This window comes from Mucilaginibacter aquariorum (assembly GCF_024498135.1).
Lineage (GTDB): Bacteria > Bacteroidota > Bacteroidia > Sphingobacteriales > Sphingobacteriaceae > Mucilaginibacter > Mucilaginibacter aquariorum.
Map to the genome: position 1 here is coordinate 57,672 of NZ_JANHOH010000003.1, position 230,686 is coordinate 288,357.

Annotated in this window: 218 protein-coding genes and 4 tRNA genes (2 of these 222 only partly in view); 121 read left to right on the forward strand and 101 right to left on the reverse strand. The window is 42.1% G+C overall.

The window, feature by feature from the left end; genetic code table 11:
• The 3 genes in view from NPE20_RS15290 to NPE20_RS15300 are tightly spaced (at most 5 nt apart) and all read right to left on the reverse strand, a layout consistent with a single transcriptional unit that may run on beyond the window.
• Positions 1-64: the beginning of an STAS domain-containing protein gene (locus tag NPE20_RS15290; protein ID WP_256539549.1), read on the reverse strand. Its footprint begins 275 nt before the window's first position; 64 of the gene's 339 nt are visible here — the first part of the coding sequence; it begins with the start codon at positions 62-64; the stop codon falls past the left edge of the window.
• On the reverse strand, positions 65-1,198 hold the full coding sequence (locus NPE20_RS15295; protein WP_256539550.1) for a fused response regulator/phosphatase: 1,134 nt from the start codon (positions 1,196-1,198) through the stop codon (positions 65-67).
• Between the two features lie 5 nt (positions 1,199-1,203).
• The gene (locus tag NPE20_RS15300; protein ID WP_256539551.1) at positions 1,204-1,704 is read right to left on the reverse strand and encodes a hypothetical protein; all 501 of its coding nucleotides are present in this window, start codon (positions 1,702-1,704) and stop codon (positions 1,204-1,206) included.
• Between the two features lie 70 nt (positions 1,705-1,774).
• Between NPE20_RS15300 and NPE20_RS15305 the strand changes: the two genes are divergently transcribed.
• Positions 1,775-2,698 carry a glycosyltransferase family 2 protein gene (locus NPE20_RS15305; protein ID WP_256539552.1) on the forward strand — a complete coding sequence of 308 codons (924 nt, stop codon included), beginning with the start codon at positions 1,775-1,777 and terminating at the stop codon, positions 2,696-2,698.
• Complete coding sequence (locus NPE20_RS15310) at positions 2,695-3,870, forward strand: glycosyltransferase family 2 protein (RefSeq protein WP_256539553.1); 1,176 nt, start codon at positions 2,695-2,697, stop codon at positions 3,868-3,870. The genes NPE20_RS15305 and NPE20_RS15310 overlap by 4 nt, the downstream gene beginning before the upstream one ends.
• Positions 3,871-4,135: 265 nt before the next feature.
• Here NPE20_RS15310 and NPE20_RS15315 read toward each other — a convergent pair whose 3' ends face one another.
• Both NPE20_RS15315 and NPE20_RS15320 read right to left on the reverse strand, forming a co-directional pair.
• The gene (locus tag NPE20_RS15315) at positions 4,136-5,032 is read right to left on the reverse strand and encodes an SMP-30/gluconolactonase/LRE family protein (protein WP_256539554.1); all 897 of its coding nucleotides are present in this window, start codon (positions 5,030-5,032) and stop codon (positions 4,136-4,138) included.
• 1 nt (position 5,033) lies between these two features.
• Positions 5,034-6,557, reverse strand: coding sequence for an alpha-L-fucosidase (locus NPE20_RS15320; RefSeq protein ID WP_256539555.1), 1,524 nt, complete (start codon positions 6,555-6,557; stop codon positions 5,034-5,036).
• Positions 6,558-6,745: 188 nt separating this feature from the next.
• On the opposite strand from NPE20_RS15320, the gene NPE20_RS15325 reads away from it, so the two are divergent.
• From NPE20_RS15325 to NPE20_RS15335, 3 genes are all read left to right on the forward strand, one after another.
• Entirely contained in the window at positions 6,746-8,893 is a 2,148-nt protein-coding gene (locus tag NPE20_RS15325) for a glycoside hydrolase family 3 protein (RefSeq protein ID WP_256539556.1), read from the forward strand.
• Positions 8,894-9,292: 399 nt separating this feature from the next.
• Entirely contained in the window at positions 9,293-9,748 is a 456-nt protein-coding gene (locus NPE20_RS15330; protein ID WP_256539557.1) for a DUF4268 domain-containing protein, read from the forward strand.
• A gap of 187 nt (positions 9,749-9,935) precedes the next feature.
• A complete protein-coding gene (locus NPE20_RS15335; RefSeq protein ID WP_256539558.1) occupies positions 9,936-11,138 on the forward strand; it encodes a DUF763 domain-containing protein in 1,203 nt (400 codons plus the stop codon).
• Here NPE20_RS15335 and NPE20_RS15340 read toward each other — a convergent pair.
• The 3 genes from NPE20_RS15340 to NPE20_RS15350 form a co-directional block, all read right to left on the reverse strand.
• A complete protein-coding gene (locus NPE20_RS15340) occupies positions 11,130-11,648 on the reverse strand; it encodes a DUF4142 domain-containing protein (RefSeq protein ID WP_256539559.1) in 519 nt (172 codons plus the stop codon). The genes NPE20_RS15335 and NPE20_RS15340 overlap by 9 nt on opposite strands.
• 222 nt (positions 11,649-11,870) lie before the next feature.
• Complete coding sequence (locus tag NPE20_RS15345; protein WP_256539560.1) at positions 11,871-12,281, reverse strand: hypothetical protein; 411 nt, start codon at positions 12,279-12,281, stop codon at positions 11,871-11,873.
• 10 nt (positions 12,282-12,291) lie between these two features.
• Positions 12,292-14,865, reverse strand: a complete 2,574-nt coding sequence (locus NPE20_RS15350) for a phosphoenolpyruvate carboxylase (protein WP_256539561.1) — start codon at positions 14,863-14,865, stop codon at positions 12,292-12,294.
• A gap of 190 nt (positions 14,866-15,055) precedes the next feature.
• Here NPE20_RS15350 and NPE20_RS15355 point away from each other — a divergent pair, with 190 nt between their 5' ends.
• The gene (locus NPE20_RS15355; RefSeq protein ID WP_256539562.1) at positions 15,056-17,215 is read left to right on the forward strand and encodes an FUSC family protein; all 2,160 of its coding nucleotides are present in this window, start codon (positions 15,056-15,058) and stop codon (positions 17,213-17,215) included.
• Between the two features lie 127 nt (positions 17,216-17,342).
• Here the strand turns inward: NPE20_RS15355 and NPE20_RS15360 are convergent, their stop codons facing one another.
• Together NPE20_RS15360 and NPE20_RS15365 are read right to left on the reverse strand one after the other, a co-directional pair.
• Positions 17,343-17,834, reverse strand: a complete 492-nt coding sequence (locus tag NPE20_RS15360; protein ID WP_256539563.1) for a PRC-barrel domain-containing protein — start codon at positions 17,832-17,834, stop codon at positions 17,343-17,345.
• A gap of 22 nt (positions 17,835-17,856) precedes the next feature.
• On the reverse strand, positions 17,857-18,501 hold the full coding sequence (locus tag NPE20_RS15365; RefSeq protein ID WP_256539564.1) for an OmpA family protein: 645 nt from the start codon (positions 18,499-18,501) through the stop codon (positions 17,857-17,859).
• A 255-nt stretch (positions 18,502-18,756) separates the two neighbouring features.
• On the opposite strand from NPE20_RS15365, the gene NPE20_RS15370 reads away from it, so the two are divergent.
• Entirely contained in the window at positions 18,757-20,307 is a 1,551-nt protein-coding gene (locus NPE20_RS15370) for a M20/M25/M40 family metallo-hydrolase (protein WP_256539565.1), read from the forward strand.
• Between the two features lie 799 nt (positions 20,308-21,106).
• On the opposite strand, the gene NPE20_RS15375 is transcribed toward NPE20_RS15370, so the two are convergent.
• Entirely contained in the window at positions 21,107-21,826 is a 720-nt protein-coding gene (locus NPE20_RS15375; protein ID WP_256539566.1) for a ThuA domain-containing protein, read from the reverse strand.
• 56 nt (positions 21,827-21,882) lie between these two features.
• A complete protein-coding gene (locus NPE20_RS15380) occupies positions 21,883-23,592 on the reverse strand; it encodes a GMC oxidoreductase (RefSeq protein ID WP_256539567.1) in 1,710 nt (569 codons plus the stop codon).
• Between the two features lie 153 nt (positions 23,593-23,745).
• Here NPE20_RS15380 and NPE20_RS15385 point away from each other — a divergent pair, with 153 nt between their 5' ends.
• The gene (locus NPE20_RS15385; protein ID WP_256539568.1) at positions 23,746-24,597 is read left to right on the forward strand and encodes an MOSC domain-containing protein; all 852 of its coding nucleotides are present in this window, start codon (positions 23,746-23,748) and stop codon (positions 24,595-24,597) included.
• Here NPE20_RS15385 and NPE20_RS15390 read toward each other — a convergent pair.
• Positions 24,581-25,666, reverse strand: a complete 1,086-nt coding sequence (locus tag NPE20_RS15390) for an L-dopachrome tautomerase-related protein (RefSeq protein WP_256539569.1) — start codon at positions 25,664-25,666, stop codon at positions 24,581-24,583. The two genes, NPE20_RS15385 and NPE20_RS15390, sit on opposite strands and share 17 nt — an antisense overlap.
• 56 nt (positions 25,667-25,722) lie before the next feature.
• On the opposite strand from NPE20_RS15390, the gene NPE20_RS15395 reads away from it, so the two are divergent.
• The 4 genes from NPE20_RS15395 (at position 25,723) to msrB (ending at position 32,569) form a co-directional block, all read left to right on the forward strand.
• Entirely contained in the window at positions 25,723-26,229 is a 507-nt protein-coding gene (locus NPE20_RS15395) for a hypothetical protein (protein ID WP_256539570.1), read from the forward strand.
• A gap of 136 nt (positions 26,230-26,365) precedes the next feature.
• The gene (locus NPE20_RS15400; protein ID WP_256539571.1) at positions 26,366-28,696 is read left to right on the forward strand and encodes a penicillin-binding protein 1A; all 2,331 of its coding nucleotides are present in this window, start codon (positions 26,366-26,368) and stop codon (positions 28,694-28,696) included.
• Positions 28,697-28,765: 69 nt separating this feature from the next.
• Positions 28,766-31,945: a DPP IV N-terminal domain-containing protein gene (locus NPE20_RS15405; RefSeq protein WP_256539572.1), complete on the forward strand. Its 3,180-nt coding sequence runs from the start codon at positions 28,766-28,768 to the stop codon at positions 31,943-31,945.
• 135 nt (positions 31,946-32,080) lie between these two features.
• Positions 32,081-32,569: a peptide-methionine (R)-S-oxide reductase MsrB gene (msrB, locus tag NPE20_RS15410; protein ID WP_256539573.1), complete on the forward strand. Its 489-nt coding sequence runs from the start codon at positions 32,081-32,083 to the stop codon at positions 32,567-32,569.
• On the opposite strand, the gene NPE20_RS15415 is transcribed toward msrB, so the two are convergent.
• Positions 32,559-32,861, reverse strand: a complete 303-nt coding sequence (locus NPE20_RS15415; RefSeq protein ID WP_354003256.1) for a GIY-YIG nuclease family protein — start codon at positions 32,859-32,861, stop codon at positions 32,559-32,561. The two genes, msrB and NPE20_RS15415, sit on opposite strands and share 11 nt — an antisense overlap.
• 142 nt (positions 32,862-33,003) lie before the next feature.
• Here NPE20_RS15415 and NPE20_RS15420 point away from each other — a divergent pair, with 142 nt between their 5' ends.
• From NPE20_RS15420 to NPE20_RS15440, 5 genes are all read left to right on the forward strand, one after another.
• Positions 33,004-33,786 (forward strand): XRE family transcriptional regulator, encoded by a 783-nt coding sequence (locus NPE20_RS15420; protein ID WP_256539575.1) that lies wholly within the window; start codon positions 33,004-33,006, stop codon positions 33,784-33,786.
• 122 nt (positions 33,787-33,908) lie between these two features.
• On the forward strand, positions 33,909-34,253 hold the full coding sequence (locus NPE20_RS15425) for a Spy/CpxP family protein refolding chaperone (protein WP_256539576.1): 345 nt from the start codon (positions 33,909-33,911) through the stop codon (positions 34,251-34,253).
• Positions 34,254-34,330: 77 nt separating this feature from the next.
• On the forward strand, positions 34,331-35,461 hold the full coding sequence (locus tag NPE20_RS15430) for an aminotransferase class I/II-fold pyridoxal phosphate-dependent enzyme (RefSeq protein ID WP_256539577.1): 1,131 nt from the start codon (positions 34,331-34,333) through the stop codon (positions 35,459-35,461).
• Positions 35,451-36,065, forward strand: a complete 615-nt coding sequence (gene bioD / locus NPE20_RS15435; RefSeq protein WP_256539578.1) for a dethiobiotin synthase — start codon at positions 35,451-35,453, stop codon at positions 36,063-36,065. Before NPE20_RS15430 ends, bioD begins: the two co-directional genes overlap by 11 nt.
• A 45-nt stretch (positions 36,066-36,110) precedes the next feature.
• The gene (locus tag NPE20_RS15440) at positions 36,111-36,998 is read left to right on the forward strand and encodes a 3-hydroxybutyryl-CoA dehydrogenase (RefSeq protein WP_256539579.1); all 888 of its coding nucleotides are present in this window, start codon (positions 36,111-36,113) and stop codon (positions 36,996-36,998) included.
• Between the two features lie 126 nt (positions 36,999-37,124).
• On the opposite strand, the gene NPE20_RS15445 is transcribed toward NPE20_RS15440, so the two are convergent.
• Positions 37,125-38,141 (reverse strand): hypothetical protein, encoded by a 1,017-nt coding sequence (locus tag NPE20_RS15445; RefSeq protein WP_256539580.1) that lies wholly within the window; start codon positions 38,139-38,141, stop codon positions 37,125-37,127.
• 290 nt (positions 38,142-38,431) lie between these two features.
• On the opposite strand from NPE20_RS15445, the gene NPE20_RS15450 reads away from it, so the two are divergent.
• Positions 38,432-38,728: a hypothetical protein gene (locus tag NPE20_RS15450; RefSeq protein WP_256539581.1), complete on the forward strand. Its 297-nt coding sequence runs from the start codon at positions 38,432-38,434 to the stop codon at positions 38,726-38,728.
• Between the two features lie 79 nt (positions 38,729-38,807).
• Here NPE20_RS15450 and argS read toward each other — a convergent pair whose 3' ends face one another.
• A complete protein-coding gene (gene argS, locus NPE20_RS15455) occupies positions 38,808-40,577 on the reverse strand; it encodes an arginine--tRNA ligase (RefSeq protein ID WP_256539582.1) in 1,770 nt (589 codons plus the stop codon).
• A 166-nt stretch (positions 40,578-40,743) separates the two neighbouring features.
• Here argS and NPE20_RS15460 point away from each other — a divergent pair, with 166 nt between their 5' ends.
• The 4 genes from NPE20_RS15460 to ctlX all read left to right on the forward strand — a co-directional run bounded on the left by NPE20_RS15460 (position 40,744) and on the right by ctlX (position 44,058).
• The gene (locus NPE20_RS15460; RefSeq protein WP_256539583.1) at positions 40,744-42,189 is read left to right on the forward strand and encodes an arginine deiminase family protein; all 1,446 of its coding nucleotides are present in this window, start codon (positions 40,744-40,746) and stop codon (positions 42,187-42,189) included.
• A gap of 92 nt (positions 42,190-42,281) precedes the next feature.
• Positions 42,282-42,899, forward strand: coding sequence for a DUF2975 domain-containing protein (locus tag NPE20_RS15465; RefSeq protein WP_256539584.1), 618 nt, complete (start codon positions 42,282-42,284; stop codon positions 42,897-42,899).
• Positions 42,899-43,105 carry a helix-turn-helix domain-containing protein gene (locus NPE20_RS15470; protein ID WP_256539585.1) on the forward strand — a complete coding sequence of 69 codons (207 nt, stop codon included), beginning with the start codon at positions 42,899-42,901 and terminating at the stop codon, positions 43,103-43,105. Before NPE20_RS15465 ends, NPE20_RS15470 begins: the two co-directional genes overlap by 1 nt.
• 32 nt (positions 43,106-43,137) lie before the next feature.
• Positions 43,138-44,058 (forward strand): citrulline utilization hydrolase CtlX, encoded by a 921-nt coding sequence (gene ctlX / locus NPE20_RS15475; protein WP_256539586.1) that lies wholly within the window; start codon positions 43,138-43,140, stop codon positions 44,056-44,058.
• Between the two features lie 553 nt (positions 44,059-44,611).
• On the opposite strand, the gene NPE20_RS15480 is transcribed toward ctlX, so the two are convergent.
• On the reverse strand, positions 44,612-44,854 hold the full coding sequence (locus NPE20_RS15480) for a hypothetical protein (protein WP_256539587.1): 243 nt from the start codon (positions 44,852-44,854) through the stop codon (positions 44,612-44,614).
• Between the two features lie 27 nt (positions 44,855-44,881).
• Between NPE20_RS15480 and NPE20_RS15485 the strand changes: the two genes are divergently transcribed.
• Both NPE20_RS15485 and NPE20_RS15490 read left to right on the forward strand, forming a co-directional pair.
• Complete coding sequence (locus NPE20_RS15485; RefSeq protein ID WP_256539588.1) at positions 44,882-45,397, forward strand: protease; 516 nt, start codon at positions 44,882-44,884, stop codon at positions 45,395-45,397.
• Between the two features lie 442 nt (positions 45,398-45,839).
• The gene (locus NPE20_RS15490) at positions 45,840-47,234 is read left to right on the forward strand and encodes an arginine decarboxylase (protein ID WP_256539589.1); all 1,395 of its coding nucleotides are present in this window, start codon (positions 45,840-45,842) and stop codon (positions 47,232-47,234) included.
• Between the two features lie 121 nt (positions 47,235-47,355).
• Here the strand turns inward: NPE20_RS15490 and NPE20_RS15495 are convergent, their stop codons facing one another.
• Positions 47,356-50,172, reverse strand: coding sequence for a TolB family protein (locus NPE20_RS15495; RefSeq protein ID WP_256539590.1), 2,817 nt, complete (start codon positions 50,170-50,172; stop codon positions 47,356-47,358).
• Between the two features lie 261 nt (positions 50,173-50,433).
• On the opposite strand from NPE20_RS15495, the gene hscA reads away from it, so the two are divergent.
• The 3 genes from hscA to NPE20_RS15510 all read left to right on the forward strand — a co-directional run bounded on the left by hscA (position 50,434) and on the right by NPE20_RS15510 (position 54,089).
• Entirely contained in the window at positions 50,434-52,299 is a 1,866-nt protein-coding gene (gene hscA / locus NPE20_RS15500; RefSeq protein WP_256539591.1) for a Fe-S protein assembly chaperone HscA, read from the forward strand.
• A 120-nt stretch (positions 52,300-52,419) separates the two neighbouring features.
• Positions 52,420-53,001, forward strand: a complete 582-nt coding sequence (locus NPE20_RS15505) for a Crp/Fnr family transcriptional regulator (protein WP_256539592.1) — start codon at positions 52,420-52,422, stop codon at positions 52,999-53,001.
• Positions 53,002-53,066: 65 nt separating this feature from the next.
• Complete coding sequence (locus NPE20_RS15510) at positions 53,067-54,089, forward strand: alpha/beta hydrolase family protein (protein ID WP_256539593.1); 1,023 nt, start codon at positions 53,067-53,069, stop codon at positions 54,087-54,089.
• A 92-nt stretch (positions 54,090-54,181) separates the two neighbouring features.
• Here NPE20_RS15510 and NPE20_RS15515 read toward each other — a convergent pair whose 3' ends face one another.
• Positions 54,182-54,472 (reverse strand): hypothetical protein, encoded by a 291-nt coding sequence (locus NPE20_RS15515; RefSeq protein WP_256539594.1) that lies wholly within the window; start codon positions 54,470-54,472, stop codon positions 54,182-54,184.
• 89 nt (positions 54,473-54,561) lie between these two features.
• Between NPE20_RS15515 and NPE20_RS15520 the strand changes: the two genes are divergently transcribed.
• Positions 54,562-55,710, forward strand: coding sequence for a tetratricopeptide repeat protein (locus NPE20_RS15520; RefSeq protein WP_256539595.1), 1,149 nt, complete (start codon positions 54,562-54,564; stop codon positions 55,708-55,710).
• A 107-nt stretch (positions 55,711-55,817) separates the two neighbouring features.
• Here NPE20_RS15520 and NPE20_RS15525 read toward each other — a convergent pair whose 3' ends face one another.
• From NPE20_RS15525 to NPE20_RS15535, 3 genes are all read right to left on the reverse strand, one after another.
• On the reverse strand, positions 55,818-56,402 hold the full coding sequence (locus tag NPE20_RS15525; RefSeq protein WP_256539596.1) for a riboflavin synthase: 585 nt from the start codon (positions 56,400-56,402) through the stop codon (positions 55,818-55,820).
• A gap of 109 nt (positions 56,403-56,511) precedes the next feature.
• A complete protein-coding gene (locus NPE20_RS15530; protein WP_256539597.1) occupies positions 56,512-57,279 on the reverse strand; it encodes a hypothetical protein in 768 nt (255 codons plus the stop codon).
• Between the two features lie 152 nt (positions 57,280-57,431).
• Positions 57,432-57,929, reverse strand: coding sequence for an SRPBCC family protein (locus NPE20_RS15535; protein WP_256539598.1), 498 nt, complete (start codon positions 57,927-57,929; stop codon positions 57,432-57,434).
• Between the two features lie 83 nt (positions 57,930-58,012).
• Here NPE20_RS15535 and NPE20_RS15540 point away from each other — a divergent pair, with 83 nt between their 5' ends.
• Positions 58,013-58,468 (forward strand): NUDIX hydrolase, encoded by a 456-nt coding sequence (locus tag NPE20_RS15540; RefSeq protein ID WP_256539599.1) that lies wholly within the window; start codon positions 58,013-58,015, stop codon positions 58,466-58,468.
• Between the two features lie 236 nt (positions 58,469-58,704).
• On the opposite strand, the gene accC is transcribed toward NPE20_RS15540, so the two are convergent.
• On the reverse strand, positions 58,705-60,180 hold the full coding sequence (gene accC / locus NPE20_RS15545) for an acetyl-CoA carboxylase biotin carboxylase subunit (RefSeq protein WP_256539600.1): 1,476 nt from the start codon (positions 60,178-60,180) through the stop codon (positions 58,705-58,707).
• A gap of 319 nt (positions 60,181-60,499) precedes the next feature.
• Entirely contained in the window at positions 60,500-61,129 is a 630-nt protein-coding gene (locus tag NPE20_RS15550; protein WP_256539601.1) for a LysE family translocator, read from the reverse strand.
• 282 nt (positions 61,130-61,411) lie between these two features.
• On the opposite strand from NPE20_RS15550, the gene NPE20_RS15555 reads away from it, so the two are divergent.
• On the forward strand, positions 61,412-61,846 hold the full coding sequence (locus NPE20_RS15555) for a hypothetical protein (protein WP_256539602.1): 435 nt from the start codon (positions 61,412-61,414) through the stop codon (positions 61,844-61,846).
• 4 nt (positions 61,847-61,850) lie between these two features.
• Here NPE20_RS15555 and NPE20_RS15560 read toward each other — a convergent pair whose 3' ends face one another.
• Positions 61,851-62,348, reverse strand: coding sequence for an NADH-quinone oxidoreductase subunit B (locus NPE20_RS15560; protein WP_256539603.1), 498 nt, complete (start codon positions 62,346-62,348; stop codon positions 61,851-61,853).
• Complete coding sequence (locus tag NPE20_RS15565) at positions 62,338-62,958, reverse strand: NADH-quinone oxidoreductase subunit A (RefSeq protein WP_256539604.1); 621 nt, start codon at positions 62,956-62,958, stop codon at positions 62,338-62,340. The genes NPE20_RS15560 and NPE20_RS15565 overlap by 11 nt, the downstream gene beginning before the upstream one ends.
• Between NPE20_RS15565 and NPE20_RS15570 the strand changes: the two genes are divergently transcribed.
• Positions 62,957-64,171, forward strand: a complete 1,215-nt coding sequence (locus NPE20_RS15570) for a BaiN/RdsA family NAD(P)/FAD-dependent oxidoreductase (protein ID WP_256539605.1) — start codon at positions 62,957-62,959, stop codon at positions 64,169-64,171. The two genes, NPE20_RS15565 and NPE20_RS15570, sit on opposite strands and share 2 nt — an antisense overlap.
• Before the next feature lie 183 nt (positions 64,172-64,354).
• On the opposite strand, the gene NPE20_RS15575 is transcribed toward NPE20_RS15570, so the two are convergent.
• Both NPE20_RS15575 and NPE20_RS15580 read right to left on the reverse strand, forming a co-directional pair.
• Positions 64,355-64,849, reverse strand: a complete 495-nt coding sequence (locus tag NPE20_RS15575; RefSeq protein ID WP_256539606.1) for a c-type cytochrome — start codon at positions 64,847-64,849, stop codon at positions 64,355-64,357.
• Positions 64,850-64,920: 71 nt separating this feature from the next.
• Positions 64,921-65,766, reverse strand: coding sequence for an SDR family oxidoreductase (locus NPE20_RS15580; protein ID WP_256539607.1), 846 nt, complete (start codon positions 65,764-65,766; stop codon positions 64,921-64,923).
• A 222-nt stretch (positions 65,767-65,988) separates the two neighbouring features.
• On the opposite strand from NPE20_RS15580, the gene NPE20_RS15585 reads away from it, so the two are divergent.
• Positions 65,989-66,351, forward strand: a complete 363-nt coding sequence (locus tag NPE20_RS15585) for a BlaI/MecI/CopY family transcriptional regulator (protein ID WP_256539608.1) — start codon at positions 65,989-65,991, stop codon at positions 66,349-66,351.
• Between the two features lie 4 nt (positions 66,352-66,355).
• Positions 66,356-68,296: a M56 family metallopeptidase gene (locus NPE20_RS15590; protein WP_256539609.1), complete on the forward strand. Its 1,941-nt coding sequence runs from the start codon at positions 66,356-66,358 to the stop codon at positions 68,294-68,296.
• A 177-nt stretch (positions 68,297-68,473) separates the two neighbouring features.
• Here NPE20_RS15590 and NPE20_RS15595 read toward each other — a convergent pair whose 3' ends face one another.
• Both NPE20_RS15595 and NPE20_RS15600 read right to left on the reverse strand, forming a co-directional pair.
• Entirely contained in the window at positions 68,474-69,574 is a 1,101-nt protein-coding gene (locus NPE20_RS15595) for a DNA topoisomerase IB (RefSeq protein ID WP_256539610.1), read from the reverse strand.
• A 160-nt stretch (positions 69,575-69,734) separates the two neighbouring features.
• Complete coding sequence (locus tag NPE20_RS15600) at positions 69,735-70,748, reverse strand: threonine aldolase family protein (protein ID WP_290427206.1); 1,014 nt, start codon at positions 70,746-70,748, stop codon at positions 69,735-69,737.
• Positions 70,749-70,789: 41 nt separating this feature from the next.
• Between NPE20_RS15600 and NPE20_RS15605 the strand changes: the two genes are divergently transcribed.
• The 4 genes from NPE20_RS15605 (at position 70,790) to NPE20_RS15620 (ending at position 73,959) form a co-directional block, all read left to right on the forward strand.
• A complete protein-coding gene (locus tag NPE20_RS15605) occupies positions 70,790-71,374 on the forward strand; it encodes a hypothetical protein (protein ID WP_256539611.1) in 585 nt (194 codons plus the stop codon).
• Positions 71,375-71,377: 3 nt separating this feature from the next.
• On the forward strand, positions 71,378-72,028 hold the full coding sequence (locus tag NPE20_RS15610; protein WP_256539612.1) for a hypothetical protein: 651 nt from the start codon (positions 71,378-71,380) through the stop codon (positions 72,026-72,028).
• A complete protein-coding gene (locus NPE20_RS15615; RefSeq protein WP_256539613.1) occupies positions 72,018-72,728 on the forward strand; it encodes a hypothetical protein in 711 nt (236 codons plus the stop codon). Before NPE20_RS15610 ends, NPE20_RS15615 begins: the two co-directional genes overlap by 11 nt.
• A 145-nt stretch (positions 72,729-72,873) precedes the next feature.
• A complete protein-coding gene (locus NPE20_RS15620) occupies positions 72,874-73,959 on the forward strand; it encodes an AI-2E family transporter (RefSeq protein ID WP_256539614.1) in 1,086 nt (361 codons plus the stop codon).
• Between the two features lie 206 nt (positions 73,960-74,165).
• Here the strand turns inward: NPE20_RS15620 and NPE20_RS15625 are convergent, their stop codons facing one another.
• Positions 74,166-75,623 (reverse strand): NADP-dependent isocitrate dehydrogenase, encoded by a 1,458-nt coding sequence (locus tag NPE20_RS15625; RefSeq protein ID WP_256539615.1) that lies wholly within the window; start codon positions 75,621-75,623, stop codon positions 74,166-74,168.
• A gap of 145 nt (positions 75,624-75,768) precedes the next feature.
• On the opposite strand from NPE20_RS15625, the gene NPE20_RS15630 reads away from it, so the two are divergent.
• From NPE20_RS15630 to tatA, 4 genes are all read left to right on the forward strand, one after another.
• Positions 75,769-76,212 carry a hypothetical protein gene (locus tag NPE20_RS15630; protein WP_256539616.1) on the forward strand — a complete coding sequence of 148 codons (444 nt, stop codon included), beginning with the start codon at positions 75,769-75,771 and terminating at the stop codon, positions 76,210-76,212.
• A gap of 30 nt (positions 76,213-76,242) precedes the next feature.
• A complete protein-coding gene (locus NPE20_RS15635) occupies positions 76,243-77,382 on the forward strand; it encodes a 5-(carboxyamino)imidazole ribonucleotide synthase (protein ID WP_256539617.1) in 1,140 nt (379 codons plus the stop codon).
• Between the two features lie 120 nt (positions 77,383-77,502).
• A complete protein-coding gene (gene purE, locus NPE20_RS15640; protein ID WP_256539618.1) occupies positions 77,503-77,997 on the forward strand; it encodes a 5-(carboxyamino)imidazole ribonucleotide mutase in 495 nt (164 codons plus the stop codon).
• Positions 77,998-78,071: 74 nt separating this feature from the next.
• Positions 78,072-78,224, forward strand: a complete 153-nt coding sequence (gene tatA / locus NPE20_RS15645; protein ID WP_256539619.1) for a twin-arginine translocase TatA/TatE family subunit — start codon at positions 78,072-78,074, stop codon at positions 78,222-78,224.
• Between the two features lie 72 nt (positions 78,225-78,296).
• Here tatA and NPE20_RS15650 read toward each other — a convergent pair whose 3' ends face one another.
• Complete coding sequence (locus tag NPE20_RS15650) at positions 78,297-78,860, reverse strand: YqgE/AlgH family protein (protein ID WP_256539620.1); 564 nt, start codon at positions 78,858-78,860, stop codon at positions 78,297-78,299.
• Positions 78,861-78,970: 110 nt separating this feature from the next.
• Here NPE20_RS15650 and pdxH point away from each other — a divergent pair, with 110 nt between their 5' ends.
• The 4 genes from pdxH to NPE20_RS15670 all read left to right on the forward strand — a co-directional run bounded on the left by pdxH (position 78,971) and on the right by NPE20_RS15670 (position 83,000).
• Entirely contained in the window at positions 78,971-79,618 is a 648-nt protein-coding gene (gene pdxH / locus NPE20_RS15655) for a pyridoxamine 5'-phosphate oxidase (RefSeq protein WP_256539621.1), read from the forward strand.
• Positions 79,615-80,112 (forward strand): NADH-quinone oxidoreductase subunit C, encoded by a 498-nt coding sequence (locus NPE20_RS15660; RefSeq protein ID WP_256539622.1) that lies wholly within the window; start codon positions 79,615-79,617, stop codon positions 80,110-80,112. Before pdxH ends, NPE20_RS15660 begins: the two co-directional genes overlap by 4 nt.
• A gap of 216 nt (positions 80,113-80,328) precedes the next feature.
• A complete protein-coding gene (locus tag NPE20_RS15665) occupies positions 80,329-81,456 on the forward strand; it encodes an NADH-quinone oxidoreductase subunit D (protein ID WP_256539784.1) in 1,128 nt (375 codons plus the stop codon).
• A gap of 185 nt (positions 81,457-81,641) precedes the next feature.
• A complete protein-coding gene (locus tag NPE20_RS15670) occupies positions 81,642-83,000 on the forward strand; it encodes a TlpA family protein disulfide reductase (RefSeq protein WP_256539623.1) in 1,359 nt (452 codons plus the stop codon).
• Positions 83,001-83,137: 137 nt separating this feature from the next.
• On the opposite strand, the gene NPE20_RS15675 is transcribed toward NPE20_RS15670, so the two are convergent.
• Together NPE20_RS15675 and NPE20_RS15680 are read right to left on the reverse strand one after the other, a co-directional pair.
• Positions 83,138-84,241, reverse strand: coding sequence for a S1C family serine protease (locus tag NPE20_RS15675; protein WP_256539624.1), 1,104 nt, complete (start codon positions 84,239-84,241; stop codon positions 83,138-83,140).
• Positions 84,242-84,259: 18 nt separating this feature from the next.
• Positions 84,260-84,802, reverse strand: a complete 543-nt coding sequence (locus NPE20_RS15680) for an RNA polymerase sigma factor (protein ID WP_290427210.1) — start codon at positions 84,800-84,802, stop codon at positions 84,260-84,262.
• A gap of 194 nt (positions 84,803-84,996) precedes the next feature.
• Between NPE20_RS15680 and NPE20_RS15685 the strand changes: the two genes are divergently transcribed.
• The 5 genes from NPE20_RS15685 (at position 84,997) to NPE20_RS15705 (ending at position 86,760) form a co-directional block, all read left to right on the forward strand.
• Positions 84,997-85,224, forward strand: coding sequence for a hypothetical protein (locus tag NPE20_RS15685; protein WP_256539626.1), 228 nt, complete (start codon positions 84,997-84,999; stop codon positions 85,222-85,224).
• 121 nt (positions 85,225-85,345) lie between these two features.
• Positions 85,346-85,540 carry a hypothetical protein gene (locus tag NPE20_RS15690; RefSeq protein ID WP_256539627.1) on the forward strand — a complete coding sequence of 65 codons (195 nt, stop codon included), beginning with the start codon at positions 85,346-85,348 and terminating at the stop codon, positions 85,538-85,540.
• Positions 85,541-85,629: 89 nt separating this feature from the next.
• Positions 85,630-85,830, forward strand: a complete 201-nt coding sequence (locus NPE20_RS15695) for a hypothetical protein (protein ID WP_256539628.1) — start codon at positions 85,630-85,632, stop codon at positions 85,828-85,830.
• A 162-nt stretch (positions 85,831-85,992) separates the two neighbouring features.
• Entirely contained in the window at positions 85,993-86,199 is a 207-nt protein-coding gene (locus NPE20_RS15700; RefSeq protein ID WP_256539629.1) for a hypothetical protein, read from the forward strand.
• A 123-nt stretch (positions 86,200-86,322) separates the two neighbouring features.
• Positions 86,323-86,760, forward strand: coding sequence for a hypothetical protein (locus tag NPE20_RS15705; protein WP_256539630.1), 438 nt, complete (start codon positions 86,323-86,325; stop codon positions 86,758-86,760).
• Between the two features lie 18 nt (positions 86,761-86,778).
• Here the strand turns inward: NPE20_RS15705 and NPE20_RS15710 are convergent, their stop codons facing one another.
• The 3 genes from NPE20_RS15710 to NPE20_RS15720 all read right to left on the reverse strand — a co-directional run bounded on the left by NPE20_RS15710 (position 86,779) and on the right by NPE20_RS15720 (position 87,679).
• Entirely contained in the window at positions 86,779-87,240 is a 462-nt protein-coding gene (locus tag NPE20_RS15710; protein WP_256539631.1) for a PA2169 family four-helix-bundle protein, read from the reverse strand.
• 77 nt (positions 87,241-87,317) lie between these two features.
• Positions 87,318-87,485, reverse strand: coding sequence for a hypothetical protein (locus NPE20_RS15715; protein WP_256539632.1), 168 nt, complete (start codon positions 87,483-87,485; stop codon positions 87,318-87,320).
• A gap of 56 nt (positions 87,486-87,541) precedes the next feature.
• Complete coding sequence (locus NPE20_RS15720) at positions 87,542-87,679, reverse strand: hypothetical protein (protein ID WP_256539633.1); 138 nt, start codon at positions 87,677-87,679, stop codon at positions 87,542-87,544.
• A gap of 227 nt (positions 87,680-87,906) precedes the next feature.
• Here NPE20_RS15720 and NPE20_RS15725 point away from each other — a divergent pair, with 227 nt between their 5' ends.
• From NPE20_RS15725 to NPE20_RS15745, 5 genes are all read left to right on the forward strand, one after another.
• Complete coding sequence (locus NPE20_RS15725) at positions 87,907-89,412, forward strand: ATP-binding cassette domain-containing protein (protein ID WP_256539634.1); 1,506 nt, start codon at positions 87,907-87,909, stop codon at positions 89,410-89,412.
• 89 nt (positions 89,413-89,501) lie between these two features.
• Complete coding sequence (mqnC, locus tag NPE20_RS15730; protein ID WP_256539635.1) at positions 89,502-90,626, forward strand: cyclic dehypoxanthinyl futalosine synthase; 1,125 nt, start codon at positions 89,502-89,504, stop codon at positions 90,624-90,626.
• A gap of 303 nt (positions 90,627-90,929) precedes the next feature.
• Entirely contained in the window at positions 90,930-91,490 is a 561-nt protein-coding gene (gene scpB / locus NPE20_RS15735; RefSeq protein ID WP_256539636.1) for an SMC-Scp complex subunit ScpB, read from the forward strand.
• A 135-nt stretch (positions 91,491-91,625) separates the two neighbouring features.
• Positions 91,626-91,823 (forward strand): hypothetical protein, encoded by a 198-nt coding sequence (locus NPE20_RS15740; protein WP_256539637.1) that lies wholly within the window; start codon positions 91,626-91,628, stop codon positions 91,821-91,823.
• A gap of 84 nt (positions 91,824-91,907) precedes the next feature.
• Positions 91,908-93,038 carry a GNAT family N-acetyltransferase gene (locus tag NPE20_RS15745; protein ID WP_256539638.1) on the forward strand — a complete coding sequence of 377 codons (1,131 nt, stop codon included), beginning with the start codon at positions 91,908-91,910 and terminating at the stop codon, positions 93,036-93,038.
• A 21-nt stretch (positions 93,039-93,059) separates the two neighbouring features.
• Here NPE20_RS15745 and NPE20_RS15750 read toward each other — a convergent pair whose 3' ends face one another.
• The 3 genes from NPE20_RS15750 to NPE20_RS15760 form a co-directional block, all read right to left on the reverse strand.
• On the reverse strand, positions 93,060-93,401 hold the full coding sequence (locus NPE20_RS15750; protein ID WP_256539639.1) for a helix-turn-helix domain-containing protein: 342 nt from the start codon (positions 93,399-93,401) through the stop codon (positions 93,060-93,062).
• A gap of 83 nt (positions 93,402-93,484) precedes the next feature.
• Positions 93,485-94,840, reverse strand: a complete 1,356-nt coding sequence (locus NPE20_RS15755; protein WP_256539640.1) for a UDP-N-acetylmuramate--L-alanine ligase — start codon at positions 94,838-94,840, stop codon at positions 93,485-93,487.
• Between the two features lie 76 nt (positions 94,841-94,916).
• Entirely contained in the window at positions 94,917-95,771 is an 855-nt protein-coding gene (locus NPE20_RS15760; protein ID WP_256539641.1) for a universal stress protein, read from the reverse strand.
• A 179-nt stretch (positions 95,772-95,950) separates the two neighbouring features.
• Between NPE20_RS15760 and NPE20_RS15765 the strand changes: the two genes are divergently transcribed.
• The gene (locus tag NPE20_RS15765) at positions 95,951-96,355 is read left to right on the forward strand and encodes an Rrf2 family transcriptional regulator (RefSeq protein WP_256539642.1); all 405 of its coding nucleotides are present in this window, start codon (positions 95,951-95,953) and stop codon (positions 96,353-96,355) included.
• A 50-nt stretch (positions 96,356-96,405) separates the two neighbouring features.
• A complete protein-coding gene (locus NPE20_RS15770; protein ID WP_256539643.1) occupies positions 96,406-97,044 on the forward strand; it encodes an NAD(P)-dependent oxidoreductase in 639 nt (212 codons plus the stop codon).
• 78 nt (positions 97,045-97,122) lie between these two features.
• Here the strand turns inward: NPE20_RS15770 and prmA are convergent, their stop codons facing one another.
• The 7 genes from prmA to mce form a co-directional block, all read right to left on the reverse strand.
• Complete coding sequence (prmA, locus tag NPE20_RS15775; RefSeq protein ID WP_256539785.1) at positions 97,123-97,959, reverse strand: 50S ribosomal protein L11 methyltransferase; 837 nt, start codon at positions 97,957-97,959, stop codon at positions 97,123-97,125.
• A gap of 165 nt (positions 97,960-98,124) precedes the next feature.
• Positions 98,125-98,889: a triose-phosphate isomerase gene (tpiA, locus tag NPE20_RS15780; protein WP_256539644.1), complete on the reverse strand. Its 765-nt coding sequence runs from the start codon at positions 98,887-98,889 to the stop codon at positions 98,125-98,127.
• Positions 98,890-98,997: 108 nt separating this feature from the next.
• Positions 98,998-100,182: a putative sugar nucleotidyl transferase gene (locus NPE20_RS15785; RefSeq protein ID WP_256539645.1), complete on the reverse strand. Its 1,185-nt coding sequence runs from the start codon at positions 100,180-100,182 to the stop codon at positions 98,998-99,000.
• Between the two features lie 65 nt (positions 100,183-100,247).
• A complete protein-coding gene (locus NPE20_RS15790) occupies positions 100,248-100,496 on the reverse strand; it encodes a type B 50S ribosomal protein L31 (protein WP_256539646.1) in 249 nt (82 codons plus the stop codon).
• A gap of 168 nt (positions 100,497-100,664) precedes the next feature.
• The gene (locus NPE20_RS15795) at positions 100,665-102,041 is read right to left on the reverse strand and encodes a right-handed parallel beta-helix repeat-containing protein (RefSeq protein WP_256539647.1); all 1,377 of its coding nucleotides are present in this window, start codon (positions 102,039-102,041) and stop codon (positions 100,665-100,667) included.
• 840 nt (positions 102,042-102,881) lie between these two features.
• Complete coding sequence (locus NPE20_RS15800; RefSeq protein WP_256539648.1) at positions 102,882-103,295, reverse strand: SMI1/KNR4 family protein; 414 nt, start codon at positions 103,293-103,295, stop codon at positions 102,882-102,884.
• A gap of 120 nt (positions 103,296-103,415) precedes the next feature.
• Entirely contained in the window at positions 103,416-103,814 is a 399-nt protein-coding gene (gene mce, locus NPE20_RS15805; RefSeq protein WP_256539649.1) for a methylmalonyl-CoA epimerase, read from the reverse strand.
• A gap of 101 nt (positions 103,815-103,915) precedes the next feature.
• On the opposite strand from mce, the gene NPE20_RS15810 reads away from it, so the two are divergent.
• The 5 genes from NPE20_RS15810 (at position 103,916) to NPE20_RS15830 (ending at position 107,027) form a co-directional block, all read left to right on the forward strand.
• Positions 103,916-105,127, forward strand: a complete 1,212-nt coding sequence (locus NPE20_RS15810) for an IscS subfamily cysteine desulfurase (protein WP_256539650.1) — start codon at positions 103,916-103,918, stop codon at positions 105,125-105,127.
• Positions 105,128-105,235: 108 nt separating this feature from the next.
• The gene (iscU, locus tag NPE20_RS15815; RefSeq protein ID WP_067192943.1) at positions 105,236-105,649 is read left to right on the forward strand and encodes a Fe-S cluster assembly scaffold IscU; all 414 of its coding nucleotides are present in this window, start codon (positions 105,236-105,238) and stop codon (positions 105,647-105,649) included.
• Between the two features lie 122 nt (positions 105,650-105,771).
• Positions 105,772-106,098 (forward strand): HesB/IscA family protein, encoded by a 327-nt coding sequence (locus tag NPE20_RS15820; RefSeq protein ID WP_067059244.1) that lies wholly within the window; start codon positions 105,772-105,774, stop codon positions 106,096-106,098.
• A gap of 73 nt (positions 106,099-106,171) precedes the next feature.
• Positions 106,172-106,642: a flavodoxin family protein gene (locus tag NPE20_RS15825; protein WP_256539651.1), complete on the forward strand. Its 471-nt coding sequence runs from the start codon at positions 106,172-106,174 to the stop codon at positions 106,640-106,642.
• A 55-nt stretch (positions 106,643-106,697) separates the two neighbouring features.
• A complete protein-coding gene (locus tag NPE20_RS15830; protein ID WP_256539652.1) occupies positions 106,698-107,027 on the forward strand; it encodes a hypothetical protein in 330 nt (109 codons plus the stop codon).
• Between the two features lie 301 nt (positions 107,028-107,328).
• Here the strand turns inward: NPE20_RS15830 and NPE20_RS15835 are convergent, their stop codons facing one another.
• Positions 107,329-107,925 carry a short chain dehydrogenase gene (locus NPE20_RS15835; RefSeq protein ID WP_256539653.1) on the reverse strand — a complete coding sequence of 199 codons (597 nt, stop codon included), beginning with the start codon at positions 107,923-107,925 and terminating at the stop codon, positions 107,329-107,331.
• A gap of 189 nt (positions 107,926-108,114) precedes the next feature.
• Here NPE20_RS15835 and NPE20_RS15840 point away from each other — a divergent pair, with 189 nt between their 5' ends.
• Both NPE20_RS15840 and NPE20_RS15845 read left to right on the forward strand, forming a co-directional pair.
• Complete coding sequence (locus NPE20_RS15840; RefSeq protein WP_256539654.1) at positions 108,115-110,028, forward strand: AMP-dependent synthetase/ligase; 1,914 nt, start codon at positions 108,115-108,117, stop codon at positions 110,026-110,028.
• A 21-nt stretch (positions 110,029-110,049) separates the two neighbouring features.
• A complete protein-coding gene (locus NPE20_RS15845) occupies positions 110,050-110,778 on the forward strand; it encodes a CPBP family glutamic-type intramembrane protease (RefSeq protein WP_256539655.1) in 729 nt (242 codons plus the stop codon).
• A gap of 3 nt (positions 110,779-110,781) precedes the next feature.
• Here the strand turns inward: NPE20_RS15845 and NPE20_RS15850 are convergent, their stop codons facing one another.
• From NPE20_RS15850 to NPE20_RS15860, 3 genes are all read right to left on the reverse strand, one after another.
• Entirely contained in the window at positions 110,782-111,795 is a 1,014-nt protein-coding gene (locus NPE20_RS15850; protein WP_256539657.1) for a Kelch repeat-containing protein, read from the reverse strand.
• Positions 111,796-111,898: 103 nt separating this feature from the next.
• The gene (locus NPE20_RS15855; protein ID WP_256539658.1) at positions 111,899-112,519 is read right to left on the reverse strand and encodes a chloramphenicol acetyltransferase; all 621 of its coding nucleotides are present in this window, start codon (positions 112,517-112,519) and stop codon (positions 111,899-111,901) included.
• Between the two features lie 5 nt (positions 112,520-112,524).
• Positions 112,525-113,208 carry an HAD family hydrolase gene (locus tag NPE20_RS15860; protein WP_256539659.1) on the reverse strand — a complete coding sequence of 228 codons (684 nt, stop codon included), beginning with the start codon at positions 113,206-113,208 and terminating at the stop codon, positions 112,525-112,527.
• 198 nt (positions 113,209-113,406) lie between these two features.
• Here NPE20_RS15860 and lysS point away from each other — a divergent pair, with 198 nt between their 5' ends.
• Positions 113,407-115,128, forward strand: coding sequence for a lysine--tRNA ligase (lysS, locus tag NPE20_RS15865; protein WP_256539660.1), 1,722 nt, complete (start codon positions 113,407-113,409; stop codon positions 115,126-115,128).
• Positions 115,129-115,278: 150 nt separating this feature from the next.
• On the opposite strand, the gene NPE20_RS15870 is transcribed toward lysS, so the two are convergent.
• On the reverse strand, positions 115,279-116,190 hold the full coding sequence (locus tag NPE20_RS15870; protein ID WP_256539661.1) for a helix-turn-helix domain-containing protein: 912 nt from the start codon (positions 116,188-116,190) through the stop codon (positions 115,279-115,281).
• Between the two features lie 184 nt (positions 116,191-116,374).
• On the opposite strand from NPE20_RS15870, the gene NPE20_RS15875 reads away from it, so the two are divergent.
• Entirely contained in the window at positions 116,375-117,058 is a 684-nt protein-coding gene (locus NPE20_RS15875; protein WP_256539662.1) for a GDSL-type esterase/lipase family protein, read from the forward strand.
• Positions 117,059-117,175: 117 nt separating this feature from the next.
• On the forward strand, positions 117,176-117,409 hold the full coding sequence (locus NPE20_RS15880) for a hypothetical protein (RefSeq protein WP_256539663.1): 234 nt from the start codon (positions 117,176-117,178) through the stop codon (positions 117,407-117,409).
• A 23-nt stretch (positions 117,410-117,432) separates the two neighbouring features.
• Here NPE20_RS15880 and NPE20_RS15885 read toward each other — a convergent pair whose 3' ends face one another.
• The gene (locus NPE20_RS15885) at positions 117,433-117,987 is read right to left on the reverse strand and encodes a tetratricopeptide repeat protein (RefSeq protein WP_256539664.1); all 555 of its coding nucleotides are present in this window, start codon (positions 117,985-117,987) and stop codon (positions 117,433-117,435) included.
• Positions 117,988-118,061: 74 nt separating this feature from the next.
• On the opposite strand from NPE20_RS15885, the gene ung reads away from it, so the two are divergent.
• The gene (gene ung / locus NPE20_RS15890) at positions 118,062-118,742 is read left to right on the forward strand and encodes a uracil-DNA glycosylase (RefSeq protein WP_256539665.1); all 681 of its coding nucleotides are present in this window, start codon (positions 118,062-118,064) and stop codon (positions 118,740-118,742) included.
• A gap of 25 nt (positions 118,743-118,767) precedes the next feature.
• Here the strand turns inward: ung and NPE20_RS15895 are convergent, their stop codons facing one another.
• The gene (locus tag NPE20_RS15895; RefSeq protein ID WP_256539666.1) at positions 118,768-119,409 is read right to left on the reverse strand and encodes a DUF2306 domain-containing protein; all 642 of its coding nucleotides are present in this window, start codon (positions 119,407-119,409) and stop codon (positions 118,768-118,770) included.
• A gap of 139 nt (positions 119,410-119,548) precedes the next feature.
• Positions 119,549-120,019, reverse strand: a complete 471-nt coding sequence (locus tag NPE20_RS15900; protein WP_256539667.1) for an Lrp/AsnC family transcriptional regulator — start codon at positions 120,017-120,019, stop codon at positions 119,549-119,551.
• Positions 120,020-120,148: 129 nt separating this feature from the next.
• On the opposite strand from NPE20_RS15900, the gene NPE20_RS15905 reads away from it, so the two are divergent.
• From NPE20_RS15905 to NPE20_RS15920, 4 genes are all read left to right on the forward strand, one after another.
• A complete protein-coding gene (locus NPE20_RS15905) occupies positions 120,149-120,799 on the forward strand; it encodes a metal-dependent transcriptional regulator (protein WP_256539668.1) in 651 nt (216 codons plus the stop codon).
• Complete coding sequence (locus NPE20_RS15910) at positions 120,796-122,685, forward strand: Nramp family divalent metal transporter (protein WP_256539669.1); 1,890 nt, start codon at positions 120,796-120,798, stop codon at positions 122,683-122,685. The genes NPE20_RS15905 and NPE20_RS15910 overlap by 4 nt, the downstream gene beginning before the upstream one ends.
• Positions 122,686-122,704: 19 nt before the next feature.
• Positions 122,705-123,154, forward strand: coding sequence for an SsrA-binding protein SmpB (smpB, locus tag NPE20_RS15915; RefSeq protein ID WP_256539670.1), 450 nt, complete (start codon positions 122,705-122,707; stop codon positions 123,152-123,154).
• 129 nt (positions 123,155-123,283) lie between these two features.
• The gene (locus tag NPE20_RS15920; RefSeq protein ID WP_256539671.1) at positions 123,284-123,676 is read left to right on the forward strand and encodes a VOC family protein; all 393 of its coding nucleotides are present in this window, start codon (positions 123,284-123,286) and stop codon (positions 123,674-123,676) included.
• Positions 123,677-123,765: 89 nt separating this feature from the next.
• Here NPE20_RS15920 and NPE20_RS15925 read toward each other — a convergent pair whose 3' ends face one another.
• The 8 genes from NPE20_RS15925 to NPE20_RS15960 all read right to left on the reverse strand — a co-directional run bounded on the left by NPE20_RS15925 (position 123,766) and on the right by NPE20_RS15960 (position 132,372).
• Positions 123,766-124,422, reverse strand: coding sequence for a protein-L-isoaspartate(D-aspartate) O-methyltransferase (locus NPE20_RS15925; RefSeq protein WP_256539672.1), 657 nt, complete (start codon positions 124,420-124,422; stop codon positions 123,766-123,768).
• A gap of 123 nt (positions 124,423-124,545) precedes the next feature.
• Positions 124,546-125,508, reverse strand: coding sequence for a hypothetical protein (locus tag NPE20_RS15930; protein ID WP_256539673.1), 963 nt, complete (start codon positions 125,506-125,508; stop codon positions 124,546-124,548).
• A gap of 19 nt (positions 125,509-125,527) precedes the next feature.
• Complete coding sequence (locus tag NPE20_RS15935; protein WP_256539674.1) at positions 125,528-126,487, reverse strand: DUF6175 family protein; 960 nt, start codon at positions 126,485-126,487, stop codon at positions 125,528-125,530.
• A 20-nt stretch (positions 126,488-126,507) separates the two neighbouring features.
• Positions 126,508-126,990 carry a hypothetical protein gene (locus NPE20_RS15940; RefSeq protein ID WP_256539675.1) on the reverse strand — a complete coding sequence of 161 codons (483 nt, stop codon included), beginning with the start codon at positions 126,988-126,990 and terminating at the stop codon, positions 126,508-126,510.
• A 12-nt stretch (positions 126,991-127,002) separates the two neighbouring features.
• Positions 127,003-127,524, reverse strand: a complete 522-nt coding sequence (locus NPE20_RS15945) for a hypothetical protein (RefSeq protein ID WP_256539676.1) — start codon at positions 127,522-127,524, stop codon at positions 127,003-127,005.
• Between the two features lie 22 nt (positions 127,525-127,546).
• Positions 127,547-128,911 carry a hypothetical protein gene (locus NPE20_RS15950; RefSeq protein ID WP_256539677.1) on the reverse strand — a complete coding sequence of 455 codons (1,365 nt, stop codon included), beginning with the start codon at positions 128,909-128,911 and terminating at the stop codon, positions 127,547-127,549.
• Between the two features lie 580 nt (positions 128,912-129,491).
• Positions 129,492-131,981: a replication restart helicase PriA gene (gene priA / locus NPE20_RS15955; RefSeq protein ID WP_256539678.1), complete on the reverse strand. Its 2,490-nt coding sequence runs from the start codon at positions 131,979-131,981 to the stop codon at positions 129,492-129,494.
• Between the two features lie 4 nt (positions 131,982-131,985).
• A complete protein-coding gene (locus tag NPE20_RS15960; protein WP_256539679.1) occupies positions 131,986-132,372 on the reverse strand; it encodes a DUF423 domain-containing protein in 387 nt (128 codons plus the stop codon).
• 133 nt (positions 132,373-132,505) lie between these two features.
• Here NPE20_RS15960 and NPE20_RS15965 point away from each other — a divergent pair, with 133 nt between their 5' ends.
• Together NPE20_RS15965 and NPE20_RS15970 are read left to right on the forward strand one after the other, a co-directional pair.
• Complete coding sequence (locus NPE20_RS15965) at positions 132,506-134,104, forward strand: hypothetical protein (RefSeq protein WP_256539680.1); 1,599 nt, start codon at positions 132,506-132,508, stop codon at positions 134,102-134,104.
• A gap of 114 nt (positions 134,105-134,218) precedes the next feature.
• Positions 134,219-135,664 carry a DUF5723 family protein gene (locus NPE20_RS15970; RefSeq protein ID WP_256539681.1) on the forward strand — a complete coding sequence of 482 codons (1,446 nt, stop codon included), beginning with the start codon at positions 134,219-134,221 and terminating at the stop codon, positions 135,662-135,664.
• Here the strand turns inward: NPE20_RS15970 and tsaB are convergent, their stop codons facing one another.
• From tsaB to rpmH, 4 genes are all read right to left on the reverse strand, one after another.
• Positions 135,665-136,348 carry a tRNA (adenosine(37)-N6)-threonylcarbamoyltransferase complex dimerization subunit type 1 TsaB gene (tsaB, locus tag NPE20_RS15975; protein WP_256539682.1) on the reverse strand — a complete coding sequence of 228 codons (684 nt, stop codon included), beginning with the start codon at positions 136,346-136,348 and terminating at the stop codon, positions 135,665-135,667.
• Positions 136,349-136,438: 90 nt separating this feature from the next.
• Positions 136,439-136,681, reverse strand: coding sequence for a membrane protein insertion efficiency factor YidD (yidD, locus tag NPE20_RS15980; RefSeq protein ID WP_256539683.1), 243 nt, complete (start codon positions 136,679-136,681; stop codon positions 136,439-136,441).
• Entirely contained in the window at positions 136,678-137,061 is a 384-nt protein-coding gene (locus tag NPE20_RS15985) for a ribonuclease P protein component (protein ID WP_256539684.1), read from the reverse strand. The genes yidD and NPE20_RS15985 overlap by 4 nt, the downstream gene beginning before the upstream one ends.
• 75 nt (positions 137,062-137,136) lie before the next feature.
• A complete protein-coding gene (gene rpmH / locus NPE20_RS15990) occupies positions 137,137-137,295 on the reverse strand; it encodes a 50S ribosomal protein L34 (RefSeq protein WP_082800363.1) in 159 nt (52 codons plus the stop codon).
• A 140-nt stretch (positions 137,296-137,435) separates the two neighbouring features.
• On the opposite strand from rpmH, the gene NPE20_RS15995 reads away from it, so the two are divergent.
• Positions 137,436-138,314, forward strand: a complete 879-nt coding sequence (locus tag NPE20_RS15995) for a ChaN family lipoprotein (protein ID WP_256539685.1) — start codon at positions 137,436-137,438, stop codon at positions 138,312-138,314.
• A gap of 82 nt (positions 138,315-138,396) precedes the next feature.
• Here the strand turns inward: NPE20_RS15995 and NPE20_RS16000 are convergent, their stop codons facing one another.
• Genes NPE20_RS16000 through mscL form a run of 3 tightly spaced genes read right to left on the reverse strand, consistent with a single transcriptional unit; the run spans position 138,397 to position 139,549 of the window.
• Positions 138,397-138,732 carry an MmcQ/YjbR family DNA-binding protein gene (locus NPE20_RS16000; RefSeq protein WP_256539686.1) on the reverse strand — a complete coding sequence of 112 codons (336 nt, stop codon included), beginning with the start codon at positions 138,730-138,732 and terminating at the stop codon, positions 138,397-138,399.
• Positions 138,733-138,735: 3 nt separating this feature from the next.
• The gene (locus NPE20_RS16005) at positions 138,736-139,125 is read right to left on the reverse strand and encodes a hypothetical protein (protein ID WP_256539687.1); all 390 of its coding nucleotides are present in this window, start codon (positions 139,123-139,125) and stop codon (positions 138,736-138,738) included.
• A gap of 10 nt (positions 139,126-139,135) precedes the next feature.
• Positions 139,136-139,549 carry a large-conductance mechanosensitive channel protein MscL gene (mscL, locus tag NPE20_RS16010; protein ID WP_256539688.1) on the reverse strand — a complete coding sequence of 138 codons (414 nt, stop codon included), beginning with the start codon at positions 139,547-139,549 and terminating at the stop codon, positions 139,136-139,138.
• A gap of 152 nt (positions 139,550-139,701) precedes the next feature.
• Here mscL and rpoN point away from each other — a divergent pair, with 152 nt between their 5' ends.
• Complete coding sequence (gene rpoN / locus NPE20_RS16015; RefSeq protein WP_256539689.1) at positions 139,702-141,174, forward strand: RNA polymerase factor sigma-54; 1,473 nt, start codon at positions 139,702-139,704, stop codon at positions 141,172-141,174.
• A 158-nt stretch (positions 141,175-141,332) separates the two neighbouring features.
• Here rpoN and NPE20_RS16020 read toward each other — a convergent pair whose 3' ends face one another.
• The 3 genes from NPE20_RS16020 to NPE20_RS16030 all read right to left on the reverse strand — a co-directional run bounded on the left by NPE20_RS16020 (position 141,333) and on the right by NPE20_RS16030 (position 145,871).
• A complete protein-coding gene (locus tag NPE20_RS16020) occupies positions 141,333-142,349 on the reverse strand; it encodes a PorP/SprF family type IX secretion system membrane protein (protein ID WP_256539690.1) in 1,017 nt (338 codons plus the stop codon).
• Complete coding sequence (locus NPE20_RS16025) at positions 142,349-145,033, reverse strand: gliding motility-associated C-terminal domain-containing protein (protein ID WP_256539786.1); 2,685 nt, start codon at positions 145,031-145,033, stop codon at positions 142,349-142,351. Before NPE20_RS16025 ends, NPE20_RS16020 begins: the two co-directional genes overlap by 1 nt.
• A gap of 133 nt (positions 145,034-145,166) precedes the next feature.
• Complete coding sequence (locus NPE20_RS16030; RefSeq protein ID WP_256539691.1) at positions 145,167-145,871, reverse strand: NUDIX hydrolase; 705 nt, start codon at positions 145,869-145,871, stop codon at positions 145,167-145,169.
• 147 nt (positions 145,872-146,018) lie between these two features.
• Here NPE20_RS16030 and NPE20_RS16035 point away from each other — a divergent pair, with 147 nt between their 5' ends.
• The 3 genes from NPE20_RS16035 to NPE20_RS16045 are packed head-to-tail and all read left to right on the forward strand — an operon-like array spanning position 146,019 to position 149,950.
• Positions 146,019-146,708, forward strand: coding sequence for an ABC transporter ATP-binding protein (locus NPE20_RS16035; RefSeq protein ID WP_256539692.1), 690 nt, complete (start codon positions 146,019-146,021; stop codon positions 146,706-146,708).
• Positions 146,686-149,268: an ABC transporter permease gene (locus NPE20_RS16040; RefSeq protein WP_256539693.1), complete on the forward strand. Its 2,583-nt coding sequence runs from the start codon at positions 146,686-146,688 to the stop codon at positions 149,266-149,268. Before NPE20_RS16035 ends, NPE20_RS16040 begins: the two co-directional genes overlap by 23 nt.
• Positions 149,269-149,275: 7 nt before the next feature.
• The gene (locus NPE20_RS16045) at positions 149,276-149,950 is read left to right on the forward strand and encodes an arylesterase (RefSeq protein ID WP_256539694.1); all 675 of its coding nucleotides are present in this window, start codon (positions 149,276-149,278) and stop codon (positions 149,948-149,950) included.
• 1 nt (position 149,951) lies between these two features.
• On the opposite strand, the gene NPE20_RS16050 is transcribed toward NPE20_RS16045, so the two are convergent.
• The 5 genes from NPE20_RS16050 to NPE20_RS16070 form a co-directional block, all read right to left on the reverse strand.
• Positions 149,952-150,740: an SDR family oxidoreductase gene (locus NPE20_RS16050; protein ID WP_256539695.1), complete on the reverse strand. Its 789-nt coding sequence runs from the start codon at positions 150,738-150,740 to the stop codon at positions 149,952-149,954.
• Positions 150,741-150,840: 100 nt separating this feature from the next.
• Positions 150,841-152,118 carry an L-fucose:H+ symporter permease gene (gene fucP, locus NPE20_RS16055; protein ID WP_256539696.1) on the reverse strand — a complete coding sequence of 426 codons (1,278 nt, stop codon included), beginning with the start codon at positions 152,116-152,118 and terminating at the stop codon, positions 150,841-150,843.
• Positions 152,119-152,164: 46 nt separating this feature from the next.
• The gene (locus NPE20_RS16060) at positions 152,165-153,403 is read right to left on the reverse strand and encodes a DUF6786 family protein (RefSeq protein ID WP_256539697.1); all 1,239 of its coding nucleotides are present in this window, start codon (positions 153,401-153,403) and stop codon (positions 152,165-152,167) included.
• A gap of 2 nt (positions 153,404-153,405) precedes the next feature.
• Positions 153,406-154,263, reverse strand: coding sequence for a fumarylacetoacetate hydrolase family protein (locus NPE20_RS16065; RefSeq protein WP_256539698.1), 858 nt, complete (start codon positions 154,261-154,263; stop codon positions 153,406-153,408).
• A 4-nt stretch (positions 154,264-154,267) separates the two neighbouring features.
• A complete protein-coding gene (locus NPE20_RS16070) occupies positions 154,268-155,431 on the reverse strand; it encodes a glycoside hydrolase family 172 protein (protein ID WP_256539699.1) in 1,164 nt (387 codons plus the stop codon).
• A gap of 144 nt (positions 155,432-155,575) precedes the next feature.
• Between NPE20_RS16070 and NPE20_RS16075 the strand changes: the two genes are divergently transcribed.
• The gene (locus tag NPE20_RS16075) at positions 155,576-156,889 is read left to right on the forward strand and encodes a DEAD/DEAH box helicase (RefSeq protein WP_290427208.1); all 1,314 of its coding nucleotides are present in this window, start codon (positions 155,576-155,578) and stop codon (positions 156,887-156,889) included.
• A gap of 330 nt (positions 156,890-157,219) precedes the next feature.
• A complete protein-coding gene (locus NPE20_RS16080; RefSeq protein ID WP_256539700.1) occupies positions 157,220-157,702 on the forward strand; it encodes a nuclear transport factor 2 family protein in 483 nt (160 codons plus the stop codon).
• A 54-nt stretch (positions 157,703-157,756) separates the two neighbouring features.
• On the opposite strand, the gene NPE20_RS16085 is transcribed toward NPE20_RS16080, so the two are convergent.
• The 5 genes from NPE20_RS16085 to NPE20_RS16105 form a co-directional block, all read right to left on the reverse strand.
• Complete coding sequence (locus NPE20_RS16085) at positions 157,757-157,984, reverse strand: VF530 family protein (protein ID WP_256539701.1); 228 nt, start codon at positions 157,982-157,984, stop codon at positions 157,757-157,759.
• A gap of 74 nt (positions 157,985-158,058) precedes the next feature.
• Positions 158,059-158,718: a beta/alpha barrel domain-containing protein gene (locus NPE20_RS16090; protein ID WP_256539702.1), complete on the reverse strand. Its 660-nt coding sequence runs from the start codon at positions 158,716-158,718 to the stop codon at positions 158,059-158,061.
• Positions 158,711-159,805, reverse strand: a complete 1,095-nt coding sequence (locus tag NPE20_RS16095) for a sugar kinase (RefSeq protein WP_256539703.1) — start codon at positions 159,803-159,805, stop codon at positions 158,711-158,713. Before NPE20_RS16095 ends, NPE20_RS16090 begins: the two co-directional genes overlap by 8 nt.
• A gap of 99 nt (positions 159,806-159,904) precedes the next feature.
• Positions 159,905-160,378 (reverse strand): DUF4920 domain-containing protein, encoded by a 474-nt coding sequence (locus NPE20_RS16100; protein ID WP_256539704.1) that lies wholly within the window; start codon positions 160,376-160,378, stop codon positions 159,905-159,907.
• 489 nt (positions 160,379-160,867) lie between these two features.
• Positions 160,868-161,473 (reverse strand): alpha-ketoglutarate-dependent dioxygenase AlkB family protein, encoded by a 606-nt coding sequence (locus NPE20_RS16105; RefSeq protein WP_256539705.1) that lies wholly within the window; start codon positions 161,471-161,473, stop codon positions 160,868-160,870.
• A 146-nt stretch (positions 161,474-161,619) separates the two neighbouring features.
• On the opposite strand from NPE20_RS16105, the gene NPE20_RS16110 reads away from it, so the two are divergent.
• On the forward strand, positions 161,620-162,519 hold the full coding sequence (locus tag NPE20_RS16110; protein ID WP_256539706.1) for an alpha/beta fold hydrolase: 900 nt from the start codon (positions 161,620-161,622) through the stop codon (positions 162,517-162,519).
• Here NPE20_RS16110 and NPE20_RS16115 read toward each other — a convergent pair.
• On the reverse strand, positions 162,494-163,750 hold the full coding sequence (locus tag NPE20_RS16115) for a sensor histidine kinase (protein ID WP_256539707.1): 1,257 nt from the start codon (positions 163,748-163,750) through the stop codon (positions 162,494-162,496). The two genes, NPE20_RS16110 and NPE20_RS16115, sit on opposite strands and share 26 nt — an antisense overlap.
• Before the next feature lie 748 nt (positions 163,751-164,498).
• Here NPE20_RS16115 and NPE20_RS16120 point away from each other — a divergent pair.
• Positions 164,499-165,524, forward strand: coding sequence for a Kelch repeat-containing protein (locus tag NPE20_RS16120; RefSeq protein ID WP_256539708.1), 1,026 nt, complete (start codon positions 164,499-164,501; stop codon positions 165,522-165,524).
• A 29-nt stretch (positions 165,525-165,553) separates the two neighbouring features.
• Here the strand turns inward: NPE20_RS16120 and NPE20_RS16125 are convergent, their stop codons facing one another.
• Both NPE20_RS16125 and NPE20_RS26975 read right to left on the reverse strand, forming a co-directional pair.
• Positions 165,554-167,728, reverse strand: coding sequence for a TonB-dependent receptor (locus NPE20_RS16125; RefSeq protein ID WP_256539709.1), 2,175 nt, complete (start codon positions 167,726-167,728; stop codon positions 165,554-165,556).
• Positions 167,729-167,783: 55 nt separating this feature from the next.
• Positions 167,784-168,089 carry a DUF6660 family protein gene (locus NPE20_RS26975; protein ID WP_354003259.1) on the reverse strand — a complete coding sequence of 102 codons (306 nt, stop codon included), beginning with the start codon at positions 168,087-168,089 and terminating at the stop codon, positions 167,784-167,786.
• A gap of 193 nt (positions 168,090-168,282) precedes the next feature.
• Between NPE20_RS26975 and NPE20_RS16135 the strand changes: the two genes are divergently transcribed.
• Positions 168,283-170,751 carry a TonB-dependent receptor gene (locus NPE20_RS16135; RefSeq protein WP_256539711.1) on the forward strand — a complete coding sequence of 823 codons (2,469 nt, stop codon included), beginning with the start codon at positions 168,283-168,285 and terminating at the stop codon, positions 170,749-170,751.
• Positions 170,752-170,820: 69 nt separating this feature from the next.
• Positions 170,821-172,059 (forward strand): PepSY-associated TM helix domain-containing protein, encoded by a 1,239-nt coding sequence (locus NPE20_RS16140; protein ID WP_256539712.1) that lies wholly within the window; start codon positions 170,821-170,823, stop codon positions 172,057-172,059.
• Here the strand turns inward: NPE20_RS16140 and NPE20_RS16145 are convergent.
• Together NPE20_RS16145 and NPE20_RS16150 are read right to left on the reverse strand one after the other, a co-directional pair.
• A complete protein-coding gene (locus NPE20_RS16145) occupies positions 172,056-174,431 on the reverse strand; it encodes a GAF domain-containing protein (protein WP_256539713.1) in 2,376 nt (791 codons plus the stop codon). The genes NPE20_RS16140 and NPE20_RS16145 overlap by 4 nt on opposite strands.
• A 136-nt stretch (positions 174,432-174,567) precedes the next feature.
• Entirely contained in the window at positions 174,568-175,059 is a 492-nt protein-coding gene (locus tag NPE20_RS16150; RefSeq protein WP_256539714.1) for a phosphatase PAP2 family protein, read from the reverse strand.
• Between the two features lie 242 nt (positions 175,060-175,301).
• Here NPE20_RS16150 and NPE20_RS16155 point away from each other — a divergent pair, with 242 nt between their 5' ends.
• The 11 genes from NPE20_RS16155 to NPE20_RS16205 all read left to right on the forward strand — a co-directional run bounded on the left by NPE20_RS16155 (position 175,302) and on the right by NPE20_RS16205 (position 192,760).
• A complete protein-coding gene (locus NPE20_RS16155; RefSeq protein WP_256539715.1) occupies positions 175,302-176,543 on the forward strand; it encodes a Pycsar system effector family protein in 1,242 nt (413 codons plus the stop codon).
• 2 nt (positions 176,544-176,545) lie between these two features.
• A complete protein-coding gene (ppk1, locus tag NPE20_RS16160; protein WP_256539716.1) occupies positions 176,546-178,588 on the forward strand; it encodes a polyphosphate kinase 1 in 2,043 nt (680 codons plus the stop codon).
• 2 nt (positions 178,589-178,590) lie between these two features.
• Positions 178,591-179,448, forward strand: a complete 858-nt coding sequence (locus NPE20_RS16165; protein WP_256539717.1) for an SdiA-regulated domain-containing protein — start codon at positions 178,591-178,593, stop codon at positions 179,446-179,448.
• A 131-nt stretch (positions 179,449-179,579) separates the two neighbouring features.
• Positions 179,580-182,153: a BamA/TamA family outer membrane protein gene (locus NPE20_RS16170; protein WP_256539718.1), complete on the forward strand. Its 2,574-nt coding sequence runs from the start codon at positions 179,580-179,582 to the stop codon at positions 182,151-182,153.
• 233 nt (positions 182,154-182,386) lie between these two features.
• Positions 182,387-182,701, forward strand: a complete 315-nt coding sequence (locus NPE20_RS16175) for a hypothetical protein (RefSeq protein WP_256539719.1) — start codon at positions 182,387-182,389, stop codon at positions 182,699-182,701.
• 16 nt (positions 182,702-182,717) lie between these two features.
• Positions 182,718-185,279, forward strand: coding sequence for a DUF5686 and carboxypeptidase-like regulatory domain-containing protein (locus NPE20_RS16180; protein ID WP_256539720.1), 2,562 nt, complete (start codon positions 182,718-182,720; stop codon positions 185,277-185,279).
• A gap of 47 nt (positions 185,280-185,326) precedes the next feature.
• Complete coding sequence (locus NPE20_RS16185; protein ID WP_256539721.1) at positions 185,327-185,803, forward strand: MarR family winged helix-turn-helix transcriptional regulator; 477 nt, start codon at positions 185,327-185,329, stop codon at positions 185,801-185,803.
• 106 nt (positions 185,804-185,909) lie between these two features.
• Positions 185,910-186,512, forward strand: a complete 603-nt coding sequence (locus tag NPE20_RS16190; protein ID WP_256539722.1) for a TetR/AcrR family transcriptional regulator — start codon at positions 185,910-185,912, stop codon at positions 186,510-186,512.
• Positions 186,513-186,822: 310 nt separating this feature from the next.
• A complete protein-coding gene (locus NPE20_RS16195; protein WP_256539723.1) occupies positions 186,823-187,959 on the forward strand; it encodes an efflux RND transporter periplasmic adaptor subunit in 1,137 nt (378 codons plus the stop codon).
• A 113-nt stretch (positions 187,960-188,072) separates the two neighbouring features.
• Positions 188,073-191,273 (forward strand): efflux RND transporter permease subunit, encoded by a 3,201-nt coding sequence (locus NPE20_RS16200; protein WP_256539724.1) that lies wholly within the window; start codon positions 188,073-188,075, stop codon positions 191,271-191,273.
• Between the two features lie 71 nt (positions 191,274-191,344).
• On the forward strand, positions 191,345-192,760 hold the full coding sequence (locus NPE20_RS16205) for a TolC family protein (RefSeq protein ID WP_256539725.1): 1,416 nt from the start codon (positions 191,345-191,347) through the stop codon (positions 192,758-192,760).
• 72 nt (positions 192,761-192,832) lie between these two features.
• Here the strand turns inward: NPE20_RS16205 and NPE20_RS16210 are convergent, their stop codons facing one another.
• Positions 192,833-194,725: a chloride channel protein gene (locus tag NPE20_RS16210; protein ID WP_256539726.1), complete on the reverse strand. Its 1,893-nt coding sequence runs from the start codon at positions 194,723-194,725 to the stop codon at positions 192,833-192,835.
• 150 nt (positions 194,726-194,875) lie between these two features.
• Between NPE20_RS16210 and NPE20_RS16215 the strand changes: the two genes are divergently transcribed.
• From NPE20_RS16215 to NPE20_RS16245, 7 genes are all read left to right on the forward strand, one after another.
• A complete protein-coding gene (locus tag NPE20_RS16215; RefSeq protein WP_256539727.1) occupies positions 194,876-195,109 on the forward strand; it encodes a hypothetical protein in 234 nt (77 codons plus the stop codon).
• Between the two features lie 22 nt (positions 195,110-195,131).
• Positions 195,132-195,587, forward strand: coding sequence for a DoxX family protein (locus NPE20_RS16220; RefSeq protein WP_256539728.1), 456 nt, complete (start codon positions 195,132-195,134; stop codon positions 195,585-195,587).
• Positions 195,588-195,648: 61 nt separating this feature from the next.
• Positions 195,649-196,353 (forward strand): Crp/Fnr family transcriptional regulator, encoded by a 705-nt coding sequence (locus NPE20_RS16225; protein ID WP_256539729.1) that lies wholly within the window; start codon positions 195,649-195,651, stop codon positions 196,351-196,353.
• Positions 196,354-196,359: 6 nt separating this feature from the next.
• Entirely contained in the window at positions 196,360-196,731 is a 372-nt protein-coding gene (locus NPE20_RS16230) for a hypothetical protein (protein WP_256539730.1), read from the forward strand.
• 286 nt (positions 196,732-197,017) lie between these two features.
• Positions 197,018-197,326, forward strand: coding sequence for a phosphoribosylpyrophosphate synthetase (locus NPE20_RS16235; protein WP_256539731.1), 309 nt, complete (start codon positions 197,018-197,020; stop codon positions 197,324-197,326).
• A 283-nt stretch (positions 197,327-197,609) separates the two neighbouring features.
• Positions 197,610-198,932 carry a cytochrome ubiquinol oxidase subunit I gene (locus NPE20_RS16240; protein WP_256539732.1) on the forward strand — a complete coding sequence of 441 codons (1,323 nt, stop codon included), beginning with the start codon at positions 197,610-197,612 and terminating at the stop codon, positions 198,930-198,932.
• A gap of 14 nt (positions 198,933-198,946) precedes the next feature.
• Entirely contained in the window at positions 198,947-199,978 is a 1,032-nt protein-coding gene (locus tag NPE20_RS16245; protein WP_256539788.1) for a cytochrome d ubiquinol oxidase subunit II, read from the forward strand.
• A gap of 235 nt (positions 199,979-200,213) precedes the next feature.
• Here NPE20_RS16245 and NPE20_RS16250 read toward each other — a convergent pair whose 3' ends face one another.
• From NPE20_RS16250 to NPE20_RS16275, 6 genes are all read right to left on the reverse strand, one after another.
• Positions 200,214-201,284: a phytase gene (locus NPE20_RS16250; RefSeq protein ID WP_256539733.1), complete on the reverse strand. Its 1,071-nt coding sequence runs from the start codon at positions 201,282-201,284 to the stop codon at positions 200,214-200,216.
• 3 nt (positions 201,285-201,287) lie between these two features.
• Positions 201,288-202,553 carry a right-handed parallel beta-helix repeat-containing protein gene (locus tag NPE20_RS16255; RefSeq protein WP_256539734.1) on the reverse strand — a complete coding sequence of 422 codons (1,266 nt, stop codon included), beginning with the start codon at positions 202,551-202,553 and terminating at the stop codon, positions 201,288-201,290.
• Between the two features lie 29 nt (positions 202,554-202,582).
• Positions 202,583-205,360 carry a TonB-dependent receptor gene (locus NPE20_RS16260; protein ID WP_256539735.1) on the reverse strand — a complete coding sequence of 926 codons (2,778 nt, stop codon included), beginning with the start codon at positions 205,358-205,360 and terminating at the stop codon, positions 202,583-202,585.
• Between the two features lie 264 nt (positions 205,361-205,624).
• On the reverse strand, positions 205,625-207,238 hold the full coding sequence (locus NPE20_RS16265; protein WP_256539736.1) for a tetratricopeptide repeat protein: 1,614 nt from the start codon (positions 207,236-207,238) through the stop codon (positions 205,625-205,627).
• A 77-nt stretch (positions 207,239-207,315) separates the two neighbouring features.
• On the reverse strand, positions 207,316-208,491 hold the full coding sequence (locus NPE20_RS16270; protein WP_256539737.1) for a glycosyltransferase: 1,176 nt from the start codon (positions 208,489-208,491) through the stop codon (positions 207,316-207,318).
• 290 nt (positions 208,492-208,781) lie between these two features.
• Entirely contained in the window at positions 208,782-209,624 is an 843-nt protein-coding gene (locus NPE20_RS16275; protein ID WP_256539738.1) for a metallophosphoesterase family protein, read from the reverse strand.
• A 324-nt stretch (positions 209,625-209,948) separates the two neighbouring features.
• Between NPE20_RS16275 and NPE20_RS16280 the strand changes: the two genes are divergently transcribed.
• Positions 209,949-210,022, forward strand: a tRNA-Ile gene (locus NPE20_RS16280).
• A gap of 198 nt (positions 210,023-210,220) precedes the next feature.
• Here NPE20_RS16280 and NPE20_RS16285 read toward each other — a convergent pair.
• On the reverse strand, positions 210,221-210,619 hold the full coding sequence (locus tag NPE20_RS16285) for an FMN-dependent NADH-azoreductase (protein WP_256539739.1): 399 nt from the start codon (positions 210,617-210,619) through the stop codon (positions 210,221-210,223).
• Positions 210,620-210,749: 130 nt separating this feature from the next.
• On the opposite strand from NPE20_RS16285, the gene NPE20_RS16290 reads away from it, so the two are divergent.
• The gene (locus tag NPE20_RS16290; RefSeq protein ID WP_256539740.1) at positions 210,750-211,526 is read left to right on the forward strand and encodes a DUF4382 domain-containing protein; all 777 of its coding nucleotides are present in this window, start codon (positions 210,750-210,752) and stop codon (positions 211,524-211,526) included.
• Positions 211,527-211,649: 123 nt separating this feature from the next.
• Here NPE20_RS16290 and NPE20_RS16295 read toward each other — a convergent pair whose 3' ends face one another.
• A complete protein-coding gene (locus NPE20_RS16295) occupies positions 211,650-212,330 on the reverse strand; it encodes an ABC transporter ATP-binding protein (RefSeq protein ID WP_256539741.1) in 681 nt (226 codons plus the stop codon).
• 628 nt (positions 212,331-212,958) lie between these two features.
• Between NPE20_RS16295 and NPE20_RS16300 the strand changes: the two genes are divergently transcribed.
• From NPE20_RS16300 to NPE20_RS16315, 4 genes are all read left to right on the forward strand, one after another.
• A tRNA-Pro gene (locus NPE20_RS16300) sits at positions 212,959-213,032 on the forward strand.
• Positions 213,033-213,043: 11 nt separating this feature from the next.
• Positions 213,044-213,117 (forward strand) — tRNA-Ile (locus NPE20_RS16305).
• Positions 213,118-213,127: 10 nt separating this feature from the next.
• A tRNA-Gln gene (locus NPE20_RS16310) sits at positions 213,128-213,198 on the forward strand.
• 190 nt (positions 213,199-213,388) lie between these two features.
• Complete coding sequence (locus tag NPE20_RS16315) at positions 213,389-213,892, forward strand: DinB family protein (RefSeq protein WP_256539742.1); 504 nt, start codon at positions 213,389-213,391, stop codon at positions 213,890-213,892.
• A 48-nt stretch (positions 213,893-213,940) separates the two neighbouring features.
• Here the strand turns inward: NPE20_RS16315 and NPE20_RS16320 are convergent, their stop codons facing one another.
• Positions 213,941-214,312, reverse strand: coding sequence for a hypothetical protein (locus tag NPE20_RS16320; protein WP_256539743.1), 372 nt, complete (start codon positions 214,310-214,312; stop codon positions 213,941-213,943).
• A gap of 114 nt (positions 214,313-214,426) precedes the next feature.
• Between NPE20_RS16320 and NPE20_RS16325 the strand changes: the two genes are divergently transcribed.
• The 8 genes from NPE20_RS16325 (at position 214,427) to NPE20_RS16360 (ending at position 223,798) form a co-directional block, all read left to right on the forward strand.
• On the forward strand, positions 214,427-214,675 hold the full coding sequence (locus NPE20_RS16325; protein WP_256539744.1) for a hypothetical protein: 249 nt from the start codon (positions 214,427-214,429) through the stop codon (positions 214,673-214,675).
• 206 nt (positions 214,676-214,881) lie between these two features.
• Positions 214,882-217,398: a DEAD/DEAH box helicase gene (locus tag NPE20_RS16330; protein ID WP_256539745.1), complete on the forward strand. Its 2,517-nt coding sequence runs from the start codon at positions 214,882-214,884 to the stop codon at positions 217,396-217,398.
• A 609-nt stretch (positions 217,399-218,007) separates the two neighbouring features.
• A complete protein-coding gene (locus NPE20_RS16335) occupies positions 218,008-218,481 on the forward strand; it encodes a (2Fe-2S)-binding protein (protein WP_256539746.1) in 474 nt (157 codons plus the stop codon).
• Positions 218,478-219,128 (forward strand): hypothetical protein, encoded by a 651-nt coding sequence (locus tag NPE20_RS16340; RefSeq protein WP_256539747.1) that lies wholly within the window; start codon positions 218,478-218,480, stop codon positions 219,126-219,128. Before NPE20_RS16335 ends, NPE20_RS16340 begins: the two co-directional genes overlap by 4 nt.
• 45 nt (positions 219,129-219,173) lie before the next feature.
• Positions 219,174-221,330 (forward strand): molybdopterin cofactor-binding domain-containing protein, encoded by a 2,157-nt coding sequence (locus NPE20_RS16345; protein WP_256539748.1) that lies wholly within the window; start codon positions 219,174-219,176, stop codon positions 221,328-221,330.
• A gap of 189 nt (positions 221,331-221,519) precedes the next feature.
• Positions 221,520-221,684 carry a hypothetical protein gene (locus tag NPE20_RS16350; RefSeq protein WP_256539749.1) on the forward strand — a complete coding sequence of 55 codons (165 nt, stop codon included), beginning with the start codon at positions 221,520-221,522 and terminating at the stop codon, positions 221,682-221,684.
• Positions 221,685-221,737: 53 nt separating this feature from the next.
• Positions 221,738-223,135 (forward strand): tetratricopeptide repeat protein, encoded by a 1,398-nt coding sequence (locus NPE20_RS16355; protein WP_256539750.1) that lies wholly within the window; start codon positions 221,738-221,740, stop codon positions 223,133-223,135.
• 75 nt (positions 223,136-223,210) lie between these two features.
• Positions 223,211-223,798 carry a TlpA family protein disulfide reductase gene (locus tag NPE20_RS16360; RefSeq protein WP_256539751.1) on the forward strand — a complete coding sequence of 196 codons (588 nt, stop codon included), beginning with the start codon at positions 223,211-223,213 and terminating at the stop codon, positions 223,796-223,798.
• A gap of 63 nt (positions 223,799-223,861) precedes the next feature.
• On the opposite strand, the gene NPE20_RS16365 is transcribed toward NPE20_RS16360, so the two are convergent.
• A complete protein-coding gene (locus NPE20_RS16365; protein ID WP_256539752.1) occupies positions 223,862-224,773 on the reverse strand; it encodes a polysaccharide lyase in 912 nt (303 codons plus the stop codon).
• Positions 224,774-225,234: 461 nt separating this feature from the next.
• Between NPE20_RS16365 and NPE20_RS16370 the strand changes: the two genes are divergently transcribed.
• Positions 225,235-225,507, forward strand: a complete 273-nt coding sequence (locus NPE20_RS16370; protein WP_256539753.1) for a hypothetical protein — start codon at positions 225,235-225,237, stop codon at positions 225,505-225,507.
• A 6-nt stretch (positions 225,508-225,513) separates the two neighbouring features.
• On the opposite strand, the gene NPE20_RS16375 is transcribed toward NPE20_RS16370, so the two are convergent.
• The gene (locus tag NPE20_RS16375; RefSeq protein WP_256539754.1) at positions 225,514-226,119 is read right to left on the reverse strand and encodes a DUF2238 domain-containing protein; all 606 of its coding nucleotides are present in this window, start codon (positions 226,117-226,119) and stop codon (positions 225,514-225,516) included.
• 123 nt (positions 226,120-226,242) lie between these two features.
• On the opposite strand from NPE20_RS16375, the gene NPE20_RS16380 reads away from it, so the two are divergent.
• Positions 226,243-226,749: an OsmC family protein gene (locus NPE20_RS16380; protein ID WP_256539755.1), complete on the forward strand. Its 507-nt coding sequence runs from the start codon at positions 226,243-226,245 to the stop codon at positions 226,747-226,749.
• A gap of 62 nt (positions 226,750-226,811) precedes the next feature.
• Here the strand turns inward: NPE20_RS16380 and NPE20_RS16385 are convergent, their stop codons facing one another.
• Entirely contained in the window at positions 226,812-227,876 is a 1,065-nt protein-coding gene (locus NPE20_RS16385; protein WP_256539756.1) for a hypothetical protein, read from the reverse strand.
• Between the two features lie 329 nt (positions 227,877-228,205).
• On the opposite strand from NPE20_RS16385, the gene NPE20_RS16390 reads away from it, so the two are divergent.
• Positions 228,206-229,156 carry a pentapeptide repeat-containing protein gene (locus tag NPE20_RS16390; protein ID WP_256539757.1) on the forward strand — a complete coding sequence of 317 codons (951 nt, stop codon included), beginning with the start codon at positions 228,206-228,208 and terminating at the stop codon, positions 229,154-229,156.
• A gap of 707 nt (positions 229,157-229,863) precedes the next feature.
• Positions 229,864-230,686, forward strand: partial view of an alpha/beta fold hydrolase gene (locus NPE20_RS16395; protein ID WP_256539758.1) — the 5' portion only. 44 nt of this gene lie beyond the right edge of the window; 823 of the gene's 867 nt are visible here — the first part of the coding sequence; the start codon lies at positions 229,864-229,866; the stop codon falls past the right edge of the window.

The window sequence follows — 230,686 nt, forward strand, 5'->3', positions numbered from 1 at the left end:
TTGCCTCTTTTACCTGTATATCAGCTATTAAAGCTTTGTTGTAAATGTTGGTTTCTAATATCATTCAAATTGTTTTTTGTAAATATATTAAGCTGCAATCGTCTATATGGTCTGTTGTTTTTTCCTGCAAAAAATCACTCCGTTTAAATTCGGAAAAAGGCCGGTTTAAATATGGGGTAACGGCTTCTACAAAAGTATTATAATCGGTTTTCTTTCCACTGGTACCTTCAAAATCTATTATGCCATCTGTAAACATAAAAAACCTGTCACCGGCATTCAGTTTAAGTGTTACCTCATCAAAGTCGCCATCTTGCAACATACCCAGCAACATGCCCGATGAGCCTATTTGCTGTAAATTACCATCCACGCTATTGTAATAAAGCAATGGCAAGTCGCCGGCACCGGAATAGGTGATTACTGACTCCGCGGCATCTAACATCACCAGTGAAAGGCTCGACAGCACATCGTTCACCACCGGGTCATGATAAACCACGTCGTTTATTTTTTGCAGGATATTTTTGGTAGAAAAGTTACCTTCCGAGATGCAAATACGCACTGCCGCCCGTATATAACTTAAAAAACCGAACGAGAAATACCAGGCGCCCCATTTTTTACCCATTACATCGCCCAGCACTATAAATGTGTAACGTTCATCAATGGTTATAAAATCTATAAAATCTCCACCGGGATAGTTCTGATAAGATCTGTGCCAAAAATCGACCTCGAAGCCGTTTATAACCGGCAGCTTTTGCGGCACCGAATGCAGGTTAAGGGCCATAGCCGCAACACTTAATTCCTTTAGTGTGCGTTCGTGCTGCTCACGTACGGTGCTTAAAAAATTGTTTATTTTAGATACCACTACAGGTAGCGGTGTATCTTTCAATATATAATCTACAGCTTCCAGGTTTATGCCTTTCAGCATCAGGTCATTATCTTCCTCTGATGTAAGGAACATAAAGGGGATATCTTTATACTCGGGTATCGCGATAAGGTTTTGCCTGAAAGAGAAACCATCAACATCGGGCATGTGATAATCTGAGAGGATAATGTCCGGTCGCTCCTGCTTCAATAATTCCGTAGCCGCATCTGCCGAAATTGCTTTCATGCAATAAAACCCTTCTTTATTTAAAGCCCGCCCCATCATTTCTAAAACAAGGGGATTATCATCAACTAAAAGTATTTTTTTTGATGTGGCCATGGATATTAAGCGGTTCGTTTTTTTAACAGAGCGCTTAAAAACAAATATACACCTGTAAATACAATAAGCAATGCTATTAAGTCCATAAGGGTTACACCATCGTTATCATTAAAATAAAATATGGTAAACATTTCAAAATACGGTGGTGCCGGCATTATGATCATGGCCATACCCAGGGTTATCATAACAATACCAATAATTACAACCACCAGCTTTTTAACCCGTTCGTGACCAAGGTATTTTTGAGATACTTCACTATCTAATTGATGTTGGGATAAAAGCATTTCAAAATCATTCAACAGCTCCACCCTATCACGGTCGGCATCTAATTCTTTAAAAGCCTCAATACTTTTTGGCAGCGATGTTTCGTCAATGGCCTTATTTATCTTCTGTTGTATAGCCTTTACCCGTTTTGCATCAACCCCTCCCTTTCGGAGCAAAACCATTAATTCCTCGGCTTTTAGCTCCAGTAATTCGGCATTATCAACAAGTTGTTTATCCTTCAAAGTTTTAAATGATTATAATGCTTAACTTTTATTAATATTATGCCGTTTAAATATTCTATAAATATACTGCATGAAAAAGGTATCTGTTGTCACCATCAACTTTAATCAGGATAAAATTACAGAAGAGCTTCTAATATCAATTGCCGAAACAAATACTTACGAAAATTTAGAGGTAATTGTTGTTGATAATGGCAGCACCGTAAATCCTATCCCGTTGTGGACAAGCAAATATCCCAATGTTAAATTTATACGGTCAGAGAACAATTTGGGTTTCTCTGGCGGTAACAATATAGGTATTGCCCAAGCCACAGGCGATTATTATTTCCTGGTGAATAATGATACCGAATTTTCGCCCGGCTTAGTGAAAAAGCTGGTAGATATTTTAGATACACATCCGCAGGTTGGCATTATATCGCCAAAGCTGGTGTATGATTTCGATAGAAGCATTATCCAATATGTAGGTTTTACATTGGTAGATTATTACACTTGCCGCAACCAGGCTGTTGGTAAAAACGAGAAAGATGTTGGCCAGTATGATAACCTGCTTGGCCAAACCGGTTACTGCCATGGTGGTGCCATGATGGTGAAAAAAGAAACCTGCGAGAAAGCCGGCTTAATGGCCGATAACTTCTTTATTTATTACGAGGAAGTTGACTGGGGCGAACGCATCAACAAAGCCGGGTACCAGGCTTGGGTACGCGGAGACGCCGTTATTTACCACAAAGAATCAATGACTGTGGGTAAGAACAGCCCGTTTAAAGAATACTTTATGAATCGTAATCGCATACTGTTCATCCGCCATAACGCGCCTGCTTTTAAAGCCTTTGTATTTTATATTTATTTTGTGCTGATGGTGGTTCCACGGAACTTAATCAGGTACATTAAAGAGAAGAAATATAACTTCATCGGCATACTTTTCCGTGCTGTTTGGTGGAACATAACCCATAGTAAACATAGTACCGAATTAGGCTATACCATTAACAAAGTTTCATGATCATAACCCTTTGGATAAGCCTCTTTATAGCATTTTATACCTTTGTTGGTTATGGCTTTCTGCTGTATTTTGTTATTAAAATAAAGCGGGCAATTAAAGGCAAACCTGTTATCCCGGTTGTTAGTGATGATGATCTGCCTACCTGTACGCTGGTTGTGGCGGCTTATAACGAAGAGCATTTTATAAGCCAGAAAATAGCCAATAGTCTGCAATTAAATTATCCTGCGGGTAAGCTTAAATTTGTTTTTGTAACCGATGGTTCATCTGACAGGACAGCCGAAATAATTGGCGAATACCCACAGATCCAATTACTGCACCGCCCCGAACGCGCCGGTAAAATTGCCGCCGTGCATCGTGCAATGGAGTATGTAGATACCGAAGTGGTTGTATTTACCGATGCTAATACTTTTTTGAACCCCGAGGCTATAACCCGCATTTGCCGCCACTACAGTGATAAAACAGTAGGTGCTGTGGCTGGTGAAAAGCGGGTACAAATTGATGTTAATGCCGATGCCAGCGCTGCAGGCGAGGGTTTTTACTGGAAATATGAATCGGCCTTAAAAAAATGGGATTCTGAGCTATATTCTGTAGTGGGTGCCGCGGGCGAACTATTTAGTGTAAAGCGTACCCTTTACCAGGATGTACCTGCTGATACTGTACTGGACGATTTTATGATATCTATGCTGATAGCCGCTCAGGGTTACCGCATTATTTACGAACCGGAAGCATACGCGCTGGAAACCGCATCAGAAAATGTATCTGAAGAACTGAAACGCAAGATCAGGATAGCGGCTGGTGGTATCCAGTCTATCCTGCGTTTAAAAAGCCTATTGTTGCCTTTTAAATTCCCGGTACTATCATTTCAATATGTAAGTCACCGCGTTTTAAGGTGGACGGTTACACCTTTCTTCCTAATACTGGCATTCATCACAAACCTGGCCCTGGCCTTTGCAGGCAAAGGTTGGTTTTACGAGTTACTGTTTGCCGGGCAAGTGCTGTTTTACCTGTTAGCCATACTCGGTTTTATCATGGAAAAACGCCACATCCGCATTAAAGCCCTCTTTATCCCCTACTACTTCTGCGTAATGAACTACGCCGTTTTAGCTGGTATTATCCGCTATTTCACCACAAAGCAAAGCTCTGTTTGGGAAAAAGCGCAAAGGAAAATGTGATGGGGATTAGGGGATTTTTAAGATTTACAGATAAGCAAGTAACGAAGAGCGGTGGGCCGACAAAAAACCGGGGCCGATGGGTAAAGGCCTGTGCGGGGAAGGATTTTTTTGTCTTGATTTTTGGTTACTTTGTATCAAGACAAAGTAACAGCCCTCCCGCGGCGAATGAGCGGATTGACATTCATAAAACACAAACCTACTTGCAAACTTTTCTATCGGGAGATTGCTTCGTACCTCGCTATGATGGTCGGAGTGGATATCCTATCTACTCCACTCCCCTCACATTCATTTTCAAAGTATATATTGCTTTAGATGCAGTGATAAACAGCACATCCCTGTTCTTCCCGCCAAAACAAACATTGGCGCTCCAGGGTTCGGGGATATCGATATGGCCTATTTGCTGGCCTTTTGGGTTGTAAATCGTAATGCCTTTGCCTGCCAGGTAAAGGTTTCCGCGTTCATCAAGTGTTAAACCATCTGCGCCTTGCTGCGCAAACACCTGCCTGTCATCAAGGGTGCCATCGGTATCTATGTTAAACTTATATATTTTATCATCCCCAATATCAGCAACATACAGATAATTACCGTCTGGCGTACCTACAATGCCGTTTGGTTTTTTTAACGATTCGTCGGCAATCTCCGGCTGCAGCGAACTGTTTGACAGGTAGTAAACCTTTTGCCCTTCTAGTTCAGATTTAGTACGTGTCCAGTAATCGCGCTGGTAATAGGGGTCGGTGAAATAAATGCCGCCTTTTTTGTCGATCCAGAGGTCGTTAGGGCCATTGAATAGCTTGCCATTAAGGGTTTTTAAAAGTACTTTCACCTTGCCATTGGCGCTAATTTTCCAAAGCTGGTTATGCTCATCTGCACAAACAATCAGGTTGCCTTTACGGTCGAAGCATGTGCCATTTGCTCTGCCTGCATTATCCATAAAAACAGATAACTTGCCATCGGTATTGTACTTCCAGATCTTGTTATTGGGCTGATCGGTAAAGAAGATATTCCCCTTTTTATCAACCGCCGGACCTTCGGTAAAGGCAAATTGTTTGGAGATAAGCTGGGGCTTTTCATCAGCGTTAAACAGCGGACTTTTTTGACCAAAAACCGACCCTAAAACGCCAAAAAAGGCACAAAAAACGCTTAACAATGTTCTATAATTCATCTTAAAACTTTTGGGGTGTTTTGTTATCAATTAACGATGCCACATCGTTCAATTTCGCCTCTTTATAAAGACCGAAATCGCTCAGTGCGATACACACCGGGGACTTGGTGATACGCAGCCTAACCTTACTCGCCGAAACATCGTTTTGCAAACGGATCAACCTGTTGCCACCGATGCTCGTAGCTTTTGCTACCTCTTCCCATTTACCATTCTGCCAGGCATCGATGGCTACCTCTTCAATTCGTTGCCCCAGTTTAATGTTTTCGCGCAGGCGGATCACGTTAAACGTTTTAGGCTGATGCAGGTTTAATACCAATTGCGGTGTGGTCACCTTATCATCAGTTGCCCAATAGCTGTACCGGTTATTATCAAGCAGGTTGGCTGCACCAAATCTAACCTTATTACCCCTTCTTGTATTGCTGGCAGTTAAGGTAGCCCCTTTAGCCAAATTAACAGCAAAGGTTTTTTTCAGTATGTCCCCAAACTCCTTGAGCGATCTTACATCATTCTGGTAAAGCTGCCCCGTCCTATCCGGCGATAAACCCAGATCAAGCGCGGCGCCACGGCCAACGCTTTGGTAATACAGGTTCAGTAATACCTGTGGTGCTTTAACTGAATCGTCCTGGCGTTTATGATAAAACCATCCCGGCCTTAACGATACATCGCACTCGGCAGGCATCCAGTATTGGCCATCACGGTGACCTTCTGTACCCTCATAATCTTTCACATAACCATTGCCCGGCCTTTTGCCTTCATCAGGCGCATGCGGCGTGTAGGTTGCCCAGCTGGTTTCGCCGGCCATGCCCTTTTCATTGCCTACCCAACGCACATCCGGCCCAACATCGCCAAATATGGCCGCGTTGGGCTGCATTTTACGGGTAATACCCCATGTTTCGTCCCATCCGTAATAGGTAGAGCGGTCTATAGTACGTACTTCTTTTGCACCGCCATAATAGCCATCGCCACCATTGGCACCATCGTGCCATGATATAAACAGCGGCCCGTAGTTACTATACAATTCTTTTAACTGCTCCCGATAAACCTGCGTTACATACTCCGGCTTGCCATAAAGCGGACTGTTCCTATCCCAGGGTGAACAATACACACCCATCTTCATGCCCAGCTTATCGCAGGCTTCGCGGTATTCTCTTAAAATATCACCCTTGCCGTTCTTGTAAGGGCTTTTAGATATGTTGTGTTCGGTTGTTTTGGTTGGCCACAGGCAAAAACCATCGTGGTGTTTGGCTACAACCACTACCCCCTTAAAGCCACCGGCCTTAGCCGCACCCACAATTTGCATAGCGCTAAACTGCGATGGGTTAACAAGTTTTGGATCTTCATCGCCATACCCCCACTCCTTGTCGGTATAAGTATCAGGTCCCCAGTGAATAATGCAGTACATACCTGTTTCCTGCCAGTTCAGTTGCCCTTGCGTGGGTAATGGGCCATAAGGTTTTGGGGCTGGCTGTGCAAAGGAGACAAACGTTGCCAGGGGCAAAAATATCAGCAGTAATAAGTATTTCATATCATTTTAAGGTTGATGTACTTTTCGGGTTCGGTTTATAAATCGGTGAAATTCGAAATCGAAAATCAATAACGTATCAATTGCTAATGTAAACGTTTTTAAAATAGCTTGATTTTTTAAGTAGAAATAATTTCAGGTACGGCTAATTTCTTTTTATGTTTAACACACTATCATTTACCAATACAATTATGAGAGTTTCACGCTACCTATTCTTGTTATTATTTGTGCCGATAATTACCTCCGCGCAGCAAAAAACAATCTACAAAGACAGCAAACAACCTATAGATGCCCGCGTAAAAGACCTGGTATCGCGTTTAACTCTGGAAGAAAAGATCGCCCTTTTAGGTTATCAAAGTAAAGCGGTGCCCCGCTTAGATATCCCCGCTTATAACTGGTGGAACGAAGCCCTGCATGGCGTAGCCCGGGCGGGTGAGGCAACCATATTCCCCCAAGCCATTGGTATGGCAGCAACTTTTAACGACGATCTGCTCAAACAGGTATCTACCGTAATATCTACCGAAGCACGCGCAAAATACAACCTCTCTACCGGTATGGGCAGGCGTTTACAATATATGGGCCTCACGTTCTGGACACCTAACATTAACATCTTCCGCGACCCGCGCTGGGGCCGGGGACAGGAAACCTACGGTGAAGACCCTTTCCTTACCTCGCGCATGGGCGGCGCTTTTGTAAAGGGCTTGCAAGGCGACGATCCGCATTATTTAAAGGCAAGCGCTACCGCTAAACATTACGCCGTACATAGTGGCCCCGAAGCCGGCAGGCACGAGTTTAATGCTATTATTGACCAGAAAGACCTGCGCGAAACCTACCTTTATTCGTTTAAATACCTGGTTGATGGTGGTGTGGAGAGCATTATGTGCGCCTACAATCGCGTTAACGACGAACCCTGCTGTACCAGTAACACATTATTAAAAGATATTTTGATAAACGAATGGAAATTTAAAGGCCATGTAGTTACCGATTGCGGCGCTTTGGATGATATTTACCTTCGCCATAAAACACAGCCCGACCAGGTTATTGTAGCTGCCGAAGCTATTAAAGCCGGGGTTGACCTTGACTGCTCTACCCTGCTGCAAAACGACGTGATGCAAGCTGTAAAACGTGGTTTGTTAAAAGTTAGTGATGTAGATAAGGCCTTATCTGCAACCTTGCGTACGCAATTTAAACTGGGTTTTTATGATGATGCATCGCTTAACCCTTACCACGGTTACGGGGCCGATAGCGTACACAACACGCAGCACATAGCCCTTGCCCGTAAAGTAGCGCAGCAAAGTATGGTGCTTTTAAAAAACGATAAAAATATACTGCCGCTTAGCAAAAGCAAATACAGCAGCTATATGGTTGTTGGCCCTAACGCAACTTCGTATGATGCCATGATAGGTAATTACCACGGCACCAGTAAGATCATCAACTTTGTGGAAGGCATCACCGCTGCTGTAGGCCCGGCAACACGCGTGGAATATGATTTGGGTGCCGATAACCGGGACACCACACATTTTGGTGGTATTTGGGCTGCCGGCAATGCCGATGTTACGGTTGCTGTGCTTGGCCTGTCCCCGGTTAACGAGGGCGAAGAAGGCGACGCTTTTTTGGCGGCAGGCGGCGGTGACAGGTTGGATCTTAGCTTACCTGCAAGCCACATCGCTTATTTAAAAAAGCTGCGTAAGGAGGTTAATAAACCTATAATAGCCGTAATAACCGCCGGCAGCGATGTAGATATAGAAGCCATTGCCCCCTATGCCGATGCCGTTATTTTAGCTTGGTACCCCGGCGAGCAGGGCGGTAACGCACTGGCCGACATTTTGTTTGGCGATATATCACCATCAGGACATTTGCCGGTTACTTTTTATAAATCGCTTAGTAATTTACCAGACTATAAGGATTACAATATGGCAGGCCGCACCTACCGTTATTACAATGGCCCGGTACAATATCCTTTTGGGTTTGGCATGAGCTATACTCAGTTCGGCTATCAGGCAAACAATACATTTAAAAGCAAATACAAAACTGCCGATACCATAACTGTAAGTGTAAATATAAAAAACACCGGCGATTTTAATGGTGACGAAGTTGTGCAGGCCTATATCCAATATCCGCAGATAAACCGTATGCCTTTAAAAGAGTTAAAAGCTTTTAAACGGGTGAGCGTTAATAAAGGCGGCGAGGGGGTTGTTACCCTTAAAATCCCTGTTAAAGAATTACAGAAATGGGATCTAAAGACAAACAAATGGAAAGTTTACCCGGGCGATTACAAACTGATATTGGGTAGTAACTCGCAGGATGAAAAGGTGAGCTTGCCTTTTACGATCAACTAAATTAATCTGTCATTTCGAACGAGGTACGAGGAGAAATCTTCTACAACAGACGGGCGAATTTGCATGGCCGGATGCAATGTGTAAAAGATTTCTCCTCGCTATCGCTCGTTCGAAATGACAATTGGGAAATAGTATTTCCACCGTTATTGGTATTATCACCAACAATATTTAGGACGGCTAATTACAAGTTAGGATGCATGGCGGCTTGTTGATGTTGTCACAAACAAGGACAAAAAACAAGGGCAATAACTAACAAATAACACCCTGTCATTTCGAACGAGGTACGAGGAGAAATCTTTTACAACAGACGGGCGAATTTGCATGGCCGGATGCAATGTGTAAAAGATTTCTCCTCGCTATCGCTCGTTCGAAATGACAATTTATTATAAATAATTCTTAATGTACACTAAAGAGCAGGCATCGCAATTAAAACAAGCATTTTGGACGGCATTTGGCCAATACATGGGGCCGGTGCTTTCGGCTGAGGGTTTGCGTACCAACTGGATCAATTATAAAACCGGTGTTAAACACATCTTTTTTAGGATGCAGGCTGATAATAAAACGGCCAGCATAGCCATTGAAATAGCCCACCCGGATAAAGAACTACAGCAACTATTCTTCGAGCAATTTGACTCATACAAAACCATGCTGCACAGCACGCTTGATGAAGACTGGCAATGGCAGCTACATACCACCGATGAATATGGAAAAACTATTAGTCGTATTTATACCGAGCTTACCCCTGTCAGTATTTTTCAAAAGGAAGACTGGCCAAAGCTGATCTCCTTTTTTAAACCCCGTATTATTGCTTTAGATGAGTTTTGGAGCGACGCGAAAGCGGCGTTTGAGGTGTAAACCACCCCGCCCTACCGTCATTGCAAGGTACGAAGCAATCTCAAGACTATGCATAATCGCTCTGCATGCCCGATTGCCTATCGAGAGATTGCTTCGTACCTCCAATGACGCGCGGGATAGATCCTTCGCTATCGCTCAGGATGACAAAAGATTTTAAATCCCAAACAAAATTACTAACTTTGTTAGCATGAAACGCTCCGGGAGTGCCGACTTGCCATTGCATTATGGCTATGTACCTACATGGCTTGCCGAACGTATGGCCAAGCTGGGCCTGGCCGTGGTAGAAACCATTGTAATGGATTATGGCAAGGACGAAGTATTGCGCCGCCTGAGCGACCCGTTCTGGTTCCAAAGCCTGGGGGCAGTGATGGGGATGGACTGGCATTCATCGGGCATTACAACTTCGGTAATGGGTGCTTTAAAAAGATCAATCAATCCGCATAGCAGGGAATTAGGTATTTACATTTGCGGCGGCAAAGGCAAGCATTCTACCAAAACCCCGCAGGAACTGATGAACGTTTGCAATACCACCGGGCTTGATGGCAATTACCTGGTTAAATGCAGCAAGCTTAGCGCCAAGGTTGATAACACCGCTATACAGGATGGCTTTCAGCTTTACACCCACAACTTTATACTGAGCGATACCGGCAAATGGGCCGTAGTACAGCAAGGCATGAGCGACCTAAGCCGCACCGCCCGCCGTTACCACTGGCATTCGGAACAGTTACAATCATTTGTGGAAGACCCGCATACCGCTATTCATGGACACAATAACGGCCTTATTTTAAACATGGCCGATAAACTGGCTGCAACCTCCCGCAACGGCGTTATGCAAATTGCCGCCGAACAGCCCGATCAGATGCTGAAAGAGATAAGCAAACTGGTAATGCCAAACCATCATGATGTGCAAGCGAAAGATGTTGACCTGAAACGCCTGGGTGCAGTGCTTTGGCTGTCGCACGAGAAACAGCCAAAGGATTTTGAAGACCTGCTTTTGCTACAAGGCCTCGGCCCGCGTACGCTGCAATCTTTAGCTTTAGTTAGCGAAGTGATCCATGGCACCCCGTCGAGGTTTAAAGATCCTGCAAGGTTCTCGTTCGCGCATGGTGGTAAGGATGGTCACCCCTTCCCGGTGCCTACCAAAGTTTACGACGAAACCATCGGCACATTACAAACCGCTATACACAAAGCCAAACTGGGCAACAGCGAAAAAAGCGAAGCTATCAAACGCCTAACCAACATAGCCCAGGCAGCCGAAAAGGATTTTACCCCCAACGCCAACTTTGACCAGGTGATAGAAAAAGAAAGAAATGATTCATGGAAATACGGCGGGCGCACTGTTTTTGGTAAAGCTAAACCGCCGGTACAGCAACAGCTAAAACTATTTTAAGTCGGCGCACAGCGCGTTTGCTTCTTTCAAATGGCCTTCCAGTTTAGGGAGTGTTTTCGCCGCAAAATCTTTCAGTTTCGCATTCGCGTTTATGCTGCCTTCTTTAAAAACCTCAACAGCCTTTTCATGGTCAATAACCATAGCTTGTATGTATTCTTTATCAAACCCCACGCCGGTTTTTGCTGACAAACTGGTTAACACGTGGTTATGATTAGCACTTAAACTGTCATTTGCGTCAATTTTACTATCGGCAGCAATCTTCTTTAACTCGTTGCCGGCATCGGTATGGTCGGCTATCATCATTTTTGCAAATTTGATCACCTCTTCGTTCTTTGAGTTTTTTAATGCCAGTTCAGATATTTTAACTTCTGCTGCACCAGCTTCTGCAGCTGCATTTACAAACGTAAGTCCGCTATCATCAATCTTGTTAAAGTTTCTACCTTTCCTATCGCTACAGGCCTGTACAGCCAATAACGTTACCAATGTTAACGCAACGCAAAATCTTTTCATCGTAAATGTTAAGTTTATACTACTTACGTAACAAGATTAAGGCCATCCTGTTTATGAAAAGCACATTTATATTTAACTAAAGGGGTTTTATGGCGTTGCCTGCGGCCCAGGCTTTACACTCATACGCGCACAGGCATTAGCCGCAAGGCCGGTATCCGTTCCAATCCTTAACGCATGGGACGTAGCTATGTCAGGTAGTATATCTTAATCTTAAATAGTTTATTATTGGCTCGGATTTGAAAAATAACTCAACGAAAGCCCAACACTTCCGCTTCTGTAATCTTCATAATAGTCAATCTTTCCCCATTTATAACTTTTTTCACCGCCAAGTTCAGCAAGTAATTCTTTCACCAACACAATTTCACGAGTCGTGATCTCAAATGGTGGAAAATCAAATTTTCTCCCTAAACAAAAACGAACTTTCGTTATTTTATCGTCATAAAAATACAAACCAGCCGCTGCATAGCCGTCGTCAAGTGCCGGCATTCTATAGCTTCTATGAGGTGGATTTTTGACTGCGTCAACTACTTCATGTTGCTGTTTTAACGTTTCAATATCTTGTAATTCAAGACCTGGAGTTATTAACAGTTCACCAATTTGCAGGTAGCCATTTTCAATATCTAATGATATCATTTTAAAGCTTCTACGCTAAATTCCGGCCCGCATTTACGATACCATATACAGTACGTATAACCAGCTTGTTGTAAATACCTATCAGTTCCTCGTCGTCGGTATTGTTAAGGGCTTGCAGCGCGTAGTGTTGTATAATAACCAGTGGCAATACAATTTTCTCGCGCACAGCTATTGAGCGGCGATCAACCGGCGATTCTTCCATCAGTACTTTTGTACCGGTTAGTTCCAGCAGCATATCGCGGGTTAGCTCATATTCCGCTTTAAGTCCTTTCCAGAAAGCGCCGAATTTTTTATCCTTTTCCATGTACGCCGTAATCCTGAAATCAGATTTGGTCATAGACATCATACAGTTATCCAGCATAGTTTTAAAGAAACCCGAATTTTGGTAAAGTTCCTGCACTTCTTTCCAGCTACCCTTATCCTTCATCTTTTTTAAGGCAGTACCCACGCCGTAAAAGCCGGGTATATTTTGTTTTAACTGGCTCCACGATGTTACAAAGCTTATGGCACGCAGGTCTTCCAGTTTTAACTTTGCGCCTGCATTACGCTTGGTTGGCCGGCTGCTAATGTTAATTTGTGAAAGTAATTTCAGCGGACTATACTTCTCCAGGTATTCTACAAACAGCGGGTGCTCGCGCAATGCCAGGAACAGGGTGTGGCTTTCTTCGGCCATTTCGGCTATCAGTGCCTTGTGCCCGTTGTCCAGCAGATCATTATGATTTGGGTGCAGGGCAGATATAATGCCCGCGTTTATCAACTGCTCGGTGTTAAACCTCGCCGTTTCAACCGAACCATATTGCGAGCTTACCGTTTGCCCCTGTATGGTTAATTGGATATGATCGTTAGCTATCTCTTTACCCATTGAGGCATAAAAACGGTGTGTTTTACCACCACCACGGGCCGGCGGGCCACCCCTGCCGTCAAAAAAGGCCAGGTCTATGTTATGTTTGCGGGCCATGGCAGTCAGTTCAACCTTGGCTTTGTAGATGCTCCAGTTGGCCATCAGGTAACCGCCATCTTTGGTACTATCGCTAAAGCCCAGCATAATGGTTTGCCTGTTGCCACGTTTCTTCAGGTGCGATTTGTAGAACGGATGGGTGTATAATTTCTCCATCACTTCGCTGGCCTTTTTCAAATCGTTAACGGTTTCAAACAAAGGCATAAAATCAACACTCAGCTTATCTTTTTCCCAGCCGCTCCATAAAAACAGGTTAATAAGCTGTAAAATGTCTGATGCTTCCTGGCAGTTGCTGATTATAAAGCGCTGGCATCCTTTTTCGCCATTGGTATGCTGGATATCCTTCATTAACCTGATAGTATCCAACGTATCGCGGGTAAGGCTATCGGCAGTAGCCGGGCATTTAAAATCGGCCTGATTAAAAGGAATACTTTTGATTTTGGCATCCTCGTTTTGCTCGGCATAATTTTTTGGAACGCCGGTGTAAACCTTTTCGGTGGTGTATTTAAACACATCGCGCAGCACACGGCTGTCCTGCCTAATATCCAGCGTAGCAAAGTACGAACCGAACAGCTGTACCTTCTGGATCAGGTTATCCACAATAGATACAAACAAGCTGTCGTGATCGGTCACCAATGTTTGCCGCATAGATTTCAGGAGCTTTAACAACTCCGGCTGCAGATCTTTAGGGTTGGTTTGGGTGTTAAAAGCATTATCATAAAGCAGCGCTTCCAGCTGACTAATAGTATCGGCAAAACCCCTGAAAGTAATACGGCGTTTCAGGTTCCTAAAATCGCGGTAGTAGCAACGGTAAATCACCTGCCTTAACAAAGTAGACACCGAACGGGTGGTGTCGGTGGTCACATTAGGGTTACCATCTCTGTCGCCACCCGGCCAAAAGCCAAGTTCCAGCACCTGCTTGTTACCCTCTATATCAAACTCATCTTCGAGTTTTGATTGTATGCCTGATAGGGCATGGTAAAATATATTCTCCAGGAACCAAACCAAACTAACCGCCTCATCAACAGGCGTTGGCGAAGTTTTATTAAAGAAAGGGGTTTTACCCAATTGCTGTAATAAAACATCAATGGTAGGTATATCATTGGTTTTTAACGCCTCTATCAAATCGGTCATTATACCCAGAACCGTGCCCGGATAAAATTGTGTAGGGTGCGCTGTAAGCACCAGGCGTAACGAAAATTCTTTTAATTGTTTGCTGATATTAGCTCTTGCCTGCTCGTTTTGCGACGCCTGCTGAACCATGCTTTGCAATGTGCCGGTATCATCAACGCGGCCCACTTTGCTGAAAGAAGAATCCTCGATAGCATCAAACAAAACTACCTGGCGTTCAATGTATTGTATAAACCTAAATAAACGGTTTATTTGCTCGCGGTTATCAATACCGGGTACATATTTTTTGAAGAACGACTCAATAATATCTGTTGGGGACGATTGATTCGCCGCACCTTTATCGCAATGCGAGCTAAAAAACGGAAGCAATATACCCGTGTCCTTTACCTGATAAAAAGGCAGCGTTTGAAACAAACTGTTATATAACTCGAAGCGTTTAACAACTTCGTGATTAAATATAGATTCTTTTTGACTGAGCCTTAAAGTAGATGGCATAATTAACAGGTTTACAAATATGAAAGGAAACAATAATGGCGTGAATTTAACTATCTAAAATTAAATTACATCAAAAACTAAAAAATTAATAACAGTTAGGACATTTTAATGCAATTATTGTTATTGCAAAACAGTAAACGTTTTATTTGTTTAATTTTGCAAACTAAAATCATCGCCCAATAATTAGTAAATGAACTACCATAAAAGAGAAATAAAAAGCTTTTTTTACAGCCAGTATTTTTCTGACGGGTTGCGCATGTCTATCGGTATTTTGGTACCCTCATTGGTAATGATGCAGTTAGGCAATTTCGATTTGGGGCTTACCATGTCGCTTGGCGCGCTTTGTATTTGCACCATTGACGGGCCCGGGCCAATTTCGCATAAACGTAATGCCATGGCTGTGGGCAACTTATGTTTGCTTGTTGTAGCGTTTATTACCGGTTACGCCCGCCTCAACGTTTATACCCTCGGGTTAGAGATAACCGCTTTCTCGTTTCTTTTTTCTATGCTTATTGTTTACGGTAACCGCGCTGCATCTATAGGCACATCGGCTTTGCTGGTGATGATATTTATGATGGATAAAGAAGTGCCGCCATCGCAACTGCCGATGTTTTGCCTTACTATTTTGGCCGGTGGTTTATGGTACATGATATTTAGCCTGGTGTTTTTTGGGATCCGCCCCTTTCGTGCCGCGCAGCAGATACTGGGCGAAAACGTTGCCGATATTGCACGTTTCCTTCGTATAAAGGCCGATTTTTATATCCATACAACCGATATTGACGAGAATTACCGCAAACTGGTACTACAGCAGATCCAGGTGAGCAATCATCAGGATGCGGTTAGGGAGATACTTTTTAAAAGCCGCCTGCTGGTGAAAGAATCAACCGCGGCCAGCAGGATATTGGTGCTTACCTTTATTGACCTGGTAGATATGTTTGAGCAGATAATGGCCACCCATTACGACTACTCCTACATTCGCGAAAAATTTGAAAGCACCGGCGTTTTAAAAGACATAGCCGATTTTCTGCATCACGTAGCCGACGATCTGGACAACATAGGCTTTGCTGTACTGGCCAACACCCGTCCCGAAAAACTGAGCAACCTGGAACTGCGTCTGGAATATTTAAAACAAAGAATTGATGCTATAGGTACCGATGATAAGGAAACAAGTAACCTTGTGTTAAAGAAGATCCTCATCAATCTGCGTGATTTAAGCAAGAGTATCTCCAATCTTTATAAATACTATCACTCTAAAGCGTCGGATAGTTTGGTGCAGAGCCCAACCGGTGTGGAGTATTCAAAGTTTGTATCCCAGCAAGATTACGCGCCACATGTATTTTTTGACAACCTAACGCTAAACTCGGGCGCCTTTAAGCATGCTTTTAGGGTAGCGCTGGTTTGTTTGGTGGGCTTTATAACAGCAAAGAATGTTTCGTTGGGCGGGCATAGCTATTGGGTGCTGTTAACCATTATTGTAATACTAAAACCCGGTTTCAGCCTGTCTAAACAACGTAATTACCAGCGTTTAATAGGCACCATTGCAGGTGGGGCTATTGGTATACTGATCCTGAATTTTATCCCCGATAAAACCGCGCAATTCATATTGTTAATTGTGTTTATGATAGGCACCTACAGCTTTTTAAGAATAAACTACATTGTGGCCGTTATTTTTACAACGCCTTATGTGCTTATCCTTTTCAAGTTTTTGGGCTTAGGCACCATCAATGTTTTTCAGGAACGCCTTGTTGATACGTTAATAGGTTCGGGCATCGCGTTTATTGCCAGTTACCTTATATTCCCTACCTGGGAGTTTGAGCAGGTTAACGAAACCTTAAAATCGGTTATTACCGCCAATATAAACTACCTGCAAAAGGTATCTGAAAGTATCTCGGGGAAAGTTGTGGAGATAACAGAATACAAACTTGCCCGTAAGGATGTGTATGTAAATTCGGCCAACTTATCGGCCACATTTGAGCGGATGACCTCGGAGCCTAAAAGCAAGCAGCGCAACATTAAAGATCTTCATAAATTTGTGGTGCTTAATCATATTTTAGCCTCCTACACGGCTAATATAGCCTCTGCACTAATAAGATCCGGGCAAAAAACCCCGCATCCGGATATGCTTAAGCTTGTAAAAAGGAGCATTGCCGTGTTAAAAGAAACTGATAAAAGACTGAGTGGTGAAAGTATTACCCTACCCACAACGCATCCCAAAACCGATACCGTTTCAAAGCCCGAAATACAGCCAATACCGCTTACGGCTGATGATATGCTTATGAAAGAGCAATTAGGTTTTATCAATAAAATAACCATTGATATAGCCAAGGTCACTGATAATGTTTTGAGGTAGATTAAGCAAACATGTCGATGGCAAAAATGTCACGGTGAGCTTGTCGAACCACTTGCAAACCATCTCGGCGAGCCTCTCCCACGTCCTTCGACAGGCTCAGGATGACCCTAAACTGCTTATAAAATAATTAAGCATTATCATCGCCGGCAATAAACCCTTCTTCGGTTTTATTGCCATAAAATTTATTTTGGGTAACATGGATAGAACCCGGAGGGATAGGCGCATCTTTTTCTGCTTTTGCAAGCGCAATGCGTATCTCATCGTCGGTATCTTCGTTTATCACACGGCCTTTTTCATAAAGCGGCAAGGCAAGCAAATTGGTAACGCTTACACCCGGCAGTTTCACATTATCGTTTTCTAAATCAAATACGGCTACCTCTATCGGTATCAATACCCGGCCTTCTTCCAGGTCAATATCATTGCTTTCCATATCTAATATTATGTAGCGCACCTTTCGTGTTTCCTCGCTAAACAACAATTCGTACACTTCGCCAACTTTGTTGTTGTGTGTATCCTTTACATCCCAACCAAATATTTCTGGCTGGTTGTCCACAATCTCATAATCGCTTTCGCTTAGTTCCTGTAGACTGTGGGCACTTGTATTATTATTTGAAGACATCGTCGTAATGTTTAATGTATAATTATTTATTGTCGGTATAAGCCACTATTTCAACACTTCGGTTTTGCGCGCGGCCTTTTTCGGTAGCGTTTGTAGCAAGAGGTTGTTTTTCGCCTAATGAATGAATGGATAACTTCCCGCCGTCAATTCCGCCTTTGGTTAGCAGCCAATCCTTTACCGCGTTGGCACGGTCTTCACCCAATCTTTTATTATCACCGGTTAACCCTACCGAATCTGTATGTCCGTAGATGGCTATAGCCGCTTTTTTATATCTTTTTGCAAGCGAGGCGGTTATTTGCTTCAACTTTTCTTCGGCAGCAGGCTGCAAGGTGCTTTCGTTGGCTGCGAACAAGACATTTTCGCCTATACTATAAATGGTATATTTATCATTACCCCTAACTATAATGGCCGTATCGGTCACCTCATCGTATGATGCTTTGGGAATATTAAAGTCTATGGCGTTCCAATCCGGCTGAGTGGTCACAATTGCATTGCTGTCTTTTTTTACGGTATCGGTTGCAACAGTATCAGTTGTAGCAACTTTTAAAGGTGCCGATCTGTTACAGCCTTTGTATAATAAAACAGCTATCGCGATAGCAATAATTGCAAATATGATCCATATTAAAACCGAGCTCTTGCGTTTAGGCTGAACATCTAATTGTGCCATTTTATATATTGAATTAAGGTTCTTACTATCAAGCATTAATTAAGCCAATATGTTTTAAATTTTCTATTTTAACCATAGAGCATACAAAAGGATAGTTAATTATTATGATATATTTAAATAACGCTCTGTGAAACCTCCGCGTCCGAATATTGCAATACAACAGGAATGTTACATCCGCTGTTGTAAACACCATATGTTTTAAGCTGTGCATTTTATACATTCGCTCTACTAAACTAAGCGCTATATCAAACTGATATGAAAAATATTACAAAACTCTTTATTGCCTCGGCATTATTTGCCGGGAACACAACTTTCGCGCAAACAAAAAGCGCGGTGGTAGATAACATTGTTAAAGAAGGTACCGACAACTCCCAACTGGAAAAACTTGCCCACGAATTGCTGGACGGCATTGGCCCACGCCTGGTAGGCACACCTCAATTTGACAAGGCCGGTAAATGGGCGCTCGACAAATACAAAGGCTGGGGTATTACCGCGAAACAGGAAAAATGGGGAGAGTGGCGCGGATGGGAACGCGGCATATCGCACATTGATATGGTTTACCCACGTGTAAAATCATTAGAAGGCACACAACTGGCCTGGAGCCCGGGCATGAAAAAGGCCGTTACTGCCGAACTGATTATTCTGCCCGAACTGGCAGACTCAGTTGCCTTTCAAAAATGGCTGCCGGCTGTAAAAGGTAAATTTGTTATGATATCTATGAACCAGCCAACCGGCAGGCCAGATGACAACTGGAAGGAATTTGCCCTTAGCGGATCAATTGATAAAATGAAAGCCGAACGCACCGCGCAAACCGATGCCTGGAGAAAACGGATTAGCAATACAGGTTTAACCGGACGTACTTTGCCTGTTGCCCTTGAAAAAGCTGGCGCTGCTGGTATTGTTACCTCTAACTGGTCGGCAGGTTTTGGTGTTGACAAAATATTTGGCGCTTACACCAAAGTTGTGCCTACGGTTGATATCGCTTTAGAGGATTACGGCATGCTGTACCGCTTAACCGAAAGCGGCGATAAACCAAAGATCACCATACAAACCGAATCAAAAGAACTTGGCGTTGTGCCAACTTTTAACATTGTTGGCGAGATAAAAGGTACCGAAAAACCTAACGAATATGTAATGCTATCTGCCCACTTCGATTCGTGGGATGGCGGCACCGGGGCTACCGATAACGGTACCGGTACTTTAACCATGATGGAAGCAATGCGGATCCTTAAAAAGGTTTATCCTCATCCAAAACGTACTATATTGGTTGGCCATTGGGCCAGCGAAGAGCAGGGCCTGAATGGTTCGCGCGCTTTTGTTGAAGACCATCCCGAAATTGTTGCTAACCTGCAAGCTTTATTTAACCAGGATAATGGCACAGGCCGCGTAGTTAACATTGGCGGACAAGGCTTTTCTGGCGCGGGCGACTTCATTAACCGTTGGTTAGAGGCCGTTCCGGATACTATCCGTCATCAAATAAAAACCAATTTCCCGGGTTCACCTGGTGGTGGCGGATCAGATTTCGCTTCGTTTGTTGCTGTAGGCGCGCCGGGCTTCTCGTTAAGCTCTAACAGCTGGTCGTACGGTAATTATACCTGGCACACCAACCGCGATACTTACGACAAAATAGTATTTGACGATGTACGCAGCAACGCCATATTAACCGCCATATTAATTTATATGGCCAGCGAAGACCCCGCTAAAATGCCACGCGACAAGGCCGCATTACCTGTTAACAGCCGTACCGGCGAGCCGGGCAAATGGCCGGAGCAAGTAAAAGCAAACCGTCACGGTGGTTTAGACTAAGAAAATATACTGATCTTATATTTAACTCAAGCCCGTTTCATTTATTTGGAACGGGCTTTTCCATATAATAAGGGCGTTGCCTGCGGCCAGGCCTTACGCTCATACGCGCACAGGCATTAGGCGCGAGGCCGGTATCCGCTTCAATCCTTAACGCAGAATTGCCCCTTTTGTCATGCTGAACATCGTGAAGCATCTATCACCGACATTCAATTTCGATAGGCAAAGTTCGCTAATAGATCCTTCGCTATCGCTCAGGATGACAAGTAGAGAAAAGCGTAGGCCTCTCCTCCACGTCGCAAAACAGCTTCGGGCGAAAACGGGAAGAAAGATGGCGGGCTTGTGCGGCTGCAGGGGCAAAGGAAATGTCTGAACCGGGATGAAGCGGATTTATGAGATTTAGAGGATTTCAGGACTGTTAACGAACGAGCGGTGGCCTGACAGAAAAGCGGGCCAAAAGGTAAAGGCCTGTGGGGAGAAGCTTTTTTCTGTCTTGATTTTTGGTTACTTTGTATCAAGACAAAGTAACAGCCTTCCCGCGGCGAATGAGCGGGCCAATGTTCATAGTGGCACACTAAACATTAGAGATGCTAAAATAAATTCGACATCAAATAGCGGGTAAGCACGTTCGCTACCTGTCCTAAAGTTGTTGGTGAGGACACCAACAACGGCGAAATTTCGATTCCCTCCCTTGGGAGGGGTGCGGTGGATACGTGTAATGGCAGGGAGGGGTTATACGCTTTGCTATAAAGTTCATTAACCCCTCCCTACCCTCCCAAGGGAGGGAATTCATATAGGGCGTTTACTTCCCTATCGCATATTTTATCCCACCCAATAAATGTTTCAGATAAAGCGGTTCTGCGTATGAAGCATCGGTGTGGCCAAGGGCTGTGTAAAATGCACGGCCGCCATCAAAACTATGATACCATGCCATGGGGTGGTTATCACCATTTTCGCCGCCGGTATAGCTTTTCTCGTCTATTTTGATTAGTACATGCAAATCATCAGCGATCCACTTGTAATTATACCATTCATCAAGCCTGCGCCAGGTGGCAGGTAAATGTTTGGTAGCGATGAACCCGCGATCTACAATTTCCAGATTAGCTTCCTGTTGTTTGCTGGGGTGGCTTTTAAAGTAAGCGCCCACCAATTTACCATACCATGGCCAATCGTACTCGGTATCGGTGGCGGCATGTACACCAACAAAACCGTGGCCGGCTTTAATGTACTGTTCAAAAGCCGTTTGTTGTTCGTTGTTCAATACATCGCCTGTAGTGCTCAAAAATATTACGGCCGCATATTGTTTTAAATTGTCGGCAGTAAATTTGGCCGCGTTGGTGGTGGTATCTACATCAAAATTATTCTCCTGCCCCATTTTTATTATAGCAGGTATCCCAACTGCAATAGACTCGTGGTGGAAGCCGGCGGTTTTACAAAAAATAAGCACTTTAGGTTTAGCAAAGCTGCAGGCGCTTATTAAACATAGTAGTAAAGCGGCTATAAAGGTGTGTTTGATTTTCATATTTCTATTTCGTAGCTGTCTTTTCTTGATTCTTGACTCTAACCTCTTGACTCTATTTAAAGGTTTCCTTTTTTCAATTCATCCGCGGCAAAATTTGCTGCCCGTGCAGTTAAAGCCATATAAGTTAATGATGGGTTTTGGCACGCAGACGATGTCATACAGGCGCCATCGGTAACAAATACATTTTGGGCATCCCAAACCTGGTTGTGCTTATTCAGTACCGATGTTTTTGGATCATGCCCCATACGTGCGGTACCCATTTCGTGGATGCCATCGCCAATATTGTGGCCACTGTCATGTGTTTCTACATTTTTAACCCCTGCAGCTTCCAGCATAGCTTTCGCTTCTTTCACAATGTCAATCCGCATTTTACGCTCGTTGTCTTTTATCTCGGCATCCATGGAAAGCACAGGCAAACCCCACTTGTCTTTAACCGTTTTATCAAGCGTAATTTTGTTTTCGTGGTATGGCAGTATCTCACCAAAACCACCTATACCTATTCTCCATCCTCCCGGTTCAGAAAGTTGATCCTTATATTTTCCGCCAATATTCATTTCGGCTATTTCGCGACTCCAGCCATTCCTGCTTGCGCCGCCCTGGTAACCAAAGCCACGCAGATAGTCGCGTTTATCATCGCCAACATTAGCAAACCTTACCACATAGGTACCGTTTGCCCTGCGGCCGTAATAATATTTATCTTCGTAACCCTCTACATCGCCGCTTGCGCCAAGGTTGTAGTGGTGATCCATAATATTATGACCAAGTTCGCCGCTGCTGCTACCTAAGCCGCCGTCCCAAATATCAGTAGCCGAATTCATCAGCACCCAGGCACTATTTAGCGCCGAAGCATTTACGAATACAACCTTCGCGTAAAACTCATAGGTTTTGTTTGTTTCGGCATCAAGCACCTCTACTCCCTTTGCTTTTTTGCTATCCTTATCGTATAAAATTTTTGTAACAATCGATTGCGGTCTTACGGTAAGGTTGCCCGTACGTAATGCTGCAGGAAGAGTTGACGACTGTGTACTAAAGTATCCGCCAAACGGGCAGCCCTCCCAACATCTGTTTCTGAACTGGCAACCGGTACGGTAAGGAATAGGCTTGGTCAAGTTAGCTACACGGCCAATGATCATGTGCCTGCCAAATTCTTTTTTAATACTTGCCGCTACATCTTTCTCTACCCAATTCAAATCCATTGGCGGTAAAAAATGGCCGTCGGGTAAATTAGGTATACCTTCTATAGAACCACTGATGCCTGCAAATTTTTCGGCATGTTCATACCATGGTGCAATATCTTTATAGCGGATAGGCCAATCTATTGCCCAGCCATCCTTCGCGTTAGCTTCAAAATCAAGGTCGCTCCAGCGGTAGCTTTGGCGTCCCCATAAAATGGAACGGCCACCCAAACGATACGATCTCCACCAGTTAAAAGGTTTTACTTCGGTATAGGGTGCATCATGCTCATTTGCCCAGGCATCCATTATGGACTCTTGCGCACCCCAGTTGCGCGATATTACCGGGCGTTGTTTACGCTGCTCCAGCGTTACATTACCACGGTGTTCAAAATCCCAGGGATTAAATTGTGCGGTTTTATAATCTTTTATATGTTCATAATTAGGACCCCGTTCCAGCATAATGGTTTTTAGGCCACGTTCGGTGAGCTCTTTGGCGGCCCAGCCGCCGCTAATACCCGATCCTATTACTATTGCATCATAAGTGTTGTTGGCCGTAGCCTTACCATTAATGTTTGGTGCGTTAACTGACATTTTAAAAGGTTTGGCCGGCCCAGGGGAAACCGGCAATGGTTATTTGGGTTAATTGATCAAACAATACTATTAATTAATAGTCAATAAATCAATTGTATTTTAAACATTTATAATTCTTTTAAAAATTCATACGTCAATGCATTACTTTTGTGCATGCTTCGTGTTAGTCAGCTGTTTATTTATCCCATAAAATCGTTAGGTGGTATTGCGCTTGATACCGCCCAATTAACCGACCGCGGGCTACAGCACGATCGCCGCTGGATGCTGATAGACGAAAACAACCGTTTCTTATCCCAACGCGAGCACGCGCAAATGGCCCTGTTTAAAATTGAGCTGGAAGCAGATAGCCTTAAGGTTACTTATACTACCGACGGCTCGCATATTAATATCCCTTTTACACCACAGAAGCAAGATTTACTGGATGTTACCATTTGGGATGATACCTGCACCGGGCAATTGGTGAGCGATGTGGCAGATGCATGGTTCACGGTTAAATTGGGTATCCCAGCCCGCCTGGTTTACATGCCCGACGAAACCCACCGCGCTACCGACCCAAGGTACACCACCCAGGGCACTATCGCTTCTTTTGCCGATGCATACCCTGCCCTGCTTATTGGCCAGGCTTCATTAGATGACCTTAATAAGCGACTGGCAGAACCATTACCCATGAACCGCTTTCGCCCAAATATTGTGTTTGAGGGAGGAGAACCATACAGCGAAGATCTAATGGATCATATCCGGATAAATGGTATTGATATGTACGGCGTAAAACTTTGTGCCCGCTGTATTATGACCACTATTGACCAGCAAACCGCCATAAAATATAAAGAACCTTTAAAAACCCTTGCCCGTTACCGCCGTAAAGACAACAAAATACTCTTTGGCCAAAACCTGGCTTTTAACAGTACCGGAATGTTAAATATAGGCGATGAAATAAATGTGCTATCGCAACATACCGAAGAAAGGTTCCTGATCGGTGATACAACCGCTACTTCGGCAGTTTAACTTTGTAAACCCTGTAAGGGTACTCCACTTTACTTTCCCCGTTATTATATCTTGGTAAACGGTTCATTTGCGAGGCACTTACATAAAGGTATCCGTCATTGCCAATTCCAAAAGAATCGGGCCATGACAGTCGGGCATCCTTCACCAGGAAATGCACTTTACCATTTGTGGTAACATATTGTATAGCATGGTCGGGCGAATCGCTTAAGTATACATTACCTCTGGTATCGGCTATCATGCCATGGCAGATCCCGGTTTCGGCAACCATTTGTACCTTAGTGCTCAAGTCGGCATCAGTTAAGGTTACATTGGCTAAATGTTCGGTAGCAATACGGTATAATTTTGTTTGATTGATTGCACGGAAATAAAACCACCTGTTATCGCTGGTTAAAGCAATGCCGTTTACGTTGGATACAAATGGCGTACCATCGTTATTTATCACATCCTTACCATCCAAATGCAGCTTAAGACCAGGTTCTGCCACGGTAGACTTATCATCTTTTAACACCACCCTGCTTTTCCCGCTCTGCAGATCGAGCACGACGATGGCATGCTGCCCCGGGTCTGACATGTAGGCCAGCTGCCGGCTGTTATCTATACACATATCGTTTAAAGCGATCTTATCTTTTGGCAGGTCATCAAAGGTGTAAATGCGCTGTACTTTATTATCATCTAAACTTATTTTTAAGAGTTTAAACTTACCTTCCTTCTTCTTTCCATCGCCAATAACCGCGGCCCAGCCTGCCGGGTAAGAGTCAAGCACCCATAAGTTATTCTGATAATCGGCATACAGATCCTGTACACTCATAAAATGGGTTTCTGATTGGGCGGTATCAACTTTATTCCAATCCGCATCGGGGAATGGCACGCGCTGCCCGTTCACAATTTCTGTTAACCCGTACAAATAAGGATCGGTACGCGGGAATGATACAAACAAGCGATTACTTCTTGGCGCAACAGCCACACCAATAGGCTGGTTTTTACCGAATGACGCCACCTCGATAAGCTGCTGTGCCATAGATACGTATGCTATTGCCATGATGGATATAGTGGTGAATATCTTTTTCATTTATTTTATACTACGTAAGCGGTTTGGTTTACAGTAATTATTAGCTTTGAGAACCAATGAAGAAACGCCTAATTCTTTTCCTTTTTATAATTTTCAATTGCCTTTCAGTTGTCGCTCAAATCAATGACAATAAAATACGACTTTCTGTTTTAAAAAAAGGCATCATTAACCATACTTTCATTTTTGGAAAATGGACTAAGGAGGGCAATACTGAAACGCATTTAAAGTATTTAGGATCAGTTACTACTGTAAAAGGAAAAACCTATAAAATTATGACATCTGTTTGGTATTGGGGTTTGTCTCACCGTGCAACTTCACGAGTATTGGTATTTACCAAATACAATCATTATGTAGGTGAGTACTATGTATCTTCAGTTTATGATATCCCCGATAAACTTGCAGATGGAAAACTGATATTTAAAAATGATGATAATCCGGATTGTGACAAATCTGTTGTTACTGTTATTGACCTGACCCAGGGGATACCCAAACAAGTTTTCTTAAAATGTAAAGGGGATTATGGTGATCTATATTCGTTTCAGGCGACTAACAATGTTGATTAGGAATATTAGCTGAACTCCCCCATAAAATATTTCTCCCGTCAAACATATTAACTTAAAATTTACTTATTAAAATTGCGTTGTTAACTTTTGTTTATGCCCGCTATGATTTGGGCGCTTAATTTTACATCTTTACCCAATGTTCAGAGAAATAAAGAACCGGTATCTAAGATATTTTACTGTATTTATATATTTTGTTATAGTTTTTTTCTGCGCCATTGAGTTAAATTTTCTCTGGCTATTTGGGTACTCGCCTGACATGCAGGACATTAAACAACCCACCATGTCGGTTTCATCAGAGGTTTATACTGCGGATGGTAAGCTGATAGGCAAGTTTTATAAAGAGAACCGCTCGCCTGTTGATTATAAAAGCATCTCCCCTAACCTGATAAATGCCCTTGTGGCTACCGAGGATGTGCGCTTTTACAAACATGGCGGTGTAGATTTCCTGGGCTTTTTTGGAAGTTTAATTTCTACCGCAAAAGGCGACAGGCGCGGTGGCAGTACCATTACACAGCAGTTAGCAAAAAACCTGTTTAGTACCCGTAAGCGTAAATCGCAGGGACTGATAAGATATGTCCCCTTATTACGCACGGTTGTATTTAAGTGTAAAGAGTGGATCACCGCTTATAAAATAGAGCACCAGTATAGCAAGCAGCAGATACTTACCATGTACTTAAATACCGTTCCGTTTGGTAACAACTCCTTCGGTATAAAAACGGCTACGTTAAAATATTTTAATAAATCTCCCGATGCGGTTAATCCTGCCGAAGCTGCTACACTGATAGGTATGCTTAAAGCAACATCTACCTACAACCCAAAAACCAATCCCGAACGTTCATTGGAGCGCCGCAATGTGGTTTTGGGTCAGATGGAAAAGTACCATTATCTGGATAAAGCCACCTATGCAGCCAATGCAGCCTTACCTTTAAACCTTAACCTGAATTATATTGACAGGACCGGTCAGGCCGATTCATACATTCGCCACGCGGTAGAAAAATGGCTGGATAAATGGTGCAAGCAAAACGATTACGACTTGTATGAGGATGGATTAAAGATCTATACTACCATCGATTCTAAATTGCAGCAATACGCCGAAGAGGCCGTTGCCCAAAAAATGAAGATGCTGCAAAAGCGCTTTAACAACCTGTGGGGCAATAAAAACCCATGGAGAGACAGCAAAGGTGTGGAGATAAAAGACTTTTTATTAAAGGCTGAGCAAAGGCTGCCGATATACAAGTTGCTTAGCAAAAAATACAACGGCGATACCACGCAGATCAACGCATACTTTGAGAAAAAGAAACGCATGAGCGTTTTTACCTGGAACGGTGACAAGGATACTACCTTCTCCAGTGTTGATTCTATAAAATATTATACCAAGATCCTGAATACCGGCATGATGACAATGGAGCCATCTACCGGAAAAATTAAAGTTTGGGTTGGCGGTATCGATCATAAATATTTTAATTACGACCACGTTAACCAGGCTAAACGCCAGGCAGGATCAACATTTAAGCCCTTTGCTTATGTTACCGCTTTAGATAACGGCTTTACCCCTTGCGATAAGTTTACCGATAAACCGGTGACCATTAAATACAAGGACAACGGTAAAGACGACATATGGCAGCCAAACAATGCCGATTTCCACTTCTCGTACCGCGAAATGTCGTTACGTTGGGCTATGGGAAAATCTGTAAACTCTATTACCGCGCAGATTACCGAGCATGTTGGCTGGGATAAAATTGTAGAATACGCGCACAAAATCGGTATCGAAAGTCCGCTGAAATCGGTACCATCTGTATCATTGGGTTCAAACGATGTTTCGGTATTTGAAATGGTGAGGGCATACAGCACTTTCCTAAATAAAGGCGAAAAGGTTGACCCATTACTGGTAACAAAAATAACCGACCAAAAAGGCGATATCATACAGGAATTTACCCTGAAAGCAGAACGTGTTTTGAGCGAGGAAACTGCCTGGCTGATGTTGTATATGTTCCGCGGTGGTATGGAAGAACCGGGCGGTACATCACAAGCCCTGTGGGAATATCCAAGCCTTTGGAAAAAGAACAATCAGATTGGCGGTAAAACAGGTACTTCAAGCGATTATGTAGATGGCTGGTATATGGGGATCACTAAAGATCTTGTAACCGGTATTTGGGTAGGCGCCGACGACCGAAGTGTACATTTCACTTCATCAGAAACCGGCGAAGGTTCGCATACAGCGCTCCCAATTTTTGGTACGTTTATGGAAAAAGTTTATGCCGATCCAAAATCCGGCTATACTTACGGGCCATTCCCTAAGCCATGGGTAAAAATAAAAAAGGAGTATATGTGCCCATCGCCAATTATAAGGGAGGATACCACAACAACCGATAGTTTAATGGAAATGCCTATGGATACAACGGCCACGCCGGTAACCGTGCCTGCGCCAGAAGAAAATCCGGAGAACAAGCAACCAGCTAAAAAATAAAATAAGCAACCAAGCTTGTCTTGGGTACGTATTTAGTTTAAATTAGTATTATCGTATAATACGCTATATATGAATAAACTGTTCCCCTGTAATTTATCCATAAAATATCCTTTTGTATTATTATGCCTTGTGGCAGCGCTGTTGTTTAACCAACAGGCTAAAGCCCAGTACTTTGGTCAAAACAAGGTGCGCTATAAAAACCTAAAATTTAAGGTTTATAAAACACCGCACTTCGAGATCTATTACTATCTGAAAAACGATAGTTTGATAAAGCGCTTTGCCCAGGAGAGCGAATTGTGGTACACCCTGCACCAGCAGATCTTCCGCGATACGTTTAACAAGCCCAACCCTATTATATTATACGCTAATCACCCCGATTTTCAGCAGACTACGGCAATTGATGGTGAAATTAGTGTAGGTACAGGCGGTATAACCGAAGGTTTAAAAAACCGTGTGGTAATGCCCATAATGGAAACCAACCAAACCACACGCCACGTACTGGGGCACGAGTTGGTTCACGCTTTTCAATACCATACCCTGCTGGGCCGCGATTCGTCTAACTTTGAAAATATTGGCAACCTGCCTTTATGGATGATAGAAGGTATGGCCGAATACCTGTCCTTAGGTAAAAAAGACGCCTACACTGCCATGTGGATGCGCGACGCTTACTTAAACCACGATATCCCTTCGGTACGCGATCTTACCCAGAGCAATAAATACTTCCCTTACCGTTATGGCGAGGCCTTTTGGTCGTTCTTAGGGTCAACCTATGGCGATACTATAATTGTGCCTTTCTTTAAAAATACAGCCCGTTTTGGGCTGGAGTATGGTATCAGGCGTACGTTTGGATACGATGACAAAACCTTATCCCGGTTATGGCAAAACTCTATCGAAAATACCTATAAACCGCTACTAAAAGATACGGTACAAACGCCGGTTGGTAAACGCATAATTGATGATAAGGTGGGTGGTGATCTTACTGTTGCCCCATCTGTGAGCCCGGATGGTAAGTACCTGGCTTTCCTGTCGTCAAAAAGCTTATTCAGTATTGATCTTTATCTGTCTGATGCTAAAACGGGGCGGGTAATAAAACGACTTACCAGCAAGGTATCCAACACGCATATCGATGAATTTAACTTCATCGAGTCGGCGGGTACGTGGTCGCCGGATAGTAAGAAATTCGCGTTTAGCGTATTTAGCAAAGGCCGCAACCGTATGCTGGTTGTTGATGTGCCCGATGGCCGAATAGTGCATGATATTTCGATGGGTAAGGCCGAGCAGTTTAGCAACCTTTCCTGGTCGCCGGATGGCAAGAATGTAGTAGTTCAGGGATTATCTGAAGGGCAAAGCGACCTTTACATGTATAATTTCGATTCGAAAAAGGTTACTCAGCTCACCAATGACAAATTCTCAGATTACCAGCCTAACTTTTCAAAAGATGGTAAAAGGATCATATTTTCGAGCGACAGGGCTACTTACGATACAAAGCTATCGCAGGATATAACCTTCAATTTAGCCGAGCTGGAAATTGCCACAGGCAAAGTAACCGATATTAAAGTTTTTGATGGGGCAAATAATTTGAACCCTCAATATTCATCGGATGGCACACAGGTCTACTTCCTTTCAAACAGGGATGGTTTCCGTAACCTTTATCGTTATACTTTAGATGGCGGCAAAATTGAACAAATGACCGATCTTTTCACCGGTATTTGTGGTATCACCGAATATTCGCCCGCGCTAAGTGTTTCAGATAATAACGATGTGGTTTACTCCTATTATCGCGCGCAAAAATATTCGATCTATAACGCTAAGGTATCCGATTTTAAACCCGTTGTGGTAGATGCGGGCAGTACCAATTTTACGGCAGCCATGCTACCGCCTTTACGTGCTGTGGGTGTCGATCTGATAAACAATAACCTTAATAATTACCTGGCTTATAGTAAAATTCCGCTCGATTCGATTCATGCTATCCCCTACAAGCCTAAATTTAAGTTAGATTATTTGGCCAGCAGTGGCATTGGCGCTTCGGTAGGTTCATACGGTACGGGCTTATCAAGTGGTGTACAGGGTGTGTTCAGCGATATTTTGGGTCGTAACCAGATCTATGCGGGTGTGGCTGTAAACGGCGAGATCTATGATTTTGGCGGGCAGGTAATGTATATTAACCAGCAGGGTCGCTGGAATTTTGGCTTAGGGGTTTCACACATCCCTTACCAATCGGGAACGTACGGTTATGGTTTTACCAATATTGATATAAATGGTACATCAACCCCTGTTTATGAAGAAAAAACCGATATCATCCGCACGTTTGAAGATGCGGTGCAGGCATTTGCATCTTACCCCATCTCCAGATCGTTACGGACAGAAATAGGAACTTCGGCTTCACGCTACTCCTACCGTGTTGATAGATACAGCAGTTATTATGATTATACCACTATACAAGATGCAAACGGTAACGACCAGATAGTTATTGGTCAGTTTGTTGATTACAAAAAGCATAAAATCTCCCGCGCGCAGTTCCTGGCCGACAATGGCATCGATCTTAAGCCGTTCTCTATTTATGGTATAAGTACCGCTTTGGTTGGTGATGATTCTTATTTTGGTATTGCCGCGCCGCTTAACGGGCACCGCTTCAGGTTAGAGGCTGAGTACAATGTGGGCACTTACAATTTCTTTTCGCCTACTATTGATCTGCGCCAATATGTACGGGTAGCACCTGTTACATTTGCTGCAAGGCTTTACGGATATGGCAGGTTTGGTAACAATGTAAGTGGTTTATACCCTTTATATGTAGGTTATCCGTTTTTAATACGTGGTTACGAGGCGCAAACTTTTTATAACTCACGTACGGTAAATACAAATGGTTTTACAATTGATCAACTATCCGGCGATCGTATAGCGGTAGCAAACTTTGAGGTGCGTTTACCATTTACCGGGCCGGAGAAACTGGCTATGATCAAATCGAAATTCCTGTTTACCGATCTTAACCTGTTTTTTGATGCAGGACTGGCCTGGCAAGGTGGCAATGAGATAAAATTCCAAAAAGCACCGGATGCTGTAGGTACCGACCCAACAACCGGCGAAACACTTTATAACACCAACCAGCGTGTACCGGCATTAAGCGCGGGTATCTCTCTTAGGGTAAACTTCTTTGGGGCGTTTATACTGGAACCCTATTTCGCTATTCCGTTTAACCGGTCGGATGTTAAGAAACCTGTATTTGGTTTAACTTTTGCACCGGGTTGGTAGCTTGATTTTAGATTTTAGAATTACGATTTTAGATTTGGCGCGTGCAGTATGTACGCGCTTTTTTTGTCTTTACCATTGTAAATCAGACGCTGTAATGACATCTATACCCTCAATGTATTCGTAAATTGTAGTATTATGAAAAGATCAATTTTAGCAATACTGATAATTAGCATATTTACAGCTTTTGGCTGTGATAATAGCAATGGGCAAAATAAAGCAGCGCAGGAGAAAAGAAGGTTAAGCAAACCCGCTGCCGAATGGAAAAAGAAGCTAACGGCAAACCAATACGAAATAATGGTGAACCGTGGTACCGAACCACCTTATAAGAACGCTTATTATGATAATCACCAAAAGGGTGTTTACATAAGCGCCGCTACAGGCGAGGTATTATTTAGTTCGGCCGATAAATTTGACAGCGGTACAGGCTGGCCAAGTTTTGTAAAAGCGGTTGATCCCAACAAAGTTGAGATTGTACACGACAGCAGCTTTGGCATGAGCCGCGACGAGGTTATTGAAAAAAGCACAGGCTTACACCTTGGCCATGTATTTGATGATGGCCCTGCAGACAGGGGCGGCAAAAGATATTGCATGAACTCGGGTGCTTTAATATTTGTTAAAAAGTAACCGCGCGTCTTGATGCTTGTATAGAAGGTCTGCCATAAGCAGGCCTTACTCTTACACCGCTTTCGTATTTTAAACCTGCAGTAAGGTCAACCCAATCCGGGTTTACCGGGCGAATCATCTTTTCTTTTTGAGGGCGGGTATAAGTGCTTACTGTTTTAAAGCGTTCCATGGCCTGCTCCTCAGTATTTATCTCTTCAAAATAAACCAGGCGGTTCAATTGTTGCGCGCTATCAAAAAATAAGGTAGGCATCTCACCATAAAACTTAAGGGTTTTAAGCAAGTCTGTGCACATACCAACATGTAAATTCTTTCTGTTTCTGTCTGTGATAATATAAACGAACCTCTTCATTTGATAAAAAAATTTGCTGATTAAAAAATAATTACTAATTTTATGAGCATAAAAATACTAACTATTTTAGCAATTCCAAATTTTTATGGCAAATATTTCACAAAATATTAAGTTTCTTCGCAAAAAGAAGGGTCTAACCCAACAGCAATTCGCTGATCAGGTAGGTATAAAACGTTCATTAGTAGGCGCATACGAAGAAGAACGTGCCGAACCCAAGTACGAACTACTAAAACAATTAGCAATATTTTTTGACATCTCAATTGATGATTTCATTAACGAAACCATTGATGAGAAGTGGGCGCCAAAGCCAAAAGGTAATCCCGCAAACCTCAGGGTGCTAAGTATTTCGGTAGATAAAGAGGATAACGAGAATATTGAAATGGTACCTTTAAAGGCCAGCGCCGGTTATTTAAATGGTTATGCCGACCCCGAATATGTTGGGCAACTGCCAAAGCTTTACCTGCCTATGTTTAAGCAAGGCACCTACCGTGGTTTCGAGATAAAAGGCGATTCGATGCTGCCGCTACAATCGGGAACTATTATAATAGGTGAATACCAGGAAAACTGGGCTGATGTGAAAATTGGCGAAACATACGTGATCATCTCAAAAAACGATGGCGTTGTTTATAAACGCGCCGGCAATAAATATAAGGAGGGCCGTAACCTTAAACTGATATCAGATAACCCCGTTTACGACCCATACGAAATAAGCGCCGAGGATGTGCTGGAGATATGGAAAGCTAAGGCCTATATATCTACCCACATGCCAATGCCTACCCCCGAGCCTACCATGGAAAGCCTCACCAGTATGATGGCCCAGATGCAGCGCTCGATAGCGAATTTAAATAATAGTAAAGACGTTAACTAAGCCACAGCAACATTTAAGTTACACTTAAGCCACACCTCATAACAATTAAGTTACATAGTATCAGGTTAAACTATTCACCGTTATCTTTATCATAACATCAGTTAAACTAAAAAACTAAAGAAATGAAAAAGATTATGATGATCTGCCTTTTCCTTTTAGGGGTATCAGCAGTAAGTTTCGCGCAAGGTCGCCAAAGAATGAGCACGGCTGATAGGGTTAAAGCCATGAAAGAAAGCCTTAAGCTTAGCGATGACCAGGTAACCAAGATTACAGCAATTTACGACGCGCAAACCAAATCAATGGATAGCCTGCGTAATGCCGGCGGCGACAGAGCTGCTATGCGCCCTATGATGCAGGCTACTAACGATAAGGTTAAAGCCGTATTAACACCAGAGCAGGCAGCCGCTTTCCAAAAAGAAATGGACGAGAGACGTGCCCGTATGCAAAACGGTGGCGGAGGCCAATAACCGTTAAAAACATTATTAATAATAAAAGAAGCGGCTATAGGTCGCTTTTTTTATTTTAGCAGAAAATTAACAGGCAATTGGCATCATCAGAAACATATATAAAAAACAAACTTGATGAGCGCAAATTGCTGGGCACCTATCGCACATTACGGCCCGAAAGTACCCTGACAGACTTTTGCTCTAATGATTACCTGGGCTTTGCCCGCTCCCCTATTTTAAAAAGCAATATCCAGAACGAGATTGATACCCACCCGCTTAGTTTAAACGGCGCTACCGGCTCGCGGTTAATATCCGGCAATATCATTTATACCGAAGAACTGGAACGACAAATTGCCGCGTTCCACCAAAGCGAAGCTGGCTTGCTATTTAATTCGGGATATGATGCTAATGTGGGGTTATTTTCCTCGTTGCCGCAAAAGGGCGATACCATTATACATGACGAACTGATACATGCCTCTATTATTGACGGTGCGCGCTTAAGTTATGCCAACCGGTACACATTCCGACATAACGATCTGGATAGTCTGGAGGCCAAGTTAAAGCAGGCAAAAGGCATTTGTTATGTGGTGATAGAAAGCGTTTACTCTATGGATGGCGATACCCCTCCTATTGCAGAGATCCTAAAGTTAACCGAACAATACGGCGCGCATTTCATTGTAGACGAAGCGCATGCCGTTGGCTTATACCCCTCGGGGCTAATAACACACTTAGGTTTGCAGGACAGGGTATTTGCCCGGGTAGTAACCTTTGGCAAGGCATTAGGCTGCCACGGGGCTATTGTTTTGGGCAGTAATTTGCTGCGCGAATACCTCATTAATTTTGCACGGGCGTTCATTTATACCACCGCGGCATCGTTTCATCAACTGGCGGCTGTAAAAATGGCTTACGAGTTATTGAGTCAGTCGGCAACGGAGATTGAGCTGCTGCATCAGAACATCAGCCTGTTTAAACAGGGCGTCAAACATAACAACACCTACCTTTTAGTAAACAGTGATAGCGCTATACAATGCATCCTATTAAACAGTAACGATAATGCTAAACAAGCTGCTCAGCAATTACAGGCTGCAGGTTTAGATATACGGGCAATATTGAGCCCTACCGTAGCGAAAGGCAGCGAACGGATCCGCATTTGTCTCCACTCGTATAATACTATGGAGCAGATCGGACTGCTTACTTCAACCATCAACACCATTATCCATGCAGAATAAACCCCTATTTGTTACAGGTATTGGCACCGACATTGGCAAAACGCTGATATCAGCTATATTGGTTGAGAAATTAAAGTGCGATTACTGGAAACCCGTGCAAGCCGGTGAGCTGGATAACTCCGATACCATGAAGGTGCAAAGGTTGATATCTAACATCAGATCTGTATTTCACCCTGAGGCTTATCGTTTAACACAACCCTACTCCCCGCATAAAGCGGCAGCGCTGGATGGTATCACTATTGAAGAGAAAACTATCATCGCCCCAAAAACAGATAATACTTTGCTGATTGAGGGCGCGGGCGGCTTAATGGTGCCCTTGAATAATCACGCCCTGGTTATTGACCTCATAAAACAATTAAACGCCGAAGTGATACTGGTTTCGCAGAATTATTTAGGCAGCATTAACCACACGCTGCTATCTATCGAAGCTTTAAAACAGCGCGGCATTCCCGTTAAAGGCATTATATTTAATGGCGAGGAAAATTCCTCTACCGAAGATTATATCACAAACTACACGCAAGTAGCTCACTTAGGTCGGATCCCTAACCTGTCAATCATCGATAAAAACACAATTGCTGATGCAGGTAAATATATTTCCTTGTAATTTGCATCCGTTTTCCATCCAACGGAAATTGTAACCAATTATAAAATGAAAAACATTACAGTTATAGGCTCGGGCACCATGGGTAACGGCATTGCTCATACTTTCGCGCAAAACGGGTTTAATGTATCGCTTGTTGATATCAGCGACAGTGCACTACAAAAGGCCCTGCAAACCATAGCCGGCAACCTTGATCGTCAGATAAAAAAAGGGGCTATTGATGAAGTCGCCAAAGCCGCTACCCTCAGTAATATAAAAACCTTTACCGATGTAAAGGAGGGCGCCGCCAATGCCGACCTTGTTGTAGAAGCCGCTACCGAGAACCGCGAAATCAAACTAAAACTGTTTAAGCAGCTAAGCGAGGTTTGCAAAAGCGATGTGATACTGGCATCAAATACCTCCTCTATATCCATTACCGAAATTGCTTCGGTAACTACCAACCCTGCCAACGTAATAGGCATGCACTTTATGAACCCGGTTCCAATTATGAAACTGGTTGAGGTGATACGCGGCTATGCTACTACCGATGAAGTAACCAAAACTATTATGGACCTATCCGTAAAACTGGGTAAAACTCCGGTTGAGGTGAATGATTACCCCGGATTTGTAGCTAACCGTATATTAATGCCGATGATAAACGAGGCAATTTATACCCTGTTTGAAGGTATTGCAGGTGTTAACGAAATAGATACCGTAATGAAACTGGGTATGGCCCACTTGATGGGCCCGCTGCAACTGGCAGACTTTATTGGACTGGATGTATGCCTGGCTATATTAAAGGTGCTGCACAATGGTTTCGGCAACCCCAAATACGCGCCTTGTCCGCTATTGGTGAACATGGTAACGGCCGGGCATTTGGGCGTAAAAAGTGGCCAGGGATTTTATAAATATACACCAGGAAGTAAAGATCTGGTTGTGGCGGATAAATTTGCTTAACCAACCCAACCCATTCTCCACGCGTCATTGCGAGGTACGAAGCAATCTCTTTGAGCAAATCCTTTATGCAAGGCGTATATCTGTCCTAAAGAGATTGCTTCGTACCTCGCAATGACGCATTTTTTTTTAGGTTCTCCTCAATTGCGCTATCAGCTCATCAGTCTTGTCAACCGTCATTACTATTTGCTTAGCGCTTACAGTTTTGCTATAAATCCGTTCAATACTAACCGGATGGGCAAATGTAAAACAGATATTCACGCTGCTTTTTAGGATACCTCCCTGGAAACAATCTTCACCGGGTTCAAAGCCAGTCCTAACTTTTTCAACCGAAATGATGTTATCCCTGTCAATTACTGCAACCCAGCGGATACCTGTCCTTAACACCACTTTATCGGGCATAACCAATACAGGACTTTTTATAATAGCTACCAGGTCGCCCACGATGATCACTATCCCATAAACAGTAAGCAGGCTTACAATAAACGCCGCTGTTTTGCTGTAATGCGCTATCAGTAAATGGAAACCCATAAGTTCTGCGAAACAGGCAAATAGCACAATGCAAAACATGGCTATATAACCCGATTCTTTATGAATACTATAGCTGGTTGCAGATAATGGAATACCCTTTTGTTTTCTCCAGAATAGTAAACCGAATCTTAAAATACTCAGTTCGGATGCCATTAGTTTTATACCTATCCCGTTCCCTAAAACGTTGAACATGCTTTGGCGCAGTATATAGGGGCTATATGGTGCCTGGACACGCAATTGTTTGTAGGAGGCTATGATCTTTTTTATTTTGCTAACGCAGTATATTAATATGCCCAGTTCTATGCAAGCAGATAACTTTCTAAGCTGCACTATGTAATACCGCTGATGTGCGGGTAAAATAAAGTACGCCACAGCAAGGCAGCAGCTTATCACCAGGAAAATGCTCCACTTTTTTAGCTTTAGCGGGCGTATAAGTAAATAGTAATAAGCTATCGGGAATATGACGACTATATCGGTCAGGAATGCCGTGGCTATCAGGTCGCGTTTTACAGGCGGAACGTGATGCATTATCAACAAGCCTCCGCATAAAATAGCAAAGGCAGTTAGTGCAGTAAACCAAATATTTTTGTGAACGGATACAGGTGATAAAGTCATATTTATAGGAGATAAAGTTAAGCGTTTTGTTACAAATTGCAGCCATTTTATATACCTGTCATGCTGAACATCGTGAAGCATCTAATCGCCGCCTTGCATGTAGCCGATAGATCCTTCATTACGTTCAGGATGACAAGTTATTTAAAGCCCTTGTACACTTGTGTCATGGTGAGCCTGTCGAACCATTTGCAAAGCGAATAAGTCTCCGACAGGCTCAGACTGACAGTGACCTTAACCCCTATTTTAAACCTTTCTTTTCTCCATCTGTCCATATACAAAACATATTACAGATGAAAACACTATCAAAATTTGGTATGATAGGTGCTTTAGCGGGTTCGCTATTCCTGTCATCATGCGCAAGTGATTATTATGTGGCCGACCAACCCGTCGAGCCTGTTTATACCCGCCCCGTTGCCCCTTATGCGGGCGCTTACTGGGTACCCGGCGAATGGGTTTACCGCGGTAACAGATACGTTTATATGAATGGTTACTATACCCGCCCACGTGCCAACCGTGTATATGTACAAGGTAACTGGGTACGAGGCCAGCGTGGCTACGCCTGGCGAAGAGGGCACTGGAGAAGATAACTCAGTTTGCAGTAGGCAATTTGCAGTTAGCAGTTTTATGGAATAGTTCAACTGCTAACTGCATACTAACAACTGCAAACTACATACGTTCCGGTACATCAATCCCCAACAAGCCCATAGCTTTGTTTATTACCTTTGCCGATGCTGCAGAAAGCTGCAACCTGAATTGTTTTAAACGCTCTTCCTCGGCTTGCAGGATAGATTTTTCGTGATAGAACTTGTTGTAATTTTTAGCCACCTCGTAAACATAGTTAGCTATTACCGCCGGGCTGTGTCCAGTTGCTGCTTCTGCTATAGTTTCGGGGAACTTGGTAAGGGTAACGATGAGGTCGCGTTCTATACCATCCAGTTCGGCAACATCATTTGTGCTGCTTGCCGCAGTATAATTAGCCCTGCTAAGTACCGATTTGATACGGGCGTGGGTGTATTGGATAAACGGCCCGGTGTGCCCCTGGAAATCTATAGATTCTTTTGGATCAAATAAAAGTCGTTTTTTAGGATCAACCTTCAGCAGAAAGTATTTTAAAGCCCCCATACCAATAGTACGATATAGCTTGTTTTTATCTTCTTCGCTAAAGCCATCTACTTTGCCCATGGCTTCGGTAGTTTCGGCAGCGGTGTTAAACATATCTGCCATCAAATCGTCGGCATCAACAACAGTTCCTTCGCGCGATTTCATCTTGCCCGATGGCAGATCAACCATTCCGTACGACAGGTGATACAAGCCCTGTGCCCAGCTTTTACCCAGCTTTTGCAGTATCAGGAACAACACTTTGAAGTGATAATCCTGTTCGTTACCCACCACGTAGATGGATTCGTCCATCTTAAAATCGTCGTACTTTAACTGGGCCGTACCCAAATCCTGTGTAATGTACACCGATGTACCATCGGCTCGTAACACCAATTTCTGGTCAAGGCCGTCCTCGGTCAGGTCTATCCAAACCGAGCCATCCTCTTTTTTAAAGAATACACCTTTTGCAAGGCCTTCTTCAACAATATCTTTACCTAATAAATAGGTATTGCTTTCGTAGTAGTATTTATCAAAGCTTACGCCAAGGGTTTTGTAGGTAACATCAAAGCCCTCGTACACCCAACCGTTCATGGTTTTCCAAAGGTTGATAACCGCTTCGTCGCCTGCCTCCCATTGTAAAAGCATTTCTTGCGCTTCTTTTATCAGCGGGGCATTCTTTTTGGCTTCGTCTTCGGTTTGGCCTTCTTCAATCAGTTCCTGTATTTGTTGCTTGTAGGCTTTATCAAACCAAACATAGTATTTACCGGCAAGGTGGTCACCTTTTAAGCCGCTACTTTCAGGTGTTTCGCCATTGCCAAATTCGCGCCAGGCCACCATGCTTTTACAGATATGGATCCCCCTGTCATTCACCAAATTAGCCTTGATCACTTCATATCCTGCTGCACCTAATATCTCGGCCAGCGAAAAACCTAACAGGTTGTTACGGATGTGGCCTAAGTGTAATGGCTTATTGGTATTTGGTGAAGAATACTCTACCATTACCTTTTTGCCGTTAGGTTTTGCTACCGCGAAATCATCCGACAGGATCTCCGTCCGTAGTTGATCAAGCCAATAGCTATCGGCAATAGATATATTTAAAAAGCCTTTAACCACGTTAAAAGCGGCAATTTGAGGCAATTCGTTTTTCAGATATTCGCCTATTTCGGTGCCGGTTTGCTCGGGCCCTTTGCGCGATACTTTTGTATAGGGGAAGGTAACCAGGGTAACCTGTCCTTCAAACTCCTTGCGGGTTTCCTGCAGGTTTACATCTTTAGCAGCAATATCGGTTTGGTATAAATCCTTTATGGCCTTAACAACAGCCTCAATAATAAAATCCATCGCGCAAAATTAACATTTATAGTCCATTGTCCATAGACGATAGTCGATAGTAATTTCATTTGACTTTAACATTATGGACAAGGCCATTTTTACTATGGACTATGGGCCATCGACTATAAACTATTCAACTAAAAACAATAGATTTGTTTCTACTTTATAACCATTTATGATACTTAATGACAAGGATTTTAAGATAGACGTAACTTCTGAAATTGGTAACCTGCGTGTACTGCTGGTACATAGCCCCGATAGCGGGCTGGGTAAAGTTGTGCCCTCTAAGGCGCAGGATTGGCTTTTTGAGGACATAGTGCACCTGGATACCATGCGCCGCAAAGAGTACGATTATTACATTAAGTTATTGATGTATTTCCTTGATCCTGATAAAATAAAGGGAAAACTAAGCGCTATAGATAGCCCGGAAGGCGACCGCGACTTTTTTAAACCCGATAACGCGGATTTTCACAATTCGACAAAGGTTATTGAGATACAAACCCTGCTGAGCGATATATTACAGCAAACCGATGTGCGCAAGAAACTGGTGGCTGCCGTTTGTGCTATAGAAAGTTGTAACTATCGCCTGCAGCTGCAACTGATAGATACCGACCCGATTGAACTGGCCAAGATCTTTATTTCCGGCGCACTGGGCGATGATACCATGATCTTCGCGCCTATCCCTAATCTGATATTTTCGCGCGATCTGGGGATTGCCATCAATAACCATATTCTGTTGAATAGCCCTGCCAAAAAGGCCCGGGCACGGGAGACCTTGCTGATGCGCTATATCTTCTTTAATCATCCTTTGTTTGAAGCCTATCGCAATAACGTCATCGAGATATCGGAAAACAAACAGCACTTTTTACGCCCCGGCGAAGCCAATGAGGAGAAAACCACCATTGAAGGCGGCGATGTAATGATGGTTAGTCCACAGCATTTGATAATTGGTTGTAGTGAGCGTACCTCTATCAGTGGTGCAAATGAGGCTATAAAACTATTATTAGAGAACGATGTGGTTAGCAAGATCACCATTGTAAAAATACCGCATAAGCGCGATTATATGCATATTGATACCGTTTTTACGCAGGTAAAACGCAATGTATGGGTGCTGCTGCGATCGTTAACCATTGCCGAAACCGAGCAATCGCAGCGCGAGCCTATTGCCTGGTTCGCCGATAAAAAGAATAAGGATAAACCCGAGATTGTACAGTTCAGGAAAGATAAAAAGCCTAAAACCTTTGCCACACTGGAAGACCTGCTGGATAACATAAGTCAGAAAGATTTGGAAAGCACCGAGCCAACCAAATTCATCTACTCTGGTAATGATGAGTTCCCGTTTGATGCCCGCGAGCAATGGACAGATAGCTGTAACCTGCTGGCCCTTAAAGATGGCGTAGTATTAGGTTACGACCGTAACGATAAAACGGTAGAAGCATTTAAGCAAAGCGGTTTTAATGTTATCCATGTAACTGACCTGCTACCAAAATTTGAAGCTGGCGAGCTTGACCCGCAAAGCATGAAGGATACACTGATATTAATGCCAAGCGCCGAGCTATCACGCGCCCGTGGCGGCTTCCATTGCATGAGTATGCCGCTGATGCGGTATAGCGTACTTTAAACATAAAACAAAAATAATTTTATGTAAAACATAAAATTATTTTTGTTTTATAAATATAGTCTGTATGTTTGTATCAACAAATAATTACAGACATGAAAACTACATCCTGGCTTTTAACAACAATTAGGGTTATACTAAACATATGTTGGTATTTCAATATCGCACTGGCGCTATTCGCCTTTTGCGTGCTCACATGGAAAATAAGCACCAGTGACTTTACTGAATTTAGCAATCCGGTTAAATACCCGCTTAATCCTACAACTATCAACTTACAATCGCTTACGCCCTATGTTGATCATATTACCCTGCAGCAAGACCAGGCCACAATAAAAATGAACTTAAAGAACACCTTTAGCCATGTGGCCACCGCATACTTCTTTTTGATAGCATTTGAAGTTTTGGTAATGAGTATTATTTATCAGCTGCGTAAGTTTTTTGATACCATAAAATACAATATGCCCTTTACCTATGATAATGTGCGCCGACTTAAAATAACCGCGTTGTGCTTTGCCTTATTTACGGTATTAAACATACTGCTGGGCATAAGCTCGGCAGTAATTTTAAAAACGAGCGTAAAAGATATGAACCTGATGAACATGGTATGGGAACAAAGCTTTAGCGGATTAATACTGGGCGCGGTTATTTACATTATGGCCGACGTATTTAAATATGGTTTTGAACTTCAAAAAGAGAACGGAGAGTTTGTATAATGGCTATCATAGTAAACCTTGATGTGGAAATGGCCAAAAACAAGATGTCGCTTAAGGAGCTTGCCGAGCGCCTGGACATCAGCATAACCAACCTTTCTCTGCTCAAAACCGGCAAAGTAAAAGGTGTACGCTTTGATACCCTCGAAGCCATTTGCCGCGAATTAAATTGTAAGCCCGGCGATATATTGGATTATAAGGCAGATTGATTAATTTGCCATCACCAATGAACTAATGTAAAATGAACCAGTCTACCTCCAATATATTAATGATACGCCCTGTGGCGTTTGGCTTTAACGCGCAAACAGCCGAAAGTAACGCTTTCCAGAACCGGGACGATGACCAGCAGGCAGTACAGCAAAAAGCGCAACAGGAGTTTGATGGCTTTGTAAAAGTGCTGCGCGATAATGGTGTTAACGTAACAGTTGTAGATGATACCGCCGAACCGCATACCCCCGATTCCATCTTCCCGAATAACTGGGTATCTTTTCATGATAATGGCGATATCTTCCTTTACCCTATGCAGGCCGAGAACCGCCGGTTGGAGCGCAGGGAGGATATCATTCGCCAGCTGGAAGATAGCTTTAAGGCCAATCACGTTATTGATTTGAGTCGCTTTGAGGCAAAGAACCAGTATTTGGAAGGTACCGGCAGCATGGTTTTGGACAGGGGGAACAAAATAGCCTATGCCTGCCTGTCGCCCCGTACCAATGCCGAGGTGCTGAAAGCCTTTTGCGATTATACAGGCTACAAGGCTGTAACTTTTGATGCCTTTGACCAAAACGGACAAGCCATTTATCATACCAATGTCCTGATGGCTATTGGCAGTAAATTCGCGGTGATCTGTTTAGATAGCATCGCCAACATATCTGAAAAAGAGCACGTTATTACATCGTTAAAATCAACCCATAAAGAAACCATCGATATCACGTTCGACCAGATGAACCACTTTGCCGGCAATATGCTGGAAGTGAAGAACACAGATGGAGAAACACTGGTGGTGATGTCGCAAGCAGCTTATGTTTCGCTTACTGCGGATCAAAAGACGACTTTAGAGAAGTATGGCAAGCTGGTTTATGCTGATATTAATACCATTGAAACTAATGGCGGCGGTAGTGCACGGTGCATGATGGCCGAGGTGCATTTGGGGGCTAGAGATTAATAATGCAAATAATAGAGTTAATATCAGGTTCTTACTCTTAATATAAGCCGCTTTTTACAGAATACTCAAAGCCCGCTCAATCGGGGATTTTTTGTTTACCTGCCTCTTTTCCGCACGTCATTGCTGAGGTACGAAGCAATCTCTTTAGGATAGGTGGCAATATGTTTAACCATCCCGTCATTATTTCGGCATCTCTCATATTCGGTGTACCACTATTAACTGGCCCGCTCGCCGCCGCGGAGGCTCCTTCTTTTCTCTTGATAGAAAAGAAGCAAAAGATCAAGTCGGCAAAAAGGCTTCTTTGCCGCACTATGCCTTTGCCCTGCAAACCGGGCAAAACCACGGGCTGGAATCTTTTGCCCCACTGCGTTCGCTCATTGGCCCTCGCTTCAGCAAAATTCCCTATGCCCCTACAGCCGCACAAGACCACCATCGTTCTGCCCGCTTTCGCCCGAAGCTGTTTTGCCGACGGTGAGGAAAGAAAGGAAACCCTGGTCCCTTTTTTCTAATTGTCATCCTGAGCGATAGCGAAGGATCTATTAGCGAACTTTGCCTATCGAAATTGCATGTTGGCGATCAGATGCTTCACGATGTTCAACATAACAAAGGGTATTTCAGCGTTAGGGATAAAAGCGGATACCGGCCTTGCGCCTAATGCCTGTGCGCGTATGAGTGGAAAGCCCGGGCCGCAGGCAATGCCATTGTTCAGTTGGCAGTTCTTAGTTGGCAGTAGGCAATACCTGTCCTGTGAGATGCAGAAATAATTCGACTTTAAAACAACAATCCGCTGTTGCATTGTTTAATGTTGCAACGTATAATCAGCATGAAAAACTATCAAATATTATCCCTTGCCCTTCTGGCCTTATCATCTTGCGGCGTGCGCACAAGTAATCAGGCCGAACAACAAGCCGATTCTACCAGATCTGTAGCTGATACCGCAGCTATCGAAAAAACCCTTACAGCAGAGATGACAATTAAGGACACCATTAAAGTTGGAGATTCTGTACTGTTAAAGTTCACGGTAAAAAATAACACCGCCGATACTTCCCGCTTTTGCAAATGGCATACACCGTTTGAACCTTTAATGAGTAAATACCTGGATATTACCGATGAAAACGGGAACGGGGTGAATTACAAAGGTCCAATGGCCAAACGCATAATGCCGCCACCCGCCAGTAGTTATGTTACCCTTAAAGCTAACGATAGTTTAACTGTTAACACCGATCTGTTAAAGGCATATGCTATTGATAAACCTGCAAAATACACCCTAACTTATAACAGTACCGGCATCAGCGGACTTACCGTTAAAAAAAGTGTGTCGTTCGTGTACATCAAATAGGATTGTCAGTCTGAGCTTAAAATCCTCACGGATTTTAAGCCGCAATGACATATCTTAAGGAGCCGTGCAGCGTGACCGACTATATTATTGCATTTTGCCTGTGCCAGGTTGGGATTTAATGGTGACGTTATTTTGTCAGTGCCTTATTTTTATAGCTGCTTATTATCAGCTATTTATGTGTTCACGATGGTGTTCACGGCTGTGAACGTGAACACTTATTACCCAGTTACTAACAAATGTCTTGGGTAGCTTGTCGAAGACTTTACCAGCGATGATGCATATTTGCTAATGGTTCGACAAGCTCACCAGGACAGGTTCGTTTGAGCGTATTTGCGCTATGCAACTCTCTTACACAAACAAATTACAATCCGACCATAAAATACACCCAACATTTTGGCAAAAAATCCGTTAAAAAATTACATTTTTGCCAAAATTTTAATAGATGCAGAGTTACCAGGAATTTCTTGATCTGAGTGTTGGTTTCCCACAGGATGGTTTCGAGATAATAGAGGATGAATTATACTTCCACGATTTAAACTTGATGGAAATGATTGAAACGTATGGTACCCCCCTACGGTTCACGTATCTGCCCATTATCAGTAAAAAAATACAGCAAGCTAAGTTGCTTTTCCAACAGGCCATTATAAAAAATAATTATCGCGGCAGCTACAAATACTGTTATTGCACAAAAAGCTCGCACTTTAAGCATATTGTAGAAGAAGCGCTGAAGAACGAGATCCACCTGGAAACATCGTCGGCTTTTGATATGCCAATGATTGACGCGTTGGAGAAAAAAGGCGCGGTAAGCAAGGATGTTACCGTTATTTGCAACGGTTTTAAAACCTTCCAGTACAAGCAGTACATTATTGATATGCTGCACGATGGCTTCAAAAACATTATCCCTGTACTGGATAATAAAGAAGAATTTAATCTGTACGATGACGAGGTGGAGATGGAGACCCCATGTAACCTGGGTATCCGTATAGCAGCTGAAGAGCAGCCCGATTCACAGTTCTACACTTCGCGTTTAGGTATCCGTATGGAAGATATCATTGATTTTTACCATAATAAGGTAGAAAACAACCCAAACTTCCAGGTTAAATTACTACACTTCTTCATTAACTCGGGTATTTCTGATACCCCATATTACTGGAACGAGCTGGAGAAATACGTAACGCTTTATTGCAAATTTAAAAAGATAAACCCCGCCCTTGATACCCTTGATATTGGCGGCGGTATGCCTTTTAAAGATTCGTTGGTTTTTGATTTTGATTATGAATACATGATCAACGAAATTGTGAGCCGTATAAAAGAGATCTGTGCGGAGCATGACACTATGGAACCGGATATTATTACCGAGTTTGGTAAATATACCGTAGCCGAAGCTTCGGGCATTTTATATAAAGTACTGGGCCGTAAACAACAAAACGACCGCGAAAAATGGTTGATGCTGGATGGCTCTTTTATTACCAACCTGCCGGATGTTTGGGCGCTTAACCAAAAATACATTTTGCTGCCTGTTAACAACTGGGATAGCGAATACGAGCGTGTTAACTTAGGTGGCATTACCTGCGATGGACAGGATTACTACAACCAGGAAGCACACATGAACAGTGTGTTTATGCCAAAAACCCGTAAGGTGCAATACCTGGGCTTTTTTAATACCGGCGCCTACCAGGAAGTATTAAGCGGTTACGGTGGCATCCACCATTGCCTGCTGCCATCGCCTAAGCATGTTATCATCCGCAGAAACAGGGATGAAACGTTCAACTTTGAGGTATTTGGCGAGGAACAGAACAGTAAACAGGTATTGAAAATTCTGGGTTATACCACCTAAGATATTTCTGCCTGATAAAATATTAAGCACTGCTATATGGCGGTGCTTTTTTGTTAATGATACCTTGCGCTCGTCTGCGACGAGTGCTTAACATGGTCCGGCATCTGCGATGCCCTTACGCTTAAAATAAACTTACCGGTAATACTATCTCTATCCTGTTTCGGCCGCTGCCGCCAAATATGTCGTTATCTAACAAACGGCTGTACCTCACCCCAAATGATACCGCCCCCTGGTTAAACCATTTGGTATCAAAAAATATGGCTGCACCTGCCGATCTGAAATTCGCTTTAAATTCGCTGCCATCGGTATAAAAGTTATAGGCAGTCGCGTGTGTTTGTTCATAAAAAACATTTCCGCGCAGGCGTAGAATATACAGCAGGTTGGCTACTCCTGCATCCGGGTAAGCAATTGGGAAATGATAACTCACTGCTACCTTATTCATATCATCAAGGTTTTCGGCAGTGTAACCGTGCGAGAAGGGGAAATCATATGAGAAGCCAATACCATTGTTTTGCCCCCTGTGCTGATAAGCGCCGCTTATTACAAAACTATGGTTAACGGCTAAACCCGGGAAATAAAACGTGCCTGTAGTCAGCAATTGATTGGCATCCCGGCCGGAAATGGCTGTTTTATAATTTATGCTGATGCTTTGCGCGAAGTGCGGGTTAATGTTTTGCTTAGCCTGTTGCGATTGGTTCCTGAAACTAACCGTATTGCTCAAATACGTATAATAACTATCCTTAAACATACTGCGGAACGCCTCCTGGAAAGTATTACGACTATAATACACGCTACTGCTTAATGATAAAGCGGTTGAATGTTTCCCTACCGAAAGATTCAAAGGTACCTGTAATCCGCCATGAATGGAGGTTTCGTTAAAGTAAATGCTGTTACCGTTGTAAAAGCCGCGCCTGTCAAAAATATAATCGGCACCAGCAAGCAGGTAAGAGAAAAATGCCCCGTATGCGGCTTCGTAGCCAATTTGCTTGTAGCCTTCATCGCGGTTAAAGGTAAAGGTAAGCTGCGATTGAAAAGTATTTAATACATTATTACCCACCAGTTGCAGGGAATAATTAGGATCGTTAAGCGAAGGAAAAATACTGTGGAAATTAAATAGGCCATGCAGTTTACTGTAATTGGTGATAGGCAATGAATCGGGTTTAACAGATGCTGAAACATTGCTCGCGCTATCATTCTTCAGCACACTGATGCCCATATCCGGCAAGGACGAAAACGCTTGTGAATTGGTTACGGGTGTTAATTGTATATCGCTGCGATTAGCTTCATTCAATTGGTAGCCAAAAGCGGTAAAGCCCGTCCATGCCAATTTGTTTGCACTGATTGCCGGTTGATAATATCCTATTGAACCATTTTTAGGCGCGCCTTTTACTTCAAATAACTGATTTGTTTTAACGGCAAGTGCAAATAACCTATCGTTTAAACCGGCTGTTTTTGTAAAGTAAACCGTATCGCCCTGCACCTGCGGAAAAGCGATCGGCTCAAAACTAAGTGGCAGCAGGTATTTGGTAGTTCCGGATTTGATGTCAATTAAAGCCAATGACATTTCGCCCTTGCTGTTACGAACAGCCGAGATCAATTTATCATCCTCATAAAACTTGGGGAAGGTATAAAATAAGCCTGCGGTGTTTGGCAGTGCCGATAACAGCTTACCATCGGCAGCATTTAGCAAATGCAACTCGCTTTTGCCCGTTGGTGCAACCTGCACCGCCACAATGGTTTTGCCATCGGCACTAAAGGCGGGCGAAAAATATTTTGTTTTACGGGTGATGCGGTGTTCCTTACCTGTGTTTACATCAAGCACAACCAGCTCATTATAATTGCGGTATCCCCAGCGAATATCGGGCCGGTAGGCGGCATATACTATTTTACCATCGTGATAGCTGAAAAAATTATCAGTAGTGATGCCTTGTACCGCTATTGCCTTTTCCTTGTTACCCGTTTTTATAATAAACTGCGGTATGTGTTTGTAGGTTGTTTTAAGATAGATGAGTGTGCTATCGTTTATATAAGCTGGGTATTCGTGGTCGCCTATAAAGTGCTGATTTTTATTGGCCGGTATATCAGATTCATCATTTTCAAATTGCTTTTTAAAGTGATTTAAAGCTGCCGTTCTAAAGTCGGTATAATCTATACCTGCGTGTTTCTTAATAGCGCCCTGCAACGGAAAAAAGCCTGTATTGAACGCTGCGGCATCGTGCGTAAGGCCTTTCCAAAAGTCGTTACCGTATTGCTCTCGTCCGTAAGCTACCATCATATACCCCAGCGGATAATGGTTTGGTGTATAATCCCGATAGGAGCCATTGCGTAACTTCATCCAACTATAATCCTTGCCGGCAGCCCATAACGACCGGTAGCCATTAAAAAAATAGGGCAACCGCCCTCTGCCCTGCCGGCTTACCAGGGTTTCGTTGTATACGGCATCGCCCTCAAAAAACCAGTCGGGTACCGATAATGCGTTGGCCAGCGCCTGTCCGCCTTCGCCAAAAACAACCCGCAAACCGTGCGACAAGCCAACATTAAAGTTATTGTATTGCTGCACGTGCCTAAACTCGTGAATAGCCAATTGCTCCGGCCATGGCAGGCTACCTACATCAAAGCTATTTTGGCCTGCCGTTAAATAAAATTCGCTGCGAAACGGCGCCAGGCCTACATAAGCGTTTGATACAATGGTTTGGTTTTGCAGTACTATGCTCACCTGCCGTTGCTTATAACCTATTGTGGGCTGTATCAGTCGATTCATGCGTTGTATGGTTTCGGCAACGCGTAATGCTGCAGAGTCCATCCCCTGCGAAAATATCACCCTGGCAACGGGCGTATTCACCTGTTTCCATTTTATAGATGGCGGGTTACCGCCAAACTGCTGTGCATAAGTAAATGTAGCGGTTAAAAGTAGCAGTGGCAGCAGCAGTCGTTTCATTATGGGATGAAAGTAAATAATCTAAATCAAAATTTTCAGGATTTAACAATTTTCAGAATCACATTCATACTAACGAATAATTGCGTTGGGGATTGCAGTGGATACCAGCCTGTGACTAAGGCCTGTGAGCGTATGAACGGAAAGCCCGGCCGCAGGCAACGCCCATATCACTAATTTAATCCCGGTTCAGCCAAAATCCGAAATCTATATGACACTCCGTCTGCTAAAACTAAGTACATTTGCGCTTTGTTATAATTTACTATGGCTAAAGTTTCCATCAACCTGGCAACAGGTTCAATACAAAAAGAAAATATTATTGTAGGTATAGACCTGGGCACTACAAATTCGCTGGTTGCTTTTATCGATCCGGATAAAAACCCGAAGGTGATAAACGATACCGGCAAAGGCGTTTTGGTGCCTTCTGTTGTGCATTTTGGTGCAGCGGGTGATATTACAGTGGGTAACGAAGCAAAAGGTTTCCTGATAACCGACCCGCAGAATACCGTATTTTCTGTTAAGCGTTTACTGGGCCGTTCATATGCCGATGTAAAAAATTACCAGAACTTTTTCTCGTATAAAATTATTGACGACGATAGCGAAAACCTTGTAAAAATTAAGGTTGGCGATAAATTTTATAATCCTATCGAGCTTTCGGGCCTGATATTAAAGGAACTGAAAGAACGTGCCGAGCATGCCCTTAAAACCCCGGTTAACCGTGCGGTGATAACCGTTCCTGCTTATTTTAACGATTCGCAGCGCCAGGCAACCCGCGATGCCGGTAAACTCGCCGGACTGGATGTATTACGCATCGTAAACGAACCTACGGCCGCCAGCCTTGCTTACGGTATTGGCTTAAACCCCGAAGAAACAAAAACCATTGCCGTGTACGATTTGGGCGGCGGCACCTTTGATGTTTCTATCCTGCAGATCCAGAACGGCATTTTCGAAGTGCTATCGACCAATGGTGATACCTTTTTAGGTGGCGATGATTTTGACCGCGCCATTGCCGATTACTGGATAGATAAAAACAATATAGATAAAGCGGAACTGGCTAAGAACCGCGAGCTTACCCAGGAACTTCGCCTTAAAGCCGAAGAAGCGAAGAAAGCATTTGCGCACCAAAGTCTTTTCAACGAGAAAATTGGTGATATATGGTGCACTATAGACCGCAATACTTTTGAAGAGCTGATATTGCCCAAAGTACAGCAAACCATTACTGCCTGCCAAAACGCGTTAAAAGATGCAAAACTTACCATAACCGATATTGATGAAGTGGTGATGGTTGGTGGTAGTACCCGCACAGCGCTGGTTAAAAAAATGGTGGCCGAGTTTTTTGGTCGCCCGGTGCATGATGGCATTAACCCCGACGAGGTAGTTGCCCTTGGCGCTGCCATACAGGCCGATGTTTTGGCCGGTAACCGCAGCGATATTTTATTGCTTGACGTTACCCCGCTATCGCTTGGCATCGAAACTATGGGCGGTTTAATGGATACCATTATCCCCCGTAACTCTAAGATCCCTACCAAGGCTGGCCGCCAATATACTACCTCGAAAGATGGCCAGGTAAACATGAAGATAGCCGTTTACCAGGGCGAACGCGACCTGATCAGCGAGAACCGTAAACTGGCTGAGTTTGAACTAAAAGGCATCCCGGCTATGCCGGCTGGTTTCCCCAAGGTAGATATCAACTTTATACTAAATGCCGATGGCATATTGAAAATACAGGCTATTGAACTGCGTAGCGGCGTTAAACAGGAGGTAGAAGTAAAACCGGCTTACGGCATTACCGATGACCTGGTTGAACAAATGCTGATGGATAGCATCACCCATGCTAAAGACGACGTAAGCGCCCGCATGCTGATAGAGGCTAAAACCGAAGCCGAGCAAATGGTATATACAGTTGAACGTTTCCTCGAGAAGAATGGTCAGTTATTGAATCCCGACGAGATAAGCGAAACCAAAATACATTTAGAAGCACTTAAAGCAGCCCTAAGCACCGGTGATAAAGACCTTATCCACGCCAAGATTGATGAGCTGAATAACTTTACCCGCCCCTTTGCTGAGCGTGTAATGGATGTAGCCATAAGCACCGCTATGAAGGGGAAAAGTATAGACGGTGAGGAGTAATTAATCGCCACGCGTCATTGCGAGGTACGAAGCAATCTCTTTTAGCAAATCCTGCATGCAAGGTATACAACTATCCTAAAGAGATTGCTTCGTACCTCGCAATGACGTATCTTTAATTTAATGCCGTCTAACCCCTACCATCAACTCAAACAATTCATCAGTGCAGCAATGCCTGTTGATGATGAGCAGCTCAATATCTTCTGCAAAAAATTCAGGCATAAAACTACAAAGCGTAATGAGATACTACTGCAAGCCGGCGATATTGCGCCTTACATCTATTTTGTAAATTCAGGTTGTTTGCGGGTATTTATGTTGGATGTAAACGGCAAAGAATCTACCCGATTTTTGGTAACTGAAGGCAGGTTTGGTACCGCTTTCCCAAGTTTTAATTTACAGGAGCCATCTCTGGCAGCCATACAAAGCATCGAGCCAAGTGATATACTTTACATCAGTCACCATGATTTTAATGCGCTGCTGGATACTTTCCCCGGTTGGGAGCATGTGTACCGTATAAGTTTAGAGAAAGATTATATAGCCTCTATAAAACGTATTGAAAGCCTGATCACCATGGACGCCAAACAGCGCTACCAATTACTGATGGAAACCAGCCCTACCCTTATACAAAGGCTGCCATCAAAAATAATAGCCGATTACCTGGGCATATCACAGGAAACCCTGAGTCGCCTGAAATCCAAAAGGTAAATTATTGACATTTGTCAATAAACCGCTGGTTTTAAATAACTTGCTTTGTATATCAAATAAGAATTATGAAACCAAAGCATCTCCTTTTCATATTATTCCTGGTGCCGGCAACGGTATTTGCCCAAACACTCATTGGCGAACAAACCTTTCGCTATAACGATACCGTCCGCAAGCGCCCTTTAATTACCGAGATCTGGTATCCAACGACAGATAATAGTAAAGCACCCGCCTTAAAGCAAAACTTCCCTTTTCTGCACGAACCTACTGTAAGGAACGCAAAGCTGCCTGCTGACAAGCATCCTCTTATTATGATCTCGCACGGTACAGGTGGCGGCCGTATGACTATGGAGTGGCTGGCAGATATCCTTGTTAAGCAAGGTTTCATAGTAGCTGCTGTAGATCATTGGGGCAATACTTATGATAATAAGATAGCTATCAACTTTGTAACACCCTGGCAGCGAGCGCAAGATATTAGCTTTGTGCTTACCCAGCTTTTAAACAACCCCGAACTTAACAAAGCGATAGACAGGCAGCGCATCGGTGCGGCAGGGTTCTCTATCGGCGGCTATACCGTTATTGCTTTGGCCGGCGCCAAATTAGACTTGAAAGCCATGAACGAGTTTACCAATACTCCCCAGGGATTAAAAGAGATCACCATTCCAGAGTTCCCTAACCTGAAAGATGCTTTGGATGAAAGGGAAGTTGAGGCATCATTCGCCAAAAGCCCCCCTTTAAAAGATAAGCGGATAAAAGCGGTGTTTAGCATGTGCCCTGCAGTTGGACAAGGATTTGTTGAACAAAGCCAGTTTAAAGATGTGGATATACCCATGTTTATTGTTGGCGCGCAAAGCGATAGCATCGCCCCGGTTAAAACTAATGCGGCGCATTACCATCAATTAATGCCGAAATCAAAATTGTATATCGTTCGGGGTAAAACAGCCCATTACGTATTCCTGAATGAAGCTATACCCGAAGTAAAGAAAACCGGCGGCCCCATATTTAATGATGATCCTTCTGTTGACAGGCATGCGGTACATGAATTGGTTGGGGATATGGCTGTAAATTTTTTTAAGGAGAGTTTGAGGTAGTCTCTAAGCAAATCCCTCCCAAGGGAGGGATTTGAAAGTTTAATCCCACAAAAAAGCCCCTATCCGGGGCTTCTTTTTCAAAAATTGTAAGTTTACAATTTGTTTATTTCTTCCTGTTCTTTTAAGGCCGAGATGTTGTTCTGGCTGCTATACTCGTCGGTTTGGCTGGCAAAATCCTGTAGTATGCTGGTAATAGTATCAAGGTTATCGGTAACACGCTGGTGCATATCAGGCAGGTCTTTTTCCAGTCTTTTATTGGCCAGGTCAAAATTGTCCACTTCGATCTTAGCTAACTTTGTTATAATAGCCTGCTGACTATTCTTTAAATCTTCTAATTCATGGACAATCTTTTCCATCAATTCAAATTTCCTTATCTTATCCATAGTATCTTGTTTTATTTACATCTACAACCACAACAATGCCAAATTGTTTAAAATTTGGAAATATCGCATATAACTAATAACTTAGTTATATGAAATCTACTCTCTATCTTCTAATCTTTTGCCTTTCATCAATAAGTACTTTTTCGCAACAAACCATTAAAGTTGACGACGCTTTACTGTTAGATTATTACCAAAATCAACGCTTTGCCGAAGCTGCAGATTATTTGAAACAAACCTACACCGAACCCATTACCAATACCAAAGCATTAGGTCAGTTGGCCTACACATCTAACATGGCAGGCCGCCTGGCCGATGCCGAAAGCTATTATCAGCGCATTTATAATATTGATTCTACAAACATGCCTGTGCTTTATAGCCTTGGCGGACTAAACATGCGCAGAGGAAATATTGCCAAGGCAGAAATGTATTATAAACGCATTATAGCCCGCGACACCACCAACTTTATGGTTTACAAGCAACTGGCCCAAATAAGCCATGATAAGAATGACATTACATCTTACATATTTTATCTCCAAAAAGCCAATCGGCTTAACCCTGCCGAACCGGATATAGCATCTGACCTGAGTGATATTTATGTGAACATGAAATTTAACGGGCAGGCCGAGAAGGTTTTAAGTGCTGCCATCACCGCCGATCCGGAGAATATTATATTACTAAACAGCCTGATGAAGCTGCAATACGCCCAAAAGAAATGGCCCGAAACCATTAATACCTGCCTAAAGCTTGTTGATTACGGAAACCAGTCGGGCCAGGTGTTAACCAAACTTGGCGTTGCCTATTATAATATCAAAAACTACGATTGCAGTATATCCACTTTTATGGAGATGGATGAAGTGGCCCGTAACGAAACCAGTTATTATTATACCGCATTAGGCTACAAGGCATTAAAAGATCAAAATATGGCTATATTTTATCTGCAAAAAGCCATTACCGAAGGTATATCCCCAAACACAGGCGCTTATTATGGTGAAATTGCCGATAGTAACGAAAAACTTTTCCGATACAAAAAAGCGGTAACAGCTTACCAAAAAAGCCTCCAGTTTGATGAAACGCCAATGATATATTATTCGCTGGCCAACCTGTATGATACCAATCTTAAGGACAAGAAAAGCGCCATTAAATATTATAAGAAATACCTGGCAGGCAAGCCTCCTGTTGACAAGCAAAAAAGTTTTGTCGATTATTCAAAAAGCCGGGTGGCTGTGTTAAACCGTTAAGTCTGTATGTGACTTGAGCTTGTCGAACTATTGATCGCTCACATAAGTCTTCGACAGGCTCAGACTGACATCAATAATTGTCATGGTGAGCTTGTCGAACCATAATTTTAACGGTTCATTAAACGGGCAACATACTTACCTATAATATCAAATTCCAGGTTTACTACAGAACCTTCGCGCACATTGTGCAGGTTGGTATGCTCAAAAGTGTAAGGTATTATGGCTACCGAAAAATAATTAGGACCAGAGTTTACTACGGTAAGGCTGATGCCGTTCACACAAATGGAGCCTTTCTCTACAGTAACATTCCCTACTGATGCATCGTATTCAAAGGTATATTCCCAGCTGCCATCCAGTTCAGTGAATTTTGTACAGGTGGCGGTCTGGTCAACATGCCCCTGAACGATGTGGCCATCCAGCCGGGCGTTCATTTGCATGCAGCGTTCCAGGTTCACAGGTTCGCCAACTTTTAAGTGGCCTATGCTGGTTTTGTTCAGCGTTTCTTCAATAGCGGTAACCGTGTGCGTACCATCGGCTAAAGCAATAACCGTTAAGCAAACGCCGTTATGCGCTACCGACTGATCTATCTTCAACTCCTGTGCAATACTTGATACCACGGAGATATGCAGGTTGCCCTGCTCCTGCCGTAAATCGGTTACTTTTCCTAAAGTTTCTATAATTCCTGTAAACATATCGTTGCAAAAGTACAGATTTTTGAATGTGCTGTATGTTATTGTAACATCATAAAAAAAGCGGGTGACTTTTTGCCACTCGCTTTTTTATGATTCAAATACATCTTTTTTATTTAATAGGCTTTCCGGTAAGTAAATCTACTGTAATTACTTTTCCATCTAATGAAATTTTAACCTTGTGGCCACCAATAAAGGTAATAGTACCTTTAAAGCTAAATGCTTTGCCATTAGCAGTACCGGTTGATACAAAGGTTGCCGTACCAGAAGTTATGTCGAAAGGCCTTGAAGAAGAATCAATAACAAAATCTTTTAAATCATAAGCATTGTTCTGAACTGATGATTTAGTAGCATCGCTTTTTTGCTGAGTTTTAATAACAGATGTTTGTGTACCGTTAACTCCTATTTTTGCATAGTTTGCGGCTAATGATTTTAGGGTGTAATTTTCTTTTACCAAATAATCAAAAGTATAAGTTGGTTTAAAGCCAATGCTTGATGTAGTAGCAGTTAACGTATAACCGGTTACAACATTACCATCACAGTTTATCACTTTTTTATTAGTGCCAACAATCGTATTTTTCACGCTATCGCCCTGGCTTGTAGTGGTATTTACCGGCGTTTCAATAACCTGCCCGCAAGTAAATGAATTAAGTTTGATGCCATTTTTAACAGTACTGTTAACAACAGGTGCACCCGAACCCAAATCGGTGTTACCGAAAGATCCGTTAAATGAATTGTAAAGGTTTAAAGCTATTTGGGTACCAATCGCAGTGTTGTCTGTATCTGCTTTAGACGTGGTATCCTTTTTACAAGATGAGTAAGAAAACACTGCCGTTGCTAATAAAGCTATAACAGCTATCGATCTAAATTTGGTGATCATAAAATGGTGATAAGATTAATTTATTTAAGCCAAAAGTACTTCATTTATAATAGTTTGTGCAAAAAAAGTTTCAATTACCTTAAACAAAAATCAACCATAAAGAAACAAGAAATTTAGTGCAACAATTTGTCTTTAACTTAAAAACTTGCGCTTTACTTAAAGCAACTGGTCAATTCAACCCTTTTATTTCGCAGGTCCTTACCACCCTCCATAACAGATTTTAGGTTAGCCAGGTAAAAAGTCCACCCTATTTGACATTGTACCAGCAAATTTTTCTCCGGGTCGGGCTCTTGTGGTATATCCTCTTGTTCCAGTTCTATGATGGTTAACCCGTGGCGGGTAGAGAACGAAACACTCACAATACTATCGCCCGTAAAACTAAATTTTAAAAAATCCTGGCCGTTAGCTTCCAGTATCTGCCCTTTTTGCACAATTTCGTTGCCATAGCCATGCCAATACCAGGTATATGTATCTTCTTTTAATATTTGCTCATTGGCAGCGCGCATACGCATAGGCACGGTAAAAAAATCTGCTTTACGCAGAAACCATTTCTCCAGGCCCGCCGGGGTAGACCACGCCAGGTACAAACTGCGCATATCAACATTATAATCGCCACAAAGCTTAAATTTTTTCCAGCGGGTATCTTCCATTGTAGTAGGGGTTTATATAAATGTATAGTATAAAACTAACCATAATACTTTGTGTTTTACTAATTTGCAGGGAAAACAATTTTATGCTAAAGCAAAGCGCGGGGATACTATTATACAGACTAACAAACGGTTTACCACAGGTTTTTCTTGTCCACCCGGGCGGGCCATTCTTTCGCAATAAGGACGATGGGGCATGGTCTATCCCCAAAGGTGAATATATTGATGGTGAAGAGCCCCTTATTGCAGCACAGCGCGAATTTGAAGAGGAAACCGGCCAACCCATTACCGGCAAGTTTATAAAACTGCAACCCATAAAGCAAAAAAGCGGCAAAGTAGTACATGCATGGGCCGTTGAGGGCGATATAGATCATGAAAAGATAGTGAGCAACCTTTTTGAAATAGAGTGGCCGCCCAAATCAGGCAAGAAAACCAGTTTCCCCGAAATTGACCGTGCCGGTTGGTTTACTGTTGATACAGCAAAGGTGAAGATCATCCCCGGGCAGGTTGGATTGATTGAAGAGCTGGAAACGTTAATTTAGTTGGGCGTTGCCTTTGGCCGGGCTTTACGCTCATACTGCCCAAGCCTTAGCCACAGGGCCGGTATCCGCTCCTATCCCTAACGCGGAATTGCCCCTTTTGTCATGCTGAACATCGTAAAGCATCTATTGCCGACATGCAATTTCGATAGACAAAGTTCGCTAATAGATCCTTCGCTATCGTTCAGGATGACAAACTGGAAATATAGTGTCTTGATTCTTCCTCTTGACTCTAACACCTACCTCCTATTCCTAACCCAATTATTCTCCACCACTCCTGCCGTTTCAGCAAAAGCAACCTTTTTAGCGCTTAACAACTTTTCCATGATCAACGTAGCGATCAATGCTTCATCTTCGGTGCCGGTTTGCAGGGATTCGGGGGTGAAATATTTTTTAACGAAGTGTGTATCAAAATTGCCCGATGTAAAAGCTTCGTGCTGCATTACAAACCTGCCGAAGCTTAGGGTTGTGGTAATGCCGGTAATATTATACTCATCAATAGCGCGGATCATTCGCTCAATAGCTTCGGTACGGTCCTTACCATAGGTGATCAACTTGGCTATCATTGGGTCATAATAGATCGGGATCTCCATGCCTTGTTCAAAGCCATCATCCACCCTAACGCCCGGGCCTTTTGGGGTAACATAAGTTTGCAGAGTGCCAATATCCGGTAAAAAATTATTATCGGGGTCTTCCGCGTAAACACGTAGCTCAAGGGCATGGCCTTGTATTTTCAGGTCTGTTTGTTTAAAGCTGATGGCTTCACCACGGGCTATGCGGATCTGTTCTTTCACCAGGTCTATGCCGGTTATCAGTTCTGTTACCGGGTGCTCTACCTGCAAGCGGGTGTTCATCTCCAGGAAAAAGAAATCCAGCTTCTCATCCATAATAAACTCAACCGTACCCGCACCGGTATAGTTTACAGATCGTGCTACATCTACAGCACACTTACCCATGGCTTCGCGAATCTCGGGCGTAAGCACAGATGACGGTGCTTCCTCTACCACCTTTTGGTGACGGCGTTGTACAGAACAATCGCGCTCGAACAGGTGCACAATGTTGCCATGCGTATCGCCCAAAACCTGGATCTCGATATGCCTTGGCGAAGACACATAACGTTCTATAAAAACCGCGCCATCGCCGAAGGCCGAAATGGCCTCAGATACAGCAAGGCCCATTTGTTCTTCAAAATCTTCGGGGCAATCTACTATGCGCATACCCTTGCCACCACCACCGGCAGCGGCTTTTATTAGTATAGGGAAACCAACCTCAACAGCGCGCAATTTTGCTTCGCTTACATCGGTAATGGCTTCTTCGGTGCCGGGCACCATAGGGATATTATATTTTAATGCGGCGGCTTTGGCCGATAGCTTGTTCCCCATCACTTCCATAGCTTCGGGCGATGGGCCTATCAGTATTAAACCAGCCTCGCGTACCTGGCGGGCAAAGGCGGCATTCTCACTTAAAAAGCCATAACCGGGGTGGATCCCTTCTGCATCCGTTTGTTTACATGCAGCAATTATTTTATCACCAACAAGGTATGATTGATTGGATGGAGCTTCGCCGATGAATATGGCTTCATCCGCGTAACGTACGTGGAGCGCATTGCGATCTGCTTCAGAATAAACAGCTACAGTTTTTATACCCATTTCGCGGGCCGAGCGCATTACACGTAAAGCAATCTCGCCCCGGTTAGCTACCAATATTTTTTGCATAGGTAACAAATGTAATGGATTAACTGTAAAAAAGAAATGCCATTTCCAGGAAGGCAGAAACAGCGGAAGTGTTCACGTTCACAGCCGTGAACACCCATTAACATTAGCAATTACTTAATAATCAGTATATTAAAATATAGCTACTGACAGAATAGCGCCACCACTTATTTCATTTGAATTTAAAGCACTTGTTGGTGGTGTTGTCACCAACAACCTTGAGACAGGTAGCAAATAATATATGACGGACAAACATGGCAGCTTGTTGGTGACAACACCAACAAAGGCGGAAATGTAGTCAACTTGGGCAAAGGTTAAAATCTTACTTTTTTGAGAATGCAACTTTTAAGCCCATCAGCACAAAAGCAACACCCGAGAACCTGTTGAGCCAGTTGCCGGCTTTGGGGTTACTGATAAACTTTTGAGAAAAGAAGGATACAAACAGGCTAAGCAAAACGTACCATATCAAACCTAAAAATACATAGGTAAGGCCAAGTATAACAAATGGCATTGATTGGCTTAAAGCCTCCTTTTTTATAAACTGCGGGAAAAACGCCAGGAAAAACAACGCTACTTTTGGGTTAAGTACATTAGTTACCACACCCGATAAAAAATTCTGCATGTTGCTTTTATCGGCTTTATCTACCGCTGTTAATGTTATGCCGTTATTTTTTGAAATAAGCTTATTAACCCCAAGATAAATTAGATAAGCAGCCCCAAGATATTTAATAACAGTAAAGGCTAACACCGATTTTGCTACAATAAGCGACAAGCCAAGCGCCGCCAGCACTGTATGTACCAATACACCTGCATTAACACCCAATGCAGAATAGATACCGGCTTTTTTCCCCTGCCCTAACGCTTTGTTTATTACAAATATGGTATCTAAACCCGGCGTCATGATAAACAGGAATGCGGTTAGTGCGAATGTTACAAAGTTATCTATACCCATGTGGCAAATGTAACGGATTATTTGAAAGGGAAAACGGAGGGTGCGTATGAAATGTCATATCGAACGAGGTACGAGGAGATATCTTGTTCGATTTGCAAGTTAACTATCTATCTTATTGAACAAGATTTCTCGTCGCTGCGCTTCCCTCGAAATGACAGTTAGGAGCTTGCTGCCGTTGTTGTGTTGTCACCAACAAGGACGGAAACCGTTGAAAAAATCCTAAATTTACCTTATACAAAATCCAAGCAAGTAGCTAAATCCAAGACTTAATACCTTAAACACATGCTCATTTCTAATATCATTACTATCAACACCGACAGTGGCTTGCGCGGGATTTTTATCAGTCCGTTTTTACTGCACTCCAAAATGCGTCCTGATATTAAATCAGGAAAAATTGAAGCTCTATATTTTTATGATCTTGTGCCGGAAGATGAATATAATGCCATGCTTGAGCAAGAGAATTTAGACGACAGATTTAAATCGAACGAGTACATTATAAATTACGGGCAGGACTTTGAAAAGCATTATATAGGAAGCTTTAGAGTAGACGCAGACAAAAAGCTTTGCCGGGGGTGGGAAGGAAAACAGGGTAATAAAATGAGTGCCCAAGATGTAAAAATCTTAGGCGATACCTTGTTTAACCCTGGATCACATTTACGAGTAGTAACGTTATTTACACCAACACGAGCATCTGATTTTAACCTTGGCCGAATGTAGTGGATTAAGATGCGACTTGCTCGCCTGCTACAATATGCTCTTTCTCTATCTTCTTCTGTAATTCAAGTATAGCGCCTATTAAAGCCTCGGGCCTTGGCGGGCAGCCTTGCACGTAAACATCAACCGGGATAACCCTGTCAACACCTTTTACCACGTGGTAACCGTGTTGCCAGTATGGGCCGCCACAGTTAGAGCATGAACCCATAGATATCACATATTTTGGGTCGGGCATTTGCTCGTATAAGCGTTTAATACGTTCGGCCATTTTAAATGTGACCGTACCGGCTATGATGATCACATCGGCCTGCCTTGCAGATGGCCTTGGGAACACACCGAAACGGTCAAGATCATAAGTAGAAGCCATTGCACCCATCATTTCAATGGCGCAGCAGGCAATACCAAAGCTTAACGGCCATAGTGACGATAACCTTGCCCAGTTAAGCAGGTCGTCCATTTTGGTGACCACTACACCACCGCTTTCGTTAGTCAGATCAGGCGTCATTGCTTGGCTTTTTAAAACTTGGTTTAAACATAGGTTTGCGCACTTCGGTAGTAGCAGGTGCAGCGGATGCGGGCTTTATAGGCTCGGCGTTAACAGTTGGTGCCACTTCTAAACTAAATGCCCTAACCTTAAAATTACCTTGCTGGGCGTTCAGGTCATCATATAACGCTTGCGGGATGCGGGCATCTGTTTGTGGTAAAGTAACGTTTGGTTTTATCCAGTCAAGGTCGCCTTTGCGCCAAACATAGGCCAGGCCCAATATTAATATCCCTAAAAATATAAACATTTCTGTAAGCGAGATCCATCCCCAGCGGGCATCAGTCGCTAATATTTCGCGGTTACCAAACACCGTTGCCCAGGGGAAAACGAACACCATCTCTACATCAAACAGTAAGAAAACCAGCGCTATAACATAAAAACGCGAGTTAAAAGGCAACCACGCGTTACCGGTTGGCTCCTCACCGCATTCATAGGTGGTCAACTTTTCGTAATTAGGGTTACGGGGCGCTAAAAGTCGGTTCACAAAAAATAATGCACCAATCATTACAACGCCTGTAATTAAAAAGATAAGTATCTTTCCAAATTCTGATATTTGCGCAACATCATCCATGACAGCAAATTTAACAAAACAATCAAACTTTGATGCTATAATTATTGGCGGCGGTGCCTGCGGACTTATGTGCGCTGTGCAAGCCGGCTTTTTAGGCAAACGGACTTTAGTACTGGAAAAGAACGACCGCGTTGGTGCCAAGATATTGATAAGCGGCGGCGGCAGGTGTAATTATACTAACCTGTATACCACCCACAAGCAATTTATTTCGCAGAACGAGCATTTTAGTCGCTCGGCTTTAGCGCAGTGGACCGTAGATGATACCGTGAACTTTTTTGAGACCTACGGTATTGAGGGCAAGGAAAAAACCTTAGGCCAGCTTTTCCCGGTTAGCGATAAGGCAAAGGATGTGGTGAATGTATTTACCAGCCTGTGTAACGATCTTGATCAGGAAATTTGGTGCGATGCCGAAGTTACGGCCATTGAACAAACTAAGGACGGCTTTAATATTACTATCACAAGGAACGATAAACAGCAAGTTTTAACCGCGCCTAAAGTAGTTATTGCAAGTGGCGGGTTACCTATTCAAAAAATGGGCGCTACCGATTTTGGGTTGCGTGTTGCTCGCAAATTTGAGATGCAGGTTACCGAAACTTCCCCTGCCCTGGTACCGTTGACCATTACCGGTAAGGATTTGCCCTGGTATGAGCAATTATCTGGCAATAGTATTTTTTGCCGGGTTTGGAATGATAGGGCAAGTTTTGAAGAGAACATACTGTTTACCCACTGGGGACTGAGCGGCCCGGCTATATTGCAGATCTCATCGTACTGGAAACCCGGCGAAAACATCTTTATAGACCTATTGCCCGGTAAAGATATTATTGAACTGATATTACAGGAACGCGAGCAGAACGGCAAAAAAATGCTGCTGGCTTTTCTTTCAAACCTTTTCACCCGCAAATTTGCCGAGGCTTTGGTTGATTATATCCCTGCGGATAAAAACCTGGCATCGTTAACAAAAACCGAGCTGGAAGACATTAGCATACTATTGCACGAGTTTAAGGTAAAACCTGCGGGTACCAAAGGTTACGATAAAGCCGAGGTAATGACAGGTGGAGTAGATACCAACGAACTATCATCAAAAACCCTCGAGAGCAAAAAAGTACCGGGGATGTTCTTCGGTGGCGAGTGTGTGGATGTTACCGGCTGGCTGGGCGGTTATAACTTTCAATGGGCATGGGCCAGCGGCTTTGTCATAGCACAAAATTTATAATATCATTTGTCATCCTGAGCGAGAGCGAAGGATCTATTAGCGAACTGTGCATAACGAATATGCATGGGCGGTGATTAGATGCTTCACTACGTTCGCATGACAAAGTGTAAAAACAAAGGGCACAGAGAAAAAATCTCTGTGCCTCTGTGAAAACTTCGTAGCCTCTGTGGTTAAATCTTAACCTTATCGCTCTTTCTTTTCAGGTGCAGGTGTAGTACCTTGTGCCGGTGCGGACGGGTTTGCCTTACGCGGTGGGCGTGGCAGTTCTGATGCCCTTACAACCTCGGGGTGCGATACACCACGGTGACAGCTATAGCAATTAATACTGCTTTCCATTATTCTGTTGGTGCTATCTTTTTTAGCGTGGAAATATTTTTTGTTGATAGCCTGTGTCATTTTATACATTTCGCGGGCCATTTCCTTTTCCGGTTTGGCATCACTGGCAAAATCCATTTTCTTGGTTTCTTCGTTACGCACATGGCAAAAGCTGCAGCGTGCACCTAACGCATGCTCCCACTCTTCCATTACCTTGTGCATTTCGTCCTTTGAAATATCTTTTGGTAAAACCTTAAGGTTCTTAAACTTTTCGTCGTCGGCAGGGGCGGCCGGTGCCATGGCCATAAATACCACTACAGATAGCAGCGCCATTGTGGCCAGTAATTTTTTATTGATAGTCATGTTGTGCGTTTAAACTTCTAAACTAATACAATTTACTGTATAATGACATTAGCCACAAAAATTTTACGACATTAATGTAAGAAGGGCGCAACCAGTTCCATGCTTAACTCCCATAATCTGTTTCGGCCTTCCTCATTAGCTGCTATTGCTGATGGTTTTACCGGCTTTTGTTTCTTAAAGTATCTGCCGCTCTTGGCATCAACACGGGCTGCCGATGCCAGGTAAATACTGGTTTGCGCGCCTCTCTCTGCCGATATCATAAATGGCTTTGCCAGCTGCATTAATATTTTATTAAAACCTGTTAAGCCGGCAGCAAAGCCCGTGTTAACCACACCAGGATGTAAGGCAAAAGCGCTAATGCCTTTTGGGCCGTACTTTAATGCCAGCGAACGGGTAAAATATATATTAAAAAGCTTTGCGGTACCGTAAGCCTTCCATGCCGAATATGGGCGTTTGGCCCATTGCAGGTCATTAAAGTTTGGTTTAGCCATACGGTGCGCCTCCGAACTTACATTTATAATGCGCGCCTGGCCTTTCTCTAATAAAGGCAAAAGGCTTTCTACCAGTAAAAAATGCCCAAGGTGATTCACTGCAAAGGTCATTTCAAAACCATCCTTGCTTTCCCGGCGCTCGGCAAAAATACCGCCGGCGTTGTTTATTAATACATTAACAGCCAATAAGCCGCCTTTTAATATATCGGCAGCATTACGTACACTCTCCATATCGGCAAGGTCACAGTGCATTACATAAATATTTTTATTTTTTGTGGCTGTTATGATCTCCTGTTTAAGGCGCTCACCCCTTTCCGTATAGCGTACTAACAGGTAAACTGCATGGCCTTTTTTTGCAAGTGCCATAGCTGTTTCCTTACCTATGCCAGATGTTGCGCCGGTTATAACAGTAGTTGTGAAGGGCATAATTACTATAATTAATATTTAAACGGTATCAAGACTCAAAACTAAACAAATTACACATTCAGCAAGCTCAAATTATTGTAAATAACTGATTTATAAAACGATGAGTTTATGCTATATGTTATTAATAGCCTTAGTATCAGTAGAAAATGTTTTGTTAAATTTTGTTAAACAATTTGCATTATTACGAAATAGTCGTATGTTTACGAAACAATCGTAGATAGAATGGAAAAATTATCACAACAAGAAGAAGAAGCGATGCAAGCCGTGTGGCAGGCAGGCACTGGTTTTATTAAGGATTTTCTTGATCAAATGACCGAGCCTAAGCCACCTTACACCACCCTGGCATCAACCATAAAAAACCTGGAGCGCAAGGGCTTTGTAACCGGCGAAAAGCTTGGCAACTCGTACCGCTACACCCCTGCTATTGTAGAGGAAGAATATAAAAAACGGTTTATGAGCGGTTTTGTAAGCGATTACTTTAAAAACTCTTATAAAGACCTGGTTACCTTTTTCGCTAACGAGAAAAAGATAAGCGCTACCGAGCTAAAAGAGATTCTTAACCTGATAGAAAAACCTAAACAATAATACCATGCCAGCCTTATTTGTCTTTCTGTTTAAAGTAAATATCGCACTGCTGCTATTTTGCGCAGGCTATTACCTGGTGTTACGCCACCTTACCTTTTATACGCTAAACAGGGCATATTTATTGGTTGCCATACTGTTTGCTACCCTTTACCCCAAAATTGATCTAAGCAGTTTCGCGCAGCGACATGAGGCCCTTACCAAACCGGTACAAACCGTAGTGTTAAACTGGCAGGCACCTGCCGAAACACTTATAAAACCCCTCACCCAACCTGATTACTGGCAATGGGCAACGGTGGTATTTTGGGCCGGTGCAGCTTTTTTAGCGTTCAGGTTAATGATGCAGCTGTTTTCGCTATTCCAGCTATACCGCAGATCGCAGCCGGCGAAGATCCATGATCATGATGTAAGGATTATTCAGGGCGAAGCCGCGCCGTTCTCTTTCTGGCGCAGCATATACGTTAATCCGGCTAATCATACCCCTGCTGACCTGAAGGCTATTTTGTTGCATGAGCAGGTCCATGTTAACGGCTGGCATACCATCGATATTTTATTGGCCGAACTCAGCAGTATATTTTACTGGTTTAACCCAGGTATATGGCTGATGAAAAGAGCCGTGCGCGAAAACATTGAATTTATAACCGACAGGAAGATCCTTAACAAAGGCTTCGATAGTAAAACCTACCAATACAGCCTGGTAAACGTAAGCTTTAATGCTACCACACCCGGCATTGTAAACCATTTTAATATATCAACCATAAAAAAACGTATAATTATGATGAACGCTAAAAGATCTTCGAAATTTACACTTACACGTTATGCGTTTGTAGTGCCCGCGGTTATTGCATTACTACTGGTATTCACATTATCTAAAGCTGATGTTGCCAAACCAATAACCCATAAAATTGCGCTTGCAATTGACCCGGTTACCAGCGCCATTAAAGAAGCTGCCAAAACCGCCATGACCATTACCGATACGGTACCTGTTAAAAAAGAGAAAACAATTACACTTAAAGCAACAAAAGATACGGCTAAAACCAAACAAACACTCGCACTCACTTATAACACGGTAATTGATATCGATACCGGCAAAAGGCAAAGGTTTTATATCAGGTCTGATAACAATAATAGTAACAAGATTGATTCCATGAACATTGTGTTGAATGGAAAAAAGATAGATAGCAAAGCATTCTCTAAGGTAGACCCATCAACTATATCAACTATTAATATTGTAGGCTCATTTGAGGCAAACCGCATACTTGGTGGAAATGGTGAATACGACTTTAATAATGAAAAGGACATTATGTTCATCACCACAAAAGATTCTGAAGCGGGTAAAGCACTGGCCGAAAAGTTAGGCAGCAGGCGTCAGCTAACCAATATCCGTATAAATGGCGTGCAAAAAAACCTTAAAAACCTAACCAAATCAGAAGTGGAATTGGTGAGGACATTACCTGCCCTTAAAGGCACAGTTAATAATGTGACCGTTATTGCGCACGGCAATGCATCTACTATCCCTGCGGATGAGATAAGAGAGGTTGTGCTTGATTCAGGGCTCGTAAGATTAAACGGAATAAAAGGTTCGGGTGTTGCGGGTGTTGAGTCTAAACTACGTAGTACTGTGGGTACCCGTAATGTAATAGCCTATCAAGTGTCGCCTCTTAAACTTCGCACAGCAAATGGTGTAGGTGTGCGTGACGATCTTGTAATTAAAGAATTACGCACTAACGGCAATTATTTGTATAGCACAAATGCCACAAGCATTAACCGTATATCTGATAAGCTAATAGTGATAGACGGCAAAGTAGCCAGCGAAAAAGAAATGAAAAAGCTATCCGCGTTTGATATAGACAGAATGAATGTTAGTAACAGTGCCGATACCATAAAAAAATACGGTGATAAAGCTAAATACGGTGTAGTTTTTATCTACACAAAAAAAGGTAAATAATAATCAGATCAGTTAATAGTTAACCTATGAAGGTTGGCCGGGGCGAGCCTGGCCAACCTTTTTTCCAACTGTCATCCTGAGCGATAGCGAAGGATCTATTAGCGAGCTGTGTAATTGCCCAAATGCATGTTGGCGAATAGATGCTTCACTACGTTCAGCATGACAAACTTCAAAGTTTCAACTCGCTTCCGCCAGCTTCTCATTCTCCAGGATCTCCAGCAGTACTTTTTCGGCCATATTTAATTCAGCAGATTTAATGTCTTTATCTTCATCAAGCTTGCTGATGTATTTAAAAATAGTGCCCTCTTCATAGCTTTTTATTACAGTAGGGTGCACGTAATACTTTTTACAAACAGTGCGGGTGTTACCCAAGTTTATGGCCACTTCATCAAGTACGCTCACTATTTTCTTTTTGCACTCGGTTATGGTATCAAACTCCCCTGCTTCTTTAAATGCATACAGGGCGCTAACACTGCCTGCCCAGGTGCGGAAATCTTTAGCCGTGAAATCTTCGCCGGTAATGTCTTTCAGGTAATTATTTATATCGCCCGAACCAATGGTACAGCGTTCGTTATCGTCATTATAATATTGGAACAGCTCCTTACCTGGTATATCGCGACATTGTTTTACCAGCCGGGCCAATTTTTTACTTTGCAGGGCCACTTTATGTATTACCCCCTTTTTTCCTTTAAACTCAAAATTCAGCTGGCTGTCTTCAATCTTCACATGCTTATCCATCAACGTGGTTAAACCGAACGAGCCATAAAGCTTTTTGTACGATTCGTTACCCACCCGTATACTGGTTAGCTCCATCAGGCGTACCACAAGGGCTACAACTTTTTCATGATCGAGTTTGCGGCGGGCAAGGTCAAGGTCTACCTGTTTGCGTATAGCAGGTAAATGCGAGGCGAAAGTTTGCAGCCGGTGATATTTTGATTGGTTACGTATTTTATTCCAATAGCTATGGTAACGGTATTGCTTGCGGCCTGCTGCATCCCTACCGGTAAATTGCAGGTGCCCATTCTCATGCGGCGAAATCCAAACGTTAGTGTATGCAGGTGGTATCACCAGTTTATTAAACCGCTGTATTAATTCCTTATCCTTCACTACGTTGCCGTCGGCATCTAAATAACTCCAGCCCTTCCCTGCTTTTTTACGGGTATAACCCGGCGTTGAATCTGATACATAGCGCAGCCCAACAGCCTTCGCTGTTATTTTGGGGTCGCGACCAATTTTTTCAAGTTTTTTTATCAGGCGGTTCATGTGTAGGATAAACATGGAAACCCGGGGATAAGTTTTAAGTACTAATTAAATCAATTAAATAATGAATGCAATTGTCATTTCGAACAAGGTACGAGGAGAAATCTTGTTCATTATGCATAGTTCGCCGCCTGTCATTTGAACAAGATTTCTCACTATCGTTCGAAATGACAAAGCTTTATAGTCCTTTTAAAACATCCACCACATACTCCACCTGCTCGGCGTGTATATCTAAATGAGTTACAAAACGGATGCGGTGCGTATCGGTGCTATTGGCTTTTATGCCTTTTTCGGCTAGCTTAGCCAGTATGGCATCTGCAGGCTGGGCGGTATCAAACAAAACAATATTGGTTTCAACCGGCACAACATTGGTTACCCAGGGCATTTTTGCCAGTTCCTCGCCCAATATTCTTGAATGCACATGGTCTATTTTAAGGCGTTCTACATGATGGTCGAGCGCGTAAATACCTGCTGCAGCCAGGAAACCGGCTTGCCGCATACCACCTCCCAATACTTTACGGATCCGGCGGGCATATTTAATAGTCGCCTTATCAGCCAGTAAAACCGAACCTACAGGCGCGCCCAACCCTTTTGATAAACAAACCGAGATACCATTAAAGTACTGGCCATAATCTGCTGCGCTGTCACCGGTATGGGCAAGCGCGTTAAAGATGCGGGCACCGTCTAAATGGAGTTTCAGATCACGTTGTTTGCACAGTTCGGCAATGGGTTTTATATGTTCAAGGGTGTAGCAGCTGCCGCCGCCTTTATTTACTGTATTTTCCAGCACCACCAAACTGGTATGCGGGTAATGGATATTCTCTTCGTTAATTTCCGGCTCTATCATTTCGGCAGTAAGTATGCCGCGATAGCCATTTAATAACCTGGTTGATACGCCCGAGTTAAAGGCAATGCCCCCACCCTCGTAACGGTAAACGTGCGCGGTTTGGTCGGCTATTAGCTCGTCAAGCGGTTGGGTAAAACATTTTATGGCTATCTGGTTGGTCATGGTACCCGATGGGCAGTAAATAGCTGCTTCCATACCAAACATATCGGCGGCTTTTTGCTCCAGCGCGTTAACGGTTTCGTCCTCGCCAAAAACATCATCGCCTACTTTTGCGCCCCACATGGCTTCCAGCATGCCGGGTGTAGGTTTTGTTACGGTATCGCTGCGCAGATCAACAGTTATCATGTCAAAAAATCTTTTATATTTGGTTTCAAATCTAAACCATTATGCGCAAAATTTCACTCCTGCTTTGTATTTTAAGTATTACAATTGGCGCAAAGGCACAATTTTTTGGTGGGCATTGGGATCAAGGTTATTACTATGACCTTAACGGAAAAAAACACAAAGGACTTATATTATGGGAAGTTGGCGATAAAATTAATTTTAAATTAAATAAAGACGCTGATAAGATTAAAGTCTCGTCGAAAATGCTAAAATCGTTCGTTGTAAAAACTGACAGTTTCGTAGTGTCAAAAAGCGATTTACTCATTGACGATCCATTTTTAAAAGTTGTTGTAAACAACGAGATGAAATTATTCGAAGCAAGAAATACTCACATGTACGCCAGCGGAGGCAACTTTATTCAAACTAAAAATTATTACGGCACCAATGCCAACGATGTATGTAAATTAGAAAAGAAAATATTCGTACAGATCATGAGCATAATTATGGCCGACAAACAGGATGTAGTTGCCAAAATAAAGGATAAAACGTTGCGTTTAAATGAACTGGAGAGAACAATCGAGTTTTATAAAACCGGGACATTACCCCCGCCACCACCAAAACCAGATCCTAACTCTTTTTTAAATTAAACAATGCGTAAAATACTATTCATCATATTTATACTGGCAGGCACTTTAACCACCAATGCCCAGGGCCCTCAACGCAAATGGTATGCAGGTACGCTTTACCATACCAGCGGCGAGATATTTGATGGTTTGATATCATGGACACCGCCGCGCAAAGGCGAGTACGAAGATGGCGACCAGGTGCTTTATCGTGCCGATGAAAAATCGGAAGTATTTCCCATCCCCTATTACAAGATAAACTCTTTTGTAATGGGCAACGATAGCATTGTGGTATCGCACAATGTGCTTTTCAAAAACAGTCCTTTTATGACCGTAGTGCTTGATAACCCAACCAAGCTTTACACCAATAAAATTATGAAGAACGGCTTCCCGCTGATGATAAATACCGGCGGTTTTACAGGCAATGTTGGTATGGGCGTAGGTGTGGGCACATCAGTTGGCGGGGGTGTTAAAACTACTTATTACTATGGCATAAGCCCCGATAAAGTAACCAAACTGGAGAAAAAACAATTCATCGAAGTTATGAGCACCATACTTGCCGATAAACCCGATGTGGTGGCTAAAATTAAAGATAAAACTTTCCGTTATGGTGACATGGACGACCTGATCAACTACTACAAAACAGGCCAGATGCCAAAAAAATCTTATGATTACTAATTATAAAAAACATATCCTTTCCACAGCGCTGGTTATGTTCTGCATGGCCATAACAAGTACTACTGCAATGGCGCAAAAATGGCTTCAGGGCTATTTCATCGATATTAAAGGCGTTAAAACTACCGGTTATATTTACCCCAACCCTGGTGGCAACGGCCCTATCCGCAATGAAGGATTTATTGAATTTAGGGACGAAGAAAAAAGCACACCCTACGTATTAAGCACAAGTGACCTGCAATGTTTTGTGGCCGGCAAGGACAGCTTTGTGGTAGCACACGCCCCGGGCAACGAAACATGGGCCAAAAAAGAATTTGATTTTGTACGTGTGGCAGTTGCCGGGCCTATAAATATTTATGCTACCCGTGGCGCTGGCAAAGGCGGCGGCGGTGGCAAAAAAGTACAGGTATCGCCCGGCATCGGTATTGGCACAGGTACGTACGGTACATCGTACGGCGGCGGCGTGGGTATTTCAATTGGTGGCGACGGCGGTGGTGGCGGCAGTCGTAAAATGAGCTATTACTATGGCAGTAACACAGCCACTATGCAGCACCTTACCAGCGAGAACTTTAACGATGTAATGAGCGAAGTGATGGCCGATGAACCCGAAGTAGTTGAGCAGATACGCGCAAACCATTTTGGCATCGGCAATATAGAAAAGCTGATAGCGTACTTTAACAAGGTACAGGCATCGCATCAGTAAGATCAGATTAACAAATTCCGCCAAGCCAGGCGTCCACGCCTGGCTTAATAATACTTTCAGCGTCTGCGCTGATAAAAGGAATAACATTCTTTAAAACTTTTATGGGTAATATGTGTCCTTAAGTAGATATACTTAATGCATAAAAATGCCTGATAAAAAGCCAGCCAATGAAAATCCACCAAAAAAAGAACTAACCTATATTGAAAAGGTATGGCATACCGTGGCCATTGTGGCTTTGCTGGTAGTTGCTATACTAATTGCACGTGTGGCGTTTAACGTGCTGTTAATGGTGCTGGCGGGTTCGCTTATCGCGGTTTACTTTCATGGCCTGGGCGATATAATTGAGCGCCGCACAAAATGGAACCGCACTTTATGTATGTGCATTTCAGTTATAGGTTCGTTTATGATACTTGGCACCTTACTGTGGTTTATGGGTACCACTATACAAGGGCAAGTAGCTATTTTAAGCGAAAGCCTGCCCCAAACTATCAGCAATCTTAAAGCAAAACTGGCAGAGGGCCCAATAGGCGCAAAAATACTCGATTATTTTTCGGGCGATAACACCGATAAGTTGTTTGCAACCGCGCAAAGCTTTTTTAGCACCAGTTTTGGGGTACTGGGCAACATCTACATTATTTTATTTTTGGGGATATTTTTTACCACCCACCCTTCGCTGTATAAAGACGGCATAATTAAGCTATTCCCAAAAAACAACAAGCCTATGGCCCAAAAGGTAATAGACCGTACCAGCCAGGCATTAAAAGGCTGGCTTAAGGGCATGATGTTATCTATGGTACTCATTACTGTAATGCTTACCACGGGCTTAAGTATTATAGGTATACCGGTAGCTTTGGTGCTTGCATTAATGACGGGTTTATTAAAGGTTGTACCAAACTTTGGCTCGCTGGCTGCAATGATACCAGGCGTACTTATAGCCTTGACCAAAGATGTTAATACGGCCATTATTACCGCGTTGCTTTACATGATATCGCAAACCATTGTAAGCAATGTTGTAACGCCCCTCATCCAAAAAAAGATGATCAATATTCCCCCTGCCCTAACCATTATAAGCCAGGTTATTATGGGAACTTTATCCGGCGTGTTAGGGATTATTTTAGCTGTACCGTTGTTATCAATCTTTATTATTTTGGCCGATGAGCTGTATGTAAAAAAAATAAATCCCGATGAAGCTGAACCAATAGCAAAGAATCGGGCGCTGGGTAGTGATTGATATATAATCAGAACTATTATTTGGGCGTTCCCTGCGGTCGGGCTTTACGCTCATATGCGCACAGGCCTTAACCACAGCTGTCACACCAAGCCTGTCGAAGTGCCGGTATTCGCTTCCTATCCTTAACGCCGCTTATCAGAAACATATTAAATTCAAAAGGCCCGTCGCATAACAGGCCTTTTGAATTTTGAATTATTTAGAAAGTCTTATTGCCCCTGTGCCAGGGTATAACCAATTTTACCATCAAACTTCATCAAGAACTCTACAGAGCACACTTTAAAGTCTTCAGATAGATCGGCTGCAATATGTAAGATCTCTTTTTGGGTGATACTGGTACCGTCTTTTTTCTCAAAACGGATCCGGTATTCATTCACCAGTTCCGTAAAAATAGAACCGGTTGGCCAAACCTGTGTACCACGGTTTGATATCATTACCAATTGAAAATTATCAGTTTGTTTGCGTTGTGCCAAGGCAGCAAGTTCGTTTGGTTGTTTATTCGATTCTACAAACACATCTACCCCTACCATTTCTTCGGTAGTAGCAGCTTTGGTAACTGTTAATTTATTTTTTAACGGATGATCGTGATTAGCTTTCACTTCCATATCAGGCTGTGCAACAACGGCACCTTTTTCAGGCAGCTGGCCAAGGTTAGCAATAACCGCATCGGCAAAACCATCTGTATTAGCAGCCTGGGTTGAACGGTTACCAAAATCGCCTGTGTGTATACCTTGCTCAAGCGTGTAAAGCAAGGCGTTTTCTATATTAGCCGCAGCAGTAGTGAAGCCTAAGTAACGCAGCATTAATATACCCGACAGTAACAAGGCTGTAGGGTTAGCAATACCTTTACCGGCAATATCCGGCGCGGTACCGTGTACAGCCTCAAAAATGGAGATGTTATCGCCAATGTTTGCAGATGGGGCAAAGCCAAGGCCGCCTACCAAACCTGCGCAAAGGTCAGATACAATATCGCCTTGTAAGTTGGTTAACACAATAGCCTGGAACAGTTCCGGGCGCGATACCAGCTTCATACAAAGGTCATCAACAATAATATCTGATGATTCGATATCAGGGTACTCCTTAGCTATCTCCTGGAAGGTTTCCAGAAAAAGGCCGTCGGTTAATTTCATGATGTTAGCTTTATGTCCGCAAGCCAGTTTGGTATAACCTTTACGGCGAGCCATTTCAAAAGCATAACGTATAACCTGCGCCGAACCGGGGCGGGTTATGATACGGCGGCCAACAGCAACATCGTTTGTTAACAAGTGCTCTATGCCTCCGTAAGTATCTTCAATATTTTCACGAACAATAGTAAGGTTAATAGAGATCCCCGCTTTTGAAAAAACGGTATCAACACCGTTCAACGAACGAAAATCGCGCTGGTTGGCATAAGTATTCCAAACTTTACGTGCAGTAACATTAATACTTTTTACGCCTTTACCTTTTGGGGTTTCCATTGGGCCTTTAAAAAGTAAGCCTAAACGCTCGATGGTTTCTTTGGCTGCGGCTGTCATCCCGGTTGAGTGCCCCGCGTCGAAATAAGATTTACCCATTTCTACATACTCGTAATCGAGCTGTACGTTGGCGGCTTCAAATATGCGGAGTACGGCGGCCATAATCTCGGGCCCTATACCGTCACCTTTTGCTACTGCTATTTTGGTTTTCATGAAAAAATATGTGGTGTAAAAACAGCGCAAATGTAAGGTTTTCGAGGCTAATTTTAAAGGTTTTATGGGTTATTACACTCAATTTGTGACAATTAAAATACCTCCTCCAGGTTTCATTTGCAATTTTTCTGTATTTTAAAATCATATGCTAAATACCTTACTCATAAACCTTTTTAAAACTTTCATCTATTCAGCATTGATAGCTGTTATTGCGTTAAGGATGAGTTATTTTATTGATGAAGGATTTGTAAGAGGTGGACTGGACACCTCTTTTGAAGGTTTGCCTGAATTTGTAATTTTCAATAACTTAATTATTGCTATAGTCACAGTACCTGCCTTACTTTTAGCAAATCGCAAAATATATGCTAATAGCTTTTTACGATTTGTTTTTTATTATGGTACTGACATTATGCTATTATTGTTATCAAGCTATTTTCTTTTACCAAGGCATATGGGCAATTATTTAAGTTTCAGTAATTGGATACTAATCGGCGGGCCCTTATTAATATTTTTAGCGATCCACACCTACTTTTATTTGCGACTGAGTAATAACCCTACAGATAGAAATAATTCTTCAATCGCTATTTAAAAGATTTAGGTAAATTTGCAGCCTATACACATGAAAGCATTTTACGGCGATTTAAGATTAGGAATATTAGGCGGCGGCCAGCTTGGGCGCATGCTTATACAGCAGGCAATAAATTATAACGTTACCGTAAAGGTACTCGACCCGGACCGCGAGGCACCCTGCCGCCGGCTTTGCAACGAGTTTGTTGTAGGTTCGCTTGGCGATTACGAAACCGTTTATAACTTTGGTAAAAAGGTTGACCTGCTTACCATCGAGATAGAAAAAGTGAACGTTGACGCGCTGGAGCAGTTGGAAAAAGAAGGCGTTGCCGTTTATCCGCAATCGCGCATTATTCGCCTGATACAGGATAAAGGCCTGCAAAAGCAATTTTTTAAGGAGAACGACATACCAACCGCCGAGTTCCAGGTGATATCCTCGCCGGAGCAATTAAAGGCAAGCCATATCCCTTTCCCATACATTCAAAAACTTCGCCGCGATGGTTACGATGGCAAAGGCGTTTATAAGGTGGTTGACGAAAGTTACCTTGCCAAAGCCTTTACAGAGCCAAGCCTTATTGAGCGCTTAGTGGATTTTGAAAAAGAAATAGGCGTTATTGTTGCCCGTAACGAAAATGGCGAAGTAAAAACCTTCCCATTGGTAGAGATGGAGTTTAACCCGGAAGCCAACCTGGTAGAATTTTTAATATCCCCTTCTACCCTGCCATTTGAGATACAGCAGGATGCGGAGAACATCGCCAAAAAAATTGCCGGAACATTAAAAATAGTAGGCCTGCTTGCTGTTGAAATGTTCCTGACCAAAGACGGAAAAATATTAGTGAACGAACTTGCCCCCCGTCCGCATAACAGCGGCCACCAAAGTATAGAGGGTAATGTTGTGTCGCAGTTTGAGCAGCACTTAAGGGCCATATTTAACCAACCATTGGGTAATACCGCCTGCCTTAGCAATGCCATAATGGTAAACATTTTAGGCGAAGCCGGATACGAAGGCCCGGCCGTTTACCAGGGTATCGAAAAAATATTAAAATGCCCCGGTGTTTACGTGCACTTGTATGGTAAAGCTTTAACTAAACCTTTCCGCAAAATGGGCCACGTTACCATTGTTGATGATGACAGAGAAAAAGCGATAGAGAAAGCAAGGTTTGTACAACAAACTTTGAAGGTGATCGCGTAGATAAATATATATAAACCATGCGTCATTGCGAGGTACGAAGCAATCTCCGGACTTTGCATCACCACTTAGCATATCAGGAGATTGCTTCGTACCTCGCAATGACGCCTTGAAATAAAAAACATGAGCCAACCAAAGATCGCCATTATAATGGGCAGCAAATCAGATTTACACATTATGCAGGATGCTGCTGATGTTTTAAAAGAACTGGGTGTTGATTACGAAATAACCGTTGTATCGGCGCATCGCACACCCGACAGGATGTTTAGCTACGCTCGCGCCGCTGCAGATCGTGGTATAAAAGTAATTATTGCCGGTGCAGGTGGTGCCGCGCATTTGCCAGGTATGGTAGCATCGTTAACGCATTTGCCTGTGATTGGAGTGCCGGTAAAATCAAGCAATTCTATCGACGGCTGGGATTCTATCCTAAGCATATTACAAATGCCAAATGGTATCCCTGTAGCTACGGTTGCCCTCAACGCGGCTAAAAACGCGGGCATACTGGCCGCGCAGATCTTATCTACCGCTGATGAGTATCTGGTATCTAACCTGGTCGCTTTTAAAGAAAAATTAAAGCAAACCGTTGAAGCTTCGGCGGCGGAGATGGAAGGGAAATAAATATTATTATGAAACTTCTTATATTCGTACATCGTATATATTCATATAAATCAAAATACTAAATATCAAAAATCATGGGAGCACCAGAAATAATTCTGATCATTATAGCTATTCTGTTATTGTTTGGCGGTAAAAAAATACCACAATTAATGCGCGGACTTGGCGAAGGCGTTAAATCTTTTAAAGATGCCAAAGGTGAAGCTGAAACAACAACAGCAAAAGAGTAATCAAAATACGTTTAAATACAAAAGCCTGCAGCTGATATAGTTGCAGGCTTTTTTATTTGTTCAAATATTTTATTAATTCAACGTCGGGTTCTCGGGGAAGTTAACAATGTGGGCATAACGCTGGCCAAGGCTGATAACGATCTCTTTCCAAAGGTTATGCTCGTTGTTACTGAATATGCTGTCGGCTTCAAACTTATTGGCCACTATCCAGGCATCTTCCCGTAACTCGTCATCAAGCTGCCCAGGTGTCCAGCCTGAATACCCGGTGAAGAACTTTATTTCGCTTTCTGTTATCTGGTAATTGGTTATCAGGTCTTTTATCTGTTCAAAATCTCCTCCCCAATAAATACCATCCCAAATTTCAATGCCACCTTCAATTTTATCGGGGCAGCGGTGGATATAATGCAATGTATTTTCGGCCACAGGGCCGCCCATATACACCGGAATTTCCGAATATGACGTGTCCGGCAATATATCGCCTAACAGGTAATCGGTTTGATGATTTAAGATAAAACCCATTGCCCCCGCTTCAGAATATTCTGTAAGCAGTATAACCGAACGCTTAAAATTAGGGTCGGGCATAAATGGTTCAGATATGAGTAAACGGCCTGCCGCCGCTGAAATTGGACTAAGCATAGGGTTATATTTATATAATGTTAACAGTAAATGTAAAAATATGTTCATTAATAGTCAAAATGAACAACATACTCATATGTACGGTATAATTAATTTGTAAGTTTGCGATAATGGACCAGAAAGATATAGAAAATTTAAGGCAGGATTATAACGCGGCTTCGTTAAACGAAACCGATGTTGACGCCAACCCAATGCGCCAGTTTGATAAATGGTTTAACGAAGCCATTAACTTCAAAGTGCACGAGCCAAACGCCATGACATTGGCTACCGCTACGCACGATGGCCGCCCATCGGCAAGGATAGTGCTGCTTAAAGGCTTTAATGATGAGGGCTTTAAGTTTTACACCAACTACCTTAGCCGCAAGGGTAAAGAGATAAGCAAGAACCCACTGGGTGCCCTTGTATTTCATTGGGGCGATATGGAACGCCAGATACGTATTGAGGGCACTATCGATAAGCTTGACAGGGATTACTCTGACAAATATTTCCACTCACGCCCAAAACTGAGCCAGATAGGCGCTGTTGCATCACCACAAAGCCAGGAAATTACCAGCCGCGAAGAACTGGAGCAGCGCATGGCCCAACTGGAAATTGAGTATGCTGACAGCACTGTGCCTAAACCATCTTTTTGGGGTGGATATGTGTTAAGGCCACGCCTGATAGAATTTTGGCAGGGTCGCAGCAGCCGCCTGCACGATAGGATAGTTTACAAAAAAACCGATAATAAAAACTGGAAAATTGTTCGCCTTGCGCCATGAGTTTTGATGATATTAAATTATTGCTTACCCAAAAGTTTGGCGAGGGCGTAGTTACAGGCGAAGAACGTACCGGCCTGCAACCCGCCCTGCTGATAGATCCCGACCGTATAGTTGAGGTTTGCCTGGAGCTGCGCAATAATCCAAAAACTTATTTCGATTTTTTATCCTGCCTTACAGGTATGGATTATGGCGTGGAAGCCGGCCGCTTTGGCGTAGTTTACCATCTGTCGTCTATCCCTTATCATTTGCAGCTTACGCTGAAGATAAGCAAACCTAATGATCGTAGCGAAGATAATTTACCATCTTTCCCCAGCGTATCATCTGTTTACCGCACGGCCGACTGGCACGAGCGTGAAGCCTATGACCTGGTAGGGATATTTTTTGAAGGCCACCCCGATCTGCGCAGAATACTTTTGCCTGATGACTGGGAAGGCTATCCGTTAAGAAAAGATTATAAGACAGCTGAGTATTATAAGGGGATTAAAATAGATTAATTGATTTCGGTATAAAAACCTGTTATTTCGAACGAGGTACGAGGAGAAATCTTGTTCAAATGACAGACGGCGAAATTGCATAATGAACAAGATTTCTCACTATCGTTCGAAATGACATGGTGGTTTAGTAGAATAAAAGACTTGGAAACAATTTCAAAATATAACGAAGCGCTTTACCGCTATCAGCAGAAGATAACTAACGCTGCTGTAGAGGATATGGTGCTTAATATGGGGCCGCAACATCCGTCTACGCATGGGGTTTTGCGGCTGGAGCTGATCACCGATGGTGAGATAGTAAAAGAGGTTATCCCGCATATTGGTTACCTGCACCGTTGTTTTGAAAAACATGCCGAATCGCTCACCTATCAGCAAACCATCCCGTTTACCGACAGGATGGATTACCTGGCATCAATGAATAACAGCCACGCCTGGGTTATGGGTGTCGAAAAAATGCTGGGCATTGATAAAGATATTCCAAAACGTATCGAATATATCCGTGTGCTGGTTTGCGAGCTTAACCGTATTGCATCGCACCTGATAGCTATTGGCACTTATGGTATTGATATTGGCGCATTCACCCCTTTCCTTTGGTGTTTCCGCGACCGCGAACATATTATGGGCATGCTAGAATGGGCTTCGGGTTCGCGCATGCTGTATAACTATATTTGGGTGGGTGGTTTGTTTTATGATCTGCCGGTTGGCTTTGAAGAACGCTGCCGCGAATTTGTAGAATACTTTAAACCAAAAATGGTTGAGCTTAACCAGCTTTTAACCGATAATCAGATCTTTATAAGCCGTACCGCCAACGTAGGTGTATTACCAATGGATGTGGCCATTAACTATGGCTGCAGTGGCCCGGTGCTGCGTGGAGCCGGATTAAAATATGATCTGCGCCGTATTGACAACTATTCGGTTTATCCCGAGCTGGAGTTTGATATACCCGTAGGCAAAGGCGAAATGGGTACCCTTGGCGATTGCTGGGACAGGTACAAGGTGCGTGTTGATGAGATAGAGCAATCGTTACGCATGGTGGAGCAATGCCTTGACCGCCTGCAAAAGGAGCTTAAACGCACACCTGATTTTGACCCTCGTGCTAAACTTCCCCGCAAACTAACCCCAAAAGCACAAGATTATTACGCCCGTTGCGAAGGCGCTAAGGGAGAACTTGGCTTTTACTTTGTTCATGATAACGAACGATCTGAAATACCTTTCCGCGCCAAAGCCCGCGGCCCAAGCTATAATAACCTTTCGGTACTACCCGAATTAGGCAAAAATGTGATGATTGCCGATCTGGTGGCCATTATAGGTTCGCTTGATTTTGTATTGGGTGAAGTGGATAGATAAGGCTTTGAGAGGAAGGAATGAGTTTGCCGTGTTAACTTCTAAGAGTTTAAAGCCTTTGAAGGAAAATGGAAACGTAATTATCGGAAGAAAAGCCTTAATCTGACAATTGTTTTTACGCCTATGAGTAAATCAATATGGCATTAAGGTATTCTATTGTGGATTAAATTACGTTTTTAGATAAATTTATGTTAAAAAGAAATTGTTATAAGATCATTAAACCCTTCACTTTTTTTCTTCTGTGTCTTTGTACAAATCTGCAAGCTCAAGTTCAAATTAAGGGAAAACTTCTAAATTTCAACAATAGGACAGCTCTTTTCGACTTTTCGGAAGTAGGAGAATTGAGGTTACCTAACAACGAAAGGGAAATTATTCCAAATAAAAATGGAAATTTTACATTAACTTTTTCTTTAAAACAACCCAATTACTTCCGCCTTGGCAGGAATGTACTGTATTTGTCGCCAAATGATAAATTACTAGTGGAAATAGATTATAATGCTCCGGAGAAATCCGAATTTAGCGGCACTTCTGCTGAAGAGAACAACTACCTAAAAAACACTCCGTCTCCGAAATCCGGGTCCTATCTCAACGGCGGCCTGAATATGGATCGGGATATAGACAAAACAATAGCAAATATCTTACAATTAGCTGGCCAACGAAAAGTACGTTTAGATCGATTAAATACGGTTTCTAAGGAATTTATAACCCTGGAGAAGGCACGAATTGATATAGATGTCTTAAACAACTGTAAATATTTGGCTGGACACTATAAGATGAAATTCCAGGTAAAGGAGGAAGATATGGGAAAAATAAATGCAAAGACTGACAGTTTGCGGAGTGTTTATTTTACGAAGTGTCTTCCATATGCAGACAATGCTTTGATGTTGAAATTGGAAACCTTTAGAAAAAACAGCTACGGTTTGGTGGAGGACTACAATCAAACTAATCATGAAATAGAAAAAATCAAAGATTGGCAATATGCTTACGGTCTGTTTTATAAAATCAATTCAACTATTGATAAAACAGCGCTGTTTCAAATTCGTCTGGAAATTGGTAAAATTAAAAGTATTTATTATAAAAAAGCGATTTCAGAAACGTTAGCTCTAAAATCAAAATATTGGGATGGGGACATTGCCATAGATTTTACAGCTGACGATAGTAATGGAAAAAAAGTTAAGCTGAGTAGTTTTAAGGGCAAGATAATTTTTATTGACTTATGGGCTACCTGGTGTGGACCTTGCCTGGAAGAAATGCCATACTTTGATAGGTTAAGAAATAAATACGAAGCCAACTCTGACATTGTATTCATTTCGCTGTGTGTAAATGATAATATTGGCGGATGGAAAAAAAATCTTAAATCGAGGAAGGCAGAAGGTATCCAACTATTTGCATCGCAGCCTGAGATGGTCGATTATAAAATCCTTTCTCTGCCAAGGTCTATCATTATCGATAAAAATTTTAAGATAGTGAAACTTTACGGCCCCGATCCTTCTAATCCTGGCATACCGGTTTTTTTAGAAGAACTAATTAAAAGACAAGTTTTTTAGCGTAAGATAAGGCGGTATCAATTACTTTCGGGCACTATCGGCACCTGTTAAAGGTTGCTGTGTAAAACTAACATCCAAAAACAAAAAAAGGGAGGCAATTTCTTGCATCCCTCTTAGCTGTATTAATTGTTGATTTTTTACTGATTATAAACCTTCACCATAAATACATAGTTACGCAACTTATTAACTTGCTGCGTACGACTTAGGCTTGATAAGGTATTTTTGGTATTAATTATAAGCGATTTGCTTAGTGAGTCGGCCGGGATGCTTTGGATAGCCTTTAACAGGTAGTTTGATTTTACCGCGAATGCCACACCCGATGTTTGGGTTTGTTTACCGGTTATTACACCAATAACATTACCCTTTTCGTCCAATAAAGGGCCACCGCTATTACCCGGGTTAACGGGGATATATAATTCGTATTCGGTTGTGTCGCCATGAAACCCTACGCCTGCGGTTAAAGCACCCGGGCCAAATTTAAAGTCGTCGCCGGGGAAGCCTATGGTATAAACCGCTTCACCTAAATCGCTTTTTCCCTTTTTGATATTATAAGGTATAGCACCCAGGTTTTTAAAGGCAGGGTCGTTTATCTGAAGGATAGCTACATCATACAAAGGATCGGTATAAACCACTTTGGTATGGAATGATTCCCCTTCGCCGTTTTGTACGTAAACAGAATCGGCACCATTTATAACATGGCTATTGGTTACAATATAACCGTTACCTGTAAGCGCGAAGCCTGTGCCCCTAAATTTTGCAGAGATTGTTGGCCCGGTTTGTTTATCAGTTTTGATCAGGTTATCTGTTTTCTCGCCTAATTTATCCTGCTCTTTTTTAACGCGCTCAACATCGGCCTTTAGCTGCTGGTACCTTGGGTCTTTATTGCTCAGGTCACCTGTAATAAATAGCGTAAGCAATATGGCTATAATAGCAACAGAAGCCGCTACAGAGATCTTGGAGTGATGATGACGCCACATTTGCACCACCCATGACGGATGCGCCATCAGGTCTTCTTTTAACGTGTGTACATCAATTTCTTCGTGGATCTCATCTAAGCGGTTTTGCAGGCTTAAACGCTCGTTATATTGCTTTAATAAACCTGTAAAATGCTTATGCTCGGCTATTTTAGTATCAATAGTTGCATCCTTTTTACGTAATGCATCAAACTGGGCGCGTTCCTCAGCAGGCATTTCACCGCTTAGGTAGCTCTCAATCATCTCCAAAAGTTGGTTCTCTTTCATTTCTTCACCCCTTCATAATTACTGCTGAAAAAATAGTTTTTTCAGCCTTTGCAGACATTTGTACTTCTGCGTTTTCGCATTATCTGCGTTTGTATATCCAAATCGTTCGCAAATTTCCTGCATCGATCTGTTGTTCATATAAAAGTCTTCCATTATAGTCTTACAGGGTTCGCCCAGTAGCTTTAACGCATCGCTCATTTTATTAAGCTGCATATCGCGCTCCTCGTGCATCTCCACTTCATCTTCAACCGGCAGGTGCTCCTGAAAATCTTTTATATCGCCACCGTACCTGTTCAATTGCTTGAGCCGCTTTAGCCATAAACGCCTGCATATAGAGTATATGTAGGTTTTTAATTTGCTGCTTAGCTCAAAATCGCCCCGTTTAACTTTATTGTAAAGAACTATTATAGCTTCCTGGTATATATCCTTAGCCTCATCCTCGTCACCATTATTATTAATAACAAGCTGTAAAACCATTGGGAAATAAGCCAGGTATAACTTTTTTAAAACACTGTCGGAATTGTTAAGTATCCCAATGATCACTTCACTATCCGTCGGCATTTCTACATTTAACTGATTATTCACTACTTAATACTTTTTATATTGAATTGTAACCCAATAATATAATTTATTTTTTTTGCACCGTGTTAACAGCGCCACAGTATGCCTGCTTAAGCCGCAATATCGGGAAATAAATGATAGTACATAGCGGCATTAAATTTGAGTTTAATTTAAAATATCAAAATAATTCTACTATGAAAAACTTATTTAAAACATGTTTTTTAGCATTAACGGCAGCAGTTGCTATAACTGCATGCAAAGGCAACAACTCCACCCACGTGCCGGATAGTACCCGGATTGATTCATCTAAGAATAGTTCGGTTGCTGACAGCACTATTGGTAAAAACGGTTCGCCAAACGCTATCGATACCGGTATAGATAAATCTGGCTCGGGCGGTACAGATACAGTTAAAAAAGATTAATAGGTAGCATTGTAAAAACAGATCCCGGCTTGTTAAAGTCGGGATCTGTTTCTTTTGTTGGGTTACCTTTTTAAGTTTTTGATATTAATAACCGCAAACAATAACAATCACAAAAATCAATATGAAAAATTCAATCAAAATTACATTCTTAGCTTTAGCAATTGCTTTTACAGCTGCATCTTGCGATAGCAAAAAAGCTACCAACGGTTCTGATACTACTAAAACTGATTCTGCCGCTGTTGCTACCGATACTACCAAAGCTGATACAGCTGCTGCACCGGTTGATACAACTAAAAAAGATACTGTAAAAAAATAATTTCAAAAATAAAGGGTTACCTTTTTGAAATTACGGTATTAAACAACTCATAAGAATAACATACTTACAATAATTTAACAAAACAAACAATGAAAAATTCATTCAAAATCGCATTTTTAGCTTTAGCTATCGCTGTTTCTGCTGCTGCTTGTAAAGGTTCTGGTTCTGCATCTTCTGCTGATTCAGCTGCTGATACAACCAAAAAAGACACTACTGTTGTAGTTGACACAACTAAGAAAGATACTACTGTTGTAGTTGACACGACTAAAAAAGACACAACTAAAAAATAATTTAACCTTCCGGTTAAATATTAAAGAATTACACTGTTAATTTTTTAAGTTTTTAAAGTTTAAAAAAGGTAACCTGCATTTTTTTTAAAAAAGTGGGTTACCTTTTTTTGTTTTGGGTATTAACTAACGAAAAACTATTAAATCACTTAAAAAACACAAACAATGAAAAATTCATTCAAAATCGCATTTTTAGCTTTAGCTATCGCTGTTTCTGCTGCTGCTTGTAAAGGTTCTGGTTCATCATCTGCTGCAGATTCAGCTAAAATGGACTCAGCTAAAATGGATTCAGCTGCTACTACTGATACTACAGCTAAAATGGATACTACAGCTAAAATGAACACTACTAAAAAAGATACTACTAAAAAGTAATCTTTTTTGTTAAAATTAAAAGAAACGCTCCCGGTTTATTCCAGGGGCGTTTTTTTTATGCCTTTTATTTCCGTCAAAAAAACATTCGCCTAAAATTTTGTTTATTGGTGAAAGCGCCTGAACATGAAGTATGCCGAATGGAAGAACCTTAGCAAAGAGGATAAGAAGAATACACACTGGAAACACCATCCACGCATCCGTATAGCTACTATATTCAGTATTGTATTCGCACTTTTCTTTTTTGTTGTAATGCTGCGCATATTACAAAACCGCCGGGTACATGTTAACCGCAAGCCAAATGCTAAAGAAGCGTTTGCTATTGCCAAGGCTTTTGTGAGCGACAAATTAAGCCAGCCGGCTACAGCAAGTTTCCCAAAAAACAAGTTCGAATCTAACATTGATACTGCGCATAACAGTTATCAAATATCGTCGTTTGTGAACGCACAGGATAGCAGTGGCAAAATCATTAGATCAACCTGGCAGGTGCGGCTCTCTTATAATGGCGGCGACTGGGCCGACAGGAAAAGCTGGAAGGTTATAGAAGTAAATATAACGCAGTAAAAAAGCGCCCAATAGGCGCTATTGACTTGCAGCCTTGTCTCGCAAGGCCTTTATTTTATCGTGTGCTGCCTGTAAAATAGGCTGATGGTTACTTAATATTTCGCGGATATATGCCGGTAATATTCCCTGTGTAAGGGCAGATTTATATGCCTTTAGGATGGCATCTTCACCAAATTCGCATTCTTCCAGTATACTCCTTTTACTATGCCCGCTAAATACGGCTTTAGCATCAAGCCACGTACGGTGCAATTTACCACTGATGGTAGTTCCTGTTTCAATATCTTTACCAAGTGCGGCAACTTCGGTAGCTATTTCTAATTTAAACTGATGGCTCTCTCCTATTAAATTAGTGAAAAGATGTTTCAGGTCGATATCACCCGGTGTAAGTTCACTTATGGCACGTTCGTACCCTTTAATACGATCGTTGTTTATTAAAATAAGATCGTTAAGGATTTCAATGGTTGCTCTGGTTCTTTCCATAACAATAGATTATGTAAAGAAAACGGCACAAAAAAAATATTGTTTTAGTTAAAAAACAATATTTCAATGAGTTATATTTATGATCGCCCCCTGAATGCTGATATTAGCCAGATAATTAGCAGTATTACTACTATTACAGAAATAATACCTACAGCCGCGCCCGCTTTAAAAATATCGCCGATAACTGAGCATCCGCTAAAGGCAACCATTGCCATAGCGATCAATAATAAGTTAACTTTTTTCATAGTCGATCATTGTAAGATTTGTATATAAATCTTAATGCAATAATCAGACCTGTTTGTTACAGTAACAGATTAGAATCAGATTCTTCTGTTTCTTTGTTGCCTTTTGGTAAAAATTGTACAGCAATTAATACAATAAATATTGCCAAAAGGCTCATCGGTACAAGGGCTTCAACAGCTACTAATAATAGTTCCATAGCAAATTATTTGGGGGTAATAATTAAAACTAAAAAATTTAATTTTCCGCCAGCTCAAATTCGCAGTTCTTCATATAGGTTCCCTAATCTAAATATTGTTTTTTAATATTTCCAAGGAATGTGGATAAGTTGATAAATTTGTGACTAAGTGCAAAACTATCGCCCATTTTGGGCTAAAATAAATGCAATTCTTATAAATTAGTGGTTGATGTGTAACTTCGCCGCATATGAATCTGCCTTTAATTACTGTCGACCATATATCCGTAAAGTTTTTAAATAATCAACTTTTCAGCAATCTTAATTTCAAATTCACCCAAGGACAAAACTGGGCCATCACAGGCAAAAGTGGTTCGGGCAAGAGTGTGTTACTACAAGCTATTGCAGGTAATATTGGCGTAAATGGCGGCAGTATTATTTATCATTTTATGGATGATGTTCATAAACAGGAACTATCAGGTGATGCCTTGCTTACCTTTCATCGCTTTATTGCATTTGCCGGTGCTAAGCATCATTTTAAAACGCTCTCCAACACTTCAGATTTTTACTATCAGCAACGATACAACTCATCCGATTCTGAAAACACCCTTACTGTGCGCGAATACCTGCAATCGGTAAAAGTTAATGAGCACAAAACTCCTTACTGGACATTTGATAAAACCGTAGCAGCATTAAACTTATCCGCGCTATGCGATAAACAAACCATTAAACTATCAAACGGAGAAACCAAACGACTGATGATAGCCGCTGCTCTGCTTAAAAACCCCATCATACTATTGTTTGACAACCCGCTTACCGGCCTCGATGTTGAAACCCGCAAATCGTTCAATGTGCTATTGAATGAGATCTCTGCCTCGGGTATCAGTATTATTATGGCCACATCTACCTTTGAACTGCCCGATGTTGTAACCAATGTAGCTATTTTAGATAACGGCAGTATCAGTCAAAACTTAACCAGGCAGGAATTTGAAGCAAGCGAGCATTCATCCGGCGAAAAGGTTGTTGTTGATATTAACGCGTTAAAGCAATTACTAAACACATCAGCTACAAACCATAATTACAGGCAAATTGTAAGCATGGCAGATGTATTTATCAAGTATGGCGACAATGTTATCCTCAATAAAGTAAACTGGTTGATAAATCACGGCGAGCGATGGGCGCTGCTTGGCCCTAATGGCGCAGGTAAATCAACCCTATTAAGTTTAATAAATGGCGATAACCCGCAAGCCTATGCTAATAACATTGTACTGTTTGATAAAAAGCGCGGCACCGGCGAAAGCATCTGGGATATTAAAAGCAAGATAGGTTTTGTTTCGCCCGAGCTTTACCAGTACTTCCCTACCGATAACTCCTGCCTGCAGGTTATTGAATCGGGTTTTTACGACACACTGGGTTTGTTTAGGCCCAGCATAAAATCGCGGGCCGACCTGGCCCTTAACTGGATGAAAGCTTTGGAGATAGACCAGTATGCCCGCCATTTGCTAAAAAATATCCCCGCCAGCGCGCAACGCCTTTGCCTGCTTGCCCGCGCATTAATAAAGAACCCTGCCCTGCTCATATTTGATGAACCCTGCCAGGGCCTTGACAACCATCAGCAGCAGCATTTTAAAAGCGTTGTGGATGCTATTTGCAACATAAGTAATGTTACCCTTATATATGTTACCCACTACCAGCACGAGATACCGGATAGCGTGGATAAGGTTTTGAGGTTGGATAAGGGGGAAGTAGTTAGTTAAGAGTGTGCAGATGGCAAAGTATTGTCAACCAATTAACACCTTTCGCCTTTAACCTTTCGCCTTTAAGCAGCCACTATGTATATTTGTACATGAATACAGCCGAACTGTTACAGCGTGCTTTAGCTTTTGATTTTTTGAGCATTGATGAAGGGGTTTACCTTTATAACAATGCCTCTACGGCCGATTTGATGTATGTGGCTAATGAGCTGCGTAAAATACAAGTGCCGCATGGTAAAGTTACCTGGCAGATTGATAGGAACGTGAACACCACTAACGTTTGTATTGCCAACTGTAAGTTCTGTAATTTCTTCCGTCGCCCGGGGCACGATGATGCTTATATAACTGATATTGAGACCTACAAAAAGAAGATTGAAGAAACCTTCCGCTTTGGGGGCGACCAGCTTCTATTACAAGGTGGCCACCACCCCGATCTGGGCCTTCAGTTTTATACCGACCTGTTCCGCGAGCTGAAACAGCTGTATCCTAAGTTAAAACTACACTCTTTAGGTCCGCCCGAAATTGCACACGTAGCCAAGCTGGAAAGCATGAGCCATTACGATGTGCTAAAGGCCATGAAAGAAGCCGGACTTGATTCATTACCCGGTGCAGGTGCCGAGATCCTGAACGACCGTGTTCGCCGTCTGATATCAAAAGGTAAATGCGGCGGGCAGGAATGGCTGGATGTTATGCGCGCGGCCCATCAGCTTAACCTGCCAAGTTCTGCTACCATGATGTTTGGCCATATCGAAACCATCGAGGAACGTTTTGAGCATCTGGTGTGGATCCGCGAGGTACAAGCAGAAAAACCAGGAGGTAGCTATGGCTTTGTGGCCTTTATACCATGGCCTTTCCAGGACGATGGTACTCTTTTACGCAAAGTACGCGGTATCACTAACAATGTTACCGGCGACGAATATATCCGCATGATAGCTTTAAGCCGTATTATGCTGCCCAATATCAAAAATATACAGGCATCATGGTTAACGGTTGGTAAGCAGGTAGCACAACTTTGCCTGCATGCCGGCGCTAACGATTTCGGTTCGATAATGATAGAAGAGAACGTGGTATCTGCCGCAGGCGCACCTCACCGCTTCACCGCTAAAGGTATCCAGGATTCTATAAAAGAAGCCGGTTTTGAGCCGCAGCTTCGCACCCAAAAATACGAATGGCGAGATATCCCTGCCGAGATTGAAGAGCAGGTGATAGATTACTAGGAAAAGAGTTTAGAATCAAGAGACAAGAATCAAGACGCCACTTAAACTATTTGCGTTAGGGACAGCAGTGGATACCGGCCTGTGGTTAATGCCTGTGCAGTATGAGCGGATGGCCCGACCGAAGGGAACGCCCTTATTCAGTTTGCAGTTCTTAGTTTGCAGTCGGCATAAAGTTTCCTTTATATCCACACGTCATTGCTTCGTACCGCGCAATGACGACTTTTATATACACAGACTGACCATCTCTATAAAATCACTAAATCAGTCATTCACTAATTCACTAAATAGATATATTTGCACCTCATGGAAAACATTGAGCAGTATATCGAGTCGCTTATTTTTGCATCTGAACAGGGTATCCGTACCGAAGAAATTATTTATTGCCTGCAAGCCGCTTTTGAGCACGATTTTACTGCCGACGAGATAAGCAAACAAATAGATAATATTACCCAAAAATATTTGGATGATGCTTTTGCTATTGAAGTGGTAAAGATCAATAACGGGTATCAGTTTCTTACCAAAAAGAGATATCATGCTACCATAAGCCTGTTACAATTACAACGCTCGAAAAAGAAACTGAGCCAGGCGGCGCTGGAAACCCTTGCCATTATTGCCTACAAACAACCCGTTACCAAAACAGATGTAGAGCAAATACGCGGTGTAAACTGTGATTATTCGATACAAAAATTGCTGGAAAAAGAGCTAATAGCTATAATTGGCAAGTCGGAAAGTGTGGGAAAACCTATACTTTATGGCACCAGCGGGCTTTTTATGGATTATTTTGGCATAAACAATATTACAGAACTACCACAGCTTAAGGAAATTACAGACAATAGCTCATCAATTGGAGACCAAACGGAATAAATTGAAAAATGATTTTAATTAAAAATGATTTTAATTATTTTTACTGGTAAATAATGCTGATTATAGCGCAGCGAAACTTAACACAATAACAATTAGGTTAACAGATACAGTTTTAACAAATAAACATTTATTAAAATGGCAGCTCCAAAAAAACCTTTGAATACCTCAACCAAAAAGATCAGCGATGAGGAGGATGACGACTTTGATGATGATCCGAAACCGGGTAAGGTAGCGGATGATGACGACGATGACTTTAATGAGGATATTCCCCTGGATGATGACCTGGGTGGGTTTGACTCATACGATCCTTACGACGATGAAGACGACGATTAATAATTTGATCGTATAACCATACTATTTCAAGCATTCAGCAAACGCTGGATGCTTTTTTTATAATTGGTAAACCGTAGCTGCCCAATGAGAATTTTCGAAGTTAAAAGCAAGGCCGATAGAAACGCTTTTTTAGATGTTGCGCGCATTATTTATAAGGATGATAACAACTGGGTTTGTCCCTTAGATAATGATATTGAAGCTGTTTTTGATCCGGCAAAAAACAACTTCCATCAACATGGCAAAGTTACCCGCTGGATACTAAAGGACGATGCCGGGCAGCTAATTGGCCGAATAGCCGCTTTTATCAACGATAAAAAAGCATACAATTACGAACAGCCCACCGGTGGGTGTGGCTTTTTTGAATGTATTGATAAGGAGCAGGCCGCCTTTTTGTTATTTGATACCACTAAAAACTGGCTGCAGCAAAATGGTATGCAAGCTATGGATGGCCCCATTAACTTTGGCGAGAACGATAACTTTTGGGGCTTATTGGTTGAGGGCTTTACCCCCCCATCCTACGGGATGAATTATAACCCACCGTATTACAAAGCTTTTTTTGAGGATTACGGTTTTAAAACCCAATATGAGCAGATAACCAACCACCTGGATGTGCATAAGCCTTTTTCAGAACGGTTTACCAAAATTGCAAACTGGGTTATTCAAAAGCCGGGGTACAGTTTTAAACACTTCAAAACCACCGAAATAGAAAAATTTGCTGCCGATTTTATTGAGATATATAACGATGCCTGGCAAAATTTCGAAAATTTTGTGCCCATAAACCATGCTACCATTTTAGAAAGCTTTGAAAAGATGAAAGCTATAATGGATGAAAAGCTGATATGGTTTGCTTACATAGATAACGAACCTGCATCGTTTATTGTGATATTGCCGGATGCTAATCAAATGATAAAACCGCTTAACGGGAAGCTAAACCTTTTTGGGAAGCTGATATTCTTATATCGCCGGTGGAAAGGGGTATCGCGTATGCGGGCAATTGTAATGGGCACCAAACAAAAATTTCAAAAACACGGGTTAGAATCGTGCCTGTTCATAAAATTAAAGGAATATGTGTTGCCCCTAAAGCAATACGATGAGCTGGAATTATCGTGGGTGGGCGATTTTAACGAGAAAATGATTGCCATACACACCGCGGTAGGTGCAACATTTGGCAAAAAACATTTAACAATGCGGTATAAATTTAATAAGCCCGAATAAACATCCGGGCTTATTAAAAATTTATGCTGTAACTCTTTTGTGACGTAATTCTTCAAAAAGCTCAATAACCTTTTTCTGAAGGTCAATAACCTCAGTTTCACGGTCCATCAGTTTTTTGTTAACATTCTCCAGTTCAGTGGCGATTTTTTGATCTTGCTCTACTTCGTTGTAAGTAAGCAGTTGAACTACAGACATTTCGAACAAAACAGCAATCTGCTCAAGGCGTGAAAGATTGATGTCAGTAATTCCGGTTTCAATTTTAGAAAATGCAGGAATAGAGATGTCTAAACGTTTAGCAACTTCTTCCTGGCTCCAGCCCTTTTGGTGGCGCAATAACCGGATCTTTTTTCCAAGTGTCTTCATATAATAACGCTAATTAGGTAAGGTTTCTCAATAGTTAATAAAGTTACAACTTTTTTGAATAACAAACTAATAATCAATAAATTTTATAGTAAATTATTTTTAAGTCCTACTAAGTTAATTCCGCCAAAATTGCCCGAGCTCATCATCAATAAATTACTATTGGTAATATCTAATGCCTCCAGGTATTTTAACAGTTCTGCCGGTTCATTAAAAAACAGCAAATTATCATTAGCAAAGGCGCTTTTCACAGCCTCGGCCGGGTATGGTTCTATCTTTTTTTGTTCAAATGTTTTGCGGTCTATAAACACAATAGCCTTATCGGCATGGTTCATTGTACCGGCATACTCATTTAAAAAATCTTTATTTAAGCTGCTAAAAGTATGCAATTCTATACAGGCAATCAACTGTCTGTTAGGGAATTGTGCTTTAACCGCCTCTATTGTAGCCGTAAGCTTTGATGGCGAGTGCGCAAAATCTTTAAAAATGGTAGCGTTATCGTTTTTACCCACTACTTCCAGCCTGCGCGCTGCACCTTTAAATGTGGTAATGTATTGGTAAAAATCGGCACTGTTAATACCCAGAGCTTCGCATACTAAACGGGCAGCCTGCATATTCAATAAATTATGCTGGCCAAACACTTCCAGTCCGTAGCTTTTGCCATCGGCAATAACACTGGTTATGCCATTTTCAATAGTATATTGCGGTAAGCTGTATGGTAATTTTTCAACGTTGATATCAAGGCCGGCAACCATCGTATTCAGTACCTCGTCTGTAGCGCTGTAAATAAGCCTGCCATTAGGTTGTATGGTTTCTGCAAATATTTTAAACTGATCAATATAATTATCAAACGTGGGGAATACATTGATATGATCCCAGGCTATCCCGCTTATTACGCCTATATCCGCTTTGTAAATATGAAACTTAGGCCGCCTGTCTATCGGCGAAGCCAGGTATTCGTCGCCCTCAATGATCATAACGGGTGCATCATGCGTAAGCCCAACCATCGTTTCAAAACCTTCCAGCTGCGCCCCTACCAGGTAATCAAACTTTTTACCGGCTTCCTGCAACACGTGCAATATCATACTGGTAATAGTGGTTTTACCGTGGCTGCCACCTATAACTACCCGCAACTTATCTTTTGATTGTTCGTAAATATAATCGGGATAGGAATAGATCTTTATACCCAGTTCCTGCGCTTTTAGTAACTCCGGGTTATCTATCCGGGCATGCATACCTAATATAACTGCGTCAAGCTCAGTGGTGATATTTTCAGGATCCCAACCCTCCTGTGCAGGCAAAATACCATATTTACCAAGCCGCGAAGCCGAGGGCTCAAACAGTACATCATCAGAACCGGTTACGTTAAATCCTTTTTTATGCAAGGCGATGGCAAGGTTATGCATGGCGCTTCCGCCTATCGCTATAAAGTGTACTCTCATTAATGTGGGGTTGCAGCTATAGGCAACAAATTTAACTTAAAAACCGCTATAGCGCCAATATTTGTTAACTAATAAATTATTTCAACAGTAAAACAGGTACCGTAGAGTTTTTAGCCAACTGCTGCGATATGCTGTTATGTAATATAGATTGCAGGAAGCTGTAAGTATGCGGTAAAGCAATCACCATTTGGGCTTTATGCTCGTTTGCAAAATCAAGGATACCAGAAATTATGTTAGGGGTATTTATATAATAATACCTGGGGTGAAACCCCTTTAACATAACGTGCAGGGCGGTTTCTTCTGCCTGTTGTTCTGCATCCTTACCCCCAGTGTTGTCTGTAGCATCAATATTTACTACTAACAGCTTTATGGCTTGTTTGCCTAATAGCTTGTGTAACACCTCCATTGGTATGGTTTCTTTTACCTTTTTAAAATCGCAGGCTATTACTGCTTCATCTATTGGCTGGTAACGATAATCTGGCGGCACAACTATTACCGGTACAGGGCTTGCCTTTGATATTTTTATAACGTGGCTCCCAATATTAATACTCCCCTCGCGCACTGTGCTATTACCGATGCTACCTATTATCACCATATCCGCTTTATCCTGAACAACTACATCAACCACGGCACGTAATAAATGCGAACGGTTTAAACGCACCTGGATCTGAACACCCTCTTTAACCTCTTTTGTTAACTTTCTTTTTAGTTTTTCTAACTGATTGATGCGGTCTACGGCTTCTTCCTCAATTTCTTCCTGCCTAAGCATCATCATGTTAGGATCTGGAAACATGGTTTCATATGGCGATATGTAATAAGCATTCATCAGGATTATGGTTGTTACATCGCTTTGATGACTGAGTTGGGCGGCAAAATCGGCGGCGTTAAAAGCAGCCTCAGAAAAATCGACAGGTACGAGATAGGTTTTCATATTGACGAGTTAAGAATCTTTTGACCGGGAGGGTCTAAAAGTAAGTACAAGCAAATCTAAAGATAATTGTTGGTTTGTCAGGATGCCCTCCTATTTTATAAACAAACAAGCATGGCTTTTGCTTTATCGCAAAACATGTTTACATTTGTACTGTAATAAAAAACATTACAATTAAAAATATGAACGGAAGGTTTCCTATAGCCATGCATATTATGACCCTTCTTTGTGCAGCCGATGACTACCTCTCGTCTGATTACATGGCGGGTAGCATTAATGTAAATCCGGTTTTGGTGCGTAAGGAATTAAGTAACCTTATCAAACATCAGCTAATAATAAGCCGCGAGGGGAAAAACGGTGGTTATACATTAGGCAAACCTGCTACCTATATTAGCCTTGCAAGCATTTATAAGGCTGTTAAACAAGGCAATATTTTAGGGCAGGCTAAAAACCAACCTAACCCCGCCTGCCCCATTGGCAAGCAAATAAATGATCATTTAAAAAGCCTGGATAATGAAATTGAACAAGCTATGCTGAATAAACTGGGCACAACAAACCTGGCTGAGTTCTGTAAAAAGTTCGATTAAAATTCACAACAACTGTAATAAATTAAACTACATATAATACAATTCAAATTATGAAAATAGCAATAATAGGCGCAACAGGTTTTGTAGGCCCTGCACTTATAGCAGAAGGTGTATCACGCGGGTATGAGATAACCGCCATTGCCCGGAGCACCGATAAAGTAGAAAAAGCAGCCGGTGTAACTGCCGTATCAGCTGATGTAAATGATGTAGATGCCCTTGCTTCGGTACTATCCGGACATGATGCCGTTATCAGTTCATTTAATGCGGGCTGGACTAATCCAAACCTATACAATGATTTCCTTAACGGTTCAAAAAACATACAGGAAGCCACAAAAAAGGCCGGTGTAAAGCGCTATATCACTATTGGTGGGGCGGGTAGTTTATTTATTGATGGTAAACAACTGGTAGATTCACCACATTTCCCGAAAGAATACTATCCGGGTGCATCATCGGCACGCGATTATTTAACAGAATTACGGAACGAGGATGAGTTAGACTGGACTTTTGTGAGCCCTGCCATTAACCTGCATCCGGGCCAACGTACGAACCAGTTCCGTTTAGGTACCGAAAGCCCGGTTTTTAATACCGAAGGTAAAAGCGAGATCAGCACAGCCGACCTTGCCGTAGCCATATTTAATGAGTTGGAAAATAACCAGTTTATTAAGGCGAGGTTTACTGTGGGATACTAATTTAGATTTCACCGATTATGGATTGATTACACCGATTTGAACTTGATCGGTGTAATCACCCTATAAAATCTGTGTAATCTAAAGAATAAATTTTGCTGCCACCCACTCTTTATCTTTTTTGTGGATGATGTATTTTAGATTGTATTTACGCGCTTCTTCGGTGATAATATCCAGATCAGGCGATTCGTAGAACCCACTGAAATAGATCTCGCCGCCAGGTTTTAATACTTCGGCATAACGGGCCATCTGGTCTATCAATATATTGCGGTTGATGTTGGCCAGGATAATATCGTATTGCTCATTAGGGATAACCTCTTTTGAGCCGCAAATGGCTTTAATATTGCCAATATTATTCAAAGCCGAGTTCTCAATAGTACTTTCGTAACATACCACATCGTAATCAATAGCGGTAATATCTGTAGCGCCAAGCTTCGCAGCAAGGATAGCGAGGATACCTGTTCCGCAGCCCATGTCCAATACTTTTTTACCGGCGAAATCATTCTCCAGCATCAGCCCCATCATCATGGCTGTGGTTTGGTGATGACCTGTACCGAAAGCCATTTTAGGGTCGATAACTATCTCGTAGGGGAACTCCGGCTTTGGTGCATGGAAGGTAGCCCTTACAAACACCTGGTCGCTTATCTGAATAGGCTCAAAGTTGCTTTCCCACACCTCGTTCCAGTTCTTCTGCGGGATAAGGGTTATATCGTAACTAAACGTGAACATTTCCCGGTAAGTAGCCAATGTTTCGTCTAGCAGTTCCTGGTTAAAATCATCAACAGGGATATAGGCCTTAAAGCCAAGGTCTATCTCTTCAAAAGTATCAAAACCAATCTCGCCCAAAGCGCCTATCAGCAAATCCTGCTGGTAATCTTCGGTGGTAATGGTAGTGAAGAGTAATTCGTAGTAATTCATGAACGAGATATGAGTATTGAGATGTGGGATATGAGACCTAACAACCTGTGTAGCTTGTCTCATATCTAACATCTAAATTAGATTTAAGAAATGAGATTTGAGACGTGAGATAAGACGAAAATCGCTCCTGTCTCAATACTCATATCTCAAATCTCATATCTGAAATTAGTTGAACGCTTTAACTATATCAGTAAAGTCGCGGGATTTTAGGGATGCGCCACCGATAAGGCCGCCATCAATATCCGGGCAGGCAAAAAGCTCGGCAGCGTTTTTAGGGTTACAGCTACCGCCGTATAGGATAGTAGTATCATCGGCAACCTGCTGACCATATTTTGCAGCCAGTTCCGCACGGATAAACGCGTGAATTTCTTGTGCCTGGTCAGATGACGCGGTAACACCTGTACCTATAGCCCAAACCGGCTCATAAGCCAATACTAACTGGCCAAACTTATCAGCATCTAAATGGAAAACACCTTCAACTAACTGACTTTTGATGATATCAAAGTGCTGGTTAGCTTCGCGCTCCTGCAAAGTTTCGCCGATGCAGAAGATAGGTTTTAAACCGTTTGCTAAAGCTGTATCGGTTTTTTTAGCCAAAAGCTCGTTGCTCTCTCCAAAATACTGGCGGCGCTCTGAGTGGCCCAGAATAACATATGTTGCACCAACAGATTTAATTTGCTTTGCAGAAACTTCGCCTGTGTATGCACCAGATTCTGCCTGGTGTGCATTTTGCGCGCCTACTGATACTTTACTGTAGCCTTTAGCCAAAGCTGCCAGGCTGTGCAGGTGAATGAACGGACTGCAAACTACAACTTCCTGGTTGCCGGTTGCTTCGTCTTTTACCATGTTTATCACTTCAGAAAACAGCCCTAAGCCTTCATTATAATCAAGGTTCATTTTCCAGTTTCCGGCTACAATTTTTTTTCTCATTTTGCTTTGTTTTGTCTATGGCCCATAGTCAATAGGTCATAGTATTGTTTAACGTTTATTTATCTTTTTGCACAGCCATAGTCTTTCAACCATCAACTATGGACTTATTTAAAAATTTCTGTATTGCTGTGTAAGTTTATATACTTCGGTAAGTATTGCCTTTTCCGCTGCATCAAATTTGCGGTGCGGACGGCGAACTATAGCGCGATCGGCAGTATCCATCATTTTATCATAGGCATACTCCACAAAACCATCTGCACCACCCCACGAAAAATCGGGAATATAATTTGGTGGATAACCGCCGCCAAATACGTTGGCACTCACCCCTACTACTGTACCAGTGTTAAACATGGTGTTTATGCCACATTTGGCATGGTCGCCCATTATAAGCCCGCAAAATTGCAGACCTGTTTTACGCATGCTTTGTGTTGGATAATCCCACAGCTTTACTTCACCGTAATTATTTTTCAGGTTAGAGTTATTGCTATCGGCACCTATATTGCACCACTCGCCAACTACAGCATTACCCAGGTAACCCTCGTGCCCTTTTGACGAATATCCCCAAACAACGGCATTGTTTACCTCGCCGCCAATGCGGCAATAAGGGCCAATGGTTGTTGCGCCGTATATTTTAGTCCCCATTTTTACCTGCGAATACTCGCACAGTGCAAACGGGCCGCGTACATTCGTACCTTCCCATACTTCGGTATTTGCCGCTAAGTAGATGGGACCGTTCAGAGTGCTAAAGCTGCAGCATTCAGCAAGGGCGCCTTCTTCGGCGAAAAATTCATCACCTATAATAGTATTGGTGCTGCTTAGTTTAGCGCTTTTACGGCCCTGGGTAAGCAGTTTAAAATCCTTACGCAGTTCGGTATCGTTCTTCTTAAAAATATCTTCGGGGTGCTGGATTGTAACCAACTCCTTATCGTAAGCCATTTCAAAAGTGTAAGAACCAAACGGGTCAAAAGCGGAAGCATAAACATCACTTAGCCTTACAGCCACCAAAGTGTTATTATATCTTAAAGCCCTGCCATTACCCAGGTTTTTAATAGCCTCAACAATATCCTCATCAGGGCAAACCGAGCCATTAATGAAAATATTGTCATCCTGAATGTTTATAGGAAACTTTGCCTGCAGGTAAGCCTCGGTACGAAAAGAAAAATCGCTGTTTAAATATTTAGCCCATTTTTCGGCGATGGTTAAAATACCTATTCGCAGATCGGCAACAGGGCGTGTATATGTTAAAGGCAGAAGGGTATTGCGAGCGTTATCGTCGAAAAGAATAATTGCCATGGGCCGAAAATAAAAAAAGTCCCCCGGTTTACGGGGAACTTATAAATATTTTATTGAAAAAACACTTAGCTTCTGTTGTAACGGGTACGGAACTTGTCTATACGTCCGGCTGTATCAACTAACTTCATTTTACCTGTGTAGAACGGGTGTGAAGTGTGTGAAATTTCTAATTTGATCAATGGATACTCGTTGCCATCTTCCCATTTTACGGTTTCGCGGCTATCGATGCATGATTTGGTTATGAAAGAATAGTCGTTTGACATATCCTTGAAAACAACTAACCTATAGTTTGATGGATGCAGATCTTTTTTCATTGCTATTGTATACTTTTCTTTCTTATAAAAGAGGTGCAAATATACAAATACTTTTTAAAATTAGAAATGGGTATGTAAAAAGTTTTTAACACGGTGTGGAGGGGTTGTATTTGTATTTCTGCCATAGCGAAATCACTAATTCAGTAAATCACTAATTCACTAAATAATTTAATACTCCGTTGCACCAATATCATAAGCACTGCCCGAAGGGCGCGCTTTGCCAAAATAATCTAAAGCTACACCATATGCTGAAGCATTTGCCCCCTTATTAATGAGTGGGGATGAGGATTGCAAGTGAAAATCATTTGCGCTGTAATTTACAAATTTGCAGGTGTTAACATCTTTGCTTACATAATTATTTGACGCTGTAAGCTTAACACTGCTGTTCATTTGATTTATGGCGATAGCTGTCCCTTTGGTTATAAAAACGTTATTAATAACGGTATTCATCGGGATGGTTACCGAATTTAATCTTATCCCATCCCGGGTAGAGTATATGATGGTGTTATTAATAAACCTAAAATAAGGCCCCGGGGTGTATCTGGAATCTGCGAAAATGCCATATTCCCCCGAATTAATAATATAGTTGTTATACACCAGGTTATCCCCAAGTCCCAAAACAATAATACCATTGCCCGGCGCATTTTTTATAAAGTTATTATAGCACTTTCCCCCTGTACCTTCCCCTATTTGTATTCCGTTATTTTGGCCGCTTGCAAAAGGCTTTAACCCAGGAGATTTAACTATATTATTATAAACCTCACATCCGGATATAGCGCTGCCAACCTGGATACCTTCACAACCGGTAGAGTCAACCAGGTTTTTATAGATCTTAACATTGAGCACATCGTGTGGTAAAATAGTACCGCAAGCCGCTGAAACCCCCTCGGCATAAAAGGAGTTTCCTACGTACAGCCCTTCGCCACCCGTTTTGTGAATATAATTATGATGAAGGCTTACATTTCTCATTGTAAAATGGCCGCGCTGGGTTGCTACATCACACGTTGGATCTGTTTTTGCCATGATACCCGCGAAACCACTATTGCGCACTTCAACATTCGCTATCTCGAAATCTGAGCTGAGGTCGTCCATCGTCATGCCGATGTTGCCGCCATTTACGTTAAACCCGTAGGTAATACCCGCGGTACCGTTACCCAGAATCTTAAAATACTGGCAATTTTGTGTTTTAAACCCGTATGAAGCAGTAATAGATGCAGAAAAGGTTACTTTACCGCCCTTATTAGTAATGATAATGGGGTTTGCGGCTGTCCCTTTAAAGTTTTTTAGCAACAAAGCACCCCGTGTTCCGGCAGGGATACATATAACAGACCCTGCAGGTATATTAGTCCCATCAACAAACCATTGAGAGGGCTGAACGGTGTATGTACAAGCGGAAATGGCTTTAGTGGCCCGATTTGGAACGTCGGTATCCCCTACTGCAGCAGCGCTTGCCTGTCCTTCAATATTATTTATGCTTTTAGTGCACATCACAAAGGATGAGATCACCAGTATACCTGCTATGTTGCGGAGTAAGTAGTTTTTCATTTTAAAGGGCTTAAGTAGCAGTGTACAACGAATCGTTATTGTAGCTTTTTTGCAAAAGCTACCTGTTATACGTGCTTTTTACCTTATTGTTGCTTCGCGGAAATTAAAATCCATCCCAAATCCGCTTGTCATTTCGAAAGGGCGACAGCTAGAATAAACTACATCTGAGCGATAGCAAAAATCTTGTTTCATTGTGCAAAGTTTACTACCTACCGATTCGTCGACATTGTTGGTTGCGGGCAAAGGTGTTCGGAGGATTAAAGTTTGGGCTAAAGCCCATTTTCTGATTTCTCTACACTCCCATAAATGGGACGGCTATGAAGGAGAAGTTTATAAAAAGTGCTTGTATTTATCATTGCCGTTGGCTTTAGTCAACGGATTACAAACAAACTTATAAGGCTATAGCCAAAATCATACATTATGCATAAGTACCTTGCATGCGGTTTGTTGGTTACAGCACCAACAAAGGCGAAAACCCTCTGCTACCGCAAGCGTTAGTCAGCCTTTAGCTTAATCTGGTTGGCTACCTTATCGAAATATATCTTTGATCTATTATCGTTAAACCATTTAGACCATCGCAAATAATCGGTTTTGGTGGGTTGATATCTAACTATATATAATTACCATTGGATTGCGACGTAATACCTGTTATGTTTTCTAAAAAAATTATAGCTGGTTCTACCTCATTTAGATTTAATGTGGTATCTCGATTTATCTTTCTTTCAATTATGCTTAAATTCTTTACCATTAATTTCGTGGCTTTTGGCGTACTACAACCAATGAGCCCAATAGTTAATAATAGAGTTATATAAAAGTTAAGTTTTCTTTCCATGACCTTTTTTAGAAATAGATAGATTCTCCGCGATCTTTATAAAGGATTATAAACTCTGTAAAACTATCAGCAACTTGCTTGTATTCACTCCCTATAATTGCATAAACTTCGTTTTTGTCCGCTCTATCTTTAAATAATCTGATAGCGTAAACCCCTGAGTGTATCATATATTCTGCAAACACAAAGCAATTTTCATGTTGAGGTAATACATTAACTATATTCCGGTAGTCTGGAATCCCACCGTAGTCACCAACTTCGTCTTTTACAGATTTAAACTCGTCAATACCATAAAACTCAAATAAGAAATCACTGTAATCATTTAACGATTTGATATTTGATGATCTAAAATATTCTTTCAAATCGCCTGGAATAATCAAATTATGATCTGTCTCGAATTTTATTAACTGTTCATCTATGGTCATTATTCAAATATTTTTAAATGGTATCCTCTGCAAAACCCTCTATACGAGAGCCCCACAGAAACGGAAATTTTATTTTGCGTCTTCGCGTTTTTGAGTGAATAGTACTATGCTAACTGCCAACTAGATACTCTGGCACAACTCTATCAGCACCCCATTAGTCACTTTAGGGTGCACAAAGCAAACTAATTTGTTATCGGCACCCTGTTTGGGCACATCGTTTAGTAAAATAAAACCTTCAGCTTTTAAGCGGGCCATTTCGGCTTCAATATCAGTTACTTCAAACGCAATATGGTGCATACCTTCGCCGTGTTTCTCTATAAATTTCGCAATCGGGCTATCGGGGGTGGTGGCTTCCAGCAGTTCTATTTTATTTGGGCCGGCCTGCAGGAAAGCAGTTTTAACCCCTTCGCTGGTTACATCCTCTGTTTTATAAACAGTTGTGTTCAACAATCGCTCATATATATCTCCTGCTAACTTAACACTGTTAACCGCTATGCCAATATGCTCTATCTTGTTCATGTCCAAATATTGTAAATAAATGGCATGTAAATGCAATTTATAGCGGTTTGCAGATATAAAAGTAAAAAGTTGCGTATATTTGTGTTGTTAATTTTTAATACATGAATATCCCAATTTATTTAGATAATAACGCTACAACACCTATGGATCCGAGGGTGCTGGAGGCTATGCTGCCATACTTTAACGAAAAGTTTGGTAATGCGGCAAGCCGTAACCATCCGTTTGGATGGGTAGCTGAAGAAGGCGTTGATTATGCACGCGAGCAGGTTGCAAAACTTATTGGTGCTACAGAGAAAGAGATCATCTTTACATCGGGCGCTACCGAGTCTGACAACCTTGCAATAAAAGGTGTGTTTGAAATGTATAAAGAAAAAGGTAACCATATTATTACAGCCGTTACCGAACATAAAGCTGTTTTAGATGCCTGCAAACATGTTGAAAAACTTGGCGGCCGTGTTACTTACCTGCCTGTTAAAGAGGACGGTTTAATTGACCTTGCCGAATTGGAAGCAGCCATGAGCAGCGAAACCATCCTGGTATCTATCATGTATGGCAACAACGAAATTGGGGTTATACAGCCTGTTAAAGAAATTGCCGCTATCGCGCATAAATATGGTGCATTGTTCATGACAGATGCTACACAGGCAGTAGGTAAAATACCTGTTAATGTTATTGCAGATGGTATTGACCTTTTAGCTCTATCGGCACATAAAATGTACGGCCCTAAAGGTGTTGGTGCATTATACGTTCGCCGTAAAGGCCCGCGTGTTAAGGTAACAGCACAAATGGATGGTGGCGGTCACGAGCGCGGTATGCGTTCGGGTACGTTGAACGTTCCGGGTATTGTTGGTTTGGGTAAAGCTTGCGAGCTTGCCGGCCTGGAAATGGAAAGCGAAGCAAAACGCCTTTCGGCCCTGCGCGATAAACTGCAAAACGCGTTAACTGTATTGGAAGAGAGCTACGTGAATGGTAACGTAGAGCACCGCTTACCGCATGTTGCCAATATATCATTCAAATATGTTGAGGGCGAAGGTTTGATGATGGCCATGAAAGATCTGGCTGTATCATCGGGCTCGGCCTGTACATCGGCATCGTTAGAGCCATCTTATGTATTAAAAAGCTTAGGATTATCTGACGACCTTGCACACTCATCAATCCGTTTTGGCCTTGGCCGCTTTACTACCGAAGAGGAAGTTGACTACGCAATTGAAGTAACCAAGAAATCGGTTAACCACCTGCGCGAACTTTCACCACTTTGGGAAATGTTTAAAGAAGGCATTGACCTTGACTCGATTGAGTGGGCAGAACACTAATAAATGTGTAAATATGCAGATGTGCGAATGTGCAGATGCTTAGTTAAAAAATATAAAGAGTTAAAAATCAATAATTCACTAACTCACTAATTCATAAATTAAAAAGCCATGGCTTATTCAGATAAAGTAATTGACCATTATACTAACCCCCGCAATGTGGGCACGTTAGATAAGAGCAGCCACAAGGTTGGTACCGGCCTTGTTGGTGCACCTGAGTGCGGCGACGTTATGCGTTTGCAAATTCAGGTTGATGATAACAACATCATCACCGATGCTAAATTTAAAACCTTTGGTTGCGGTTCGGCAATCGCTTCATCATCTTTAGCTACAGAGTGGCTAAAAGGTAAAAGCGTTGACGATGCAATGAAGATTGACAATATGGATATTGTTGAAGAACTGGCTTTACCACCGGTAAAAATTCACTGCTCTGTATTAGCAGAAGATGCTATAAAAGCAGCTATCAATGATTTCCGCGTTAAAAACGGTATGGAACCAATTGTTCTTGAAAAATCACATCACTAATTAAAGATGTGAGATATTAGATGTGAGATTTGAGATACTTGCATCTAATTTTTATTAAAATGTTTGAGATTAAACGTTTGGGCTTGTCTCAAATCTAATATCTCAAATCTCAAATCTAAAATATGGTAACTGTAACTGATAAAGCAAAAGCTAAAATAGATAACCTGATGCAGGATAGCGGGCTTGATGCTTCGTATTTTCTGCGCGTATCTGTACAGGGTGGCGGCTGCTCTGGTTTATCTTACAACCTCGATTTTGATAACGAGGAGAAAAAGGGCGACCAGTTTTTTGAAGACCGCGGCGTACGTTTTGCCCTGGATATGAAATCGTTTTTATACCTGGCCGGTACCGAGCTTGATTTTTCTGATGGCTTAAACGGTAAAGGTTTTAACTTTCATAACCCAAATGCCACACGCACATGTGGTTGTGGCGAAAGTTTCTCGGTTTAATAACATTTTATTAATAGCATATATTAAAAAGGTTGATTATATTTATATAGTCAACCTTTTTTGTTAAAATACGATGGAAAACAGGTCGCTTGTAATACTGGGCAGTAACCGTAAAAACAGCCTAACCGAGGCCATAACCCGGAAGGCATTACAGCAAACCGAGTTTGATATGATCGATCTGCTCGATCATAAAATAGCCCACTACAACTACGACGGCCACTACCCTGCCGGCGATGAATTTGAAGCCATTATCAGCAAAACCCTACCCTATAATAATATTATTTTTGCTACTCCTGTTTATTGGTATAGTATGAGCGGTGTAATGAAGGTGTTTTTTGATCGCCTTACCGATCTGATCACCATAAAAAAAGATCTGGGCCGCGGACTACGGGGCAAATCAGCCTCCATGATAGCCGTAGGTGCCGACACAACCATCCCCGATGGCTTTGAGGTACCCTTTAAACATACCGCAGCCTACCTGGGTTTACAATATAAGGGCTGCACTTACTATCCTACAAAAACACAACCTAATTATAATAAATAAGGGTTTTCGCTGCCATGTGCCTTTTTTTTAGCCTCCCTTTGGAAACGTAAATAATATGAGTTTTAAAAATAGAAGTCTATGGAGTTACATATTCCTCGTTGTAGTTGGTTTATTAATAATTAGCGGTTATATTAACAGGAATATTCAATCAAAACTTGTTAAAAGATGGCATTTTAAAGGTCCTGTCGAAAAAATAAAATACAATATCCAAGGCACCCCATTGGTTACCATCCATGATAAGGAATATAATTTATATTGGGCCATCTGGCATAATGATGTTAAGATATATAAAGGCGACACTTTAATAAAAGAAAAGGGCGATCAAAGAATAAAACTAATCAGACCAAACGCTAAAGACACCATTTATTTTAACACGAATAAGTGATGTCGAAGGTTCGTCGCCGCAGGGTCTCACATCGTGGACCCTGCGATGTTTTGCACACATCTCCTTATAATCAGGTAACTCATGGTTCAGGCAATTCCGCGTTAAGGATTGGAGCGGGTACCGGCCTTGTGGCTAATGCCTGTGCAGTATGAGTGTAAAGCCTGGCCGAAGGCAACGCCCAAAATGAAACAATTACCCGCCAAAAAACGCCTTTTTTCGCCTGTTTTTAATAGCTAAATATCAATGTATTCCGCTTGTTCTGTTTTTTTCCTTATTAAAAATGGAACAGCAGAATAAAGGTCTAAAATATCTCGATAACCTGCCCGGTACCTGCACCTAATACACTGCGGATATAACCGGCCACAACCCTATCCATAGTAACCGGTACATGCCCCGGGAAGGCATCAAAATATTGCGGCGAATCTTCTACCACACCCGGACTAATTGCATTTATCCTTACCCCGTTTTCTAAACCAATGGCTGCCGCTATAACAAACGAATTTAGACCGCCATTAACCGCGCTCAGGTTTGCACCATATAGCACCGGGTCAGTTGCCAATATACCCGATGTAAGCGTGAACGACCCCTTGGAGTTAATGTAGTGCTGCCCTATCAGCACCAGGTTAACCTGGCCCATTAGTTTGCTGTCAATGCCTTTCTTGAAGTCGGTTGGCGTCATGCTGCTTAAGGGGCCAAAATGGCCGCTGCCGGTAACGCTTACCAAGACGTCAAAGTTGCCTGCCTTTTTGTAAAACGCCTCTATAGATTCGGGGGATGTAATATCTACCCGCAGGTCGCCGCTTTTTGAGCCTGCCGTTATTACTTCGTGCTTATCTTTTAAAGCAGCGGTTACCTTGCTGCCTAATGTGCCGGATGCACCTATGATAATGATTCTCATATTGTTAATTAGTGAATTAGTGAGTTAGTGATTTAATGAATTACCCAAGCTAAACAATTAAAAAATTATATGTAAATGTGATGGTCAAACCTGGGTCAGATTTATGTTGATACTTCGCTATTATGCCGTTTATAATTAAATGTAAAATAATTAGCTTTGTTAAGCATATAAACCTGATATATAAACTTAATGAATATCGTTGCTCAGCAATCAACCATACCGGGGCTAATCCGGAACATTGTAGCGAACATACATCCCGAAGACCATACATTCTTGATCCACAAGGTAAAAGATACCTGGGTTGAGATCTCCTATAAACAAGCGCTCGAAAAAATTGATGCCTTATCGGCATGGTTCCTGAACATCGGTATTAAAAAGGGCGATCGCCTTGCCCTGATCATTGAGAACGGCCCCGATTATATTTATTATGACCAGGCACTACAGCAAATTGGCGCGGTAAATACCTCTATTTACCCTACCCTGTCCGAAGCTGAAATGGAATACATCCTGAACGATTCAGAAGCGCGCACCATTCTTACCGGTAACCCTTTCCTGCATCGCAAGGTTTTAAAAATTGCCAATAACTGCCCATCGCTTATACGCATTATACCCGCTTTTGAGGGCTTTGAAAAGTTTAGCGAAGACCTGCAATTAAACGCCGGTGTTGTGGGCTTAAAAAGGGTTATAGAGGAGGGTTTAGCCATTGTAGATGAATCACGTACAGCCATAAACGCTGCCCGCGAAGCTATCCTGCCATCTGACCTTTCCTGCCTCATATATACATCGGGCACCACAGGTACGCCTAAGGGGGTAATGCTTACCCACCGTAACCTAACGGAGAACTGCCGTGTAAGCTTAATGCAGATACCAATTATAGAAAAGACTGACATGTTCCTGTCCTTTCTACCGCTATCGCACGTATTTGAGCGTACAGCTACCTATTACATTTGTATGAACAAGGGCTGTACCATCGCGTTCGCGCAAAGCCTTGACCTGCTCGCCCGTAATATGGCCGAGGTTAAACCTACCGTTATGTGCTGCGTACCCCGCCTGCTGGAGCGTATCCACGATAAGGCGATGAAGAATGGCTTATCTGCCGGAGGCATAAAAACAAAGATATTTACCTGGGCACTTAAAATTGGCCGCGAATACCGTTTGGTGCAGGAAGCCGGCAAAAAACCGGGCTTTATACTAAGCGCCGAACAGAAACTGGCAGACAAGCTGGTTTTCAGCAAGATAAAAGAAAAAACAGGCGGCCGTTTAAAAGTGTTGCTATCGGGCGGTGGCGCGCTACCTAAAAACATCGGTGAGTTTTTTGGTGATATCGGTATAAAACTATTAGAGGGTTTCGGACTTACAGAAACATCGCCGGTAATGTCTGTTACCGAAAATGACCGCATTATTTATGGTACCGTTGGCCGTATTATCCCCGGTATTGAAGTAGGCATCCAAAATGTGGATACCAAAAAGATCTACACCTCGCAAACCTACGATAACTTTAAACCTAATTTTGAATCGGAAGAGGGTGAGATCATTGTTCGCGGGCATTGCGTGATGAAAGGCTACTGGAAAAAGCCCGAAGAAACCGCCGCGGTTATTGATGCGGAAGGATGGTTCCATACCGGTGATATTGGCCGTTTTTACAGGGGTAACCTGCAAATTACCGATCGTTTAAAAAACATGCTGGTAAATGCATATGGCAAAAATATTTATCCTACCCCGGTAGAGAACACCTATTTAAAAAGCCCTAAAATTGAACAGGTATTTTTAATTGGCGATAAGCGCGAATTTATCACCGCCATAGTAGTTCCGGGCCGCGAATTACTGCAGGAAACCTTTAAACTGGGTGATGACTTTTTTGAGAAGCCCGACCTGTTTATAGATGATAAGGAGATAACCGACTGGATAGGTCAGGACATTAAACGCCTGTCTAACGAGCTGGCCAAATTTGAGCGGATAAAAAACTTTAAAGTAAAACGTACACCTTTTAGTATGGAGGCTGGCGAAATAACCCCTACCCTTAAAGCCAAACGCAAAGTAATAGAAAAGAAATACACCGATGCCATTGATGACCTGTACAACTGGGAAGATGATGCGGAATAACTACGGCAACAGGGCAGCTAAATGATAGAAGAATTTTTCGCGCTCAACAGTTATCCTGCGCTGTCAACAGATCGCCCTTTTCAAGATAAATTTATATTACTGTTTAAAATATACGGGATAATTTTTCTGTTAAACTTTATCAGTGTACCTATATCTTTTCTGGCAGAGCATTTGGTAACACAGGTATTGCATCTAAAAAGCATCCACGAGCAATACACAACCTCGATGTCGCGCCTATTTGCAAAATTCGGCTACTTACAAGTAGTTTTCTACATCTGCATTATGGCGCCAATTATTGAGGAGAGCATATTCAGGTTGCCGCTATCGTTTAAGCGCAGCCATATTGCTGTTGCTTTTGGTTTCGCATTGGTAGTGCTTGCCCGTTTAATACCTGGCCTGTCGCAACAAAATTTAGCTATAAATATCCTGGTTAGGGTAGCATTATTTGCTGCAGGTTATTTTGCCCTTTATAAATCGCTACCGGAAATTAAGGTGCCGAATAAAAGGCTCCAAACAGGTTTAATGATCACCTCTATTGTTGTATTTGGGCTGGTGCACATTTTTAACTACGCGCCGCTGCAATGGAATATCATATTTATATATCCATTATTTGTAATACCACAACTTTGTATGGGCTGGATGTTAACCTACATCCGCTTTAAAAATGGCTTTTTTTGGGGGATGGGATTACATGCGCTAATCAACAGCGTATCTATGTTGATATACACCGTGTTTAAGCACAAAATGTAATCATTATTGGGTTTTCCTGGGTGTATACTTCCAAAAATCTTTTAAAAGGCCCGGATTGCCTGTGCCGATATAACCGACACCATCTATAGCAAAACTTGCCAGATCATAGCGGATAGGCCCGGTAAAATTGGTAATTTTTGACCAGCTATTTAATTCAGTATCATAGGCGTACCAATCATCAGCCGTTGCTGTAAGAGTAGAACCAAAGCCTACATATCCTTTGCTGCCTATAGTAAACTGACCGGAAAAAGCCCTGCCCTTGCCCGGGTAATCAGCTTTTTTATCCCACTTGTTGGCAATGGGGTCATACTGCCAAAAATCTTTGTCGGCTGTACTTGGGGAAGCCCCGCCTAAACCGGCATATCCCTTACCGTTACTGGCAAATGCTGCCACACCAAAACTTCCGCTACCGGGATAATCGGCTACACGCGTCCACTTATCTGCGGTAGCCTCATACTTCCAAAAATCCTTAAAATTTTCGCTGTAATCGTTGTTTGTACCTAAGCCCAAATAGCCGATACCGTTAATTTCAAAAGCGATAACATTTTCCCTTTTACCGCCTGCAAAATCGGCTTTGCGTGTCCATTTATCATTAGCCGGGTTATACTCCCAGAAATCATCATTCTGCGGGATGTCATCGCCGGGAGTAGCCAGCCTTTTACCATAGCCGGTACCCACATAACCTTTATTGTTGATACTAAAGCCCTTAACATATTCGCCCGCCTGGCCGGGGTAATCGGCTTTGCGTGTCCATTTATTTGTTTTAGGGTCGTACTCCCAAAAATCATTTATCAGCTGCGAATTAAAACCGCTTGCAGCATTCCCGCCTAAAATATAGCCCTTGCCACCTATTGTAAAGGCAGATGACCGCACACGCCCCACTCCCGGGAAATCGCCTAATTGAGCCCATAAGCCGGGTAAACCATTTTCGTAATTTGGCACAAAGGGCTTATCCTTCTTGCAGGAAAAAAGCGTTAAGGTAACTATCAGCAAAATGCCGGCCTTTTTAAACATCATATATAATTGGTGGTGGTAAGTAAATATATCATTTACATTTTATAATGCGCAATGATACAAGTACATAAAGCATACGTCCTATTATCGTATTCAGTTGCTTTTGTTACCGATTAAGCAGTTCCTGAAAAAGGTTGATAAACTCGCCAATTTGGCGACCGTCCATTAGGCCATGATGCACGGTAACAGACACAGGCATACTCTTTTTACCATCCTGCTCCGTAACTTTCCCTAATGATATTTTTGGCATGCTATCCTTAAATGTAAAGCTGCGGGCGTGTGTTAACCCGGTAAAATTTACCCACGGGATAGCCGAGACATGCAGTACATTATATACAGGCCTTAGCTCGAGGCCTACAGTGCCCTGTACACGTTTTATCTCCTGCTGCGCATCAGTCACAAATTCGGCGAGATCAGGTTTATAATCTATATAAGAAAAGCCAAAAGTGGTATCGGGGCGACTGATAGTTGCTGATGCATGCACTTCGTCGTACAAAAACACCTCGTCGTTTTCAATGCGGTACCTGAACCCCTCAATAGCATTAGCTGCCTTTAATATGCAATGCAGGTAGTATAAAAAGAAAGAGACACCCTGCTCTTTTGCCTTTTGGTAAGCAATGGTTACATCAACGTTTACTGTCGCGCCAAAAAAGGGTTCTTCGAAACTATTAAAAAACTTAAAGTGATGTGTACGGTACCAGGCATCAAGGTCAATTTTTGTTTTCATGCTTTTTACAGGTACGCTAAAATATCCTTTATAGTTACAGCGCTTTTAAAACGTTCATTATCTATACTGTGTTCTATTTGCTCATGCGCCCAGGTAATGTGGTAGGGCACGTGTACAGCATGCCCGCCAATGTTTAGCACCGGCATAATATCGCTTTTAAGGGAGTTACCTACCATCAGCAGTTCATCGGGCTGTATATCCAGGTGTTTTATCAGCTTCAGGTAATTGGCATCATCCTTCTCGCTCATAATTTCGATATGATGGAAATATGGGTTAAGTCCCGATTTTTTCAGCTTACGTTCCTGGTCAAGCAGGTCGCCTTTGGTGGCCACCACTAAGCGGTATTTACCTTTTAATGTCTCCAGTACTTCCTCTACCCCATCAAGCAGCTCGATAGGCTGGTTCAGCATTTGCTTGCCCAATTCTATAATCTGCCCTACAACTTCAATGCTTAAGGTGTTTTGAGTGATGTTCATGGCGGCCTCTATCATAGATAGTATAAAGCCTTTTATACCGTATCCATAAAGCCCAAGGTTGGCTAATTCTATTTTTAATAGCTCGCGTTCCAGTTCGTGCTCTGATGCGTACTGCTGCAGCAATATGCAAAACTGTTCTTCTGTTTGCCTAAAATAGGGTTCGTTCACCCAAAGTGTATCATCCGCATCAAATGCGATCACTTTAATATTCATGGGAGCGAATTTAGTGATTTAATGAATGATTGATTTAGTGATTTTGCTTTAATCCGGGCAAAAGACCCCGCCAATTACTTTGCGCATTAACATCTTTGCATGAAACTGGTGGCAAAGCATCTCAAATCTCATATCTAACATCTCATATCTAAGTTAAAAATCCTATTTTTGCACCCTTAATAAATACCCTTTTACAATATGAGTATTGCACTATCCGAACAGGAAATTATACGTCGCGAATCGTTACAAAAATTGCGCGAACTGGGCATAAACCCCTATCCTGCCGAAGCTTTTGATGTGACCGCGTGGGCACAGGATATTAATGACAATTTTAAAGCCAACCCGGATAAGTATAAACAGGTTGTAATTGCAGGTCGTATCATGACGCGCCGTATCATGGGTAGCGCCTCATTTGCCGAAATTCAGGATAGTACTGGTCGTGTGCAGATCTATATCAAACGCGATGACATTTGCCCCGGTGAGGATAAAACGCTTTACAATACCGTATTTAAAAAGCTTTTAGATATTGGCGATTACGTAGGCATAAAAGGCTATGTTTTTTTGACCCAAACAGGTGAGATCTCGGTACATACCGAAGAGCTTGTTGTGCTTTCAAAATCGCTGAAACCGCTACCTGTTGTTAAACGCGAAGAAGACGGTACCATTCACGACGGTTTTACCGACCCGGAAATGCGTTACCGCCAGCGTTATGTTGATTTAACTGTTAACCCAGAATACAAAAACATATTCATTAACCGCTCTAAAGTAATTAGCAGTATGCGCAATTACTTTAACGCGCAAGGCTGGATGGAGGTTGAAACCCCCATTTTGCAACCTGTGCATGGCGGTGCAGCGGCGCGCCCGTTTGCTACACATCATAACACCCTGGATATGGGCCTGTTTCTGCGTATTGCCAACGAGCTTTACCTGAAGCGCCTTATTGTTGCCGGTTTTGATGGTGTTTACGAGTTTGGTAAAATGTTCCGTAACGAGGGTATGGACCGCACCCACAACCCGGAATTTACCGCCATGGAGATCTATGTAGCTTACAAAGATTATATATGGATGATGGCCATGGTGGAAGAGTGTTTAGAAACTGTTGCTAAAGCCGTTCACGGTATCCCTGTGGTACATGTTGGTCAGCACGAGATAAACTTTGCAGGCCCGTACGAGAAACTTTCTATGTACGATTCTATACTAAAATATACCGGTATAGATGTATCTGCCATGGACGAAGAAGGCCTGCGTAAAGTATGTGCCGATCTTGCCATTGAAGTAGATGCCAGCATGGGTAAAGGAAAACTGATAGACGAGATCTTCAGCGCTAAGGTGGAGCATAACCTGATCCAGCCAACCTATATTACGGACTATCCTATTGAGATGACGCCGCTTGCCAAAAAGCACCGCACCAAAGATGGCCTGGTAGAGCGTTTTGAGTTGTTTGTAAATGGTAAAGAGATAGCGAACGCTTATTCTGAACTAAACGACCCCATCGATCAGCGCGAACGCTTAGAAGAACAATTGATACTGGCCGGTCGTGGTGATGATGAAGCCATGGCAATGGATGACGACTTTTTACGCGCCCTTGAATACGGTATGCCGCCAACATCGGGCTTAGGTATAGGTATTGATAGGTTAGTGATGCTGATGACCAACCAGAGCACTATACAGGAGGTATTATTCTTCCCGCAGATGCGCCCTGAAAAGAAAGCAAAAGCACCAAGTATAGAAGATTTCACCAATATTGGCGTACCTGCCGAGTGGGTACCTGTTCTTAATAAAATGGGCTTCAACACTGTGGAGGAGCTTAAAGCCGGTAACCCCAACAAGGTTTTTAACGACCTTGGCGGAATGCGTAAAAAATTAAAGCTTGACATTACCATGCCCGTAAAAGAAACGGTAATGGCCTGGTTTGAATAATTTCAATATTTACCACAGAGAACACTGAGGATTATCAAACCTCATAAACCACAAAGAGCACAGAGTGAAAACAATCGCTGTGCTCTTTGTGGTTTTTCTTTGTGACCTCTGTGGTTATAATATTTGCTGTTTAGAATACTTCACCCGCTTTCAACACATTTTTCTGAAATGGCCCGGCTGTACCCCATATTCCGATTTAAATGCACGGCAAAAAGCGCTGAAATTTTCAAAACCACACCTCCAGGTTATCTCGTGTATGGGCTTGTCTGTATGTTTCAATAGTTCCGCGGCCCGTTGCAGCCGGATCCTGATGAGGTATTGATGCGGAGTAACCTGGAAAACAAATTTGAATTGCCTTACTAATTGAGGAATAGATAAACAGGCCATATTGCTTATCGCGTTCAAATCGGCTTTATCCATATAAGAAGATTGCAGCATATCCTTAGCGATACATAAGCGCTTGTATATTTCGGTTTTGGTATTTGGCTTAACCGCATTTACATTTTTCACCTGTTTTGATGCTGATAAATGCATCCGGATCAAATTGCTCAATATAAAAACCAAATGCTCATCAACTACCCAGCTATCGTACCCCTTACCATTAAGAGAAGAAATAAGCTTGTGCAATTGCATCTGCAAGTTAGGATCAATATCATTCAAGGTCTGAAAGAACTCGGGGGTATCGCCGCCAATTATAAAAGGATCATCAAGCAGGTGTTCTTCTCTGCCCAATACATCCCTAAACACTGAAGATGCAAAGTCTTTTTCAAAAAAGACAGAAAGTATTCGCGCGCTTTCGCCATTATCTATACGGCATGAATAAGGTTGATCATCATTCATCACCAGGAATTGCCCCGGCCTAACGGCAAGCCTACGATTGCCTATCCCATACCACTCTTCGCCGCTCAGTACGGTTTTAAAGGAAAGGCAGCCAACATGATGATCGCAATTACTATAGCGGCTCAATGCATTAAAAATAATATTATGCTTTTTGAATTTGCTAAAATGCGACCGTTCATCAAACCCGGGCTTAGTATGATCGGGAAGGCTGGTGAAATACATGTGGCTTGTTGCTTATATCTGATTAATCCTGAATTGGTTACGCTAAGTTAAGCAATTATGAGGTATACGGGCGCTACTTCAATTCATTATCGCAATTAAGCATTCTATTTTGAGCATTTCTGCACAATGCCGGGCATTCCTGAAGTATAGTTTTGCACCAATCCGTAGATAAAAAAAAACCTTTATGAGAAAGATCGTCTTTATACTTTTTTTTAGTTTGATATCAATTGCAGCAATTGGCCAAAACCTGACCTATGACACCATTCAGTATGCAAAGGAATATTACAAAAAACGGATAGCTATTTTCAACAGCGAACCGGTAATAAAAGGTAAAATTATACTCTTAGGAAATAGCATAACACAATTTGGGGATTGGAAAAAGCTTTTGAATGATTCGAGTGTAATTAACAGGGGGATTGCAGGCGACAATACCCATGGTGTTTTAGTCCGCTTAAATGATGTTATAATTCGCCAGCCGGCGAAGCTTTTTATTGAGATCGGAATAAATGATGTCGCTCAAAATATCCCTTTGCAAATCGTAGTAAAAAATATTTTATTGATTATTGAGCGGGTACATGCACAATCACCAGGAACAAAAATATACGTTGCCAGCATTTTACCTACAAATGATAACGCCAAAAATGATTATCCGGATTCCTTCAACAAAAACCATCTGATAAACGCTCTCGACAATCAGTTAAAACAAAATGCCAAAGGTAACAGCTATACTTATATTGATTTGAAAAACGAGCTTAAGGATAAAAATGGCAAGCTCGATACAAAGTATGCAGACCCTGATGGCCTTCATCTTAACAAGCGTGGCTATAACGTTTGGATTAAGTTTTTAAAAACAAATAAATACCTGTAGTTTAAACTTGTTATAATGCTTTTATTCACAATTCCTTAACAAAATCATAAAGAGAATACAACCTGCGTTTAATAGTTGTTGTTTAGTTTTATACCGAACACACTATAAATGAATGTCATGACAAATTCAATCCTTGAGATAACCGAAAACGAATATCTGATAAAACTGAACAGGAGTAATTTCGACCTGTCATTTATCCGCAGCCTGTTAAAAATAGTTGAAGTATCAAAGCCTGCAAAAAGCAAAAGCGATGATGATGCTTACTATTATAGCGACGCACCAATTGCCGACAGACCAAATTTAAATCACTCATCAGAGCCTGATTATTTCAGCAGCCTCGACGAGAAATAAAAGCTTCTTACGATCTATTCTTCTTAGAATTTTTGACGGAAACCGCCGCGTATTACCTGCTGCTTATCCATCTGTGCCATTTGGCCCTTCATCATTTTTATCTGATCGGCAAGCAATTTGTTCTTGTCTTCCTTAGCGGCTTCTTTTAAATATATTTCGGCTTCGCGTTTGTTGCGTTTTGCCATTGCAATACCTGCCAGGCTTAATTTGGCCAGCGCGATATTGTGCGACATGCCCATTCCTAATTGAAGCGCTTTCTTGAAGTATTTTTCTGATTTTAAAGGCGCCGTGCGCGATTCTATTAAACCTATTAACAGGTTATAGTAGCCGTGCTGGCTCTTATATAATTGCTTTTCGTAATTGGTAATTTTTGCAAGCGCTGCTTCGGCTTTTTCAGAGTTTTCTTTACGCAGGTAAAATTGCGCAAGCAGCATGTTTTCGTTAAAAAAGAAGGTAAGCAGTACAATGCCACCTAATAAAAACAAAGTGATCCCCCAGCCCCAAAAACCAAAGCCGCACAGTGTAACACCGGCGCCCATCATAACACAGGCAATAATTAACCTAACTATATTTGACATAATTTGTATTAGTATAAAAACAGGTTGCAAATATCGTTATTTGTAAGCTAAATAAAACATCAGTATTAATATTTATGGCAGGAGAATTAGAACCATCGTGGAAAAAAGCACTGGACGAAGAATTTCAAAAACCCTACATGGTTGAACTTAAGAATTTTTTAAAACAGGAAAAAGAAGCAGGACATACCATTTACCCCAGAAACGCCGATATATTCAACGCTTTTAACACAACCCCATTTGATGATGTAAAGGTGGTTATAATAGGGCAAGACCCTTACCACGGGCCAAACCAGGCGCATGGCCTATCTTTTTCTGTACAAAAAGGAGTTCCGGCACCGCCATCGTTACGAAATATATATAAAGAGTTATCTACCGATATCCCCGGTTTTACCACCCCCCAAACCGGCGACCTGACAAAATGGGCTCAGCAAGGTGTATTATTACTAAATGCTACATTAACTGTAAGATCAGCAACAGCAGGTTCACATCAGAAAAAAGGTTGGGAGAAGTTTACAGATGCAGCTATCAAAAAACTGTCTGACGAGAAAAAAGGCCTGGTGTTTATCCTATGGGGGGCTTATGCGCAATCAAAAAGCGTGTTGATAAATGAACATAACAATCACCTGATCATAAAATCTACGCACCCATCTCCCCTTGCCGTAAGCCATGGCGGCTTTTTTGGATCAAAGCCATTTTCAAAAACAAACGACTTTTTAATTAAACAAGGTAAACAGCCGATTGACTGGCAACTGTAATGTGCTGATATAACATTTATTTACTTTAAGCGTGCTGATTTACCAAAACAGGGACATCATTTCTTTTACTTACAATAATAAACGCGATAATAAGATTAGGCACCCAGCATAACCAGGAAACAACGCGATATGCCGGGATGAAATCATGAAACACAAAAGCCGATAACAACGGCAACCAGATACGCAAGGTAACAGCTGCAAACGTGAGCGCGTAATTGCAGATCATCCAATTTTGGTGTTGACTGATCTGGCCCTGTCTGATAGTACTGTATGCCTTTACATCACTAATTAACCAGATGATGGCTAACGAGCCAAAACCCAATACACAAACCAGCCCACCCGTAGCAAAAAACGCGATGTATAAGCCTGCAATACTGCTCATGGCTACCGCAATAACATATATTTTGCCCACAAACCGATGTATCTGTAAATAGCTCCGGCGCAAGCGGGCGCTAAATTGCGTCCATCCTGTTAAAAGAGCTATCCCGCCGAAAATAATGTGAATATAAAAAGCTGTGTTCCAAATACCACTATCCAGTATGGCTTTTGGTTTTGACTGCAACAAACCATTAGACCGCATATCAACAAAAAAATAAAGTAAGGGATAAAGGCCGACAGCAATAGCAAAAAACGCGAATGGGACCCAAGGCAGGTTTTTAAGTTTCATTGCTGTTTAGACCAAACCAAAATGATAATTGTTACAGCATATTTTTAAAGCACAACAATAAAAATACGAGACAAAAAAAAGCCAGGGATCAAAGAACATTCCTTCTTGATTCCTGGCTCTAAAAGTCTTGTGTCTCTACTTAGTATTCCAACGGTACTATTGGTTCTTTTTTACTGGTGCTCATGATCATCATGGTTTGGAAGGTTTTAACCACGGTGATGCGGCTGATCTTCTCCATTATCAATTGCTCGTACGATTTAATATCGCGCACGTATACTTTCAGCAGAAAATCGCACTGGCCGGTTACGTGATGGCACTCGGTTACCTCTTTTATACTTTGTATCTCATCCAAAAAAGTTTGGATCGTATTCTTCTGATGAAAATCCAACGAGATCTGTATAAAGGTTTTTATGCCTAAGCCGAGTTTTTCCTCGTCAACAAGGGCATGGTAACTTTTTATATACTCTGCATTTTCTAACTTGCGCACACGCTCTAAGGTGGGTGCAGGCGATAAGCCAATTTCATTTGAAAGCTGCAAATTTGTTATGCGGCCGTTCTCCTGTAAAATTTTTAGTATCTGAAGGTCTATTTTGTCTAATTCTTGAGCCATGGTACGTGCAAATATAAAGCATTCTGTATCTCACAAAATATAATTTTTTTAAAAACTATTTCAACAAAACTTATTACTTTTTTATTTGTATTTTTAGACAAGTCTAAAAAAATTATTAGATTTGTATAAATGCATACTTTAGCCGAAGAAAACTATTTAAAAGCCATTTATAAGCTATCGCTGATAGCCGAAAATGTTAGCACCAATCAAATTGCAGCGGAATTAGCAACCAAAGCATCGTCGGTTACAGACATGTTAAGGAAGCTTGCCGACAAGCTTTTGATAAATTATACCCGTTATCAGGGCGTAAGTTTAACACAAACCGGCGAAAAAGTTGCAGTCAACATTATTCGCAGGCACCGGCTTTGGGAATATTTTTTGGTAGAGAAGCTTCACTTTAAATGGGATGAGGTACACGAGATGGCCGAAGAGATGGAACATATCTCTTCGAACGAATTGATTGACCGCCTGGACGAATTTATGGGCTTCCCCACCCGCGACCCGCATGGCGACCCTATCCCCGATTGCAATGGTAATTTTAAAACAAACGATCTAAAAGCAATTTCAACAGTTGATGTTAATACCTGCGGGATAATATCGGGAGTTAGGGACCACTCTTCGGCATTTTTACAATACCTGGAGAAGCAAGGCCTCACCATAGGTAAAAAAATAACGATCAAAGAGATAATTACATACGACAATACAGTAGTGCTGCAAATGAATAACAAAGATTTACAAATAAGCCGCGACGTGGCCAATAACCTGCTAATAGCCTTATGATACAACAGTATGACAACCACTCGTTAGGCAACGTACACAATACCGTGATCACCGAAGGCAAAACAGGCTGGCGCAGGTTGCTGTCTTTCCTGGGTCCTGCCTATCTGGTAAGTGTGGGCTATATGGACCCGGGTAACTGGGCAACAGACCTGGCTGCGGGCAGCCAGTTTGGATACAGGCTGATATGGGTATTGCTATTATCAAATATGATAGCATTGCTTTTGCAAAACCTGGCTGTAAGATTAGGCATAGTGCGCGGGCTTGACCTGGCACAGGCGTCAAAACGCACCTATCCGCGTTTTATCAATTTCTGCCTTTATATATTGGCACAAATAGCCATTATAGCCTGCGATTTGGCCGAAATTATTGGTATGGCCATAGGTTTAAACCTGTTGTTTGGCTTGCCGCTGATATGGGGTGTATCTATTACCCTGTTTGATACTTTGCTGCTGCTTTTCTTATTAAATAAGGGCATGCGCAAACTGGAAGGGTTTATTATTTCCCTGATATTTATAGTTGGTTTGGCATTTTTGGTGCAGATGTTTATTGTACAACCAAGTGTTATTGACATTGCCAAAGGCTTTATACCTACTAAATTAAATAACACCTCCCTGTACATTGCAATAGGTATTATTGGCGCAACCGTAATGCCGCATAACCTATATCTGCATTCGTCATTGGTGCAAACACGTAAGATCGACAGGTCTGAAGAGGGTATAAAAAGTGCCATTAGATATAACTTTTGGGATACTACCATTGCGCTTAACCTTGCCTTTTTTGTGAATGCCGCTATATTGATATTGGCTGCCAGTGCATTTTTTGGCCGTGGTTACCATGAGGTTGCCGAGATACAGGATGCACACAAATTATTGACCAATATATTCGGGAAGCTGGCACCCGCCTTGTTTGCTATAGCGCTTATCGCCGCCGGGCAAAGCTCTACCGTTACCGGCACCCTTGCAGGGCAAATAATTATGGAGGGCCATCTTAACCTGCGTATTGCCCCGTGGTTACGCCGTTTGCTAACGCGATTACTGGCTATTATACCTGCATTTTTTACCATTCTGCATTTTGGCGAAGAAGGTTTGGGTAAATTACTGATATTAAGCCAGGTAATATTGAGCCTGCAATTGGGCTTTGCCATTATCCCGCTTATTCACTTTACGTCAGATAAAAAACGAATGGGAAACTTTGCAACCAAACTACCGCTCAGGATACTTGCCTGGATATTTGCGACATTAATAGTTGGGCTAAACGTAAGGCTGGTAATACAGGAAATTGCAACATGGGCCGCCGCAAGCCCGGGCTCAGCAAACCTTGTTCATTACGTAATATCGCCTATTGCCGTGGCTGTAGGTTTATTGCTTGTTTATGTTTTCATAAGGCCTATACTTTATAAACATACCAGCCAGAAGATATATGTACCACATGGCATTGCCGAAGTTTTAGATAACCTGGATGCGGTAAGCTATAACAATATAGGTATCACTATAGATTTTTCTAAGAACGACCAGGACACCATACGTCACGCTTTAATGCAGGGCGGTAAAAAAGCACATTATAACCTCATCCATGTGGTAGAAACCGCTGGTGCGCGTTATTATGGCAAACAGGTAATGGATAGCGAAACACAAAGCGATGTAGATAATCTTGAAAAATATATAGCCACCCTAATTAAATTAGGTTATAAGGCCGAGGCCAAAATTGGTTACGGGGGCCCGGCAACATCTATAGCGCAAATTGTTAAAGACACTAAAATAGATTTTCTGGTGATGGGCTCGCATGGGCACAAGGCTTTAAAAGATCTGATATTTGGCACAACCGTTGATTCGGTTAGGCACAAGGTGAATGTACCTGTGCTGGTTGTAAAACCTCAAAAAAATTAATTGCATATTTGCATACGAGATGGAGCAGAACTTATATATCAAGAATAAAAAGGCATACTTTGAGTACCATATACTGGATAAATATACAGCAGGTATAAAACTATTGGGTACCGAAATTAAATCGATCCGCGAGGGTAAAGCCAACGTGAACGATGCTTTTTGTACTTTTATTGATAACCAGCTTTATGTACGTAACCTGCATATATCCGAGTACTCGATGGGTTCGTTCTACAACCACGAGGCCAAGCGCGACCGCATCCTGCTGCTCAACAAAAAAGAACTAAAAAAGCTCCAAACCCGAGGCGAAGAAAAGGGATTAACCATTGTGCCACTTGCCTTATTTATCAGCGAACGTGGTTTTGCCAAACTGGAAATTGGCCTTGCCCAGGGTAAAAAAACCTTCGACAAACGCGAAACCATGAAAGAACGCGATACCAAGATAGAGATGGACAGAGCGATGAAAAGATAAGTTTACGGTACGTTATTTGTTTAAGACAAACGGTTTCATTTTCTATCAATATTTTGCGCCGAAAATAGTTATTGGTTTTTATTTAGTTCGGGATAAAGTTTTTCTAATATTATTTCAAAATTCAACAATATGAAAACGAAAAAAATATGGGCTAATTTTAGTGTAAAAGATGCAAAGCGCACCAATCAATTTTATACACAATTGGGCTTTACTCCCAATAAGTTTAACAGTGATAAGTTAGCCAGTTTTCTTTTTGGTGATGATGATTTTGTGATTCACTTTTTTGAAGAAGGCTCAAAAATAGATGAATATATAACACCCGGATCAAAAACTAACAGTGAAATTATTTTCACACTTGCTGCAGACACAGAGGCGCAAGTAAATGAATGGGCAGAGCGGGTTAAAAACGCCGGCGGTAATATTTTAAACGAAGTAGGGAGAGATGAGTCTAATTATTATGGTTTTGTCTTTGCCGATCCCGACGGCCATAAATTTAATGTGCTGTTAATGGATCAGATGTGATAAAATGTGGGTATTTGAAAACCCAGCCAACACTAAGATGTAGGAATTAAGTCTAAGTGCAAACTGCTAACTCATAACTGCCAACAGAGCTACCACGCCCTATCACCTACCAGCGGTACAAACCTAAAGGTATCCAGTACATGCCTTTCATAATCATTCTCGGCGGTTTTAAGTACGGTTACCATTTTTTGCGATTGCTCGTCACCTACCGGGATAACCAGGATACCCCCTATATTTAATTGCTTAAGCAGTACCTGTGGTACAGTTGGTGCGCCTGCTGTTACTATAATTTTATCGTAGGGTGCATCTGTTGCTATACCTATTGAGCCATCGCCCAAAAAGAATTTTGGTTTATAGCCCATATACGGTAAAACCTGTATAGTGCGCTCGTAGAGTTTCTCCTGGCGTTCAATAGTGAAAACTTTGGCGCCAAGTTCCATTAGTATACAGGTTTGGTAACCGCAGCCCGTGCCTATTTCCAGCACTTTATCTCCCTTACGGATATGTAATAGCTCGGTTTGGTAGGCTACCGTATAAGGCTGTGATATAGTTTGCCCCTCACCTATCGGGAAGGCGATATCTTTGTAGGCCTGGTTCCAGAAGGTTTCGTCGAAAAAATAATGACGGGGTACTTTACCAATGGCAGCTAATACCTGTTCATCCTCAATACCCTTTTTCCTTAATATCTCTACCAGCCTTTTACGAGCCCCTTGCTCGCGGTAATTATCAATAAACTTGTACGCCATTACATAGCAAAGTTATACAAAAAGCCGGCAAAATTGCCGGCTTCCTGTGTAATATGCTACCGCTTTGTAATAACACTTTGGTAGTTAACCTATAATGTTCTTAACATTCGTAACGCGGTATTATTACCACCAGCCATGAACATTGTAGGTAGTTATCCGGGGCTGGGCCGCATAGGCTACAGCAACATCGCGCGCAGCGTTAATAATTCCTGCATCGTTCTTTTGTTCCTGCAATTTAAAGCTCCACTCGCGGTTATCCAGTTCTTTAACCCGTTTAGCAACCTGTGCTACAAAAGTTTTTACATCTCTATAGCAGGTTGATTGCGGGTCTATCTGTGATAAAAGATCGCTTGCCGCGTTTGCACCGCTCAGGTCCTGGTTTGCCGCCCAAAGGTTTTTGGCCTGCGCCAGTTTCACCTGGCAATCTTTTTCGATCTGTTTTTTATAGATTGGAGCTACCAACGCCATCGACCTATCATAACAGGTTTTGCAGGCTTGCGGTACCGATGTAAGGTTATAAATAGCCTCGTCCATCCTACCGGTGTTAGCCAATGTTTGGGCTTGTTTTATGATCACATCGCAATGGGTATTATAGTAGCTGATTATTTTGGTTTTACCTTTTTCTACAAATGCCTGCAATTTTGGGTCGTTAAGGTTGATATTTTTAAAGGCATTGATATATGCTTTTGTCTCGTTCTCTCCCACACCTTTTACTGATAGCGATGTGCTGGCAAATTTAGTACCCTCGTAACCATCACCAATGTAAAGGTTTACATCAAGCGTTAAAGCCGTCATGGCGGGCGCTGTTGATAACAGATCTTTTGTGAGCACCACAATATTAGCGGTGATTATAAAGCGCTGGCCCTCATCACCACCAAAACCATTTTGACTGATGATCTGGTTCAGTTTATTGCCAAGCATATTACGCGCGGCATCCGGCAGATCATCAGCCTGATCGGGAATGTAAGCGGCAAGAGTTACCCGGCCACTATTCCCCCCATTCGCCGACCTTTTAATGGTTGTATTTTGCGCATATCCTCCCATAAACAGGAAGAGTGACATGCAGGTTATTATTAATTTTTTCATGTTAGTTTGGTTTGATCTGTTATTTTTCGCCAAGTACTATAACCGCCTGGCCAAGGCCTTTCACTGTTAATTTATTCGCGATTGAATAAGGTGGGGCAGCCAGTAATTTTTGCAGTCCGCGTGTAAACCCGCGGGCATCGGTAGCATTGCCGCTTGCATCATATAAGGGTATGCGCACCTGCTCAAACAGCATCATATTTTCGGTAGCATCGCTGTTACTGAAACGATTTTTTACGGTATTGGCTCGCACCCAATCCTCAATAATAACATTCAGCTCTTTACCGCCATACTCAGTTTCCAGGTCGTTTTTCCACGAATCGAATTTTTTGATGCGGATAATGATCTCGCGGCCATTGGCAAACAGGTCATCGAAATGCCTTTGCAGGCCAACATTAAAGTTGTCTATTTTATCGGCAACGGCTTCCTCCAGCAACACAGCGGTTTCTGCCGAGAAGGATGGGTTACCCGTTCCGCCTGCTGTGGCTATTTCTTTATCTGTATAAGCATCCAGCCCCTGCAATGTAAAACGCACTGATTTTTTAGGGCCGGTTTTTAACACATCCCAGGTTAATTGAATAATAATATCGGCCTTGGCTACTTTTTTAAGCTTATCCATGGGGCTTTCGGATACACCGCTACCCGTTTTTGAGGTAAGGATAGCGTTCTCGGCACGTTCAGATTCCAATGTTTTTATAACCGATTCCATGTTCTTTAATGGGAAACCACGCTCGGCCATCATACCGTTTATCTTGCTGATAACGGCCAGCAGATCACTATTTTCCTGGAAAGCCCTTTTATAGTCGGGGATCTTTACTTTGGTGCCCTGGTCATCATAAGTTTGCATATAGCCATTTGTATTGCACCATACATCGCTTGGCACTACCATAAGCGTTGGCTTTTTAGCCTGCGAAAACCCCAGGGTTGTCGCGCCCAATATCATTAGCGATAACAGGGCTATTTTCATTATCTGTAGTTTCATTTATTAGGGTTGAAGGTTTATCAATTTGTTAAGATGCCGTCTGCTATCATTTTCTGTTGTAGTGCCGGCCGGCTTATTTTTAGCACATAGCCCGTGCTTTGAGCTACATTTTTAAGCCTTTGTTGTTGTTTTGCCTTCTGCCCCGCGCGTTCTTCTATAAAAAGCACAAAGGTTTTATACGCCGAAGTAAAAAATCTGTTAAAGTATTCCTCGTGGTTGGCGTAAGCATTGGCCTCATTCAGTATCGGCTTTACATCGCAGTCGGGCTTGCCTTCGCGTAAACCGCTAAACAGAATTTCGCGGATAGCAACCTTTTTGGCCTCCTCGATAGCATCCTCCCTGTTACGTTTATCGGAGTAAGCGATAACGGTTTGCGAACCATCAAACCCTGCACCCAGGCACTCTGTTTTATAAGTATAGCTGCTGTTTAGTTGTTTTTGCCCGGCACAACCACTCAATGCAAGCAGCCCGGCAAGGCTTAAGTACAATAAATTTTTCTTCATGATAATTGATCTTTAAAATCCTGCACTTAATGATTTAATGATACCCGCTTCTTCCAGGTCCTTACGCAACAAGGCCACATTTACCGATACCAGCACACCAATTTTATATTGTTTGCCAACTTTCATACGGTCTTCGGCCGCCACGGCACCATCACTTGAAAGCGAAACAAACTTCATATACTTACCCCCATCAGCAAAGAACTCCTTGAACCATTGATCTTTTTCTTGCTCTAAATTTGAATTGGTAGTGAGCGGCGGTTTACCTAAAATACCCTGATCGCCGGCAAAACCTTTAAATATTACGCCATGTACCGCGTTTTTCTTCGCCTGCTCAATAGCCACATTAGGCTTTTTTGAGTACGACCATACCTTTAACAGGTAAGTGCCTTGAACGCCGGTGCCGGCCACTTCCAGCTCATATCTCCAGGCTTCGGTGTCTTCGTTTGCTTTTTTATTTGTTTGCGCGCTAACTACCGATGAAAAACCTGTTATCAGCAGCATTAGCATTACCCAAATCGTAGTATGTTTTTTCATTATCTATATATGATATTGTGTGTTATTTTATCTGTCTTAAAAGCATACCCGCGTAAAATTTGCCCCCACCTTTAAAGTAGGTACGGTCAAGTACGGGTTCATCCTTTTTATCTTTGTCCTTGTCTTTATTATCTTTTTCAGAAACCTCTTCGCCAGCATTAAACCTGTTATCCCAGATCTTTTTCTTGTCTACCGTTACAGTGCCTTTTTTCACATAGGTGGTAAGGCCGGTTTTAGGATCTACGGTTTGCTCAAGCACTTCGAATTTTTCGCCACCTTCCAGGCCTTCTTTCATGCCAATTTTCGCGGTAACAGGTTCGCCAGAGTAGATAGGTGTTTTGGGTTTAAATACTTCGTACGCTTTTTGAAGCTTGGCAAAAACATGCTCTACATTCCTTACAGTGGCCAGCTCTACTATCTGGTCTTCGGTACGGGTTTCTTTTAATGAAAAAGTCACCAGGCTGCTTGATTTTTCGCTGCCTATATATTCCATCTGGAACAAATCGGTTTTATCAAAAGCTTCTTTTTTCTTTTTATCGATCTTGCCTTTTTCCATCCACAGATCGTTGTAAAAAATGGCGGCGGTAGAGTCGTTCCATTTCAGGCGGTACAAATAAGAGGTTGTCCACACCGAATAACCCTCTTTTGCTTTGTTGTAAGCAATATCAAGTACCTTGTAAGCGGCTGGCTGAAACAATGCAGGTAGGCTGTTGGCTTTCAGTTTAGCTAGCTCCCTTATGGCTGCCGCTATCGGCTCATTGCTTATAAACTTCAGCTTAGTTAAAACCACAAATGTATTCCCTATCAACTCCTCGCCGGCATCAGATAACGAAGCTGTGCCCCTTGCGCTGCCTTTTGCAATATTTGCCTGCATTTCGGTAGCATTATAAGAGCCGCGTTCACCTACCAGTTTCATATCAAATGAACCATCGGGTTGGCGGTTAAACCATTTGGCAACTAACAGATTAGCTATCTTTTTATCTTTTACAATTTTATCAGTTACAATAGGCATGTCGGCTGCATCTTTGTCTACAATACCCGCCGTTGCGCCCGATAACATATTGGCACCTAAGTTGGCCATGCCGCTTTTTTTGGTACCTGCAGTTACTTTTTCTGCCTCGGTAAGCGCATATGGCGATGCGTTTACGGTACTTACGTCAATTGAATGATTATTATATTTATCGGGGAACGGCGCTTCGTGGTATGCTTTTATAACGGTTTCTTTCCTTGGGAAATCTTCAGATTCCAGCAGGATAAGGTGCAGCGAACTCCTGCGGTATTTTAACTCCGGGTGCTGATCTGTCGTTGCGGGGGCCTGGGCATTTGCCCCAAAACTTAACCCTAAAAACAGGCTGAGTGCAATTGTTAACTTGTTTGTTTGTTTCATGATGTGTTTAAGTGTGGTTGATTATTATTTGGCTTTTTTAGCTATGCGTAATTATTGGCATAGCAGATTATTACCAATTTTAAAAGTAGGCGCAATTTGTTTTTACAACCCGAGTTATAATCCCATTTATTTAGGGTGTTTTCACCCGGAATAATATTAAAAATACAGGCAATATTTGTCCATTATACTTTTTAATAAGTACATCCTGATCGTATAATAAATCGCAATTTTATTTTCTTAATAAAAGCCTGATATCACTTATGTGATTTTGTACAGCATACTGATAATGCAGTGCGGGGGGACTTAAAGCGGAGAGAATTTTCAACAGCAATAGTTTCATATTTAAGGGTTTAAGTGTGATAAATATAAACCCATTTGATATACGCTGCAAGAAACAGCCCCTATTACATAGCAAAATACCCAGTAGTAGGTATGCGAAAACAAACATGTTTTTTTGAAATTATCACAGAAGATAATTTATGAACCTTTAATTATTGATAATAATTTCCTAAATAATATATTTCATATATACTATTTTGTGAAAAAATATCTATTCAAAGTAAAAGGGTAAAATAAGCTATCAATAAGGATCAACATCGGGCTGCACTATGCTGCCTTTGCTTAGCTTGGTGGTCTGAAACTGGGTAATAACATCTCTTATAATGGCCTTTGCCTTAACAATTGAAATGGTATCACGTTCAAACTTAAGCATGATAGATTTGATGTAATAGTTACGGATACGATTAATAAGCGGTGCTTCGGGGCCTATAACGCGATCGCCAAAATGCTTCCGGAGTTCGTTGGCCAGGTACTCGGCCTGGTTATAAAGTATTTCGGGGTTTTTATGCTTAACATCCATATTAATAATACGGTAGTATGGCGGGTACTTAAAGCTTTTGCGCTCTTCCATCTCGGTGAAGTACAGGTCGCTGTAATCGTTCTCTATCACCTGTTTAATCACCCTGTGGTTAGGGTCGTAAGTCTGGATCACAACCTTGCCTTGTTTGCCCCTGCGCCCTGCCCTGCCGCTTACCTGGGCAAGCATTTGGTAGCTGCGCTCGTTAGCTCGATAATCAGGGTATTTTAAAAGGCTATCGGCATTTATGATACCGATAACGGTAACGTCTGCAAAATCAAGCCCTTTGGCTACCATTTGGGTACCTACTAAGATATCTATCTTTTTTTCCTCCAGATTGTTCAGGATAGTTTGCAACGAATTACGAGACCGGGTAGTATCCAGGTCCATACGGGCCAGGCGAACGTTCGGCATAAGTACAGATAGTTCATCTTCCACCTTTTCGGTACCAAAACCTTTGTACTCTAAATGGGTGGAGCCGCATGCCGGGCATATAGATGGCGTATCTTCCTTATAACCGCAATAGTGGCAGTGCAACTTGTGGCTATGCTTATGATAAGTTAAGCTTACATCGCAATTAATGCATTTCGGCGTATAGGCACATACCTTGCACATTAATACCGGTGCATACCCCCTGCGATTTTGAAACAGGATAACCTGCTCCTTATTATCCAGCGCCAGCTGAATATCCTGCATCAACACACTACTAAAGTGCGACTGCATGGTTTTGCGCTTGGTTTCTTCAGATATGCTTACCACCTCTATCAGTGGCAGTTGCACACCGCCATAACGTTCTGTTAATTCAACAAAACCATATTTGTGTACACGGGCATTATAATACGTTTCGAATGATGGCGTAGCCGAACCTAACAGCACCTTGCCCTTATACATATTAGCCAGGTAAATGGCCGCATCGCGGGCGTTGTAGCGTGGTGCAGGGTCAAATTGCTTGTAAGATGTTTCGTGCTCCTCATCAACAATTATCAAACCCAGATCGCTAAATGGCAGGAACACCGATGAGCGCGCCCCCAGTACTACTTTGTATTCATTGTTCAGTATCTTTTGCCAAACTTCCACCCGTTCGTTATCATTGAAGCGGGAATGATAAACGCCAATCGTTCCACCGAAATATACCCGCAGGCGTTCTATAATATGAGTGGTTAAAGCAATCTCGGGCAACAGGTAAAGTACCTGCCTGCCGGTGGCTATCATCTCCTCTATCAGTTTTATATAGATCTGCGTTTTACCTGATGATGTTACACCATGCAGCAGCACCACATCCTTTTGTAAAAACTGTTCCTGCGTATCGGCAAGTGCAATTTCCTGTGCAGGGCTTAGTATAAAATTGCTTAGCTGGTCTTCATCATCCTCATACCCCAGGCGACTAACATTCTTTTCCTCGGCAATAAAAACTTCTTTTTCTATCAGCGATTTTATGCTGGAATCGCCTGAGCCGCTTTCTTCTATCAACTCGCTTTTTGAGACTGCTTTTTGCTGGCGCGATAATTTAATGAAAGCCAAAACTGCATCAGCCTGTTTTGGCGCGCGTTTTTCCAGGATCATGAAAAGCTCTTTAAGGCTCTCCTGATTATGATAAACTGGGTTTAGGGTTAGATATGTACGTTTACGGGGTTTATACCGCTCGCTAACCTCTTCGGATATGGTAACAATATTTTTCTCGAACAGCGATTTCAATATCGGCATCACCGTTTTTTGTCCCAGCAGCTTTGCTATATCGCTAATGGTTAGCTCGGGCTGTATGTCAAGCGCTTCGGTTATCAGGTATTCTTTATCGTTTAAGGCCGCTTTATCATACTCAAAATCCTTATTGAGCATCACCTTGGTTTCGCTGGCCAGCTTTAGGGCTGATGGCAGCGCGGCGTTCATCACTTCGCCTTCATTACACATATAATATTCGGCCAGCCACTGCCAAAACTGCAGCTGGCGTTGTGTAACAACAGGTTGTTCGTCTAAAATATCTATGATGTATTTTGCCTCGTACTTTTCGGGGGCATGCTCCGTTATAGTTGATACAACAGCTGTATAAAGTTTGCTTTTGCCAAACTGCACCACTACCCTTTTGCCAATAGCAATGGCATTATTTAGTTCGAACGGAACGCGGTAAGTATAGTTACGGCTTATAGCTAAGGGTAAAATCACCTCAACAAAGAGTGTTTTACGGGTAGCTTGTAAACCATCGGCAAATTCTAACATCAGTTTATTTGTTTCTGAAAGCAGCGAAAGCTAAAAATATCCATCCTATGATGAACAGCAACCCACCAATTGGTGTTATAGGGCCTAATACGGCTAAGCCCGGCATACCTATCAGATCGCGGCAAGCTAATAAGTATAGCGAGCCCGAAAACAACAGTATGCCAAAGGTGAACAGGTAATAAGTGCTCACTATCACCTTGTTTTTAAAACGGGTAAAGGTTGATAAAAACAGCAGGGCAAATACGTGATAAAACTGATATTGTACGGCGGTTTGCCAAACTTCGAGCTGGCGTGCTGATAACGAAGCCTTTAAGGCGTGGGCACCAAAAGCACCGGCAATTACGGCCAATGCACCCAGTAGCGATGCTGTAATTATTATTTGTTTGTTCATGCAGATATAAAAGGCTAAGTTAACCAAATGTGGTGAAAGGTGAAACCGCTACGCGATTTCCTGCTCTATCACTAATTCAATAATTCACTAAATCACTAAATAATAACTTCTAACTTGCACACGCAACCACAGAATGAAACGACTGATAGTTATTACTTTAATTTTAGTTGCCGCAACTGCATATATAACCGTTAAGTATTTTAAAAACTTAAACACATCGGGTATGCATGCCGGTAATGTTATGCGCACAATTCCCGATAATGCCGCCATTGTATTTGAGTTTACCAACGAAAAAAGCTTTTACGACATTTACACCGGTAATACACTGCTAAGCAATTTTATTGGTGAAGAAAAAATAAACGATCTGGATACGGTACGTAATGTGCTGTTTGGTAATGCAGCGCTTAATCCGCTTTTTAATGGCCGTAATGTGTTTGTATCGGTACAACCATCACAAAACAACCAGCTTGATTTGCTGCTTACGGTATCGGCAGGTAAAGATATTGACCTTACAGAGTTTGATAAGCTGGCTAAACAACAAAAAACCGGCATGTTGATAACACCACTAAAAATTGGTGATAAACATGGTTACAATATCTTCTTTAACTCGTTAAAAAAGCGCTTTTATATTATAAATATCGATGCTAATATATTTGCCGGTAGTTTCTCAAAAGAACTGATCACCCAAAATGCAAATTATAAGGCTGATAGGGAGAAACAAGCGTTTATGCTTTTGCCCGAGCAGCAAAACTCCAACTCGCTGGCCAACCTGTATATAAATTACCAGCATCTTGATCCCCTGTTTGCCCAGCTTTTTAAAAACAGCAATACCGATATATTTAAGCCTTTTAGGTTGTTGCCTGCATTGGCTGCCTTAAATCTTAATTTTAAAAATGATGCTGTAATGTTTAGCGGTTACACCAATATTCAAACGCATAAAGCGGGCACCTATTTAAACGTTTTTGCCAATCAACAACCTGTTACCAATCAGTTAAAAGAACTATACCCTTCAACAACGGCATATGCTTTAAATCTGTCAGCATCGGATCCTGTTAAATTCTCTGCTGACCTATCAGACTTTCAAAATAAAGCTGGCTTACAAGCCGAAAAAGATGCTTTATTCGCCAAAATTAAAACCGAAACAGGAATTAATTTAAAACAAGAATTTGCACAATTGCTGGGCAGCGAGTTTGCTGTGATAACAACCCGTTACCAGGAAAAAATAGCTATAATAACCGTTAAAAATGGCTCTAAGTTACAACCGTTTATGACTAATATAAGCAGAATGATAACCGATGATGTGGGTCAGTTTAACTACGCTAAACTACCTTATTTTTTATTGGGCGATGCTTTTAACGCTTTCAGGAAACCCTATTTTCGGATTATTGATAATTACCTGATATTGGCAAACAGCACAAAAGAACTGGATAGTTATAATGACACCTACTTTAACCGTAAGTTTTTGAATAAAACAGAACAGTATGTAAAGTTTGATAATTTATTGGCCGAACGTAGCAATGTTGCCTTTTTTATCCACTTTAAAAACGCGCAGCCAATATTAAGATATGGTTTAAAGGATGAATTTTATTTTGCCTATAAAAACAATTCATTATCCTGGAAGAACTTTTACGCCGCATCTTATCAGTTTGCTGCAACCGACAAGAATTTTTACACAAACTTTTGCTTGTTACAAAACATGCCCGATACTACTGTTAATAAAAACATTGACTAAAAAACATATTACACACAACCCAAAAGGCATAAATACGTTAAAAGGATATATATTAGTTGACAAATTTAAGCTCTTAATTAGGCAACCATAAATCAACAGGTATTGCGAACGTGTATGAAGTATTTTTTATTGGTTATTTGCTTTTTATTTATTTCAGTTAAAACTTTTAGCCAGCAGTTTTCCCAGTATAATACAGGTACCTTATTCGATTCGTTTGAGAACCCTGCACAAGCGGTATTTATTCCCGATACAAGCAATAAAATAGCCTTTAACTTTTTCATCCCCAACTTCAACAGTAATTTATATGTTACCGGCAACGCACAGGTGCCTCTTAAAAGTCGTGCTTTTACCGGCAGATATTTAAACACCGGCTTAACCATAGGCGAAAATAGATTTAGCCGGGCAAATGCAAACGCTAATATCTACCTGATAATGTTTAAGGTTTTCAACAGTTTAGATGGCAACCAGGAGGTGGGGGTTTCTGTGCAAACACGCGCGGAAGGCCGGGGGCTTTTTACCGATGAAACTTTATTATTGCTTAATGGCAGCAATGGCTTTACCAATAATGATTATTCAAACATATTTAATAACAGCTATACTGCTCAAAGCTATCATCAAATAAGCGTGACCTATCGCGAAAAAATCAGCAAAAAATTTGCTTTAGGTATTAAATTAAGCGGGTTATTAGGGATACAATATCAGCAATTACGGATAGACCAGTCGCACATTACGTTTAACCGGGCAAATGACGCTGCCGACATTACTTTACAGGGCAGGTACCGTATTAACTATACATCGGGCGATTTTGACAAACACGATCTGCTTCCATCGTTCAAAAGCCCGGGCGCTGCAATAAGCATCGGTACAGCATTACGCACTCGCGACAACTTCAATTTACAGTTAAACGTAAAAGACCTTGGCTTTATACATTGGAACAAACGATCGAGGGTTAGTGATTTTAATACAATGCGTACCGCGCCGGATATTAGTACCGCCAGAAGGGAAGATAACTTGTATGCAACGACTTATCAGATAATCCGCTCGGCTGATGAAATACAGTCCTTTGTCACCCCTACTAACGGCATAATAGAACTAAGTGCCAACAAATTGTACTGGTTAGATTATGACAAACGATTAAGATACTCGCCTACGTTTATCCTTCAAAAGGAGGTATTTTACGATGGCTACACAGCAGCCCTTGTAAACCCTATCCAATATAACAACCTGGTGGGCACATTAACCGCATCATATAATAACTACGGAATATTCAACGCAGGTCTGCAATTCATGGTAAAATCGCCCAATGTGGAGTTTTATATTGGCAGCGACAGGATAATGCAATCAGCCAGCTTTTTGGGAGCTGCCCGTAAAAGCGATTCGCAAATAAACAAAAACGCGGCATATTCAGGTGCCGATTTCTTTTTAGGCTTCTCGCTAAAATTTGGGCGATTGATTGAGCACCCACTAAACAGCAGTTACATGCCATTGGGCGATAGGCCGGGATTTATAACCCGTATATGGAATGGCATATTTCACCCCGGGCGGGATGATGGCGATTAATTAGACCCCGGCTTTTTTACCGGCAATAAAATCTTTAAGGTAATAAGGCTCAAAATAAGCTACATCTACAAAATCGGCACGGTTAAATTTATTTGCCGCAATTTGGGTAAGGTGTGTTGCCGAATTTGAAAAATTGGGCAGGAATTGCGCATTAGGGTTATCTCCTAAAGCCTCTTTGCATTTATCGGCGCCATCACCAAAAAACAATACCTTATTTTCAGCAAGGATATCGCTAAAGCTGTTGCCTTCTATAATTTCGGCAGCGGTGGTTTTTACTACCTCGCCTGCTGCATTAAATACAGCTGTGTAAACCTCCATACGGCGGGCATCGATCATTGGGCACAGTAATATATCACTATCGATAGCATTATCTTGCGCTACACCGTTGGCCATGGCCGCTAATGTTTCTACAGCTATAAGCGGTTTATCTAACGCGAAGCATAAACCTTTCGCAGTTGATACCCCAATACGTAAACCTGTGTAAGAACCCGGCCCGCAGCTTACCGCAACGGCATCTAAACCGGCGTAAGTAGTATTGATTTGCGCCAGTATCTCGTCAATATAAACAGTAATAACCTCGGCATGGATGTTACGGGCATTTATCTCTTTAAAAGCCAATACTTGCCCATCGTGCGCCAATGCTACCGAGCATGATGTTGTTGCTGTTTCTATTTGTAATATCATGTGTTAAGTCAAAAGTAAAAATTCAAAATTCAAAAAATGGAAGTCATAACCAGTTGAGCGGTTTTTGACTTTTAACTTTTGAATTACAGATCAAGGTACCGGATCGTGCCCGTGCCCACCCCATGGGTTGCAGCTGGCAATGCGTTTTATAGTTAGCCACCCGCCTTTAAACGCGCCATGTTTTTTAATAGCTTCCACCCCGTATTGCGAGCATGTAGGCGTATAGCGGCATGATGCCCCTGTTAAAGGCGAAATAAAGTACTGGTATATCTTTATCAGCAACAAGAAAATTGCTCCTATTATGCCTTTAAATATATCCCACAAAAATTTCATTTAACAACCTCCCCTGCAAGCTGTGTTAAAAGCTTAAGCATCTTTTTTTCAAAAAATTCATATGGGGAAATTTCTTTGCCAATGTAACTTATTGATAATACCAGCTTTTTACCGCTGCTATTTAATACATTGTACAATTGCGCTTGTTTATTAAGCCGGTAGGCTTCGCGCATGCGGCGTTTAACCAGGTTACGGTCTACCGCGCGTTTATAACGCTTCTTGGCAACAGAAAAAACTATTTGCACAGGGAATTGCTGCTCACCATCGGTAAGCATCCACGAAGCTTTAAAGGGATAACACAAAAAAGAAGAACCGTTATGAAAAAGCCCGTCAATAAGCTTTTTGTTACATAACCGTTCTTCTTTTTTAAAAGTATACATAGTTGTTGATGCTGAACCGAAATAATGTTTTACACAAGCGGTTCGGCCCCTTTTACAAGGGGTTAACAACCAGAATTATGCTTTGTGGCTGCGTTCGTCAGAAACAGTTAATCTTTTTCTGCCTTTTGCTCTTCTTGCTGCAAGTATCCTTCTGCCATTAGCAGTTGACATACGCTCACGGAAACCGTGTTTATTTCTTCTTTTCCTTTGTGAGGGCTGAAACGTTCTTTTCATGATATATTTTTATTCTTTATGCTATTCGTCGTTTAAAAAAACAAGAGCGCAAATGTAGCCTTTTTTTTAGTTTTTTCAAATACAAATGTGGTTATTTGATAACGGATATTTATTAACATATTAACATATATATTTTAGCTATGAAATTTACCGCCTTATTACTCCTGCTATTATCGCCTTTTGTTGCCCTATGCCAGGACCAAATGGCGCAGCATTATAAAATATATAATACTGCTAAACAGCGCATAGCAACGGCTGATGATATTATAAACGACCTTAACAAAGCCGATGTGCTATTTTTTGGCGAGGAGCACAATGACTCTACCGGCCATTACCTGGAAAGCCTGTTATTTAAAAAACTGGCAGACAAATATCCCGGCAAAGCAGCATTATCGTTAGAAATGTTTCAAACAGATTGCCAAACCGTGCTAAACGAATACCTGGCGGGTTTTATACGCGAGAAGAATTTAATTACCGAAGGCCGTGCATGGCAAAACTATAAAGACTACCGCCCAATGGTAGAACTGGCCAAAACCGCGCACATTCCGGTTGTTGCAGCCAACGCCCCTACCCGCTATACCAACATGGTTACCCGCATGGGTTTAAGCAGCCTGGACCAACTTGATGCAAAAGCAAAGGCATGGTTAGCTCCTTTACCTGTTGACACCGCTACAGGGCCTTATTATGAAAAATTTGTGACTGTTATGGGTGGGCACAGCGCCATGGGCACCATGAAGATCTATCAATCGCAAAACCTGTGGGATGCTACTATGGGATGGAACATAGCCCAATTTTTAAAAACGCATGCCGGTTACAAAATATTCCAGGTAAATGGCGGTTTTCATAGCGAAGAGAAACTGGGCACCGCAGCACAGTTAAAGAAATATCTGCCTAAAGTGCGCATGGTAAACATTGCCGTATATGCCGATGATAGCTTTGACAACCCCGATTGGACAAAATTTGCCAAAATGGGCGATTATGTGATCTTAACTGATCCTAAACTGGCTAAGACGTTTTAGTGAATTAGTGAATTAGTGAATTAGTGAATTAGTGAATTAGTGAATTAGTGAAAAATAGCACTGATGTTGTTTTGTTTTACTATTATTCAAATATTATTAAGTCTGCCAGATGCTTTGGAGCTACTTCGCAATAGGCCGTTTTTAGTATTTCGGTGAGCATTTCTTCTTTTACAGCAAGCAGGTTAATATGCGTCCAACCCTGCTTGCCCCATTTGTTGGGCACTGGGTAAATAACCGCATTATCAAACGTACAAAAGACATCCTGATCGGCAGGTGACAACTTTACCGTAGCCCGGTTATGTTCAGGTACCGCGGTTGCAAATATTTTATTATTTACACGGAATGACGTCTTCTCGAAGTGCGGGCTTTCGGTTACCTCAGGGAATGAGAGTACTGTTTGGCGGAGGGTATCAAACATATTTTAATTTCTCTTAAACAAATCCACACCGTTACTTCTGATGCCTATAATTCTCATGTAGGATGGCGAATCGCTATGTATAAGTCGTTTTAAGATAACAGAATCTCCTATATTACAATATCCTTCATCAATCACAAATGACTGATTCAGATGATTGCCTTTATATATATAATCTAAAACTGCATAATATCTTGGGCCTCCACGAGGATTGTCTTCTTTATAAACGTCACTTACTCGTGTATATATTGTAACTCCATCAGCCGCTAAACGGTTATCAACCTGCAAATCGTTATATCTAACACCAAACCAAATGCAAGCAGCAATTATTGGTATCAAGATGATACCAACCCAAAATAGAGCATTTTGATCAGACTGACTATAGTACTTGGGCAAGGTTATAAAATTAAGCTTTCCTATCAGCCAAAATATCGCGTATCTGAGTTAATAATACCTCTTCTTTTGTTGGCTCTGGTGCAACTTCCGGTGCGGCTTCTACCGGCTTTCTCATAGAATTAATGCCCTTAACTACCATAAAAATACAGAAGGCTACGATCAAGAATTCAATAACCGTGTTGATAAAATTACCAACATTCATGGTTACATCGGGAATATTATTGGCCGGGTCGCCGTGCTTTAAAAACACTTTTATGCTTTTAAAATCTATGCCACCGGTAAGGTAGCCTATTGGGGGCATAATTACATCATTTACCAACGAGGTAACAATTTTACCAAAAGCGGCACCAATAATAACACCCACTGCAAGGTCAACAACGTTGCCTCGCATAGCAAACTCTTTAAATTCTTTTATAACAGCCATTGTTTGTGTTTTTGTGTAATTAAAGTTAACAATAAATCTGTTGCATGTCCAAACAAAATCCGGGCAAAAGCATTTTAAAACCTAAATAAACCACTTGTAAGTAATTTTTAAACTTTAAGGTAATTGGTGTATTTTTGACCTCGTCTACTATTATGCTTAAACAGAACCTTCAACAAAAACTCTTACAAAAACTCTCCCCGCAGCAAATACAATTTATAAAATTGTTGCAGGTGCCTACCGTGTCTCTTGATACACGTATTAAAGAAGAATTAGAAGAAAACCCCGCGCTTGAAGATCTAAGTTTAACAATTAACGAACCAGAGGAACAATATCCCGACCGCGACCCCGATGAAGACACTTATAACAGTGAGGATGAAAAGGGGGAAATGGATGAGTTTAATATTGACGATTACCTGCAAGACGATAACGTGAACGATTACGGCACCCGTTATGACCAAAATGGTGATGACGAGGACGAACGTAAAGAGATACCTATTGCTGTACAAAGTTCGTTTTTTGAAAGCTTACAGGCCCAGCTCGACCTTTTGCCCCTATCTGATAAAGACTTTAGTATAGGCAAGCAAATAATAGGTAGCCTGGATGATGATGGTTACCTGCGCAGGCCAATTATGTCGCTTACTGATGATCTGGCCTTTTCGCAGAACGTGATGGCCGACGATGAAGAGGTAGAGGATATGCTAAAGGTAATACAAAGCTTTGACCCCCCGGGTGTTGGCGCCCGTAGCCTGCAGGAATGTTTACTGATACAACTGCGCCGTAAAGACCCTAACGATCTTATTATAAGGAAAGCCATACTGGTGGTAGAAAATTACCTGGAAGAATTTACCCGCAAGCATTACGATAAGCTGGAGAAATCATTAAACATGAATTCGATTGAGCTGCGTGGTGTGGTGAACGAGATATTGAAACTTAACCCAAAACCGGGCGATAGCAACGAGGTAAGCACCAAGCAAATGCAGGTAATACCCGATTTTCATATCAAAAATAACGATGGGGTATTGATACTTACACTTAACTCTAAAAACGCACCGGAATTAAAAGTAAGTCGCTCTTACCAGGAAATGTTTCAGCATTATGATAAGGCCTCGCAAAAAGATAAAAAGCTTAAAGAGGCTGTTCAGTTTGTAAAACAAAAGCTTGATTCGGCCAAATGGTTTATTGATGCCATAAAGCAGCGCCAGCAAACCTTGCTGAAAACCATGAACGCCATAATGCAGTATCAGTACGATTTCTTTTTAACAGGTGATGATAAAAACCTGAAGCCAATGATCCTGAAGGATATTGCCGACAGGATAGGCATGGATATTTCTACCGTATCGCGTGTGGCTAACTCTAAATACGTACAAACGGAGTTTGGCACTTTCCTGCTAAAATCATTCTTTAGCGAAGCTATACAAACCGAAAGCGGCGAGGAAGTTTCAAACAAAGAGGTTAAGAAGATCCTGGAAGAACATATTGGCAAGGAAGATAAACGCCACCCGCTGGCAGATGAAAAGCTGACCGATATACTAAAAGAGGCCGGTTACAATATTGCCCGCCGTACCGTTGCCAAATACCGCGAACAAATGAATATCCCGGTGGCAAGGTTGAGGAAAGAGTTGTAAGAAAGAGTCAAGACGATTAGAGTCAAGACAAAAGAAAAATCTCTTAAAGGGGAGTCAAAATCCTTAAAATCAAAACACAAAAAAGCCCTTTAAACTATAAAGGGCTTTTCTTTTTAATTTTTGTCTTGACTCTTGACTCTAATTGTCCTGATTCTACCCTACCATCCATGTTGCGGGCTGCTTAGTTTATACCGATTGTTAAGCATTATGCCTAAAACAATTTCGTGTGAGCCGTTGCTTACTGTGTTTAGGGCCGATGTAGTTACATCATATGAATAACTTACGTTAATAAGTGAATTTAGGTTAAACCCAGCCAATACCCCGAATGAATCGTCTCTGCGGTATGAGCCGCCAAACCAAAACTTATCACGGAAAGAAAGCTTCATATTGATGTCAAACGATGTTGGCGCAGGTTCAATAAATTTCAACAATGCCGATGGTAATAAGGTTACATCATCGCTTAAGTAAAGTTTATAACCGGCGGTAGCAAAGTAATGCGGTACAGATTTATTTAAGTTTAACTTATTACCTGTTGTAAAAAATTGGTTTTGCGGAATTATTTGCTGTGCCGATACCCCTACATAATAGTCTGACGAATATAACCAAACACCTACGCCCGCATCGGGTTTCCACTGGTTATTATTAATATTCTGTAATGAGAAGTCGTACTGATACTCTAAAGTTATGAGCGATGTATTTAAGTACAAATGATTAAGACCCGCCGATACACCTACCGCCAAATTAATCCTGGGGGCAAGGCCAATGTGATAAGCATAAGTTGCAGCCATATTTGTTTGCTCTATCGGCCCGGCCTTGTCAGTAACCAGCATAAAACCTATGCCGTGATGTGGTTCGGCGGCGCGGTAATCCTGCGTATATAACCTGCTGTAAGGGTTTTCCCCGCCCGATGGGAATGATGTGGCATCGCCCTGGGTAAAATTGGTACCAAGCGGTGCGTTTATGGTAAGATAGGCTGTTACAGGGGCCCCTTCAAGGCCGGTCCACTGGCTGCGGTGCCCCAGTTTAACATCGGTATAGTTTTCTATACCCGCAACAGCCGGGTTTAATAAAAAATTATTAAAAATGTATTGCGTATACTGTGGCTTTTGCTGTGCGTAAGTACAAAGCATTATACCAGAAAGTAAAGCAGTTAAAAGTAAAATTTTCTTCAACATTATTTAATTATAGTAATGTTCCCGGAAATTAACTTACGTCCATTTTTTGGGTTTATAATATAGTAATACGTCCCTGTGGGAAGTATTGTGCCTTTATATCTTCCGTCCCAGGGGGATGCATAACCAACAGACGAATATACCTTTTCTCCTTGTCTATTGTATATATCAACAGTATTTCCTGGATAAGTTTCTAAATATTTAATATTCCAGGTATCATTTACACCATCTCCGTTTGGCGTAAAAGCATTTACAACTAATGGTTTTTTAAGTACTTTAACAATTATTTCATCTGTTGCCACACAACCCGAGTCTGTTGTGACAGTAAGCTTATAGAAAGTATCTTCGATAGCTGAAGATATAGGATTTAAAGCATTTTTATTATCAAGCCCCCTCGCCGGCGTCCATTCATAACTTAACCCGTTTCCGCTTGCAGTAGCGGGTAGTATTACACTTTCACCTTCAAGCAACACAAGGTCATTACCAGCATTTACTGCAGGCAAGGGGTTCACTGTGATAATCCGTTCAGCTGTTGCATCGCAGCTATTTTGTGCAATAAAATGGTAAGTTATAGTAAACGCGCCGGGGCCCGAAATAGCAGGATCAAACAAACCAGCTGAATTAACTCCTGTACCGCTAAATGTACCACCTTTAACATCTGCAATAAGCTGAACAGCACCACCTGCTTGGCACATAGGGTTAACGGCATTTATAGAAACCACAGGGCTTGGGTTCACCGTAATAACATGTTCAATGCCATTATCACACAAAGCATCTTCACCCGTATACACTATCATTTTTACAGTAAAATTTGTAGGCGCAGTTAACGGCCCGTATAAGTGGCGGTAATTCCCATCGGCAGGAATTTCACTTTTATTGAATGTCTCGAAAATTTCGGGATGATTAACAAAATCATAGCAAATTTTTATCATGCTTACGCTACCCGGGTCGGCTTGCGAGTCGTCATGAATTATAACCTCGTCGCCAGCGCATAAATTTGACCCGTAAGAAAACCCGGGTATTGCACGATCTGTAATACTAAAATCAAAATCAATATCCCTGCTTGTTCCGCAATCTTCATCAGGTGCAATAACAGTAGCTGTATAATTATAACTTCCTTTTTGGTATTGAACAGTACCCGGATATTCATACCGGTAAAGCGTTTTACCATCCTTTTGAAACGGTATCCCTATAGGGTTTGGGATTTGTAGTATTGGGATATTATTAAAACTCCAGTTTATTTTAGTGGTTGGGTAAGGCAAAACCAACTGTAGTTTATAAGTTTCATTGGTGCAGCCGTTTAGCTGTATGGCGTTGGTTTCCGGGTTTTCAAAAGCAATATACTCGTTTAGGTTTCTTAGATTGGCGCCCGCCGAGTAACCGTATGATTCATTTTGACCAAAACCATAGGCAATTGCGTTAAAACCACCATCGGCACTAATATAATGCGTGCCCGCGCTTACAGGTATTTGCGCGTAAGAATAAAGCTGGTTATTCAGGATAGCCACAAATTTTGTGTATGGCACACCATCAAGCTTGAACGTAGCAGCTTTATCGGCCCTGATAACTACATTAATATAATTATTGATTATAGAATCTGCTCTTGCTGAATATAACGTAACATGGTCAAGCGTTTGCTCCAATGGGTTAAGGTATATCATTTCGGGGTCGCCTATATCGCGGCTGTCAAACTGGCAACCATTACCTAATACTTTACCTTGTGTAACCGCATATTGTATCACCTGTATAGGTTTATTAGCAGTAATATTGTTTGTTATGTCTGAAGAAAACTCATAAACATTATTCTGAATACTTGCCGGTGGAATAACTGCACCATTTATTTTAAGGAAGGTATTTGGTTCGCTACAAAACACTCTAAAAATATCATAGTTTCTGCTTTTTAGAGGAATGGTTATATAATTTATGCCCCAGGCCGTAGTTGGATATACCTGCTGAAACAGATTATCTGAAGTGAAATTATTATCATGGCAACCAATGCCAATTTTTGTGCTACCAGAAAAAACCGCAATCTTTTTACACTCGCCATTAGCTGTACTAATACTACGTATTTTTGTATTTGTAAGATCTTTATCAGACAGGCCCTGATATACTTCCCCTTTTTTTAAAGTAACTGGAAAGGTTTGCCCGGCTGGTTTTTCACCAAGCAATTGTTGTGATGGTGTGATCTCAACAGTAGTATTATCCTCTGTAGCTACTATCATAAAGCTGGAGTACGCATCAGATACGTTTGCTTCCTGTTTGTAATTTATAGAGTAATAGGTTTTACCCAAAACTGCAACCGGCAATAAAAGGGTAGCGCCGGATACACTTGACGCATAAATATGCGCGTAAACCGCAATTTTCTTTTCGGCGATAATATGCAGGCCTTTTAAAAATTTACCCTCTTTTTTTAAAAACGCAGATTTTGGTATAGTAACTATTGTTACCTGCCTGGCAGTAACATTAAACGGGATAGCAGGAAAGCTGTTATCTGCAATCTCTACCTTACCGGATGTATTCTCATCGGCAGTAATGTAAAGGCTCATTTTGCTTATTTGGTCTTTGGCATCTATATGCGACATAAAAGCAGTCCAAAATTCTTTGCCCTGGCTTGATGTGCCCTGGGCAAAACCTAAATAACTGCAACAAACTAATACAAATGTTATTACAACACGTAAAGCCCTCACCCTGTTCAACTTAATAACTGGTTATAATTTACTTTGCCAATTTAGATGCAAAAGCGTGCTTTAAATGTAAGCAGTTTTATTGTAAACCTAAATACATCTGCGAGTTGTGTGTAAAAAGTGTGAAACTTATGGTTTAAAAGAATTTATCGGGATTAGGTACCAGGTTCAGGAACTTTTCAAAGTTCTTTTCGTAATTAGATTGATCTAACCGATAGTAAAACGCCCCCTTTTTGGATGATTGCTTATCCTTTTCAGCCAGCTTCACCAACAAACCTGTTGAAAGCAGCTTACGGCTAAAGTTACGGTCATCAAACTGGGTTTGGTAAACCCCTTCATACAATGCCTGTAACTGCGGTATGGTAAAACGCTCGGGCAATAGCTGAAATAATATAGGATGCAGTGCGGCCTTATAACGTAACTGCTTTTTGGCCAGCTTCACCATTTCGGCATGGTCAAATACCATCTCAGGCATTTCATCAAGCAGATACCAAACGGGATGGTTTTCTGTGGTTATCTGAGTTTCGTACTGCTGAATATCTATCAGCGCGAAGTATGCTACAGACAATGTGCGCTCTACCGGGTCGCGGTCTGGCTTGCCAAATACACGAAATTGCTCCATATATACGTTCTTCAATCCGGTGCGTTCTTCCAGCACGCGGTTTGCAGCATCCTCGGGGCTTTCTGATGGATTTATGAAACCTCCCATCAGGCTCCATTTTCCACTTTCTGGTTTTAAACTGCGTTCTACCAGTAACAATTTGATGTTCCAGCCATCAAATCCAAATATGATACAATCTACAGCAACTAAAATTCGGTGTTGCCCGGGATATCCATGCATAGGTATAGTTTATTTACAAGTGTAAAAAAAATATTGGCATTTTAAAAACAGCAATAAAATGTAATGCTTTTGTAAGTAAACATATAATACCCTGTCGTTATTAATAATTCTTTGATATTTACTTTATTACAACAAAACAATTAAAATTTGGAAACCATTTTAAACATATCAAACCTAAACAAAACTTACAAAAGCGCCGGCCGCCTTTTAACTGTTTTAGATAATATAAATTTCAATATCAGCGAGGGTTCTACAAATGCTATAGTTGGCCCATCGGGCAGTGGTAAAACTACCTTGCTTGGCCTTTGTGCCGGCCTGGATAGTGCAACCGCCGGCATTGTTGAACTAAATGGCATCAGTCTCAGCAATTTAAGCGAAGATAAACGCGCGCAGGTGCGTAACCAATATGTTGGTTTTATATTTCAGAGTTTTCAGTTGCTGCCTACCTTAACGGCTTTAGAGAATGTGATGGTTCCGTTAGAGCTTCGTGGCGAAAAAAATATTAAAGCCCGCTCTTTAGACCTGCTCGACAAAGTTGGCCTGGCTGATCGTGGCCACCACTACCCTGCCCAATTATCCGGCGGCGAACAGCAGCGGGTATCATTGGCAAGGGCATTCTCTAATTCGCCCAAAATTTTGTTTGCCGATGAACCAACCGGGAACTTAGATGCCGAAACAAGCGAGAAAGTTGTAAAGCTGATATTTGACCTTAACCGCGAGGCGGGCACAACGCTGGTTTTGGTAACGCATGATCTGGAACTGGCTGCCAAAACCCATCGGATTATAAGAATAAAAGGCGGCAAATTGGTTGCTGATGATAAAACCAGTAATGAGTAACGCGCCAATGGATACCGTAAATTTCAAAAGAAAAATAAACATCGCCTGGCTGTTTAAAATGGCCCTGCGCGATAGTCGCCGTAACCGGGGCAGGCTGCTGCTGTTTATCTCGTCTATAGTATTTGGTATTGGCGCGCTGGTAGCCATCTACTCGTTCCGATACAATATTCAAAATGATGTTAACGACCAGGCCGCTACCTTAATTGGTGCCGACCTTACCATTAGCGGCAACAAACAACCGGATGCCAAATTGCAAAAGCTGCTCAATAGCCTGGGCGATGACCGCTCGGAGGAACGTAGTTTTCCATCTATGGTGTACTTTACAAAAAGCCAAAGCACAAGGCTGGTACAGGTAAAGGCACTACACGGTAATTTTCCCTACTATGGCGATCTGGAAACCACACCTGTAAAAGCCGGCCGTGATTTTAAGAAAGGCAAGTATGCTTTGGTTGATAAAACCCTGATGCTGCAATTTAACGCCAACGTTAACGACTCTATAAAAGTTGGGCAGGAAATTTTCGTGATAGCAGGTGTATTAAATAAAGCCCCCGGGCAAACGGGGCTCTCGGCAAGTATTGCGCCTACAGTGTATATCCCTATGCAGTACCTGGATAAAACCGGGTTAATTACCACAGGCAGCCGCATTAATTACAGCTATTATTATAAATACAACAGCAAAACCAATATAGCCAAACTGGTAAAAGGACTTGATCCTACACTTGATAAAGCGGGTCTTAATTACGATACGGTTGAGGGCAAAAAGGAAGGCACAAGCCGCTCATTTTCAGATCTGTCGAGGTTCTTATCTTTAGTAGGATTTATTGCCCTACTGCTGGGTTGCGTGGGTGTGGCCAGTGCCATCAACATTTACATCCGCGAAAAAATACAGTCAATAGCTATTATGCGCTGTATGGGTGTAAAAGCCTCTGAGGCATTTTTAATTTATTTGATACAGATAACCGGCATTGGCCTTATTGGTTCGGTAGCGGGGGCTATATTAGGCACAGGCATACAGCATCTGCTGCCATTAGTACTGGAAGATTTTCTGCCGATAACCATATCCGTAAATATATCATGGATGGCAATCTGGCAAGGCATTTTATTAGGGCTTATTATATCCATATTGTTTGCGCTGCTTCCGCTGATATCTATCCGTAATATATCGCCATTAAACACTTTAAGGCTTTCTGTTGATGATACCACCACCATCCGCGACCCGTTCCGCTGGTTGGTATATGTGCTGGTTTTACTATTCATCACCTCGTTTGCTTACCTGCAAATTGGCGATTGGATGGCGGCGGGCTTCTTTACCATTGGGATAATGGTCGCATTCCTTATTCTTACTGCCATCGCCTGGTTGTTGATCAGGTTTACAAGGCTGCTGGTTATGAGCTCCTGGAGCTATATCTGGCGACAAGGCTTCGCTAATTTATACCGACCAAATAATCAAACAATCATCCTAACGGTTTCAATTGGTTTAAGCACGGCATTTATTGCTACGCTGTTCCTGATCCAGCAGTTACTTATTAGCCAGGTAACGCTCTCAGCCGGCGATAATCAATCAAACATGATATTGTTTGATATACAAGCCGCCCAGCAAAAAGCCGTTGCCGATCTTACCCGCAAACAAGGCCTGCCGGTGCTTTCGCAGGTGCCCATTATTACTATGCGGTTAGAAAAAGTGAACGGAAAAACCGCTGCCGATGCCAAAAAAGATACTGCCCTGCATATATCACAACGTGCTTTTACATACGAATACCGGGTTACCTATCGCGATTCGCTTACCCCATCGGAAAGGGTAACCAGCGGCACCTGGACAGGTAAGGCAGAGCCCGGCAAAGACATCCCTGTATCCGCCGAAGAACGTTTTGCCAACCGCATTAATGCCAAAGTTGGCGATAAACTGGTATTTAACGTACAAGGTGTAATGATGCAGGCTTATATCAGCAGCATCCGTAAGGTAAACTGGAACAAAATATCAACCAACTTTCAGGTAGTGTTTCCTACCGGGGTTTTGGAAGATGCGCCTCAGATACATGTACTGTTAACGCATGTGCCATCAAACACCGTTTCGGCAAAATACCAGCAGGCGGTGGTAAAGCAGTTTCCCAATGTTTCTATTATTGATCTGGGTCTGATATTAAACGTGCTGGACGAACTATTGGGCAAAATTGGTTACGTTATTAAATTCATGAGCGGCTTTAGTATCATTACCGGTATTATTGTGTTGATATCATCCGTTCGCATTAGTAAATACCAGCGCATTCAGGAAAGCGTTTTATTAAGAACGCTGGGCGGCAGCCGTAAACAGATCTTTGCCATAACCGCTTTAGAATACCTGTTCCTGGGGGCTTTATCGGCCCTTACGGGTATCGTTATTGCCATTGGGTCCAGTTGGTTGCTGGCCAAATACACGTTTGATATGCCTTACGCGGTTAATTTTTTACCGGTTATCGTAATCTTTTTCACTATTACCTCGTTAACAGTTATAATTGGCCTGCTAAACAGCAGGGGCGTTTTAAACAAACCACCGCTGGAAATATTGCGGTCGAATTCATAAATTAACTATGCTTAACAAATTCAGAATACTTGCGGTACTTGCCCTCACCATAACCGTTGCCGGTTGTGGTAGCCAGTCCACATCTAACGATACCTCAGAAAAAGCTGAAACAAAAGAGGCCACTGCAGCAAATAAAAACATTTTAGTTTTTGGTGATAGCCTAACTGCAGGCTATGGTCTGGATGATGCGTCGGAGTCGTACCCCAGCGTATTGCAAACCAAGATAGATTCGGCAAAGCTGCCTTATACTATCATCAACGGCGGCTTAAGTGGTGAAACATCTGCCGGGGGTAAAAGCCGTATAGATTGGTTGCTGAAACAGCATATAGATGTTTTTGTACTGGAACTTGGTGCTAATGATGGCCTGCGCGGGATCCCGGTAAAAGAGACCGAACAAAACCTGCAAACTATAATTGACCGTGTTAAATCGAAATATCCAAACGCCAAACTGGTAATGCTGGGCATGCAGGTACCACCAAACATGGGTGATGATTATGTAAGCGATTTTAGAGACATGTTCCCAAAGCTGGCCGCCAAAAACAACATGACCTTAGTTCCATTTTTATTGCAGGGTGTAGGTGGTGTACGCGCTTTAAATCAAAAGGATGGTATACACCCTACAGCCGAAGGTGCCAAGATACTGGCCAACAATGTTTGGCAGGAGTTGAAAGGCTTGCTATAAGTTATGCGTTTGCCAGCGCCCTGTCCAGATGTACATAGCCACCGTCAACATAAATAATTTGCCCGGTAGTATGGCTGGAACGATCTGATAACAAAAACACTACGGTGTTGCCTATTTCTGCTGCAGTGGTCATACGCTGACCGAGGGGGATCTTAGCTTCTATCTCTTTGCGCTTGGCAATAGGATCGGCCAGGGTGTTAATCCAGTTCTCGTAAAGGGGTGTCCAGCACTCGGCAACTACAACGGCGTTTACGCGGATGCCATATTTCAATAACTCCACCGCCCATTCGCGGGTTAAGGCGTTGCGCCCGCCATTTGAAGCAGCATAGCCGGATGTATTCCCCTGCCCTGTTTCGGCAGTTTTAGAAGTGATATTTAGTATCGCACCTTTTGATTCTTTTAATTGTGGTAATGCATGATGCGCTATCAGATAGTAATGCACCATATTTTTATGGAGCGATGCTATAAAATCATCGTAATTGCCATTCTCTAAGCCCACGCCATCGTTTACCCCGGCATTATTCACCAGGCCATCAATCCGGCCGTATTGCTCTACAATCGCCTTTACGGCTTGCTCACATTGTTCGGGCCTGGTTAACTCGGCAACAACCTGACCTGCCTGGCCGCCGTTGTCGGTTATGGCATCAACAACTTTTAAATTATCCTCCCGGCTCCTGCCAATAATTACGGGGATGGCCCCTTCGGCAGCAAGCGCGTTAACAATACCCTCGCCTATGCCCTTAGCACCACCGGTTACAATAATTACTTTGTTCTTCAAGTTTAAATCCATCTCACTTATTATTAAAATAGAATGTCATCTTGTTCGTATGATTGGTGGCGACATTGCGTAATGAACAAGATTCCTCTCTATCGTTCGAAATGACATCGGGTTAATGTCCTGCCACCATTTCCACCTTCTTAACTTTTAAATTCTTTAGCGCGAACCAAAGTATCCCTATAAAACAAACACCCGGCACTAAGTATGATAACTGAATATTAGATGCATCAGAGATTCTGCCCATTATTGGCGGCAATATCGCGCCACCAACAATACCCATGATAACCAATGATGACCCTAATTTTGTTTTAGAACCCAGATCACGGATACTCAAAGAGAATATGGTTGGGAACATGATAGACATAAAGAACCATACCGCCATTAAAGTATACACCGCGATAGAACCCTTTAAGGTTACAGCTGCGCCAATTAATATAATATTGATAATGGCGTAGGTAACCAGCAGTTTAACGGGGTTAAAAAACTTCATTAATAAGGTACCCAGGAACCTGCCGGCCATAAACAGACCAAAGGCAATAGATAAATTATACGAAGCCGGTTTTTCTGCAAAACCCGCAACCCGTTCGCTAAAGCGGATAAAGAAACTGCTTACACAAGCCTGTGCACCAACGTAAAAAAACTCTGCCAATACGCCAGACATCAGGTGTTTATCCTTTGTCAGTTCAAGTATCCGTACACCTAAAGGCCTGCGTTCCTCTTCCTTTTCTATACTGCTTTCCTCTTTAATTTTGGGGAAGGTGGTACGCCAAACCATTATCGCTACCAAAAAAACCACGATACTTATCACCACAAATGGGATCTGCACGGCAGATGCTTCGTGATTTAAATATTGGTTCAATTGCTCGGGCGACATGGCTTTCTCTTCGGCCGCGCTTAAGGTTTTCCCCGACAGAATGAACATGCCCCCAAATGTTGTTGCAGATACCGCCGCAAAACCATTGAAAGATTGCGCAAGATTAATGCGTATGGCCGAACCTTTTGGATCGCCTATTAAGGTTATAAGCGGGTTGGCAGCAGTTTCTAAAAATGCCATACCCGAGAAAACTACAAACAGCGCCCCTAAAAAGAACGCGTAGTTACGCACGGCTGCAGCCGGGTAAAACAACATTGCCCCTACCGAAAATAGCAGCAGCCCTAATATAATGCCACCTTTGTAGCCATACCTTTTCATGAATTGCGCCGCAGGTATAGGCAGCAAAAAGTAGGCGATATAGGATGCTGAATCTATCAGCGACGATTGAAAATCTGTTAATTGGCAAGCCTTTTTAAGGTGCGGTATCAGTATAGGGTTAAGATTAAGTGCAAAACCCCAGATGAAAAACAGGGAGGTGATAAGCGCTACGGCAACTAAACTTTTGTCTTTTGGCATTATACAGGTTTAAATTTATTCAGGAAAAATGGTGGGCCAATATAAATTATTTAAACGCAGCTTGTATATCATTCAATGAAATTCCGAGCGTTTTTAGTGCGATACTGTTTAATTGTGCCTCATCACCGGTAAAATGGAACACGCTGTGGTTATGTATCAGCCGTTCGCCGGGCTTTAAAAACGCCGCGGGCGATACGCTCTCTATCTCATAAAAAGGCCCCATTTGCCCGCCTGTAGCCAGTGGCCCATCATTGTAAGCGTTCACCGCATCGCCAATAAAAGGTGGTTTATCGGTCCGCCATTCCTGGTTAAGGTAAGTGCCTTTACCATCTACATCATAAAGGGTTATGGTTAATACCTTATGTTCCGGATCGTAACTACCGGCCATGGTTTTTGCCCGGTTTGGCGGCACACCCAACTTACCACGGCTTTTACCGTCGGCTTTAAAAAGCAGTATGCCTTTGCCATACTTTACCCTATCCGGTGGGATCTGCCCAAAATAATCGGTAGTGGCCACTTTGCCGGTGGTATTCTCATTGTAAGGCACCACAATAACTGTTTTCTCTGACGGCGAGAACATATCTAAATTCCACAGGCAAGGCGCGCCGGTTATTTTATCCCAAGCCTTATTACCGTTGTTGATGAGGGTATTGCTTGTACTAAATGCAACCGAACTTACCTTATCGCCGGCTGTTATACCCAGCATTTTATCAATATCCGTGCTTTGTAAGATCTTCACCTTACGTTCCAGCTTTATGGCTAAAACTGTATTGGCATAGTTAACCATTTCGGTGGTTTTGTTCATGGCAATTTCGTTGTCGTTTTGTGATACCAGGTTCCAGCTTTCGTTGTCAACAGCAAACGGTGTATGCCAGTTAGCAAATTCCATTTTGGTGCCCGGCTTAAAAAAAAGTGAGAATTTACCACCCTCGGGGCCAAGCCATAGGCGGTCTTCACCTCCGTAAGCACTCATGTGCTCATCAGGTTTGGCTTCAAAGGCTTTGTAGTTTACCCAGCCAAAGCTTCGGCCTTCGTTGCCGTTTGCTGTTGAAGTAAATACCTTTCCCTGGTATTTATACGATACAAGCACCTGCGCTTTGCCATCACCGCTTTTTAAAACAATAACTCTACCCCTCTTCCTTAAAAAATCAAGGTCATAACCAAAGGTACCTTTGACATATTGTACCGTATCGGCAGCAACCCTTTGTTCCTTTTTAGCATTTTGTCCGCAGGAACAAATAACCATAACCGGCAACACGAATAACAAATTTTTAAATTGCTTCATTATTAGTTTTTATGTTTGGGGTTAATGGCTATGGTATTTATCATGGTACCAATGTTGTCAATACTTATTTCTACCACATCTCCCTCCTGCAGGGTAAATGTTGGCGGCGGCACCAGGCAGGTACCCGTCATCAGGAAACAACCCTGTGGGAAATCCGTCTCAGCAAATAAATAACCGGTTAATTCAGTAAAGGAGCGTTTTATCCGCGATACCGTAGTTTCATCCCTAAAAGTCTCTTTTCCATCTCTGCTGATGGTCATCTTTATGACCGACTCTATCGGGATAGGTGTTTCGCTCACATACAAGCACGGACCAAGGGCGGCGCTTTTTTCATAGATCTTAGCCTGTGGCAGATACAGGGCATTTTCGCCTTCAATACTGCGCGAGCTCATATCATTCCCTATGGTATAACCCTGTATATTTCCGTTTGAATTTACAAACAAGGTGAGTTCCGGCTCGGGCACATCCCAGGTAGAATCCTTCCGGATATATACTTCCTTTAAATGGCCGGATACCCTCGAAGCCACCGATTTAAAGAATAATTCCGGGCGTTCGGCATCGTAAACCATATCATACAAACTGGCAGCCGTTTCAGATTCCTCCATCCTTGCATCGCGGCTTTTAAGATAGGTAACACCGGCTGCCCAAACCTCCTGCCTGCCTATCGGCGGCAATATGCTGCCCTCGCTTAACCAGATGGTTTCATCCTCGGTACTAACCTTTTTGAATTTGCCCAGCAGGCTCTGCAAATAGCCCTCTAAGCCATCCCGGTTAATAAGGCCATCCCAATTACCGTCTATCATATAAAAATCGTCCTCCTGCTCTAATAGGATGCCGTTTATGGTTTTATATAACTTCATAGCTTTAGTTCACTTCCAGTTCATCTTTTGATGGCAGTTTCGGGAATGGCTCATGCTGCCCGGTCTGGTACCAAAACACCACCGAAGCAATATCATCCTGCAAAGGCATATACCTGCCTCCGCTGCGCCAGCCTAAAGCCTGTATGGTAACCTTCAGGTTTTTCTCAAAACGTATAGGGTCGGCAATATGCCAGCGATACATGCCAAAGCGTTGAGCAACGTTATACAAACCATCGCCGCGTATTACCTGCGGCATGCCGGTATAAGGGCCGCTAAACTCGGTGTAGTTCCTGCTTTCGCTACCGTCCGGGTTCTTTTTGCGGGTTTCAAAATTGTACGATCCGCAGAAATAATCTTCAGTACCGGTACCTATAATGGTAGGGAACTTGGTATCGCCATCCATAAAAAATTTGATCTCGCCTTCGCCCCACCAGCCATTTTTGTTGGAGCCGTAGGCCATGTAAGTGCCTACATACTGGCCTTTGCCCTGTATGCTATCTACCAAAACATAATCTTTTTTGTAGGGCAGCGGGTTTATCCGCCTGAACTGGGCATGAAAATATGCCGCATCATCGGGCACTTTAGTCAGCGTGTAATCTACCTGGTAATACAGTACCATATCCTCATTATCGATGTTTTCCATAGTAATACGGCATTTTTTACGGAACGGCATTGGCCAGTAACAGTTAAAGGCACTGCCCGGGTTTACCACTACTGCCAGCGATGTAACCGGCGCATATTTGCCCCAGCCCATGCAAAAGAAATCGCCAACGGGCGATTCTACCGATGGCGTGGTTTCATCATCCCAATAAAAACGGATAATAGAGTTGCGCCAGTTTCCGGTAGGTGTCATCCAGATATGTTGTATAGCGCCTTCGCCGTTTATTTCGGCAACGGTGTAGGTTGTATGTTTTTTGATGATAACGCTTGGGCTTACCTTCCAGGTTTGGCCCAGGTCGCGGGAAGCAGCAGCGCCTGTACCGGTTGTAGCCATGCCCCCTTTACCTTTTTCACCGTTAAAATTTTCGGGACTGATGGATCTGCTGATAGCATCGGAGGTGCGATAAATGTTGCCCATGTTTGCATCGAGGCCATTAAACTTTTGTTGCGCGTGCACAGATACGCTAAGGATGCCAAGCACCCCCGCTAATAAGAAAAGCTTTTTCATAAGTTTTATTATAGGTTTAACGACTAAAAGTAGTAAATATCTAATTACAATAACATAACAAGTATGCTACACAATACCGGATATCGCCCGGATATCTTAAAAGCGGGATGGTTTTGGTATCTTTGCGCTCTTTATATTTTTTAAATGGTGTGGGCAGATAAATTTAAGCTGAATAAGCAATTAATAAAATCGGTAAACGATGCAGGATTTGACAATCCGAAAGAATTACAGCTAAAAACGCTTAACCGCATTATTGGCGGGCAGGATGTTATTGCTATTGGCCCCGAGGGCTGCGGTAAAACCACAGTTTTGGTTTTGGCTACCTTAAACCGGTTTAAGCATAGTGCCGATGGCGTGCCCAAGGCTTTGATATTAGCGCCCGACCAGGAAAAAGTATTTGAGATACTGGCGCAGTTTGACAGGTTAAACCGCAATCAATCTATCCGTATTGTTAGCCTGCATGCCGGCCAAACCACCGAACAGAACATGGATGACCTTGCCGATGGTTCTGATATTGTAGTGGCTACGCCCGACAGGGCACGTGCCATATACCTAAAGCTTGGCCTCAACCTAAATAAAGTTGATTTTTTTGCTGTAGATGATGCGCAGCTTATCATTAAGAAAGGCTTACAACTCCCTGTAGTAGAACTGGCTAACAGCATTGGCAAAGCCCAGCATTTGGTATTTACCGAGGTGATGCATGATAAGCTTGAAAAGATGATAGTGCCATTTATGCAGCTGCCTGCAACTATCGAAGTTGAGGAAATGCCGGAAGAACAATTACCCGTTCACCCGCAGATGCTGTACCATTTGCCAAACTTTGGCACCAAGCTAAACCTGCTAAACTTGTTCTTATATGATGAGGAGCTGTTTACCAAAACGGTAGTTTTTGCCAACACCCGCCTCACTGCCGAAACTATTTATAAGAGCCTGTATAATCGCCTGCGTAACGCGGTGACCACTATAAACCCCTTATCTTTTGAGTATAATAAGGTAAAGGATATCAGCGAATTTAAAGCGGATAGCAGCCTGCGTGTGCTGATAGTTGCCAATGAAGGCACAGAGGATATTGATGTAACCGGCATCCCTTTTATCATCCATCTTGACCTTCCGGCAGAGAAAGATATCTACATAAAGCATATTGAAAACCACGATATTGATGCTGAAGATGAAACCTTAGCTTTAACCTTTGCTACCGATCTTGAGCTTGACCAGGTACGCAAAATAGAACAGGCTACCGGCCAAAAAATGCAAAAGGCAGATCTGCCCGAAGAACTGGTAATGGAAAAAGACCGCAAGCAGAAAGAAAGTGAAAAAGTAAAGAAGGTTGTTAAGCCAGATCCAAACCAATATGTACCGGGCGAAGCTTTCCATGAGAAAAAGCCGGAAAATTCAAAAACTTACAACTACAGTTCGGGCACCAAAGCCAAAATGAACATGAAGAAAAAGCACGGCTAAGCTTTTTGAAGGACATTTAATTCCCTCCCATCGGGAGGGGTGAGATAGGATGCGCAGTGGCAGGGAGGGGTTTAGCCGCCTTCCAATATCGCTTTGTTAAACCCCTCCCTACACCCTCCCGTTGGGAGGGAATCGCACAACCCGTGCTTTTTCGTCATTGCTTGAATCTTTATTAAGGTGACTCTACAGACCGTTTTAACGTCTTCCAACCTGCCTCAAAACTGTGTATTATATTGTTCGGGTAACTACCGTAAAAATTTGATTTTTAATGATTTAAATGATTAATTTTAATGTAACAAACACGTTACAACCAATTTAAATCCTAAAATCATGAAAAAGCTTTTTTTGTTTCTTTTCCTATCCGTGCCATTTGTGGCAATGAGTCAGGCAAACGGCGGTTACACCGCCAGTTACTCGTCAAAGTTTACCATTGCCAGTCCAACGTACTCCGACAAAATTTTGACGCTTTGGAAAGACTTTGAAAATAACACATTAGATGCACATATGGATTTCTTTGCAGATACAGTGACCATGATGTTTGCAAACGGGACTGTAATAAAAGGCAAGGCAGAGAATTTAAAGGGCGCAAAGGAGTATAGAAGCGCGATGCAGAATTATAAGGTGAAGTTACATGCCTGGCTGAGCTTAAAAAGTGACAAGAATGAAAATGTGGTTTGCGTTTGGGGATCCGAAGAATATACTGATAAAACCGCGAAACAGGTTAAAGCAGGCATACATGAAGTATGGATATTTAATAAAGATGGGAAAGTGGGTTTAATGATGCAATTCGCGAGTGTAGAGGGCAGTATGTGATAGTTTATGATATTAAAGGCTGCCTCAGGGCGGCCTTTTTTGTGAATGTAACTACTATCCCTCAATTTCTTTATAAAACTCGATATAGAGATCTTCTACTTTTTTGCGTGCCCATGAGGTTTTACGCAAAAATTTCAGGCTGGAGCCAATACTGGGATTATCCAGAAAGCAGTTGATACGGATACGGTACCCCATCTCTGCCCAACCCAGGTGGGCGACTAAAGCATTCAGGATGGCTTCTAATGTTTTGCCGTGCAGCGGGTCATTTGATTTTTGATCCATAGGGACAAAAGTAGGATTTCTTTTTTACCACAGAGGTATGGAGAGAACCTCTGTTCACTCTGTGGTTAATATAATTATTTGCTCAATTGTACCAGCTCTAAGGCTTTAACGGTATCGTTATATAACTGGTCGTACAGACGCTTATCCAATACATTACGGCTCACCAATTTGCTGCCCATGCCCACAGCACATACCCCCGACCTAAACCACTCTGCAATGTTACCTGCCTCTATCTCTACCCCACCGGTTGGTATGAACAATTGCCCCGGGAACAACTCCCTGATAGAGGATATGAACGCCGGCCCAACAATGTTGGCCGGGAATATCTTTATCAACCGTGCCTTATGCTGCTGGGCCACATTGATCTCGGTAGGCGTCATACAACCGGGGATCCAAAGTTTACTGTGTTTATCAGCTACACGGGCAACTTCGCTATCTATTATCGGCGATACAATAAAATCTGCCCCTGCTTCAATAAAAGCTTCTGCCTCTGAACCGGTTTTTATGGTACCGATACCCAAATGCATATCCGGCATTTCGGCGGATACAGCCTTTTTTATGATATGAAAGTTGCTTAGCGCTTCTTTACCCCTGTTCGTATATTCTAACACCCTAACACCTGCCCGGTACAAAGTGCGTATTACCTCCAGGCTTACTTCGGCATCTTCATAGAAGAACAAAGGCAGCATGCCCTGCGATAAAATGGTATCTAAAACTATCTCTTTATTATTCATACTTTATCGCTTTAATAATTTCGTCAACTGTATTTGTGGTGGCATCACTGGTAATAAATAGTTTCTGGAATGCAGCGGCTGTTGCAAATTCAAGTGTTTGCTGCGCAGGTTGATTATTGTAGAAACCATATATCAGCCCGGCCATAAAACAATCGCCGGTACCCACCTTATCAACCTTCTCTTGGGTGTTATATTCATGCGAGGTATAAAACCCGTCATCGGTATACAAACTGGTGTAGTAATCAATATCATCCCATTCATCAAAACGAAAGGTATTGGCTACGGCTTTGCATTTAGGGTATTGCTCCGCTATACGTTTTGAAGATGACAGGGCTTCTTTCAGGTAAATACTCTTCTGACCGGATTCGTGAATGTCGCCCAAAACCTCAATACCTAACATCTTTTCGGCTGCCCAAATGTTGCCCATTATCACGTCGCAGTATTTCACCAATTGTGGCATAACCTCCTGTGGTTGTTTACCATACTGCCATAACTTAGAGCGATAATTTAAATCGACTGATATGGTAATACCTTTTTTTGAAGCCGCCTTCAAAGCCTCCAGGCACACATCAGCTACCTGCTGATTTATAGCCGGGCAGATAGCGCTAAAATGAAACCAGCTTACCCTATCCAACACTTTATCCCAGTCGATCATACCAGGCTTTAGATCGGCAAAAGCCGAATTTGCACGGTCATAAATGAGGGCATCATGCTTCAGGTCTTTCCCTTTGGTAAGGAAGTAAAGACCTAACCTGTTGCCATGATAATACACCGGCGAAGTGTCTATATTCTTTTTATTAAGATAACCGATGATCTGTTCTGAAAGGCCGTTCTTTGGCAGGGCGGTAAAGTACTTAGATGGCACATCCCATAAAGCCAGGGCCGTCGCCACATTGAGCTCGGCACCGCCTACATAAAATGGCAGTGCCTTATTGTCCAGCCAATTACCGTCGGCATCCGGACTGATCCTTAACAGCAACTCGCCGAATGATAGTACCGCGCCGCTTTTAAAGTTTTTTAACAATAAACCGCTCATAGTATTCAGGATGTTTTTCTTAGATAAGTTGGCTGAAATTATATAATTCATTTGTATATCCGTCCAAAAAAGTGAAAATTGGATGGTTTGGAAAACAAAAAAGCCCGTAAACACAATTTACAGGCTTTGTATATTTCGAGTACCTTTTAGTTATTTCACTACCAGTACGCCATCGGCCATAATAGAAATATCTTTCTTCGGCTCTTTTATCATGGCTATTTCTTCTTTGCTTTTGCCTGCATCAGCAGCGTAATGTTTTAAGCGCTCAACCGAAGTTTCTTTCACTTTGGCTTTACCTTCAATTACTACGGTTTTACCCACAATATTTTGCGGCATAAAGTATTCGTAGTTGGTAAATTGCACCATTATTGGTGCACCATTAGCTTGCGAAAGCTTCATGAAGCAGCCTTTCTTTTTGCAAACCTCAACTACAGTTCCGGTGACTTTACCAGTATAAACGCTATCGGCGCTTAAGGTTTTGTTTAAGTCCTCAGTATTTACAGCGTTATCCGCGGTAACGGTTTTACCATAGGTTACGCCGGCATCGGCTGGTTTAATAGTGCTTTGTGCAAATGTGATGGCGCTAAAACCAAGGCAAATTGCAAGTAGGGTAATTCTTTTCATATCTGGTTTTTTTAGGATGATCGTTCACAAAAATAACACATTATTTTAATTATGTACTACTTGAATTAAGGTTGGAAATGTTGAGATTTTTCACCCCACTCCTACCGCATACCTCTCGGTATGTTGAGGGACTTTATCTTAATTTCAGCAAAATACTTTTGAAATGCGCTTCGTATTAATGGGCAAAAATAAACATGCACTATTACTTCATGTAAATTACGAAAATATCTGATTATAAATTTACTAAATATTTTTCATTCATCGATTTTCGTTATAGTTAATACGATTTTAAAGCATTTTTCAGGGCAAAATCAGGGCTATCCCGGGATAATTCAAGTAAATATTCTTCAGAGAATATTAGTATGCCCAAGGCAGCAATTGCGGTAGACATGTGATAGAAAACGTGCCTGCTCAAATAGCTAAACTCAAGCCCCTACCCTTTCACTCCCCGAAAAGAGATTATACATATTAGCACTTCTAAAACCAGCTTTAACTTATCATCCGGAAGGTGAGATTGATGCGCTCTTTCATCGTCTTAACAGATTTGGGCACCTGATGCTCCCAGTTATGTTGCAGGTCGCCTTTCATGATCAGCAGCGAGCCGTTCTCCAGTTCAACCGAGTACTTCAGCTTATGGTTTTGCTTGTGCCTTACATCAAAGCGGCGTACCTGCCCAAAGCTTACCGAGGCTATTACAGGGTTTATACCCAGCTCAGGCTCATCATCTGCATGCCAGGCAACAGAATCATTGCCGTTCCTATAATCGTTAAGCAGAACGCTGTTAAACGCTAATCCGGCAGCTTGTTCAACTCTTTGTTTGATGAAGAGCAGTTCTGCTGTCCAGGGAAAGGGGTGGTACTTATTGCCACTAAAGGCGTAGGTTTTGCTATTATCGCCATACCAGGCGGTTAAACGTGGTGTATTTAGCAGTTTACCATACATTTGGATAGTTTCTTGTTTCCATGCTATGGTTGCCTTTAGCTTTTGCATCAGGCCGGTACTTTCATCACGGGTAAAAAAGTTGGGGCGGTAGTCCATTAGTTCCGGGGGGAGTTTTAAACTTTGCCCGCCATCAAAAAAGCTAAGTTGTTCCATTAATATCTTCAACAAGTTTCGGTATGAATAGTGTTGTAATTTATCTAATTTTAAAGGTTTTTAAGGGATTATTTTAGCCAAAAACCGACCATAAATCGCCCCGGAAACGGCCTGAATAGTAACATTATTAAACTAAATCATCTGTCATGAAATTTTGCCCATATTTCGTTGCCCTTTTTTTGTGTCTCGCCCTGTTTGCCTGCAATAACCCGCAGCCAAAAAATACCACCGCCATTAACGATGACAAAGACATCACCACAAACCTGGTGAGCGACGGCGTTAGGATAGATTATACCGATACCGGTACCGGCGATACCACCCTCCTGTTTGTTCACGGCTGGTGTATCAATAAAACTTACTGGGCCGACCAGGTTGCCTACTTTGGTAAGCGGTACAGGGTAGTTACCATTGACCTGCCCGGTTTTGGAAAATCGGGTAAGAACAGGACCAAATGGAACACCGCCACCTTCGGCCAGGACATTAAGAACGTGATAAACCAGTTAGGCCTAAAGAATGTGATATTGGTAGGCCACTCTATGGCCGGCAATATTGTTTTGCAAGGAGCTGTTGACGCACCCGAAAATGTATTAGCGCTGGTTGGGGTGGATAACTTTAAATCGGTTGGGGTAGCCTGGACTGATAGCGTAAAGGCTATGAAAGAATATGCGGAAGCTATGGCCGCGATGAAAAAGAACTTTAAAGCCGTTGCTTTTGATTGGTTTAATAAAGGCTTGTTTTATAAAACTACCAGTAAGGCCCTCAGGGAACGTATTTTAAATGATGTAGCACATTCCGACTCAACGGTTGCCATTGCCTGCCAGGAATGGGATAATTTTAACGATGCCGCCCAACTATTAAAAGCTAAAAAGAAACTTTACCTTATCAACAGCGACTACCAGCCCACCGATACCACAGGACTAATATCAAAGAAAATCCCTTATAAGTTACTGGAGGTACATGCCACAGGCCATTTCCCGATGGTGGAAAAGCCGGCGGAATTTAACAAGCTGTTAGATAGTGCTATTGCTGATATAAAACATCATTAAGTTCGGCAGCTACTACTGATGGGGTCTTTTTTATAGCGAATACAAAGGTAGTACCCTCGCCTAATTTTGATTCGGCATGAATCTCCCCCTGTAACTTATTTATTAACAGCTTAACGGTGTATAACCCCAACCCGTTTCCTTTTTTGTTAAAGCGGTCCGTAGTATTTAGCGTAACATCTTTCTCAAATATCTTTTCCAGGTTTGCAGGTGCTATGCCTACCCCGTTATCGGTTATTTTAAAGCTGTAACGGTCATCCTCTTCCCTAAAAAGTATATTGATAACACCTTGCGGCTTATCATTATATCTTACGGCATTAGTTAACAGGTTTAAAAATATCTGTTCGACCGCTACCGATGAACATACTATTGTGTGCTCCACTTTGGGCAGATTAATGGTAATATTATGCGGCACATCAAGCAAATTCACTACGTTTTTCAGCAGTTTATTCAGGTCTAAACACTCCTGGTTTGATAATAGCGAGGCGGGCGCGGTAGAATATGCCATCATTTTATCAACCAGGGTAAGCAGCCGTTTTGATGAGTTGAGGGTTAGGGCAACAAGGTTGCGGCTTTTGTCATCGCCGGTATTTTTCAGGCGCATTTGCAATGCTTGTGCGGTTAGCAAAATACTGCTTAACGGATTTTTAATATCGTGGGCAGCAGTAGTCGCGAATTTCTTGATGAAGGTATTGGTTTCTAATAACTCCTGATTAGCTTTTTCTAACAGCACCAGTTTTTTGCGCAGTTCCATTTGGGCTAATACCTGCCTGGCCAGTATTTTAAGTGATCTTTCCTGTTCATCGGTTAGCTCTTTTGGCTTTACATCTAAAACGCATAACGAGCCCAAAGCAAAGCCCTCTTCGGTAATTAGCGGTACACCCGCGTAAAAAACAACATTGGGGTCGCCGGTTACCAGCGGGTTTGATGCAAAACGATCGTCCTCACGCAAGTCATTCACTACCATAATATCGGTAGTTTCTACAATCGTATAGGCGCAAAACGAATATTCTTTTGGCGTTTCGGAAACATCAGAACCAACAATGGCTTTAAACCACTGCCTTTTATCATCTAACAGACTAATAAGGGCAACGGGAGTTTGGCAAATTTGGGATGCAAGAACGGTTAGCTCCTCAAAATCATCTTCTGGGGCTGTATCTAAAAGATTATACGATGCTAAGGCAAGTAATCGCTCGCTTTCGTTTTCCGGCACCGGGAAGTAAGGAGAATTCAATAGTTAATAATTAGATTATAAATATAAACATTCCGGCCGACACTATCACTGTCAGCCTCCTGTATTATTAACGTTATAAACGACAAGGCGAACCAAAAAGTACTGCCTTTATCCACTTCTTTATTTACTGCTTATTTAAGACAAAATGTATCGGGAATGCAAAAAGGCCGCGTAGGAATGTGATTGGCAGGGAGTGGCTATTCGCCTTGCTTTACGCCAAAACCCCTCCCTACACCCTCCCGTTGGGCTACAGTGTGCACACATCTTTTGAAATTTGGCAAGGATAAATGAGCCGTAGGCTCTACCGCTTTGTAGAAAAATAACGAACATGATTTATGCCTCGTAGAGGCTACCCGTTCGTAGAAAAGTAACGGAATTAGTCTTATTCATCCTAAAAATGGCGAATAAAGGGTAGCTCCTACAGAGCAAAAACCTTTTCCTCTATTTGGCTACAAAGCGGTAGACCCTATGGGTCATAAAAAATACACCCAACGAAAAGATGTGGGTACGCGGTGGCTCCCCAAGGAGGGAATCTTAACCAATAAATTACCTTTATGTCTGCTCATGGGCTTACCTTATAGCGGTAAAGCCCTGGAATCACTCTTGCTGGTTATACCGATACCACATTTACCTTTACATTTATTACGCCTTTTTCTCATATTCTTTACAATTTTAAAACACTCTTAATTAATAGTTTAAATACCGTTAGCTTAGGTTATATTTTTTAATATAACTTAAGCTTCTTGCCATGAAAATCTTAAAAAGCGCTCTTGTCACCACCCTGTGGATTGCAACTTTAATATTTTTATTCTCCTGCAAAAAGGATCAGGTGAAGCAAGATATGATTGCAACAAGTGCATCATCAACTTCTGAAACTATACTGGCACCTTCCGGAACATGGAGTGCAATAGCCCCATTTGGGGGTGGCCAGCGTGCTTTTGCCGTGAGTTTCAGTATAGGTAATAAAGGGTATATTGTATCTGGGTTTGACAGATCAGCCGGTACTGGTGCACTTTATGAATATAGTCCACAAAGTAATTGTTGGACATTAAAATCTGATTTTAAAGGCATTCAAAGATCAAGTGCAATTGGTTTCAGTATCGGGAACAAAGGTTACATAGGTTTAGGAAGTGGTAAGAAGGATTTTTGGGAATATGATCCCGCGACCGACCAATGGACAAAAAAGGCAGATTTTCCAGGTGGAAATAGATCCCTGGCCGTAGGCTTTAATATTGGAAATAAGGGATATGCAGGTACTGGCAGTACTGATGCCATGCCCTTTCACCAGGATTTTTGGGAATATAATCCCGCGACCGACCAATGGACAAAAAAAGCAGACTTTCCGGGGTCGCCACGATTTGCGGCTTTAGGAATAAGCATCAATAACAAAGGGTATATTGGATTTGGTATTGATAAAGACACAGAGGGATTGCGAGATTTTTATGAATACAACCCTATTACGGACAGTTGGATCAAGAAAGAAGATATTCCTGGTTTTGGGAGAACCTTTTCCGCAGGTTACTCTATTGATAATAAAGGATTTATAAGTGGGGGTTATTCTCCATTGGCGCTTGAATTCAAGGGTTACTTAAAAGATTTTTGGCAATATGATCAGGAAACAGGCTCCTGGATCCAACTCCCCAATTTACCGGGTGTTGGTCGCCAGGCGCCGGTTGGTTTCAGTATTGGAAATAATGGATATATCGGAACCGGATACAATGTTGATGAAGGGTACGAACAAAGTGACATATACGTGTTTAAGTGGGATAATTGACAACTTGTTCCGATTCCTTATAAACCTCATTAAAGTTTCAGTTTAATACCACCGTTTACAACAAACCCATCTAAAGGGGCATAAATATCCCTAAAAGTTGGGTTGCTGATACTGCCGGTATAAATAGTATCAAAGCGGGTTTGGCGGGTATCGGTAAGGTTTTCAAAGTTGATGAATACCGAAAAACGCTTCCATAGCTTCTCTGCCATTAAACCAGTTGTCCAGTAGGCTTTACCCGTAGCGCCGTCATTCAGTTTCTGCGGACTAAAATAATAGGCTTCTGCGCCAATCTTCCATTGATCTTCTATCTCAAACATCAGCACATTGTTTAGCCGGTGTTTTGAAACCAGGGTGTAGCTATTTATTACATTACCGGTGTGTTGCTTTACATCGGCCAGTGTATAACCCACAAACAGCTTAAAATCGCCATAAGTTATTTTAATGTTTGTTTCGATGCCTTTGGTGTTGAGGTCGCCCGGTGGCTGCTGGTATTGCAAATTACCATTGGCCAGTTGGGTAAGTAATATAGGATGCTCTATACGGGTGTAAAAAAATAGTTGGTTGATACTGAAACTCCCCTTATCATCAAATATAGCTGTACGGTAATTAATATCGTAGTTAGCGCCGTACGAACGCTCGGCACGGGTATTGGCTACATCAATAGGTAATACATTTCTAAATTGGATCCGCTCGGCATCCTCGGTAAATACATTTGGGCCTTTATAACCCAGGCCACCACCCAACCGGGTAGAGAAATGCGAGTTTATCTTCCACAAGCCGGATAGTCTTGGCAGGAACATAAAACCATACTGATTGTGATAATCGCCTCTTACACCGCTCTCCAGTGTAAACGCATCGCTTACGTTCCAGGTGTTTTGTATAAAAGCGCCTATGGTGTTGTTTTCATAACTGCGCAAAGGGAAACTGCTGTTCCTGTTCTCGTGGAAATCATCCGTCAAAAAGTTTAACCCGGCAACCCAATCAGATGTAGCGGTATTGCGAATATAATTGGCCTCGGTATAGGTAGAGAGCTGCTCGCCCGAGAAACGATAATTAGGCAGGTTTATGGTACGGTCGTAAAAACTAACGCTGTTTTTAAAGATCAGCTTTTCGGCGCTGTTTAGCTTGTGTACCAGTTCGGCCTGGGTGCTATAACGACCGGTTTTGTTCTCTTCAAAGTACGAGTGCTGGGCATCGCCATCACCTTCAATATAATGCAGGTCGCCCCCTATCCTATTTTCTACTGTGGCATTAATACCCGCAGTTAAGGTGGTGTTATCATTAAAATAGAAAAACAGTTTTGGGTTGATGGTATAGCGGTTAAACTTTGGGATCGCAGTCAGGTCGATATCAGACGGGTCATAGGCCGAGCCGTGATTATAAGCCGCATAAATGGTGGTTCCTATTTTGCTGAATTTTTGCGCGTAAAACAGGCTTGCATCCAATCCCCGGGCAGATGTACCATTGAGCAACAAATTTAATTGCCGCTCATCGGTTGGTGTTTTTGATACCAAATTTACCAGCCCGGCTATCGCGCCGCCGCCATACAAGGTAGATGACGAGCCCTTTATCACCTCCACCTGTTTCAGATCAAGCGGGGCAACCTGCAACAGCCCCAACCCGCCCGAAAAGCCGGAGTACAGCGGGAAGCCATCGCGGATGATCTGCGTGTATTTACCATCCAATCCCTGGATGCGGATACTGGAGTTACCGCTGGTTGCCGATGTTTGCTGGGTTTGTATACCCGTGCTTTCGGCCAGTACCATGCGGATATCGCCGGGTTTCATATTGCTTTTCTCGTCCAGTTCCTCGCCGGATATTACCTCCACCCTTGTTGGGATATTGGCAATGGTACGGCTGCTGCGCGTTGCAGATACCACAACCTCGCTCAGTTCATTTTCTTCGGCTTGCAGCAATATTTCCATAGGCTGCAACTGTGTAAGCGGGAAAGTGATGGTATCCTGTCTGTTTACGTAACCTATATAACGGAAAATAATTACCTGTTTGCCATTAGGCAGGTTGTTTAATGTGATCAATCCTGAAGTATCAGATGTAGCGCCGGTAGTTGTGCCCTTTAATGAGGCCGTAGCGCCAATAAGCGGCTGGTTTGTTACGGCATCTTTAAGTATGGCTGTAAATGTATTTTGAGAATAGGCTATAGCTGTATAAAGCAGTGCTATAAAAAGCACAGTAAGTTTTTTCATTTTTTAGAATTAGAATTAATACTGGAACGGGCCTGTGTTGGCCATAAATGGTGTATTAACCTATTTGAGGTGGCTGCCAGATAGAAAGGGAAACTTCCTTAATATCGGGCTGCTGATAAGGGGGATAGATCTGCGCGGTTTTAACAGGACTTAATAATAAGCTTGCTGTTACTGTTTTTGAAATGGTAAAACCTACGCATGTTCCGCACGAAAAAAATGGTGAGCAACCTGTGCAATCCTTTGCTTTGCCTGTATCTGCGTGCTCTGTTTTTACCATAGCATCGCAATCGCTATCTGTACAGCAGGGCTTAACAGATAACAGAACTACGATAAAAGAGAAAATGATACAAAGCAGTTTCACAAGGCAAAAGTATCAATTTAAAGATATACAGGAACAATATTAAGTTTTTCACAGTTATTTAAAACTTATTTAAACTAATTCTAAATAATGTTTGGAATTACGATTTGCGTGTCTATTTTTGCGCCTAATTGGAATTAATCTAAATAACATGTGCAAATATTTACACAATTACCTTTTTAAACTCCCTTTAGTAATGCTTTTAATACTCGTAAGCGTTACTTCGATAAAAGCAAATAATGATGATGACAGCAAAAACGGTAAAATAACCGGTCACGTAAAAACCAGCGATGGCCAACCCGCTATATTTGTTAACGTAGGCATTGTTGGTTTAAATAAAGGAACTACTACTATAGATGATGGTTCTTTTATAATAGGCAACGTAAAGCCCGGCACCTATACTTTAAAAATATCTTATGCAGGGGCGTTAACCGAACAGAAAACGGTTACTGTTACCGAGGGGCAAACTACCAATGTTGAATTTGTACTTTCAGAAAACTCAACCCAGTTAAATGAGGTGGTTGTATCATCAACCAAAACCATTAACCGGAAAAACCTTAGCATAGGCAAAATGAACATTGCCCCTATTGACCTTCCGCTAAGTGTTACCGTAATCGGCCGCGATGTGCTTGATCAGCAGCAATCGTTACGTTTAAGCGATGTTATAAAAAACGCGAACGGCATTTACCTGTATAGCGCACGCGGTAATACACAAGAAACTTTTGGTGCACGCGGTTATAGTTTTTCGAGCACTAACATGTTTAAAAACGGCTTCAGGATAAACTCAGGGGCTACCCCGGAGATGAGCTCGCTGGAGCGTGTTGAGATCTTAAAAGGCAGTGCAGCCCTGCTTTACGGCAATGTTGCACCAGGCGGTATTTTAAACATGGTGACTAAAAAACCAAAGTTTACACAAGGCGGCCAGGTGAGCATGACCTACGGCAGCTACGACCTTTACAAACCTACCTTTGATGTTTACGGCCCTATATCATCCAAATTAGCCTACCGCTTAAACGGAACCTATGAAAAAGCAAACAGCTACCGCGATAATGTAAAATCGGAAAGGTTTTACATTAACCCTTCCTTACTTTACAAGATCAGTGATAAAACAAACATTGTAGTGGAAGGCGATTACCTTAATTATGACTTCACCCCAGATTTTGGTATAGGGCAAACAAATAACATTATTGCCAATGTACCGCGTAGCAGGTACCTAAGCCCGTTATGGTCTTGGGGTAAAACAAAACAAACCACTGCAACAGCTACCATTAACCACCAGATAAATAGCCTTTGGCAATTAAGCGGAGGTTTCTCCTACCAAAGATTTGACCGCCAGTACCAAACCACAGAGCGTGTACAGCCGGATGCAATTGGTGACTGGTCGCGCCCATTAAACCGCGCTAAAACCCTTGAGGATTATTACACAGCGCAGTTTAACGTAACCGGGCAGTTTAATACAGGCGTTATTAAGCACAATATTTTAGTTGGACTTGATGCTGATAGATATAATAACACCAATAACACTTTTGTTGCAGCAATAAAAGATGGTAAGCTCGATTCAAAAGGCGTATCAAGCTATATTGATCAGAACGGTAATATCCAATCGGCAACTTACGACAAGATCAACATATTTGATCTGAACAAATATCAGCAGCGTTTAGATATGCCTGTAATGAATGCTATTTACAGTGTACTAACACCAACTAACCGCTTTGGCGCTTATTTTAACGACCTGATCAGCTTATCAGAAAAAGTAAAAGTTTTAGCGGGTATCCGTTGGTCTTACCAATACATATCCCCTACCAATGTTACCGGATATTATACACCAGACCTAACTCCGGCTTTTGCTAAAGGTAAAGAAGACAAGGCATTTTCGCCAAGGGTAGGTATCGTTTACAAACCAATTGCCAATACCGCTCTTTTTGCCAGCTACTCAAATTCGTTTATAACCAATACCGGTACCGATGTTAACAACAACCCGCTTGATCCATCATTGGTTGACCAGTTTGAAGCAGGTGTAAAAAATGATTTCCTAAATGGTAACCTATCTGTAAATGTTACCGCGTACCGTATAATAAATAACAACCTTGCGCAAACAGCTCCTTTTGGCCCTGATGGGGTAACACCAAATACTAATGCAACCCTAAAGGCATTGGTAGGCGAAACCAGAAGCGATGGTGTGGAATTGGATATAGCAGGCCACCCTTTCCAGGGATTGGATGTGTTAGCCGGTTACAGCTACATCAACGCGCGTTATACAAATACGCCAAAATCTCCGGGTAGCTTTTTACCGGGGCAGCCTTTACTTAATGTGCCCAAGCACACCGCCAACGCAAGTGTTTTCTACAATTTTTATGATGGCAGCCTTAAAGGCTTTAAGGTTGGCGCATCGGTTTATTACCTGGGCAACCGTACCGCAGGCTTCGCCAATGTATACCCGGCTACAGATCCTGCTCCGGGCCAGCCACAGCCCGCATCAAGGCTACTTCCCGTACCAGATTTTACTACTGTTGATGCTTCTGTGGGTTACACTTACAAAAAGATCTCCATCATTGGTAAGATCTCGAACATTGGCAATGTGCTAAACTGGAATGTGCACGAAAACTACAGTGTTAACCCTATCCCGCCAAAGCAATTCTTAACTACCCTTAGCTACAAGTTTTAATCTAAGGACAGATACCATAAAACAAACCGGGCTTGCAAAACAAGCCCGGTTTCATAATAAATAAGAGATATGAAAGTATTTTTCCGCAATATTCACCTTTACCTGAGCCTTGCGGCGGGCATAATTATTTTTGGCTCGTGCCTTACAGGAACGGTGCTGGTGTTTGAGAAAGAGATAGACCATGCCCTGCACCCGGAAAGATACTACGTAAAACCACAGGGCGCCCGGCTGCCTTTATCGCAATTAAAAGCAATGGCTTTAAAGCAAATGCCTAAAGCTAAGCCGGCCTCTATAATGGTGTATAATGATGCGGAACGTACAGTTGAGTTTGGTGTTATAGTTCCCGAAAAGAAAGGAAAAGGCAACAAGGATAAACAACTTGCAAAACCCGAGGAGGATAAAAAAGGCCGCGGTGGCGATATCAAAGACAAAAAGCCTAAGGAAGCGGAAAGGGCAAATCTGGTCCTGTTTCTTAACCCTTATACCGGGGAGCTTGTTGGGCAGTATAGCCGCAGGCAATCATTCTTGTTCAGTGTAGAAATGTACCATCGTTTTTTGCTGGCAGGTAAGGATAGTGCCGGGGATTTGATAGTGGGTATTGCTACGCTTTTGTTTCTGTTTATACTTATAACAGGCGTAATACTATGGTGGCCCAAAACCAAAAATATAATGCGGCAGCGCCTCAAAATAAAATGGGATGGCAGCACAAAACGCCTAACGCACGATCTGCACCTGGTTACCGGTTTCTATACATCCGTTTTCCTCATCATTACCGTAACTACCGGACTGATCATGTCTTTTAAATGGGCTAATAAAGCGTTATATGCCGTAACCAGTTCAGTAATACAAACCGAGCAGCCAAAACCGCCAAAATCGGTTTACCAGGCGGGTGCTAAGCCTTTAACTATTGATGAAGCTTTAAAGGGCTTATCGGGCAAAATAAATATAGCCGCTTTTTATACCATCCGTACCCCAAAAGATTCGACCGGTACATTCAGCATCAATATTTTGCCACAAGGCGCAATTGAAAGCACAGCCGATACCTATTTTATTGATCAATATAGCGGCGATTTGGCAGGTTCGCAGCTTTTTGCTGATAAGAGCCTGGGGCAGCGGGCAAGGGCTTTAGTAAAGCCAATACATACCGGGGCCGTTTACGGGTTACCAACCAAAGTAATCAGTTTTATTGTTTGTCTGCTTTCGCTTATTTTCCCGGTTACAGGGGTTATGATGTGGCTTAACCGTATCAAAAAGAAAAAGCCGGATGCTAAACGGTTAGTGAGGCATAAGCATGTATTACAAGCTTAAATAGCAAGTGTTTGGGCTTCCTGCAGTAGTTCTGTATAGCTAAAAAACTTGCGAAGCGGTAAACTGGTGTTGTAAAGTATTTTTACACGCAATACTTTTAAACCCGATACGCTTTGCAGGTCTTCTACTTCCAGCATCTCTATCTCGTCATCCAGCATTTTTTTTGATTGCAGGAAACGTATGTAATTCTTGTACTCTACCTCTTCCTCGTGGTTGGTATAAACAATGGTGATCTTGCCCGGTGCAGTTAAACGCTCGGTTGTACCTTTAACAAAAGCTTTGTCGATACGTTTTTTCACTATCTCGAAGCGGGCGTTGTAAGTACCATCCACATCAAAACGTTTCTCATCCATCCTAAAGCGGATAGAGATTGGCAAACTAAACGCCAATATCAGCGAAGTAACATCCAGCGGATATGGCAGGGTGGTTTTCAGGAAATGGTGTTCCAGTTCCATTTCGCATAATACCTGTAATTGCCATAAGCGCAGGTTATATAAATAGCTAATATCAAAACTCTTAGCCGGTGCTATTGTGGCGCCTATATACAGGTTATGCTCGATACCATCGGTTTTAAAACGCTCGTAATAATGCGGGAACACGGCCTGGGCCTGTGTTTGGGCACGATCGAGCAGCAAAGCCATTTTCTCGTTTATCAGCGCAACAGTAGTTTCATACTTGCGGCGGTTATGATGGAAATAGCCGCTTTTATCAGCCTTTTCAAAGTAGTTGTCTATTGCCGCTTTATAGGTTACAGTAAAGCCGTCCGCCGCTTTTAATAAGGGATGGATATGCGTTTCTAAATAAGTCTGGATATGCTGCTCGGTATCCGCACGAAGAGGGCCCTGCACGTCCATAACCAACTCCTGCAGGTTACGTACGTTTTGCTCTATGTTGCTATCGTTGTTTGACAGGTGCAGTTGTTCAACCAACGGGATAAGCGTGGTTAACTGGTTTTGCAGATCCAACTGAACGCTGTGGTTACGGGTATCTGATGAACCTTTTATATCTATCTGCCCATAAAGCGGGTACACATCTGCAAAGGTCACCTCTTTTAAGGCATAATCCTTTTTCAGTCCGCGATATTTTATGAATTTAACCGCTTCTTTTTTAAACTTCCAGTAAACGCTTGGGTGTATGGTGGTGTATTCGTTTTGGATAAGCGCCTGGATCTGGTTTTGCATGTAGCTGTACTGCCTGTCAATGGTATCGGTAATGTAAGGCATTACTATTTCCAGTTGATTGGCATTGATGCTGTTTAGCTCGCCTACACGGCGGGATACCAGCTCAATTATGCCCAATAAATGACCGTTCTTAAGTACCGGTGCCAATATAAGGCTTCCTATTCCCTGCTCTAAAAACCGCCGGCCCATTGTGTTGCCCGGGTCGTTCATTAAAAATTTAGCAACATCAGATACGGCAAAATACACATTTTCTTCAACCAGCTTTTTTAAGGAGCTTCCACAAAGTGTATCAAAGCATTGCTCTTCTACATCCTGCGGTACCAGGTAACTTTTAAGATTAGGGTTAAAAGTGGCAATACTAAACGTATTCTCTACATCATTAAATGAAGTAAAACCAATATCCAGATCGGGAATCTTATATATCGAACGAAATACTTCTAAAATATTATCCTTTAAATTACTCCCATACGTTGCACCTAACAACGTCCCTTTCAAAGCCGAAACAGCGTTTTCAACCGTAGCATCAAACATGTTTAGTATGGCAAAGCCCTTCAGTATCCAGCTGTCTTTAGGGAAATATTTTTTCCACAGGACAAGGTCGTTATAATTATCACGTAACAGTTCTATGTCTTCGGCAGTAATTATTGGTGCATTTGGCGCGGGTACCAGATCCATAAAATCCGCATTGTATAAAATGCGATAATGTTTCATTATGCCCTTAGCATCGGGGATATCATAAAACCACGACCTGGAGAAATTAAAGTTTGTGCCGTAAAATTCATTGAGGATGATACAACAGCTGTTAACATAAACCTGGTGCTCGGTAAAATCCCTTATATTAATATCAAACGCCGTACCTGCCTCGGCCAATATGTTTTGCAGGCGCTGGCTCTGGTTAAAAAGCACATCCTGAAAAGGGACCGTTATGGCCTTTATTTCGTTTAGTGTAAGTACTTCGGGGAAAATATCTGCTGTTAACCGTTTTATGATATCAGCATGTTTCATTAACTGATCTGTATCGGTTATGCCCTCTCTGAGTTCGGGATAGGGCTCAATTTCGTCCAAAATTTCTTGCGCCACGGCAGAACGCATACCGTTTTTTAAAGCGGCCTGCTTTTCCAAACGCTCTATCAATACATGGAATGATATACGTATCTGAAACGGACTATCTGCAAATGCTTTAAGATTCATGGGCTATAGTGTTCATTACAACACCAATAAAATTCTGAAACAAATTTAAGTAATATATTAACTGGTTGATGCTATTAAAATATTCTTTATGACTTTACTACGAAACAAACAATCGAACTTTACTTTTCAATGTCTGTTATCGTTTCAAAGGCTGTAATAATAAGGCAGTTCCGGTGCCCAGTATCGCCCCGGCGGTTACATCTGTTGGGTAATGAACACCTAAGTACATACGCGAGTAACTAACAGACCCGGCCCATAAAAACGATGGTGCTATTACATACCATTTGGGGTAAGCATTTGATAAAGCCATAGCCGTAGAAAAGGAGGTGGCAGCATGGCCCGATGGGAACGAAGTGCTGCCCGCCCTGTAAACCGGCACTATATTTATATTTTGCACAAAGGGCCTGCGGCGTTTAACCAAATGTTTTATCAACACCATAAGCCCGTAAGAAACCGCTGTGCTGCTGGCAATATATAACGAGTTTTGGCGCATTTGGCTATCGTTACTAATAATACCCCCTACCAGTAACGCGGCAGGCACACCAATATCGCCATACATATTTGTACGCGATAAAAACAGCATTACATCTGTTTGTGGGGGTGTACGGCTTTGCTGCAGGTTAAGCATTACTCTGTCATCAAACTGTTGAATTTGGGACTGAGCCAAAGAGCTTGTAGCGCACGGAAGCATTGTAATTGACTGAATAACAGTAAAAAACAACAGGAAGTATTTATTGCAGACGAACTTCATGTATACGTGGCTAAATATTTATTTTATATTTATACCAAAGTAAATAATATTTACCGCCGAAAGGGTCAATCACAGGTAATAAATTATCGGGCCCATCTGCTTACATCTAAATATATATCATGAATTACCCCGAGTTACTTCGCCAGGTTAGGGAATATACATTAGCATACTACAAGGCACACGCTGATGACAAGCTGGTTTATCACGATAAACAGCATACCGAGGATATGGTAAGGGCCGCTACACAAATTGGCAACCACTACCAGCTTAGCGACCGCGACTTTTTTATTGTGCAAGCGGCTGCATGGTTTCATGACCTGGGTTATATGATAGACATTCAGCATCACGAAGCCCAAAGCACGGTGCTGGCAGAAAACTTTTTACGTAAACACAATGTAGATGAAGCTGATATAGCAGATATAAAAGGCTGTATACTGGCAACCCAAATGCCGCAAAAGCCGCTAACACAGTTAGAAAAAATTGTTTGCGATGCCGATCTTTTCCATTTAGGTACCGACGATTTTTTTAAGAAGGACAAACAAATGCTAAAAGAATATAACGCGCTGAACCATGCCGATATGGCAAAGCTGGACTGGCGCCGTAAAAGCATTAAGTTTTTAGAAAGCCACCAGTATCATACCGATTACGCCCAGGTATTATTAAACAGTGGTAAACAAGCCAACATCCAAACCTTAAAAAACAAAGTTGCCGCTGCCGAACAAAAGGCAATTGAAAAACATACCGAGACCATGCAACAACCAGGAGAAGCCAAAATCACTGATACACATAAGTCAGAAAAAGAGAAGATACTAAAGGTTGAGCGCCCGGATAAAGGTATCGAAACCATGTTCAGGATCAGCTCAAGTAACCATCAGCGACTGAGCGATATGGCCGATAACAAAGCACATATTATGATAACGGTTAACTCCATTATCCTATCGGCGGTTATCAGTATACTGCTGCGTAAGCTTACCGAGTACGAATATTTAATTATCCCAACGTTCATTCTGTTATCCATCAGCTTACTGGCCATGACGTTTTCTATCCTGGCTACCCGGCCGTCAATCCCCACAGGTGTTTTCCAGCGATCTGATGTGGATGAAAAAAAGGTAAACCTGCTTTTCTTTGGTAACTTTTACAAAATGCCATTAGAGGATTACACCTATGGCATGATGAAAATGATGGAAGATAAAGAGTTTTTATACGGCAGCCTTATAAAAGATGTGTATGCGCAAGGCGTAGTGTTAGGTAAAAAATACAGGTTACTACGCATAGGCTATAACATTTTCATGTTCGGGTTAATAGCGTCTGTAATAGCGTTCATTATAGCTTCGGCAATATATAATCGCAAAGGTTTATAAACATGCCGGACTATAAATACTTTAACCGGGACATTAGCTGGCTCAGCTTTAACCGCCGTGTCCTGGAAGAAGCCGCCATTGCTACCGTACCTTTAATAGAGCGGATCCGTTTCCTGTCTATCTACTCCTCCAACCTTGATGAGTTTTACAGGGTGCGGATGCCTGTGCTGAGGGCCTTAAAAAACATAGGCCAAAAAAGCGAAGCTATTGATGCCGATGAACAGGAGAATATTTTGCAGCAGGCTACCGGCATGGTTTTACAACAGCAGGTACGTTTTGGCGAGATCTTAAGCACACAGCTTATCCCCGAATTAAAAGCCAATAAAATTAAGCTTTTGTATAACGGCGATTTGCCGCAAAGCCTGGAGAAAGAGATCTCGGATTATTTCCTGTCGGAAGTACTGGCCTTTTTGCAGCCTGTAGTATTAAATGCCGATACCACGTTTTTCCCTGAAAATAACAAACTCTATTTTATTATACAGTTACGCAATGGGGCCGATAAAGAAGAGTTGGTATTATTAAATATCCCATCAGATGATTTGCCCCGGTTTTTTTCTACCAAATGTGATGGCGAACAGTTCATTTGTTTTTTGGATGATATTATCCGCTTCAATCTTAATAAACTTTTCAAAAACGAAACTATTGAAGGCTGTTACAGCATAAAAATAACCCGCGATGCCGAGCTCGACCTGAAAGACGAGTATTCGGGCGAACTATCTGACCAAATAGAGCAGCAATTACAGAAGCGTGATAACGGCCTGGCCACCCGCTTTTTGCACCAGGCAGATATGCCGCTGCGTACCCTACAAGCCATTACCCAGCACCTCGGCCTTCAAAATGCCATTACAGTAGTAGGCGGCAGGTATCATAACCTTAAAGATTTAAATAGCTTACCGGTAAATACCCCTGCCCTATTATATGATAAATGGCCGGCCATTAGTTTGCCTGTACCCATTGATGAGCCCTTGGCCTCAACTATCGCTAAACAGGACTTGCTGGTGAACACGCCTTATCAATCCTACCACACCATTCTGCGCTTTTTTAACGAGGCGGCTAATAACCCCGATGTTGAGGAGATAAACGTTACGCTTTACCGTGTAGCAAGCGACTCTAAAATTGTGAACGCCCTTATCAGCGCGGCTAAAAATGGCAAACAGGTAAAAGTGGTAGTAGAACTGAAAGCCCGTTTTGATGAAGCCAACAACCTGAAGTGGGCTAAAAAGATGAAGAATGCCGGTGTACAGATCATCTATAGCGTTACCGCATTAAAGGTACACGCCAAAATAGCGCTGGTTAAAACCCGCAAAGGCGACCGTATTGCCTACTCGGGTTTGCTGGCTACCGGTAATTTTAACGAGGGCACGGCAAGGTTTTATACCGATCATATCCTGCTTACCACCAATCCTGAGATCCTGCGCGAGATAGAGTTGTTGTTCATTTTCCTTGCCAAGCGCCAAAAGCCATCCGCAGAAAATCAGATAAAATTCAATCACCTGTTGGTTGCAGGCTTTAACCTGCAAACCAAATTTTTAGCTTTAATAGACAGGGAAATTGCCTTTGCCCAACAAGGCAAACCCGCTTCTATCATCATTAAAATGAATAACCTGGAAGAAAAGGTGATGATAAATAAACTGTACGAAGCTTCGCAGGCCGGGGTTAAAATACAGCTAATCATTCGTGGTATTTGTTGTTTGATACCGGGCGTTAAAGGCATGAGCGAAAACATAAGCATTAAAAGGATTGTTGACCGTTATTTGGAGCATGGCCGCGTGTTCATCTTCAACAATAATGGCAACCCCGAGTTATTTATGGGATCCGCAGATTGGATGAACCGGAATATCTACCATCGTATTGAAGTTTGTTTCCCGGTTTATGATGCTGTTATTAAAGAGCAAATTACCCATTTGGTAAACCTGCAATTAAGTGATAATGTACAGGCGGTAGATATAGATTCAAATTTAAATCAAATAAAAGTCGAAGCTAAAGGCGAGGCGGTACAATCGCAAAAAGCCATCTATCAATATTTAAAAACTTTAAACGAATAAACATGAAAGCAGCCGTAATATTTTCTCTGTTACTAATAGGCATGATAGGTTCTTCATGCAGTCAGAATAAAACCACGGGTGGTAAAAGCCCCGCCGGATACGACCTGAACAACCCGGTAAAATACCAGATGGGAACAGACTTATTGGAAATATCGGGTATTGCGTTTAATAAAGGCGACAACAGCACCCTTTACGCCGAGCAGGATGAAGAAGGCAAGATCTTTTACTTCCGCCCGGGCGATACAAAAGTAAACCAGGCAAAATTTGGCAAAACCGGCGATTACGAAGATGTAGCTATACTAAATGAACAGGCTGTTATTTTGCGTAGCGATGGCAGTTTATTTAGCTTCCCGCTAAGCGAAGTTAAGGCCGGGCAAATAAACAGCGTTAAAGAATTTAAGAAAATTTTGCCTGCCGGCGAATACGAAGGACTGCATGCTGATGGTAATAAACTGTATGCCCTATGCAAACAATGCGCGGGTGTAAATCACAACAAACAATGCAATGGCTACATTTTAAATTTAGCTGCCGACGGCAATATTACCCAAAGCGGCACTTTTACTATTGATGTACAAAAAATTGCCGCGTTAATTGGTAAGGCAAAAATGAAGTTCCATCCATCCGCGTTAGCAAAAAACCCGCTTACAAAACAATGGTATGTGTTATCGTCGGTAAATAAAATGATCGTTGTGCTTGATGAACGCTGGAATGTATTGCAAGCCTACCCCATCAGCCCAAAAGTATTTTTACAGCCCGAAGGCATTGCTTTCGACAGGCAAGGCAATTTATACATCTCAAACGAGGGCGATAAAATAACAAATGGCAACGTTTTGCTATTTAAGTACGCTAAAGCACGGTGATATTGGCTTAATAAGCTATTGATATTTCATAACTTTACGACATAGATCAGTGAAAAAATTACCATTGTTAATTTTTTCACTGATCTGATAACATGCGGCATACCCCTTTACTCACAATCAACCGAACTGCCATGATCAAAAAACTACTTATCACTTCTATAATGCTGCCCGTAGCGGTATCATGTATATATGCACAGCAAACGCCTGCCCCCCAACCTGTTTTTCGCGATAGCATGGTTGTAAAGGTGCACCCCAGTTATGATAAAGTTAGTGGTACGCATCGCTGGTTTTTTGGTAAAAACTATCGTAAAGAATGGGCTACCCCGGTAAAAGTGCCCGTTATTCGCATTTCTGAAATTTACGGTGGCTTAACCCCCGAAAAAGAAGGCGGCGGTTTGCAATCAAAATCATTACGGTTAAAAGATAAAAGCGGCAAGGAATGGGTGATTCGCAGCGTGGAGAAAACACCCGATAAGCTTTTGCCCGAAAACCTGCAGGGAACTTTCGCGGTAGATTGGATAGAAGATGCCCTGAGCGGTCAGCACCCCTATTCGGCTTTGATAGTACCACCGTTGGCTGCAGCCGCACGTGTGCCGCATGCCAACCCGGTTATTGGTGTAATTGCTGATGATGATGCGCTTGGCGAGCATAGAAAAGTATTTGCCGGCACGGTTTGCCTGCTGGAAGAACGCGAGCCAATTGGCGAATCTGACAACACTATTAAAATGTTGGATAACCTGGTTAAAAGCCATGATAATAGTTTTGACGGCGAGGGATTTCTACGCGCCCGTATGCTGGACCTGCTTATCGGCGACTGGGACCGCCACGAAGATCAATGGCGCTGGGCCGAAACCAAAAAGGGTAAAGACAAATTTTATATTGGCGTACCCCGCGACCGCGACCAGGTATTTCACCTGGAGGAAGGGTTGTTCCCGGATATTGCCGCATTACCTTATATAAACCCGTTGCTGGGTGATTTTACGGCTAAGCCAAACTTTAAGTATGGTATATATAAAAGCCGTTTTTTAAACCCCTATCCAAATGCGCAAATGACGCATGAGCAATGGATGCGTGTAGTAAATGAGTTTGTAGCCGCCGAAACAGATGCAGTATTTGAGGCCGGTTTACGCCACCTGCCGGGCGATACCTATAAAATGGGGCACGATGTATTGCTGGCTAAATTAAAGGCGCGCAGAGCGGCCCTCCCCAAAGCAATGGATGATTATTACCGCTTCATTTACCGAATTGCCGATATCCGTTTGAGTAATAAAAATGAAAAAGTTACGATAACCGGTGCACCCAATGGCGGCTTACATGTTTTAGTTAATAAGATAACTAAAGAGGGCGAGGCGAAAGACAGCACCCTATCAATAACCTATAGCCCCGAGTTCACTAAAGAAATAAGGCTGTACACATCCGGCGGGGATGATAATATTAGCATTAACAATACAACATCGCCCATAAAACTGAGGGTTATAGGCGGTTCGGAAGGTAATAAGGTTTATAATGTAGTGCAGTCGGCAAACAAGGTGAAGGTTTACGATACACCGGCGGCCAAGTTTGAAGGTATGAGCGACAAGCTGAACAAGCACCTGTCTGCCGATACCATGAACACCCGTTTCGTGCAAACCAATCCTTACAATATTTGGATGCCCCTGGCAACAGCGGCTATTAATGCCGATGATGGCTTTTTACTTGGGCTGGGGTTTAAATACACAAAACATGATGGTTTCCGTAAGCTGCCTTATACCAGCTCACAACAATTACTGCTTACCCATGCCTTTGCCACCGAGGCTTTCCGTATTAAATATAACGGCGAATGGATCCAGGCGATAGGCAAGGCCGATTTTACCCTGCAGGTGGTTGCACAGGCACCGGATAACACCGTAAACTTTTTTGGGCTGGGCAACGGCACAACCTTAAATAAACAGCAGCCCAATTACCGCAGGTTTTATCGTACCCGTTTTGATACCTACGAGGTTGACCCTGCCCTGCGCTGGCATACAGGCATAAACAGCACCATTAGCGCCGGTCCATCGTTTCAGTACTACCGTATGGATATGAGTGACAATGTTGGCAGGCTGATCAGCAATAGTTCGCTTATTGGCTCGTATGATAGCCTGACTGTAAACCAGAGTAAAGCGCATTTAGGTTTGGCTGTTAACCTTAACAGCAACAATCGCATTGGTGGTATTTTACCAACCGGGGGGTATTATATCAACATCAGTCTGGAAGGATATAAGGGGTTAAATAACTACTCAAAAGACTATTTTCAGATCAGGCCCGAATTCACCTTTTATCAGAAACTAACCAGCAGTGGGTCGGTGGTATTGTCTGATCGTATTGGTGGCGGGGTAAGCTTGGGCAAGCCCGCATTTTACCAATCGATGTTTTTGGGCGGGCAGGGGAATTTATTGGGTTATCTGCAATATCGTTTTGCGGGCAAACACATGGTATTCAATAACCTGCAGGGCCGGGTTAAACTGTTTAATATTGCCAGTTACATTATACCGGGCCAGTTAGGCTTAAGTGGTTTTTATGATGTCGGCAGGGTTTGGGCCGATGAAGAAAAATCAAACAAATGGCACACAGGTGTGGGCGGAGGCTTTTATTTCTCACCTGCCAGCCTAACAATTTTACAAGTTTTAGCCGGCCATTCAGAAGAAGGCTGGTACCCTTACATATCATTAAATTTCAGAATATAATTCCTAATTTACCCGTCTCACTTATCGTTTATATGGCATTTGGGTGTATTTAATACACTATATGTTACCCTACCCTGCCAACCTGCAATTTAGGTTCAAAAGGTAACAAATGTCATACAAATATCTCTCGGGCTGACTTTTGTCATCAAAAAGTTAAATATCGTTAAAGTAGTAAATTTAGTTGACCATTTTAGTCAACTTGGTTTACATTTGCAGTGTTATTTATCACAGCAATGAAAACGTTATCTCTACCCCAGCCAAATATCAGCTCTCTTTTCAAGAGAAATACTGAGCATGCAGCTGTTTCACAAAACACAAATTCTACATCAACTGCAGGCAAGCGGAACAACCGTACCATGTCTGCCGGCGAGTACATTATCAATGTTTTGGGAGAAGGTTTTAAACAAAATTTCTTGGGTGCTGATATTAACATGGAGTTTTTAACGCTTACTGTTCGCAGTTATGCAACATCAACAGTTAAAGTACTTCGCAAACTGGCAGTTAAACCTGCCGCAAAACAACAAAATACAAATCACGCCTCTATCTAAATTCACAGCATATATAATGAAACGTTTACTCACCCCTATTTTTAATAAAAGTATCATACTGATACTTGTTTTGCTTTCATCCTTAACAAGCCTGCATGCACAAACTGTTGTACGCGGTGTTGTTACCGATGCTAAAACAAAACAGCCCATGTCATACGTAACGGTATCATTTACCGGCACAACGCAAGGTGTAGGCACTAACGGCCAGGGCCGTTACACATTATCAACTACCGATAATACCATTAACCAGATAAAACTATCTTTTGTAGGGTACAAAACCGTTGTCCGCAATGTTACGCCCGGCCAGGATCAAACTATAAATATCGCCTTAACAGAAGACAGCCATTCTTTAAACGAGGTTGTAGTAAAATCTGCCAAAAAGAAAAAATACAGTAATAAGAATAACCCCGCGGTCGAGCTTATTCGCCAGGTAATTGCCCACAAAGCACAAAACCAAGTTGAAAATTATAACTATGCCGAGTACAAACAGTACGAACGCATGAATTTCTCTTTAAGTAACCTGAGTGATAAATTTCGTAACAAACGCATATTTAAAAATTACCAGTTCCTGTTCCGCGAGCAGGATTCAACTGCTATAGGCGGTAAAACCTTACTACCAATGTACCAGGAAGAAAAAACATCTGATAATTACTTCCGTAAGGCGCCTTATGCTAAAAAACAAATCATCACTGCCAACAAACAAGTAAAATACGACGAAAACTTTGTTGACAACCAGGGCCTTACCGCTTACTTTAACCGCATGTATCAGGATATTAATATCTATGATAACAACGTATCGTTATTAAGTAACCAGTTGTTGAGCCCTATTGCAAACAGCTCGCCCGATTTTTACAAGTTCTTTATTACCGATACACTTAAAGACGTTCAGCCAAACTTAATAGAGCTGAGCTTTACCCCACGCAACACCAACAACCTTTTATTCGAAGGTAAAATATATATCACCATGGATGGCAACTACGCCGTTCAGAACGCGTTGCTAACCGTAAACAAAAACATCAACTTAAACTTTGTGCGCCAGATGCAGGCCGACCTGTCATTCGAAAAGAATAATGACGGCAGGTACCACCTAAGCCAAAGCGACCTGAAGATAGAGTTTGGTATCAACAAAAATAAAGGCGGCGGTATCTACGGCGAGCGTTTGGTTACCATCAACAATTTTGTAATAAACAATGCCCGTACCGAAGAAACCTATAAAGGCCCGGCGCAGGTTATCGCGTTAAATGCCGAAGATAAAGATGATACCTATTGGCAAATGACCCGCCCTGATACTTTAGACGCGGCATCTGCAAGCATATACAAAAACATTGATAGCCTGCAAACTATCCCATCGTTCAAAAAAACCATGGACATTGCCACACTGGTACTGGCTGGTTACAAAAACTTTGGGACATTTGAAGTTGGCCCTGCCAACACTTTCTACAGCTTTAACCCGGTAGAAGGTTTCCGTGTACGTGTGGGTGGCCGTAGTACCCCTATGCTAAGCAAACGTTATTATTTTGAAACTTATGGCGCTTACGGTACCCGCGACGAAAAATTTAAATACTTTTTAAGCAGTACCTACTCGCTCAATAACAAATCTATCTACTCGTTCCCGCAAAACTATATAAGGGCAAGTTTCCAGCACGATACAAAAATACCGGGTCAGGAGCTGCAGTTTGTTCAGGAAAGCAACTTCCTGCTGTCGTTTAAACGCGGTGCAAATGATATCTGGTTATATAATGATATCTTCCGGTTAGATTATGTGCACGAGTTTACCAACCACCTGTCATACTCGTTAGGTTTCAAAAAATGGAACCAAACACCTGCAGGTTCGCTTTTATACCAAAACTTGTTGCCAAACGGTACATTGAATAATATTGACCTTATTCAAACTACCGAGCTATCTGCACAGTTACGCTGGGCACCGCACGAAAAATTTTATCAGGGTAAATTATATCGTACCCCAATACCTGATAAGTACCCTATTTTCACCCTTAACTATACACAGGGTATAAAAGGTTTATTAGGCGGCGAGTATAACTATCAAAACCTGATAGGTAATATCAGCAAACGCTTTTACCTGTCGCAATTGGGCTTTACAGATGTAAGTACCGAAGGTGGCTACCTGTTTGGCAAAGTGCCTTTCCCATTATTGGATATACACCACGCCAACCAAACCTATGCTTTCCAACTACAGTCATATAACTTAATGAACTTCCAGGAGTTTGTGAGCGACCATTACGCCAGCATAGCTATTGACCATAACTTTAACGGATTTTTGTTTAACCGCATACCGTTATTAAAGAAACTAAAACTACGCGAGATCATCGACTTTAAGAGTTTATGGGGTGGTGTACGCAGCGAGAACAATCCCGCTAACGACCCATCATTGTTACGTTTCCCTGGTAGTGGTGCAGGCACTTATGCCCTGGGCAGCACACCATATATGGAAGGCAGCGTGGGTATTGGTAACATATTTAAGTTACTGCGTGTAGACCTGGTTAAACGTTTCACTTATCTTGACCATCCGGGCGCACCGGAATGGGGTGTAAGGTTCTTCGTAAAGTTTGATTTTTAACTTATATTCGTAAACCAGGTTGACATTTAATTGTTGTATATACTATCATGGAAAACCCTTGTGTAATGACTGAAGAAACCAAAAAAGTTGCCCCAAAGCTGGTATACCTGCTTAAGCGCCTTTTGGATGAGTGGATGGGTAAAAAACTTTGCCGTATAGATCAACCGGGATTTAATGCCGCTCATCTGCCCCTGTTTATGAGTATTGGTAAAACCGGTATATCAAATAACGAACTGGCAGCCAAAATGAACGTTACCAAACAGGCTACAAGTAAAATAGTAAAAGAGCTGGAAGCCATTAATATGGTAAAAAGCGAAAAAAGCCCTGATGATGCCCGTGTAGTAATGCTGCACTTTACACCTGAGGGTGAGGCCTTTTATCATAACTTAAAAAGCCAGGTAATGGACCTTGAAACCCAGTACAAAAAGGTAGCAGGCACCAAAAATTACGAAATTGCTATAGAAGTGATGCTGAAGCTTGTAAAGTTTCATGAAGAAAATAACTGCATCGAAGAAAAATCATAAAATAATTTAAGTTTTACTAAGTAAATGACAATAGAATGAAACGGTTTTTAATTTACCGTTGTACATTTGCTTAACACTGTTAAATAATCTAATAGGACTAAAAGAAATGGCCAGCAAGGATAGGATACAACGATTGAAAGAGGAAACCAGGAGTAACATCCTGAGTGCCGCTTTGCAAATTGTTAAGGAAGATGGATGGCAGGCCTTAAGTATGCGTAAAATAGCCGATGTAATTGAATACACCGCCCCTATTATATACGAATACTTTGCTAATAAGGAAGCGATATTATTAGAGCTTACCCGTAAAGGTTTTTTATTATTATCAAACGATCTGCAGGAAGCAAAAGATAAATACACATCGCCGGCAGATCAGCTGGAGGCTATGTGGCTTGCTTACTGGAACTTCGCTTTTGCAAATAAGGAATTATACCAGGTAATGTTTGGTATAACAACCAACTGTAGCTGCGAGATGGTAAATAATTTGGCCGAGGCCGAATTGCCCTGGGAACATTTCGCCACATCGATAGGTGAGTTAATGAAAATTGATGATCTTAATTCGGATGTGATCTGTACAAAATATTATACTTTTTGGTCGATAGTACACGGGTTAGTGTCTATCAATCTTTTAAATCGCGGTGATTCTGATGCCATAAACAGGCAAGTGTTAAGGGATGCTATAACAGGCATTATTAGATCTATCACCCCTTAATTAAAGTTTTAACCCTTGTTAATTATTAATAAGGTTAAATAAAGTTCAAACTATAAAACTCACGCTTATGAAAACTATAACTATTCTTCTCCCCCGCTATTTAACAGTGTTAAATAATCTAACAAGGTTAATATCTTATTCATATTATCGTTAGCTACGGTGATATCCGCAGTAAAAAACGAAACATATACTATCGAATACAACAATACGCACAACAATGTACAATACAACAAAAACAACCGACACTATATATATAAACAGCTTGCGGGCTGCTCTAACACCTATCAACTCACCATCAAAATTAATCATCATGAAAATTATCTTAATAGCGATAATCGCCATTTCATTATTCAGCTGTTCACCAAAGCCGCAAACGGCGCAAGCCCCACCTCCACCGGCATTGCCTGTAGCGACAGTAGCAACAGGTAATCAAACAACTTATCAGGAATACCCTGCATCTATAGAAGGTACCGTAAACGTTGAGGTTCGCCCACAAGTTAGCGGTTCGTTAGATAAAGTATTTGTGGACGAAGGCGCATTTGTAAATGCAGGCCAGCCAATATTTAAAATAAACGAACAACCATATCGCGCAGCATTAAACAACGCATTAGCAAGTTTACATGCGGCCGAAGCAGCTCTGGGAAACGCCCAAATAGAGGTTGATAAATTAACCCCGCTTGTTGCTAACAAAGTAGTATCAGACTATCAGTTAAAAACAGCTAAAGCTACCTATCAGGTTGCCAAAGCCAATATCGAATCGGCAAAAGCAAACGTTGCTACCGCGCAGATCAATTTAGGTTACACCTTAATAAAAGCCCCTGTTAGTGGTTACATTGGCCGCCTGTTAAAAAAACAAGGTAGCCTGGTTTCTCCGCAGGATGTTGAAGCTTTAACGCAATTATCTGATGTGCACGATGTGCATGTTTACTTCTCTCTTGGCGAAAAAGACTTTGTAGGTTTTAAAGACCAATACGAAGGCGCTACGCTTAAGGACAAGCTTAAACACCTGCCATCAGTATCATTATTATTAGCCGACGGCAGCGAATACGCTAAACAAGGTAAGATAGATGTAATTGACGGCCAGTTTGATAAAACTACCGGCGCTATCACTGTAAGGGCAACTTTCGCTAATCCGCAGGGCCTATTACGTTCGGGTAATACAGGTAAAGTTCGCCTGAGCCTGCAACATAATAATGCCTTGATCATTCCTCAATCGGCTACTATCGATATGCAGGATAAGGTGTTCGTGTACGCTTTGGCGGATAGCAACAAAGTGAAAAAATCGCCTATCACCATTATAGGTACAAGCGGCGAAAATTACCTGGTTAAAGATGGTGTTAAAGCCGGCGACCAGATAGTACTTAGTGGCATCGACAAATTACAGGAAGGTATGGTTATAGCCCCGCAAAAATCTGTTGATAAAGCAGCGGTTGTAGCGAAAAACTAAGGCCTCACCCTGCCCTCTCCAAAGGAGAGGGTTCAAACAAAAACTATGCTTCTTAAAGCCCCTCTCCTTTGGAGAGGGGTTGGGGAGAGGCTTCACTCATAAATATTAAGACAATGTTTAAGAAATTCATAGACAGGCCGGTACTATCGACCGTTATCTCCATCTTATTGGTGATAGTGGGGATACTTGGCTTAACCAAACTGCCCTTAGAGCGTTTCCCTAATATTGCCCCGCCGGCAGTATTGGTATCTGCTGTTTATCCGGGCGCCAATGCCGAAACTATTTTACGTTCGGTAACACCTTCTTTGGAAGAAGCAATTAACGGTGTAGAGAACATGACCTACATGACCTCTACAGCCAGTAACGATGGTACATTAGGTATTACTGTTTACTTTAAGCAAGGTACCGATCCTGACCAGGCAGCGGTGAACGTGCAAAACCGCGTTTCGCAGGCTACAAGCCAGTTACCCGCCGAGGTTGTGCAATACGGTATCACTACCACCAAACAGCAAAACAGCTTTATTGGTGCCATGGCCATTTATACAGACGATCCTAAAAAATACGATCAGACATTTGTGGCCAACTACGCACAGATCAACATTGTACCCGAGATAAAACGTATCCCGGGTGTGGGCTCGGCCAGTATATTTGGTGGGGTTAAAGATTACTCGATGCGTGTTTGGTTAAACCCTACACAAATGGCAACGTACAAAGTTACGCCTGCCGAAGTAATGGCTGCCATACAGGATAAAAACATTGAAGCAGCTCCGGGCCGTTTCGGCGAACGCAGCGATCAATCATTTGAATATGTAATTAAATACAAAGGTAAACTTACCAAACCAGAGGAATATCAGAACATTGCCATCCGTGCCAATGCCGATGGTTCTGTACTGCATTTAAAAGATGTAGCCCGTGTTGAATTGGGTGCTTACTCTTATAACAGCTACAGCAACCTTAACGGTAAGGACGGTGTTATTATCGGTATTATACAGCTATCAGGATCAAATGCTAACGAGATACAAATAGCTATTGATAAGCTGATGGTAAAAGCAGCTAAAGATTTCCCTGTCGGCATTAAATACAACCAGTTCTATCGTACCAAAACAGACCTGGATGAATCTATAACCCAGGTTGAGCATACGCTGATAGAAGCTTTCGTGCTGGTGTTTATCGTAGTGTTTATCTTCCTTCAGGATTTTAGGTCTACCCTTATCCCGGCTATAGCAGTCCCTGTGGCTATTATTGGTACGTTCTTTTTCATGAACCTCTTTGGCTTCTCCATCAATCTGCTAACGTTGTTTGCATTGGTGCTCGCCATTGGTATTGTAGTGGATGATGCCATTGTGGTGGTGGAGGCGGTGCATGCTAAAATGGAGCACAACCCGGGCCTCACCCCTAAAAAAGCCACAACCGAAGCAATGCACGAAATAACCGGCGCTATTATATCCATTACCCTGGTTATGGCTGCTGTGTTCTTACCGGTAAGTTTCATGTCGGGTTCTACGGGGATATTTTACAAACAGTTTGCATTGACCATGGCTATCGCCATTATCATATCAGCTGTTAACGCCCTAACATTAAGCCCGGCACTGGCTGCATTGTTCTTAAAGAACAAGCATACGGATGATGGCCAGCCTGCTCCTAAACAGGGTTTTGTAGATAAGTTTTATGCAGGTTTTAACGGCAGCTTTAACTATATCACTAACAGGTATGTTAGCAGCATAAAAGTGCTTATTAAAAATAAATGGGTGAGCATGGCCGGCCTTGCGGTGTTAATTGCTGTAACCGTGTTTATGGTGAACAGAACCAAAACAGGCTTTATCCCTACAGAAGATCAGGGCTTTGTGGCCATAGCGGTTTCAACCCCATCCGGTACTTCGTTAAGCGGTACTAACAAGATCTTCAAACAAGCCGAAGATCAGTTGAAAACTTTACCATCAGCAAGGTTCGTTACCGCATTATCCGGTTTCAACTTCTTAACACAGTCAAGCAGTCCATCTGCGGGTGTTATATTCCTGTTGTTAAAACCTACCGACGAGCGTGGCGCTGTAAAAAACATTGATGAGATCCAAAACATAGTAAGGGGCAAATTAGGTGCCGTACCGGGTGGTACATTCTTCGTGTTCAGTTTCCCAACCGTTCCGGGATTTAGTAACGTGGAAGCGTTGGATGTGATGCTGCAGGACAGGACTAACGGCAAACTGGATAAGTTTAGCGGTATTGCCAATAACTTTATTGCCAAGCTAATGCAGAAACCGGCAGTTGCTTATGCCTTTACATCATACAAAGCCGACTACCCTCAATTACAATTAGAAATTGACGACGAAAAGGCTAACCAGTTAGGTGTAAATGTGAAGGACATCCTATCAACCATGCAGGCTTACTTTGGTACCGCACAGGCTTCGGACTTTAACCGCTTTGGTAAATATTACCGTGTGGTGGTACAGGCTGATATTGCCGACCGTACCGATCCGAAAACTATTGACCGCGTGTTTGTAAAAAATAAAGCAGGCGAAACCGTGCCTATTAACACCCTGGTTAAACTAACCCGTGTGTATGGTTCTGAAACCGCGTCACGTTATAACCTGTTTAACTCTATCCAGATAAATGCTATTCCTAAACCGGGTTATAGCTCGGGTGATGCCATAAAGGCCATAGAGGAAACAGCAAAAGAGCAATTGCCGCAAGGTTTTGCATACGAGTTCTCGGGCCAAACCCGTGAAGAGATCTCGTCAGGCGGTCAGTCTACCGTTGTGTTCCTGTTATGTTTGGTGTTTGTATACTTCCTGTTATCGGCACAATACGAAAGTTATATCCTGCCATTGGCGGTTATACTTTCTATCCCTACCGGTTTATTTGGTGTGTTTGCTGTACTGGGCATAACCGGTATCGAAAACAACATCTACGTACAGGTAGCGCTGATCATGCTCATCGGTTTGCTGGCAAAAAATGCCATCCTTATTGTAGAGTTCGCGGTGCAGAAACGAAGGGCTGGCTTAAGCCTGGTTAATGCAGCCGTTGAAGCAGCAAGGCTAAGGATACGCCCAATTGTGATGACATCGCTGGCCTTCGTATTCGGTTTATTCCCGATGAGTATTGCCACCGGTCCATCTGCACAGGGTAACCACTCTATTAGTATTGGTGCCGCGGGCGGTATGGTGTCTGGAGTAATATTGGGCTTATTGATAATCCCTGTTCTGTTTGTGATCTTCCAGCATCTGCAGGAAAAAATTACAGGCGTGCCGCTTTCAAGGCACCTGGATAAAAATTACAACCCGGACGCCCAACCTGCGCAAGCAATAGAAGCACACTAATTGCCTCGCCCTGCCCTCTCCAATGGAGAGGGTTGGGTAAGGCTCTAACAAAACATTAATCACACAACACAATGAAAAGATATATCAATACATTCGCCTTTATGCTCTTATTAGCATTAAGCGCATGTAAAGTTTCAAAAGATATTGAAACACCCAAACCTGCATTGCCTGTTGCTTTCAGGAATGCACCTACAGCAAGCGATACCACAAGTATTGCTGATATACAATGGAAAAACTTCTTTACCGAAGCTACCCTGCAAAAACTGATTGACAGCGCCATCGTTAATAATTACGATATGCAGATAGCTGTTAAGAACATAGAAGCATCGCAGTTATTGTTTAAACAGGTAAAATGGAACTATACACCACAGGTAAACCTGAATGTAACCGCAAGCACCAATCGCCCGTCAGACAATAGTTTGAATGGTTTAAGCCTGAGCACTTTTGGGGTAGGCACAAAACACATCGAAGATTACTCTGCCAACCTTGGCCTTTCATGGGAGGCTGATATCTGGGGTAAAATTCGTAACCAAAGCAAAACTGCTTTGGCTCAATACCTGCAAACTAATGAGGCTAAAAAAGCGATCCAGACTAACATCGTAGCAGGCGTATCACAAGGTTATTATAACCTGCTGATGCTTGACGAACAGCTAACCATCGCCCAAAAGAATGTAAAATTGAATGATAGTACTTTGCGCATTATCCGTTTACAATACGATGCCGGGCAGGTAACTTCATTAGCTGTACAACAAGCCGAGGCACAACGCCTGGCAGCCGCACAATTGGTACCTCAGTTTGAACAGAATATCACTATACAGGAAAATGCCCTGCGTATCCTTACCGGCGCATTGCCAGACAGGATTGAACGCAGCAATACCTTAAGTAACATTCAGATCACCGAGAACCTGCCATCTGGCTTACCATCAGCAATTGTTAGCCGCAGGCCCGACGTAAAATCGGCCGAACTGGCCCTGAATATTGCCAATGCACAGGTAGGTATCGCTAAAGCAAACATGTATCCATCATTAACTATTACAGCTTCGGGTGGTGTAAATTCATTTAAAGCAAGTAATTGGTTTAATATCCCTGCATCTTTATTCGGTACAGTTGCCGGTGGCATTACACAGCCCTTGTTTAACCGCAAAAAACTGAAAACCCAATTCGAGGTTGCTAAGGTTGATCGCGAGAAAACAGTATTGCAGTTCCGCCAGTCGGTATTAAATGCGGTTGGTGAAGTATCTGATGCTTTGGTAACAATTGAAAAACTAAAAACACAGCAAGCTATTGCAGCAAACAGGGTAACTACATTGCAACAAGCTACCGGCAATGCCAATCTGTTATTCAGAAACGGTTTGGCTACTTACCTTGAGGTTATCACCGCACAAGGTAACGTACTACAAAGCGAACTTGAAGTGGCTTCCATCAAACGTGCGCAGTTAAGCGCCGTATCTAACCTTTACCGCTCATTAGGTGGTGGTTGGAAATAAGAACTAAAGATGAGTGATGAGTGAAAAGCCGCTCCTTCGATTTTCGAAGGGCGGCTTTTTTATGAAATTGAATTACGCCTTATTGTCCTCGTTATTCAAATTAATAAGCTTCTTACCACGTATAACCATCTTCATGCGCTGGCGTTTAAGGGATATCTTTGTATGCAGGTTTTCGTTTTTGCTGATATTGGTTTGATAAGCCTTTATGATATCCTTATACGTTAACACACCTATTACTTTACCATCCTTACCGGCAGACAAGATCGGCACTATCTCCGTATTGTTTTTCGACATGCTTTCTACCGCGCGATGAAGCGTATCGTTACTTTTAATGGTAGTGCCATGCAGCGGAGCTACCAGATCGCTCAATTTCGCAGTGGCATCCATGTCGCCGTTGTATATGTCGGTTATTTTTAGCGTTCCGCTATAATTTTCATTGTTATCTATTAAAATAAAGTAATTATCGGCTACCTTATTTTTGCTCAGCCAGTTTTTTACTTCTTTAATAGTACTATCGGCGCTCAATACAATCGCATCGTCGTTTATCACATCAGATACAAACATTTTTTGCAGGATATCCGGCTCAAATGAATCGGGTGTTGAAATCCCACGACGGGCTATCTTTTCGGTCATGATGGTGTTTTCCATCAAAAAGAATGATACAATGTAAGCGGCAGTACAAGCACCCAACAAAGGCAGCAAAGCATGCGATTGCAAGGTAGCTTCCAGCGCGAATACAATACTGGTGATGAACGCCCTTGACGCCCCGGCAAACATAGCCGACATGCCAATTAATGCGGCCATTGGCAAGGTAATACCCGCATCAGGGAAGTAGGATAATATTATTGAACCGATAATTGCACCCGAAGCGCCACCTATGGTTAACAAAGGCGCCAGCGTACCGCCTGATGTACCGCTGCCCAGGGCAATAGCCCACGACAAAAATTTAAACAGGCATAAACTAACTATAAGCGTTAAAGGCCAGGTCCCCGATAAAATACCGGTAATATTATCATACCCTACACCAAGCGTATGCGGCGCAAAGTAGCCAATAACACCAACTGCTAAACCACCTATAGCCGGCCACCACATCCAATGGATGGGCAGTTTTTCAAAAGCATCTTCAATAAAATAAACAATTTTGGTAATACCTAATGATAGCAACCCTATTAAAAGCCCCATAAAGCTATAAATACCAAGCGCCAGGTTTGATGGTATGGCCAGATCTGGCATTGGGAACACCGGCCCCGATTCAAATAATAAATGATGGCCCGCCGCGCCTGTTATACAAGCCAGCGCTACCGGTAGTATTGATTTCGGCGAAAACTCGAACAATAAAAGTTCTATCGCCAGAAATATAGCGGCTATTGGTGTACCAAATATGGCCGACATACCCGCTGTTGCGCCTGCGGCCAAAATAATTTTACGCTCGTTTGCCGTAACTTTAAATAGCTGCCCCAGGGTTGAGCCTAAAGCACCGCCCGTTGCAATAATAGGCCCCTCAGCGCCAAACGGCCCACCCGTACCTATAGCAATGGCCGATGATACGGGCTTTAAAAAGGTAATGGATGGTTTAATATTACTCTCGTTAACCAATATCTGCTCCATAGCCTCGGGTATGCCGTGGCCGCGTATGGCTTTTGAACCATATAAGGCCATAAAGCCTACAATTACCCCGCCTATTGCCGGTATTGCAATTACCCACATACCCAAATTATTAGCTGCCGGGCTATGAAAGGCAACACTAAGCTGGCCATAAAAGGCAATATTGGTTACCACGTTAATAAGCGAAACCAGCACTTTGGCAATTAAACTTATAGCAACAGCTACACCAACGGCGTATACACAAATGCGTAAAAGCCTTGCCTTTAAAAAGGTCGATTTTTTTACCGGGTCTGTGTCGTCATCAAGCTGGGTTAATAGTGGAGAAATGGGGATACCGTTCTTAAGATTACTTTTTTTCATAAAAAATACACAATTCAAATGCCTCAGTATTGTTTTCACAAGCAAACATGAGGCCATGTTAAAACAAATTTGATTTTTTTATTGTTTTAACAATATATTTGCAAATATATAAGTTAAATTTGTAAACTAAAACATTGTTAATACAAGATTATGAGAAATTCAGGTAAAGTACTTATCGCGCTTGGTGTAGTTATTATGCTAATTGGTTGCTACATCTTCAGGAACCTTAACCATGTAAGCGCTGTCGATTCGCATTCATGGACCATTAATTTGAATGGTATCAATTCTTTTCCCTGGGTAATATTCAGCGGTTTTGTTATATTTATGGTAGGTATATCTTTTGTTATCGCCACTACTAAAGAGATCCACCAAAGGATAAGCTAAACCGTATTTAAAGCTGTAATGTATGAGCGTAGTTACCAAAATTGAAAAATGGGGAGACAGGCACCACCCTGCCGTTTTAGATTTATTACGCATAATGCTGGGGATATTCCTGTTTTTAAAAGGACTTAGCTTTATGGAAAACATGAGCTATTTGAGGTGGATAATTGAAGACCAGCAACTGTTAAATTTATCCCCCTTTTTTCTTAAGGCTGTTATGTACTATGTAACTTTCGTTCACATGGCTGGTGGCATACTCATTACCCTTGGCCTGCTTACGCGTTTATCCTCGCTTTTACAGCTACCCATTGTTATTTCGGCACTGTTCTTAATTAACATATTTCGTTCCGAGCCCAATAACGATCTGTGGCTCTCCATTTTTGCTTGTGTGCTGCTTATCATTTTCTCACTCATTGGTTCGGGGCCGTTATCGCTTAATAACCTGTTGTCGTTAAAAGAGCAAGATAATACCAAGGGTTAAGCATTACTGTTAAAAGTATGCTGTTCTTTGCTAATATTGCAGCCGCAACGTTTTGTAAATAATGAAGGAAACTAAAAACACCTGTAATTTAAATAATTGCTTTTTGTGCACGCATAGCGTTAAAGACTGGATACCGGCAATTGGTGCGCACAAAACAAACTTTATTGTAAAAAAGGGAGAAAGTATCTTCAAAGAAGGCGACCCGGTTAAGGGTATTTATTTTGTGTATACCGGTAAGGTTAAAGTACATAAACGCTGGAATACCGATAAAGAGCTTATTATCCGTTTTGCCCAATCGGGCGATATATTGGGGCACATGGGGCTGGGTAACAATCCTGTTTATCCGGTAGCAACTACTGCTTTAGAACCAACAACCCTTTGTTATATTGATCTTTCTTTTTTTGAATCCACCCTTAACGTGAACCATAAGTTTACCTATGCCTTAATGAAGTTTTTTGCCGATGAGCTGCAAAAATCAGAAAAGCGGATGCGTAACCTGGTGCACATGCCGGTTAAAGAGCGTATTGCCCTGGCAATGCTTAACCTTAAAAGCTTATTTGGCTCCGACGACGCAGGCGCTATAAATATCGAGCTTACCCGGCAGGACCTGTCAAGCTACGCGGCGGTATCATACGAAACGTGGTTCAAAGTAACTCAGGATTTTATCCAGGAAAACCTGATATCCGTAAGCGGTAAAAGCATCACCATTTTAAATGAACCGGTTTTGCAAAAACTGGTTAACGATGCCAACGAGGGGTTTGAGTAAATAAGTATGGGCGTTGCCTGCGGCCGGGCTCTCCGCTCATACTGCACAAGCCTTAACCACGGGCCGGTATCCGCTTTTATCCCTAACGCAAACCCTGATTATAAGGATACACTGCAGCACAGTCATCTCTCATCTATTCATGATATTTACTGGCATTATAAACTAACCACTTACTTTAGCCTGCCGATTACAACCCGCATGAAAAAACTATTCATCATCCTTTGCCTTATTATCCCCTATTTCGCGCAAGCACAAACCACTGCACAACCACAATGGAAAACGCATTGGATAGGCACAGCAAACAGCCCCGATACAGCGATTAACACCTGGCTGGCTTATCGCAAACAAATAGATCTGAAACAAGTCCGCAAATGCTGATACAGGCGATAAGGATGACCATATCAGGTTTAAAGTAGCTTCGGGTAAGTGGAAATTTAGGGCGGTGAAGTAAGATATATTTCTGTCAGTCTGAGCTTGTCGAAGACCTAAACGCCTTGTAAAGCGACTAATGGTTCGACAAGCTCACCATGACATTCTGCTTTTCTCCCTTGTTGGTGTTGTCACCAACGGCGGAAGAATTTTAAGGCAGTGAAGTAAAAGAGACGCTATTCTACCTTTTATGACAGGGAATAAATACGTAAATTCGCTTTAAAGATTTACCGCCATGAAAACAGATTACGGAACCCTATCGCAAACCATAAATGGTTTAAAAGAAGAAGGATATACCCTCGATTTTAATATACAGGAAGATTGCCTTGTTTGTCACCACAGCAATACAGAACTATCACCCGATGATTTTGAGATTGATGCGGTGTTCCGTTTTGAAGGAGAATCCAACCCGGATGATGAAGAAATATTATATGCCATATCCTCCACTAAAAATAATGTAAAGGGGCTGCTGGTAAATGGTTACGGCATCTCTAACGATGCTACATCAGCAGCGCTGGTGCAAAAGCTAAATACACATTCGTAACCATCCTATCATATCCTTTCGCCTCATTCGAAATAGCATTTTTATGCTTGTCATGTTGAACGTAGTGAAACATCTAATCGCCGATATGCTATCCGATAAGCAAAGTTCGCTAATAGATCCTTCGCGGTCGCTCAGGATGACAAGACGTACTGAAGATTTATACTCAATAATTCCCAAAAATCCAATAATATACCGGCTTTTTGTTTAATTATTATTCGTTCTAAATTGCTAAAAATGTGCAATTTATATAGTTAAGCATTAGTATAGTACTTAAACTTGCACTATGGATAATTTTATGGCCGCCAGGTCGCAAATGGCATTGTCCCTGGGCTTTCACATCATATTTTCGTGCATTGGAATGGTGATGCCATTCTTTATGGCGGTATCTCACTTTATATGGCTAAAAACCGGCAACCCGGTATACCAAAACGTAACCAAGGCCTGGAGCAAAGGCGTGGCTATATTTTTCGCCACCGGCGCGGTATCGGGCACGGTGCTTTCATTTGAGCTGGGGCTGTTATGGCCAACCTTTATGAAACACGCCGGGCCAATATTTGGTATGCCGTTTTCGCTGGAAGGAACAGCCTTTTTCATAGAGGCGATAGCTTTAGGCTTTTTCCTTTATGGATGGAACAGGTTTAACCGATGGTTTCATTGGTTTACAGGTGTTGTGGTGGGCGTTAGTGGTTTAATATCAGGCATACTGGTAGTTGCCGCCAATGCCTGGATGAACAGCCCATCCGGCTTTGATTTTGTGGATGGCAAATACCTGAACATTGACCCCATAAAAGCCATGTTTAACCCTGCATGGTTTTCGCAGGCATTACACATGTCGGTTGCTGCTTTTGCGGCCACAGGCTTTGCCGTGGCAGGTGTGCACGCGTTAATGATAATGCGGAAACGAAATATAAGCTTCCATATGCCGGCTTTTAAAATAGCCGCGGTATTTGGTGTAGTAGCTGCTATATTACAGCCTTTAAGCGGTGATATTTCGGCCAAAATGGTAGCAAAAAGGCAACCCGCCAAGCTTGCCGCCATGGAAGCGCATTTTAAAACAGAACCCTACTCCCCGCTTATTATTGGTGGCATCCCCGATGTTAAAAATAAGAAAGTAGACTACGCCATTGAGCTGCCCGGCATGCTCAGCTTTATGGTTCATGACGATTTTAAAACACCGGTAACAGGCCTGGACCAGATCCCCGAGAAAGACCAGCCGCCTATAGCGGTTACGCATTACGCTTTCCAACTGATGGTGGCGCTTGGTATGCTGATGATGGCTTTAGGGATCATATACTTGATTGCCGTATTCAAGAAAAAGAACTGGTTTGATAAACGCTGGTTCCTGAAGCTGTTTATATGGGCAACCCCAATAGGCTTTATTGCCGTAGAGGCCGGGTGGACAGTTACCGAAGTTGGCCGCCAACCCTGGATAATACAAGGCGTTATGCGCACTGCCGATGCGGTTACACCCATGCCCGGTATAGGCTATTCGTTTTACCTGTTTACCGCTGTATATTTCACATTGAGCCTTGCGGTAATATTTTTGCTTTACAGGCAAATAAAAATGGTACCCGAGATTTATGACACTAAAACCGTTGCACCTTAAATAGCAAACCCATGATGATATATGTTGTGATCGTTTTTTTATGGGTGGCCTTATTACTCTACCTGGTGATGGGCGGGGCCGATTTTGGCGCGGGCATTATAGAGATGTTTACGTCCAACAAAAATAAATCGCGCACGCGGCGCATTATGTATAACGCCATTGGGCCGATATGGGAGGCAAACCATATGTGGCTGATCATCGCCATTGTAATATTATTTGTGGGTTTCCCGGTGATATACGCCACCATGTCTACCTACCTGCATATCCCGCTTACGGTGATGCTGATGGGTATTATCGCGCGTGGTACGGCCCTCGCCTTCCGTAATTATGATGCGGTGCACGATAATATGCAGAAGGTATATAACAAGATCTTTGTGTACTCCAGCTTTATAACGCCCCTGTTTTTAGGCATTATAGCCGGCAGCGCAGTATCCGGCCGGGTTGATCCGCAGGCTACCAACTTTATGGATGCTTACGTTTATAGCTGGCTCAACTGGTTCTCGGTAGCAATCGGCTTTTTCACGGTTGCGCTCTGCGGATTCTTAGCAGCCATTTACCTTATCGGCGAAACCCACGACGATGCAGAACGCAAAAGCTTTATCCGCAAAGCGAAGATCATGAACGTAGCTGCTGTAGTAGCCGGTTCGGTGGTTTTTATCGCTTCCATAAAAGAGAACATCCCGCTGGTACAATGGGTGTTCGGTAATTTTATTGGCATTGCTGCTGTAAGCGCGGCAAGTGTTTCCCTGATAGTAATGTGGTATTTGATCGCCAAGGGCAAACGCTTTATTATACGTGTATTGGCCGGCTTCCAGATGACCATGATTCTGTTGACCACCACCTACAAGCACTACCCTAACATTATTATCCTGAAAAACGGCGGTCACCTGTCCCTTATCGATGATCAGGGTGCCGAGAAAACCATCCAATCGCTTGGGATAGCTTTATTGGTTGGTAGTATATTTATCCTGCCCGCGCTGTTTTATTTGGTTTGGAGCTTTCAGCAAAAACCCGAGCAGGTGGATAACGAGATGCATGGGCATTAGAAAGTCCGAAGTCGGGAAAGTCCGCAAGTCCGAAAGACGAGCAACGGCTATCTTCTGAATTTTCATGCAATCGCTCGGCTCCAGTCGAGTGACAATATTATCAGGCCTCCGGCCGTCAACGTATACTGCGGCGGGACGCCGCTGAATAGTCGTCACTCGGCTCCAGCCGAGCGACTGCGTAAAACAAAAAAGCCATTACCTTTCGGCAATGGCTTTGGTATTTAGTTTGGTTTTGTTATTTCACCTTCAACTCTTTACCGGCAATATCTTCCCAGCGGTAGTAATGAAATGTTCTATCGGTGCTCATTACTACAAAAAGGCCATGCTTAAAGGTATCGTTCAACGGCACATTCACCACATCAGAACCATCGCTTTCGCGGGCCTGTACATTGGCTATCTTCAATAGCTTGTGCTCAAAGGGGTTCTGTTTAGTGCCTTCCCTGCTAAAGATCTGGAAACGGTTGGCACCCTGGTCAGACACCAAAATGTAACCGGTACTATCTGCCAACTTATAAATTGAGATCCCTTCATGATCAGCCTTAAAACCTGTGGTACCGAAAATAGCCAGCTGCTTATCCCCTTTCTCGGGGTCGGCATAATATTGGCGCACGCCTGTTTGCTCGTCGGAATAATAGATATAGCCCAGCTCGTTATCAACCGCAATGGCTTCTATTTCCTTTTTACCGCTATACTCGCCAAACTTGCGTACAAGGGTAGCTTTTACATTCCCTTTGCCATCATCGCCCAGTAAATACTGCCAAATGTAACCGCCTGTTTTGGGGCCACTTTTACGACCAACTATAGCATACATTTTACCATCCTTAGCGGTGTAGATAGAGATGCCCATCAGGTCGCGATACTCGTAACCTGTTTCACCAACAAACATATCAATGCCGCCATTATCAACCGGCTTTATATCCGGTAACGAATAAATACGCAACTTGTGACTTATCCGTTCGGTAGTGATCGCGATATCTGTTGGTTTACCGTTTAGTATTAAACCGTAGGCAAGGTCAACATTGTTAGGGCGTTTTAATCCCCTAACAACTTTATCGGCTATTATCTTCCCTTGCAGGTCAAATACATATAAGGCGCCGTCGGCATCTTTATCGGTACCTATCACCAGGCTTTTGGCCGGGTCGGCTTTGTTTACCCAAATTGCAGGGTCATCTGTATCGTACTTAACGGCTTCGGTAATTATTACCGGTTTAATATCAGTAGTATCTGTAGATGTGCCTGGCTTGCAGGCACTATTCAGCAACAGTAAAGCTAATGGTGCAGCACAAAATATATTCACTCTCTTCATTCGTTACAATTTAGTACCGTAAGCACCTACAAAGGTAGAAGGCTCGGGCGATGTATAGGTGATACCATTTGCGGTTGTAATACCCGCTTTGTGGTGGCGGGTAAAGTTAGTAGTGCCTTTTGTTAATGCAGGCGAATTACCCTGTAAGTGAAAATCCCAGCTGGTGTTAAAATCCGGACTAACTTCTGAATTACTTAAGGGATAATTTACAAACTTAGGGTCATTATCGCCGGCCTTAGTGCCTCTTACATCGTTAGCGCCGCCGGGTACTATATCATTACTGCCAACCTGGAACTGGTTAACCGTAGTTTGGTCGAAACCGTAATACCAGTTATTGTCGTTTTTAGAACGGTTATCTTCCAGTTTCTTAGGGTCGCGTTTTATACCGAAACGAGTGTTTGCAAACAGATTGTTATACAAATCGGCACGTACGGTTGCCTCTAACCAAACTGAACCACCTTTAGCGGTTGGTCTGCGCCAGCCGGTGTTTATCATGGTGTTATTGTAGGCGATGATATATGCCTGCGGGTTACGGTCGCCGCTGTTTGATAGTTTGAAGGCGTTGGTATTACAGCTATAAACCAGGTTATAAGCCAGATCTGCCAAACATCCCGATTTAAAGTTCATGGCCTCGCCGCCTGTAACCCCCGTTGTATAAAACACGTTATTCGCGAAGATCACCTTACCTCCTTCTATATAACTACAATCTTCCTGAAAGTTGCGAATGACGCTGTTTTGCACAATAAGTTTACCGTTCACATTTGAGAACCAAAGCGCCGGCAGGTTTTCGCCGGCAACGGCTTTGTATAAACCCATTTTTACCGATGTTGATGCATCTGAAGTGGTTGCGCCACCGTACTCTAATATGGTATGATCAAGCACAAGCTCGGCGCAGGTAGGTGCCGCAAGTATACCGCCCCATAGTTTGCCAAATTTATTTTCGGCAGTACGGTAAACATCGCTTACGGTAAATTTAACCGGATTGGCATCTGTACCTAACGAATATAAATTACCTTTAATTACTATCTCGGGTTTTGCAGTTACATCCATCAATACGGTTACACCTTCTTCAATGGTAAGGCTTTTCCCTTCGGGGATAATAATATCACCCTTAATTTCGTGTACGCTACCTTTTGCCCACACGCCGGATACCTCACCTATGGCCGAGCCATTTTGCGGCGTTGTATCAACATCTATATTAGCTTTCTCGCAGCCTGTAAAAGCCAGCGTTGCCACCGTTAATACGGCTATGATCTGTTTAAATTTCATCTTATTTATGTTTGAATATATTTTATAGCTTAATTAAACTTATATCTTAAACCTATCAGGTAACTTTGTCCATAAAAATCGTTACGTATAAGCGTATGCCCATTTGATACCAGGTCCTCTTTGATCTTATCATTGGCCGGGTTAGTACCTTTTATGTACACCTTGGTTGGTGTATTAAGGAGATTGTTTGCCTTAATAAACGCGCTTAAGCCACCGGCAAAACGCTTCTCGGCAGAGACATCCATCTGTATAAAACCTTGCTGCCACTGATCGTTATTTACAAACTGCGATACCGCGATTATCCGCGATCCGGTGTAAGCGCCGGCAACCTGTATATCCCAACCTTTTTTGGTATCCTTATACAATAACGACAAGTTACCAATGTGTTCTGATTGCCCGTAAAGCGGCCTTGTTTGCATAACGTTTACTGTTTGAATGTCACCGCTGACAGGGTCGATCTGGCGTTTATTTTTAGGAGTAGTAATGCTGGAGTGCGTATAGGTATAGTTAGCTTTAATACCTATTTTGTTGAAAAACTTAATATAGTCAATCTCCGCACCGTAGTTTTTGGCTGTACCAAAATTACCGGGTATGTAATAAATATTATTGTGTACCGAACCATCAGTCTGGAAGATAAACTCTATTGGGTCTTTTATCCTTTTGTAAAATGCGCCTACAAGCAATTGCTCTGATGCACCCGGGAATAGTTCATAACGCAGGTCGTAGTTATCGGCAAGCGCACGTTTTAGGTCAGGATTACCTTTTTCGTCATAATCTTCGCCCGGTACCACACCCGGGTTAAGTTCATAAAAGCCCGGGCGGTTAACAGCCCTGTAATATGACGCATGTAGTTGTTGCTTATCTGTTAAGTGATATTTTGCTGTTAAGCTTGGTAAAACATCTGTATATATTTGGTTACCTGAAGGTCTTGTTTCGCCCTGGGCAAATAACATGTTATACCCCTGGTTTGTATGCTCAACGCGCGCACCACCAATTAATTCCAAACCGTTTGATTTATAATTGAACATACCATAACCCGATGATGTCTTCTCTGATGCATCGTAAGTAAGCGGGTTGGCAACACCGCCGGTAGGGTTATTAACCACTAATTGCAGATCGGTATAGTTCTGGAAATCTTTACCGTATAGCAACCCTGCGTTTGCTGCAGATGGCGAAAGTGAATAATTGTTATAGAAACCGCTCCTTTGTTTGTCGCGGTATAAACCACCAAAGCTCAGATCTAAATTTTTGTTGCCTCTAAAAATATTGTAAGTAAGGTCTAAATACCCTGCTTTATCATTATCGGTATTACGTTCCCAACGCATTTCAACCGGTGAGGTATTTACCAATGAAGTACGGGTATTCTGAAAATTCTGCTGCAGCCCATTCAATTCAATATTGGTATTCTGCGGAACCTCGTTTTGTGCGGTAGAGTATACTGCCGACCATTGTACCTTAAATTTATCGTCAAAAAACTTGTGATCGCCATGTAAGGTGCTGTTGTAGATCTTTTGCTCGGTTAAGCGGCTACGGGTATTGTAAACCAGCTCTGCATTACCTGCAGCAGGATCATAAACACCGTTAAATGTAGTAGATACCGCATCACGTACCTGTTGATTTTTAAGGTCGACATACACGTTGTAAAGGCTGATCTTGTTGTTCTTATCAAATGCATAATCTACCTTGCCATGCAAGCCTAAACGTGTTTGATGTTCAGAATATTCGCGATAGCTTTTGTTGGTGATAATGCTGTATTCGTCGGTACCGGTTACAGTTGGATTGTATAGGGTACTGTTGCTTCCCCGATAAGTATTTTGGTAGCTACCTGCTACAATAACGCCTAATTTGCTGTCAAAAAAACGTTGCCCTAAAGACAAGCTGCCCACCATATTTGGAGCAGGCTTTTTTGAAGTATAATCAAACACACCTTTAGAAAAATCGGCCTGGGTAGCGTTATTGCTGCGGCCGTTTATTTCGTAAGGTGATTTATGGTTGATACCTGATGCATCAAAGCTGGTGAAATTGCGATCGAAAAATAACTGGCTGTAACCTGTAGCTATATTAGCATTGATCTGGAAATGATCGGGCGCGTTTTTCATCACCATGTTAACAGCGCCACCAATAGCATCAGCCTCTAAGTTTGGGGTAAGCGTTTTGTAAACCTCTAACCTATCTAATAAGTCAGACGGGAACAGGTCAAGCGGTACATAACGGTATTTATTATCCGGACTTGGGATCTTTACACCATTAACCAGTGTATAGTTATAGCGTTTATCCATACCACGAAGGATGGCGTACTGCCCGTCGCCATTGCTGTTACGCTCTATAGATACACCGGATACACGCTGCATAACGTTTGCAACCGTCAGATCGGGTGATACCTCAATGGCCTTACCCGATACGATGTTCATTACCTGGGTAGCGTTCTGTTCAATGCGGCGGGCATCGCGGTCGTTTGAGCCGCTGGCTGTTGCCCTTACGGTAACCTCGTTAAGGTCTTTCGCTGCCGATTCCATGTAGATCTTCAGGTGAGCGTTATCCTCTTTCAGAATGGTGATCTGCCGGGTAATCGTTTTGTAAGTTATATAGCTGATACGGATGGCAGCTGCGCCCGGGGTCACGTCTTTTAATTCGAATGAGCCATCGAGCCCGGTGGTGGTGGCTTTGCCAGTGTTCTCTAAAACAACGGTTGCCCCTACCAGGGCCTCGCCCGATTGTTTATCGTAAACGTGGCCTTTTAATTTAGTAGCGCTTGCTATTGTAGCACAAAATAGCAGCGGCAATAGGATCTGTAAAAGTTTGTTCATTGCTGTGATAACGTCCATTTTTTAATGACGCTGCAAAGGTGTGTATACATCCAAATAGAAATGAAACTTGTGGGGTTACATAAAGGCAACACCGTTACATGGGTCGTATATTAAAAGGCAACAACAATACTCAACCCGTTGATTATAAAATATTTATGGCAATTAAAAACCTCCGTTATCATTTCATTACCGTTACATTAACATAATGTTAAGTGGGTAAAATGACTATAAAACCTATTAAAGTTATAGTGCTTTGTAACGGTGTTATAAGGTTTGAATAAAGGCGGTGAGGTTGTCTCCCTGCGGAATATTGAGCTTTTTGCGTAATCTATAACGCGAAACCCTTAAACTATCGGTAGAGATACCCAACAGTGTAGCTATATCTGTAGAATCGAGATTAATGCGGAGTAAAGCGATAAGGCGCATATCCGCAGAAGTTAATTCACTACTGTACTTTTTAATACTATCAAAAAACTGCTGATGCACCTGCTCAAAGGCATTGGTAAACTCTTTCCAATGCTGTTCGTGGTTAAAGCTTTCGTTTATCTGCAGTATTATCTGCTGCATTTGTTTCTTTTGATCGCGTTTATCCTCTTTCACCATAAGCTGTAACGTGCTGCGCAGATGCTCGAGTAACTGGTTATTTTTTATGAGATTAAGCGTATGGGTAGATAACTCCCTGCTTTTTACTTCCAGTTGCTGTTTAAGGCTCTCTTCTTCTAATTGCTGGTTCTTTAACTCCAGTTGCATCAGGTCGTGCTGTGCCTCCTTCTGTTTAGCCAACGCATTCTGATCTTTAATTTTTAAACGCTGCCTGCTAAAAATAACCATGCCCAAAACTACAAGCAACACCACTACCACCACTACCGCAACGGTTATAATGCGGTTGATCTTTCGGATGTTATTCAGGCGGTTGATCTCATCGCTTTTCTTGGTCATATCATACAACACTTGCAAAAAGGCCGTTTGGTTTACTCCATCCTTTGAATACACCTCCAGCGAATACTTACGACTTAATTCGGCGTAGTGATAGGCACTATCCATACGGTTCATTAACTCATATGCTTTACCCAGGTCCTTGCTGCAGGCGGCAAGCTGATAAATATTCCCCGTTTGCTCTGCCAAAGCCATAGCCCTGCGCGATTGCGTTATCCCCTGGCCATACTTACCTGTTTTGCGCAGTATATCGCCCAGGTTGTTGATCACTTCAATACTGGCTATTTCGTTATGCTCCTCTTTATAAAGCTGTAACGAATGGTTAAAGCAGGTATAGGCCGAATCGTATTTAGCCAGATCCTCATAAATACTACCCAGGTTCTCGTATATTTTTGCGGCCCCTTGTTTATAATTAGCCTGGGTATAACTGTTTAACGCTAAGTGCTGGTAGTAAAAAGAGCTATCGTACTGCCGGCGTTTTTCGTATAAATGGCCAATGTTGCCAAAAATTTCGGCCTGGCCTTTCAGGTTACCATTTTGCTGGTAAATGGCTAAGGCCCTGTTATACATAGCACGCGATTTTTCCAGCTGCTTATTATAATAGTACAAAACGCCCATTTCGCCCATGTTAGCGGCTAAAAGGTCAGATCTTTTACCTGTGCTGAAAATTTTATCGGCATGTAAATAAAAATCAAGCGCCTGGGCATAATGCCCTTGATTATAACAGATCTGGCCCATTTGCTGCAGGCAAATACCCTCGGTTACGGCATCGTTTTTGTCAACGGCCTGCGCGTGCAATTTCTTTAATATGATAAGTGCCGAATCGGGATGTTTTTGACTGAGTGAGCGGATAGAGTGTAATTGCTCGTTTTGCGCATTTGCGGTAACGCTTAACAGCGTACTGCATGCAACTATTAATAAAAAATAAACACGTTTTAGCATTTGCGGGCACCACTGTTAAATGAAGCGGTATGTGCCCGCAAATCAACCGTTTTAATATTAAGTTAACGTTAACAGTATCAGGCTAACACTAATTGCTCGGGCTGTTTAAAAACCAGGCTGTTTACATCATCAAAATATGTTTGGGCCAGTTGGTCCCAACTTAATTGTTTGCTGCACTGTAAGCCTTCGGTTGAAAATTGGGCGCTAAGCGGTTTATTGTTTAATATCAGGTCAATTTTTTCTGCATAATCTGCCGCGTTATAGGGGCTGCATTTAAAACCGTTGATACCCCGTTCAATAAAATCTTTTGAGCCGCCGCCATCTGCAATAACACAAGGCAGCCCCGATGCCATGGCTTCTACCACTACATTGCCATAAGTTTCAGATACGGACGGAAACAGGAAAACATCCGCGGACGCGTATAAAACAGAAAGATGCTGATGATCAATTTTACCGGTGAATATGGCTTTCTTCATGCGGGTTTCGCAGGTTTGGCGGGCAATACCATCGCCAACAATCAAAAAATTTAGGGGTGTTGCCCTGGTTTGCATTTGATCATAAATAGCAAAAAGTGTTTCCAGGTTCTTCTCCCAAACCAGGCGACTGGCAAATATTATGGTTGGATTTTTATTGTTCGTAAGGCGCTGTATCAAGCCTGTGTCCCTTTTATCCGGCGAGAACAAACGGGTATCTATTCCCCGTTTCCAGATCTTCATTTTTGTGGGGTAGATACCCATTTCCCAAAGCTCCGTTTTTATACTTTCGGATGGAACATACACCTTATCGCATCGGTTGTAAAAGCTTTTGTGCCCAAGGGCTATCCTTTGCTTAATACCTTTGATAAAAACCGGGGCGTATTTAAAATAATAATCTACGTAGGATATAAAATGGGTGTGGTAAATACTTATTACCGGCAAGCCATGTCGGTTTGCATAATCTAATCCGAAGTTACCTAAGAAAGACGGTGTAGCGATATGGATCACATCGGCACCAAATTGTGCCAGCTTATTGCTTAAACGGGTTTGTGCCAAAAAAGGCAGGCCTATAGAATAATTTGTATTTATGGGCAGGGTTATAGCGGGTATTTTTAGGGAATCAAACCCCTTCAGTTTATCAGGCCCGGCGCCGTAAATAAACAAATACTCGAACCTTGTAGTATCAATGCGGTTTATCAGCTGGAACATAGTGCGCACAGCACCGTCGAAATCTTCAACCAGTATATCGGCAAAAAATGCGACTTTAACTTTTCTCAAACAGTTTCCCTCTCATGTTAGCTGCTAAATATTATCCTTCAAATCCATCAGGATATAGAATGCGAATGCTGATTCTTGTTTTTAAGCCTTTGCCTAATGCTTTTCTTAGCATCTCCATTAGGTTTCAGAGGGATGCGCGAAGCTACCCATATTACAAATGCCGCAATCAGAAGCATTGCCAGATCAAGCGATGAATATCCCATTTCCATTTGTTTTATATTATTACTACAATAAAGTTACGGGCTTTGTTTAACAAAAATGTTAAGGTTAAGTTATCAGATAAACAACTATTACAGCTTGTTGGAGTTAAGCTTTGGATTTTGACTGGCGTTTACCTGATAGGTGTAAATCTCGTTCTGTTCGTTCACTTCAACAATACGATAGCCCCTATAGTCGGTACCCCAGTCGCCTCCAATGTGCGAGTCGAAAAAGTGTGGCAATTTGTTTGTATAACGCACGCCATCAAGCAAATGATCGTGCCCATGAAAAACAGCTTTAACATTAGGATAGGCATGTAACAGGTCAATAGTTTCGGGGCAATCTAAAAAGCCCTCGTTCTTTTGCCATTTAACAGGCGGGATATGCAGCACCACAAATACGATTTTTTTATCCGCAAATTTATCCAGTGATGTTTTTAGGAAGCTGTTATCAGGGCAAACATAAGCACCTTTTGTATCGGCGGTGTTGGCTAATACAAATGCTGTATCACCATGATCAATAGTATAACGGTCTTCATAATTAAACACATTCTTCCACACCCGGGCATCGGCAAAATCATGGTTACCCGGTATAGTTTGATAAGGCACGTTCAGCTTATCAAGGTATTGTGTTTTAATTTCGGGGAGCAGATCGGGACGGTTATGTACCAGGTCGCCATTAATGATCACCATATCCAGGTGGTTTTTGGCATGGTCGTCGTTCAGCCATTTAACCATATTGGCGGTATTCACTTCAAAGTTTGTGCCCGGTTGGCCGTAATGGATGTCTGATGCCAGCGCAAACCTTAGTTTTAGCTTTGCAGACTTCCTTTTATACTGGCTATTCTCATTTGCAAAACTATTAACCGTCGGCAGCAGTATTATACTGGCTAAACCTGTTGCACTTGTTGTGATAAATTTGCGGCGGCTAAACATATAGCTAAATATAAATAATAAAGGACGAATAACACTCACAATTACCCGCCTCTTATCTACACAAAGCTATATACCGCAAAAGTTTTTAAGGTTAAATAATTGTTACATTTCGTTAGTTGATAGAGAATATTTTTATAAAAGAGATGATTTAAACGCGCTAATACTGATTACAACATGCGTCCCAACTCTTTTCATCAAACTTTAGTATAAACAAATCACCTATAAAACAGTCTGTTATGTTATTGAATTAAAAAATGAAATCATTTTTGTAATTCCGGGTTCAATTTTACATATTTGCAACCTCGAAAATAACAACTATTTTCAGCGCCTATAGCTCAGTTGGTTAGAGTAGAAGACTCATAATCTTTTGGTCCCTGGTTCGAGCCCAGGTGGGCGCACTGAGCAAACAAGTTCTACAACCGAAAACCCCTTAAATCGCTAATTTAAGGGGTTTTTCTTTTATCATTTTTTTTCAATCTGGTGGAAACTCAGCACCCAGATAGAGCGGGGTATCTAACTCGTACAGGGGTAATTGCAATCAGACCGAGGAGATACACGATATTAGTAATCGCTTCGCGGAATATTTTTTACAGGGGTTATCGATGGTCAGCAGTAAAATCTGCCAAAATACGTTCCAGCGCCATCTGCTGTTCGTCTGGCAAGGAAGAGTCTTCTACACGTAATACGGTAACATCTGTCATACCCATATAACCCAGAACATACCGCAAATAGGGCTTCACAAAGTCGAACTGCTTCATAGGAACTTCAGAGTATACACCTTTCGAACTGATAGCCAGGTAAATCTTTTTACTTTTTACAAGGCCTTCCACCCCGTTCTCGTCAAATTTAATCGTGCGGCCACCCCTTACAATATGGTCGATCCAGGCCTTTAAGGTGGAATGGAAATTATATACCGGAACACTAATGACGATGATATCTGCCTCTAACAACTCACTCATCGCTTCTTCTGACTGATCAGCATAATTTCCATACACATGCCAGGTCTGCCAAATAACTCAATTTCCGAAGCATATTTATGATAGCCAACCAGGAAGCAAGAAGGGGAATTTAAAACATTACCCCTTTTATGGCGTTTAAAATGGCATACTATAAAAAACAAATACCATGAAAAAGTTACTTTTATTTTCCGTTGCCCTTTTAGGTTTGGGTTTCGCCTCCTGCAAAAAAGATAGTTCAAGTTCAGCAGGTACTACCCGTGTTACCGTCAAGTTAACTGATGCGCCGGGAGCTTATGATGCCGTAATATTAAACATTAAGCAAGTTGTTATCCTTTCATCGGGTGGAGAAAAAACCGTAGACGTTAATGGAACTCCAATTGACATCCTGCGTTTTAGAAACGGTAAAGACACTGTACTGGCAGGTGTTGATGTTCCGGCCGGGCGCTTACAGGAGGTACGCTTAGTGCTGAATAATACCGGCAACAAAGTGGTTATTAATGGAATTTCGTACGATCTGAACACCCCGAGCGGGCAAACTTCAGGTGTGAAGCTAAAAGTGCAGGATGACCTTAAAGCAGGCATTGGTTACACCCTATTACTTGACTTTGATGCGGCACAATCCATTGTCACAACCGGCAACGGTAAATACAATTTAAAGCCGGTAATAAGGGCCATCCCGGCTGCAGTATCGGGCGCGATGACAGGTATAGTAACTCCCGCTGCCGCTTATTCTAAAGTATATGCAATTATGGGGACTGATACCGTTGGAACAGTTACAGACGCTACCGGTAAATTCTATTTTCCGGGATTAGCCCCCGGTACTTACAGTGTTAACTTTGTACCCGTAGCGCCTTATGCCGCCAAGATCATAGATAATGTTATTGTTGAGAACGGCTCTGTAAAAGATCTTGGAACGGTTACAATAACCAGTGACGGTCTTTAATCCTTTGCGGGTTAAAAGTAAATTGTAGAAAACAACAGATCGGTTTAATGAGTAAGATAGGATTACTTGTTAAGCCGATTTTTTTAACCTTGTTTCATATAGAAGAGCAGCATAAGACGAGCATTATTTACCTGTTATTTTTTTAACAGGTATCGGAATATCAGGCAACCGGATAACCCGGTGACTATACCTGGCATCGTTTTCTGAGTGGGTAACCATAATGATAGTCACCCCGTCTTTATTCAGTTCGTCCAGTAGCTCCATAACTTGCCTGCCGTTGTCATGGTCTAAATTTGCTGTGGGCTCATCTGCAAGGATCAGTTTAGGCTTGTTTACTACCGCCCTTGCCAGTGCAACACGCTGCTGCTGACCGCCCGACAACTGCTGTGGATAGGTTTTTCGGCGCTCATCAATATGCATTCTATCCAATATTTCTTCCGTCCGTTTTGCACGTACCGAAGTTGGTAAACCGGTGTATATCATAGGCAATTCCACATTTTCAAATATGGTGAGGTCATCTATTAGATTGAAGTTCTGGAATAGGAAGCCTACATTTCGCTTACGCAGGTCTGCGCGTTTACGCTCATTGGCATGCGTTACTTCCATGCCTTCGAAAACATAGCTTCCGCTATCCGGGTCGTCCAGGAAGCCCAGGATGTTTAGCAGGGTTGTTTTCCCGCAGCCTGATGGGCCCATTATCGCCACAAATTCGCCTTCATTAACCTCGAGGGACATTTTTTTTAATGCTACGATATCCAGTTCATCCATATGGTAGCTTTTTCCGATATCAGAGATCTTTATCATACGCTTCAGATTTTAGGGTGTCAAAATCAATATAAGCTAACGGTGTTCTATTTAGAAAAAAAGGAGTAGAAAAAAGATAAATAAATATACAATATTTCGACTAAAATAGCACCAAAACCGCCCCTTTTAGTTCATCTAAAACATCGTTGCATATCATCGGGTATTCGGGTGTTCCATTTTTGAAATGGAACGCGTGGAACAAATGGAACACACTAAAAATCAAATACTTAAAAATTGACTTTTTTTAATTCATTAGTCAGCATTTAAATAAAAGCACCCAATTTATAGGTAAATCACCATTTATTAGCGCGTTCCATTTTGTTCCAAGTGGAACACTCTTCCGGCTCAGCATTGGCCAGCGATTGAAGCTCTTACCTCCGGGCGAAAAAACTGAACAATAATTATACATACAACAACAAGGAAATATCTAAATAAATATAAATAAAGATTTTTTCTTTATTTATTAAAATAATGTGTATCATTGTGCCATGAAAACAACAACAATACAAATACAATTGCCGCAACCGATCTATCGGAGGTGAATGGGTATGTATGGAAAAAATAACAGCAAATTCGTAAATCCTCTTAGATAGTTTCTAAGGGGATTTTTTGTTTTAGGAGCATTTTCAGGGTAGTATATCAATTGGTTGGATTACCTGCTTTGGAAGCAGGAGGCTCCCGGTTCGAGTCCGGGTTACCCTACTGATTATAAAGGAAATATAGCTCAATTGGTTAGAGCAGCACCCTTATACGGTGTCGGTTAAAGGTTCAAGTCCTTTTATTTCCACGGGATAGATTTTCCTATGGTGCAATGGTAGCACGCCTGATTTTGGTTCAGAAGATCGTGGTTCGAATCCACGTAGGAAAACTTGATTTTGTGACGAGTGTTTTAGTGCTGATTTTGGTTTAGCTACCTGCCCGGGTGGGAAGGGCGGGGCATGTTTAAAATAAAGATATTTCTGTGTTTCATCTGAAATTAAGATGGCCCTCTCGCCTCTTTTTATGATTTTCCCCGAACCATTTTCACCGGCATGTGTTAATCAAAAAACCACAATGCCATGAACGATGTATTTTTAGCACAGGAGTATATCAAAGAGCTGGAAGCCGAGGTACCCTCCACCCTTAAATGTTTGGAACGCATTCCCACAGACCTATTTGGCTGGAAACCGCACGAAAAATCAATGGAACTGGGGTACTTAACCCTGCTGGTGGCCGAGATCCCCTTGTGGATTGCCGTTGTAGCCCGCGACCAGGAAATAGACTTCGCCACCTTTAAACACATCGAGGCTAAAACCACGCAGGAAGTGGTAGATCATTTTCACCAAAACGTTGCACAGGCCAAACAGGCCCTGCAAGCCCTAACAGAAGGCGACATGGAAAAACCCTTTTACCTGAAAGCCAACGGACAAACCCTGTTCACCTCAAACAAACACGATACGCTCGGCTCTACCCTAAACCATTGGGTGCACCACCGCGGGCAACTCACTGTTTACATGCGCCTAAATGATATCGACGTGCCATCAATCTACGGGCCATCGGCAGATGATAAGAGTTTTGGGTAAGGGGTGGTGATGGTATTTAAATGGGAAGCCTCACTAAATTAGGCTTACTTATTCTACAAGTATCATTGTGTCTAATAGATTGCTTTTGTGTTTGATAATACTATCAATATTATTGAACAGGTGAAGGCTGTCCGCATAATTATTGTCGTACTTACTATAAATTTGGATAATGCGATTCGCTACAGCCGTATCCGGCTTTTGCTGATAATAGTTACATAAACACAATCCCAATTTATTTTGCGCAGCACTGTAGATATCAGAATCTACCCCTTCGTTTCCATATACAAAATTCACGGTGCATTGCCTGAAAGAGATAGTCTGAGTACCGCTATGGCGTGCCTTGGGCAGTATCACGGCGAAGAAAATGACAATCAAAGCAATAGTACCTAATACAATAGCGGCAGTTTTTCGCTCTTCCATAAATGTTTAGCTTTAATACAAGGAAGAGTGATTAGGTAACCCAAATCTTTGTAGTCGAGCTGAGAGTGTTTGAAGTTAAGTAATTAGTACCTTTATACAACTTAAATCTTAGCTATGAAAAACCTGTTGACACTTCATGAAGCCATCGTCTTAGCATTAATTAATAATGATAATAGGTCGGGTACCTTTGATGACATCGCTGAGTTTATAAAAACTCGCAATTTATTTCCTATAAGAAAAGAAGGAATTTCATTATCTAAACAAGTGATGTTACGTTCAACAAAAAGCAAGAAGAGATATCTATACTTGTTTGAAGAAATTGATAGTAACATCATTAGATTGAGAAATTTGCCATTAAAATAAGCTTCTAAGCATACATTTAAGATTGAGATTTAAACTTCGACCAGTGATTGAGACTCGAATTTTCATGAGGCGAAAGCATACGCGTGCGCGAGCGAAGGACGAAGTTGTAAACTTTGACTGGTGGCAAAAGAAGTAACAAAATTATTTTTCGCCTATTAAATAGTTGTTTGAATAAATGGGACTACCTTAGATATTTAAAGTTAAGCATGAATATTTTTAAAAGTAAACTTAATGAAGGTGCAAAATCAAATTTGCCAATAGATCCAGTAGAACTTTACAAAAGATGTCGATTTAAGGAAGAGTATGGATATTTACGAGCTACTCAACAAGAAGTATTAACTACTTGGAATAGTACTAGGGAGCAAAGAGATATTATTTGCAAAATGAGTACTGGATCAGGGAAGACATTAGTAGGGTTATTGATGCTTTATTCAAAAATGATTGAAACAAAATTACCATCATTGTATTTATGTCCAGATAAACATCTTGTAGATCAAACTTTTCAGCAAGCTCAATTATATGGGATACCCGTTTGCTTATTTGAAGAAGAAAATAATCATATTCCTTTAAAATATAAAAATGCAGAAGCGATATTAATTACAACTTTTCATAAGTTATTTAATGGATTATCTGTTTTTATTAGGGACAATATTCAGATAGGTGCGATTTTAATAGACGATGCCCATAAATGCTTAGATATAGCGCGAACCCAAGCGACAATTTCTGTCGATCGTGATAGTGAATTGGGAAATAGAATATTTCAATTATTTAGTGATGATTTAAATCAACAGGCTCCAGGGGCCTATCGATTGTTAGAGTTGGGAGATCCAATGAGTTCGACTTATAAAGTCCCGTACTGGTCATGGCTAGATAAACATACTTCAGTTATAAAAATAATTACGGAAAAAATTAAAGATCCTGAGATCCTTTACAAATGGAAGTTTTTTGAAAATCAATCATTATCTTATGATTGCTATATAAATGGATCAAAGATAGAAATTTCACCAATTCATGTTCCCATCCAAGAGCTAAAACCTTTTCATGAGGCGAAGCATAGATATATCCTTTCTGCCACTTTTGAGGATGATTACGACTTAATAAAAGATTTAAATATTGATTACAATAGCGTTCTTAATCCTATAAATCCAAAAAATAGCACAGATGTTGGTAAGAGGTTAATATTATCACCAAAGCGATTTGATTCCAAATTACAAAAAGAGGAAATTTATGATTTTATATCAAATTATCCTAAAAAGGGTTACAATACTGTTGTCCTCGTTTCTTCTACTGCAAAGGCAAAAATATGGGAAACCTATGGCGGAAAAATTGTTTTAAAAGAGAATATTTCTAATTCTATTGATAAATTAAAAATATCCAATGATAATTTCTTAATTTTTGTTGGTAGATATGAGGGGGTTGATTTACATAATAATTTATGTAGAGTCCTTGTTTTAGACGGGTTACCCGCTTATGACAGTTTAAGAGAAAGGTATCTTGAATCAAAATTAGATTCGTTTTTTGCTAGTAAAAAAGCCCAAATAATTGAACAAGGTTTGGGTCGATCAACTAGATCAGGTGGTGATTACAGCGTAATCTACTTACTTAATGATGATCTTATAAGTTTTGTGGGGTATAAAGAATATTTAAATTATTTTACTCCAACTACTAAAAAACAATTGGAAATCGGTTTAGAACTATTAGAAACACCTAAAGAAGAGAATTCTTTAAAAGTTATAGAGGATACTGCAAATCTATGTTTGGTCGATAACGAAGATTGGCATGATTACCACGTCCAAAAAATGGATGAAATAAATTCTATTACAAGCAATACTGAAAGTAGAAAAAAGTTGCTGTACCTAGCTAAGATTGAAGTTGAAGCAATGGAAAAATTCTATAAAAAACAATATATACAATCAGGCAATTATCTAAATGAACATATTATTAATGCCAATCCATACAATTTAAAGGAAAAAGAGAGGGGTTGGTATTTTCAATTAATAGCTCAGTTGCTTTATTTGGGAGACAAAGACGAATCCAATAATATGCAAGTTAAAGCAAGTGAAGAAACAATTGGACTTTTAACTCCAGTAAATAATATAATAATAAAGAAATTAAAACCAGTAAAGGCACAATCTAGCGCGCTACTGGAGGCAATCAAAGAATATGATAGAATTCAGGATTATTATTACGAGGTTGACAGAAATTTAAATTTGTTACAATATAATCCAGATATAACTTCGAATGAATTTGAACAGTCATTGGCAATGATTGGTCATCTAATTGGTTTTTATACAATGCAGCCCGAAAAAGAAACTGGCAATGGGCCTGATGTTTTATGGGCATTATCAAATGATGTGTATTTAATATTAGAAGCAAAGTCTCAAGCAATTCATAAAGAAATTACACGAGACAATATCAATCAACTTTTGGGTTCAGTCGAGTGGTTTAAAACCAGATATCCTTACACAAAATATATACCAGTAACATTACAGCCGGTAAAAGTTAAGAATTCTAAAGTAAATATAAGTGATGATATGCGAGTTTGGGATCTCGACGCGTTACAAGACTTCAAAAGCAATGTAAGAACATTTGCCAGTACTATTGTAAACATAGAAAATATTAATAAGGAAAAAATTGAAAAATTAATTATCTCAAATAAAATATTAGCATCAGAGATTCCTCAGAGATACTTTAAAATAATTGTAGATTCGAAGAAGAGTTAACTCATTTCTAAGGCGAGAATATTTTTTAGGTTTGATACTCCCAGTCGCCTATGCTGGCGCACACGCGCCGCGTGTGCCTAACATTTCAGCCACTACCCCTGCCCACCTAAACCCGATTGTACGGAAAGTCCGCTTCTATCAGCGGCTTGGAGGGAAAGCGGGGCTACCTTGGGATAGTACCACTGCCTTTGCTTTTCATATTAAACATATTTAAGAACACACCCTTAACCAGTTGGCAGTTATTAGTTTGCAGTTTGCATCTTTTGGGGGAAGATAAGTTTAACCCCTTTCAAGAGAGGGGAATAGCCAATTGAGTAGACACAAAGCATGGGGCTTGCGCGATTCCCTCCCAACGGGAGGGTGCAGGGAGGGGTTTCGGCGTAAAGCATGGCGAATAAACCCCTCCCTGCCACTACACATTCCTACACGCCCCTCCCAAGGGAGGGAATCTTAACCAATGATGACCTTTATGTATGTTATGGGGCGGCCTGTTTTTATTTTAAAATCACATAAAAAAGGATTTATAAAAAAGTATATTTGTTTAAGCCTTCTGGCATTCTAATATATAAGCACCTGTTTATAAACCTACTATCTAAAATATTTATCAAAATGATCAATCTAAATGTAAACCAGAAAGCATACCAGGTGGATGCCGACCCCAATATGCCTTTGTTATGGGTGATACGAGATATCATCGGGTTAACAGGCACTAAATACGGCTGTGGCGTAGCACAGTGCGGGGCCTGCGTTGTGCATTTAAACGGCGAAGCGGTACGGTCGTGTGTCACCAAGGTTAGCCGCGCCGAAGGACAAAAGATAGTAACCATAGAAGGTTTGTCGGCAGACAATAACCACCCCGCACAGGTAGCCTGGAATGAAGAGAATGTTCCGCAATGCGGGTATTGCCATTCGGGCCAGATCATGTCGGCAGCGGTTTTGTTAAAAGAAAACCCCAACCCTACCGATGATGACATTGACAGCGCCATGGCCGGTAACATATGCCGTTGTGGTACCTATCTGCGCATCCGTAAGGCCATTCACCTGGCCGCCGAAATTCAAAGAAAGGAGAGCGCGAGCAAATGAAAAAGCAATTAAATACACAAAAGCGCTACCTGTTGCCAATAAAAGCGGTCGCTGTTATTGGTGTCCTGTTATGTATGGTTGGCATAATGGCTTTCGGCCTGAATAAGAAAACCGAACCAATAGCCGGCGATACCAAGTCGTTAGTGATAAAAAAGGACAGCATAGCCTCTGTTAAAGCTTTTAAGCAGGTATATACCGTATTAATGAGCGCCCGCTGTATGAACTGCCATCCATCGGGAAACATCCCGCTGCAGGGCGATGAGAGCCAGCTGCACACCATGTCGCCACAAAGGGGTGTTGATGGTAAGGGTGTTTACGCCATGAAGTGCGCTAACTGCCACCAGGCAACTAATACCCCGGGACTGCACACGCCGCCGGGCAACCCTAACTGGCATTTACCACCGGCTGATATGAAGATGGTTTTCCAGGGTAGAACGCCCCGTCAACTGGCCAAGCAACTTATAGACCCAAAACAAAACGGCAACAAAAACATGCAGCAATTAATTGAGCATGCAGATGATGGCCTTGTTTTGGCCGGCTGGAACCCGGGCGAGGGCCGTACCTTACCACCAATGAGCCATGCTGCATTTAAAAAAGCATGGATAACCTGGCTTACAACAGGTGCCTATGCCCCCAAAGGAAAATAGGGTTGTGTTATTATAAACGATCATCAAACCAATAACTTGTTTACCATGAGTACAAGTAATGTATCAAGAAGAAATTTTTTGAGGGCTGCCGGGCTTACCGGTACAGCGCTTTGTTTAGGGTTTTATTTCCCGTCGAACGCCAAAAGTTCGAAGATAGTAGCTGCGGATGGCGCCGCGGCTTCGGATATTGAGCTTAACGCCTGGATCCGCATTGATACCGACGGCAAGGTTACCATCTTCAACCACCGTGCAGAAATGGGCCAGGGCTCGTACCAGTCGGTTCCGCAAATAATAGCCGAAGAACTGGAAGTAGATCTTAAGGATGTTAACATTGTTTTCGCGCAGGGGAACCAGGATAAATATGGCAGCCAGATAACGGGCGGCAGTTCTACCATACGGGGATCTTATAAAAACTTACTCAAGCTAAGCGCCACAGCACGTTTAATGCTGATAACCGCGGCAGCCGCCAAATGGAATGTTCCGGCAACGGAATGTTACGCTGCATCGGGCCATGTTATCCATCGCCCATCGGGCAAAAAATACCATTACGGCGAACTGGTTGTAGATGCATCCAAACTGAAAACACCTGAGAATGTCGTACTAAAAAAACGGTCGGAATATAAACTGGTTGGCAAGCCCCTTCACCGGCAAGATACGCCGTTAAAAACCAATGGCGCCGCGATATTTGGGCTGGATAAGCGATTGCCCGGCATGTTGTATGCCACTGTAGAGCGCAACCCCCGCTTGCGCGGAAAAGTGAAAAGCTTTGATGATACCGCCACCCGGAAAATACCCGGTGTTACGGATGTTTTTAAGGTGCAGATGGATGTTTTTAATACCACCCGAGAAGGTGTGGCTGTGGTGGCCAATAGCACATGGGCGGCTATACAGGGGAAAAAAGCTTTGCGTGTAGAGTGGGACGATACCGGCTTTGAGCACGTGAACACCGCCGACATTTATAAACGCCAGCACGAAGAACTGGCAACAAAAGAAGGCCTCTCTTTTAAAAAACAAGGCGACCCTGACGGGATCATAGCAAAAGCTAAGAAAACATTAGATGTGATTTACCAAACGCCCTATCAGTCGCACAGTTGTATGGAGCCCGTAAATTGCATCGCGCATTATCAAAAGGATAAATTAGAGATCTGGGGGCCGATACAGGCACCGGATTGGGTGCAGGAATACCTGAGTAAACAAACGGGGTTCCCTAAAGAAAAAGTGTTTGTTAATATGACTTTTTTGGGTGGTGGTTTTGGTCGAAAGGCTTTTTTGGATTACCCCCACGAGGCAACCATGATCTCTAAAAAGATAGGCGCCCCCGTGCAGGTTGTTTGGACAAGGGAAGATGATGCAACACAAGGGCCGTATCGCCCGGGGATGTCGTACAGGGCACAGGGTGTGATTACAAATGGCGAGATCAGCGCGGTAAAATTTAGAATGGCCGGGCAAAACCACAACCATTTTATGGGTGGTAAAAAGGATGTAGCCAATGATAGTACTGCCGAAGGGTTTTTACCTCCGTATTTTGAAACTATTAAAAACATCAGCTTTGCTGATGTGCCGTTTGAAACGCCCGTACCTACCATGTGGTGGCGATCGGTGTACGCTTCAACAAATGGTTTCGCCTACGAAAGTTTTGTGGACGAACTGGCACACGAGGCCGGGAAAGACCCGCTTGCCTTTAGAAGACAGTATTTGAAGGATGAAAGAAGCCAGCGCCTGATAGACAAAATGGAAGAGGTTTCGGGATGGAAAAACAGGAAGAAAAATGAGGGTTACGGCGTAGCTATAACAGAATGTTTTTCGAGCACTGTTGGCCAGATTGTAAAGGTATCCAGAAAGGCAGACGGCAAACTTAAGATTGACCACGTATGGGCCGTTATGGATTGCGGCTGGTATGTAAACCCCGATATTATAAAGGCCCAGGTAGAAGGAAGCGTTGTTATGGCACTTGGCGCGGCTACCATCCACGAGATCACCTTTAAGGACGGATTAGTTGAGCAGACGAATTTCTACGATTATAAAATGCCGAGGATAGCAGATATCCCACCGATAGACGTATACATCATGGAAAATGATGCTGATGCAGGTGGTGTGGGCGAACCGGGTTTACCTGCCTTCGCGCCGGCTTTAACCAATGCAATTTTTGACCTTACCAGTAAACGAATAAGAAAACTACCTTTTGATATGGCGAAGGTTTAAGGTACAACAGAATACCGGACTGTGCTTGCCTGAACTTAATTGATAGCAAAAGTGTGTAGTTTTTTGTTACAAAATTGTGTAGTGTATATTTGTTAATGTGTTGATTTTTAACTATTAATTATTTATATTTAATATTATAAAATAAGCCAAAAACTACTAAAAACAGGCATTAATTAAATACTCATTATCATGGCTATATTGAACAAAAACACCTCAATGGGTAAAACTCAGGCTACCATGCAGAGCGATACACAGGCATCCGCTATTGAAGGTCAGATCGATCCATCGGCAGTTACCAACGAAATTGCATCAGTTGATGATCAGGACCTAACGGAAGAACCCGGCGAGGATTAATGTAAGTATTTTATCTTATAACCGCTGCCCTGGTTGAGGGGGTATGAAAACATATGCACCTGAATTTAACAAACAGGGTAACCCTTACCTTTGTATGCCTCCTAACGTGTGCGAACACGTTTCTATTTGCTCAGAATACAAAAACGAATACGCTTAAATTTTCAGCCGATTCAGCAACTGTTGAGCTATTACGTAACAAGAGTTTAAAAGTACAATCTACAAGGCCCGATAGTGCTTTAATATACGCGCAACGGGGACTTGATCTATCCAGGAAAATAGGCTATAAAGAAGGTGAGGGTAACTGTCTTAACAGACTGGGTGTTGTTTTTTGGAAAAACGGCAGGTATGACCGCGCGCTGTTATTTTTGCTTAACTCGTTAAGGTTACGCGAAGAAATAAACGACCGCTTAGGGGTGCTAAAAAGCCTTAATGATATAGGCATTATTTACTCTGACCAGGGCGATAACGTTAAAGCCCTCACCTATCATTTTAAAGCGAAAGCGGTTGCCGAGGCACTTCATGACAGGAGAAGGATTAGTATAGTACTATCCAATATTGGTAACTGCTACCTAAAACTAAACAAAATTGATTCGGCATTACATTACGAGCTGCAGGCATACGGCATACAGCACCTTTTAAATGATAAAAGCACAATGCCCAATACGCTTTCTATTTTGGGTGATATAAACTATAAAATGGGCAATGCGCCAATGTCGCTGGAGTATTACCGGCTAAGCATACGATACGCCATTGAAAATGATGATCAAATAGCCATTGTTGATACTTATAATAGCATAGCCCAGTTATATATTAAAAACAGTCAGCCCGACTCGAGCCGTTACTATGCATCAGTAGCGCTCAAAACCGCGCAAAAAGCCTCGTATGCCGAGGGTATTTATACTGCCAGCGATCTGCTTACCCAGTACTATCGCGGGAAAGATGAACACCAGGAGTTGGCATACTATAAAATAGCCATGGCTGCTAAAGACAGTATGTTTAATGCCGAAAAGGTAAAAGAGATACAAACCCTTAGTTTTAATGAAGCAGAGCGCCAGCAGGAAAAAGCCGAGCAACAAGCAAAAGAGGCACAAAGAAGAATTATTAATCTGCAGCTTATTGGTATAGCCCTGTTTATTCCCTTTTTCTTTTTGGTTTTGCTGATACTGAGCAAAAGCCGCGTTCATCGAAAGGTGATTGAGTTTATGAGCGTGCTCTCGTTATTATTTAGTTTTGAGTTTATAACGTTGCTGGTTCATCCGTTTGTGCAGCTTATAAGCGACCATTTACCGGTGATAGAACTACTGATACTTGTTATACTGGCCGGCATATTGGTACCGTTACATCATTCAACTACGCATTGGCTTCGCGCAAAATTAGCGCACATTTCAGAACATCCGGCAAAACCACCCGAACCAGACACTGTCAAAACCAAAAAAATAAGAAGCCGTTGATGTTACAATATTTAAGTCTTTTGCTATAAGTTTGTAATCATGCCCGTGTTTTGTATGGGATATCACTATTTAGAAATGAAGAAAAAGATAATAAGCTGGTCAAATATTACAACCGCTGCAATGTTTGTTTTTGTGATTGTGGTATTTATAAGCCCGCAGGCTAAGGCTTATTTAGTTAAAGGCCTTATGAAAGTGGGGCTTTTTCAGCCGCCTGTTAAATATGAACCGGCCGGCAATGAAGCATTCGCCTATATCCCCGATCTTACTTTAAAATCTGCCGACGGCACCTTAGTGAATTTGAAGGAACAAAAAGGGAAGGTGGTTTTCGTTAACTTTTGGGCGCCCTGGTGCCCGCCGTGCATTGCAGAAATGCCCTCCATAAATACTCTTTATAAGCAATTTAAGAATAACCGCAATGTTTTAATATTAACCGTTGATGTAGATGGAAAGTTTAACAAATCGGTGCCGTTTATGAGTAAGAATGGCTACCAGTTACCTGTTTACAGTTTTGCAGGCCCAATTCCAGATGGCTTTTTAACAGGTTCTATCCCCACCACGTTTGTTGTCGACAAAACCGGCAAGATCGTTATCCGCCATGAAGGCGCTGCTGATTACAGCAATCAAAAGTTTATCAACTATTTTCTTGAATTGAGTAAGCGTTAGTCCGACCTATACAATCAAAGCAAAATAGGCCTGCTAATAATAGCAGGCCTATTTTATTATTAATTAGTTTATTCTATGGACTTTTAAATTATCATAATAAATATAATCTGTTGTGTTGGCTGTCCAATAAGACTGGCTGCCGCCGCGGAAGGTATGGAACGTTAACTGATCTATCATCCTCTTAGAGTCATTGGTGGTCCACCTGATGTTTTGATCGAGTATTATATTCCCGTCAATAACAATTTGTACATGCCCGTCTGTATTAGAACCGGTATTGCTTTTTATATATAAATGCACGTGATACCATTGGCCTTTAACCAATGCGCCGGTTGTTGGGTAGGTTTTCCCAAAGGTATCGCCAAAGTTATTCCCTGATGATGGCCCGCCGTTCATGTCCTTGTAATACAAATACGGCTGAAAGTAAACCCTGCCGGGGTTCGAATCCGGCGAGTACCACATTAACCGTAATGTACCGCCGTTTCCGTCCCAGGCTGCATCGCCGCCGGTATTGTGTTCACCAATCCCAAATCCAAAACCTACCTTACCTCCCCTGCTCCAGTTAAACTGGCTGTGAAACTTAACGTCGTAATCCATTTCATAGGCTGCACCCGCTTGTATAACCGAATTAGCCACCAATCCGCCCGCCCCGGATAATTGCCCCGGAAGTAAAGTAACACGGCTTCCCACCGTGCCGTCTTTTCCGTTAGTTGTATAGGCCCTGCTATCGTTCCAGCCGCTCACATTACCAAAATCGCCGTTAGCCTGGCTACTGGTATAAGTAGCTCCATTGGTTTTGTTATTCCAGTCAATGTTCCAGGTACTGTTAACCGCGGCGATAGTAAGCTTGTTGTGAGCTGCCGACTCGTTGTTAGCCGCAGGTACTTCCGTTTTGGCTCCGTCTTCTTTCTGGCACGATCCCAGCATAATACCTGCCATGGCAAGCATAACCCCTGATGTAATAATTCTTCTTTTCATATTTATAGTTTAATTGGTTGCATATTAAACAGGTATAAAAAATACCAGGCACACACGAGCAATTATATAGCAAAGCCATTGACCTCTTTTCGGGAAAATTGTAGTTTTTAAAAAATGTTTACTTACCGTGGCTGGTAGGTATCAGGCAATTGGTTAAACTAATGAGCAAGTAGTATCGCTTAAATCAAATCTATTTATTTAAAGAATAACCGGGTTACTTTTCAGTGTATTTATTAACGAAATCGTATTCGTAAATTGAGGTATATAGGTAAATATCATACTGTTACAATTCAATTGGTTTCTTAAACTGTGCTATTCCGCTGCATGGCGCTTATCGTCATCGCTTTATTATTGCCGATATTTAATATGACGCTTCCTATCTCAAACCCATTATAATAAATACTAATTATTTTAGTATTTTATGCGACAAATGAGAAAATAATTTCGACATTTGTTTTATCATGATGAAGAATATTGAGTTGATCAGGGAGGCTAAGGCTTGGGTAAAGCGCAAAAGCGGTCCTGATGAGATAGTGCGGATCGTTCCTGATCTTGAAAATAAGGGACCGGTGCAGAGCTATGAATTGTTTACGGCCTTTGAAGAGAACCCCGATTACCTGGGCCGGATACTGTTTGATGCACAAGGCTACTGGATCTACGACGGCGAAATTTTGAGCGTTACCGAACAAGAGCAACTGGCTAAGTTTATCATCAACTATGTTGAAACCGTATAGAGGCTATTACGCTGCCTGCAATTTGGCCACAGCCCTATCCTGCGCTTTAGCCATAAATACTACCATGCAAATAGCGCCTATCATGGCGTACAGCATGTCCGACTGTGTATCCCAAACGTAACCCTGCGTGCCCAAAAACGAATCGCCCGATTGGCCCGATACCACAGATACAAACCATTCTAAAAATTCGTACAGCACACTAATTGTAGTGCATACGCAAACGGTTAAAAACGCCATCCATGTTCTTTTTTGTACAACATTAAGTCGGATGAAAAGCTCGCGGGTTATCATAGCCGGCACAAAGCCCTGGGTAAAGTGCCCTACCTTATCATAATTATTACGCGCCTGGTGAAACGTATCGCGCAACCAGTTAAAGGCCGGTACTTCGGCATAAGTATAATGGCCGCCTACGAATAGCACATAACAATGCACCAGTATCATTACATAGGTTAAGTAGCTAAACTGAAAGCGCCTGTAAGTAAGCACAAGTACAATAAAACCCAATATAGCCGGGAAAACTTCCAGTAACCAGGTAAAATAATCGTGCGGGTTTATGGCCGAAACTATTAACCCGGCCCAAAAAAGTACTATTAATACAACGTGCTTATTCATGCCCTAATATGATACTAATATTTTACAATGCAAGCCACTGCTATTACGTGCGCCTTTAAAAAAGCTGCTGTATATTTGAGGCCGAACATATCAACCCATTACACATCTAAAACCAACCCATACATGAACGCTGCCGAATTAAAGGAACTGCAAACCCCTATCAAAGAAAAATACAAAGAACAGCCCGATTCGGCTTTGATAACTTTAAAAGCGCAGGGTAATATTGGCGAAGGGATCTCTTGCAAGGTAGATACCGGGCGGGACATTGTGAATGCCGGCCTGCACCCTGCTACCGGTGGCGATGGCATGCTGGCCTGTTCGGGCGACATGCTTTTAGAAGCATTGGTTGCCTGCGCCGGGGTTACCTTAAAAGCCGTTGCTACAGCCATTGGCGTAGAATTAAAAAGCGGAACAGTAAACGCCGAAGGCGACCTTGATTTTAGGGGAACACTGGGCGTATCAAAAGAAGCATCGGTAGGTTTTAAACAGATAAGGTTAAGCTTTGACCTGCAAACCGATGCCACCGAAGAGCAACTGGCCAGCCTTGCCAAACTCACCGAAAGATACTGCGTGATATACCAAACCATTAGCGGCGGTACAAATATTGAAACCAGCTATAAGTTGGGGTGATATAAGGGCATGGTGGTAACATACTGCCCAAGGGTAGATTAAGTTATTGACAAACAGTCGATTCAATATGAAAAAGGCTTTACTAATGGGGACAAATTATTCCAGTTATCTACAATCTTCTTTTGATAGTTTGCTGAATTAAAGTAGTTTTCTAAGAAAATTTGTGTGGTATTATCTTTTACATATCTGATTGATTCAAAGATCTTTTCTGCCTCAAATATTGATTTAGCCATAGAATTTATAATTTCTTCTATGTTTTCAATTTTATCCCTAATTAGTAAACTTGCGATGTTATTCATCATTAGTGAAACTCGAACAGATGGTGGGGGATGTGATAAATTTTCTGCTGACTCTAAATCAAATACTTTAATTTCGGTTAGTTTAAAAAAACAATATATTGAGAAAATTAGATTACTGAGATAAGTCTTTAAATCTTGAGAAAAGAGAGTTTGTATTTGATCTAATCGATCTGGATTTTTAATTTTTATTTTACCGTGAATATAAGCGTGGTTAATTGCAAAACTATCCGCATCCATCTCCATTGTAAGAGAATTCAAAGGGGACAGTCCTTTATTGTGCCTGACCTCATATAAATTAAGTTCGTTATGTTTATTAAATAGATAACCTATATGCCCTCTTACAATATGGCCAATTTCATGAAATATTAAAAAATTCATTACTGTTGACGTCAGTATTTTTCCAAATTGTAATCGATTAGGGTCATTAGCATATACAGGTGTGTATCCAGCAACATCGAAAGATATAGCGCCATCGACAATAATTAAGTTTAAAAATTTGGGGGTATCAGTTTCATTCTTAACACTTCCAATATTTGGTGCAAAACTACGTGTTGCCATAATTTTGCTAAACATATCTTCTATTAAAAAAAGACACCCAATATTTATTCCTAAATAAAATTTATTTATGTCTTTCCCTACACATGCATTTAATGAATCGTTGTCAATAAAATCACAATGAATTTCCGGTAATTTTGGATGCTTGATTCTTAAATAATCAAAGATTGATTTAGTTGCATTTAAAACCTCAGTCACAAATTGACTTTTAACAGGAAATAAGCCTCCATTTTTTAAAAAGTAATTATGAAATTTTAAATCGGATTCAGTCATAGATTATTAAATATAGAAAGATTTATTTAATACCCGCCTGACGCACGCGAACCATGTGTGCCCAACTACCAACCGCTCCCCCCCTAAACCCGATAGCAGCGCAAAGCCCGGACGAAGGAGGACTTGCAGCGGATAGCGGGGCTGCAGCACCCGATACACCACTGTCCGTTCGTTTTCAAAAATAGTACTCTCCAACCCTTTACTTATATTATAATTGTTAATAACAACTATAAGTAGCGTAAATACAACTATAAGTATTTGTGTTTTTTTGATTCTGAGAATGTACCCGTATACCTTTGCAGTGTCGAAAAAATAAATAAAGATAGTTTATGTTAAATACTAAAATGATAGGCAATAAAATTGCCGAAGCACGAAAGAAAAAAAATATTTCTCAAGCGCAACTTGCCGGGTTTCTATTTATCAGCCCGCAAGCAGTTGGAAAATGGGAACGTGGAGAATCAATGCCGGATATCACTACTTTTAACAGGCTTGCAGAAATTATGGGTGTTGACCTGAACTATTTTTCAGAAAACTTCCAATCTGCGGATGATGAAACAGCTGTTAAGGTACCCATTGATAATACCAGCGACAGTGAGCAAACGGCACAAGAGGTTTCTAACCTGTCCAGTACCCAGGAGCGCCAGGTACCGATAAACCTCACTGGGGTCGATCTGCAAGAGAGTGATTTCGCGGGCGTTATTTTGCACAACGGGAAATTTAAAGCGAGCCCGTTGTGCAAAGCCAACTTCGCCGACGCTGACCTGACCGGCAGCTGGTTTGAGGTCAGCGATGCGCGTGAAGCAAATTTTGATGGTGCAAACCTGACAGACTGCACCTTTTCCATCACCGATCTTGCGGATGCGAGCTTTCGCAAATCCATCCTTGTACGTACCGACTTTAACAAGTCGATGCTGGCGGGAACAAAATTTACAGATGTGAAACTGACTGACGTGAAGCTGACCATGACCGACCTTAGAAAAACAATATTTGAGAATTGTATTTTTAATGGGGTGGATTTCAAATATTCCGATCTGCGGGGAATGCATTTTGAAGGGCATACCTTCATCGGTGTTCAGTTTGACAAGTCTGCACTGAATGACGTTTCGTTTACAGGGGCTACACTCAGGAACGTATCATTCCGTCTACCTTTTTCTGTAACTAACAAATCTTACCGTGCCTTTAAAACCGTATGCTTTGACGGCGCGATAATGGATAAGCTGACCTATGCCGGGCTTAAAGGCCTATGGGTGGTCGATTTGTCAAAGGTCACCGTAATATAATAAGGAAAGTATATGCAAAACAACTCAATTCAAGTGAAGGGCCGCTCCCGCTGCCAATCACCGCCCACTCCCCCCTAAACCCGATAGCAGCGTAAAGCCCGGACGAAGGAGGACTTGCAGCGTATAGCGGGGCTGCAGCAACCGATATATCACTATCCGTTCGTTTTCAAAACAGTAAAGCACGCCCTAACCTCTTCAAATAGAAATCGCTTTTAACACCCACAAGGATGGCTCATAGGGTTTGAGTCCCTTCTTTCGCACACTTGGGTTCGAGCCCCATCATTTACCCTTTATGGGCAAAGTCTTTAAACAAGATTTTTACCCCATTTTTTTCCAGTAACTCGTTGTTTTCCAGATATATTAAATCGGTAGCTCTGTTGAGTTTTCCGGTTCGACATGCCCCCCTCTACATAGGTCATTTTTTCAGGGAATAGAATACCTACTAAGTATCTTTTCGCCTCAATACTGAATAATATCATATAGTTTGCCTGCTTCACAAAGTTTATTTACAGCCATTTGCGCGAGCTTTTTGATATCAGTATCTAATCTGAACAAAATGCAGCTTAATCTTGTTAAAAAAGAAGACTGATAACATGAGTTTTATTTAAATATTTCCCCTAATTAGTAAAGCAACGACTCTTTCGAATCCCAGGCTGAATCAGGGAGATGATTTATTTAATTAAAAACAGACCTAACGATAAAGTTGAATGAATAGAGATATTTACAATAAAACGATCACAGTTGACGGAGTCGATATTTTCTACCGTGAAGCCGGAGATAGAAAAAATCCGTCCTTGCTGCTGCTGCATGGGTTTCCGACCTCGTCCGTGATGTTTAAAAACTTAATGGTTGCACTTTCGGATAAGTTTCACCTTATTGCTCCCGATTACCCTGGCTTTGGTTTCAGTGCTTTCCCAGACAAGAATGACTTCGAATATTCTTTTAAAAATGTAGCGGCATGCATCAGCAGGTTCACTGAGGAAATAGATTTAAAATCATTCACCATTTACCTACATGATTATGGTTGCCCTATTGGGCTGAGAATATGTGTGAATCATCCCGCAAAGATAGAAGGCATCATTGTTCAAAACGGCAATGCCTATCTTGAAGGCATCGAGCCAGTGTGGGATGAAATAAGGGATTACTGGGAGTATCCTACCGAAGAAAAAAAGCAAAAGGTGTATGCTTTTTTAAGTAAAGAGGGTACAAAAGAGCAATATTATGCCGGATTACCTGAAGAACTTCTTATTCGCATCAGCCCTGAAACCTGGCTGCTGGACTGGGAGCGCATGAGTAGGCCCGGCAATCTTGAAATGCAGTTTGAGATGAACTGTACTTATAAAAGCAATATTGAAATGTTTCCTGCCTTTCAGGAATATTTCCGCACACACCAGCCTGCTGCTCTTGTTATATGGGGAAAGTATGATCCATATTACAGCGTAGAAGAGGCTCATTGTTACAAGAGAGATTTACCTAATGCCCATATCCATATTATAGATGGTTCTCATATGGTACTGGAATCAAATTTTG

Bases quoted from the DNA above. Each gene is read 5' to 3' on its own strand.
- NPE20_RS15830 (WP_256539652.1), top strand. From the start codon at position 106,698: ATGAGTTTTAAAAATAGAAGTCTATGGAGTTACATATTCCTCGTTGTA.
- NPE20_RS15800 (WP_256539648.1), bottom strand. From the start codon at position 103,295: ATGACCATAGATGAACAGTTAATAAAATTCGAGACAGATCATAATTTG.
- NPE20_RS16330 (WP_256539745.1), top strand. From the start codon at position 214,882: ATGAATATTTTTAAAAGTAAACTTAATGAAGGTGCAAAATCAAATTTG.
- NPE20_RS16325 (WP_256539744.1), top strand. From the start codon at position 214,427: ATGAAAAACCTGTTGACACTTCATGAAGCCATCGTCTTAGCATTAATT.
- iscU (WP_067192943.1), top strand. From the start codon at position 105,236: ATGGCTTATTCAGATAAAGTAATTGACCATTATACTAACCCCCGCAAT.
- NPE20_RS15320 (WP_256539555.1), bottom strand. From the start codon at position 6,557: ATGAAATACTTATTACTGCTGATATTTTTGCCCCTGGCAACGTTTGTC.
- ung (WP_256539665.1), top strand. From the start codon at position 118,062: ATGGCAGGAGAATTAGAACCATCGTGGAAAAAAGCACTGGACGAAGAA.
- NPE20_RS15755 (WP_256539640.1), bottom strand. From the start codon at position 94,840: ATGAGAGTACACTTTATAGCGATAGGCGGAAGCGCCATGCATAACCTT.
- NPE20_RS16100 (WP_256539704.1), bottom strand. From the start codon at position 160,378: ATGAAAAGAATTACCCTACTTGCAATTTGCCTTGGTTTTAGCGCCATC.
- NPE20_RS15535 (WP_256539598.1), bottom strand. From the start codon at position 57,929: ATGGAAGATACCCGCTGGAAAAAATTTAAGCTTTGTGGCGATTATAAT.
- NPE20_RS16045 (WP_256539694.1), top strand. From the start codon at position 149,276: ATGCTTAACAAATTCAGAATACTTGCGGTACTTGCCCTCACCATAACC.
- NPE20_RS15440 (WP_256539579.1), top strand. From the start codon at position 36,111: ATGAAAAACATTACAGTTATAGGCTCGGGCACCATGGGTAACGGCATT.
- NPE20_RS15295 (WP_256539550.1), bottom strand. From the start codon at position 1,198: ATGGCCACATCAAAAAAAATACTTTTAGTTGATGATAATCCCCTTGTT.
- NPE20_RS15845 (WP_256539655.1), top strand. From the start codon at position 110,050: ATGATAGAAGAATTTTTCGCGCTCAACAGTTATCCTGCGCTGTCAACA.
- NPE20_RS15850 (WP_256539657.1), bottom strand. From the start codon at position 111,795: ATGATGTTTAAAAAGGCCGGCATTTTGCTGATAGTTACCTTAACGCTT.
- NPE20_RS15675 (WP_256539624.1), bottom strand. From the start codon at position 84,241: ATGAAAGAGAACCAACTTTTGGAGATGATTGAGAGCTACCTAAGCGGT.
- NPE20_RS15685 (WP_256539626.1), top strand. From the start codon at position 84,997: ATGAAAAACTTATTTAAAACATGTTTTTTAGCATTAACGGCAGCAGTT.
- NPE20_RS16380 (WP_256539755.1), top strand. From the start codon at position 226,243: ATGAACGCTGCCGAATTAAAGGAACTGCAAACCCCTATCAAAGAAAAA.
- NPE20_RS15855 (WP_256539658.1), bottom strand. From the start codon at position 112,519: ATGAAAACAAAAATTGACCTTGATGCCTGGTACCGTACACATCACTTT.
- NPE20_RS16295 (WP_256539741.1), bottom strand. From the start codon at position 212,330: ATGATAAAGATCTCTGATATCGGAAAAAGCTACCATATGGATGAACTG.
- NPE20_RS15625 (WP_256539615.1), bottom strand. From the start codon at position 75,623: ATGAAAACCAAAATAGCAGTAGCAAAAGGTGACGGTATAGGGCCCGAG.
- tatA (WP_256539619.1), top strand. From the start codon at position 78,072: ATGGGAGCACCAGAAATAATTCTGATCATTATAGCTATTCTGTTATTG.
- NPE20_RS16165 (WP_256539717.1), top strand. From the start codon at position 178,591: ATGAAAGCAGCCGTAATATTTTCTCTGTTACTAATAGGCATGATAGGT.
- NPE20_RS15745 (WP_256539638.1), top strand. From the start codon at position 91,908: ATGAGAATTTTCGAAGTTAAAAGCAAGGCCGATAGAAACGCTTTTTTA.
- NPE20_RS15720 (WP_256539633.1), bottom strand. From the start codon at position 87,679: ATGGAACTATTATTAGTAGCTGTTGAAGCCCTTGTACCGATGAGCCTT.
- NPE20_RS15905 (WP_256539668.1), top strand. From the start codon at position 120,149: ATGCATACTTTAGCCGAAGAAAACTATTTAAAAGCCATTTATAAGCTA.
- NPE20_RS15920 (WP_256539671.1), top strand. From the start codon at position 123,284: ATGAAAACGAAAAAAATATGGGCTAATTTTAGTGTAAAAGATGCAAAG.
- NPE20_RS15360 (WP_256539563.1), bottom strand. From the start codon at position 17,834: ATGTCTTCAAATAATAATACAAGTGCCCACAGTCTACAGGAACTAAGC.
- NPE20_RS16095 (WP_256539703.1), bottom strand. From the start codon at position 159,805: ATGAATTATATAATTTCAGCCAACTTATCTAAGAAAAACATCCTGAAT.
- NPE20_RS15365 (WP_256539564.1), bottom strand. From the start codon at position 18,501: ATGGCACAATTAGATGTTCAGCCTAAACGCAAGAGCTCGGTTTTAATA.
- NPE20_RS15485 (WP_256539588.1), top strand. From the start codon at position 44,882: ATGAAAAACTATCAAATATTATCCCTTGCCCTTCTGGCCTTATCATCT.
- NPE20_RS15650 (WP_256539620.1), bottom strand. From the start codon at position 78,860: ATGCTTAGTCCAATTTCAGCGGCGGCAGGCCGTTTACTCATATCTGAA.
- NPE20_RS16020 (WP_256539690.1), bottom strand. From the start codon at position 142,349: ATGTTGAAGAAAATTTTACTTTTAACTGCTTTACTTTCTGGTATAATG.
- NPE20_RS15710 (WP_256539631.1), bottom strand. From the start codon at position 87,240: ATGGAAAGAACCAGAGCAACCATTGAAATCCTTAACGATCTTATTTTA.
- NPE20_RS16175 (WP_256539719.1), top strand. From the start codon at position 182,387: ATGAAAACGTTATCTCTACCCCAGCCAAATATCAGCTCTCTTTTCAAG.
- NPE20_RS15355 (WP_256539562.1), top strand. From the start codon at position 15,056: ATGAACTACCATAAAAGAGAAATAAAAAGCTTTTTTTACAGCCAGTAT.
- NPE20_RS16215 (WP_256539727.1), top strand. From the start codon at position 194,876: ATGAGAAATTCAGGTAAAGTACTTATCGCGCTTGGTGTAGTTATTATG.
- NPE20_RS15590 (WP_256539609.1), top strand. From the start codon at position 66,356: ATGCCAGCCTTATTTGTCTTTCTGTTTAAAGTAAATATCGCACTGCTG.
- mscL (WP_256539688.1), bottom strand. From the start codon at position 139,549: ATGGCTGTTATAAAAGAATTTAAAGAGTTTGCTATGCGAGGCAACGTT.
- NPE20_RS16030 (WP_256539691.1), bottom strand. From the start codon at position 145,871: ATGCATGGATATCCCGGGCAACACCGAATTTTAGTTGCTGTAGATTGT.
- NPE20_RS16260 (WP_256539735.1), bottom strand. From the start codon at position 205,360: ATGAACAAACTTTTACAGATCCTATTGCCGCTGCTATTTTGTGCTACA.
- NPE20_RS16150 (WP_256539714.1), bottom strand. From the start codon at position 175,059: ATGCTTAACCTGCAGCAAAGCCGTACACCCCCACAAACAGATGTAATG.
- NPE20_RS15880 (WP_256539663.1), top strand. From the start codon at position 117,176: ATGACAAATTCAATCCTTGAGATAACCGAAAACGAATATCTGATAAAA.
- NPE20_RS15570 (WP_256539605.1), top strand. From the start codon at position 62,957: ATGACAGCAAATTTAACAAAACAATCAAACTTTGATGCTATAATTATT.
- accC (WP_256539600.1), bottom strand. From the start codon at position 60,180: ATGCAAAAAATATTGGTAGCTAACCGGGGCGAGATTGCTTTACGTGTA.
- NPE20_RS15465 (WP_256539584.1), top strand. From the start codon at position 42,282: ATGAAAACTACATCCTGGCTTTTAACAACAATTAGGGTTATACTAAAC.
- priA (WP_256539678.1), bottom strand. From the start codon at position 131,981: ATGTTAGAATTTGCCGATGGTTTACAAGCTACCCGTAAAACACTCTTT.
- NPE20_RS15900 (WP_256539667.1), bottom strand. From the start codon at position 120,019: ATGGCTCAAGAATTAGACAAAATAGACCTTCAGATACTAAAAATTTTA.
- NPE20_RS15835 (WP_256539653.1), bottom strand. From the start codon at position 107,925: ATGAGAATCATTATCATAGGTGCATCCGGCACATTAGGCAGCAAGGTA.
- NPE20_RS15750 (WP_256539639.1), bottom strand. From the start codon at position 93,401: ATGAAGACACTTGGAAAAAAGATCCGGTTATTGCGCCACCAAAAGGGC.
- NPE20_RS16050 (WP_256539695.1), bottom strand. From the start codon at position 150,740: ATGGATTTAAACTTGAAGAACAAAGTAATTATTGTAACCGGTGGTGCT.
- NPE20_RS15530 (WP_256539597.1), bottom strand. From the start codon at position 57,279: ATGATCACCAAATTTAGATCGATAGCTGTTATAGCTTTATTAGCAACG.
- NPE20_RS15315 (WP_256539554.1), bottom strand. From the start codon at position 5,032: ATGAATTATAGAACATTGTTAAGCGTTTTTTGTGCCTTTTTTGGCGTT.
- NPE20_RS15820 (WP_067059244.1), top strand. From the start codon at position 105,772: ATGGTAACTGTAACTGATAAAGCAAAAGCTAAAATAGATAACCTGATG.
- lysS (WP_256539660.1), top strand. From the start codon at position 113,407: ATGAGTATTGCACTATCCGAACAGGAAATTATACGTCGCGAATCGTTA.
- NPE20_RS16315 (WP_256539742.1), top strand. From the start codon at position 213,389: ATGAACGATGTATTTTTAGCACAGGAGTATATCAAAGAGCTGGAAGCC.
- NPE20_RS16230 (WP_256539730.1), top strand. From the start codon at position 196,360: ATGGGCGTTGCCTGCGGCCGGGCTCTCCGCTCATACTGCACAAGCCTT.
- NPE20_RS16170 (WP_256539718.1), top strand. From the start codon at position 179,580: ATGATCAAAAAACTACTTATCACTTCTATAATGCTGCCCGTAGCGGTA.
- NPE20_RS16390 (WP_256539757.1), top strand. From the start codon at position 228,206: ATGTTAAATACTAAAATGATAGGCAATAAAATTGCCGAAGCACGAAAG.
- scpB (WP_256539636.1), top strand. From the start codon at position 90,930: ATGGAAAACATTGAGCAGTATATCGAGTCGCTTATTTTTGCATCTGAA.
- NPE20_RS15400 (WP_256539571.1), top strand. From the start codon at position 26,366: ATGTTCAGAGAAATAAAGAACCGGTATCTAAGATATTTTACTGTATTT.
- NPE20_RS16105 (WP_256539705.1), bottom strand. From the start codon at position 161,473: ATGGAACAACTTAGCTTTTTTGATGGCGGGCAAAGTTTAAAACTCCCC.
- bioD (WP_256539578.1), top strand. From the start codon at position 35,451: ATGCAGAATAAACCCCTATTTGTTACAGGTATTGGCACCGACATTGGC.
- NPE20_RS16085 (WP_256539701.1), bottom strand. From the start codon at position 157,984: ATGGATCAAAAATCAAATGACCCGCTGCACGGCAAAACATTAGAAGCC.
- NPE20_RS15995 (WP_256539685.1), top strand. From the start codon at position 137,436: ATGAAATTTACCGCCTTATTACTCCTGCTATTATCGCCTTTTGTTGCC.
- NPE20_RS15940 (WP_256539675.1), bottom strand. From the start codon at position 126,990: ATGAAGAAAAATTTATTGTACTTAAGCCTTGCCGGGCTGCTTGCATTG.
- NPE20_RS16265 (WP_256539736.1), bottom strand. From the start codon at position 207,238: ATGCTAAAACGTGTTTATTTTTTATTAATAGTTGCATGCAGTACGCTG.
- NPE20_RS15340 (WP_256539559.1), bottom strand. From the start codon at position 11,648: ATGAAAAGATTTTGCGTTGCGTTAACATTGGTAACGTTATTGGCTGTA.
- NPE20_RS15560 (WP_256539603.1), bottom strand. From the start codon at position 62,348: ATGACGCCTGATCTGACTAACGAAAGCGGTGGTGTAGTGGTCACCAAA.
- NPE20_RS15495 (WP_256539590.1), bottom strand. From the start codon at position 50,172: ATGAAACGACTGCTGCTGCCACTGCTACTTTTAACCGCTACATTTACT.
- NPE20_RS15620 (WP_256539614.1), top strand. From the start codon at position 72,874: ATGCCTGATAAAAAGCCAGCCAATGAAAATCCACCAAAAAAAGAACTA.
- NPE20_RS15525 (WP_256539596.1), bottom strand. From the start codon at position 56,402: ATGTTTACAGGAATTATAGAAACTTTAGGAAAAGTAACCGATTTACGG.
- NPE20_RS15445 (WP_256539580.1), bottom strand. From the start codon at position 38,141: ATGACTTTATCACCTGTATCCGTTCACAAAAATATTTGGTTTACTGCA.
- NPE20_RS15985 (WP_256539684.1), bottom strand. From the start codon at position 137,061: ATGTATACTTTTAAAAAAGAAGAACGGTTATGTAACAAAAAGCTTATT.
- NPE20_RS15480 (WP_256539587.1), bottom strand. From the start codon at position 44,854: ATGCAACAGCGGATTGTTGTTTTAAAGTCGAATTATTTCTGCATCTCA.
- NPE20_RS15700 (WP_256539629.1), top strand. From the start codon at position 85,993: ATGAAAAATTCATTCAAAATCGCATTTTTAGCTTTAGCTATCGCTGTT.
- NPE20_RS16290 (WP_256539740.1), top strand. From the start codon at position 210,750: ATGAAAAAGTTACTTTTATTTTCCGTTGCCCTTTTAGGTTTGGGTTTC.
- NPE20_RS15795 (WP_256539647.1), bottom strand. From the start codon at position 102,041: ATGAAAAACTACTTACTCCGCAACATAGCAGGTATACTGGTGATCTCA.
- NPE20_RS15385 (WP_256539568.1), top strand. From the start codon at position 23,746: ATGCTTCGTGTTAGTCAGCTGTTTATTTATCCCATAAAATCGTTAGGT.
- NPE20_RS15925 (WP_256539672.1), bottom strand. From the start codon at position 124,422: ATGGCGTACAAGTTTATTGATAATTACCGCGAGCAAGGGGCTCGTAAA.
- NPE20_RS16200 (WP_256539724.1), top strand. From the start codon at position 188,073: ATGTTTAAGAAATTCATAGACAGGCCGGTACTATCGACCGTTATCTCC.
- NPE20_RS15390 (WP_256539569.1), bottom strand. From the start codon at position 25,666: ATGAAAAAGATATTCACCACTATATCCATCATGGCAATAGCATACGTA.
- NPE20_RS16240 (WP_256539732.1), top strand. From the start codon at position 197,610: ATGGATAATTTTATGGCCGCCAGGTCGCAAATGGCATTGTCCCTGGGC.
- NPE20_RS16340 (WP_256539747.1), top strand. From the start codon at position 218,478: ATGAAAAAGCAATTAAATACACAAAAGCGCTACCTGTTGCCAATAAAA.
- NPE20_RS16185 (WP_256539721.1), top strand. From the start codon at position 185,327: ATGGAAAACCCTTGTGTAATGACTGAAGAAACCAAAAAAGTTGCCCCA.
- NPE20_RS15825 (WP_256539651.1), top strand. From the start codon at position 106,172: ATGGAAAACAGGTCGCTTGTAATACTGGGCAGTAACCGTAAAAACAGC.
- mqnC (WP_256539635.1), top strand. From the start codon at position 89,502: ATGAATACAGCCGAACTGTTACAGCGTGCTTTAGCTTTTGATTTTTTG.
- NPE20_RS15895 (WP_256539666.1), bottom strand. From the start codon at position 119,409: ATGAAACTTAAAAACCTGCCTTGGGTCCCATTCGCGTTTTTTGCTATT.
- NPE20_RS15970 (WP_256539681.1), top strand. From the start codon at position 134,219: ATGAAGTATTTTTTATTGGTTATTTGCTTTTTATTTATTTCAGTTAAA.
- ctlX (WP_256539586.1), top strand. From the start codon at position 43,138: ATGAACCAGTCTACCTCCAATATATTAATGATACGCCCTGTGGCGTTT.
- NPE20_RS16365 (WP_256539752.1), bottom strand. From the start codon at position 224,773: ATGAAAAGAAGAATTATTACATCAGGGGTTATGCTTGCCATGGCAGGT.
- NPE20_RS15630 (WP_256539616.1), top strand. From the start codon at position 75,769: ATGCTAAATACCTTACTCATAAACCTTTTTAAAACTTTCATCTATTCA.
- NPE20_RS15715 (WP_256539632.1), bottom strand. From the start codon at position 87,485: ATGAAAAAAGTTAACTTATTATTGATCGCTATGGCAATGGTTGCCTTT.
- NPE20_RS16145 (WP_256539713.1), bottom strand. From the start codon at position 174,431: ATGAATCTTAAAGCATTTGCAGATAGTCCGTTTCAGATACGTATATCA.
- NPE20_RS15395 (WP_256539570.1), top strand. From the start codon at position 25,723: ATGAAGAAACGCCTAATTCTTTTCCTTTTTATAATTTTCAATTGCCTT.
- NPE20_RS16220 (WP_256539728.1), top strand. From the start codon at position 195,132: ATGAGCGTAGTTACCAAAATTGAAAAATGGGGAGACAGGCACCACCCT.
- NPE20_RS16195 (WP_256539723.1), top strand. From the start codon at position 186,823: ATGAAAATTATCTTAATAGCGATAATCGCCATTTCATTATTCAGCTGT.
- NPE20_RS15490 (WP_256539589.1), top strand. From the start codon at position 45,840: ATGCAGAGTTACCAGGAATTTCTTGATCTGAGTGTTGGTTTCCCACAG.
- NPE20_RS16080 (WP_256539700.1), top strand. From the start codon at position 157,220: ATGAAAAAGCTTTTTTTGTTTCTTTTCCTATCCGTGCCATTTGTGGCA.
- NPE20_RS15960 (WP_256539679.1), bottom strand. From the start codon at position 132,372: ATGAACAAACAAATAATAATTACAGCATCGCTACTGGGTGCATTGGCC.
- NPE20_RS15860 (WP_256539659.1), bottom strand. From the start codon at position 113,208: ATGAATATTAAAGTGATCGCATTTGATGCGGATGATACACTTTGGGTG.
- argS (WP_256539582.1), bottom strand. From the start codon at position 40,577: ATGGATTTTATTATTGAGGCTGTTGTTAAGGCCATAAAGGATTTATAC.
- NPE20_RS16360 (WP_256539751.1), top strand. From the start codon at position 223,211: ATGAAGAAAAAGATAATAAGCTGGTCAAATATTACAACCGCTGCAATG.
- NPE20_RS15325 (WP_256539556.1), top strand. From the start codon at position 6,746: ATGAGAGTTTCACGCTACCTATTCTTGTTATTATTTGTGCCGATAATT.
- NPE20_RS16190 (WP_256539722.1), top strand. From the start codon at position 185,910: ATGGCCAGCAAGGATAGGATACAACGATTGAAAGAGGAAACCAGGAGT.
- NPE20_RS16090 (WP_256539702.1), bottom strand. From the start codon at position 158,718: ATGAATAATAAAGAGATAGTTTTAGATACCATTTTATCGCAGGGCATG.
- NPE20_RS15420 (WP_256539575.1), top strand. From the start codon at position 33,004: ATGGCAAATATTTCACAAAATATTAAGTTTCTTCGCAAAAAGAAGGGT.
- NPE20_RS15510 (WP_256539593.1), top strand. From the start codon at position 53,067: ATGAAACCAAAGCATCTCCTTTTCATATTATTCCTGGTGCCGGCAACG.
- NPE20_RS15935 (WP_256539674.1), bottom strand. From the start codon at position 126,487: ATGAAACTACAGATAATGAAAATAGCCCTGTTATCGCTAATGATATTG.
- NPE20_RS16375 (WP_256539754.1), bottom strand. From the start codon at position 226,119: ATGAATAAGCACGTTGTATTAATAGTACTTTTTTGGGCCGGGTTAATA.
- NPE20_RS15515 (WP_256539594.1), bottom strand. From the start codon at position 54,472: ATGGATAAGATAAGGAAATTTGAATTGATGGAAAAGATTGTCCATGAA.
- hscA (WP_256539591.1), top strand. From the start codon at position 50,434: ATGGCTAAAGTTTCCATCAACCTGGCAACAGGTTCAATACAAAAAGAA.
- NPE20_RS15415 (WP_354003256.1), bottom strand. From the start codon at position 32,861: ATGTGCACAGACTTGCTTAAAACCCTTAAGTTTTATGGTGAGATGCCT.
- NPE20_RS15760 (WP_256539641.1), bottom strand. From the start codon at position 95,771: ATGAAAACCTATCTCGTACCTGTCGATTTTTCTGAGGCTGCTTTTAAC.
- NPE20_RS15610 (WP_256539612.1), top strand. From the start codon at position 71,378: ATGCGTAAAATACTATTCATCATATTTATACTGGCAGGCACTTTAACC.
- NPE20_RS16210 (WP_256539726.1), bottom strand. From the start codon at position 194,725: ATGAAAAAAAGTAATCTTAAGAACGGTATCCCCATTTCTCCACTATTA.
- NPE20_RS16155 (WP_256539715.1), top strand. From the start codon at position 175,302: ATGAATTACCCCGAGTTACTTCGCCAGGTTAGGGAATATACATTAGCA.
- NPE20_RS15585 (WP_256539608.1), top strand. From the start codon at position 65,989: ATGGAAAAATTATCACAACAAGAAGAAGAAGCGATGCAAGCCGTGTGG.
- NPE20_RS15425 (WP_256539576.1), top strand. From the start codon at position 33,909: ATGAAAAAGATTATGATGATCTGCCTTTTCCTTTTAGGGGTATCAGCA.
- NPE20_RS15405 (WP_256539572.1), top strand. From the start codon at position 28,766: ATGAATAAACTGTTCCCCTGTAATTTATCCATAAAATATCCTTTTGTA.
- NPE20_RS15770 (WP_256539643.1), top strand. From the start codon at position 96,406: ATGAAAATAGCAATAATAGGCGCAACAGGTTTTGTAGGCCCTGCACTT.
- NPE20_RS16385 (WP_256539756.1), bottom strand. From the start codon at position 227,876: ATGACTGAATCCGATTTAAAATTTCATAATTACTTTTTAAAAAATGGA.
- NPE20_RS15350 (WP_256539561.1), bottom strand. From the start codon at position 14,865: ATGCCATCTACTTTAAGGCTCAGTCAAAAAGAATCTATATTTAATCAC.
- NPE20_RS16140 (WP_256539712.1), top strand. From the start codon at position 170,821: ATGAAAGTATTTTTCCGCAATATTCACCTTTACCTGAGCCTTGCGGCG.
- tsaB (WP_256539682.1), bottom strand. From the start codon at position 136,348: ATGATATTACAAATAGAAACAGCAACAACATCATGCTCGGTAGCATTG.
- pdxH (WP_256539621.1), top strand. From the start codon at position 78,971: ATGGACCAGAAAGATATAGAAAATTTAAGGCAGGATTATAACGCGGCT.
- NPE20_RS15765 (WP_256539642.1), top strand. From the start codon at position 95,951: ATGAACGGAAGGTTTCCTATAGCCATGCATATTATGACCCTTCTTTGT.
- NPE20_RS15870 (WP_256539661.1), bottom strand. From the start codon at position 116,190: ATGTATTTCACCAGCCTTCCCGATCATACTAAGCCCGGGTTTGATGAA.
- NPE20_RS15695 (WP_256539628.1), top strand. From the start codon at position 85,630: ATGAAAAATTCATTCAAAATCGCATTTTTAGCTTTAGCTATCGCTGTT.
- NPE20_RS16225 (WP_256539729.1), top strand. From the start codon at position 195,649: ATGAAGGAAACTAAAAACACCTGTAATTTAAATAATTGCTTTTTGTGC.
- NPE20_RS15910 (WP_256539669.1), top strand. From the start codon at position 120,796: ATGATACAACAGTATGACAACCACTCGTTAGGCAACGTACACAATACC.
- NPE20_RS16110 (WP_256539706.1), top strand. From the start codon at position 161,620: ATGAAATTTTGCCCATATTTCGTTGCCCTTTTTTTGTGTCTCGCCCTG.
- NPE20_RS15555 (WP_256539602.1), top strand. From the start codon at position 61,412: ATGCTCATTTCTAATATCATTACTATCAACACCGACAGTGGCTTGCGC.
- NPE20_RS16320 (WP_256539743.1), bottom strand. From the start codon at position 214,312: ATGGAAGAGCGAAAAACTGCCGCTATTGTATTAGGTACTATTGCTTTG.
- NPE20_RS15665 (WP_256539784.1), top strand. From the start codon at position 80,329: ATGGTGCTTAATATGGGGCCGCAACATCCGTCTACGCATGGGGTTTTG.
- NPE20_RS15540 (WP_256539599.1), top strand. From the start codon at position 58,013: ATGCTAAAGCAAAGCGCGGGGATACTATTATACAGACTAACAAACGGT.
- tpiA (WP_256539644.1), bottom strand. From the start codon at position 98,889: ATGAGAAAAAAAATTGTAGCCGGAAACTGGAAAATGAACCTTGATTAT.
- NPE20_RS15345 (WP_256539560.1), bottom strand. From the start codon at position 12,281: ATGATATCATTAGATATTGAAAATGGCTACCTGCAAATTGGTGAACTG.
- NPE20_RS16065 (WP_256539698.1), bottom strand. From the start codon at position 154,263: ATGAAGTTATATAAAACCATAAACGGCATCCTATTAGAGCAGGAGGAC.
- NPE20_RS15615 (WP_256539613.1), top strand. From the start codon at position 72,018: ATGATTACTAATTATAAAAAACATATCCTTTCCACAGCGCTGGTTATG.
- NPE20_RS16235 (WP_256539731.1), top strand. From the start codon at position 197,018: ATGAAAACAGATTACGGAACCCTATCGCAAACCATAAATGGTTTAAAA.
- NPE20_RS15370 (WP_256539565.1), top strand. From the start codon at position 18,757: ATGAAAAATATTACAAAACTCTTTATTGCCTCGGCATTATTTGCCGGG.
- rpmH (WP_082800363.1), bottom strand. From the start codon at position 137,295: ATGAAAAGAACGTTTCAGCCCTCACAAAGGAAAAGAAGAAATAAACAC.
- NPE20_RS16370 (WP_256539753.1), top strand. From the start codon at position 225,235: ATGATGAAGAATATTGAGTTGATCAGGGAGGCTAAGGCTTGGGTAAAG.
- NPE20_RS15790 (WP_256539646.1), bottom strand. From the start codon at position 100,496: ATGAAAAAAGATCTGCATCCATCAAACTATAGGTTAGTTGTTTTCAAG.
- NPE20_RS16135 (WP_256539711.1), top strand. From the start codon at position 168,283: ATGCTTTTAATACTCGTAAGCGTTACTTCGATAAAAGCAAATAATGAT.
- NPE20_RS15565 (WP_256539604.1), bottom strand. From the start codon at position 62,958: ATGGATGATGTTGCGCAAATATCAGAATTTGGAAAGATACTTATCTTT.
- ppk1 (WP_256539716.1), top strand. From the start codon at position 176,546: ATGCCGGACTATAAATACTTTAACCGGGACATTAGCTGGCTCAGCTTT.
- NPE20_RS16275 (WP_256539738.1), bottom strand. From the start codon at position 209,624: ATGTTTAGCCGCCGCAAATTTATCACAACAAGTGCAACAGGTTTAGCC.
- NPE20_RS16350 (WP_256539749.1), top strand. From the start codon at position 221,520: ATGGCTATATTGAACAAAAACACCTCAATGGGTAAAACTCAGGCTACC.
- NPE20_RS15965 (WP_256539680.1), top strand. From the start codon at position 132,506: ATGAAACGACTGATAGTTATTACTTTAATTTTAGTTGCCGCAACTGCA.
- NPE20_RS15885 (WP_256539664.1), bottom strand. From the start codon at position 117,987: ATGTCAAATATAGTTAGGTTAATTATTGCCTGTGTTATGATGGGCGCC.
- NPE20_RS15840 (WP_256539654.1), top strand. From the start codon at position 108,115: ATGAATATCGTTGCTCAGCAATCAACCATACCGGGGCTAATCCGGAAC.
- NPE20_RS15505 (WP_256539592.1), top strand. From the start codon at position 52,420: ATGCCGTCTAACCCCTACCATCAACTCAAACAATTCATCAGTGCAGCA.
- NPE20_RS16245 (WP_256539788.1), top strand. From the start codon at position 198,947: ATGATATATGTTGTGATCGTTTTTTTATGGGTGGCCTTATTACTCTAC.
- msrB (WP_256539573.1), top strand. From the start codon at position 32,081: ATGAAAAGATCAATTTTAGCAATACTGATAATTAGCATATTTACAGCT.
- NPE20_RS15945 (WP_256539676.1), bottom strand. From the start codon at position 127,524: ATGAAAAAACATACTACGATTTGGGTAATGCTAATGCTGCTGATAACA.
- yidD (WP_256539683.1), bottom strand. From the start codon at position 136,681: ATGAAATTTTTGTGGGATATATTTAAAGGCATAATAGGAGCAATTTTC.
- NPE20_RS15635 (WP_256539617.1), top strand. From the start codon at position 76,243: ATGAAAGCATTTTACGGCGATTTAAGATTAGGAATATTAGGCGGCGGC.
- NPE20_RS15670 (WP_256539623.1), top strand. From the start codon at position 81,642: ATGTTAAAAAGAAATTGTTATAAGATCATTAAACCCTTCACTTTTTTT.
- NPE20_RS16060 (WP_256539697.1), bottom strand. From the start codon at position 153,403: ATGAAGCAATTTAAAAATTTGTTATTCGTGTTGCCGGTTATGGTTATT.
- NPE20_RS16000 (WP_256539686.1), bottom strand. From the start codon at position 138,732: ATGTTTGATACCCTCCGCCAAACAGTACTCTCATTCCCTGAGGTAACC.
- NPE20_RS15335 (WP_256539558.1), top strand. From the start codon at position 9,936: ATGAAACGCTCCGGGAGTGCCGACTTGCCATTGCATTATGGCTATGTA.
- NPE20_RS15330 (WP_256539557.1), top strand. From the start codon at position 9,293: ATGTACACTAAAGAGCAGGCATCGCAATTAAAACAAGCATTTTGGACG.
- NPE20_RS16075 (WP_290427208.1), top strand. From the start codon at position 155,576: ATGGTGTGGGCAGATAAATTTAAGCTGAATAAGCAATTAATAAAATCG.
- NPE20_RS16040 (WP_256539693.1), top strand. From the start codon at position 146,686: ATGATAAAACCAGTAATGAGTAACGCGCCAATGGATACCGTAAATTTC.
- NPE20_RS15595 (WP_256539610.1), bottom strand. From the start codon at position 69,574: ATGTTTATCCTACACATGAACCGCCTGATAAAAAAACTTGAAAAAATT.
- smpB (WP_256539670.1), top strand. From the start codon at position 122,705: ATGGAGCAGAACTTATATATCAAGAATAAAAAGGCATACTTTGAGTAC.
- prmA (WP_256539785.1), bottom strand. From the start codon at position 97,959: ATGAATTACTACGAATTACTCTTCACTACCATTACCACCGAAGATTAC.
- NPE20_RS15305 (WP_256539552.1), top strand. From the start codon at position 1,775: ATGAAAAAGGTATCTGTTGTCACCATCAACTTTAATCAGGATAAAATT.
- NPE20_RS15660 (WP_256539622.1), top strand. From the start codon at position 79,615: ATGAGTTTTGATGATATTAAATTATTGCTTACCCAAAAGTTTGGCGAG.
- NPE20_RS15950 (WP_256539677.1), bottom strand. From the start codon at position 128,911: ATGAAACAAACAAACAAGTTAACAATTGCACTCAGCCTGTTTTTAGGG.
- NPE20_RS16120 (WP_256539708.1), top strand. From the start codon at position 164,499: ATGAAAATCTTAAAAAGCGCTCTTGTCACCACCCTGTGGATTGCAACT.
- NPE20_RS15810 (WP_256539650.1), top strand. From the start codon at position 103,916: ATGAATATCCCAATTTATTTAGATAATAACGCTACAACACCTATGGAT.
- NPE20_RS16205 (WP_256539725.1), top strand. From the start codon at position 191,345: ATGAAAAGATATATCAATACATTCGCCTTTATGCTCTTATTAGCATTA.
- NPE20_RS15575 (WP_256539606.1), bottom strand. From the start codon at position 64,849: ATGACTATCAATAAAAAATTACTGGCCACAATGGCGCTGCTATCTGTA.
- NPE20_RS15520 (WP_256539595.1), top strand. From the start codon at position 54,562: ATGAAATCTACTCTCTATCTTCTAATCTTTTGCCTTTCATCAATAAGT.
- NPE20_RS15580 (WP_256539607.1), bottom strand. From the start codon at position 65,766: ATGCCCTTCACAACTACTGTTATAACCGGCGCAACATCTGGCATAGGT.
- NPE20_RS15930 (WP_256539673.1), bottom strand. From the start codon at position 125,508: ATGAAAAAATTAATAATAACCTGCATGTCACTCTTCCTGTTTATGGGA.
- NPE20_RS16070 (WP_256539699.1), bottom strand. From the start codon at position 155,431: ATGAAAAAGCTTTTCTTATTAGCGGGGGTGCTTGGCATCCTTAGCGTA.
- NPE20_RS15785 (WP_256539645.1), bottom strand. From the start codon at position 100,182: ATGGCAATTATTCTTTTCGACGATAACGCTCGCAATACCCTTCTGCCT.
- NPE20_RS16250 (WP_256539733.1), bottom strand. From the start codon at position 201,284: ATGAAGAGAGTGAATATATTTTGTGCTGCACCATTAGCTTTACTGTTG.
- NPE20_RS15875 (WP_256539662.1), top strand. From the start codon at position 116,375: ATGAGAAAGATCGTCTTTATACTTTTTTTTAGTTTGATATCAATTGCA.
- NPE20_RS15460 (WP_256539583.1), top strand. From the start codon at position 40,744: ATGATACTTAATGACAAGGATTTTAAGATAGACGTAACTTCTGAAATT.
- NPE20_RS15740 (WP_256539637.1), top strand. From the start codon at position 91,626: ATGGCAGCTCCAAAAAAACCTTTGAATACCTCAACCAAAAAGATCAGC.
- NPE20_RS16255 (WP_256539734.1), bottom strand. From the start codon at position 202,553: ATGAAATTTAAACAGATCATAGCCGTATTAACGGTGGCAACGCTGGCT.
- NPE20_RS16345 (WP_256539748.1), top strand. From the start codon at position 219,174: ATGAGTACAAGTAATGTATCAAGAAGAAATTTTTTGAGGGCTGCCGGG.
- rpoN (WP_256539689.1), top strand. From the start codon at position 139,702: ATGCTTAAACAGAACCTTCAACAAAAACTCTTACAAAAACTCTCCCCG.
- fucP (WP_256539696.1), bottom strand. From the start codon at position 152,118: ATGCCAAAAGACAAAAGTTTAGTTGCCGTAGCGCTTATCACCTCCCTG.
- NPE20_RS15705 (WP_256539630.1), top strand. From the start codon at position 86,323: ATGAAGTATGCCGAATGGAAGAACCTTAGCAAAGAGGATAAGAAGAAT.
- purE (WP_256539618.1), top strand. From the start codon at position 77,503: ATGAGCCAACCAAAGATCGCCATTATAATGGGCAGCAAATCAGATTTA.
- NPE20_RS15600 (WP_290427206.1), bottom strand. From the start codon at position 70,748: ATGATAACTGTTGATCTGCGCAGCGATACCGTAACAAAACCTACACCC.
- NPE20_RS15605 (WP_256539611.1), top strand. From the start codon at position 70,790: ATGCGCAAAATTTCACTCCTGCTTTGTATTTTAAGTATTACAATTGGC.
- NPE20_RS15680 (WP_290427210.1), bottom strand. From the start codon at position 84,802: ATGCCGACGGATAGTGAAGTGATCATTGGGATACTTAACAATTCCGAC.
- NPE20_RS16180 (WP_256539720.1), top strand. From the start codon at position 182,718: ATGAAACGTTTACTCACCCCTATTTTTAATAAAAGTATCATACTGATA.
- NPE20_RS16335 (WP_256539746.1), top strand. From the start codon at position 218,008: ATGATCAATCTAAATGTAAACCAGAAAGCATACCAGGTGGATGCCGAC.
- NPE20_RS15725 (WP_256539634.1), top strand. From the start codon at position 87,907: ATGAATCTGCCTTTAATTACTGTCGACCATATATCCGTAAAGTTTTTA.
- NPE20_RS15375 (WP_256539566.1), bottom strand. From the start codon at position 21,826: ATGAAAATCAAACACACCTTTATAGCCGCTTTACTACTATGTTTAATA.
- NPE20_RS16125 (WP_256539709.1), bottom strand. From the start codon at position 167,728: ATGAAAAAACTTACTGTGCTTTTTATAGCACTGCTTTATACAGCTATA.
- NPE20_RS15380 (WP_256539567.1), bottom strand. From the start codon at position 23,592: ATGTCAGTTAACGCACCAAACATTAATGGTAAGGCTACGGCCAACAAC.
- NPE20_RS15550 (WP_256539601.1), bottom strand. From the start codon at position 61,129: ATGGGTATAGATAACTTTGTAACATTCGCACTAACCGCATTCCTGTTT.
- NPE20_RS15470 (WP_256539585.1), top strand. From the start codon at position 42,899: ATGGCTATCATAGTAAACCTTGATGTGGAAATGGCCAAAAACAAGATG.
- NPE20_RS16355 (WP_256539750.1), top strand. From the start codon at position 221,738: ATGCACCTGAATTTAACAAACAGGGTAACCCTTACCTTTGTATGCCTC.
- NPE20_RS15310 (WP_256539553.1), top strand. From the start codon at position 2,695: ATGATCATAACCCTTTGGATAAGCCTCTTTATAGCATTTTATACCTTT.
- NPE20_RS15450 (WP_256539581.1), top strand. From the start codon at position 38,432: ATGAAAACACTATCAAAATTTGGTATGATAGGTGCTTTAGCGGGTTCG.
- NPE20_RS15690 (WP_256539627.1), top strand. From the start codon at position 85,346: ATGAAAAATTCAATCAAAATTACATTCTTAGCTTTAGCAATTGCTTTT.
- mce (WP_256539649.1), bottom strand. From the start codon at position 103,814: ATGAACAAGATAGAGCATATTGGCATAGCGGTTAACAGTGTTAAGTTA.